Annotated in this window: 196 protein-coding genes and 1 pseudogene (1 of these 197 only partly in view); 95 read left to right on the forward strand and 102 right to left on the reverse strand. The window is 67.3% G+C overall.

The window, feature by feature from the left end:
* Nucleotides 1-153: 153 nt before the first annotated feature.
* Nucleotides 154-1626, reverse strand: coding sequence for a PLP-dependent aminotransferase family protein (locus tag AB3K92_RS16610; protein ID WP_059650465.1), 1473 nt, complete (start codon nucleotides 1624-1626; stop codon nucleotides 154-156).
* Nucleotides 1627-1926: 300 nt separating this feature from the next.
* On the opposite strand from AB3K92_RS16610, the gene AB3K92_RS16615 reads away from it, so the two are divergent.
* Nucleotides 1927-3129: a GNAT family N-acetyltransferase gene (locus tag AB3K92_RS16615; RefSeq protein ID WP_042978223.1), complete on the forward strand. Its 1203-nt coding sequence runs from the start codon at nucleotides 1927-1929 to the stop codon at nucleotides 3127-3129.
* Nucleotides 3130-3153: 24 nt separating this feature from the next.
* On the opposite strand, the gene AB3K92_RS16620 is transcribed toward AB3K92_RS16615, so the two are convergent.
* Nucleotides 3154-3633, reverse strand: a complete 480-nt coding sequence (locus AB3K92_RS16620) for a DUF3331 domain-containing protein (protein WP_059677323.1) — start codon at nucleotides 3631-3633, stop codon at nucleotides 3154-3156.
* Nucleotides 3634-3671: 38 nt separating this feature from the next.
* Nucleotides 3672-4883 (reverse strand): CynX/NimT family MFS transporter, encoded by a 1212-nt coding sequence (locus AB3K92_RS16625; RefSeq protein WP_369465447.1) that lies wholly within the window; start codon nucleotides 4881-4883, stop codon nucleotides 3672-3674.
* Nucleotides 4884-5092: 209 nt separating this feature from the next.
* Between AB3K92_RS16625 and AB3K92_RS16630 the strand changes: the two genes are divergently transcribed.
* The 5 genes from AB3K92_RS16630 (at nucleotide 5093) to AB3K92_RS16650 (ending at nucleotide 11372) form a co-directional block, all read left to right on the forward strand.
* Nucleotides 5093-5833 (forward strand): GNAT family N-acetyltransferase, encoded by a 741-nt coding sequence (locus tag AB3K92_RS16630; RefSeq protein WP_369465448.1) that lies wholly within the window; start codon nucleotides 5093-5095, stop codon nucleotides 5831-5833.
* A gap of 348 nt (nucleotides 5834-6181) precedes the next feature.
* Nucleotides 6182-7246: a 2,3-butanediol dehydrogenase gene (locus tag AB3K92_RS16635; protein ID WP_369465796.1), complete on the forward strand. Its 1065-nt coding sequence runs from the start codon at nucleotides 6182-6184 to the stop codon at nucleotides 7244-7246.
* Between the two features lie 439 nt (nucleotides 7247-7685).
* A complete protein-coding gene (locus tag AB3K92_RS16640; protein ID WP_369465449.1) occupies nucleotides 7686-9623 on the forward strand; it encodes a sensor histidine kinase in 1938 nt (645 codons plus the stop codon).
* 151 nt (nucleotides 9624-9774) lie between these two features.
* Nucleotides 9775-10431 carry a VC0807 family protein gene (locus AB3K92_RS16645; RefSeq protein ID WP_021163924.1) on the forward strand — a complete coding sequence of 219 codons (657 nt, stop codon included), beginning with the start codon at nucleotides 9775-9777 and terminating at the stop codon, nucleotides 10429-10431.
* Between the two features lie 74 nt (nucleotides 10432-10505).
* Nucleotides 10506-11372 carry a lysostaphin resistance A-like protein gene (locus AB3K92_RS16650; RefSeq protein ID WP_369465450.1) on the forward strand — a complete coding sequence of 289 codons (867 nt, stop codon included), beginning with the start codon at nucleotides 10506-10508 and terminating at the stop codon, nucleotides 11370-11372.
* A gap of 20 nt (nucleotides 11373-11392) precedes the next feature.
* Here the strand turns inward: AB3K92_RS16650 and AB3K92_RS16655 are convergent, their stop codons facing one another.
* From AB3K92_RS16655 to AB3K92_RS16675, 5 genes are all read right to left on the reverse strand, one after another.
* A complete protein-coding gene (locus AB3K92_RS16655; RefSeq protein ID WP_059650451.1) occupies nucleotides 11393-12373 on the reverse strand; it encodes an aldo/keto reductase in 981 nt (326 codons plus the stop codon).
* Between the two features lie 235 nt (nucleotides 12374-12608).
* Entirely contained in the window at nucleotides 12609-13280 is a 672-nt protein-coding gene (locus tag AB3K92_RS16660; RefSeq protein WP_021162011.1) for a MarC family protein, read from the reverse strand.
* A gap of 121 nt (nucleotides 13281-13401) precedes the next feature.
* Nucleotides 13402-14202 (reverse strand): enoyl-CoA hydratase-related protein, encoded by an 801-nt coding sequence (locus AB3K92_RS16665; protein WP_048025524.1) that lies wholly within the window; start codon nucleotides 14200-14202, stop codon nucleotides 13402-13404.
* A 38-nt stretch (nucleotides 14203-14240) separates the two neighbouring features.
* Nucleotides 14241-15563 carry a phenylacetate--CoA ligase PaaK gene (gene paaK / locus AB3K92_RS16670; protein ID WP_369465451.1) on the reverse strand — a complete coding sequence of 441 codons (1323 nt, stop codon included), beginning with the start codon at nucleotides 15561-15563 and terminating at the stop codon, nucleotides 14241-14243.
* 58 nt (nucleotides 15564-15621) lie between these two features.
* Complete coding sequence (locus AB3K92_RS16675; protein WP_369465452.1) at nucleotides 15622-17178, reverse strand: 3-hydroxyacyl-CoA dehydrogenase; 1557 nt, start codon at nucleotides 17176-17178, stop codon at nucleotides 15622-15624.
* 550 nt (nucleotides 17179-17728) lie between these two features.
* Between AB3K92_RS16675 and AB3K92_RS16680 the strand changes: the two genes are divergently transcribed.
* Nucleotides 17729-18817: a calcium:proton antiporter gene (locus AB3K92_RS16680; protein ID WP_021162015.1), complete on the forward strand. Its 1089-nt coding sequence runs from the start codon at nucleotides 17729-17731 to the stop codon at nucleotides 18815-18817.
* Between the two features lie 90 nt (nucleotides 18818-18907).
* On the opposite strand, the gene AB3K92_RS16685 is transcribed toward AB3K92_RS16680, so the two are convergent.
* The 4 genes from AB3K92_RS16685 to AB3K92_RS16700 all read right to left on the reverse strand — a co-directional run bounded on the left by AB3K92_RS16685 (nucleotide 18908) and on the right by AB3K92_RS16700 (nucleotide 23482).
* Entirely contained in the window at nucleotides 18908-20041 is a 1134-nt protein-coding gene (locus AB3K92_RS16685) for a transporter substrate-binding domain-containing protein (protein ID WP_059488046.1), read from the reverse strand.
* Between the two features lie 20 nt (nucleotides 20042-20061).
* Nucleotides 20062-20835, reverse strand: a complete 774-nt coding sequence (locus AB3K92_RS16690; protein WP_059496838.1) for a hypothetical protein — start codon at nucleotides 20833-20835, stop codon at nucleotides 20062-20064.
* A gap of 668 nt (nucleotides 20836-21503) precedes the next feature.
* The gene (locus AB3K92_RS16695) at nucleotides 21504-22412 is read right to left on the reverse strand and encodes a LysR substrate-binding domain-containing protein (protein WP_021162019.1); all 909 of its coding nucleotides are present in this window, start codon (nucleotides 22410-22412) and stop codon (nucleotides 21504-21506) included.
* Nucleotides 22413-22513: 101 nt separating this feature from the next.
* A complete protein-coding gene (locus AB3K92_RS16700; RefSeq protein WP_021162020.1) occupies nucleotides 22514-23482 on the reverse strand; it encodes a LysR family transcriptional regulator in 969 nt (322 codons plus the stop codon).
* A 364-nt stretch (nucleotides 23483-23846) separates the two neighbouring features.
* Between AB3K92_RS16700 and AB3K92_RS16705 the strand changes: the two genes are divergently transcribed.
* The 4 genes from AB3K92_RS16705 (at nucleotide 23847) to AB3K92_RS16720 (ending at nucleotide 28194) form a co-directional block, all read left to right on the forward strand.
* Nucleotides 23847-25022: an HPP family protein gene (locus tag AB3K92_RS16705; protein WP_059622749.1), complete on the forward strand. Its 1176-nt coding sequence runs from the start codon at nucleotides 23847-23849 to the stop codon at nucleotides 25020-25022.
* Nucleotides 25023-25154: 132 nt separating this feature from the next.
* Entirely contained in the window at nucleotides 25155-25568 is a 414-nt protein-coding gene (locus AB3K92_RS16710) for a MarR family winged helix-turn-helix transcriptional regulator (protein ID WP_021162022.1), read from the forward strand.
* Between the two features lie 20 nt (nucleotides 25569-25588).
* Entirely contained in the window at nucleotides 25589-27376 is a 1788-nt protein-coding gene (locus tag AB3K92_RS16715; protein ID WP_369465453.1) for a chloride channel protein, read from the forward strand.
* A gap of 482 nt (nucleotides 27377-27858) precedes the next feature.
* A complete protein-coding gene (locus AB3K92_RS16720) occupies nucleotides 27859-28194 on the forward strand; it encodes a hypothetical protein (protein ID WP_021162025.1) in 336 nt (111 codons plus the stop codon).
* A gap of 84 nt (nucleotides 28195-28278) precedes the next feature.
* Here the strand turns inward: AB3K92_RS16720 and AB3K92_RS16725 are convergent, their stop codons facing one another.
* A complete protein-coding gene (locus AB3K92_RS16725; protein WP_021162026.1) occupies nucleotides 28279-28599 on the reverse strand; it encodes a pyrimidine/purine nucleoside phosphorylase in 321 nt (106 codons plus the stop codon).
* A 208-nt stretch (nucleotides 28600-28807) separates the two neighbouring features.
* Nucleotides 28808-29710 (reverse strand): LysR substrate-binding domain-containing protein, encoded by a 903-nt coding sequence (locus tag AB3K92_RS16730; protein WP_059697393.1) that lies wholly within the window; start codon nucleotides 29708-29710, stop codon nucleotides 28808-28810.
* A 182-nt stretch (nucleotides 29711-29892) separates the two neighbouring features.
* On the opposite strand from AB3K92_RS16730, the gene AB3K92_RS16735 reads away from it, so the two are divergent.
* From AB3K92_RS16735 to AB3K92_RS16745, 3 genes are all read left to right on the forward strand, one after another.
* Nucleotides 29893-31077, forward strand: coding sequence for a M20 aminoacylase family protein (locus tag AB3K92_RS16735; protein ID WP_042976746.1), 1185 nt, complete (start codon nucleotides 29893-29895; stop codon nucleotides 31075-31077).
* Nucleotides 31078-31121: 44 nt separating this feature from the next.
* The gene (locus AB3K92_RS16740; RefSeq protein WP_059589001.1) at nucleotides 31122-32441 is read left to right on the forward strand and encodes an MFS transporter; all 1320 of its coding nucleotides are present in this window, start codon (nucleotides 31122-31124) and stop codon (nucleotides 32439-32441) included.
* A 232-nt stretch (nucleotides 32442-32673) separates the two neighbouring features.
* Entirely contained in the window at nucleotides 32674-33216 is a 543-nt protein-coding gene (locus AB3K92_RS16745; RefSeq protein ID WP_369465454.1) for a cysteine hydrolase family protein, read from the forward strand.
* Between the two features lie 88 nt (nucleotides 33217-33304).
* Here AB3K92_RS16745 and AB3K92_RS16750 read toward each other — a convergent pair whose 3' ends face one another.
* The 5 genes from AB3K92_RS16750 to AB3K92_RS16770 all read right to left on the reverse strand — a co-directional run bounded on the left by AB3K92_RS16750 (nucleotide 33305) and on the right by AB3K92_RS16770 (nucleotide 38485).
* Nucleotides 33305-34411, reverse strand: a complete 1107-nt coding sequence (locus AB3K92_RS16750) for a porin (protein WP_021162030.1) — start codon at nucleotides 34409-34411, stop codon at nucleotides 33305-33307.
* Nucleotides 34412-34474: 63 nt separating this feature from the next.
* The gene (locus AB3K92_RS16755) at nucleotides 34475-34894 is read right to left on the reverse strand and encodes a DoxX family protein (RefSeq protein ID WP_027791849.1); all 420 of its coding nucleotides are present in this window, start codon (nucleotides 34892-34894) and stop codon (nucleotides 34475-34477) included.
* 185 nt (nucleotides 34895-35079) lie between these two features.
* Complete coding sequence (locus AB3K92_RS16760) at nucleotides 35080-36357, reverse strand: c-type cytochrome (RefSeq protein ID WP_369465455.1); 1278 nt, start codon at nucleotides 36355-36357, stop codon at nucleotides 35080-35082.
* Nucleotides 36358-36359: 2 nt separating this feature from the next.
* The gene (locus AB3K92_RS16765; protein WP_021162033.1) at nucleotides 36360-37979 is read right to left on the reverse strand and encodes a GMC family oxidoreductase; all 1620 of its coding nucleotides are present in this window, start codon (nucleotides 37977-37979) and stop codon (nucleotides 36360-36362) included.
* Complete coding sequence (locus AB3K92_RS16770) at nucleotides 37979-38485, reverse strand: sugar dehydrogenase complex small subunit (protein ID WP_042976747.1); 507 nt, start codon at nucleotides 38483-38485, stop codon at nucleotides 37979-37981. The genes AB3K92_RS16765 and AB3K92_RS16770 overlap by 1 nt, the downstream gene beginning before the upstream one ends.
* A gap of 310 nt (nucleotides 38486-38795) precedes the next feature.
* Between AB3K92_RS16770 and AB3K92_RS16775 the strand changes: the two genes are divergently transcribed.
* Together AB3K92_RS16775 and pbpC are read left to right on the forward strand one after the other, a co-directional pair.
* Nucleotides 38796-44852: an alpha-2-macroglobulin gene (locus AB3K92_RS16775; protein ID WP_369465456.1), complete on the forward strand. Its 6057-nt coding sequence runs from the start codon at nucleotides 38796-38798 to the stop codon at nucleotides 44850-44852.
* 10 nt (nucleotides 44853-44862) lie between these two features.
* The gene (gene pbpC, locus AB3K92_RS16780; RefSeq protein WP_369465457.1) at nucleotides 44863-47106 is read left to right on the forward strand and encodes a penicillin-binding protein 1C; all 2244 of its coding nucleotides are present in this window, start codon (nucleotides 44863-44865) and stop codon (nucleotides 47104-47106) included.
* A gap of 67 nt (nucleotides 47107-47173) precedes the next feature.
* Here the strand turns inward: pbpC and AB3K92_RS16785 are convergent, their stop codons facing one another.
* Together AB3K92_RS16785 and AB3K92_RS16790 are read right to left on the reverse strand one after the other, a co-directional pair.
* A complete protein-coding gene (locus AB3K92_RS16785; protein WP_091919921.1) occupies nucleotides 47174-47800 on the reverse strand; it encodes a LemA family protein in 627 nt (208 codons plus the stop codon).
* Between the two features lie 81 nt (nucleotides 47801-47881).
* Nucleotides 47882-49318 carry a YgcG family protein gene (locus AB3K92_RS16790; protein WP_369465458.1) on the reverse strand — a complete coding sequence of 479 codons (1437 nt, stop codon included), beginning with the start codon at nucleotides 49316-49318 and terminating at the stop codon, nucleotides 47882-47884.
* A gap of 290 nt (nucleotides 49319-49608) precedes the next feature.
* On the opposite strand from AB3K92_RS16790, the gene AB3K92_RS16795 reads away from it, so the two are divergent.
* Nucleotides 49609-50298 carry a hypothetical protein gene (locus tag AB3K92_RS16795; RefSeq protein ID WP_369465459.1) on the forward strand — a complete coding sequence of 230 codons (690 nt, stop codon included), beginning with the start codon at nucleotides 49609-49611 and terminating at the stop codon, nucleotides 50296-50298.
* Between the two features lie 52 nt (nucleotides 50299-50350).
* On the opposite strand, the gene AB3K92_RS16800 is transcribed toward AB3K92_RS16795, so the two are convergent.
* Complete coding sequence (locus AB3K92_RS16800; protein WP_369465460.1) at nucleotides 50351-50872, reverse strand: GNAT family N-acetyltransferase; 522 nt, start codon at nucleotides 50870-50872, stop codon at nucleotides 50351-50353.
* Between the two features lie 21 nt (nucleotides 50873-50893).
* Nucleotides 50894-52147 (reverse strand): multidrug effflux MFS transporter, encoded by a 1254-nt coding sequence (locus AB3K92_RS16805; protein WP_059488072.1) that lies wholly within the window; start codon nucleotides 52145-52147, stop codon nucleotides 50894-50896.
* A 297-nt stretch (nucleotides 52148-52444) separates the two neighbouring features.
* Here AB3K92_RS16805 and AB3K92_RS16810 point away from each other — a divergent pair, with 297 nt between their 5' ends.
* Nucleotides 52445-52984, forward strand: a complete 540-nt coding sequence (locus AB3K92_RS16810) for a hypothetical protein (RefSeq protein ID WP_060324247.1) — start codon at nucleotides 52445-52447, stop codon at nucleotides 52982-52984.
* A 100-nt stretch (nucleotides 52985-53084) separates the two neighbouring features.
* Here AB3K92_RS16810 and AB3K92_RS16815 read toward each other — a convergent pair whose 3' ends face one another.
* Nucleotides 53085-53981 carry a glutamate/aspartate ABC transporter substrate-binding protein gene (locus AB3K92_RS16815; RefSeq protein WP_059488076.1) on the reverse strand — a complete coding sequence of 299 codons (897 nt, stop codon included), beginning with the start codon at nucleotides 53979-53981 and terminating at the stop codon, nucleotides 53085-53087.
* Nucleotides 53982-54402: 421 nt separating this feature from the next.
* Here AB3K92_RS16815 and AB3K92_RS16820 point away from each other — a divergent pair, with 421 nt between their 5' ends.
* The 3 genes from AB3K92_RS16820 to AB3K92_RS16830 all read left to right on the forward strand — a co-directional run bounded on the left by AB3K92_RS16820 (nucleotide 54403) and on the right by AB3K92_RS16830 (nucleotide 60365).
* Nucleotides 54403-56064 (forward strand): S8 family peptidase, encoded by a 1662-nt coding sequence (locus AB3K92_RS16820; protein WP_369465461.1) that lies wholly within the window; start codon nucleotides 54403-54405, stop codon nucleotides 56062-56064.
* Nucleotides 56065-56779: 715 nt separating this feature from the next.
* The gene (mgtA, locus tag AB3K92_RS16825; RefSeq protein WP_081052774.1) at nucleotides 56780-59545 is read left to right on the forward strand and encodes a magnesium-translocating P-type ATPase; all 2766 of its coding nucleotides are present in this window, start codon (nucleotides 56780-56782) and stop codon (nucleotides 59543-59545) included.
* Between the two features lie 76 nt (nucleotides 59546-59621).
* Complete coding sequence (locus AB3K92_RS16830; RefSeq protein ID WP_048022477.1) at nucleotides 59622-60365, forward strand: transporter; 744 nt, start codon at nucleotides 59622-59624, stop codon at nucleotides 60363-60365.
* Nucleotides 60366-60435: 70 nt separating this feature from the next.
* Here AB3K92_RS16830 and AB3K92_RS16835 read toward each other — a convergent pair whose 3' ends face one another.
* Complete coding sequence (locus AB3K92_RS16835) at nucleotides 60436-60720, reverse strand: transcriptional regulator (RefSeq protein WP_122982904.1); 285 nt, start codon at nucleotides 60718-60720, stop codon at nucleotides 60436-60438.
* A 74-nt stretch (nucleotides 60721-60794) separates the two neighbouring features.
* Entirely contained in the window at nucleotides 60795-61670 is an 876-nt protein-coding gene (locus tag AB3K92_RS16840) for a LysR family transcriptional regulator (RefSeq protein ID WP_021162050.1), read from the reverse strand.
* 51 nt (nucleotides 61671-61721) lie between these two features.
* On the opposite strand from AB3K92_RS16840, the gene AB3K92_RS16845 reads away from it, so the two are divergent.
* Nucleotides 61722-62000, forward strand: coding sequence for a hypothetical protein (locus AB3K92_RS16845; RefSeq protein ID WP_059854141.1), 279 nt, complete (start codon nucleotides 61722-61724; stop codon nucleotides 61998-62000).
* Here AB3K92_RS16845 and AB3K92_RS16850 read toward each other — a convergent pair.
* On the reverse strand, nucleotides 61997-62986 hold the full coding sequence (locus AB3K92_RS16850; RefSeq protein WP_369465462.1) for a hypothetical protein: 990 nt from the start codon (nucleotides 62984-62986) through the stop codon (nucleotides 61997-61999). The genes AB3K92_RS16845 and AB3K92_RS16850 overlap by 4 nt on opposite strands.
* A 230-nt stretch (nucleotides 62987-63216) precedes the next feature.
* Here AB3K92_RS16850 and AB3K92_RS16855 point away from each other — a divergent pair, with 230 nt between their 5' ends.
* The 5 genes from AB3K92_RS16855 to AB3K92_RS16875 all read left to right on the forward strand — a co-directional run bounded on the left by AB3K92_RS16855 (nucleotide 63217) and on the right by AB3K92_RS16875 (nucleotide 67186).
* Nucleotides 63217-64299 carry a serine hydrolase gene (locus AB3K92_RS16855; protein ID WP_369465463.1) on the forward strand — a complete coding sequence of 361 codons (1083 nt, stop codon included), beginning with the start codon at nucleotides 63217-63219 and terminating at the stop codon, nucleotides 64297-64299.
* 41 nt (nucleotides 64300-64340) lie between these two features.
* Entirely contained in the window at nucleotides 64341-64574 is a 234-nt protein-coding gene (locus tag AB3K92_RS16860) for a hypothetical protein (protein WP_021162054.1), read from the forward strand.
* A 73-nt stretch (nucleotides 64575-64647) separates the two neighbouring features.
* Nucleotides 64648-65103, forward strand: a complete 456-nt coding sequence (locus AB3K92_RS16865; RefSeq protein ID WP_081076235.1) for a MarR family winged helix-turn-helix transcriptional regulator — start codon at nucleotides 64648-64650, stop codon at nucleotides 65101-65103.
* 68 nt (nucleotides 65104-65171) lie between these two features.
* Nucleotides 65172-65735, forward strand: coding sequence for an isochorismatase family protein (locus AB3K92_RS16870; RefSeq protein ID WP_048022483.1), 564 nt, complete (start codon nucleotides 65172-65174; stop codon nucleotides 65733-65735).
* Nucleotides 65732-67186 (forward strand): DHA2 family efflux MFS transporter permease subunit, encoded by a 1455-nt coding sequence (locus AB3K92_RS16875; protein ID WP_059864022.1) that lies wholly within the window; start codon nucleotides 65732-65734, stop codon nucleotides 67184-67186. The genes AB3K92_RS16870 and AB3K92_RS16875 overlap by 4 nt, the downstream gene beginning before the upstream one ends.
* A 36-nt stretch (nucleotides 67187-67222) precedes the next feature.
* Here AB3K92_RS16875 and AB3K92_RS16880 read toward each other — a convergent pair whose 3' ends face one another.
* Nucleotides 67223-67822: a LysE family translocator gene (locus AB3K92_RS16880; RefSeq protein WP_081061174.1), complete on the reverse strand. Its 600-nt coding sequence runs from the start codon at nucleotides 67820-67822 to the stop codon at nucleotides 67223-67225.
* A 95-nt stretch (nucleotides 67823-67917) separates the two neighbouring features.
* Between AB3K92_RS16880 and AB3K92_RS16885 the strand changes: the two genes are divergently transcribed.
* Entirely contained in the window at nucleotides 67918-68793 is an 876-nt protein-coding gene (locus AB3K92_RS16885; protein WP_111998776.1) for a LysR substrate-binding domain-containing protein, read from the forward strand.
* A gap of 8 nt (nucleotides 68794-68801) precedes the next feature.
* Here the strand turns inward: AB3K92_RS16885 and AB3K92_RS16890 are convergent, their stop codons facing one another.
* Nucleotides 68802-70520, reverse strand: coding sequence for a SulP family inorganic anion transporter (locus AB3K92_RS16890; protein WP_369465464.1), 1719 nt, complete (start codon nucleotides 70518-70520; stop codon nucleotides 68802-68804).
* 493 nt (nucleotides 70521-71013) lie between these two features.
* On the opposite strand from AB3K92_RS16890, the gene AB3K92_RS16895 reads away from it, so the two are divergent.
* Nucleotides 71014-72264, forward strand: coding sequence for a mechanosensitive ion channel family protein (locus AB3K92_RS16895; protein WP_021162634.1), 1251 nt, complete (start codon nucleotides 71014-71016; stop codon nucleotides 72262-72264).
* A gap of 51 nt (nucleotides 72265-72315) precedes the next feature.
* Here AB3K92_RS16895 and AB3K92_RS16900 read toward each other — a convergent pair whose 3' ends face one another.
* Nucleotides 72316-73737 carry a PLP-dependent aminotransferase family protein gene (locus AB3K92_RS16900; protein ID WP_369465465.1) on the reverse strand — a complete coding sequence of 474 codons (1422 nt, stop codon included), beginning with the start codon at nucleotides 73735-73737 and terminating at the stop codon, nucleotides 72316-72318.
* Between the two features lie 155 nt (nucleotides 73738-73892).
* Here AB3K92_RS16900 and AB3K92_RS16905 point away from each other — a divergent pair, with 155 nt between their 5' ends.
* Both AB3K92_RS16905 and AB3K92_RS16910 read left to right on the forward strand, forming a co-directional pair.
* Nucleotides 73893-76217, forward strand: a complete 2325-nt coding sequence (locus AB3K92_RS16905; protein ID WP_059488099.1) for an FdhF/YdeP family oxidoreductase — start codon at nucleotides 73893-73895, stop codon at nucleotides 76215-76217.
* Between the two features lie 12 nt (nucleotides 76218-76229).
* Complete coding sequence (locus AB3K92_RS16910) at nucleotides 76230-77150, forward strand: bestrophin family protein (protein WP_369465466.1); 921 nt, start codon at nucleotides 76230-76232, stop codon at nucleotides 77148-77150.
* A gap of 91 nt (nucleotides 77151-77241) precedes the next feature.
* Here AB3K92_RS16910 and AB3K92_RS16915 read toward each other — a convergent pair whose 3' ends face one another.
* Nucleotides 77242-79272, reverse strand: a complete 2031-nt coding sequence (locus AB3K92_RS16915; protein ID WP_369465467.1) for an FUSC family protein — start codon at nucleotides 79270-79272, stop codon at nucleotides 77242-77244.
* A 145-nt stretch (nucleotides 79273-79417) separates the two neighbouring features.
* Here AB3K92_RS16915 and AB3K92_RS16920 point away from each other — a divergent pair, with 145 nt between their 5' ends.
* On the forward strand, nucleotides 79418-80320 hold the full coding sequence (locus AB3K92_RS16920) for a LysR family transcriptional regulator (protein WP_369465468.1): 903 nt from the start codon (nucleotides 79418-79420) through the stop codon (nucleotides 80318-80320).
* Between the two features lie 93 nt (nucleotides 80321-80413).
* Here the strand turns inward: AB3K92_RS16920 and AB3K92_RS16925 are convergent, their stop codons facing one another.
* Nucleotides 80414-80734, reverse strand: coding sequence for a hypothetical protein (locus AB3K92_RS16925; RefSeq protein WP_369465470.1), 321 nt, complete (start codon nucleotides 80732-80734; stop codon nucleotides 80414-80416).
* On the opposite strand from AB3K92_RS16925, the gene AB3K92_RS16930 reads away from it, so the two are divergent.
* From AB3K92_RS16930 to AB3K92_RS16955, 6 genes are all read left to right on the forward strand, one after another.
* Nucleotides 80733-82292 carry a DHA2 family efflux MFS transporter permease subunit gene (locus tag AB3K92_RS16930; protein WP_021161342.1) on the forward strand — a complete coding sequence of 520 codons (1560 nt, stop codon included), beginning with the start codon at nucleotides 80733-80735 and terminating at the stop codon, nucleotides 82290-82292. The genes AB3K92_RS16925 and AB3K92_RS16930 overlap by 2 nt on opposite strands.
* A 175-nt stretch (nucleotides 82293-82467) precedes the next feature.
* The gene (locus tag AB3K92_RS16935; protein ID WP_369465471.1) at nucleotides 82468-82797 is read left to right on the forward strand and encodes a hypothetical protein; all 330 of its coding nucleotides are present in this window, start codon (nucleotides 82468-82470) and stop codon (nucleotides 82795-82797) included.
* A 257-nt stretch (nucleotides 82798-83054) separates the two neighbouring features.
* Complete coding sequence (locus AB3K92_RS16940) at nucleotides 83055-83390, forward strand: hypothetical protein (RefSeq protein WP_021161344.1); 336 nt, start codon at nucleotides 83055-83057, stop codon at nucleotides 83388-83390.
* A 137-nt stretch (nucleotides 83391-83527) separates the two neighbouring features.
* Nucleotides 83528-85117, forward strand: a complete 1590-nt coding sequence (locus AB3K92_RS16945) for an ABC transporter substrate-binding protein (RefSeq protein ID WP_021161345.1) — start codon at nucleotides 83528-83530, stop codon at nucleotides 85115-85117.
* A 178-nt stretch (nucleotides 85118-85295) separates the two neighbouring features.
* A complete protein-coding gene (locus tag AB3K92_RS16950) occupies nucleotides 85296-85838 on the forward strand; it encodes a class I SAM-dependent methyltransferase (RefSeq protein ID WP_021161346.1) in 543 nt (180 codons plus the stop codon).
* A 27-nt stretch (nucleotides 85839-85865) separates the two neighbouring features.
* Complete coding sequence (locus AB3K92_RS16955; protein ID WP_369465472.1) at nucleotides 85866-87119, forward strand: hypothetical protein; 1254 nt, start codon at nucleotides 85866-85868, stop codon at nucleotides 87117-87119.
* Nucleotides 87120-87151: 32 nt separating this feature from the next.
* On the opposite strand, the gene AB3K92_RS16960 is transcribed toward AB3K92_RS16955, so the two are convergent.
* From AB3K92_RS16960 to AB3K92_RS16975, 4 genes are all read right to left on the reverse strand, one after another.
* Nucleotides 87152-88477 (reverse strand): Nramp family divalent metal transporter, encoded by a 1326-nt coding sequence (locus AB3K92_RS16960; protein WP_369465473.1) that lies wholly within the window; start codon nucleotides 88475-88477, stop codon nucleotides 87152-87154.
* Nucleotides 88478-88567: 90 nt separating this feature from the next.
* The gene (locus AB3K92_RS16965) at nucleotides 88568-89824 is read right to left on the reverse strand and encodes an oxalate decarboxylase family bicupin (protein ID WP_059553582.1); all 1257 of its coding nucleotides are present in this window, start codon (nucleotides 89822-89824) and stop codon (nucleotides 88568-88570) included.
* Between the two features lie 380 nt (nucleotides 89825-90204).
* The gene (locus tag AB3K92_RS16970) at nucleotides 90205-91539 is read right to left on the reverse strand and encodes a type II toxin-antitoxin system HipA family toxin (protein WP_059496887.1); all 1335 of its coding nucleotides are present in this window, start codon (nucleotides 91537-91539) and stop codon (nucleotides 90205-90207) included.
* Nucleotides 91540-91542: 3 nt separating this feature from the next.
* The gene (locus AB3K92_RS16975; RefSeq protein ID WP_021161351.1) at nucleotides 91543-91791 is read right to left on the reverse strand and encodes a helix-turn-helix transcriptional regulator; all 249 of its coding nucleotides are present in this window, start codon (nucleotides 91789-91791) and stop codon (nucleotides 91543-91545) included.
* A gap of 258 nt (nucleotides 91792-92049) precedes the next feature.
* On the opposite strand from AB3K92_RS16975, the gene sapR reads away from it, so the two are divergent.
* The 9 genes from sapR (at nucleotide 92050) to AB3K92_RS17020 (ending at nucleotide 99991) form a co-directional block, all read left to right on the forward strand.
* Nucleotides 92050-92937, forward strand: a complete 888-nt coding sequence (gene sapR, locus AB3K92_RS16980; RefSeq protein WP_042976259.1) for a sap1 transcriptional regulator SapR — start codon at nucleotides 92050-92052, stop codon at nucleotides 92935-92937.
* Nucleotides 92938-92964: 27 nt separating this feature from the next.
* Nucleotides 92965-93528 (forward strand): D-alanyl-D-alanine dipeptidase, encoded by a 564-nt coding sequence (gene ddpX / locus AB3K92_RS16985; RefSeq protein WP_027791890.1) that lies wholly within the window; start codon nucleotides 92965-92967, stop codon nucleotides 93526-93528.
* 61 nt (nucleotides 93529-93589) lie between these two features.
* On the forward strand, nucleotides 93590-95191 hold the full coding sequence (locus tag AB3K92_RS16990) for an ABC transporter substrate-binding protein (RefSeq protein ID WP_060158444.1): 1602 nt from the start codon (nucleotides 93590-93592) through the stop codon (nucleotides 95189-95191).
* 10 nt (nucleotides 95192-95201) lie between these two features.
* Entirely contained in the window at nucleotides 95202-96272 is a 1071-nt protein-coding gene (locus tag AB3K92_RS16995; protein ID WP_021161353.1) for an ABC transporter permease, read from the forward strand.
* 67 nt (nucleotides 96273-96339) lie between these two features.
* Nucleotides 96340-97254 carry a nickel transporter permease gene (gene nikC / locus AB3K92_RS17000; protein ID WP_021161354.1) on the forward strand — a complete coding sequence of 305 codons (915 nt, stop codon included), beginning with the start codon at nucleotides 96340-96342 and terminating at the stop codon, nucleotides 97252-97254.
* 1 nt (nucleotide 97255) lies between these two features.
* On the forward strand, nucleotides 97256-98170 hold the full coding sequence (locus tag AB3K92_RS17005; protein WP_060232590.1) for an ABC transporter ATP-binding protein: 915 nt from the start codon (nucleotides 97256-97258) through the stop codon (nucleotides 98168-98170).
* Entirely contained in the window at nucleotides 98167-98943 is a 777-nt protein-coding gene (locus tag AB3K92_RS17010; RefSeq protein ID WP_369465474.1) for an ABC transporter ATP-binding protein, read from the forward strand. The genes AB3K92_RS17005 and AB3K92_RS17010 overlap by 4 nt, the downstream gene beginning before the upstream one ends.
* A gap of 129 nt (nucleotides 98944-99072) precedes the next feature.
* The gene (locus AB3K92_RS17015) at nucleotides 99073-99327 is read left to right on the forward strand and encodes a GlsB/YeaQ/YmgE family stress response membrane protein (RefSeq protein ID WP_021161357.1); all 255 of its coding nucleotides are present in this window, start codon (nucleotides 99073-99075) and stop codon (nucleotides 99325-99327) included.
* 328 nt (nucleotides 99328-99655) lie between these two features.
* Nucleotides 99656-99991 carry a hypothetical protein gene (locus AB3K92_RS17020; RefSeq protein WP_048022501.1) on the forward strand — a complete coding sequence of 112 codons (336 nt, stop codon included), beginning with the start codon at nucleotides 99656-99658 and terminating at the stop codon, nucleotides 99989-99991.
* Nucleotides 99992-100059: 68 nt separating this feature from the next.
* Here AB3K92_RS17020 and AB3K92_RS17025 read toward each other — a convergent pair whose 3' ends face one another.
* The 3 genes from AB3K92_RS17025 to AB3K92_RS17035 all read right to left on the reverse strand — a co-directional run bounded on the left by AB3K92_RS17025 (nucleotide 100060) and on the right by AB3K92_RS17035 (nucleotide 103015).
* Complete coding sequence (locus AB3K92_RS17025) at nucleotides 100060-100932, reverse strand: LysR substrate-binding domain-containing protein (RefSeq protein ID WP_048022502.1); 873 nt, start codon at nucleotides 100930-100932, stop codon at nucleotides 100060-100062.
* Nucleotides 100933-101038: 106 nt separating this feature from the next.
* The gene (bla, locus tag AB3K92_RS17030) at nucleotides 101039-101938 is read right to left on the reverse strand and encodes a class A beta-lactamase (RefSeq protein ID WP_369465475.1); all 900 of its coding nucleotides are present in this window, start codon (nucleotides 101936-101938) and stop codon (nucleotides 101039-101041) included.
* A 219-nt stretch (nucleotides 101939-102157) separates the two neighbouring features.
* A complete protein-coding gene (locus AB3K92_RS17035) occupies nucleotides 102158-103015 on the reverse strand; it encodes a peptidoglycan DD-metalloendopeptidase family protein (protein ID WP_021156945.1) in 858 nt (285 codons plus the stop codon).
* 521 nt (nucleotides 103016-103536) lie between these two features.
* On the opposite strand from AB3K92_RS17035, the gene AB3K92_RS17040 reads away from it, so the two are divergent.
* The 3 genes from AB3K92_RS17040 (at nucleotide 103537) to AB3K92_RS17050 (ending at nucleotide 107554) form a co-directional block, all read left to right on the forward strand.
* A complete protein-coding gene (locus AB3K92_RS17040) occupies nucleotides 103537-104433 on the forward strand; it encodes a LysR substrate-binding domain-containing protein (protein WP_059488132.1) in 897 nt (298 codons plus the stop codon).
* A gap of 46 nt (nucleotides 104434-104479) precedes the next feature.
* The gene (locus tag AB3K92_RS17045) at nucleotides 104480-104866 is read left to right on the forward strand and encodes an ester cyclase (RefSeq protein WP_021156942.1); all 387 of its coding nucleotides are present in this window, start codon (nucleotides 104480-104482) and stop codon (nucleotides 104864-104866) included.
* 501 nt (nucleotides 104867-105367) lie between these two features.
* Nucleotides 105368-107554, forward strand: coding sequence for a hypothetical protein (locus AB3K92_RS17050; protein WP_369465476.1), 2187 nt, complete (start codon nucleotides 105368-105370; stop codon nucleotides 107552-107554).
* Nucleotides 107555-107656: 102 nt separating this feature from the next.
* Here the strand turns inward: AB3K92_RS17050 and AB3K92_RS17055 are convergent, their stop codons facing one another.
* Complete coding sequence (locus tag AB3K92_RS17055) at nucleotides 107657-108397, reverse strand: sulfite exporter TauE/SafE family protein (RefSeq protein ID WP_369465477.1); 741 nt, start codon at nucleotides 108395-108397, stop codon at nucleotides 107657-107659.
* Between the two features lie 235 nt (nucleotides 108398-108632).
* Complete coding sequence (locus AB3K92_RS17060) at nucleotides 108633-109625, reverse strand: aldo/keto reductase (RefSeq protein ID WP_369465478.1); 993 nt, start codon at nucleotides 109623-109625, stop codon at nucleotides 108633-108635.
* 138 nt (nucleotides 109626-109763) lie between these two features.
* Between AB3K92_RS17060 and AB3K92_RS17065 the strand changes: the two genes are divergently transcribed.
* The gene (locus tag AB3K92_RS17065) at nucleotides 109764-110675 is read left to right on the forward strand and encodes a LysR family transcriptional regulator (protein ID WP_042973000.1); all 912 of its coding nucleotides are present in this window, start codon (nucleotides 109764-109766) and stop codon (nucleotides 110673-110675) included.
* A gap of 43 nt (nucleotides 110676-110718) precedes the next feature.
* Here the strand turns inward: AB3K92_RS17065 and AB3K92_RS17070 are convergent, their stop codons facing one another.
* A complete protein-coding gene (locus tag AB3K92_RS17070; protein ID WP_021156938.1) occupies nucleotides 110719-111873 on the reverse strand; it encodes a porin in 1155 nt (384 codons plus the stop codon).
* A gap of 380 nt (nucleotides 111874-112253) precedes the next feature.
* Between AB3K92_RS17070 and AB3K92_RS17075 the strand changes: the two genes are divergently transcribed.
* Both AB3K92_RS17075 and AB3K92_RS17080 read left to right on the forward strand, forming a co-directional pair.
* Nucleotides 112254-113351 (forward strand): OpgC domain-containing protein, encoded by a 1098-nt coding sequence (locus AB3K92_RS17075; RefSeq protein WP_042973026.1) that lies wholly within the window; start codon nucleotides 112254-112256, stop codon nucleotides 113349-113351.
* A 61-nt stretch (nucleotides 113352-113412) separates the two neighbouring features.
* Nucleotides 113413-114345 carry an esterase family protein gene (locus AB3K92_RS17080; protein WP_059568824.1) on the forward strand — a complete coding sequence of 311 codons (933 nt, stop codon included), beginning with the start codon at nucleotides 113413-113415 and terminating at the stop codon, nucleotides 114343-114345.
* A 123-nt stretch (nucleotides 114346-114468) separates the two neighbouring features.
* On the opposite strand, the gene AB3K92_RS17085 is transcribed toward AB3K92_RS17080, so the two are convergent.
* Nucleotides 114469-115683: an FAD-dependent monooxygenase gene (locus tag AB3K92_RS17085; protein ID WP_060232602.1), complete on the reverse strand. Its 1215-nt coding sequence runs from the start codon at nucleotides 115681-115683 to the stop codon at nucleotides 114469-114471.
* A 166-nt stretch (nucleotides 115684-115849) separates the two neighbouring features.
* On the opposite strand from AB3K92_RS17085, the gene AB3K92_RS17090 reads away from it, so the two are divergent.
* Both AB3K92_RS17090 and AB3K92_RS17095 read left to right on the forward strand, forming a co-directional pair.
* Nucleotides 115850-116794: a LysR family transcriptional regulator gene (locus tag AB3K92_RS17090; RefSeq protein WP_369465479.1), complete on the forward strand. Its 945-nt coding sequence runs from the start codon at nucleotides 115850-115852 to the stop codon at nucleotides 116792-116794.
* Between the two features lie 127 nt (nucleotides 116795-116921).
* On the forward strand, nucleotides 116922-117680 hold the full coding sequence (locus AB3K92_RS17095) for an SDR family oxidoreductase (RefSeq protein WP_369465480.1): 759 nt from the start codon (nucleotides 116922-116924) through the stop codon (nucleotides 117678-117680).
* Nucleotides 117681-117760: 80 nt separating this feature from the next.
* Here AB3K92_RS17095 and AB3K92_RS17100 read toward each other — a convergent pair whose 3' ends face one another.
* Nucleotides 117761-118546: a helix-turn-helix domain-containing protein gene (locus AB3K92_RS17100; protein WP_042972995.1), complete on the reverse strand. Its 786-nt coding sequence runs from the start codon at nucleotides 118544-118546 to the stop codon at nucleotides 117761-117763.
* Nucleotides 118547-118765: 219 nt separating this feature from the next.
* Between AB3K92_RS17100 and AB3K92_RS17105 the strand changes: the two genes are divergently transcribed.
* From AB3K92_RS17105 to AB3K92_RS17130, 6 genes and pseudogenes are all read left to right on the forward strand, one after another.
* A complete protein-coding gene (locus AB3K92_RS17105) occupies nucleotides 118766-120442 on the forward strand; it encodes a cyclic peptide export ABC transporter (protein ID WP_318828212.1) in 1677 nt (558 codons plus the stop codon).
* Complete coding sequence (locus AB3K92_RS17110) at nucleotides 120439-121269, forward strand: ABC transporter ATP-binding protein (protein ID WP_369465481.1); 831 nt, start codon at nucleotides 120439-120441, stop codon at nucleotides 121267-121269. Before AB3K92_RS17105 ends, AB3K92_RS17110 begins: the two co-directional genes overlap by 4 nt.
* Nucleotides 121266-122240, forward strand: a complete 975-nt coding sequence (locus tag AB3K92_RS17115; protein WP_369465482.1) for an ABC transporter substrate-binding protein — start codon at nucleotides 121266-121268, stop codon at nucleotides 122238-122240. Before AB3K92_RS17110 ends, AB3K92_RS17115 begins: the two co-directional genes overlap by 4 nt.
* Nucleotides 122233-124257 (forward strand): Fe(3+)-hydroxamate ABC transporter permease FhuB, encoded by a 2025-nt coding sequence (gene fhuB, locus AB3K92_RS17120; protein WP_369465483.1) that lies wholly within the window; start codon nucleotides 122233-122235, stop codon nucleotides 124255-124257. Before AB3K92_RS17115 ends, fhuB begins: the two co-directional genes overlap by 8 nt.
* Nucleotides 124258-124435: 178 nt before the next feature.
* Entirely contained in the window at nucleotides 124436-126610 is a 2175-nt protein-coding gene (locus tag AB3K92_RS17125) for a TonB-dependent siderophore receptor (RefSeq protein WP_124922634.1), read from the forward strand.
* 117 nt (nucleotides 126611-126727) lie between these two features.
* A pseudogene (locus AB3K92_RS17130) lies at nucleotides 126728-126919 on the forward strand (integrase core domain-containing protein); the annotation flags it as partial.
* Between the two features lie 196 nt (nucleotides 126920-127115).
* Here the strand turns inward: AB3K92_RS17130 and AB3K92_RS17135 are convergent.
* From AB3K92_RS17135 to AB3K92_RS17145, 3 genes are all read right to left on the reverse strand, one after another.
* Nucleotides 127116-130214 (reverse strand): efflux RND transporter permease subunit, encoded by a 3099-nt coding sequence (locus AB3K92_RS17135; protein WP_124922633.1) that lies wholly within the window; start codon nucleotides 130212-130214, stop codon nucleotides 127116-127118.
* Complete coding sequence (locus tag AB3K92_RS17140; protein ID WP_059553603.1) at nucleotides 130211-131332, reverse strand: efflux RND transporter periplasmic adaptor subunit; 1122 nt, start codon at nucleotides 131330-131332, stop codon at nucleotides 130211-130213. Before AB3K92_RS17140 ends, AB3K92_RS17135 begins: the two co-directional genes overlap by 4 nt.
* Nucleotides 131333-131408: 76 nt before the next feature.
* Complete coding sequence (locus tag AB3K92_RS17145) at nucleotides 131409-132026, reverse strand: TetR/AcrR family transcriptional regulator (RefSeq protein ID WP_048022517.1); 618 nt, start codon at nucleotides 132024-132026, stop codon at nucleotides 131409-131411.
* A 96-nt stretch (nucleotides 132027-132122) separates the two neighbouring features.
* Between AB3K92_RS17145 and AB3K92_RS17150 the strand changes: the two genes are divergently transcribed.
* The 5 genes from AB3K92_RS17150 (at nucleotide 132123) to AB3K92_RS17170 (ending at nucleotide 138218) form a co-directional block, all read left to right on the forward strand.
* Entirely contained in the window at nucleotides 132123-133589 is a 1467-nt protein-coding gene (locus AB3K92_RS17150; protein ID WP_124922632.1) for an efflux transporter outer membrane subunit, read from the forward strand.
* 203 nt (nucleotides 133590-133792) lie between these two features.
* A complete protein-coding gene (locus AB3K92_RS17155; RefSeq protein WP_081052769.1) occupies nucleotides 133793-134758 on the forward strand; it encodes an AraC family transcriptional regulator in 966 nt (321 codons plus the stop codon).
* Between the two features lie 376 nt (nucleotides 134759-135134).
* On the forward strand, nucleotides 135135-136604 hold the full coding sequence (locus tag AB3K92_RS17160; protein WP_059622671.1) for a catalase: 1470 nt from the start codon (nucleotides 135135-135137) through the stop codon (nucleotides 136602-136604).
* Between the two features lie 66 nt (nucleotides 136605-136670).
* The gene (locus AB3K92_RS17165) at nucleotides 136671-137312 is read left to right on the forward strand and encodes an HD domain-containing protein (RefSeq protein ID WP_021156918.1); all 642 of its coding nucleotides are present in this window, start codon (nucleotides 136671-136673) and stop codon (nucleotides 137310-137312) included.
* Nucleotides 137313-137471: 159 nt separating this feature from the next.
* Entirely contained in the window at nucleotides 137472-138218 is a 747-nt protein-coding gene (locus AB3K92_RS17170) for a glucose 1-dehydrogenase (RefSeq protein WP_059488155.1), read from the forward strand.
* Nucleotides 138219-138608: 390 nt separating this feature from the next.
* Here the strand turns inward: AB3K92_RS17170 and AB3K92_RS17175 are convergent, their stop codons facing one another.
* The gene (locus AB3K92_RS17175; protein WP_124922631.1) at nucleotides 138609-139631 is read right to left on the reverse strand and encodes a hypothetical protein; all 1023 of its coding nucleotides are present in this window, start codon (nucleotides 139629-139631) and stop codon (nucleotides 138609-138611) included.
* A gap of 502 nt (nucleotides 139632-140133) precedes the next feature.
* On the opposite strand from AB3K92_RS17175, the gene AB3K92_RS17180 reads away from it, so the two are divergent.
* Nucleotides 140134-141054: a LysR family transcriptional regulator gene (locus tag AB3K92_RS17180; protein ID WP_021156915.1), complete on the forward strand. Its 921-nt coding sequence runs from the start codon at nucleotides 140134-140136 to the stop codon at nucleotides 141052-141054.
* Between the two features lie 161 nt (nucleotides 141055-141215).
* Nucleotides 141216-141497: a hypothetical protein gene (locus tag AB3K92_RS17185; protein WP_048022521.1), complete on the forward strand. Its 282-nt coding sequence runs from the start codon at nucleotides 141216-141218 to the stop codon at nucleotides 141495-141497.
* A gap of 345 nt (nucleotides 141498-141842) precedes the next feature.
* Here AB3K92_RS17185 and AB3K92_RS17190 read toward each other — a convergent pair whose 3' ends face one another.
* Nucleotides 141843-142901, reverse strand: coding sequence for a porin (locus AB3K92_RS17190; protein WP_318828215.1), 1059 nt, complete (start codon nucleotides 142899-142901; stop codon nucleotides 141843-141845).
* Between the two features lie 456 nt (nucleotides 142902-143357).
* On the opposite strand from AB3K92_RS17190, the gene AB3K92_RS17195 reads away from it, so the two are divergent.
* Nucleotides 143358-144095 (forward strand): helix-turn-helix transcriptional regulator, encoded by a 738-nt coding sequence (locus AB3K92_RS17195; RefSeq protein ID WP_318828216.1) that lies wholly within the window; start codon nucleotides 143358-143360, stop codon nucleotides 144093-144095.
* A gap of 63 nt (nucleotides 144096-144158) precedes the next feature.
* Here AB3K92_RS17195 and AB3K92_RS17200 read toward each other — a convergent pair whose 3' ends face one another.
* The 10 genes from AB3K92_RS17200 to mdlC form a co-directional block, all read right to left on the reverse strand.
* Nucleotides 144159-144842 (reverse strand): ATP-binding cassette domain-containing protein, encoded by a 684-nt coding sequence (locus AB3K92_RS17200; protein WP_318828217.1) that lies wholly within the window; start codon nucleotides 144840-144842, stop codon nucleotides 144159-144161.
* A 370-nt stretch (nucleotides 144843-145212) separates the two neighbouring features.
* Nucleotides 145213-146445, reverse strand: a complete 1233-nt coding sequence (locus AB3K92_RS17205; RefSeq protein ID WP_205713781.1) for an MFS transporter — start codon at nucleotides 146443-146445, stop codon at nucleotides 145213-145215.
* 133 nt (nucleotides 146446-146578) lie between these two features.
* Nucleotides 146579-147631 (reverse strand): carbon-nitrogen hydrolase family protein, encoded by a 1053-nt coding sequence (locus AB3K92_RS17210; RefSeq protein WP_318828218.1) that lies wholly within the window; start codon nucleotides 147629-147631, stop codon nucleotides 146579-146581.
* A 152-nt stretch (nucleotides 147632-147783) separates the two neighbouring features.
* Entirely contained in the window at nucleotides 147784-148743 is a 960-nt protein-coding gene (locus AB3K92_RS17215; protein ID WP_162175278.1) for a helix-turn-helix domain-containing protein, read from the reverse strand.
* A 68-nt stretch (nucleotides 148744-148811) separates the two neighbouring features.
* Nucleotides 148812-149972 carry an alpha-hydroxy-acid oxidizing protein gene (locus AB3K92_RS17220; protein ID WP_318828219.1) on the reverse strand — a complete coding sequence of 387 codons (1161 nt, stop codon included), beginning with the start codon at nucleotides 149970-149972 and terminating at the stop codon, nucleotides 148812-148814.
* A 124-nt stretch (nucleotides 149973-150096) separates the two neighbouring features.
* Nucleotides 150097-151269, reverse strand: a complete 1173-nt coding sequence (locus tag AB3K92_RS17225) for a 4-hydroxybenzoate 3-monooxygenase (protein WP_059650339.1) — start codon at nucleotides 151267-151269, stop codon at nucleotides 150097-150099.
* Between the two features lie 114 nt (nucleotides 151270-151383).
* The gene (locus AB3K92_RS17230; RefSeq protein ID WP_048022527.1) at nucleotides 151384-152730 is read right to left on the reverse strand and encodes an MFS transporter; all 1347 of its coding nucleotides are present in this window, start codon (nucleotides 152728-152730) and stop codon (nucleotides 151384-151386) included.
* Nucleotides 152727-152852, reverse strand: coding sequence for a hypothetical protein (locus AB3K92_RS17235; protein WP_369465485.1), 126 nt, complete (start codon nucleotides 152850-152852; stop codon nucleotides 152727-152729). The genes AB3K92_RS17230 and AB3K92_RS17235 overlap by 4 nt, the downstream gene beginning before the upstream one ends.
* A gap of 141 nt (nucleotides 152853-152993) precedes the next feature.
* Complete coding sequence (locus AB3K92_RS17240) at nucleotides 152994-154445, reverse strand: aldehyde dehydrogenase (RefSeq protein ID WP_059553629.1); 1452 nt, start codon at nucleotides 154443-154445, stop codon at nucleotides 152994-152996.
* Nucleotides 154446-154500: 55 nt separating this feature from the next.
* Nucleotides 154501-156090, reverse strand: coding sequence for a benzoylformate decarboxylase (mdlC, locus tag AB3K92_RS17245; RefSeq protein WP_369465487.1), 1590 nt, complete (start codon nucleotides 156088-156090; stop codon nucleotides 154501-154503).
* A 307-nt stretch (nucleotides 156091-156397) separates the two neighbouring features.
* Here mdlC and AB3K92_RS17250 point away from each other — a divergent pair, with 307 nt between their 5' ends.
* Complete coding sequence (locus AB3K92_RS17250) at nucleotides 156398-157327, forward strand: LysR family transcriptional regulator (RefSeq protein ID WP_021156881.1); 930 nt, start codon at nucleotides 156398-156400, stop codon at nucleotides 157325-157327.
* Between the two features lie 178 nt (nucleotides 157328-157505).
* Here the strand turns inward: AB3K92_RS17250 and AB3K92_RS17255 are convergent, their stop codons facing one another.
* Nucleotides 157506-158600: a TrkA family potassium uptake protein gene (locus AB3K92_RS17255; protein ID WP_021156880.1), complete on the reverse strand. Its 1095-nt coding sequence runs from the start codon at nucleotides 158598-158600 to the stop codon at nucleotides 157506-157508.
* An 82-nt stretch (nucleotides 158601-158682) separates the two neighbouring features.
* Nucleotides 158683-160017: an FAD-binding oxidoreductase gene (locus AB3K92_RS17260; protein WP_021156879.1), complete on the reverse strand. Its 1335-nt coding sequence runs from the start codon at nucleotides 160015-160017 to the stop codon at nucleotides 158683-158685.
* A 224-nt stretch (nucleotides 160018-160241) separates the two neighbouring features.
* Here AB3K92_RS17260 and AB3K92_RS17265 point away from each other — a divergent pair, with 224 nt between their 5' ends.
* Complete coding sequence (locus AB3K92_RS17265) at nucleotides 160242-161096, forward strand: helix-turn-helix domain-containing protein (RefSeq protein ID WP_006485970.1); 855 nt, start codon at nucleotides 160242-160244, stop codon at nucleotides 161094-161096.
* A 126-nt stretch (nucleotides 161097-161222) separates the two neighbouring features.
* On the forward strand, nucleotides 161223-162890 hold the full coding sequence (locus AB3K92_RS17270; RefSeq protein ID WP_369465488.1) for an ATP-binding domain-containing protein: 1668 nt from the start codon (nucleotides 161223-161225) through the stop codon (nucleotides 162888-162890).
* A 56-nt stretch (nucleotides 162891-162946) separates the two neighbouring features.
* Here the strand turns inward: AB3K92_RS17270 and AB3K92_RS17275 are convergent, their stop codons facing one another.
* Nucleotides 162947-164506 carry a methyl-accepting chemotaxis protein gene (locus AB3K92_RS17275; protein WP_021156877.1) on the reverse strand — a complete coding sequence of 520 codons (1560 nt, stop codon included), beginning with the start codon at nucleotides 164504-164506 and terminating at the stop codon, nucleotides 162947-162949.
* Between the two features lie 231 nt (nucleotides 164507-164737).
* Here AB3K92_RS17275 and AB3K92_RS17280 point away from each other — a divergent pair, with 231 nt between their 5' ends.
* Nucleotides 164738-166252, forward strand: coding sequence for an MDR family MFS transporter (locus AB3K92_RS17280; protein ID WP_369465489.1), 1515 nt, complete (start codon nucleotides 164738-164740; stop codon nucleotides 166250-166252).
* A 59-nt stretch (nucleotides 166253-166311) separates the two neighbouring features.
* Here the strand turns inward: AB3K92_RS17280 and AB3K92_RS17285 are convergent, their stop codons facing one another.
* On the reverse strand, nucleotides 166312-167310 hold the full coding sequence (locus AB3K92_RS17285; RefSeq protein ID WP_042973007.1) for a quinone oxidoreductase: 999 nt from the start codon (nucleotides 167308-167310) through the stop codon (nucleotides 166312-166314).
* 131 nt (nucleotides 167311-167441) lie between these two features.
* Here AB3K92_RS17285 and AB3K92_RS17290 point away from each other — a divergent pair, with 131 nt between their 5' ends.
* Nucleotides 167442-168314, forward strand: coding sequence for a LysR family transcriptional regulator (locus AB3K92_RS17290; RefSeq protein ID WP_059622623.1), 873 nt, complete (start codon nucleotides 167442-167444; stop codon nucleotides 168312-168314).
* Nucleotides 168315-168327: 13 nt separating this feature from the next.
* Here AB3K92_RS17290 and AB3K92_RS17295 read toward each other — a convergent pair whose 3' ends face one another.
* Together AB3K92_RS17295 and AB3K92_RS17300 are read right to left on the reverse strand one after the other, a co-directional pair.
* Nucleotides 168328-169413 (reverse strand): porin, encoded by a 1086-nt coding sequence (locus AB3K92_RS17295; RefSeq protein ID WP_369465797.1) that lies wholly within the window; start codon nucleotides 169411-169413, stop codon nucleotides 168328-168330.
* 120 nt (nucleotides 169414-169533) lie between these two features.
* Nucleotides 169534-170898, reverse strand: coding sequence for an MFS transporter (locus AB3K92_RS17300; RefSeq protein WP_059622619.1), 1365 nt, complete (start codon nucleotides 170896-170898; stop codon nucleotides 169534-169536).
* 425 nt (nucleotides 170899-171323) lie between these two features.
* Between AB3K92_RS17300 and AB3K92_RS17305 the strand changes: the two genes are divergently transcribed.
* The 4 genes from AB3K92_RS17305 (at nucleotide 171324) to AB3K92_RS17320 (ending at nucleotide 175087) form a co-directional block, all read left to right on the forward strand.
* A complete protein-coding gene (locus tag AB3K92_RS17305) occupies nucleotides 171324-172343 on the forward strand; it encodes an AraC family transcriptional regulator (protein ID WP_027789343.1) in 1020 nt (339 codons plus the stop codon).
* A 170-nt stretch (nucleotides 172344-172513) separates the two neighbouring features.
* Nucleotides 172514-173059 carry a GNAT family N-acetyltransferase gene (locus AB3K92_RS17310; RefSeq protein ID WP_048022539.1) on the forward strand — a complete coding sequence of 182 codons (546 nt, stop codon included), beginning with the start codon at nucleotides 172514-172516 and terminating at the stop codon, nucleotides 173057-173059.
* Between the two features lie 87 nt (nucleotides 173060-173146).
* Nucleotides 173147-173983: a MerR family transcriptional regulator gene (locus AB3K92_RS17315; protein ID WP_021156869.1), complete on the forward strand. Its 837-nt coding sequence runs from the start codon at nucleotides 173147-173149 to the stop codon at nucleotides 173981-173983.
* A 123-nt stretch (nucleotides 173984-174106) separates the two neighbouring features.
* On the forward strand, nucleotides 174107-175087 hold the full coding sequence (locus AB3K92_RS17320; protein ID WP_048022540.1) for a sulfonate ABC transporter substrate-binding protein: 981 nt from the start codon (nucleotides 174107-174109) through the stop codon (nucleotides 175085-175087).
* Between the two features lie 277 nt (nucleotides 175088-175364).
* On the opposite strand, the gene AB3K92_RS17325 is transcribed toward AB3K92_RS17320, so the two are convergent.
* The gene (locus tag AB3K92_RS17325) at nucleotides 175365-176798 is read right to left on the reverse strand and encodes a CoA transferase (RefSeq protein ID WP_369465490.1); all 1434 of its coding nucleotides are present in this window, start codon (nucleotides 176796-176798) and stop codon (nucleotides 175365-175367) included.
* A gap of 103 nt (nucleotides 176799-176901) precedes the next feature.
* On the opposite strand from AB3K92_RS17325, the gene AB3K92_RS17330 reads away from it, so the two are divergent.
* Nucleotides 176902-178200 carry a citrate synthase family protein gene (locus AB3K92_RS17330; protein ID WP_369465491.1) on the forward strand — a complete coding sequence of 433 codons (1299 nt, stop codon included), beginning with the start codon at nucleotides 176902-176904 and terminating at the stop codon, nucleotides 178198-178200.
* 253 nt (nucleotides 178201-178453) lie between these two features.
* Here AB3K92_RS17330 and speB read toward each other — a convergent pair whose 3' ends face one another.
* Nucleotides 178454-179416, reverse strand: a complete 963-nt coding sequence (speB, locus tag AB3K92_RS17335) for an agmatinase (protein ID WP_059589102.1) — start codon at nucleotides 179414-179416, stop codon at nucleotides 178454-178456.
* Between the two features lie 410 nt (nucleotides 179417-179826).
* Between speB and AB3K92_RS17340 the strand changes: the two genes are divergently transcribed.
* From AB3K92_RS17340 to AB3K92_RS17360, 5 genes are all read left to right on the forward strand, one after another.
* Nucleotides 179827-180498, forward strand: a complete 672-nt coding sequence (locus AB3K92_RS17340; protein WP_369465492.1) for a lysoplasmalogenase — start codon at nucleotides 179827-179829, stop codon at nucleotides 180496-180498.
* A gap of 246 nt (nucleotides 180499-180744) precedes the next feature.
* A complete protein-coding gene (locus tag AB3K92_RS17345; RefSeq protein WP_048022544.1) occupies nucleotides 180745-182334 on the forward strand; it encodes an NAD(P)/FAD-dependent oxidoreductase in 1590 nt (529 codons plus the stop codon).
* Between the two features lie 21 nt (nucleotides 182335-182355).
* Nucleotides 182356-183291 (forward strand): SDR family oxidoreductase, encoded by a 936-nt coding sequence (locus tag AB3K92_RS17350; RefSeq protein ID WP_021156860.1) that lies wholly within the window; start codon nucleotides 182356-182358, stop codon nucleotides 183289-183291.
* Nucleotides 183288-184193, forward strand: coding sequence for a metal-dependent hydrolase (locus AB3K92_RS17355; RefSeq protein WP_021156859.1), 906 nt, complete (start codon nucleotides 183288-183290; stop codon nucleotides 184191-184193). Before AB3K92_RS17350 ends, AB3K92_RS17355 begins: the two co-directional genes overlap by 4 nt.
* Nucleotides 184194-184197: 4 nt before the next feature.
* Entirely contained in the window at nucleotides 184198-185109 is a 912-nt protein-coding gene (locus AB3K92_RS17360) for an alpha/beta fold hydrolase (protein WP_369465493.1), read from the forward strand.
* Here AB3K92_RS17360 and AB3K92_RS17365 read toward each other — a convergent pair.
* Nucleotides 185064-185624: a putative glycolipid-binding domain-containing protein gene (locus AB3K92_RS17365; protein WP_369465494.1), complete on the reverse strand. Its 561-nt coding sequence runs from the start codon at nucleotides 185622-185624 to the stop codon at nucleotides 185064-185066. The genes AB3K92_RS17360 and AB3K92_RS17365 overlap by 46 nt on opposite strands.
* A 256-nt stretch (nucleotides 185625-185880) precedes the next feature.
* Here AB3K92_RS17365 and AB3K92_RS17370 point away from each other — a divergent pair, with 256 nt between their 5' ends.
* The 4 genes from AB3K92_RS17370 to AB3K92_RS17385 all read left to right on the forward strand — a co-directional run bounded on the left by AB3K92_RS17370 (nucleotide 185881) and on the right by AB3K92_RS17385 (nucleotide 192810).
* A complete protein-coding gene (locus AB3K92_RS17370) occupies nucleotides 185881-186774 on the forward strand; it encodes an urea transporter (RefSeq protein WP_369465495.1) in 894 nt (297 codons plus the stop codon).
* Entirely contained in the window at nucleotides 186749-187525 is a 777-nt protein-coding gene (locus AB3K92_RS17375) for a class II aldolase/adducin family protein (protein WP_369465496.1), read from the forward strand. The genes AB3K92_RS17370 and AB3K92_RS17375 overlap by 26 nt, the downstream gene beginning before the upstream one ends.
* A 59-nt stretch (nucleotides 187526-187584) precedes the next feature.
* Nucleotides 187585-187773: a 4-oxalocrotonate tautomerase gene (locus AB3K92_RS17380; RefSeq protein WP_021161485.1), complete on the forward strand. Its 189-nt coding sequence runs from the start codon at nucleotides 187585-187587 to the stop codon at nucleotides 187771-187773.
* Between the two features lie 195 nt (nucleotides 187774-187968).
* Nucleotides 187969-192810 (forward strand): NAD-glutamate dehydrogenase, encoded by a 4842-nt coding sequence (locus tag AB3K92_RS17385; RefSeq protein WP_369465497.1) that lies wholly within the window; start codon nucleotides 187969-187971, stop codon nucleotides 192808-192810.
* Nucleotides 192811-192899: 89 nt separating this feature from the next.
* On the opposite strand, the gene AB3K92_RS17390 is transcribed toward AB3K92_RS17385, so the two are convergent.
* From AB3K92_RS17390 to AB3K92_RS17415, 6 genes are all read right to left on the reverse strand, one after another.
* On the reverse strand, nucleotides 192900-193760 hold the full coding sequence (locus AB3K92_RS17390; RefSeq protein WP_369465498.1) for a class I SAM-dependent methyltransferase: 861 nt from the start codon (nucleotides 193758-193760) through the stop codon (nucleotides 192900-192902).
* 7 nt (nucleotides 193761-193767) lie between these two features.
* Nucleotides 193768-194118 carry a glyoxalase/bleomycin resistance/extradiol dioxygenase family protein gene (locus tag AB3K92_RS17395; protein ID WP_021161489.1) on the reverse strand — a complete coding sequence of 117 codons (351 nt, stop codon included), beginning with the start codon at nucleotides 194116-194118 and terminating at the stop codon, nucleotides 193768-193770.
* A 1-nt stretch (nucleotide 194119) separates the two neighbouring features.
* Nucleotides 194120-194296, reverse strand: a complete 177-nt coding sequence (locus AB3K92_RS17400) for a ribbon-helix-helix protein, CopG family (RefSeq protein WP_048022620.1) — start codon at nucleotides 194294-194296, stop codon at nucleotides 194120-194122.
* An 87-nt stretch (nucleotides 194297-194383) separates the two neighbouring features.
* Nucleotides 194384-195214, reverse strand: coding sequence for an arylamine N-acetyltransferase (locus tag AB3K92_RS17405; RefSeq protein WP_059622601.1), 831 nt, complete (start codon nucleotides 195212-195214; stop codon nucleotides 194384-194386).
* Nucleotides 195215-195334: 120 nt separating this feature from the next.
* Nucleotides 195335-196021: a hypothetical protein gene (locus tag AB3K92_RS17410; RefSeq protein WP_369465499.1), complete on the reverse strand. Its 687-nt coding sequence runs from the start codon at nucleotides 196019-196021 to the stop codon at nucleotides 195335-195337.
* A gap of 628 nt (nucleotides 196022-196649) precedes the next feature.
* Nucleotides 196650-198134: an amidase gene (locus AB3K92_RS17415; RefSeq protein ID WP_369465500.1), complete on the reverse strand. Its 1485-nt coding sequence runs from the start codon at nucleotides 198132-198134 to the stop codon at nucleotides 196650-196652.
* Nucleotides 198135-198503: 369 nt separating this feature from the next.
* Here AB3K92_RS17415 and AB3K92_RS17420 point away from each other — a divergent pair, with 369 nt between their 5' ends.
* From AB3K92_RS17420 to AB3K92_RS17430, 3 genes are all read left to right on the forward strand, one after another.
* Nucleotides 198504-198938: a universal stress protein gene (locus AB3K92_RS17420; protein WP_021161496.1), complete on the forward strand. Its 435-nt coding sequence runs from the start codon at nucleotides 198504-198506 to the stop codon at nucleotides 198936-198938.
* 639 nt (nucleotides 198939-199577) lie between these two features.
* Nucleotides 199578-199826 carry a hypothetical protein gene (locus AB3K92_RS17425; RefSeq protein ID WP_021161497.1) on the forward strand — a complete coding sequence of 83 codons (249 nt, stop codon included), beginning with the start codon at nucleotides 199578-199580 and terminating at the stop codon, nucleotides 199824-199826.
* Nucleotides 199827-200130: 304 nt separating this feature from the next.
* Nucleotides 200131-200604 carry a nuclear transport factor 2 family protein gene (locus AB3K92_RS17430; protein ID WP_059484814.1) on the forward strand — a complete coding sequence of 158 codons (474 nt, stop codon included), beginning with the start codon at nucleotides 200131-200133 and terminating at the stop codon, nucleotides 200602-200604.
* 11 nt (nucleotides 200605-200615) lie between these two features.
* On the opposite strand, the gene AB3K92_RS17435 is transcribed toward AB3K92_RS17430, so the two are convergent.
* The gene (locus AB3K92_RS17435; protein ID WP_369465501.1) at nucleotides 200616-201371 is read right to left on the reverse strand and encodes a BPL-N domain-containing protein; all 756 of its coding nucleotides are present in this window, start codon (nucleotides 201369-201371) and stop codon (nucleotides 200616-200618) included.
* Nucleotides 201372-201981: 610 nt separating this feature from the next.
* Between AB3K92_RS17435 and acnB the strand changes: the two genes are divergently transcribed.
* Entirely contained in the window at nucleotides 201982-204567 is a 2586-nt protein-coding gene (gene acnB / locus AB3K92_RS17440) for a bifunctional aconitate hydratase 2/2-methylisocitrate dehydratase (RefSeq protein ID WP_048022625.1), read from the forward strand.
* A 125-nt stretch (nucleotides 204568-204692) separates the two neighbouring features.
* On the opposite strand, the gene AB3K92_RS17445 is transcribed toward acnB, so the two are convergent.
* On the reverse strand, nucleotides 204693-205106 hold the full coding sequence (locus AB3K92_RS17445; RefSeq protein ID WP_059497028.1) for a PPC domain-containing DNA-binding protein: 414 nt from the start codon (nucleotides 205104-205106) through the stop codon (nucleotides 204693-204695).
* Between the two features lie 315 nt (nucleotides 205107-205421).
* On the opposite strand from AB3K92_RS17445, the gene AB3K92_RS17450 reads away from it, so the two are divergent.
* Together AB3K92_RS17450 and AB3K92_RS17455 are read left to right on the forward strand one after the other, a co-directional pair.
* Nucleotides 205422-206324: a hypothetical protein gene (locus AB3K92_RS17450; RefSeq protein WP_369465502.1), complete on the forward strand. Its 903-nt coding sequence runs from the start codon at nucleotides 205422-205424 to the stop codon at nucleotides 206322-206324.
* A 170-nt stretch (nucleotides 206325-206494) separates the two neighbouring features.
* Entirely contained in the window at nucleotides 206495-207421 is a 927-nt protein-coding gene (locus AB3K92_RS17455; protein WP_369465503.1) for an ADP-ribosylglycohydrolase family protein, read from the forward strand.
* Nucleotides 207422-207540: 119 nt separating this feature from the next.
* On the opposite strand, the gene AB3K92_RS17460 is transcribed toward AB3K92_RS17455, so the two are convergent.
* The 16 genes from AB3K92_RS17460 to AB3K92_RS17535 form a co-directional block, all read right to left on the reverse strand.
* Nucleotides 207541-208089: a GNAT family N-acetyltransferase gene (locus AB3K92_RS17460; protein ID WP_048022628.1), complete on the reverse strand. Its 549-nt coding sequence runs from the start codon at nucleotides 208087-208089 to the stop codon at nucleotides 207541-207543.
* Nucleotides 208090-208227: 138 nt separating this feature from the next.
* Nucleotides 208228-209628, reverse strand: coding sequence for an MFS transporter (locus tag AB3K92_RS17465; RefSeq protein ID WP_048022629.1), 1401 nt, complete (start codon nucleotides 209626-209628; stop codon nucleotides 208228-208230).
* A 30-nt stretch (nucleotides 209629-209658) separates the two neighbouring features.
* On the reverse strand, nucleotides 209659-210903 hold the full coding sequence (locus AB3K92_RS17470; protein ID WP_369465504.1) for an NAD(P)/FAD-dependent oxidoreductase: 1245 nt from the start codon (nucleotides 210901-210903) through the stop codon (nucleotides 209659-209661).
* Nucleotides 210900-211862 carry a VOC family protein gene (locus tag AB3K92_RS17475; protein WP_369465505.1) on the reverse strand — a complete coding sequence of 321 codons (963 nt, stop codon included), beginning with the start codon at nucleotides 211860-211862 and terminating at the stop codon, nucleotides 210900-210902. Before AB3K92_RS17475 ends, AB3K92_RS17470 begins: the two co-directional genes overlap by 4 nt.
* A gap of 18 nt (nucleotides 211863-211880) precedes the next feature.
* The gene (locus tag AB3K92_RS17480; RefSeq protein WP_059484807.1) at nucleotides 211881-213371 is read right to left on the reverse strand and encodes an aldehyde dehydrogenase; all 1491 of its coding nucleotides are present in this window, start codon (nucleotides 213369-213371) and stop codon (nucleotides 211881-211883) included.
* A 72-nt stretch (nucleotides 213372-213443) separates the two neighbouring features.
* Nucleotides 213444-214271 carry an aspartate dehydrogenase gene (locus AB3K92_RS17485; protein ID WP_021161508.1) on the reverse strand — a complete coding sequence of 276 codons (828 nt, stop codon included), beginning with the start codon at nucleotides 214269-214271 and terminating at the stop codon, nucleotides 213444-213446.
* Complete coding sequence (locus AB3K92_RS17490) at nucleotides 214264-215931, reverse strand: thiamine pyrophosphate-binding protein (protein WP_369465506.1); 1668 nt, start codon at nucleotides 215929-215931, stop codon at nucleotides 214264-214266. The genes AB3K92_RS17485 and AB3K92_RS17490 overlap by 8 nt, the downstream gene beginning before the upstream one ends.
* A complete protein-coding gene (locus AB3K92_RS17495) occupies nucleotides 215924-216721 on the reverse strand; it encodes an SDR family oxidoreductase (protein ID WP_059484804.1) in 798 nt (265 codons plus the stop codon). The genes AB3K92_RS17490 and AB3K92_RS17495 overlap by 8 nt, the downstream gene beginning before the upstream one ends.
* Nucleotides 216718-217575, reverse strand: coding sequence for an IclR family transcriptional regulator (locus AB3K92_RS17500; protein WP_059497041.1), 858 nt, complete (start codon nucleotides 217573-217575; stop codon nucleotides 216718-216720). Before AB3K92_RS17500 ends, AB3K92_RS17495 begins: the two co-directional genes overlap by 4 nt.
* Complete coding sequence (locus tag AB3K92_RS17505; RefSeq protein ID WP_369465507.1) at nucleotides 217572-218468, reverse strand: alpha/beta fold hydrolase; 897 nt, start codon at nucleotides 218466-218468, stop codon at nucleotides 217572-217574. The genes AB3K92_RS17500 and AB3K92_RS17505 overlap by 4 nt, the downstream gene beginning before the upstream one ends.
* Nucleotides 218469-218486: 18 nt before the next feature.
* Nucleotides 218487-219014 (reverse strand): cupin domain-containing protein, encoded by a 528-nt coding sequence (locus AB3K92_RS17510; RefSeq protein WP_021161513.1) that lies wholly within the window; start codon nucleotides 219012-219014, stop codon nucleotides 218487-218489.
* Nucleotides 219015-219047: 33 nt separating this feature from the next.
* Nucleotides 219048-219818: an SDR family oxidoreductase gene (locus AB3K92_RS17515; protein ID WP_059588519.1), complete on the reverse strand. Its 771-nt coding sequence runs from the start codon at nucleotides 219816-219818 to the stop codon at nucleotides 219048-219050.
* Nucleotides 219811-220881, reverse strand: a complete 1071-nt coding sequence (locus AB3K92_RS17520; RefSeq protein ID WP_021161515.1) for an aromatic ring-hydroxylating dioxygenase subunit alpha — start codon at nucleotides 220879-220881, stop codon at nucleotides 219811-219813. Before AB3K92_RS17520 ends, AB3K92_RS17515 begins: the two co-directional genes overlap by 8 nt.
* A gap of 68 nt (nucleotides 220882-220949) precedes the next feature.
* Nucleotides 220950-221261 carry a recombinase-like helix-turn-helix domain-containing protein gene (locus AB3K92_RS17525; protein WP_369465508.1) on the reverse strand — a complete coding sequence of 104 codons (312 nt, stop codon included), beginning with the start codon at nucleotides 221259-221261 and terminating at the stop codon, nucleotides 220950-220952.
* A gap of 3 nt (nucleotides 221262-221264) precedes the next feature.
* Nucleotides 221265-221582 carry a non-heme iron oxygenase ferredoxin subunit gene (locus tag AB3K92_RS17530; RefSeq protein ID WP_021161517.1) on the reverse strand — a complete coding sequence of 106 codons (318 nt, stop codon included), beginning with the start codon at nucleotides 221580-221582 and terminating at the stop codon, nucleotides 221265-221267.
* A gap of 94 nt (nucleotides 221583-221676) precedes the next feature.
* Nucleotides 221677-222003 (reverse strand): hypothetical protein, encoded by a 327-nt coding sequence (locus AB3K92_RS17535; RefSeq protein WP_369465509.1) that lies wholly within the window; start codon nucleotides 222001-222003, stop codon nucleotides 221677-221679.
* Nucleotides 222004-222027: 24 nt separating this feature from the next.
* Between AB3K92_RS17535 and AB3K92_RS17540 the strand changes: the two genes are divergently transcribed.
* Nucleotides 222028-223107, forward strand: coding sequence for a porin (locus AB3K92_RS17540; RefSeq protein WP_042976372.1), 1080 nt, complete (start codon nucleotides 222028-222030; stop codon nucleotides 223105-223107).
* 103 nt (nucleotides 223108-223210) lie between these two features.
* Here AB3K92_RS17540 and AB3K92_RS17545 read toward each other — a convergent pair whose 3' ends face one another.
* The 10 genes from AB3K92_RS17545 to AB3K92_RS17590 all read right to left on the reverse strand — a co-directional run.
* Nucleotides 223211-224104: an IclR family transcriptional regulator gene (locus AB3K92_RS17545; RefSeq protein WP_042976374.1), complete on the reverse strand. Its 894-nt coding sequence runs from the start codon at nucleotides 224102-224104 to the stop codon at nucleotides 223211-223213.
* Nucleotides 224105-224372: 268 nt separating this feature from the next.
* Entirely contained in the window at nucleotides 224373-224900 is a 528-nt protein-coding gene (gene tecA / locus AB3K92_RS17550) for a type 6 secretion system effector deamidase TecA (RefSeq protein ID WP_230952490.1), read from the reverse strand.
* Between the two features lie 53 nt (nucleotides 224901-224953).
* A complete protein-coding gene (locus AB3K92_RS17555) occupies nucleotides 224954-225433 on the reverse strand; it encodes a YbaB/EbfC family DNA-binding protein (RefSeq protein WP_369465510.1) in 480 nt (159 codons plus the stop codon).
* A gap of 90 nt (nucleotides 225434-225523) precedes the next feature.
* On the reverse strand, nucleotides 225524-226969 hold the full coding sequence (locus AB3K92_RS17560; protein WP_369465511.1) for a Do family serine endopeptidase: 1446 nt from the start codon (nucleotides 226967-226969) through the stop codon (nucleotides 225524-225526).
* 76 nt (nucleotides 226970-227045) lie between these two features.
* Entirely contained in the window at nucleotides 227046-227405 is a 360-nt protein-coding gene (locus AB3K92_RS17565; protein ID WP_369465512.1) for a hypothetical protein, read from the reverse strand.
* 45 nt (nucleotides 227406-227450) lie between these two features.
* A complete protein-coding gene (locus AB3K92_RS17570) occupies nucleotides 227451-228311 on the reverse strand; it encodes a hypothetical protein (protein ID WP_059677422.1) in 861 nt (286 codons plus the stop codon).
* A gap of 8 nt (nucleotides 228312-228319) precedes the next feature.
* Nucleotides 228320-229210 (reverse strand): peptidylprolyl isomerase, encoded by an 891-nt coding sequence (locus AB3K92_RS17575; protein WP_369465513.1) that lies wholly within the window; start codon nucleotides 229208-229210, stop codon nucleotides 228320-228322.
* A complete protein-coding gene (locus AB3K92_RS17580) occupies nucleotides 229207-229665 on the reverse strand; it encodes a hypothetical protein (RefSeq protein WP_369465514.1) in 459 nt (152 codons plus the stop codon). Before AB3K92_RS17580 ends, AB3K92_RS17575 begins: the two co-directional genes overlap by 4 nt.
* Nucleotides 229666-229691: 26 nt before the next feature.
* Complete coding sequence (locus AB3K92_RS17585; RefSeq protein WP_069254761.1) at nucleotides 229692-230279, reverse strand: YbjN domain-containing protein; 588 nt, start codon at nucleotides 230277-230279, stop codon at nucleotides 229692-229694.
* A gap of 70 nt (nucleotides 230280-230349) precedes the next feature.
* A protein-coding gene (locus tag AB3K92_RS17590; protein ID WP_369465515.1) for a hypothetical protein crosses the window boundary here: on the reverse strand, nucleotides 230350-230686 show its final stretch. It continues 362 nt past the right edge of the window; the window shows 337 of its 699 coding nt (coding positions 363-699); its start codon lies off the right edge, out of view; the stop codon is at nucleotides 230350-230352.

Consider the following 230686-nt stretch of genomic DNA (forward strand, 5'->3'; position numbering starts at 1 on the left):
CCCGGCGGCTGCATGCGGTCGATGTACAAAAATCGGCCCGCTGACAGCGGTGAACTTGCTGCTGCCGACTGCCGAGAAGCGGTATCGAGTCAAAGGTTGGCGGCTTCCTTCACCGGATCGCCGCGCCGCCGGCTCAGGCAACGCGTACGCACGTCACGCCCCGCCCACCCGCTCCGCGATCGCCGACAGCATTCGCAACATCGGCTCGAACGCGTCGGCCGACGTATTGCCGAACCCGAGCACCAGCCCGTTGCCTGCCGATGCCGCATCGATCGAAAATCCCGACAGCGGGAACGGCCCGATGCCGTGGGCGCGCGCCGCGTCGACGATCGCGCGATCGCGGTAGCGCGCAGGCAGCCGCAGCGCAAGATGCAGCCCGCACGGGCCGCCCTCGATCTGGTGCGGCACGCTCAGGCTGCCGTCGAGCGCGGCGAGCAGCAACCGCCGCCGGTCGCGGTACAGCCGGCGCATGCGGCCGAGATGGCGGCCGTACTCGCCCGTCTCGATGAAATCCGCCAGCGCGAGCTGCACGTGACGCGTGCCGCCGCGCAGCATCTCCGGCAGCACCGGCCGCACCGCGGCCAGCAGCGCGTCGGGCAGCACGAGAAAACCGATGCGCAGCGCCGGAAACATCGTCTTGCTGAACGAGCCGAGATAGACGACGGGCGAATCGTCCGCGAGCCCGTGCATCGCGCCGATCGGCTCGCCGGTGTGACGGAATTCGCTGTCGTAGTCGTCCTCGATGATCCACGCGCGATGCCGGCGCGCGGCATCGATCAGCGCGAGCCGGCGCGAGATCGACAGCACGGCGCCGGTCGGGAACTGGTTCGACGGCGTCGTATAGACGAGGCGCGGCGTCCGCTCGCGCCAGTCGTCCGCTTCGACGCGCAGCCCTTCCGCGTCGACCGGCATCGGCACGACGTCGAGATCGGCCGCCTGCATCGCGGTGCGCGCGCCGCGATAGCCGGGCTCCTCGACCCACACCGTATCGCCCGGGTTCGTCAGCAACTGCGCGCACAACGAGATCGCACCCTGTGCGCCCTCCGTGATCACGATCTGCTCGGGATCGCAGCGCACGCCGCGCGTCACGGCCAGGTGGCGCGCGATCGATTCGCGCAGCGCGCGCTCGCCGAGCGGATCGCCATAACCGAGCAGGTCGCGGCCGCTGCGGCGCAGCGCACGGTCGATCGCGTGGCGCCACGCGTCCACCGGGAAATGCGTCAGCGCGGGCACGCCCGGCCGGAAACCCTCCGTTTCGCCGGTGCCGATGCGGCTCGGGCGAATGCGGCCGAGCCGCTGCGCGACGGCCGGCGGCGCGGCACGCCGGCGCGGCGGCGCCGGCCGTGACAACCCGACGACACGCGTGCCGCGCCGGTCGGACTGCAGGAAGCCTTCGGCGACGAGTTGCTCGTAGACGGCAGCCGTCGTGTTGCGCGACACGCCGAGCGTCTCGGCCAGCGCACGCGTGCCGGGCAGCCGCGTGCCGGCCGGCATCGCACCGCCGAGAATCGCATCGCGCACGCGGCGCAGCAACTGGCGCTGCAGCGAAGGCGCGCCGGGCGTGCGCGCCAGCGGCGCGTCGAGCGGCAGCAACGGCGCGTCGCTGGAAGGCAGGATTGTCGTCATCGGAACATCTCAGCGTGAAAATGTCGGAACGTGGTGGACGGCCAGTTGCGGACGGCTAGTTGCGGACGGCCGGTTGCGGACGGCCAGCGGCGCAAGGCGCACGGCTCATGGCTCATGGCTCTCGGCTCTTGGCTCTCGGCTCTTGGCTCTTGGCTCGTGGCTCGTGGCTCGTGGCTCGTGGCTCGTGGCTCGTGGCACCATAAATTTTCCAATCCCTGGCGCTTCTCATGGTACCTCGCCGCGACTACGATCGTCTGCATGCCGGCATGTCGCCGGCCGCCAACCGAAGCGAGATCGACCTTGTCCACGCTCACCAACGCTTTCCAGCAATCCATCGGTCACCCCGTCCCCGACTGGTCCGCGCGCCCGCGCCCGGAACGCATCGTGCTCGAAGGCCGCTACTGCCGGCTCGAACCGCTCGACGCCGAGCGCCACGCGGCCGACCTGTATGCCGCCTATGCCCAGGCGCCGGACGGCAGCGACTGGACCTATCTCGCACACGGCCCGTACACCGACGAGTCGAGCTACCGCGACTACGCGCGCGGCGCGCAGGCGAGCGCGGATCCGCTGCACTACACGGTGATCGACCGTGCCACGGGCCGCGCGGTCGGCACGCTCGCGCTGATGCGCATCGATCCGGCCAACGGCGTGATCGAGGTCGGCTCCGTCACGTTCTCGCCGCTGCTCAAGCGCACGCCCGTGTCGACCGAAGCGCAGTTCCTGCTGATGAAATACGCGTTCGACACGCTCGGCTACCGGCGCTACGAATGGAAATGCGACGACCTGAACGTCCCGTCGCGCAAGGCCGCCGCACGGCTCGGCTTCCGCTACGAAGGCACGTTCCGGCAGGCGATCATCTACCGCGGCCGCAATCGCGACACCGCGTGGTTCTCGATCATCGACGGCGAATGGCCGGATGTCCGCGCCGCGTTCGACGCGTGGCTCGCACCGGAAAACTTCGACGCGCAGGGCAAGCAGCGCCAGTCGCTCACCGCGATCCGCCACGCGCAGGCGCGCGCGCGCGATGCGGCCGGCCGCGCGCACGACGCGACGCGCGTCACGGTGCGCCCGCTCGTCGCCGCCGACGAAGCCGCGTGGCGCCCGCTGTGGCAGGGTTATCAGAAGTTTTACGACACCGCGCTGAGCGACGCGGTGTTCGCGACGACGTGGGCCCGCCTGATGGATCCTGCCGAGCCGATGTTCGTGCTCGGCGCATTCGACGCATCGGGGGCGCTGGTCGGGATCGTGCATTCGATCTACCACCGCTCGTGCTGGACCGAAGGGCCGTACTGCTACCTGCAGGACCTGTACACCGCGCCCGACGCACGCGGGCAAGGCGCAGGCGGTGCGCTGATCGAGGCCGTGTACGACCATGCCCGCGAAGCCGGCGCGAGCCGCGTGTACTGGCTCACGCACGAAACCAACACGACCGCGCGCGCGCTGTACGACAAGCTCGCGAACAACGCCGGGTTCATCCAGTACCGGCACGACGTGAAGAAATGACGGGATGCCGCGGCCGGCCGGCGTTCAGCCGCGAACGTCGGCCGGCGCGTATGCGTCGTCACCCTCCGCCGTGACGCCACACGCCGCGCCGGTTGCACCGGGCACCGACGCCGGGCAGATCATCTCGTCGCCATTGGCCGGCACGGGCCGCCGCACCGGCCGGAACACCGGCTCGCCCGGCTCGATCGGCTGCCCCGAGATCGCGCAACGGCCCGGCTGCAGCGCGACGCGCAAGCGCCAGCGCTGTTCGCCGTAATGGCAACGGCCGCTCTCGACCCAGCGAACCAGCAACGCGTCGTCGCCGGCCTCCAGCACCGTGACGAACAGTTGCGGGCGCAACGGCGAGACGGCCGCCGCGGCATGCTCGGGAGCAGGCGCTCCGCCGGGCGTCACGAGCGGATGCGCGGCGCCGCCGCGTGGCGGCATCGCATCGTGTTCGATCCGTGCCGGCGCATCGCACGGCACGTCTTCTTCGCAAATCAGGCTTTCCATGGTGTTAAGCATGCTTGACGGATTTCCGTGCAGGTTGAACGGTGCCGCGCTCAGCGCCGGCCCATCGGTTCGCGCAGCAGCGACAGGCCGATCGCCGCGCCGGTGACGGCGGCCGCGAGCATCAGTCCGATGCCGCCCGACCAGCCGAATGCACCGACGATCGCGCCGATCGACAGCGGCCCGATCACCTGCCCGAGATAGTTGCCCTGCACGACCCAGCCGATGCTCAGCGGCGCCAGCGACGGCGTCGGCGCGGAGCCCGGTGCGCACGCGAGGATCGTCGCCGGCAGCATCCCCGCGATCGCCGAGAACGCGAAACCCAGCGCGACCGCGAGCGGTGCCGGTGTGGCCGCGCTGAAGAGTCCCGCGCCCGCCGCGCCGATCGCGACCGACGTCGCAGCCATGACGATCCCCGGCCGTGCGCCGCGCGACAGCAACCAGCCGGCCGTCAGGTTGCCGATCACGCACGCGGCGACGATCGCCGCGCTGATCAGCCCCGCCGCGCCGACCGCGACGCCGAGGCGCTGCATCAGGAAAACCGGCAGGAACGTCATCGCCGCGAAGAACTGCACGTTGTAGGTGGCGAAACCCAGCGCGAGCAGCGTGGTCGACCGCGACGCGAGCACGTCGCGCAGCGCGGGCCCGATGCGCGGCGCCGCGGCCTGCCGGGCCGGCGTTTCGGCGGACGTCGTGACGGGCACCGCGGCGGCCGCGGCGAGCGTCAGCGCCGAGGCCGCGAGCCAGCCGTTGCGCCAGCCGCCGAGCAGCGGCTCGACCAGCATCGACAGCGCCATGCCGGCCGGCATGAACGTGCTCCACAGCCCGAACGCGAGATTGCGCCGCTCGGGCGGCGTCACGCGATTCAGCACCGCCGGCGCGGCGACCACCACGATCACGAAACCGAGCCCCTCCGCGAAGCGCGTGACGAGCAGCAGCGCGAAACTGCCGACCGACGCGCCGGCGACACTCGACAGGCCGAGGATCACCAGGCCCGCGATCAGCATCCGCCGGTCGCCCCAGCGCCGTACCAGCAGCCCGGCCGCGATGCCGCCGAACACGCCGACGAACGGAAACACCGACATGATCCCGCTCAGCGAAGCGAGCGAGCCGCCGAACTCGTGCTGCAGCGACGGCAACGCGATCGTCGCCTTGCCGACGTGCAACGCGGACACGATGCTCGCCAGCACGACGTTCGCGACGGCGGCCCGGTAGCTGCGCGACGGCAGCGTCGTGGCCTCGGCCGCGACAGGCGATTCGGTCATCTCCACCTCCGTTGGAGCGGCCGCGTGCAACGGGGTGCGTCACGCGTCCGCGATCGGACTGGCGCACATGATACAAATTGAAGTTAACTTCAAGTAAAGGGGTATCGCGCGCAACGATGCGTTTCGCCGATCGCGGCAATGGGCCCGCGCGGCGGCGAGCGGCCGCCTGATTTAAGCTGTCGGCTTCGCCCCGACCACGTTGCGCCCGCATGCCAACCGCCTCTCCCGCTCCCGCCGCCCCGCTTCCGCTCGACGCAGCCTGGTCGACCTTCCCCCGCCGCAAGGCCGCCGTGCGCATCTTCGTCGCCGGCTACTGCGCCGCACGCGACCGGCGCGATGCGCCGCTGCACGACAGCCCGGACGGCCAGGTCGTGCGGTTCGACGCCGGCATGGGGCGGCCTTTCGAGCACTTCGTGATCGAGGGCGCGCCCGCGTATGGCGACGGCCCGTTCACCGTCGGCGCATGGATCACGCGCTTCGGCGCCGCGCCGCTGCCGCCCGCGCTGGAAGGCAGGACACGCCGGTTGTCGGACGAGCATTTCATGGCCGCCGATATCGACACGCTGTCCGGCGACGATGCACTCGCGCAGGCGCTCGGTTGCCACACGCCGCGCGACGTCGAAACGTTCAATGCGGACGCCCCGTTCCCGCCATTCCAGCCGAATCCGGCCGCGTTCCTGTTCGCGCACCGTCTGAACGGGCAGATCGCCGCCACCGCGCGCTACGGTTTTGCGTCGGCGCACGATATCGTCGTCGACCGCGTCGCGACGGCAGATGCGTACCGCCGCCGGGGTCTCGCGATGCAGTTGCTCGCCGCGATCGTCGCGCACGCGCGGCAACGCGGCGCGCAGCGCGTGTGGCTCGTGTCGACCGAGGCCGGCCTGCCGCTGTACCGCGCCGCCGGATTCACGCGGCTCGCATCGGTCGCGGTCGACGAAATCGCCGCCTGACCGCGCGTCGAGCGGCGCCGTCCATCGCCACGCGTCTCGCGATTCGTCTCATTGCACTGAGACGAACGTCCCAGCGTCTCACCGGCGTGCCGCGCAGCGATTGCAGCAAAATTCGTGCATTTCCCCCGTCGAATCGTTTCCTGTCAACGGAACAGGCGAATGGTGCATCGCATCACGCACGTTCCGTTGAATCGCCACCCGGCGTACCCGCTCGAGCTGGCCCCGTTCCTGCATACCGGTCGATCGCGCAATCGCGCAACGGGCGCACCGGCAGCCATGCCGCGTGCCCGACGACAACCTGACGGAGACAGCAACGTGAGTACACCGGCATCGACCACCGCCCCCAGCATGAAAGCCGCCGTCTGGCACGGCCGCCACGACATCCGCGTCGAACAGGTTCCCGTTCCGGCGCGCCCGCCGGCCGGCTGGGTCACGATTCGCGTGCACTGGTGCGGGATCTGCGGTTCCGACCTGCACGAATACGTCGCCGGCCCCGTCTTCATCCCGGTCGACGCGCCGCATCCGCTGACGGGCCTGAAGGGCCAGTGCATCCTCGGCCACGAGTTCAGCGGCGAGATCGCCGAGCTCGGCGCGGGCGTGACGGGCTTCGCGGTCGGCGACCGCGTGACGGCCGACGCATGCCAGCATTGCGGCACCTGCTGGTATTGCCGGCACGGGCTGTACAACATCTGCGAGAACCTCGCGTTCACCGGGCTGATGAACAACGGCGCATTCGCCGAATACGTGAACGTGCCGGCCGAGTTGCTGTACAAGCTGCCCGACGGTTTCCCGACCGAGGCCGGCGCGCTGATCGAGCCGCTCGCGGTCGGGCTGCATGCGGTCAAGAAGGCCGGCAACATCGTCGGGCAGACCGTCGTCGTGGTCGGCGCGGGCACGATCGGCCTGAGCACGATCATGTGCGCGAAGGCCGCGGGCGCCGGGCGCGTGATCGCGCTGGAGATGTCGGCCGCGCGCAAGCAGAAGGCGCTCGAGGTCGGCGCGAGCGTCGTCATCGATCCGAAGACGTCCGACGCGATCGCCGAAGTCAAGGCGCTGACCGACGGCTACGGCGCCGACGTGTCGTTCGAGTGCATCGGGCACACGGCCACGGCGAAACTCGCGATCGACGTGATCCGCAAGGCCGGCAAGTCGGTGATGGTCGGCATCTTCGAGGAGCCGGCACCGTTCAACTTCTTCGACATCGTGTCGACCGAAAAGGAAGTGATCGGCTCGCTCGCGTACAACGGCGAGTTCGCGGACGTGATCCGCTTCATCGCGGACGGCCGCATCGACGTACAGCCGCTCATCACCGGGCGCATCGCGCTCGGCGACATCGTCTCGCACGGCTTCGAGGAACTGGTCAATCACAAGGACCGTAACGTGAAGATCATCGTTCGGCCCGCCGCCGCCTGACCGCTCGCGCGGCCGCGGCACCGATTCGCGCCGCGGCACGCCTGCTGCCGCATCGTCCTGAAGCGTCGCCCGTACACGGGCGGCGCACCTGCCTTCCGTTCCCGTCCAGCTCCCTCCTTGCCCCGTCGTCCTGAGCGGACCTGATGCCGCACCTCACGACAGACGCGCGGATCAAAAATATTCGTTATCCAAACCATCTGCCGTAACGCGCCAAGGGTTCGATACGCGATCAGGGTTTCTCCGGATCAAGCGCGGTTCGCCCGATGTCGACAGGGCATTGACGCAAGGCGATCCTGTGCAACGCGAGATCCGGCCTCCCGGCCGGGATCGTGGCGGCCCCGCGAAGGCGGCCGCGCCCCCCACAAAACCTTACGGCGTCACGGCGCCGACAGGCCGAGAATACGGGCCCACCCGGGATAGCTTGCAAACATGGTGTGTCATGAATCGTTCATTCTCGTTTAGCCGGGAACACGCATATAACATTCGATCGCTGACGATCCTGCAGAAGACGCATATCGGCTTCGCGCTCGTCACCACGCTGCTGGCCTTGCTCTGCGGCACGATCATCTGGGGGAGTTTCCGGCAATACCGGCAGGAAAACGCCGACCTGCAGAGCTTCGAATTCGTCCGCGGCGCGATGAGCGCCGCCAACGTGATCTCGGCCGAGCGCGGCCCGACGAACGACCTGCTGGTACGCCTGCAGGACGACGGCGCCGCCGAGATCCGCAACCTGCTCGCCGCGCGCGCGCGTTCCGACAACGCGCTCGAACGGTTTCGCGCCGGCATCGCGCAGGCGGCCGTGCTCGACGACCGCGAACGCGGCAACCTGCTGCATGCACTCGACTCCGTCCGGATGATGCTTGCCGATGCGCGTGCCGAAGTCGACGCGCTCGACGCGCGGCCGCTCGCGTCACGCACAGTTCACGACATCCAGCACGCGCAGGCGCGCCTGTTCCGGATCGTCGACACGCTGTCGCTGCTGATCGACGGCGCGATGAGCGACACGGCGATGCGCGACCCGCGCACGTCCGGTGCGATCCTGCTCGCGCGGCTCCTCGGCGATCTCCGGGAACACGCGGGGCGCACGGGTTCGCTGCTGATCGCGCCGATGTTCGCGCGGCAGGCGCTCGATCGCGCGCAGTTCGCGGACATCATGCGGATGCGCGGACGCATCGAGCAGTTGCGTGCGCTGATCGACGGCGCGATCGGCACGCAGCTCGACGACCCCGACGTCGCACGCGAATATGCACAGCTCAACGCGGCCTTCGACGCGCGCATCCTGCCGCTCGTCGACGCGACCGTCGCCGGCGGCCGGGACGGCGCGTATGCCATGAGCGCCGCCGATTTCTCCCGCGCGATCGTGCCGCATTTCCGGCCGAGCGAGCTGCTGCGCGACCGCGTGATCGACCTTGCCCGGCATCGCGCGATCGGCGACCGGAACGCCGCGCGGATCAGGGTCGGGGTGTCGGCGTTCGCCACGACGCTGTGCATCGCGATCCTGGCCTCGCTCGCGCGCGGCATGCAGCGGCTGCTGTCGAAGCCGCTCGATGTGCTCGGCCGCCGGATCGTCGCGCTCAGCGAAGGCGATACGTCGCACGTCGCGATGCCGCGCGGCGTCGGGCCCGAGATCGCGCGGATCCACGCGTCGCTGGAAACGTTGCGCAACGCGACCGTCCGCCGCGACATGCTCGAGCGCCAGCGCAACGACATGCTGACGCTGTTTTCGCACGACATGCGCGCCCCGCTGACATCGCTGATCATCCTGATCGACACGCAGGCGCAGCGGGCGGCCGACGCGCAGATGAAGCAGCAGTTCGCGAGAATCGCCAGGCTGGCGCGGCACACGCTGGCGATGGCCGACGGCTTCGCGCAGCTGTCGCGTGCGGAGGCGAGCGAATACGAACGCGTGCCGGTCAACCTCGCCGACCTGATGAACGAGGCACGCGACGCGGTGTGGCCGCTCGCGCACCGGAAATCCATGTCGATCGACGACGTGCCGCGGCGCGACGACACGATCGTGCGGGGCGACCCGGCGCTGCTGTCGCGCGCGCTGATCAACCTGCTGGACAACGCCATCAAGTACAGCGCGCCGCTGACGAGCGTCGAATGCAAGGTCGAGCCGGGTGCCGACGGCAAGACCGTGCGCTGCACGATCCGCGACAGCGGGTGCGGAATCAGCAGCGGGGACCAGACGCGGCTGTTCGAGCGCTACCGGCGCTTCCGCACCGCCGGCCAGCCGGAAACCAGCGGCGTCGGGCTCGGCATGGCGTTCGTCAAGGCGGTCGTCGAACGGCACGGAGGCCACATCCACGTGCACAGCGTCGTGCTGCAGGGCACCACCATCACGATCACGCTGCCGGCCGCGGCGGCGCCATGACGACGGTGCCGCCGCAGCCGGCGGAAAGCGGCCGAAGCCGTGCCGCAGCCGCGCGCGATTCTTCGATATACTGGACCGAACCCTTTTCGGGGCAACCGGTGGCCACCACACCCATTGCGCGTTCGCCCCAACCTGCGTGGAATTGCTCACCGTGAAACCGCGAGCCGGACTGATTCTCGAACTCTTCGTCAACCTGGTGCTGCCCTGGGTTGCCTACCGGGCCGCGCAGCCGTATTTCGGCGAAACCGGCGCGCTGTACGCGTCGGCGGTCCCGCCGGTCATCTGGTCGATCGTCGAATTCATCCGCTCGCGCCGCGTCGATGCGGTGGCGGCCATCGTGCTGCTCGGCATCGCGCTGTCGATCATCGGGATGGCGTTCGGCGGCAGCGCGCGCACGCTGCTGATGCGCGAATCGCTCGCGTCGGGCACGATCGGCGTCGTGTTCCTGCTGTCGCTGTTCCGCGAACGCCCGCTGATCTTCTATCTCGCGCGCGCCACCATCGCCCGCGAAATGGATGGCGGTGCCGCGCATTTCGAAGCGGTCTGGAACGCGCAGCCGGGTCTGCGGCAGATGCTCCGGCGCATGACCTTCGTCTGGGGCGGGTTCATGACGCTGGAAATGCTGCTGCGCTGCTGGATGGTCATGACCTGGCCGGTCGAACGCGTGCTGGTCGTGTCGCCGATCATCGGCTATACCGTGTTCGGCTGTCTGTTGACGTGGACGTTCTGGTACCGGCGGCGGATGCGCGTGCGCAACAGCGTCCACATCCCGGGCCGCGACGGCGTCACCGAAACCGCCGGCCGCTGACGGCTCCCGTCCGGCATGACCGGAAGGCTGCTGTATGATGCGCGGCGTCTCGTCCGACGAATGCCGCTCCTGTCATGTCCCTCTCGCTCCTTCCATCCGCCACGATCTGGCTCGCCCTGTTCGCGGCCGCCGCGTTTGCGTGGCATCGCCCGCAGCACGGGCTGAGCGTCGGCCTTGCCGCGCTCGGTTATGCGTGCGCGCTGGCGTTCGGCAAGCTCGCGCCGCTCGCGCTGGCGCCGCTCGCGTTGCTGGCCGCGGCCGCCTGGGGCGTGATGCCCGGGCGCCCGCGTGCGGTGCGCATCGCCGCGCACGCCGTCTTCGCAGCACTCGCGATCGCGCTCAGCCTGCACCTGCTTCCCGGCTTCCACAATCCCCTCGTGATCGCCCCGACGCGCTTCACGCCGGATGCCGTCCCGTTCACGATGTACCTGAACCTCGACAAGCCGCTCGTCGGCCTGTGGCTGGTGTGGGTGCTGCCGTGGGTCGCCCCCGACGTCGCGCTGTCGCGCGCGCTGCGCACCGGCGCGGTGGCGGCCGTCGCCACGGCGGCCGCGTGCCTGGCCGGCGCGCTCGCGTTCGGCATGGTCAGCTGGGCGCCCAAGTGGCCGGCGTCGGGCTGGCTGTGGCTGGTCAATAACCTGCTGCTCGTGACGCTCGCCGAGGAGGCGCTATTCCGCGGTTACGTGCAGGGCGGGCTGACGCGCGCGTTCGGTGCGTTCGCGTGGGGGCCGTGGGCCGCGCTGGCGATCGGCGCGGTGCTGTTCGGCGCCGCGCATGCGGCCGGCGGCTGGTCATGGATCGTGCTCGGCACGGTGGCCGGCGTCGGCTACGGCCTCGCATGGCGGCGCGGCGGACTGCTCGCGTCCGCGCTCGCGCATGCGGGGCTCAACGTCATCCACTTCGGACTGTTCACCTACCCGATGCTCGCCGCCGCGCGCTGACGACCGCGCGGCACCGCCGCTCAGTTGAACCCGGCGATCGCGTGCGGCACGTACGGGCGTTCGAGCGTGGCGATCTCGTCGTCGGTCAGTTTCAGTTCGAGCGCGGCCAGTGCGTCGTCCAGTTGCCGCGGTTTCGAAATACCGACGATCGGCGCGGTGACCCCGGCCTTCTGCGCGACCCACGCGAGTGCCACCTGCGCACGCGGCACGTTCCGTGCGGCCGCGATCGTCGCAACGGCGTCGACGACCGCCCTGTCCGACTCCGCCGTCGCGTCGTAAAGCCGCTGGCCGACCTCGTCGCTCTGCTGCCGCTCGGTCGACTCGTCCCAGTTGCGCGTCAGGCGGCCGCGCGCGAGCGGGCTCCATGGAATCACCGCGATCCCCTCGTCTGCGCACAGCGGCAGCATTTCCCGCTCTTCTTCCCGATACAGCAGGTTCAGGTGGTTCTGCATGCTGACGAAGCGGGTCCAGCCGTGCTGCTTCGACGTATGCAGCGCCTTCGCGAACTGCCACGCGAACATCGACGACGCACCGATATAACGCGCCTTGCCGGCCTTCACGACATCGTGCAGCGCCTCGAGCGTCTCCTCGATCGGCGTGCCGTAATCCCAGCGGTGAATCTGGTAGAGATCGACGTAATCGGTGCCGAGCCGCTTCAGGCTCTGGTCGATGTCGGTCATGATCGCCTTGCGCGACAACCCCGCGCCGTTCGGCCCCGGCCGCATCCGGTAGAACACCTTGGTCGCGATCACGATCTCGTCGCGTTTCGCGAAATCGCGCAGCGCGCGGCCGACGATCTCCTCCGACGTGCCGTCCGAATAGATGTTCGCGGTATCGAAAAAGTTGATGCCGGCTTCGATCGCCCGCTGGATGATCGGGCGGCTCTCCGCTTCCGGCAGCGTCCACGGGTGCGAGCCGCGTGACGGTTCGCCGAACGTCATGCAACCCAGCACCAGTCTGGACACTTCCAGCCCTGTCGATCCGAATTTCACGTATTCCATTGCACGCCTCGCGATTGAAGTTGAGCTGACGGCCGGATGCGCGCCGCGCATCCGCCGGACCGTCGCATGGTATCCCGGGCGGCAAAAAGACGTACGGCGTCGCCGCGTCGGACGAAGGGGCGTTCGCCGGCGTTCGCCGGCGCGAGGTCGTGCTTGGTCGTGCTTGGTCGTGCTTGGTCGTGCGAGACCGAGCGAGGCGCCGGCTTCGCGGGACGTACGCTGCGGCGCGGGCCGCTTACTTGGCCTGGTCGGCGATCGGCTGCAGGAACGCGGAAAAGCCGGTCAGCATGATCTGCACGCCGATGCACAGCAGCAGGAACGCCGACACGCGCTTCGCGACCTTCGTGCCTTCGCTGCCGAGGTAGCGCGACAGCAGCGCGGAGCGGCTGTAGACCTGCCAGATCACGACCGCGACGAGCACGGACACGGCGATCGACACGATGCTCGACAGCATGAACTCCGACAGCTTGTGCGTGCGGTTCGCGTTCAGCGCGATCGCGGTCGCGATCGAGCCGGGGCCGACCGTCAGCGGCACGGTCAGCGGGAAGAACGCGCGCGTCATGATCGCGTTCGCGTCGATCGGCTTGACCGGCGTGTCGCCGCCGCCCGGCCCGTCGGGTTCGTTCAGCATCTGCCAGCCGGCCACGGCAACCGCGAAGCCGCCGCCGATCCGCAGCGCTTCCATCGAAATCCCGAAGAAATGCAGCACCGGCGTGCCGGCGAAAAACGCGACCAGCAGCACGATGAACGAGTTGAACGCGACCTTCCGGGCGAGCAGGTCCCGCTCGTGTTCGGTGAGCGCCTCGGTCCGTTCGAGAAACAGGAACGCGATGCCGATCGGGTTGATGATGCCGATCAGGCCGGTGAAGCCGAACAGGATCTCGGAGATAAGGCGGTTGACGATCATCGGATGAAGAATCGGTCGGGGCTGGGCCGGCGGGGCGCCGGGGGTCACGCATTGTAGAGCAAGCGCCCGCGGCGCAAAATGCGGGCTCGCCCGTTGCGCCGCCGATCGTCTCCGCTTGCGCTTATTCGGCGCCCGCCTCCCATGCCGGCGGCCGCTTCGCGAAAAACGCGGCGAAGCCTTCCTTCGCTTCCGGCGTCGCCCGCACGCGGGAGATCGTCTGCGCGGTGAACGCCGCGCGCTCGTCGGACGACGGATACTCGCCGATCGTGTCGAAGAAGCGCTTGATCTCCATCAGCGCGTTCGGGCCGTTCCGGCCGAGTTCGGCGAGCGTCCGGTCGAGTGCTTCGTCGAGCGAATCGAGCGGCACGGCCTGGTGGATCAGGCCGATCGCGACCGCCTCGCCGGCGGCGAGCTGCGTCGCGGTGAGCGCGAGCCGCCGCGCCTGGCGCTGGCCGACCGCCTCGACCAGATACGGCCCGATCACGGCCGGCAGGATCCCGAAGCGTGCCTCGCTGACCGAGAAGCGCGCGTGATCGCTCGCAATCACGATGTCGCACGCCGCGCACAGGCCGACGCCGCCGCCGAACGCGTGACCTTGCACGCGCGCCACCGTCGGCTTCGGGCATTGCCGGATCGCGCGCATCATCGCGGCGAACCGCTCCGCATCGCGCAGGTTCGCGGCCGCGTCGTTCGCGCTCGCGCGCTGCATCCACTGCAGGTCGGCGCCGGCGCAGAACGCGCGGCCGTCCGAACGCAGCACGATCGCGCGCACGTCGTCGCGCGAGCCGAGCGTGGTGAACGCGGCGGTCAGTTCGGCGATCATCGTTTCGTCGAACGCGTTGAGCACGTCGCCGCGCTGCAATGCGACGGTTGCGATGCCGCGCGCATCGACCGTGACGGCCAGGGTCTTCAATCCATCCATCGAACAGGTTTCCTCGGGTAGAACGGCAAACATCGGAATTACGCGGCCTGGCGGCGGTCGATCACGCGCCGGGCCTTGCCGGTCGCGGTCGCGGGAATGCCGCCCGCCGCCAGCACCGTCACGCCGGTCGACACGCCGACCATCGTCTTGATCCGGTGCTGCAGCTCGCGCGCGAGCGCCGCGCGATCGCCGTCGGTGACGGACGCGGCCGCTTCGGAGCGCAGTTCGACCGCGAGGTCGAGCCGGTCCATGTGACCGTCGCGCGACAGCGTGATCTGGAACTGGCCCGACAGTTGCGGCAGCGCGACGACGATCTCCTCGATCTGGCTCGGAAACACGTTCACGCCGCGCACGATCAGCATGTCGTCGGAGCGGCCGGTGATCTTCGCGAGCCGGCGCATCGCGCGCGCGGTGGGCGGCAGCAGCGCGGTGAGGTCGCGCGTGCGGTAGCGGATCACCGGCATCGCTTCCTTCGTCAGCGACGTGAACACGAGCTCGCCCTGGCTGCCGTCGGGCAGCACTTCGCCCGTGACGGGATCGATGATCTCCGGATAGAAATGGTCTTCCCAGATCACCGGGCCGTCCTTCGTCTCGACGCATTCGCACGCGACGCCCGGCCCCATCACTTCCGACAGCCCGTAGATGTCCAGCGCGTCGATGCCCACGCGTGTCTCCACTTCCTCGCGCAGCGCCTGCGTCCACGGCTCGGCGCCGAAGATGCCGATCTTCAGCGACGACTCGGCCGGGTCCATCCCCTGCCGCACCATCTCGTCGATCAGGTTCAGCATGTACGACGGCGTGACGAGGATGATCTTCGGCTCGAAATCGCGAATCAGCTGCACCTGCTTCTCGGTCTGCCCGCCCGACATCGGCACGACCATGCAGCCGAGCCGCTCCGCGCCGTAGTGAATCCCGAGGCCGCCCGTGAAGAGGCCATAGCCGAACGCGTTGTGCAGCGTGTCGCCCGGGCGGCCGCCGGCCGCGCGGATCGAGCGCGCGGTCACGTTCGCCCAGGTATCGATGTCGCGCGCGGTGTAGCCGACCACCGTCGGCTTGCCCGTCGTGCCGCTCGACGCGTGCACGCGCACGACCTGCTCGCGCGGCACCGCGAACAGCCCGAACGGATAGTTGTCGCGCAAATCGTTCTTGGTCGAGAACGGGAATTTCGCGAGATCGGCGAGCGACTTCAGGTCGTCCGGATGCACGCCCGCCGCGTCGAACGTGCGGCGATAGTGCGGGACGTTGTCGTACGCGTGGCGCAGCGACCACTTCATGCGCTCGAGCTGCAGTGCCTGCAGTTCGTCGCGGCTGGCGGTCTCGATCGGCTCGAGGGCGGCGGCGGGATGCGTCGGGTGGGTCATCGGGGTGCTCCTCCAATGGAGTGATGTCGTTATCGTGTTCGAGGTGACGAAGCCGGCGTTACGACCGGAACGTGCGGCCGGCCGCATGCAGTGCGGCGATGCGCGGCGACACGCGATAGCGGTCCTCGCCGTAGCTCGCCGCGAGGTTCGACAGCACGCGAAACACGCGGCCGATGCCGATCGCATCGGCCCACGCGAGCGGGCCGCACGGGTAGTTCACGCCCTTCTCCATCGCGAGATCGAGATCGGCGGCCGAGCACACGCCCTGGTTCACCGTGTCGGCCGCCTCGTTCGCGAGCATCGCGACGGTGCGCATCGCGACCATGCCCGGCACGTCCGCGACGCCGACGACGCGAAAACCCGCCTGCTGGAACAGGCCGACCGCATCCGCATAGGCCCCGTCGCTGCACTGGAGTGCACGCGTCAACGCGACGAGCCCGGCCTGCGTGTAATCGCGCGCGAGGTCGACCAGCACGAGATCGGCCACGCCCGTCTGCGCGGCGCGCGCGGTCGCGGTGCGGCCGTCGGTCAGCGCGATCGATGCACGGCCGGCCGTCGCGAGCAGGTCGTCGGCATGCGTGCCGGCCTGCCGGGCGCCCGCGATGCGTGCGGTGAAGCGCATATGCAGCGCGGCGGCCGGGCCGTCCTGCGCAAACAGCGCGACGTCGGCCGGCGCGTCGCGCGGGGCTTCGAGATCGGGCGCGGGCGGCGTCGCGCCGTCCGCATACGAGTAGAAACCGCGCCCCGACTTGCGCCCGAGGAAACCCGCGTTCACGAGTTCCTGCTGGATCAGCGACGGCGTGTAGCGCGGGTCGTTGAAGTACGCGCGGAACACCGATTCGGTCACCGCGAAGTTCACGTCGTGGCCGATCAGGTCCATCAGCTCGAACGGCCCCATCCGGAAGCCGCCGGCCTCGCGCATCACCGCGTCGATCGACGCCGGCGCACCACCCTGTTCGTTCAGCACGCGCAGCGCCTCCGCGTAATACGGCCGTGCGACGCGGTTCACGATGAAGCCCGGCGTCGATTTGGCCATCACGGGCTGCTTGCCCCACGCGGCGGCGGTCGCAACCAGCACCTGTGCGACTTCGGGTGCGGTCGCGAGCCCGCTGACCACCTCGACGAGCGCCATCAGCGGGGCCGGGTTGAAGAAATGCAGGCCGGCGACGCGCTGCGGCGCGCGCAGCCCGGCCGCGATCGACGTGATCGAGATCGACGACGTGTTGGTCGCCAGCAGGCACGCGTCGTCGACATGGCGCTCGAGCGTCGCGAAGATCTCGCGCTTCACGTCGAGCCGCTCGGCGGCCGCTTCGACGATCAGCGCGGCCCCTGCGAAATCGGCCAGCGCACGCACCGCGCGGAGCCGGCTGCCGGCCGCATCGGCCTGGGCCGGTTCGAGCCGCCCCTTCTCCGCGAGCCGCGCGAACTGCGCGCGGATGCCGGCCAGTGCCTTGTCGCAAGCGGCTTCGTTCAGGTCGTATAGCAGCACCGTATGGCCGGCCGCCGCCGCGACCTGCGCAATGCCCGCGCCCATCGCGCCGGCACCGATCACGCCGACGACGGCCGACGGCGCCAGCGCGCCCGATTTCACCGAATGTGCAGAAGAAACAGCCATCGCTTGCGATCCGTCATGAAGTGGAAGTGCGAGCGATTATAAACCGACCGGTCGGTAGATTTATGTCAGGGCGTGCCCGAATTTGTCGTGCAAGAGACCGTTACGGAAACTGCAAAGACAAAAAATTCGAACGATCGGGGCACTTTTTGTCAACCGAAAGGTCAATGAAAGCACTCGAATATGAGATAGTGACCCCCGAACGCCTGATAAAATTCGGCAAACCGCCGGATTTCAGGGGGAAACCGCGTGTCACGCCGCCACCGCCGTCCATTGCCGGCCGCCCTTCCGGGGTCGGAACCGAGCCTCCGGCACGCGCGTCGTCTCACGCGCCCGCCTCGCCGTTTGCGGCGGCCGCATCGAATCGTTTCATCCCGCGACGGGCTCCGGCCCGCCCGCGCCCCTCGCTGCCGCGCGGCAGCGAACCCAGGGCAGCACCGTTGCGTGCTGCCGCCCTTCGGTTTCATCACCCTCGTTCGGCGGATAGTACGGCCGGGCTTCGTCAACCCGTGACGGCGTGTCGCGCGCCGCCACTCGCATAAGGAAACCCTCCATGCCGCTCTCGTCCAACCAGCTCCCGCGCTGGACCCTCGTGGCCCCGCTTGCCGCATGGCTGGTCCTCGCGCTATCGCGCGTCGTGCCGGCCGAAGGCCTCGTCATCGCGGTGTTCGCCGCCGCACTCGCCGGCGCCGTGTTCGCCGCCGTCCACCATGCCGAAGTCGTCGCCCATCGGGTCGGCGAACCGTTCGGCACGCTCGTGCTCGCGGTCGCCGTGACCGTTATCGAAGTCGCGCTGATCGTGTCGGTGATGCTCGGCGCCGGCCCCGAGAAATCGGGCCTCGCACGCGACACCGTGTTCGCCGCCGTGATGATCATCTGCAACGGTATCGTCGGCATCTGCCTGCTGGTCGGCGCGTGGAAGCACGGCGAGCAGGACTTCCAGGGGCGCGGCGCGAGCAAGGCGCTCGCGGTGCTGGCTTCCCTGTCCGTGCTGTCGCTCGTGATGCCGAACTACCTGAACGCCGCACCGGGCCCGTTCTTTTCGAAATCGCAGCTCGCGTTCGCCGGCGTGTCGTCGCTCGTGCTGTACGGCGCATTCGTGTTCGTGCAGACCGTGCGTCACCGCGACTACTTCCTCACCGCGCACGACAGCGCGAACGAATCGGTGCACGCGGCGCCGCCGAGCAGCCGCACCGCGCTGATCAGCCTGCTGCTGCTGTTCGCGAGCCTCGTCGCGGTCGTGCTGCTCGCGAAGCTGCTGTCGCCGGCCGTCGAGCATGCCGTATTGCGGCTCGGTGCGCCCGAAGCCGCGGTCGGTATCGTGATCGCCGCGCTCGTGCTGCTGCCGGAAGGGCTCGCGGCCGTCACCGCCGCACGCGCGAATCGCCTGCAGACCAGCATGAACCTTGCGCTCGGGTCGGCGCTCGCGAGTATCGGGCTCACGATCCCGACCGTCGCGGCCGTGTTCATCTGGGTCGGCCAGCCGCTCACGCTCGGCATCGGCCCGATGGAAACCGTGCTGCTGGCACTGACGCTGCTCGTCAGCACGCTGACGCTCAGCCAGGGCCGCACGACGGTGCTGCACGGCGTCGTGCACCTGTCGCTGTTCGCCGCGTACCTGTTCCTGTCGATCACCCACTGACGCCCGCCTGCGCGCGGCCCGGCGAATCACCTCCGCCGGGCCGCACGCAGTCCTTCACGTCCCTTCCATTTCGCTCACTTCACGCCGCCGTCAGCGCACCGGAATCACCAGATGCTGGCCCGCCAGGATCAGGTTCGGGTTGGCGAGGTTGTTGCGGCGTTGAATCTCGCGATAGCGCTGGCCGCTGCCGAGCTTGCTCGCCGCGATCATGTTCAGCGTGTCGCCCGCCTTCACCACGTACGTGTGTTCGCCTGACGCGGCCGCGGTCGTCACCGCCTGGTCGCTGACGAAGTACTTGCGCAGCAGCTCGAGATACTGCGGCGACTGCTTGAGCTTCGCGATCGCGGCGTTCAGGTAGATCAGCAGATCCTGGTCATCCGCACGCACGCCGATCTTGTACGCGATGTTCGAGCCGTCGAGCTTGGTCACCGCGAATTTCAGGTCGGTGCCCTTGATCGAGCTGACCGCGAACGGATAGTCGTAGATGAACGCATCGACCGCATGGCCGTCGATGCTCTTCGCGATGAACGCCGGATCGGAATCGTCGACTTCGACGAACTTCACGTTCGGGTACTGGCGCGTGACGAACGCACGCACGTCCGGGTCGCCCTTCAGGATGCCGACCGTCTTGCCCGTGAGATCGTCAGTCGAGCGGATCGCGGAGCCTTGCCGCACGATCAGCGAATAGCCGAAATCGTCGACGTACGGCACCGAATAAACGACGCCCGCCGGGGTGTTGTCCGGGAACGTCAGCCCGTCCATCGCCACGTCGACCACGTGGTTCCCCTTCGCGTCGGTATCGAGCAGTTGCTTCGGCACGCCGGGGTACGTGTCGACCTCGTGGCGCGTATCGACGACGACCGGCTTGCCGCCGTGCGAGAACGACGGGTCCGCGAACAGCAGCCGCGCGAACTCGACGTTGAAGCCGTGCGGCGAACCCTTGTCCTCGCCGAAGAACGGTTCGCTCGGGTTCTGCACCGAGATCCGCACGATGCCGTTTTCGGCGATCGATTTCAGCGTGCTGGCCTGTGGCGTGAAGCCGGCCGGCAGCACGCTGGCCGACGGCGGCGTCTGCGCCGACTGGCCGCTGTCGCCGTTTTGCGCGGATGTCGAGGCCGGGGCCGCGTCATGCGCGGGAATCAGCGTCGACAGGCCGCCCTGATGAACGATCCATACGCCGACGAGCACTACCAGAAACGCGATGGCGCCAAGCAGTTTTTTCATGATTGCGTGCCTGCAGGAAGTTATTGTTGTTTCGACGGCAGCTGCGCGGGGTTCGCCGCATCGAGCCCGGGCGCGTGCGGTGCGTTCGCCACCGCCTGCTGCTGCGCCTGCTTGACCTCGGGGTTATCCATCAGCGACGTCTCCATTTCGGAGAACGCCTTGTTGACCGAGCGCATCACCGAATCGACGGCCACGTCGGTCTTGATCTGCTCGAACGTGTCGGACGCCTGCCGGCCCGCGAGCTTGTTCATCTGCTGCGCGGCCTGCGACATGTCCCACATCGCCTTCGCGCGGTCGATCGCCGACGCGAAGTTCTTCAGCTCGGCCTGAACCTGCTTGTAGCGCCCCTCGCGGAACGAGAGCAGTTGCTTCATCGTGTCGAGCTGCTGCCTGAAGCGCGGCGCGTCGTCCGGATACTGCTTCTCGAACAGTTCCGTCTTGTTCTCGAAGTTCTTCACCTCGGTACGGAACGCGGTGATGCTGTCCGCGAATTTCTGTGCCGCCTGGCGCTTTTCCGCGAGCTGGTTGATCAGCGTCTCGATCGGATTCGCCTGCGCCTCCTCGACGATCATCTTCACCTTCTGGTTCGCGAACTTCATCGCGATGACCGGCGCCAAGTAGATCGCGCCGAGACCGATCACGCCCGCCGTGACCAGCGCGATCACCCCCTTCAGGATGAACAGCGCGGCCGGTGCCGCGATCGCGACGCCGGCGATGATGATCGCCCACTTGACCAGCTTGACCTTGCTACTCCCCGAACTGCCGTTTGCTTCTTCATTCGAAAGCTGCGACATGAGTTTTTCTCCTTGAACCTCGAACCGAACTGCTTGCGTGTGCTCTTTCAAGCTCAATCGAAATGCTTCGGACTTCGGTGCCGCCGGGCAGCCAGGCAAAACCGGCGGCGCAATACAAGGACGGGCGCGACGGGCGTCACGAGACGCCGGTGTAGGCGCCGTTCAGGATGCGGTCATGAAGGATGGCGGACGGTGCCGCGATGCGGCGCGCCGGACGGGCGCCGTTCGTCGTCGCGGCTCGCGCGCGAACGGGAAAGCCTACCGAGGCACGGTACGAAACGGGATGACGGATACGTGACGCGACGGGCGTCGGGAGAAGCGTGGTTCCGGCGGGCCGACAGACGCGGGGCCGGTATTCCGGTACGAGTGCGTAAAGGCTCATCGTTGTTCTTCTGCGTATCGCGGGTGCAGGAACCGCGCGGCCGGCGCGTCCCGCTCCACATGCACGAGCGTATCCTGCGCCGACCGGCATGCAGCGTCAAGCAGTTGTCGCAGTGCAGCGAAGCGCTGCGTTCCTCCGCTGGAACACCGGCAGCGAAACGGCTTTCAGTACGGTAAGGATTCGCAGGACTGCGACCCGTCGTGCTCGGTCAGGATTGCTTGTCATCGCATGCGCCCCCCTTCCGGACTGAAAGCTTGTCACATCGCCGGGCGGATGCCCCGGCGCATCACGTCGCCGCGCCGCCCCGCTCCTGCGCGAGAAACCGCTCGACCATCGCATTGAACACCGGCAACGCAGGATTGTCGTTGTCCGTGCGCCATGCGAGATACAGCTCGGCCGCCACGTCGGTGCCCGCCAGCGGCCGGAACACCACGCCGTCGACATGCAGTTCGCGCGCCGACGCCGGCACGAGTGCGGCGCCCAGGCCCGCGCGTACGAGGCCCAGGATCGTATGCGTCTGCCCGACGTAATGCAGGTAGTTCGGCAGCCGCCCCGCGTTCGCGAACAGGCCCGAGATCAGGTCGTGGAAGTATTTCCCCTCGTTCGGCGAATACGCGATGAACGGCTGCCGGTCGAGATCGTCGGGGCCGATGCGCTCGCACGCGGCGAGCGGCGCCCCCTCCGCGACCGCGACCAGCATCGGTTCGCGCTGCACGAGCCGGTATTCGAGCGGCTGGCGGGCAGCCCGCTGGCGCACGAAGCCCGCGTCGAGCATCCGCGACGCCAGCGCATCGATCTGCACGGTCGACACCATCTCGCGCAATTCGACGTCGACGTCCGGCAGCGCGTGCGCGGCATGCGCCAGCAGCATCGGGATCATCCGGTACGCGCTGACCGCCGTGAAGCCGAGCGTGATGCGGCCGGCGCCGCCATGCGCGACGCGCTGCGCGGCCTGCTCGGCCCGTGCGGAGAATTCGAGAATGTGCCGCGCGTCGCGCAGGAACCGCTCGCCGGCCGCGGTCAGGCTGACCTGCCGGCTGCTGCGTTCGAGCAGCGCGATGCCGAGCGCATGCTCGAGCAGCTGGATCTGCCGGCTGAGCGGCGGCTGGGTCATGAAGAGCCGCCGGGCCGCGCGACCGAAATGCAGTTCCTCGGCGACCGCGACGAAGCAGCGAAGCTGGTGCAGTTCAATCATGCAATTCTTGAATCGATCGATCGTCTCTGGACGTTAGACCGATATCGATACGATTTCCATACTCGATTGCACCCGATGCGCGGCCAGGGCCGCGCAGGACGTCAGGCGCGCTTGCGGCCGCCCGGCGACTGTTCGGTGGTCAGCCGGTCGAGTTCGCGCAGGTCGTCCTCCAGCGCGGGCGTGAGCGTCGTGCGCAGGTGGTCGAGGAACGTGCGGATCTTCGCGTCGAGATAACGGCGCGTCGCGTAGACGGCATACACGCTCACCGTCTGCAGCCGATAATCGGGCAACACGCGGATCAGCCGCCCTTCACGGATGTCGTCGAGCACCGTATACAGCGCGACGCACGCGATCCCGCGCCCGGCGCGCACCGCGACACACAGCGCGTCCGGCACGTTGACCTGGAACGGCGCGGGCTGCAGCTCGTAGACGGCCTCCTCGCCATCGTTGCGCTCGAGCCGCCATTCGCCGGCCGGCGACGCGGGCGTGTCGAGGCGCAGGCACACGTGGTTCGGCAATTCGTCGGGCGACTGCGGCGTGCCGTGGCGCGCCAGGTATTCGCGCGACGCGACGAGCACGCTGCAGCTCGTGCCGCAGGTCTGCGCGACGTAGCCCGAATCGGGCAGTTGCGACGCCGTCACGATCGAGACGTCATAACCCTCCTCGACGAGATTCGGCATCCGCTGCGCGAGCGTCAGCTCGACCGACACATCGGGGTTGTCCTCCTGGTAGCGGACGATCGACGACACGACATGACTCTGCCCGAGCCCCGTCATCGCATGGATGCGCATCTTGCCGCTCGGCCGCAGCAGTGCGTTGCGCGCCTCCGCGTTCGCGTAGTCGATTTCCGCGAGGATCGATTTCGCGCGCTCGAAATAGCGTTCGCCGCTTTCGGTAAGGCCGAGGTGGCGCGTCGTGCGATGCAGCAGGCGCGTCTGTACGTGCGCTTCGAGGTTCGAAACCGCGCGCGACACCTGCGCGGTGGTCGCGTCGATTTCCTTCGCGACCGCAGTAAAACTGCCGGCTTCGACAACGCGCACGAACAGGCGCATGTTTTCGAGCATGTCCATTGAATTGGCTTGGGGAGAGTCAGTGGGGAGGCGTCGGCAGCGCTCGCGTCAGGTGAGGAACGGAACGCAGCCGCGAACCACGTCGAATCGATCACCGTGCCGGGAGAAAGGCGGGAGAGCGGGCATCGCGTACGTGGTTCTGGCATGAAGGGGGGATTCAGTGGCCCGAATTGTACGCCGCTACAGACAAATTTGCGCTATTGCCAGGGCCGCAACCTTTCATCGGATGAAAGGTTTTTGCAAGACCCGCATGTCACGCACATGCAACGCCTTGATGCGGCGCGACAATTTATATCACAACGAGATATAATTCGCGGCTCGTCGCTGCGCGCGCCCGCGCTGTCATCTTTACCGCTTACCGTCCATGTCGTCAGGCTCACCTCCGTCGCGCCGCACGTTGCGGCAATGGCTGCACAGCTTCATTCCCCATCCGATGTCGCTGGGCTGGCGCGAGCGCCTGCGTTCGTGCATGGGCGCGCTCGTCGGCATCGCGACAGTCGGCGTGACCATGCGCGTGCTGCCTGGCGTACCGGGCCTCGTGCCGCTGCTCGTCGCGCCGATGGGCGCGTCGGCCGTGCTGCTGTTCGCGGTGCCGGCGAGTCCGCTCGCGCAGCCGTGGTCGATCATCGGCGGCAATCTCGTCGCGGCGACGGTCGGTGTCGCCTGCGCGCAATGGATCGCCGATCCGATCACGGCCGCCGCGGTCGCGATCGCGTGCGCGATCGGCGGCATGTTCGCGCTGCGCTGCGTGCACCCGCCGTCGGGCGCCGTCGCGCTCACGGCCGTGGTCGGCGGCCCTGCGATCCATTCACTCGGGTTCCGCTTCGTGCTGGAGCCGATCGCGCTGCAATCGGCCATCCTGCTGTCCGCCGCACTCGCCTATCACACGCTGACCGGGCACCGCTACCCGCACGGCGGCATGCGCCCCGAAGCGAAACCGCAGGCGGGCGGCGCCACTCCGGCGCGCGGCCGCTTCACACGCGGCGACCTCGACGCGGTGCTCGAGCGCCGCGGCGAATGGCTCGACGTCGATCCGGACGACCTGGAAGCACTGCTGCGCGAAACCGAGATGCAGGCCTACTCACGCACGTTCGGCCAGCTCTCGTGCGCCGACCTGATGACGAAGAACGCGATCGAAGTCGCGCCGTCGACATCGGTAATGGCCGCGCTCACGCTGCTCGACCGCCATCGCGTGAAGGCGCTGCCCGTGGTCGACGGCGAAGGCCGCCTGACCGGCATCGTCACGCGCGCCGACCTGACGCGCCAGCCGCGCCGCCCGACCCCGCTGTGGCAACGCCTGTCCGCGCGGCTGCCGCAATCGTTCGGCGGCCAGCCGGCGAGCGTCTCCTCCGTGATGACCCGCGACGTCGCGTGCGTGCCGGAAACGATGCCGATCACCGCGCTCGTCCCGCTGTTGACGCATTCGGGCCACCACCACATTCCGGTCGTCGATGAATCGCACCGGCTCGTCGGGATCATTACCCAGACGGATCTCGTCACGGGCCTCTATCGGCAGACGCAAATGCTCGATGCCGCCTGACGTATGCCGCGCACGTAACGCCATGTAGCGGCCGGTGCAACGCGGAGCGCATCCTGTCCGCACGAATCCGGCCATTTATATCATGTTGTGATATATTCAACGTCACCGTAACCGACTGCCCGACCGACCTCGATGAACGATACCCGACGCGCGCTGACGAAAAGCGATTTCCAGCAACTGTCCGAGTTCCGCTACCAGATGCGCCGCTTCGAGCGCTTCTCCGAGCGCGCCGCGCAAAGCGAGGGCGTGACGCCGCTGCAATACCTGCTGTTGCTGCACATCAAGGGCTACCCGCATCGCGAATGGGCGACCATCGGCGAACTCGCGGAACGCCTGCAGGCGCAGCATCACGGAGTCGTCGCGCTGGTCACGCGCTGCGAAGCGCTCGGCCTCGTGAAGCGCAAGACCAGCGAAGCGGATCGCCGGCAGGTCGAGGTTCACCTCGAGCCGGCCGGCGAGACGCTGCTCGCCCGCCTCGCGGCCATGCATCGCGCCGAGCTGAAGTCGCTCAAGGGCGCGTTCCAGGTTCCGCAGATCGATTTCTGACCCTTTCCTTTTCCACGCCGATGAACGCCCCACACAAACGCGATTTCTCGACCAACGAACGCCTGCCCAGGATCGCGTTGCTCGCCGCCGGGATCGGCCTGCTCAGCACGCTTGCCGCGTTCGTGCTGTTGAGCCTGATCCATCTGTTCACGAACCTGTTCTTCTTCCAGCAGTTCTCGTTCGTCGACCGCTCGCCCGCGACCAACTCGCTGGGCGCGTGGGTGATCGTGGTGCCGGTGATCGGCGGGCTGATCGTGGGGTTGATGGCGCGCTTCGGTTCGGAAAAGATCCGCGGCCACGGCATTCCGGAAGCGATCGAGGCGATCCTGTTCGGCAAGAGCCGCATGTCGCCGAAGGTCGCGATCCTCAAGCCGCTGTCGTCCGGCGTCGTGATCGGCAGCGGCGGCCCGTTCGGCGCCGAAGGCCCGATCATCATGACGGGCGGCGCACTCGGCTCGCTGATCGCGCAGTGCGTGCACGTGACCGCCGCCGAGCGCAAGACGCTGCTCGTCGCCGGCGCGGCCGCCGGCATGACGGCCGTGTTCGGCACGCCGGTCGCCGCCGTGCTGCTCGCGGTCGAACTGCTGCTGTTCGAATGGCGTCCGCGCAGTTTCCTGCCGGTCGCCCTGGCATGCGCGGTGGCGGGTTTCGCCCGCGCCGTGTTCTTCGGCGTCGATCCGCTGTTTCCGCTGACGACGGCCGCGCCGACACCCGTCGCGCTGCTGTCGTGCATCGTCGCGGGCCTGCTGTCGGGCCTGCTCGCATGCGGGCTGTCGGCCGCGCTGTACCGCGTCGAGGACACCTTCGCGAAGCTGCCGGTGCACTGGATGTGGTGGCCCGCGCTCGGCGCGATCGTGATCGGCATCGGCGGCTGGCTCGAGCCGCGCGCGCTCGGCGTCGGCTACGACGTGATCGGCGACCTGCTGCACCAGCACATCGCCTTGAAGATCGCGCTCGCGCTGCTGATCGTGAAAGCCGTGATGTGGGTGATCGCGCTCGGCTCGGGCACGTCGGGCGGCGTGCTCGCTCCGCTGCTGATGCTCGGCGCCGGCCTCGGCACCGTGCTGTCGCCGATGCTGCCCGGCGGCGACCCGACACTGTGGCCGCTCGTGTGCATGGCCGCGACCCTCGGCGCGACGCTCGGCGCCCCGCTCACCGCGATCGTGTTCGCGTTCGGCCTCACGCATGACGCGAACGCGCTGCTGCCGCTGCTCGCGGCGACGCTCGTCGCGCACGGCTTCGCAACCATCGTGATGAAACGCTCGATCATGACGGAAAAGATCGCACGCCGCGGCTATCACATCTATCGCGAATACGGCGTCGATCCGCTCGAACGGCACGACATCGGCGAAGTGATGACGTCCGCCGACCTGCTCGTCACGATCGACGGCGCGGCGACGCTCGATGCCGTCGAGTCGCGGTACTTCGGCGCGAAGCAGACGCACCGTGCGTACCCGGTCGTGCAGAACGGGCGCCTGCTCGGTCTCGTCGATCGCGCGACGCTCGATGCGCAGCGCGCGCAGGCTGCAGCCGACACGCCGATCTCGCGCGCGTTCGCCAATCGTGCGCCTGCGATTGCCCAAGCGCACGAAACGTGCCGCGTCGTCGCGTCGCGACTCGCGATGCTCGGGCTCGAGCGCCTGCCCGTCGTCGCCGACGAGCACTCGATGCGCATCACGGGCATCGTGTCGCGCAGCGACCTCATCAAGCCCGCGTTGCAGCACTTCGACGACGAACAGAAGCGCGAGCGCTTCCGCCCGATCGTCCCGCCCAACCTGCGCGACATCGGCACGCGCAAGGCCGGCTGACCCACTGCACCGCGCGGCACCCTCGCCGCGCACGCGCCGCTCGCGTCACCTCTGCGCACGACGCGGCACGCCCGTCGCGTGCCGCGTCGCATTCCGTCGCTTCCCCTGTTTAAAGTTGGTTAACAATTCGACGGCCGAAAGTTTGTCATCATGGTACTCATGCGACGGGGCCAACAATCAGCCATTCCACTGCGCACAATCAAATAAAGAGTTGCGGCACGGCATGCACACGCATGCCGCTCGCCGCGACCATCACTTCACCACACGACCGGGCAGCGCGCCGACCACGCCGCGCATGACGTCGAGCCGCACACGATGCATGCCGTGCCGCAGCAAAGTGCACAGCATCGGAGTCGCCATTTGGCAAGCGCGTTAACAACTTGTTTCGGAATAGCCGGAACCGTGCTTGTTCGATGCGATCTCACTTGCACGCAGTCCTGCTGCGCATCCCACTCAATCAATCACGACTCGAGGGAGATAACGTGAACGCGAAATACTTACCGCTCATCGCATTGACCGTGGCATTTTCTGCTCATGCAGCCGATTCTGCCCTCCAAAACGTGGGACAAAGCCAGAAGCCCGCCGACCAGGTCGCGCAATGCATCGCCAAGACCTGGGCCGACAAGTCGCAGCAACAAGTGACGTCTCAGTATGAACTCGCGAACGGCCTCGCCATGGCCGTGTATGCGCCGGGCCAGCAGCCGCCGAACGGCGCCGCGGCCGTCGTGCGCCCGGCCAACGCCGCGAATGCAAAGACGTGGGTCGGTTTCCGCGGCGGCGACGCATCGTCGGCCGGCGACATCAACGCCTGCCTGTAAGAGAACAGGCGCTCCGGATGGCCTTGCGCCATCCGCTTGTGACGAGCCCCGCTTCGGCGGGGCTTTTCTTTTGCTGCGCGCGTCTTACAGGTAGCTGCAGACGTAATCGAGCGTCTCGAGCACTTCGATGTCGAAGCGGCTCTTGCCCGGCACCGAGAACGATTCGCCGGCGCCGTAGGTCTGCCATTCGCTGCTGCCGTCGAGCTTCACGCGGCACTTGCCGGCCTGCACTTCCATCAATTCGGGCGCATCGGTGCCGAAGTTGAGCGCGCACGGCAGGATCACGCCGAGCGTCTTGCGCGTGCCGTCCGGGAAGAGCACGGTATGCGACACGCACTTGCCGTCGAAATAGACGTTCGCGCGCTTGACGATCGATACGTTGTCGAATTGGGTTGCACTGGTCATGAAATGCCTCTGCTTGCTGGATGCCGGATGGCGATGTTGTTGGAGGCCGGCCGGAGCGGCGGGCCGGCCGCTATGATACCGGCTCGCGCGGCGGGCGCCGCGATGACGTGCCCGCTGCGCAAGCCACGTGCCCGCCGGGCGACCGCAACGCCGCACGCCAGATCGTCAGGATAACGACACATGATGGTCGCTGGCCGCCGGTGCAGGTTCACATCAGCCCCTTGCGCCTCGCGGAATCGCGCAGGCAATCGAGCAGCATGGCCGCTGCCGGCGTCAGCGGGCTGTCGCGACGTGTGATGACCTGCACCGATACGGCCGGCAACCGCTCGCGGATCGGCAGGACCGCGAACTGGTCGCGCGCCCACTCGCCCTGCAGCAGTTGCTCGGGCATCGAGGCAATCAGGTCGCAGCCCATCATCAGGCTGCGCGCGAGCCCGAAGCTCGGGCATTCGACGACGCGCGCCGGCACCGGCAACCCGTAGGCGACGAACGAATTGAACAGCACCTGCGTCGAGCTTTCGGGCGACGGATTCATCAGCCAGTCGGCTTCGACGAGATCGGCGAGCGACGTGGCCGATGCGAGCGGATGCCCCTTGCGCGCAACGATCAGCGAACGGCTCGAATACAGTTCGGCGTGATCGAACTCGGCGGCCAGCAGTTCGGGCACGACGACGGCCACCGCGAAATCGAGCGAGCCGTCGTGCAGCCGCGGCAGCGCGACGCCCGGAAACCCTTCGACGATACTGACGCGCGCCACCGGAAAACGCCGCCGGAACGCGCGAAACGCATCGGGCAGGATCGTCACCGCGGCGGCCGGCGTGACCGCCGCCGCGACGGAGCCCGTCATCGCCCCCTGCGCCTGCTCGATGTCGTCGCGGGCGCGCTGCATTTCGGCGACGATCAGCCGCGCGCGCACCTGCAACTGCTGGCCGAACGCGGTGAGCTGGACGCCGCGCGCGGTGCGCACGACGAGCGACACGCCGAGCGCGATCTCCAGTTCCTTGACCGCCTTCGTCAATGCCGCCGGCGACACGTTCAGGCGCCGCGCGGCCGCGCGAATGCTCCCCTCTTCCGCGACGGTGACGAACGCTTTCAGCTGATGGTATTTCATGGCGGTGACGCGTGATCCGTGGAAACCCTGTGCTGCACGGCACACACCGGCTCAGGGTATTCCCGAGCGGCAACCGGTGGTGAGCACCAAAGCAATTTATCAGCTTCTGGTACGCAAAAGAAATTTATATGCTTGCTCGTCATATGTGCGTCAAACGCCCCCGCCGCCCCACAGGAGAGACCATGCTGCAAGCCGTGAACCCCGTCATCCCCGGTATCGCCGCGATCGCGCCCGAGCTGGTCGAGGTGCGCCACCGCATCCACGCTCACCCCGAACTCGCATTCGAGGAAACGCTCACGAGCGACCTCGTCGCCGAGCTGCTCGCCGGCTGGGGTTACGACGTGCATCGCGGCATCGGCAAGACGGGCGTGGTCGGCGTGCTGCGCGAAGGGCAAGGCACACGCACGGTCGGGCTGCGTGCCGACATGGATGCACTGCCGCTCGCGGAAGCCACCGGCCTGCCGTACGCGAGCCGCCATGCGAACAAGATGCATGCGTGCGGCCACGACGGCCACACCGCGATGCTGCTGTGCGCGGCGCGCCACCTCGCGGCAACGCGCCAGTTCTCCGGCACGCTGAACCTGATCTTCCAGCCGGCCGAAGAAAACTTCGGCGGCGCGAAAGCGATGATGGACGACGGCCTGTTCGACCGTTTCCCGTGCGACGCGATCTTCGCGATCCACAACATGCCGGGCCGCGCGGCCGGCGACATGGCCTTCCGCACCGGCGCCGCGATGGCATCGGCCGACCGCGTGACGATCACGCTGCGCGGTGTCGGCGGCCACGGCGCGATGCCGCATTTCGCGCGCGATCCGATGTCGGCCGCGGGCAGCATCATGGTCGCGCTGCAGACGATCGTCGCGCGCGAGGTCGATGCGCAGCATGCGGCCGTGATCACGGTCGGCAGCGTGCAGGCAGGCGAGACCTTCAACATCATTCCCGAAACCGTCGTGATGAAACTGTCGGTGCGCGCGCTGAACGCCGACGTGCGCGCGCTGCTCGCGCGCCGCATCGAAGCGCTCGCGAAAGGCCAGGCGGAGAGCTTCGGCGTCACGGCAGAAGTCGACTACGACTACGGCTACCCGGTGCTCGTCAATCACGCGGAGCCGACTGCATTCGCGGCCGACATCGCGCGCCGGATGCTCGGCGCCGAGCGTGTCGAAACCGACGCCGCGCCGCTGATGGGCAGCGAGGATTTCGCGTTCATGCTCGAAGCGCGCCCCGGCTGCTACGCATTCATCGGCAACGGGATCGGCAGCAAGGGCGGCTGCATGGTGCACAACCCCGGCTACGACTTCAACGACGACATCCTCGCGATCGGCGCGAGCTACTGGGTTCGCATCGCCGAAGCCTGGCTCGCGGCCTGACGGCCCTTCATCCCATCGTTTCGCGCCAACCGGGGGAACCCCACATGGAAACGTCCGCCCTTTCGCTCGCCGGCACGCCGGTCGATGCTCGCGCCGCCGCGAAGAAACGCCGGCTGATCGCGGCCGCCGCCGTCGGCAACGCGCTCGAGTTCTACGACTTCACGGTCTACAGCTTCTTCGCGATCCTGATCGGCAAGCTGTTCTTTCCCGTGCATTCGTCGTTCGGGCAATTGATGCTCGCGGTCGCGAGCTTCGGTGTCGGCTTCGTCACGCGCCCGCTCGGCGGGCTCGTGATCGGCATGTATGCCGACCGCGCCGGCCGCAAGAAGGCGATGATCCTCACGCTGTTGCTGATGGCGCTCGGCACCGCGACGATCGCCGTCGCGCCGACCTACGCGCAGATCGGCCTCGCCGCCCCGCTGCTGCTCGTGCTCGCACGCCTGCTGCAAGGGTTCGCGTCGGGCGGCGAAGTCGGCGCGTCGACCACGCTGCTGCTCGAGCAGGCGCCGCAGCATCGTCGCGGCTTCTACGCATCGTTCCAGTTCTCGAGCCAGGGACTCGCCGCGCTCGCCGGTGCGCTGACCGGCGTCGCGCTGACGTCGACGCTGAATGCCGCGCAGCTCGAAAGCTGGGGCTGGCGCGTCCCGTTCATCATCGGCACGCTGTTCGTGCCGCTCGGCTACTGGCTGCGCCGCACCGTCGAGGAAGTGCCGGCCGCCGCGCCCGCCGCCACGCACGACGAGCCGGTCGCATCGCTGCCGCTCGCCGACGTGCTGCGCCATCACGGCAAGGCCGTGTTCGCGGGCCTCGGCGTGACGATCGGCGGCACGTCGATCCACTACATCATCGTGTTCTACATGGCGATCTACGGCGTGCAGGTGTTGCATCTGCCGACCTGGCTGTCGATGACGGCCGGCTGCGTCGCGGGCGCGATCCTGATGCTCGTGACGCCAATCGGCGGCCACCTGTCCGACGTGTACGGTCGCAACCGGATCGTCTGGTGGACGCGCATCGTGCTGATGGTCGCGATCTATCCGGCATTCATCGCGCTGAACCGCTGGCCGGGCGCGGTGTCGCTGCTGTCGATCATCGCCGCGCTGTCGATCGTGCATGCGATCAACGTCGGTGCGACGGGTGCGATGCTCGGCGAGCTGTTCCCGCGTGCGGTGCGCGCGACGGGCGGCGCACTCGTGTACAGCGTGGGCGTTGCGATCTTCGGCGGCTTCGCGCAGTTTTTCGTCACGTGGCTGATCGCGGCAACCGGCAACCCGAATGCGCCGGCGTGGTATGCGATTGGTTGCGGCGCGTTCACGCTGCTCGCGATTCGCTGCATGGACGAAAAAGCCGGGAAGGCACTCGACTGACCGGTGGGCGATGCCGGATGCGAGATTGACGCAGTACGTGCGCATCGGGCATGATCGCTCCATGCGCCACACCACGACCACCTTCGCGACCACGACACGCACGACCGCCTTCGGCGGGCTCGTGCGGCGAGTGCGCGCAAGGTCGTAGCGCCACGATTCCTCACAGGCCCCGCCGGTTCCGGACGGGGTCTTGTCGTTTCTCCGTCCGTATCGGTCACTCAGGAGAAACGCCATGCCCGAAGTCTCTTCCCCGAAACGCGCACTGCTCGTCGTCGACATGCAGGTCGGCCTGTATCACGGCCCCGATCGGCCGTACGACGGCGAACGCGTGCTCGCGAACATCAACCGGTTGATCGGCTGCGCGCATGAAGCCGGTGCACCGGTGTTCGCGGTACGGCACACCGGCCCCGCCGGTTCGCCGATCGCGCCCGACTCGCCGCTGACCGCACTGTTGCCCGAACTCGCAATCGATGCCGCACGCGATACCGTGTTCGCCAAAACGCAGTCGAGCTGCTTCACCGGCACGCCGCTCGCCGCATGGCTGCAGGCGGCCGGCATCGGCGAGATCGTGATTGCGGGGATGAAGACGCAGTACTGCGTCGACACGGCGTGCCGTGCGGCCGCCGATCATGGTTTTCGTGCGGTGCTCGTGACCGACGGGCATACCTGCATGGATACGCCCGAACTGCCGGCCGAGCGGATTGTCGCGCATCACAATGCGACGCTTGGGGGGCCGTTCGCGACGCTCACCACGACCGACGCATGCGTGTTCTGACCGGCAACGGGCACGCGCCGTCGAAGCAACAACGCACGGGCGGCAACCGTTCGTGCGTTGTTGCGTGCAAGGCGTATACCTTCGCCGCTCAAAACGTATGCATCATCCCCACATACGCCCCCGTCTGCGACTCGCCGGTCATCGGGCTCGTCCCCGACGTCGCATCACGCGGCGTCGCGAGCAGCGAGAAGTTCGAATTCCCGCCGTTGCGCACATACGCGACCGTGCCGTACAGGAACGTGCGCTTCGACAGGTTGTACGTGGTGCCGAGCACGTACATCATCGCGTGCCCCGACGGATCGTGCGACGCGTCGCCGCCACCGTCGCCCACCTTCACGTAGTAACCGCCGCCCGTCACGGCCCATTGCGGCGTCGCGGTGTAGGTCGCACCGAGCCAGTAGTGATCGGCGCGATCGGCCACCCCGGCCGGGCTGTCCGGCGCCTGGTAGTGCGTATACGCGCCCTGGATCTTGAACTTCGACACCTTGACGTTCGCACCGACGAAGTACTCACGCGACGCAGTGAAGATGTTGCTGAACTTGCCGTTGTTGTCGCGCAGCTCATCATAGATGCCGCGTACGTCGAGCAACGGCGAGTGGTACGAGATCATGATCCCGTCCGAGCGGCCGAAATCGTCGGCCGCGCCGTAGTTGAAGCCGCGCGACTGGTTGCCGAACGCATATTGCGCCTGCACGTCGAAGCCGCCGATCACGGGGCTGTGATATTCGATGTTGTTGCTGGTCTGCTGCCAGTTGCGGCCGCGCACGAGCGATGCCGACGAAAACGCCTGCTGGACGAACGGGTCGAATTCCCACACCCCGTCGCTGTCGATGAACAGGTTTCGGCCGGCCTGCAGCTGGCCCCACGTGTCGCTCTTGAGCCCGACATACGCGCGCCGCGACCACATGCGCCCGCCGCCCGTCGTGCCGTTCATCACCTGGAACGCGGTCTCCAGGTTGAAGACAGTCGACAGCCCGCCGCCGAGATCCTCGAAGCCCTTCAAGCCGAACATGCTGGTGCCCCAGTCGCCGCCTTCGGCACTCCAGCGGGTCGCGCTGCCGCCGTTCGGCTGCGCGATGTGGTTCAGGTATTCGATGCCGCCGTCGATCCGGCCGTACAGCGTCACGCTCGTCTGTGCAAAGGCAGCCGCCGGTGTGGCGGCCGCGATCAGCCATGCGAAATGTTTGAGTCGCAAAATGATGCCCCCTCGGAGTCTCGACCTTCCCGCGCGCGCCCCATGCGCGCGCCCCGGGTCTGCTTATCCGCGATCGATCGAGAAACGCCCGGGGCCCGCCGCGCAAAGCGCGAGCAGGCCGCCGGAGATCGCGATGTTCTTGTAGAAATGAATCATGTTGTTGATCTGCTCGCCGCCCGTCATCGTCCAGTAATGGTGGCCGATGATGCCGGTGCCGATCGTATAGAGCGCCAGCAGCAGCGCGAGCGCGCGCGTCTGGAAGCCGACCAGGATCGCGACCCCGACGAACAGTTCCATCACGACGGAGATCGCGGCGGAAATGATCGGCGCGGGCGCGCCTTCCGAACCCATGAACGCGATGGTACCGGGGAAGTCGACGATCTTCTTCCAGCCGAACATCACGAACAGGATCACGAGCAGGATCCGGGCAAGCAGCAGCAGCACATCGCGCTGGGACGCGAGAAACGGTTGATTCGGTGTCATGGTGTCGATCAACGAAAGCGATGCGCATGGCGCAAATACGCGCGGCGCACCGGATTGCGAATGAACCGGGACGGGCGGCCGCCTGCGCCGCCCGTCCCGCTCTGCAACAACCGGCATCGGGCAACAACCCGATGTGCTGTGCTCCTCCTCTTGTCAGTTATCGCCCTGCTTCGTCGCGCGCCGCATCAGCGCAGCTTCGCGACGTCCTGCTCGGTCACCTTCGCGGCCGGATTGCCGAACTGCCCGGTCAGGTAGTTCGTCAGCGCGGCGATCTGCGCATCCGACAGCTCGTGGCGGAACGCCGGCATCCCGACGTCCTCGCTGCCGGCCTTGCGCTGCACGCCGTTCAGGATCACCTGCACGAGGTTGGTCGGATTCGGTGCGCCCACCGTCGAGTTGTGGAACAGCGGCGGGTAATAACCGTCCGGCGTGCCCTTGCCCTGCATCTGGTGGCAGGTCGCGCAGTTGCCGAGATACAGCCGCGCCGGATCGATGCCCGACGACGCGAGCGGGGCACCGCGCAGCGTCAGGCCGTCCTCGGCCGGCTTGCCCCACGACGAGCGCGACTGCTTCGCGTCGCCGCTGGCAACTGCCGGCACCGTGCGAATGTACGTCGAGATCGCGCCGATGTCGGCTTCGGTCATCTTCGAGAAGCTGTGCTCGATCGCCTCGGCCATCGGCCCGGCCGCCTGCGCGAGGCCCGGCACGGTGCCGGTGCGCAGGTACTGGACGAGCTGCTGCTGCGTCCAGCCGCCGATCCCGGCGTTCGGGTCGGACGTGATGTTGTAGCCGTCCCAGCCCGCGAGCACCGAACCCGACAGGAAGCTGCCGCCGGTTTCGTCGAGCGACTTCTCCTGCATCGCGATGCCGCGCGGCGTGTGGCACGTGCTGCAGTGCGCGAGGCCCTGCACGAGATACGCGCCGCGGTTCCACTCGGCGCTCTGCGCCGGCTTCGGCTGGTAGACGCCGTCCTTCAGGAACAGCCAGTTCCAGATCTTCAGCGGCCAGCGCATGCTCAGCAGCGCGGGAATCTCGTTCTTCGGCGGCGCCTGCTTGACCGGCTCGACGCCGTGCATGAAGTACGCATACAGCGCCTGCACGTCGTCGTCGTTGATCTTCGCGTACGACACGTACGGCATCGCCGGATACAGGTTGTCGCCGTTCTTCGACACCCCGTGGCGCACCGCGCGCTCGAAGTCCTCGGCCGACCAGTTGCCGATGCCCGTCTCGGGATCGGGCGTGATGTTGCTCGTATAGATCTTGCCGAGCATCGGGATCGGCATGCCGAGACCGCCCGCGAACGGCTTGCCGCCCTTCGCGGTGTGGCAGGCCATGCAGTCGCCCGCGACCGCGAGGTATTCGCCGCGCTTGACCAGCGCCGGATCGGCCGCATCGGCCGCGCGTGCGAGGCCCGGCAGCGCGAGGCAGCCGGCGAGGAGGAAGGTGAGAGTAGATTTCCGCACGGTCAGACTTCCTTCTTCAGCGTGTCCGACATCCGCAGCGCGAGCGCCGCGATCGTCAGCGTCACGTTCACCGTACCGACGGTCGGCATCGTCGAGCTGCTCGAGATGAACAGGTTCGGATGGTCGAACGTGCGGCAGTCCTTGTCGACGACCGAGTCGCGTGCATCCGCGCCCATGATCGTCGCGCCCGTGATGTGGTTGTTCGGCGCGAACTCGTCGTTGAAGACGACTTCGGTGCCGCCCAGCACCTTCGCGGCCGTCGCGTAGACCTCGCGCGTGTGCACGGCGCCGCGCTTCACGTAGTCGTCGATCGCATAGGTGATCTCCGGGCGCGGGATGCCGATCGCGTCGGTGGCCGTCTTGCTCGGCACGATGCGGTTCTCGGGCTGCGGCAGGATTTCGTGGAAACAGTCGAACTGCACGTAGCGCGCGGAACGATCGCGGATCTGCGCGTCGAGCTCCTCGGGCTTCATCAGCTTGCCGGCCTTGAAGATCTTCTGCGTCTCCTGGTTGATGCGCGACATGTTCGACAGATGGATCTTCTTCGCGGCTTCGGTCGCGCGGAACGGGCCGTCGCGGAAGCCGATCAGCGACGTCATCTCCTGCGGGCCGCGGCCCGGCCACAGCTTCTCGTTCGCGTAGAACGACACGCCGGTGCCCGGATGGTCCATCAGGTTGCGGCCGACCATGTCCGAGCTGTTCGCGACACCGTTCGGGAAATCGCGGTTCGCGGACATCAGCAGGATCTTCGGCGTCTCGATACCGTTCGCGGCAATCACGAAGTACTTGCCTTCGACGCGATGGTCGGCACCCGTCTTGTCCTTGTAGACCGCGGCGGTGATGCGCTTGTCCGGCCCGGTCTCGAGCTTGTAGACGACCGCGCTGTCGATCAGCTTCGCGCCGGCCTGCTCGGCCTTCTCGACGTGGACGATGCCGTTGTACATCGCGCCGATCGGGCAGATCGGCATGCAGTTGTTGTTCCCGCAACAAGTGGGCCGGCCGTCGTACGGGCGGCTGTTGCGCGCGACCGGCTCGGTCACCACGTGGAACTTCGGGTCGTAGCCGTTGAGCGCGCTCTTGATCGTCTGCTCGTTGAACGACAACGGCAGCGGCGGCATCGGGTACGGCTCCTTGCGCGGCGAGTACAGGTCTTCCTCGGGGCCCGGGCCCCACACGCCGAGCTCTTCCTCGGCGCGCTGGTAGTAATGCTCGATGTCGTCGTACTGGATCGGCCAGTCGCGGCCGACACCGTACACGGTCTTCATCTTGAAGTCGTTCGGGATGAAGCGCCACGCCGACGCGGCCCAGTGCCACGTCGTGCCGCCCACCGCGCGGATGTACTGCGAGTTGAACTTGTGCTCGCCCTTCAGGATCAGGTAGTCGTTCGGCGGGCCGTATTCCGGATGCGGCGCCCATGCGCTCGACGGATACGGCGCCATGAAATCGGTCTTGTCGACCTGGTTGCGGAAGCGCTCGACGATTTCCCAGCGCGGCATGCGCGGGCCGGCTTCCAGCAGGATCACGGACTTGCCCGCCATCGCGAGCTGGTGTGCGACGATCGCGCCTGCGACACCCGAGCCGACGACGACGACGTCGGCCTTTTGCGTATCGGTATCGGCCATCAGGCTTGCCTCTCGATCGGTTTGTCGGCCCAGAAGCCGGGTTTGTTGGGGCAATACGACGGGATCACGAGCGTATCGGACACGACGCTGAACATTAATGCTTCTTCGTAGGTAATCACGACGTTGTCGACGACGCCGAGATACCACGCCTCAAGAATCTTCAGCGCGAGTGTTTCCTGATCGGGATTCAGCGAACCGGACGCGAGTGCGCCGGCGAGTTGCGGCAGGCTGTCGGCCGTCTTGAACGAACCCTTCTGCAAGGCCTGCAGGAAGCGCTGGCCGAGCACGCGGCTCAGCCCCTTCTTGCCTGTCAATGCTTCGGAGAGCGTCATGAACGTATCGAGCGGCGCGGTGCCGGGATCGTCGGCCAGGGCCCGCAACGCCAGCGAGCCCGTGAGGCCCGCCGCCGTCAGCGCCAGTGCGCCCTGCAGCCATTGACGCCGAGTGATGCCTGTTACGGCTGCGTCGCCAGTGCGACGCGAGTGGGGAGTGTTGTCGTTGTGCATGTTTCCTTTTCTCTCGAACACCGGATTCGGGAAAACCACGCTTGATATTTCTCAAACATTGGCGCGGACCTGAAATGTACGCGCACAAATCGGATCGAACAATCTTTTTATAGTCCATTAAATGTTCCGCAATCCGAGACAATCGACATTTCGATGCTTTTTTGTATCGTCGGCGCGACAAAGTTGCGGCCGACGCACCCATGTCGTACACCGGCGACACACTGACTGCACGCGACGATGCATGCGCATGTCGGTCGGTTAGAATCGCGTGCAATCAAACAGAAAGCTTCCCTCCGAGGACAATCGAGCGATGAAGCAGCACGACAAACAGAACAAGACGGAACGCATCCACCACACCACCCGGCTGCTCTGGCGCCTTGGCGCCGTCGCGGCGCTCGGCGGCGCCACGGCACTGTCGCTGCATGCGGGCGCGGCCCGCACGGTGAGCGTCTCGCCGCAAGGCACCGTCACCGAAGTCCGGCAGAGCGTCGTCAAGTTCGACGAACCGATGGTCGCGTTCGGCTCGGCGTCCGCGCCGAATCCCGCACGCGTCACCTGCAACGATTCCGCGGCCGCGCGCGGCCAGGGTCACTGGCTCGACGACAAGACCTGGGTTTACGATTTCGAAAACGACCTGCCGCCCGGCGTGCGCTGCTCGGTCGCGCTCAACGACACGTTGCGTTCGGTCGCCGGCAATGCGGCCAGCGGCCCGCGCCGCTTCACGTTCCAGACGGGCGGCCCGTTCCCGGTGAACGTCCGCCCCGGCTCGCGCGAGATCGAGGAACACCAGGTATTCGTGCTCAAGCTGAACGGCCCGGCCGAACCTCGCTCGGCGCTCGCGAACATCTGGTGCGAAGCGGCCGGCATCGGCAACCGCATTCCCGTCACGGCCGCCGACGACGATGCGCGCAACGCGCTGCTCGATCACTTCGGGCTGAAGAAGGATGCCGCGCGCGTGCTGACGCTGTCGTGCGCGCAGGCGCTGCCCGCGAGCGCGAAGATGCAGCTCGTGTACGGCAAGGGCGTCACGAGCCCGAGCGGGATTCCGAACGAAACGGAACGGCGCTTCGATTTCACCGTGCGCGCACCGTTCGCCGCGAGCTTCTCGTGCGAGCGCGAGAACGCGAAAGCGCCCTGCACGCCGCTGCGCCCGCTCACGCTGTCGTTCAACGCGCCGATCTCGCGCAAGAACGCCGAGGCGATCAAGCTGCGCGGCCCTGACGGTTCGCTGTCGCCGACCTTCGCGGCCGACGACAAGAGCGAGGAAGTCACCACCGTCACGTTCAACCCGCCGCTGCCCGAGCAGGCCGGCCTGACGATCGAATTGCCGTCGGGCCTGCGCGACGTGACCGACCGACCGCTGTCGAACGCCGACCTGTTCCCGCTCGCGACGCGCACCGCGCCGATGCCGCCGCTCGCGAAGTTCTCGTCGGGCACCTTCGGGATCGTCGAGCGCTTCGCCGAACCCGATACGCCCGCGCTCGTGCCCGTCACGCTGCGCAACGTCGAGGCCGACCTGCATATCGACGGCCTCAACACCCAGGGCGCGCAATTCTCGAACCTGAAGGTCGACGACGACACCGCGATTCGTCAGTGGATGCGCACCGTCGACCGCTTCGACAACTGGTCGATGACGGCCGGTTCGATCGACAGCCAGATTCCCGGCCTGCTCGAACGCAAGGGCCAGCACCCCGTCTACGTGCCGCGCGAGGCCGGCGAGAAGGCGCCCGCACCGAAGGATCGCCGCATCGACGTGCGCTCGCTGACCCTGCTCAAGGGCCAGCCTGGCGTGCAGGCGCTGACGCTGCCGAAGGCGGACCCGAAGGCACTGCGCCCGTTCGAAGTTGTCGGCGTGCCGATCGACAAGCCCGGCTTCTACGTGCTCGAACTCGCGTCGCCCGCGCTCGGCCGCTCGTTGCTCGCGAAGCCGTCGAGCATGTACGTGCGCACCACGGTGCTCGTCACCAACCTCGGCGTGCACCTGAAACAGGGCCGCGAAAACAACCTCGTGTGGGTCACGACGCTCGACAAGGGCAAGCCCGTGCCGAACGCGCAGATCCGCGTGTCGGACTGCAACGGCGACGAAATCGCATCGGGCACGACCGATGCGCAGGGGCTGCTGAAGATCGACGGCGCGTTCGAATCGAAGCGAGCATGCAGTTCATCCGACTCGGAGCAACGCTTCGACGACTACTTCGTGTCGGCCCGCGTGAACGATCCGAAGACGGGCCCCGACATGGCGTTCGTCAGCTCGGGCTGGAACCGCGGGATCGAATCGTGGCGCTTCAACGTGCCGACCGATACCGACAGCGCACGGACCGTGCGCGCGCATACGGTGTTCGACCGCACGCTGCTGCGCGCGGGCGAAACCGTGTCGATGAAGCACTTCATCCGGTCCGAGACGCTGCAGAGCCTCGCGTTCCCGTCGCAATACCCGACGCGCGTGACGATCCGCCATCTCGGCACGGGCCAGACCTACAAGCTGCCGCTCACGTGGGCGGCCGACCACAGCGCGGACTCGCAGTTCACGCTGCCGGCCGCCGCGAAGCTCGGTGAATACAGCGTCGAGCTCGAAGGCGGCCCGGAAGACTCGCCCACGTCCACCTACTACAGCGGCAGCTTCCGCGTCGAGGCGTTCCGCCTGCCGGTGCTGAAAGGATCGATCGGCGCGCGCGACGCGCAGAAAAGCCCGCTCGTCGCCGTGAAGGAAGCGCCGCTCGCGGTGCAGATCGACTACGTGTCGGGCGGTGGCGCATCGAACCTGCCCGTGCAGGTGTCGGCGCTGATGAAGTGGGCATCGCCGCCGTTCGCCGATCGCTTCGAGGATTTCAGCTTCACGCCGTATCGCCCCGACACGAGCGACGGCAACGCCGACGACGATGCGCAGGACGGCGACAACGCATCGTCGTCGAGCAACGATCCCGACGCGACGAAGCTGATCGCCGACAAGCTGCCGCTGACGCTCGACCGCAACGGTGCGGGCTCGGTCACGCTGAAGGGCCTGCCCGACGTCGACGCACCGAAGCGCATCGCGCTCGAAGCGACGTTCGCGGACCCGAACGGCGAAGTGCAGACGATTCGCGGCGACACGATCCTGTGGCCGGCCGCGGTGGTGGCCGGCATCAAGGCGGGCCGCTGGGTCTCGGTCGGCCAGCGCGTGCCCGTGCAGGCGCTGGCGGTCGACCTGCAAGGCAAGCCGCGCGCGTCGGTGCCGATCGAGATCAAGGGCGTCGCGCGCATCACGACGTCGTCGCGCAAGCGGATGGTCGGCGGCTTCTATGCGTACGACAACAAGAGCGACACCCGCGACCTCGGCGTGCTGTGCTCGGGCAAGACCGACGACAAGGGCCGCATGGCCTGCGACGCGACGCTCGAACAGGCCGGCAACGTGCAGCTGATCGCAGTGGCCAAGGACGGCGACGGCCGCACGTCGAACGCGTCGACCTCGGTATGGGTCACGCGCGAAGACGAACTCTGGTTCGGCGGCGACAACACCGACCGGATCGACGTGATCCCCGAGAAAACCTCGTACGAACCGGGCGAAACCGCCCGCTTCCAGGTGCGCATGCCGTTCCGCTACGCGACCGCGCTGGTGGCGGTCGAGCGCGGCGGCGTGATGGAAACGCACATCGTCGAACTGAACGGCAAGAACCCGACGGTCGACCTGAAGGTCGGCGACACGTGGGGGCCGAACGTCTATGTGTCGGTGCTCGCGCTGCGCGGCCGGATTCGCGAGGTGCCGTGGTACTCGTTCTTCACGTGGGGCTGGAAGGCACCGGTCGAATGGGCACGCGCATTCTGGCGCGAGGGCCGTCACTATGAAGCGCCGACCGCGTTCGTCGACCTGTCGAAACCCGCGTTCCGCTACGGCCTCGGCGAGATCAAGGTCGGCACCGGCGTGCATCGTCTCGGCGTGACCGTGACGACCGACGCGACGCGCTACACCGTGCGCAGCAAGGCTCAGGCACACGTGAAGGTCACGCTGCCGAACGGCCAGCCCGCGCCGGCCGGCACGCAGATCGCGGTCGCGGCCGTCGACGAGGCGCTGCTCGAACTGATGCCGAACAACAGCTGGGACCTGCTCGACGCGATGCTGCGGCGACGCGCGTACGGCGTCGAGACGGCCACCGCGCAGATGGAAATCGTCGGTCGCCGCCACTTCGGCCGCAAGGCCGTGCCGGCCGGCGGCGGCGGCGGCAGCGCGCCGACGCGCGAGCTGTTCGACACGCTGCTGCTGTGGAATCCGCGCGTGACGCTGGACGCCAACGGCAGCGCGACCGTCGAGGTGCCGCTGAACGACGCGCTCACGCGCTTCCGGATCGTCGCGATCGCGGCGGTCGGCCCCGACCGCTTCGGCACCGGCAGCACGTCGATCCGCAGCACGCAGGATCTGCAGCTGATCTCCGGCCTGCCGCCGCTCGTGCGCGAAGGCGACGCGTTCCGCGCGCAAGTCACGCTGCGCAACACGACCGACCGCGCGATGCAGGTCGTCGTGACGCCGCGCGTGACGGGCCTCGATGTCGCACCGCAAACCGTATCCCTCGCGGCCAATACGGCAACCGAAGTCGCCTGGACGATCACCGTGCCCGAGCAGGCGCTCGACGCGGCCGGTGCGCTGAACTGGCGCATCGAAGCGGCCGAGCAAGGCGGCAAGCGCGCGTCCGACGCGCTGGCGGTCGCGCAGAAGGTCGTGCCCGCACTGCCGGTCACGGTTCAGCAGGCGACGCTCGCGCAGGTCGACGGCACGCTGACGGTGCCGGTCGCCTCCCCGGCCGGCGCCGCGAACAACGCGCAAGGCTTGCCGCGCGGCGGCATCGCCGTGTCGCTGCAGTCGAAGCTCGCCGACGGGCTGCCCGGCGTGAAGCGCTGGTTCGAGCGCTATCCGTACCGCTGCCTCGAACAGCAGACGTCGCGCGCGATCGGCCTGCGCGATCCCGCGCAATGGCAGGCGCTGATCGCCCGCATGCCCGTCTATCTCGACAGCGACGGGCTCGCGAGCTACTTCCCGCCGTCGTCCGACGATTCGCACGCCGGCAGCGCGACGCTGTCGTCGTACCTGCTCGTGGTGTCCGACGAGGCGAGCCGTCTCGACCCGCGCTTCGCGCTGCCGGAAGACCTCCGCACGCAGCTCGAAGCCGGGCTCGCGCGCTTCGTCGACGGCCGCCTCGAGCGCAACACGTGGGCGCCGCGCCAGGATCGCGACCTCCGCAAGCTCGCCGCGATCGAGGCGCTGTCGCGCTACGGTGCCGCGCAAGGACGCATGCTCGGCTCGATCGAGATCGCGCCGAACCAGTGGCCGACGTCGGCGGTGATCGACTATCACGCGATCCTCACGCGCGTGAAGGACATCCCGCAACGCGACGAGAAACGCGCGCAGGTCGAGCAGATCCTGCGGGCACGCCTCACGTACCAGGGCACGCAGCTCGTGTTCTCGACCGCGCGCGACGACGACCTGTGGTGGCTGATGACCAGCAACGAGACCAACGCGGCCCGCCTCGCGCTGGAATTCGCCGGCGATCCGGCGTGGAAGGACGAGATGCCGCGCGTGACGGCCGGCCTGCTCGCCCTGCAGCGCCAGGGCGCATGGCAGACGACCACGTCGAACGCGCTCGGCCTGCTCGCGGTCGAGCGCTTCTCGCGCACCTACGAGAGCACGCCGGTTGCCGGCGCGACGAAGGTCGCGCTCGGCGGCGACGAACGCACGATCTCGTGGTCGCAGGCGCCGGCACCCGCGCCCGCCGACCCGGCTGCCTCGGCCGCCCCCGCCACCCCGGCCACCCGCGCCGCCGCGGCCCGCAGCGTGATGCTGCCGTGGCCGCGCGCGTCGCAGGCACCGGCCACGCTGTCCGTCACGCAAGACGGCACCGGCCGCCCGTGGGCCACCATCGAAAGCCTCGCGGCCGTGCCGCTGCGTTCGCCGTTCGCGGCCGGCTACCGGATCACGAAGACCGTCACGCCCGTGTCGCCCGCCGTCAAGGGCGTGCTGACGCGCGGCGACGTCGTGCGCGTGCATCTCGACATCGATGCGCAGAGCGACATGACGTGGGTCGTCGTCAACGATCCGGTTCCGGCCGGTTCGACGATCCTCGGTTCGGGCCTCGGCCGCGACTCCGAAGCGGCGACGCAGGGCGAGAAGACGCCGGACGGCGCCTGGCCGGCGTTCATCGAGCGCGACTTCGACGGCTACCGTGCGTACTACGACTATCTGCCGAAGGGCAAATTCTCGGTCGAGTACACGGTGCGGCTGAACAACGTCGGCACGTTCGGGCTGCCGCCGACGCGTGTCGAGGCGCTGTACGCGCCGTCCGTGTACGGCCTGTGGCCGAACCCGCCGATGACCGTGAAGCCGGCCGAAGCGGGCAAGTAACGAGTACGCGATGATCGATCAGGTATTGCCGCGGCCGGCGCGTTTCGCCGGCCGCGTATTCGTCGCCGTCGTGCTGGCCGCACCGCTCGTCGCGCATGCGCTGCCGGGCTACGACGAAGTGCGCCGCAACTGGCGCAGCTCCGACTGGGTGCTGCTCGCGCGCGACGGCACGCCGCTGCAGCGCACGCGCGTCGACCTCACCGAACGGCGCGGCGACTGGGTGTCGCTTGCGGACGTGTCGCCCGCGTTTCGCGAGGCGATCGTCGTGTCGGAAGACAAGCGCTTTTACGAACACAGCGGCGTCGACTGGCGCGGCATCGCAGGCGCCGCGTGGGGCAACCTGTGGAACGAACGCACGCGCGGCGCGTCGACCGTCACGATGCAGCTCGCCGGGCTGCTCAGCGATTCGCCGCGCCGGTCGGGCCAGCGCTCGCTGCCGCAGAAGGCCTCGCAAGCGGTCAACGCGCTGCTGCTCGAACGCGGCTGGCGCAAGGACCAGGTGCTCGAGGCATACCTGAACCTCGTGCCGTTCCGCGGCGAGACGATCGGCCTCGCCGCGCTGTCGCAGGTGCTGTTCGGCAAGGCGCCGTCGGGCCTCGACGCACGCGAAGCCGCGATCGCGGCCGCACTCGTGCGTGCGCCCAACGCCACGCCCGCGAAAATCGCCGAGCGTGCGTGCCGGATCCTGCGCGACATGCATGCGGAGCAGGCCTGTGCTTCGCTCGACGGCTACGTGCAGCTGGTCACCGCGCGGCCGGCCAGCGCCGCGCGCGACGACGGCGCCGCCCTCGCCCCGCACTTCGCGCGACGCATCGCGGCCGAGGTCCGGCCGGCGGCCGGCGCGCAGGTGCGCACGACGCTCGATGCGCCGCTGCAGCGCTTCGCGCGCGACACGCTGATGCGCGCGCTGACCGAACTCAACGCGCCCGCGCACCGGCGCAACGTGCAGGACGGTGCGGTCGTCGTGATCGACAACGCGACCGGCGAGATTCGTGCTTGGGTCGGCTCGTCCGGCGCGCTGTCGAGCGCGCGCGACGTCGACGCCGTGCTCGCGCCGCGCCAGGCCGGCTCGACACTCAAGCCGTTCCTGTACGCGCAGGCGATCGACGAGAAACGGCTGACGGCCGCGTCGCTGCTCGACGACGCGCCGATCAACCTCGCCGCCGGCGGCGGCCTGTACATCCCGCAGAACTACGACAAGGATTTCAAGGGCTGGGTGAGCGTGCGCAGCGCGCTCGGCGGCTCGTTGAACGTGCCGGCCGTGCGCACGCTCGTGCTCGTCACGCCGCACCGCTTCGCGCGCACGCTGACCGCGCTCGGCCTGCCGCTCGCGCAGGAAGGCGACTACTACGGCTTCAGCCTCGCGCTCGGCAGTGCGGACGTCACGCTGCTGTCGCTGACCAACGCGTACCGCGCGCTCGCGAACGGCGGCGTCGCCCGCCAGGTCGTCGACCTGCCAACGCCGGCACCTGCATCCGGCGCATCGGCCGCGTCGCCCGCCCGCGCGGCCGACGGCACGCGCGTGTTCAGCGAGGCAGCCAGCTTCGTCGTGACCGACATCCTGTCCGACAACAACGCGCGCGTGCGCACGTTCGGCTTCGACAACCCGCTCGCGACGCGCTTCTTCTCGGCAGTCAAGACCGGCACGAGCAAGGACATGCGCGACAACTGGACCGTCGGATTCACGTCGCGCTATACGGTCGGCGTGTGGGTCGGCAACGCGGACGGCTCGCCGATGTGGGACGTGTCGGGTGTCACGGGCGCGTCGCCGGTGTGGTCGGCCGTCGTCGGGTACCTGCACCGCGACGTGCCGAGCCGCGCGCCGCGCCCGCCGGCCGGCGTCGAGACGCGCCGCATCACCTTCGAGCGCGACATCGAACCGTCACGCAACGAATGGTTCGTCGCGGGTACGGCGGTCGACACGATCCGGCTCGCCGCCCCCGTCACGCCGGGCAAGGACGGCGCGCGCGCGCCGCTGACGATCGGCACGCCGACCGACGGCACGATCTTCGCGATCGACCCGGACATTCCGCCGAAGAATCAGCGGATCTGGTTCGAGCGCTCGGCCGGGCACGCCGCGAAGTTCGCGTGGCGGCTCGACGACAAGGTGATCGGGCATGCCGACCGCATCGCGTGGATGCCGTGGCCGGGCCGGCACCGGCTCGAACTCGTCGATGCGCGCGGCAATGTTGCCGACGCGATCGGCTTCGAGGTGCGCGGCGCGTTCGCGAAGGCGGCTGCGCGCAAGCCGTGAACGCGCGCTTCGGCCGGGCTTTTCGACCTGACGTTCAGATCTGACGCTCCGACCTGACGCTCAGACCTTACTCGCCGGCCGCGTTTGCCTTCGCCGGCTGCGGCTGCGCGGAGAAATCGAGTGCCGGCGCGGTCGAAACCGCCGCTTCGTTCGCGACGCTGAAATTCGGGCGCGGCTGGTAGCCGAAGATCTTCGCGATCACGACGCCCGGGAACTGGCGAATCTGCACGTTGTAGTGCTGCACCGTCTTGATGTAACGGCCGCGCGCGACCGCGATGCGGTTTTCCGTGCCTTCGAGCTGAGTCTGCAGGTCGCGGAACGCTTCGTTCGCCTTCAGCTCCGGATAACGCTCGGACACCACCATCAGCCGGCTCAGCGCCCCGGACAGCTCGCCCTGCCGCTGGTCGAACGCCGCAAGCGCGGCCGGGTCCTTCGCCATCTCCGGCGTCATCTGCACGCTGCCCACGCGCGCACGGGCCGATGCCACCTCGGTCAACACGCGCGCCTCGTGCGACGCGTAGCCCTTCACCGACGCGGCGAGATTCGGCACGAGGTCCGCGCGGCGCTGATACTGGTTCAGCACTTCGGACCATGCGGCATTGATGTCCTCGTCGGACGACTGGATCGCGTTGTAGCCGCACCCCGCGAGCGGAGCCAGCACGCAACACACGAGCAGGATTCGAAACCATTTCATCATGGGTTGTTTCCGGTTGAACGCTCCGGGTGGAGCGGCAGGTGAAAGGAATCAGGTGCGCAGGCAGGCTGCGCGCGGACGCTACCAGCGGCCCGATGCGCCGCCACCGCCGCTCGACCCGCCGCCGCCGCGGAACGAATCGGAACTCGATGGCGACCGGGAGCCGGACGAGGATGACGACGAAGACGAGCCGCCGCCCGTCAGCTTCGCCCAGATCACGGCGAGTACGCACAGCACGCCGAAGATGCCGGACAGCACTTCCCCGACCGAATAGTCCATTTCGCGCCCGATCGCGACGATCATGAACAGCGTCCCGCCCACGATCGCGGTGATTTTGCGCACGCGCGCCGACAGGAACAGGTTGATGCCGAGCAGGCACGGCCCGACACCGGCGGCCGCCGGAACGAACGCCGCGGCGCCCAGCATGGCTTCGAGATTGCCGTTGAAGATCGCGCCGACCGGCAGCATCACGACCGGCACGACGGCCGCCACGAGCCAGGCGGCCAGGAGCGCCACCCTGCGGCGCAGCTTGCGCCATTGCGCGACCACGCCGAGCACGACATTGGCAACCCCGAGCAGGAACCAGAACCGCACGCCGCCCGCGTTCGGGCGTTTCCGCTCGGGCAGGCCATTCGACTGTTTTTTTTCGCCGCCGGCTCGCGCGTCGCGGGGCGGCGGGTTCGCGGAATTCGTCGCGCTCGCCGCGGTCGCCGCGGCCGTTTCGTATGCTTCGTCGCGCCCGTCGAGCGCCGTGGCGGGTGCGGGCTGCTCCGGCGCGGCGACGTCGGCCGGCATCATTTCGTGCGTCAGCGCGTCCAGCGCATCGCTGATGCCGGCTTCAATGCGGTTCTCGCGGAATGCCGGCACGATCCGCTCACGAACGATCCGGCCCGCGACGATGTCCGGAATCGTGCCTTCGAGCCCGTAGCCGACTTCGATCCGCACGGTATGGTCGTTGAGCGCGGCGACGAGCAGCAGGCCGTTGTTGACCTCGGCCTTGCCGAGTTTCCATTGGTCGAACACGGTGGTCGCAAACTGTTCGATCGTCGATTGCCCGGTCGACCCGACCAGCAGGATCGCGACCTGTACGCCGAGCCGTTGTTCGAGCGCGGCGAGGCGGTCGGTCAGCTCGGAGGCGCAGGCCGCGCTCAGCACGCCCGTCGTGTCCGTCACGCGGCCTTGCAACGGCGGCGCGGCTTCCGGCTTCGGGGCGACCGGATAGGCTGCCGCGGCGGCCACGTGTGTGCAGGCCGACCGGGCCGGGGTGGAAAACGTGGCGGCCATGGACGCCGCGACGGCAACGCCGCCTTCTTCCGCCGGCGCCGCGATGGCCGTGCCGCCGAACAGCAGGATCGCGCCCGCGAGCAACGCAGTGGCCTTCCGGAAGCCGGACCTGCCGGTCACGCCCTTGGTGCCGCGTGTGTGCCGAATGCCGGTTCGGGCCGTGCCTGCCCGCGATACCGGATCGCCCTTGCCGCCCGGCGCGCACGGCCGGCCCGTCTGTCGTTTCGAATTCATGTCGGAAACGGCGCGCCGGCTCCATCGGGAACGGCACGTTCTCTCGTCGTTTTTAATCGTCCCGCAGCATAACCAATTGTGAAAGGAACTGAAAGGTTTCCGGCCGACTTCCGGATCTCGTCATTTCAGCGTGCCGCTGCACGACGCGCTCGTCGCCAGGCCGCGTCCGGCCGCAGGCCGGCCAGGCGAACGAAACGGGCAAGCAGCGCCCCGCTTCGGGACATAGAATGTGAACGGCACCGCACCGTCGGCGCCTACCGGTTGCCCCACTCTCCTCAAGGCCAGCGACCATGAACCTGCACCCCAGGCGTTTCATCCGCCCCGCGCTGGGCACGCTCTGCGTCGCCACCCTCGCAGCGCTTCAGGCGTGCAACGGCGATGCCTGCTTCGGCGTGGATGTCTGCTTCAACAACAACACGCAAACCGTCGCGCTGTCGGGCACGGCCGCGACGGGCGACGCGCTCGCGAGCGCGCAGGTGACGGTCAGCTGCGTGACGGGCTCGGCGACGACGCTGACGGACGGCGGTGGCAACTACCGCGTGACGGTCAATGCCGCGCTGCCGTGCGTCGTCACCGTGACGTCGGGCGGCACGAGCCTGCATTCGCTCGCGTACGCGGGCGGTACGTTCAATACGACGCCCGAGACAGAGCTGATGCTGGCCTATCTCGCCGCCCAGCTCGGCACGAACACCGCCGCATTGATCGGCAATTTCCAGGGCAATCCGCGCTACCAGCAGGCGATGAACAGCCCGAACACCGTACAGGCCGCGCAATCGGCCGTGGTGACGAGCCTGCAGCAGCGCTATTCGGTCACGCTCACGGCGCCGGCGTTCCTGACCACGTCGTTCACGGTCGGGCAACCGGGTGTCGACAGCGATCTCGTCGCGCTCGCGAAAGCCGGCGCGATCGACACGAACGGGATGCCGGATCCGGCCGCGGTTACGCTGCTCACGCAGGCCGGCGCGGCGCATCCGCTTTGACAGGCGGCCGGCGGCGGGAAGAAGGTCGCCCGCTACTGCCCGGTATCGCGCGTCAGGCGCACGCTTCGGGCGCGTCGTCGGCCAGCAGCGCCCACCGTTCGTGGTCGCGCCATGCGCCGTCGATGCGCAGATAACGCGGAGAAAACCCCTCTTTCGTGAAGCCGAGCCGCCGAACCAGCGCAATCGACGCATGGTTGCCCGGCTGGATGTTCGCTTCGAGCCGATGCAGCCCGAGTTCGCCGAACGCGACGCCGATCGCCGCGCGCATGGCGTCGGTCATCAGCCCCTTGCGGCTGAACGCCACCATCCCGTAGTACCCGAGATACGCGCTCTGGAACACGCCGCCGACGATCTCGTTGAGGTTCACCACGCCGACCACCGCCCCGGACGTGCGCTCGCGCGCGACGAAGCCGACGTTCGGCCCCGTCAGGCAGCGCCCGAACCACTGGTCGAATCCCGCCTGGTCGGTGAACGAGTCGACCCACGGCAGATGATGGTTCCGGCTCGCGCGATTGGCGGCGATCAGGTCGGCGGCATCGGTTCGGGCGACGCGGTTCAGCAGGATCGGGTTCATGGGGCAGTCGACAGGCGGCATTTACGCGGCCTCCCCACGCCCGCACGCGACGGGCGCGGCCTGGGCCTGCTGCTGCGACAGGTACCGCAGCAGCTTGGTGACCATCCACACGACGATGCAGGACAGCGCGACGAAGAAGACCGCGAGCGGCGTCAGGACATGGATCGACACGAAACCGGCCAGCCCCATCATCGCGGACGACACGAGCAGCAGCGCGCATCCGAGGATCGCGCTCGTCAGGCCGGCGATATGCGGAAACAGCGAATTGCCCTTGGCCATCAGCGTCGGGTACATCGCGCCCGCGCAGAAACCCATCACGAGCACCGGCGTCGCGAGCGTCCATACGCGCAGCCCGACGGTCAGCGCCAGCACCAGCATCGCGACCGACGCCCCCGCCATCACGCGCGCGCCGATACGCAGCCGTTGCTCGGCACTCGGCAGCCCGCGCCCGTGAATGCGGTTCGACAGCCCGCCGAGGAAATACATGAGCCCGATGCCGAGCGCGAGATAACCGAAGAAGGTCGGCGGCTTGTGCAGCGTGGTCTGCACCATGAACGGCCCGACGATGTTGAACACCAGCAGGATGCTGTAGCACAGCCCCTGGGCGAGGAAGCAGCTCTGGAACACCGGGCTCGCCAGCACCTTGCCCGCGTTCGTCATCAGCGTGCGCGGCTCGAGATGCACCGGCTTCGGCAAGGTTTCGCGGTATCGCCACAGCAGCGCCCACATCACCAGCGAGTACACCAGCAGGAACACGAGGCACGCGCGCCAGCCGAACCATTCCTGCAGGTGCGCGCCGATCACCGGCGCGATGATCGGCGCGAGCCCCCACGCGATCGACATGTACGTGAACGCGTGCATCAGCGCCTGGCCGGAGAACGAATCGGTGATGATCGCCTTCGCGAGCAGGTTGGTGGTCGCGATCCCGAAACCCTGCAGGCAGCGCGCCAGCACGAACGTCTCCAGGTTCTGCGCGCCGAGCGACAGCAGGCACCCGATCGTGTAGATCACGAGCCCGAACGCCAGCACGCGCTTGCGCCCGTATGCGTCGGCGACCGGCCCGAAGATGAGCTGGCCGAGCGCGTAGGCGGCCATGTAGCCGGACACGCTCGACTGGATCGCCTGCGGCGTGGTCGCGAACGAACGTGCCATGTCGGGCAGCGCGGGCACGTAGATGTCGATCGCGAGCTGGCCGGCGGACGCGAACAGGCAGATCAGGAACAACAGGAAACGCGGCGAGTTCGACTCGCGCGCGGGAATGGGCGTGGCGGTCATGACGACTGGGAAAGAGATCGGGGCGGCAGTGCCGCACCGTCAATGTTCGAAAGTCGAACATGCGTGCGGTCGTGGCGAATGCCGTATTGTGCCCGTTGTCGCGTCGTGCCGCCGGATTCCCCTGGCGTGGACGAGGTTGAATGCCGATTGCGGCTCGCCCTGAAATGCGTTAGCCGGCCCAGCCGGACGCGGTTTTAATATTGATTTAAGCCGAGGGCCGCATTGTCTCGGATGGCTCACTCCGTGAGCCGCACGTCATTGTTGACTCGATCAGTCTCGTTTGATGGAGATACGAAGATGCGATTCCGTTCGTATATGGCGGCGGGCGCGCTGGCGCTGGTGCCTCTGTTCGCCCTGGCCGGGCAGGACGGCGCGGCGGCCGCTGCCCAACCGATGTTCGTCAATGTCGACGGGCAGGCCGTGCCCGTGAAAGCCGAAACGCGCGTCGTCCAGACCGCGGTCGGCCCGATGAAGGTCAGCACGTGGAGCTGGCACAGCCCGCAAGGCGGCGCGGGCTTCGAGATGCAGACGTCGTCGTCGGGCGGCATGCCGCCCGCGGCGGCGTTGCGGCAAATACAGGCCGCGCAGTACCGGATGCAGGCGGCGCAGGCGCAGATGGTCGCGATGCAGCAGCAGATGATGGCGCTGCAGCACATCGCGCTCGCCAACGCGTTCGCGATGCCGATGCCGCAGCCCGTCGGGTTCGCGATACCGGCGTGGGCGATGCCGGAACCGGTCGTCGTGATCGTGCCGGCGCAACCTTCGGCGCGTTCGATCGCACCTGCCCCGGCAGCGCCGGCACGGCCGGCCGCGCGCGGGCCTGAAATCAAGGCCTGACGAGCACTTCCGGCGCACGAGCGACCGGGCTGCAAAGCGAAACCGCCGGCATGTGCCGGCGGTTTTTCATTTGTGGTGCGATACCGTCACGACGCGGCGATCAATACTGCGCCTGATCCGTCGGATTCCTGAACAGCTGCTTCATCTCCGCCGACAGCGGATAGTTGAGGCTCACGCCCTTCGGCGGGATCGGCTGCATGAACCATTGGTCGTAGAGCTTCTCGGCCGCGCCCGACGTCTGCATCTTCGCGATCACGCCGTCGACCACGCGCTTGAACGCCGGATCGTCCCTGCGCATCATGCACGCGTAATTCTCGTGAACCAGCGGCGTGCCCGTCACCGTGTACGCGCCCGGGTTGCGGTCCTTCGCGATCTCGCCGTACAGCAACGGCTCGTCCATCACGAACGCCACCGCGCGCCCGGTCGTGACGTTCATGAACGCTTCGGCGTGATCCTTGGCGCTGATGATCGTCATGTTCATCGCCTTCTCTTCGTTGAGCTTGCGCAGCAGGCGCTCGTCCGACGTGCCGGCCGTCGTCGCGACCGTCTTGCCGGCCAGGTCCGCGAAATCCTTCACGCCCGAATCCTTGCGCGTGCTGAAGCGGATCCCATAAAGAAAGATGCTGTTCGAGAACGCGGCCTGCTTCTGCCGTTCGAGCGTGTTCGTCGTCGATCCGCATTCGAAATCGATCGTCCCGTTCTGCAGCAGCGGAATCCGGTTCTGCGACGTGATCGGGATCTCCTTCACCGAGAGATTCGGCAGGTTCAATTCCGTCTTCAGCTGGTCGACGATGCGCGATGCGATGTCGCGCGAATAGCCGATGTTCTTCTGCTGGTTGTCCGAATACGAGAACGGCACCGACGACTCACGAATGCCGAGCGACACGACGCCCGTGTCCTTGATCTTCTTCAGCGTGCCGGTGAGGGCCTGCGCGTGCGCGGTACCCGCCAGCGCACAGGACAGCGCGACGGCCAGCCAGCCTAAGCGGCGATCCATGCTTTTCTCCTGACGAAACGTTGATCGAATCGCGATCCTACGCCCGACAAAATTCGCGTCGCATCAGGGAAAGCGTAAGCAACCTTCCACCGTGGCCGCGCATTGAAAGACGTTTGCCGTGCCGCGCAAACCGGCCCGTGCCGCACATTTCGCCCGACCGGCCGCACGCGGGCTCGCCCCGCCTTCTGTGCCACACGTTCCAAACACGTGTTCATGCTGCGACGCGGCAACGTAATCGTTTGCGCCAGCCCCGGTTTTTCTCGTGAAACGCACTCAAGAAGCCGCCGCGCCAGCCGTTACCCAGTGCATGGCGCGTCGCAGCAAGCTTGCCGCGGCCGCCAGACAAAAACGACAAGGTCCGGGTCAGCCGGACCAGCGCCACCGCCGGCACGACGGTTATCTACGAGGATCGAGTTTCAACATGAGAACCAAGCGTTTCAATCTTGCGCTGGCGCGCTCCGCACATGCGCGCATGCTCGCCGGCATGCTGTCTGCCGCCGCCCTCCTGCCCCTCGCCGGTTGCGGCGGCGGAGGCGGCGGCGACGGCAGCAACCCGTCTTCTTCCAACGCGGCACCGGCACCGGCACCTGCCCCCGCCCCGACGCCCGCTCCCGGCACACCGACGACCCCGCCCGCCTCGGCCGGTAGCAATGCATGCGCGACGCAGCAGGCCGCCGTGCAGATGGCGGCGCAGGCCGCACCGGCAGAAGCGCCGATCGATCACCTGATCGTCAAGCTGAAGACGCTGACGGCCACGCGCGCGATGGCGGCCATCGACAACGGGACGCGGCTCGACGCGGTCATCCAGCGCTCGATGACGCGCTGGACGGCACCGGTCGCCGGCAGTGCACGTGCCTATGCGAGCACGGTCGGGCAAGCCCCGGTGAACGTGCAGGTCGAACGGACGATCTCGAACGGCGCGGCCGTGCTGTCGCTCGGCCAGCGCATGGCCGCCACCGACGCAGCCGCGCTCGCGCAGGCATTCGCGGCCGATTCGGACGTCGACTACGCGGAACCGGATCACCCGATGCAGATCCGCGACACGCCGAGCGATCCGCTCTACAACCAGCAGTGGTACCTGTCCGACCCGACCGCCGGCATCGACCTGCCGCCCGCCTGGAACGTGACCAAGGGTTCGCCGACCGTCGTCACGGCCGTGCTCGACACCGGCTACCGGCCGCATGCCGACCTCATGGGCAACCTGCTGTCCGGCTACAGCTTCATCAGCAACGTCAACACCAGCAACAACGGCCTGACGCGCAACCCTGACGCGACCGATCCGGGCGACTGGGTCACGCAACAGGAACTCGACAACGCAAACGGCCCGTACTATCACTGCGCGAGCCAGCCGAGCGACAGCAGCTGGCACGGCACGCGCGTGATGGGCGTGATTGGCGCGACCGCCAACAACGGCACCGGCATCGCCGGCGTGTCGTGGCTCGGCCAGATCCTGCCGGTGCGCGTGCTCGGCAAGTGCGGCGGCGTGACGAGCGACATCGCCGACGGGATGCGCTGGGCAGCCGGCATTGCGGTGAACGGCGTGCCGACGAACCCGCGCCCCGCGAAGGTCATCAACCTGAGCCTCGGCGGCGTCGGCGCATGCAGCACGACGTTCCAGCAGGCGATCGACGACGTGACCGCGAAGGGCGTGACCGTCGTCGTCGCGGCCGGCAACGACGGCCTGTCGACCGGGCTCGACCAGCCCGCGAACTGCCGTGGCGTAATCAGCGTCGGCGCCACCGACGCGACGGGCCGCCGTGCGTCGTTCAGCAACTTCGGCGCCGATGTCTCGCTGAGCGCGCCGGGCGTCAACATCCTGTCGACGTCGAACACCGGCACCACGACGCCGGGCTCGGACACCTACGGCCTCGCGAACGGCACCAGCCTCGCGACGCCGCAGGTGTCGGGCGTCGCCGCGCTGATGCTGTCGGTGAACGGCAACCTCACGCCCGCGCAGATCCAGCAGAAGCTGCAAGGCGGCGCGCGCACGACCAAGCTCGCGGCCGGCACGTCGTGCACCGCGATGCCGGCTGGCTCGGGCATTGTCGACGCAGGGGCCGCCATCGCGGCAGCGGGCCAGTAACCCGCCCCTGCTTCCACGCGGCCGCGCGCATGCCGATCACGCATGCGCGCGGCCGTTTCATTCGCGGCAATCCGGGGCCGCGCCGCGCACACGTCACCCCGATTACGCATCTCGAAATAACACCTGACAAAAGGGTTGACGCTTCGCACAGCGAGCCATTACCATCGCTCCCGTCAAATTACATGGAGTGTTCTGTGAACACCGATGCGAGTTGTAGTTGGTGCTTGACCAACTTGACTGCTGCCTGAGGAAAACGCGCAGAGCCTCGTCTTCTGCCGCATCCCGGGAAGCAGGATGCGGCGTCTTTCCAGCCTGACCACGGGCCGGATCTCCCGCCGAATTTTCGATGTTGTCGAATGCACGCGACGCGCCGTCGCGCGTGTGCGTTCGTGTTGCGCGCGGCGCCAGCCGCGTGCGCCCTCCGTTCGCGTGCCGTCCGGCCGCGCGCCCTCGTGCGTGCGCGGCTGCCGATCGCCCGTGCCGCCTATCCGCAACCGACAGGAGTGCAGATGAACTCAGACGACAGTAGTCGATTACCGCTCGCCGGTGCGACGCTGCGCATCGCCCCTCCGGCTGCGCCGCACGCGCCGGCGAGCGTTCCATCCATCACCGATCCACAGCCGATCGCGCCTGACGCGACGCGGCGGGGAGCGCTCGTGCGTCGATAACGTCACGGTCGCTCCCCGCCCGCCGCCTCGTGCGCAAGGAGCGACTCATGACGACACGACACAACACCTCGCAGAAGAAACAGCGCGGCTTCATCAAGACCGGCGCCGGCCAGCAGAACGAACCGCGCATCATGCGCGTCGCGCAGGAAGCGGCCCGTCCGCTCGAAGACACGCTGAAGGCGCTGCATACCAGCACGCGCGGCCTCACCTACGACCAGGCCGCCGATCGCCTGCAGCACTACGGCCCGAACGAAATCGCGCACGACAAGCCGCCGCACTGGACGCGCCAGCTGCTGCTTTCCTTCCACAACCCGTTCGTCTACGTGCTGCTGGTGCTGGCCGCCATCAGCTTCTTCACCGACGTCTGGTTCGCCGCACCCGACGATCGCGACTACGTCGGCATGACGATCCTGCTGACGATGGTCACGATCAGCGCGCTGCTGCGCTTCGTGCAGGAATTCCGCTCGCTGCGCGCGGCCGAGAAGCTGAAGGCGATGGTCCGCACGACGGCCACCGTGCAGCGTTCCGTGACCGATACGTCCGAGCCGGCGCGCCGTGAAGTGCCGATGCGCGAAGTCGTGACCGGCGACATCGTGCACCTGTCGGCCGGCGACATGATCCCGGCGGACGTGCGCCTGCTCGCATCGCGCGACCTGTTCATCAGCCAGGCCGTGCTGACCGGCGAAGCGCTGCCCGTCGAGAAATACGACACGCTCGGCGCGGTGGCCGGCAAATCCGCGAGCTCGCCCGCGGACGGTGCGGCGAACGACGCATCGGCATCGCTGCTCGACCTCGAGAACGTCTGCTTCATGGGCACCAACGTCGTCAGCGGCACGGCGACGGCCGTCGTCGTCGCGACCGGCGAAGATACGTACTTCGGCTCGCTCGCGCGCAACGTCGTGAGCCACAAGCGCATCGAGACGAGCTTCGACCGCGGCGTCGCAAGCGTGAGCTGGCTGCTGATCAAGTTCATGTTCGTGATGGTGCCGATCGTGTTCATGATCAACGGGCTGACCAAGGGCGACTGGCTGAGCGCGCTCACGTTCGCGCTCGCGGTGGCCGTGGGCCTCACGCCCGAGATGCTGCCGATGATCGTCAGCGCGAACCTCGCGCGCGGCGCGGTCGCGATGGCGCGCCGCAAGGTCGTCGTGAAACGCCTGAACTCGGTGCAGAACTTCGGCGCGATGGACGTGCTGTGCACCGACAAGACCGGCACGCTCACGCAGGACAAGATCATCCTCGAGCATCACCTCGACCTGTCGGGCCACAAGAACGAGGACATCCTGCGGCTCGGCTGGCTGAACAGCTTCCACCAGAGCGGCCAGAAGAACCTGATCGACATCGCGGTCGTCGCACGTGCCGACGAGATCGGCGAGCGCGTGAAGCCGCAGGGCTACAAGAAGATCGACGAACTGCCGTTCGACTTCGTCCGGCGTCGCCTGTCGGTCGTCGTCGAGGATACGCGCGGCACGCACCTGCTGATCTGCAAGGGCGCGGTCGAGGAGATGCTGGCCGTCTCCACGCACGTGCAGGATGAAGACGGCGTGCGTCCGCTCGACTTCGTCGCGCGCAAGCGGCTGCTCGAACAGGCCAGCGCGTACAACGAGGACGGTTTCCGCGTGCTCGTGCTCGCGACGCGCACGATCCCGCGCGGCGACGAGCGCGAGCAGTACCGCACCGCCGACGAACACGACCTCGTCGTGCGCGGCTTCCTGACCTTCCTCGACCCGCCGAAGGAATCGGCTGCGCCGGCACTCGCCGCGCTGCGCGAAAACGGTGTCGCGGTGAAGGTGCTGACGGGCGACAACCCGATCGTCACGATGAAGGTATGCCGCCAGGTCGGCCTCGAACCCGGCAAGCCGATCCTCGGCACGGAGATCGAAGCGCTCGACGACGCGACGCTCGCGCAGGTCGTCGAACGCACGACGGTGTTCGCGAAACTGACGCCGCTGCAGAAGGCTCGCATCGTCAAGGCGCTGCAGGCGAACGGCCACACGGTCGGCTTCCTCGGCGACGGCATCAACGACGCCCCCGCGCTGCGCGACGCCGACGTCGGCATCTCGGTCGACAGCGGCGCCGACATCGCGAAGGAAACCGCCGACATCATCCTGCTCGAAAAGAGCCTGATGGTGCTCGAGGAAGGCGTGATCAAGGGCCGCGAGACGTTCGGCAACATCCTGAAGTACCTGAACATGACCGCGAGCTCGAACTTCGGCAACGTGTTCTCGGTGCTCGTCGCCAGCGCGTTCCTGCCGTGGGAGCCGATGCTCGCGACGCAGCTGCTCGTGCTGAACCTGATCTACGACACGTCGCAGATGCTGCTGCCGTGGGACAAGATGGACCCCGAGTTCCTGAAGAAGCCGCGCAAGTGGGAAGCCGGCAACATCAGCCGCTTCATGCTGTGGGTCGGGCCGACGTCGTCGGTGTTCGACATCACGACGTACATCCTGATGTGGACGGTATTCGGCGCGGGTGCGATGTATCACCTGAACGGCGGTTCGGGCGGCCAGATCGTGATGAACTCCGGCTGGTTCATCGAGAGCCTCGTGTCGCAGACGCTCGTCGTGCACCTGCTGCGCACGCAGAAGATCCCGTTCCTGCAGAGCACGGCCGCGCTGCCGGTGCTGCTGTCGACGTTCACCGCGATCGCGATCGGCTGCTGGCTGCCGTTCTCGCCGTTCGCGGAGTCGCTCGGCTTCATGCACCTGCCGGGCACCTTCTGGCTGTGGCTCGCCGCGACGATGGTCGGCTATATCCTGCTCGCGCAGATCGTCAAGACGATCTACGTGCGCCGCTACAAGCAGTGGTTCTGATTCCGTTCGGATGACGATGTACCGGCCCGCGCAACGCGCGCGGGCCGGCCTTTCACGACGCTCTATCGGTAATCTGATGAAAAGAATCCTTCCGCTCGCCGCCGCGAGCGCACTCCTCGCACCATTCGACGCCTATCCGGCTCACCCGCTCGTCAGCGACGATACGGGCACGCAGGGCAATGCGAACTGGCAGTTCGAGTTCAACGGCGAGGAAACCTCGAAGCAGGAAGAAAACGGCCGCCACCAGCTATGGAACGCGACGCTCACGCGCGGGTTCGGCGAACACGTCGACCTCTACGTCAACGCGCCTTATACGCATCTGCAAACACGGACCGACGAGAACGGCGCGGGAATCGGCGATGTCGAGATCGGCATGAAATGGCGCTTCGTCGAACGCGGGCCGCTGTCGCTCGCGCTGAAACCGAAGGTGACGATGCCGACCGGCAACGACGGCCGCGGGCTCGGCACCGGCCGCGTCGGCACCGGCGCGACGCTGCTCGCGCAGGCCGACATCGCTCGCTTCTCGCTGCTTGCGAATGCGGGCCTCACTTACCAGCCGAATCGCCAGGGCGACCTGACGTCGATCTGGGCCGTGTCGGGCGCGGCGATCTACAAGGCGACCGACAAGCTGCAGATCGTGGCCGACATCGGCACGTCGCGCAACACGGAGCGCGGCGCCGGCGCGAATCCCGCATTCGCGATCGCGGGCGCGATCTATTCGCCGAAGCCGTGGCTCGATCTCGACATCGGCTACCGGCGCGGGCTGAACGACCAGACCTATCGTCATTCGGTGATGGGCGGCGTGACGGCGCGCTGGTGACACGCAGGTATGCGGCATCGAACCGCATACCGAACCGCCAGACGACGGGCCGCTTCCAGCGGCCCGTTTTTCATTGCGTGTCGTTCGCGCCGAACAGTTGCGCGCAAACGGCGCGCCCTTCGTCGGTCAGTGCGGCGCTGCCGGTGCCGTCTTCGTTCAGCGTCGTCGCACTCAGGCCGGCGGCGTCGAGCTGCGTCAGCACGCGGCGCAGCGTGCTCATCGGCAGTTGCGCGCGTTTCGCGATCTTCGGCAGCGACCAGGTCTTGCCGGCCGGATCGCTCGCGGCGTCGTTCAGCGTTGCGAGCGTCGCGACGAGTGCGGGATCGAGCGGGGATTCGTCGGATTCTGAGGTCATCGATTCGGTCCGTAGCAGACAGGTATTCATTCGCGCATTCAGCGCCGATTGCGGAGACTATATCGCTTCGTCCGTCAGGCGTCCTTGATCGCGGCACGCATGAACGACACGAAGCGCGTGGTCACGGGATCGTCGCGATCCGACCGCCACGCAAGCCCGACGCGCCACTTTGCATCCCGGCCATCGAGCGGCAGCACTGTCGCATCGCGCAGCAGGTACTGCGCGCGCGACGGAATGAATGCGACGCCGACACCGGCCGCGACCGACGTCAGCACCGACTGCACGTCCTCGGCCTGCTGCGTCACGTGCGGCACGAAGCGGCGCTCGACGCACCATCGATCGATCTGCGCGGCGAGCCCCGGGCCCCGCGCACGCTGAAGCGCGATGAAGCCGATCTCGTTGAGCACGTCGAGATCGGCCGGCACGCGCTTGAAGCCGAGATGCGGCGGCACCGCCAGCGCGAGCCCCTCGTCGATCACCTTGAATGACGACAAACCTTCGTCGGACGGCAGGCGCAGAAACCCGGCATCGAGCTTGCCCGCGCGCAGCCGGCGTGTCTGCTCGGACGACGACAGGTCGCTCAACGTGACCGCAATGCCCGGATTGCGGCGACGAAACTCCGCGACCCGCTTCGGCACGATCGTCAGCACCGACAGGCAAATGCCGAGCCGCAGATGCCCGCGCTGCCCGCTGGTCGCCTCCCGTGCGCGCGCGAGGATCTCGTCGGCATCGCGCACGAGCGCCTGCGCATCGGGAAGGAAACGCTCACCGAACGGCGTCAGCTCCGCGCCATGCCGCCCGCGCTCGAACAGCTTGCCGCCGAGGCTCGCCTCCAGCGCGCCGATCTGCTTGCTCAGTGCCGGCTGGCTCATGTGCAGCGCGTCGGCCGCGCGGCTGAAATGGCACAGCTCGGTGACGGTCAGGAACGTACGCAGCAGTTTCAATTCCATTCTTAAAAGGAATCGTAACGATTGAAACATTCATTTTACCGATCGAATGCAATGACGTTCAATACGGGCATGCCCTTCCCGGAACCGACTGTCATGCCCCTCGATCATGCCGCCGACTGCGTGGCCGACCAGCCGTGCGATACGGCCGTCGCGAACGAACGCACCGCCGCGGCCGATACGCGTGCGCCGAAACGTCGTGCCGAACGCAGCGACGGACGCAGCCGCCGTTTTCGCTTCGGCGATGCGCTCGACGACCCGCCGCCGCGCGTGGTAACGGGGTCGATCGCGATCAGTTTCGCGGTCGTGTCGCGGCGGAACTGGCCGCGTTAAGCGGTATCGGCCGCGCAAAGCCCCGCCATGTCGATCCGATACACGTTGTCGTCCGTGCCGACAACGTACAGCGCACGACCACGGCCGACCGCGCGTGCCACGCCCACCGGCGCCGAGCCACCATTCAGCATGCGATACGCGCGTACCGCCCGTACCTGGCCATCGGTGCCCAGACGCACGAGCTGCAACACGTCGCGATCGCCGTATGCCCCGCACAACAGCGCCACGCATTCACTGTGCTGCGTCTGGTCTTCCATCACCGCGAACGCGTGACTGCCCTTGACCGGAATACGCCATGACGCAACAGGCTGCCGGTCGCGCAAGTGGACGAGCGCGAATTCGCTGTAGTAATACAGCCAGACGTCGTGGTCCCCTTGAACGTTGAGCGCATAACAATCGTCGATCGGGCCCAGTCCCTCGGGCGGCGAGAACGCATGCAGCAGCTCGCCGCGCCGGCTCCAGGCGACCAGTCCGGGCGCCCCGACCGGCGCCTCCCAGCCGAAATTGCCGAAGACACCTTCGTCGAAATAGGACGTCCAGATCTCTCCCGTGCCCGTGACCTGCACGGACTGGATGCCGTCGCCCAGCAGTATTTCTCCGCAACGCGTGCCGTCGCGGCGATAGAGGCGGCCGTTCAGGTCGAAATCGTCCGGCCCGCGATAAGAGGATCGACAGCAGACCAGCAGCAGATCGTCTCCCACCGGCTGGATCTCGTGAATATCGAACGGTTCGTTGTCGACGACGAGATCGAGCAGCGTGTCGCCGTCCCGCCACGCAATCAAGCGATGGCGCTGCGCAGCCGAGGGGGTCGTGATCGCGAACGAAGCGCCGTCGGAGCGTGCGCGGTCATCGAGCGGTTCCAGTGCAAATGCCATGTACAACGCATCGTCCGCGCCGACGTTGAAGGCAACGAGTTCACCTGTCGCGGACAGGCTGTCGATCGATGCAAGCGGCAGCACGGGCAGCGCGTGCGGTTGGCGTGACATGGGTTCTCCTGACGATGAGCTCGCCATCTTGCCGGGCGTACCATCGTTTGTCACGCCGGCGCGACATATCGACGCAAAACGCGGCGCACCGCGGCGGCAGCCGGCAATACAGCGCGCCGACGGCCGGCTGCTATCGTCATCCTCCCGCGAACGACCTTATAATTTCCCGCACCCGCTGACCGCCCATGCATTCCGCGCCGCCACTTCGCGCGTGGAAAGGAGACTTTCGCTTGACCGGCCTCATCGCGCGCGTGCCTCGCGCCCGGACCACGCTGATCCTCGCCCTCTCGTTCCTGCTGCTCGCGTTCGCCGCGAACGCGTCCGCGCAGCGCGTGCAGCCGCATCGCACCGCGCAGGCCCACGCGCATCCGCACAAGAAAGCCGTCAAGAAGAAACCTCACCGCAAGCACAAGGCGGTCAAGCATCGTCGCCCGAGTGCGAAGCATCAGACGATCAAGCGTCACGCCGCCCCGGCCCCGCATCGCCGCGCGAAGCGCACGAACGCCGTCCGCCAGCGCCCGGCCGCTGCGAAACCGCGCCTGATGGCAAGCTGCGGCTACTCCCCGCGCGCGCTCAATACCCTGCATTCACGTGCGGCCTACGTGCTCGACGTCGACACCGGCACCCCGCTGCTGGCGCGCAACGCACGCAGCGTGCGGCCGATCGCGTCGATCTCGAAGCTGATGACGGCCGTCGTCGCGCGTGACGCCGACCGTCCGCTGAATGGCGTGCTGCGCGTGACCGCGCGCGACCGCGACACGATCAAGTTCACCGGCTCGCGCCTGCAGGTGGGCTCGGAACTGTCGCGCCGCGAGATGTTCCATATCGCGCTGATGTCGTCGGAAAACCGCGCGGCCGCTGCGCTGAGCCGCGACTATCCGGGCGGGCGCGCCGCGTTCGTCAACGCGATGAATCGCGAAGCGCGCCGGCTCGGCATGCACCATACGCACTTCCGCGAGCCGACCGGCCTGTCGCCGCACAACGTGTCGACGGCCGAGGATCTCGCGAAGCTCGTCGGCGCGGCGGCGCAGGACCCGCTGATCCGCTATTTCTCGACGGATACGTCGACCACCGTGCGCCCGGGCGACGGCGAGCTGGTGTACGTGAATTCCGACCCGCTCGTCCGCTACCGCCGCCTGCCGATCCGGCTGCAGAAAACCGGCTTCATCAACGAGTCCGGGCACGGCGTCGTGATGCGCATGCGTGTGAAGGGCCGCCGCGAAACGGTCGTGCTGCTCGGCGCACCGACGCGTGCGGGCGTCTCGAGCGATGCCATCAAGATCCATCGCTGGCTGTCCTGCTCGATCCAGTGAGCGCGCGGGCGGCCGGCGCATTCACCTACGGGAGCGCAGCCATGCAGGACGAATACCGCTTCAACGCCTTCGGCCGTCTACTCGCCGTCGTGCGCAAGGACGGCCGCTGGGCCGTGTTCGATCTCGGCACCGAAGGCAAGCGACGCGCGGCCAACCTGCACATTCCGTCCGCGCTCGCCGCCGACGAACTCGCGCAATACCTCGGCGACCTGCTGCACGAAAACGCGACCCCGAGATACAACGAGGTCGTACCGGTCCCGCTCCGCGGCGCGTAACCGAACACCCGGCCCTAGCTCGACCCGGCGGCCAATTCGACAGTTAAACTTGCAAGTTTAACTGTCGTGTTCTATGATCCGCCGCATGAACCCTCCACGCAAATCCGGCGTTCCCGCCGATATCGTCGCTGCCGACCTGACCCTCGCGGTCGGCCAGCTGATCCGCCGGCTCCGCTCCGCGATCGAATCCGACGGGCTCGGCATGTCCCAGACAAGCGCGCTCGCGCGACTCCAGCGGCACGGGCCGATGACGACCGCCGATCTCGCGCGCGCCGAAGCGATGAAGCCTCAATCGATGAAGGCGATTCTCGCGAGCCTCGAGGAAGACGGTCTCGTCGAGCGCGAACCGCATCCGACCGACGGCCGCCAGATCCTGTTCCGGCTGACCGCGGCCGGCCTCGACGCGCGGCTCAAGCGCAACGCCGCCAAGCACAAGTGGCTCGGCGCCGCGATCGAGCAGCTCGACCCCGCAGACATCGACACGCTCGCCGCCGCAATCCCGCTGATCCGCCGCATCGGCGAGCAGTGAACCCGGCCCGCGCGCCCCGCGGCATTCGCGCGCACGGCTTTCCTCGTCCCCTCCACGGAGCCCCCATCATGAGCGCAACCCGTCTCGACACGAACACGGCACTCGTCGTCATCGACCTGCAGAAAGGCATCGTCGCCCTCCCCACCGCGCACCCGGTCGCGCCGGTGATCGCCCACGCCCGCGAACTGCTCGACGCATTCCGCAGCCGCGGCCTGCCGGTCGTGCTGGTCAACGTCGCGGGCGGCGCACCGGGCCGCACCGAGCAATCGCCGCCCGTGGCGCAGCTCCCCGCCGACTGGACCGAACTCGTGCCCGAACTGAACCGCCAGCCGAGCGACCACGTCGTGACGAAGCGGACCTGGGGCGCCTTCACCGGCACCGGTCTCGACGCGCACCTGAAGGCAGCCGGCGTCACGCAGATCGTGCTGGCGGGCGTCGCGACGAGCATCGGGGTCGAATCGACCGCGCGACAGGCGCACGAGCTCGGCTACAACGTGACGCTCGCCATCGACGCGATGACCGACCTCAAGGCGGACGCTCACGTCAACAGCGTCGAGCGGCTGTTCCCGCGCCTCGGCGAAACGGGCACGACGCAGGACATCGTCGCGCTGCTCGACCGGCGCGGCGCGTGAGCGACCCACGCATCCAGCCGGCGCCGGGCCACGCGGCCGGCCGGCTCGATCCGTCGATCTGGAAAGTCAGCACGGTCGCGACGCTCGGCTCGCTGCTGTCTCAGCTCGATGCGACGATCGTCAACGTGTCGCTGTCGAGCCTCGCGACCGACCTGCATGCGAGCCTGTCGACGATCCAGTGGGTGACGAGCGGCTACCTGCTCGCGCTGACGCTGGTGTTGCCGCTGAGCGGCTGGCTCGTCGACCGCATCGGCGCGAAGGCGCTGTATCTGTGGTGCTTCTCGGCGTTCACGCTCACGTCGGCCCTGTGCGGGCTCGCGTGGTCCGCGCCGTCGCTGATCGCCTTCCGCGTGCTGCAAGGGGTCAGCGGCGGGCTGCTCGCGCCGATGGCGCAGATGATGATCGCGCGTGTCGCCGGCCAGCAGATGGCGCGCGTGATCGGCTATGCGGCCGTGCCCGTGCTGCTCGCGCCGATCCTCGGCCCGGTCGTGGCCGGCGCGATCCTGCAACATGCGTCGTGGCGCTGGCTGTTTCTCGTGAACCTGCCCGTCGGCGTGCTGGCGCTCGCGCTGGCCGCGCGGTTCCTGCCCGCCGACCGTAACGACGCGCCACGGCGCACGCTCGACTGGGTCGGCCTCGCGTTGCTGTCGCCGGGGCTCGTGCTGTTCCTGTACGGCATCGAGCGGATCAACGAAGCGCCCGGCATCGCGGCGATCGTCGTGTCGGCACTGTTGCTCGCCGCCTTTCTGCGGGTCGAGACGCGCAACGGCGACGATGCGCTGATCGACCTTGCGCTGTTTCGCGGCAAGGTGTTCGGCGCGGCCGCGTCGACGCAGTTCCTGTCGAACGGCGCGCTGTTCGCGGGCCAGATGCTGATTCCGGTGTTCCTGATCCAGGCCTGCGGGCGCACGCCCGGCGAAATGGGCTGGCTGCTCGCGCCGATGGGCCTCGGCATGCTCGTCACGTATCCGTCGATGGGCGCGCTGACGAGCCGGTTCGGCGTGCGCCGGCTGGCCTCGGCCGGCGCGTTGCTCGCACTCGCCGCGACGCTGCCGTTCGTGTTCCTCGCGCTGACCGGCTACGATCCTTACCTGCTCGTGCCGGCGCTGTTCCTGCGCGGCATGGGCCAGAGCGCGATCGGCGCGCCGTCGATCGCCGCCGCGTATGCGTCGGTCGAGCGCCGCAACCTGCCGATGGCGACGACCTCGCTCAATATCGTGCAGCGTCTCGGCGGCCCGACGTTCACCACCGTGTGCACGCTGTTCCTCGCATGGCGGCTGCAGGTCGAATCGGCGGCGGGCGGCGGCACGCCGGCGAACGCGTATGCGTGGGCCTTCGGCCTGCTTTGCGTGCTGCACGCGGCAAGCGTCGTCACGACGCTGCGCCTGCCGTTGTGGTCGGCCGGTGCGGGCGGGCAGCCGGCCGGCACCGCGCGCGCCGGTTCGCGCTGACCTTCGGGCGGCCGCACGACACGTGCGGCCGCCCCGCTACGGCAGCCACATCGGCACGATCGAGATCACGAGCAGCACGCCGAGCGCCGCATTCAGGCAGTGCCACTGCCGCTCCGTGCGCAGCACCCGCGCGAACAGCAGCCCGGCGAAACACCAGAGCGACAGCGACGCCATCGCGGCCACGCCGAACGCCAGCCCGAGCAATATGCCGAGGCGGGCCGGGCCGGACGCGAGCGCGGCAAACGACGCGGCCGCACCGAGCGTCATCGCCCAGCCTTTCGGGTTGTGCCAGAGCATCCAGACGCCGCTGAGAAATCCCTGCGGCCGGTGCACCTCCGCATCGAGTCGCGGCTTGCCGCCGCGCCCGATGCGCACGGCCAACCACACGAGGTACACCGAACCGACCGCCTTCATCACGAGTTGCAACGCAGGCAGCGCGAGCAGCACGCCGCCGAGCCCGGCCGCCGCCGCAGCGGCCATCGACGCCAGGCCGGCCGCGATGCCCGCCATCATCGGCAGCGAACGCCGGTAGCCGAAATGGGCGCCCGACGCAGTGGCGAGCGTCGTCGCGCCGCCCGGCGTCACGGTGGACACGATCACGAACAGCATCAGCGGCAGGTAGTCTCGGAACGGCACGGCAGCTCCCGGTTGGCGTCGTCGAAGCCCTGTTTTACGCGCGATCCCGCCATTACGACAGCGAAAGCTTTTTATGCCTGTCATTAGCGCTCATAATGCGTCGCATGGCACGTCATCTCGACCTCGCGCTGCTGCGCGCCTTCGTCACGGTCGCCGATCATCGCAGCATGACGGCGGCCAGCCGCGCGCTGCACCTGACGCAAGGCGCGATCAGCCAGCAAGTTGCACGGCTTGAAACGCTGGCCGGCCCGCTGTTCGTCCGCGAGCACCGCAACCTGCTGCTCACGGCGGACGGCGAGCGGCTGCTAGAGCAGGCGCGCCGGCTGCTCGCCGTGCACGATGCGCTGCTGGCCGACATGACGGCCGGCGCGGTCGACGGCACCGTGCGCCTCGGCGCGCCGCAGGATCTCGTCGGCACCTGTCTCGCGCCGATCCTGAAGGGCTATGCGCAGGCGCATCCGCAGGTCGCGCTCACGCTCGTGTGCGAGGCGTCGCCGGAGCTGCACCGGGGGCTCGCGCAGGGCGAACTCGACGTCGCGCTGATCGAGGCGCCGGTCGGGCCGTCACGCGGCGAGTGCATCGCCGTCGACCGCCTGGTCTGGGTCGGTGCGAAAGGCGGCACCGCGTACCGGAACACGCCGCTGCCCGTATCGATGGTCGCGCCGACCTGCGCGTTCCGCCCGACGGTGCTCGACGCGCTGCGCAGCTGCGATCGCGCGTGGCGTACCGTGTTCGAGAACGGCAGCATCGACGCCACCACCGCGACCGTGCGCTCCGACCTCGCCGTGACCGCATGGCTCGCGTCGACCGTGCCGGCCGATCTCGATATCCTGCCGGCCGGCAGCGGCCTGCCCGCGCTGCCGAACTTCGCGATCAACCTTCATCTGCCGCGCGGCCAGCACACGCCGGCCGCGACGGAACTCGCGCGCCACCTGCGCAACGGCTTCGCGCGCTTGCGTGCGGCCGCATAGGGCCGACGCTACACGGTGCCCGGCTCCTGCGGCGCCTGCGTCGTGCCGGCGGCCTCGAGCGCCTGGTGCAGCGTCGGGAAGATGCACGACGCGCCGACGATCTCCGTGATCCGGTGGCGATCCATGTCCGCGCGCAGGTAGCGGTTGACACGCCCGAACAGCACGCCGATCCCGCGCGCGTGCAGCATCCTGACGAGATCGGTCAGCGTGCGCGCGGCCGAATAATCGATATCGGTGACGGCCCCCGCATCGACGACGAACCAGCGCGCCGGCACCGGCGCCGCATCGACGAGCTCGGTCACTTCGGCGGCGAACAGGTGATCGTTCGCGAAAAACAGGTCGGAGCCGAACCGGTAGACGATCAGCCCCGGCGCCGTCATCGCCCCCCGCCGCGTGGGCACCGGCTGCCACCTTCCGTTCCCTTCGACCGGTTCGAGCACCATCGTGTGCGGCTGGTAGCTGTGGCGCACGTGCCGCATCAGCGACAGCGCGACGGCCAGCAGGATGCCGTGCTCGACGCCGACCGTCACGACGGCCACGGCCGTGACCAGCGCAAGCGTGAACTCGCCGGGGCTTTCCTTGCGTATCGCGGCGAGGCTGCGCACGTTGATCAACCCGAGCGCGATCGTGAACACGATGCCGGCCAGCACCGCATGCGGCAGATACTGCAGGTAGGTGCTGAAGAACAGCAGCACGACGGCGACGACCGCCGCAAACGCGAGATGCCCGATCTGACTGCGCACGCCCGCGCCGTCGGCCATCGCCGTCTGCGTCGGGCTGCCGTTGACGACGAACGCGCCGCCCACCGCCGCCGCGGCGTTCGCGGCCGCGAGGCCGAGGATGTCGGCATTGGTATCGATGTCCTCGCGATACTGCTGCGCGAACACGCGCGCGGCGGCCGCGCTCTGCGCAATGATCATCACGAAACACGACGCGGCGACCGGCACGAGATCGAGGAACTGCTGCCACGTGACGGACGGCCAGCGCAACGGCGGCAGCCCGCCCGCGACCGGCCCGAGCACCGCGATGCCGTGCGCGGCGAATCCGAACATGCCGCTCGCCGCGATGCTGCCCGCGACCGCGATCATCGGCATCGGCACGCGCGGCAGGAACCGCTTGCCGGCGAGAATCGCGACGACGACGAGCGCCGCGAGCGCGAACGTCGGCCGGTTCGTGTGGACGAGATGCGTGACGACGTAGTCGAGCTGCGCGAGGCTGCGCGACGCCGGGTACGGTACGGCCAGCCCGAGCATGTCGCCGAGCATCGCGATCGACACCTGCACGCCGACGCCGGCGAGAAAACCGACCAGCACCGTGCGCGACAGGAAATCGGCGAGAAAACCGAGCTTGAAGATGCGCGCGAGCAGCAACATCGCGGCGGTCAGCAGCGCGACCATGCCGGCCAGCGCCACGTATTCGGCGCTGCCGGCCGGCGCCATCGACGACAGCCGGCTCGCGAAGATCGTCGCGGTCGCGGAATCGGCGGCCACCACCAGATGCCGCGACGCGCCGAAGATCGCGAACGCGACGAGCGGCAGGAACACCGTGTAGAGGCCCGTGACGGCCGGCATGCCGGCGATGCGCGCATAGCCGAGCACCTGCGGGATGTCCATCGACGCGAGCGAAATGCCCGCGAGAATGTCGCGGACGACCCCGCCGCGGCGGATCGGGAGGATGCCTTTCAGCAGCCGCACGCCTGACGGGCGGCTTTCGTTGGAATCTTGCATGCGTGAAGTGCGTGAATACGGGGTGACGTGGTTCGCGAAGTCGTTCGCGCATCGTGCCCCTGGCAGGCATCGCATGGCAAGTGCGCGAAAACGGCACGTGTCGCTCACCGTCGACGGAGGGCCCGCGCGCCAAGGCGGACGGCACGTCGACAACCCTGCGACGCCCGCATGATTGCATGGATCGCCGTGCACGCGCACTGAAGCGCACAGGCCCGCCGCAGCGGCATCGCGCCGATTCCGGACGAACCAGAGGCGCATCCGGGGACCCGCACGCGCACCGGCTTGCGGTGACGCGCTTTCGTCATCCGCCGTCACCCGATTGCAGAGGAGACCTGCGCAATGGTGAGCCGATCCGGGAGCCGCGCGCCGTGCATTCACGGCGACGTGCCTGGAACCCGATGGCACAATCACGGTCCCTTTCATGTGCCCTTCACCGGGCGCGCGTCGCGTCGCGGCGCCGATTCAACGCACGAGAAGGCCCCTGTTTGCCCCTATGACCCTGAACGAATCCTGGTTTGAGCCGCTCGTCGGCATCCTCATCCTGCTCGCCGCCGCCGGCGCGATCACCGCCGTCGTCCATTTCCTGCTGTTCCGCGTGGTCGCGCGGCTCGCGCGGCTTTCCGCCACGCGCGTCGACGACGCGCTGTTCGAGTTCGGCGCATTCAAGTGGCTGAACCGCATCGTCCCGTTCGTCGTGATCAAGCTCGGGCTCGGCGCGGTGCCCGGCATTCCCGATACGGCCGCGCAGGTCGCCGACAAGGTGCTGTTCGCGCTGATCGTGTTCCTCGTGACGATGACCGTGAGCGCGACGCTTTCGGCGCTCGAACACGCGCATCGCACGTACCAGCGCGACCAGCCGCGCCTGTCGCTGAAAGGCGCGATGCAGCTCGTCAAGCTCGTGATGTTCATCACGGCCGCGCTCGTCGTGATCGGCGACGCAACCGGCAAGCAGATCGGCCTGCTGCTGTCCGGCATCGGCGCGATGTCGGCGGTGCTGATGCTGATCTTCAAGGACACGCTGCTCGGCCTCGTCGCGGGCGTGCAGCTGTCGTCGAACGACATGCTGCGGATCGGCGACTGGATCACGATGCCGTCGGCCGGTGCGGACGGCACGGTCATCGACATCACGCTGAATACCGTCAAGGTCGCGAACTTCGATCACACGATCATCACGGTGCCCACGTGGAAACTGATCACCGAGAGCTACCAGAACTGGCGCGGGATGACCGAGGCAGGCGGGCGCCGCATCAAGCGCGCGCTGTTCGTCGACGCGACGAGCGTGCGTTTTCTGTCGAACGACGAGATCGAACGGCTCGAACGCCTGACGCTGCTGAAGGACTATCTCGAGGACAAGGTCGACGCGATCGAGCAATGGAACGGCACGCTCGGCGCGGCCGGCGACTGCCCGGCGAACCGCCGCCAGCTGACGAATCTCGGCACGTTTCGCGCGTATGTCGCGAACTACCTGAAGGGCCATCCGCGCATCCGCCGCGACATGACCTGCATGGCGCGGCAACTGCCGCTCACGGCCGAAGGCATTCCGCTCGAACTGTACTGCTTCACCGACACGACGACCTGGGTCGACTATGAAGCCATCCAGTCCGACCTGTTCGATCACCTGATCGCGGTGCTGCCGGAATTCGGGCTGCGCGTGTACCAGCACCCGTCGGGTTTCGACATGCGGCAGATGGCCGGCGCCGGGCAAGCCGTGCAAGCCGGGCTGCAGGCGCCGCACGCGGGATGACGCGCGACACGGCGGCCGGTCATCGGCCGCCCGCCGCCGCCATGGCGGCGCTCACCGTGCCGCGCACTCCGACGCGAGCCGCCCGAGCACCTTCAGCGCATCCTCGATCTGCCGCGACCACGGATAGCTGTAGTTGAGCCGGATGAAATGCCGGTAATCGGTGCCGGCCGAGAACATGTGCCCGGGCCCGACCGTGATCCGCTCCGCGAGGGCCAGCGCATACAGCTTCATCGCGTCGACCTGCTTCGGCAGCTCGACCCACAGCACATACCCGCCCTGCGGCTGCGACAGCCGCGTACCCTCCGGGAAGAAGCGCCGCACCATCGCGCTCATCAGGCTCGCCTGCTGCGCATACAGCTTGCGCATGCGCCGCAGGTGAAAGTCGTAGCCGTCGTGTTTCAGGTACTCGGCGATCGCGAGCTGCTCGATCGCGGGCGTCGCGAGCGTGTTCAGGAATTTCAGCTTCTCGACCTTGTCGCGGTAGCGGCCCGGCATCGCCCAGCCGATCCGGTAGCGCGGTGACAGGCTCTTCGTGAACGACGCGCAATGCAGCACGAGCCCGTCGCGGTCGAACGACTTCAGTGCGCTCGGTGTCGTGTCGCCGAAGTGCAGCTCGTGATAGACGTCGCTCTCGATCGCCGGCACGTCGTGCTTCGCCAGCAGCTCGACGAGCGCGCGCTTGCGCGCGTCGGGCATCTGGAAGCCGAGCGGATTCTGGAAATTCGGCATCACCATGCACGCGGCGATGCGCTCGCGTTCGAGGATGCGTTCGAGCGCGTCGAGATCGATGCCGTCACCCGGGTGCGTCGCGACTTCCAGCGCACGCATACCCATCCGCTCGATCGCGTGCAGCATCGCGTAGAACGTCGGCGACTCCACCGCGATCGTGTCGCCCGGCCGCGCGACGGCCTGCAGGCACAGGTTGATCGCCTCGGTCGCGCCGATCGTCACCACGATCTCGCCGGGTTCGACCGCGATCCCGCGCTCCGCGTAACGCCGCGCGATCTGGCGGATCAGCTCCTGGTTGCCGGGCGGCAGATCGTCGATCACGCCCCAGCGGGTGCGGCGGCGGCCGATCGTCTGCGCATAACGCGCGAGACGCTGCACCGGAAACTGCGACGCATCGGGATACGGCGAGCCGAGCGGCACCGCGTCGTCGCGCGCGATCGAACGCAGCGTCGACAGCACGAGCCGGCTCACGTCCACGGCCGACGGTTCCGCGGCCGGCGCCGACATGTGCAGCTCCGCCTCGGCGGGCACCGACGCGCGCGCACGGACGAAGTAGCCCGATTGCGGCCGGCTCTCGATCAGGCCGCGGCTTTCCAGCACGAGGTACGCGCGCAGCACGGTCGTGACGCTGAGCTGCTGCTGCCGGCTCGCCTGCCGCACCGACGGAATCCGCTCGCCGGGCCGGTATACGCCACGCTCGATCTGCGCCTGGAGATCGTCGGCCAGTTGTTCGTAACGCTTCACGCGCCTCCCTTTCAACTTCCCTTCAACAACACAGTTGCGATCCGCACTGCCTGAATGGCCGCAACTGTACTCTTTTTTGAAGCGAACAGGTGTACACACAGCCGGACGGGGCCCGCGCGTACTCTGCGGCCATCGACCCCGACACCCGTTGCATCATGAAAAAGAAATCCGCTACCGCGCGCATCGAACCGTACACTCACCCGGCCGCCGGCTGGGGTGCGCTGAAGGCCGTCACGATCAACCTGATCAAGGAAAAGGTCGCCGGCGGCAACTACCGCACGCTGCTGCGCCAGAACCAGCCGGACGGCTTCGACTGCCCGGGCTGCGCATGGCCCGACCGCCAGCACGCGTCGACGTTCGAATTCTGCGAAAACGGCGTGAAGGCCGTGGCCGCCGAAGCGACCAGCAAGCGCGTGACGCCTGAATTCTTCGCCGCGCACACGGTCACCGAGCTGCTCGAACAGACGGACTTCGAACTCGAGCAGCACGGCCGGCTCACCGACCCGATGGTGTACGACGCGCAGACCGACCGCTACGTGCCGATCGCGTGGGACGATGCGTTCGAACTGATCGCGCGCCACCTGCGCGCGCTGCCCGATCCGAACCAGGCCGCGTTCTACACGTCCGGGCGCGCGAGCAACGAAGCGGCGTTCCTGTACCAGCTGCTCGTGCGGCTGTACGGCACGAACAACTTTCCCGACTGCTCGAACATGTGCCACGAGGCGACGAGCCGCGGGCTGCCGCCGTCGGTCGGCGTCGGCAAGGGCACCGTCACGCTCGACGATTTCGAGCACGCCGACACGCTGCTGATCTTCGGCCAGAACCCGGCCACCAACCACCCGCGGATGATGGGCGAGCTGCGCGAATGCGCGAAGCGCGGCGCGACGATCGTGTCGATCAACCCGCTGAAGGAGCGCGGCCTCGAACGTTTCGCCGATCCGCAAAGCCCGATCGAGATGCTGACGATGTCGGGCACGAAGATCGCATCGACGTTCATCCAGCCGACGATCGGCGGCGATTTCGCGCTGATCAAGGGGATGGCGAAGCGCGTGCTCGAACTCGACGACGCCGCGCGCGCCGCCGGTGCGCCGCGCGTGCTCGACACCGCGTTCATCGGCGAGCACACGGCCGGCTTCGACGCGTTTGCCGACGATCTTCGCAACGAAAGCTGGTCCGCGCTGACCGCCGAAAGCGGCGTGCCGTACGAACAGATCGACAGCCTCGCGCAGCTCTACGCGCGCAGCGAACGCGTGATCGCGACGTGGGGGATGGGCATCACGCAGCACAAGCACTCGGTCGCGACCGTGCAGATGCTGACGAACCTGATGCTGATGCGCGGCAACATCGGCCGCCCCGGCGCCGGCCTGTGCCCGGTGCGCGGCCACTCGAACGTGCAGGGCAACCGCACGGTCGGGATCGAGGAAAAGCCGTCGCAGGCGTTCCTCGACCGGCTCGGCCACGTGTTCGATTTCGAACCGCCGCGCCACCACGGCTACGACGTCGTCGAGACGATCGAAGGCATGCTCGAAGGCCACGTGAAGGTGCTGATCGGCCTCGGCGGCAACTTCGCGATGGCGACGCCCGACACGCCGCGCACGTGGGAAGGCATGCGCCGCTGCGATCTTTCCGTGCACATCACGACGAAGCTGAACCGCAGCCACCTGATCCACGGCCGCGACGCGCTGATCCTGCCGACGCTCGGCCGCACCGAGATCGACCTGCAGGACAACGTCGCGCAAGGCGTGACGGTCGAGGATTCGATGAGCATGGTCCACGTGTCGTACGGGATGAACAAGCCGGCCTCGCCGAACCTGATGTCGGAGCCCGCGATCGTCGCGCACATCGGCCATGCGCTGTTCGGCAGCGGCAAGGTCGACTGGCTCGCCTACAAGGACGATTACGCGAAGATTCGCGACGCGATCGAGGCCACGCTCGACGGCTTCTACGACTACAACACGCGCATCGCGCGGCCGGGCGGCTTCCACCTGCGCGTCGCGTCGCGCGACCGCGAATGGCTCACGCCGACGGGCAAGGCGAACTTCATCGCGCACCCGCTGCCCGCCGACACGCCGATCCAGCGCGCCCGCGCGCTGCACGGCGAACGCCTGATGACGCTGATGACGACGCGCTCGCACGACCAGTACAACACGACCGTCTACGGGCTCGACGATCGTTATCGCGGCGTGTTCGGCCAGCGCCGCGTGGTGTTCGCCAACCGCGACGATCTCGCGATGCTCGGCCTGAAGGCCGGCGAATGGGTCGACATGGAAACCGTGTGGCACGACGGCATCGAGCGGCGCGCGGACGGTTTCCTGCTCGTCGAATACGACATCCCGCGCGGCTGCATCGGCGCGTACTACCCGGAAACCAACCCGCTGGTGCCGCTCGACAGCGTCGGCGACGTGTGCAACACGCCGACGTCGAAGTCGGTACCCGTGCTGCTGCATCGAGCGGCCGCGCCGGCAGCGATCGCCGCCTGACGGAGCACGGCGATGATCGTTCGTCCGCGCGAGCACTGGCTGCGGATGCTGCTCGTCTGGAACGGGTCGGTGCTGCCGACCATCCTGCCGCAACTCGTGCTGACGCTCGCGATCAGCGTCGTCGCGGTGTGGGGCGGCGGCCGCGTGCTCGGCGAGAAGGTGCCGCTGAACCCGACGCCGTTCACGCTGATCGGCCTCACGCTCGCGATCTTCGCAGGGTTTCGCAACAATGCGAGCTACGAACGCTACCGCGAGGGCCGTCAGCTGTGGGGCGGCGTGCTGACCGCCACGCGCACGCTGGTGTCGCAGGCGCTCTGCTACGGCGCGATCGACGATGACGACGCGTCACGGCAGGCGTTCGTGCGCAAGGTCGTCGCGTTCGTCTATGCGCTGAAGCATCAGCTGCGCGGCACCGATCCGTCGGCCGACCTGCGCACGCTGCTCGACGGCGCCACCTGTACGCGCATCGCCGCCGCCCGGTATGCGCCGGTCGCGATCGTTCACGAACTGCGCGAAGCATTCGCCGCGCGCGCCTACGCCGGGCATCTCGCCGATACGCGACTGTGGATGCTCGACGCACGCCTCGACGATCTCGTCGCGATGGTGAGCGGCTGCGAGCGCATCGCGTCGACGCCGATCCCGTTCTCGTACGACGTGCTGCTGCACCGGACGATCTATGCGTACTGCGTGCTGCTGCCGTTCGGCCTCGTCGATTCGATCGGCGCGGCAACGCCGTTCGTCACCGTGTTCGTCGCCTATACGCTGATCGCGCTCGACGCGATCGCGCATGCGATCGCCGAACCGTTCGGCGACGGTCCCAACCATCTCGCGCTCGACGCAATGACGCGGACGATCGAGCGCACGCTGCTCGAACTGAACCGCGAGCCGCTACCGGCGGAAGTGACGCCCGGCAAGGCCTATCGCCTCAGTTGACGCGCACGGGCCGCCGCTCGCGCGCCCGTCGGCCCGTCCGCCCGTCCGCCCTCCGCCTCTCCGTCCCTCCGCCTCTCAGTCCCTCCGCCCGTCAATCCCGGCGGCCGCGCAGGAAGCGGTCATGCGCGGCCGCCGTCTCCGCGATCGTCCGCAGCAGCACGACACCGCGCAGCAGCGCGCGCCCGTCGTCGCTGTCGACCTCGGTCACGCGCCGCAGCAGCACGCGGGCCGCCGCGCCGCAAGCCCGCTCGAGCCCGGCGAAATCCGCGCGCCCGACCCGCCCCCGTACCAACGCGACCGCACGGCGTGCCGCCGGCTCGCGCGCGGCCAGTTCGGCCAGCGCCAACAGGCTGTCGCCGATCGTCCAGGCCGCGAGCAAATCGCGCAGGTCGCGCTCGATGAGGGTGGCCGGCAGACGGCCCGCGAAGCCGAGCTCGCGCCCGAGACGGTCGGCCGTGCGGCTCAGCCACGCGCTCGCCGGCCACGCCCGCGGATTGCGTGCGATGCGGGCGAGGTCGCCGCGCACCGCGCTATGCAGGCGCCGCCGGCTCGCGCCGGGATCGCCGGGAAACAGGAGCGCGAACACCATCGCGCCGAACGCGATGCCGAGCAGCGTGGCGAGCGCCGAATTGAGAAAGGCGGCGTCGCCGACGCGCGCCGTGTTGTCCGGCGACGTGAAATTCCAGAAGAAGATCGAGAAGCCGCTGCCGATGCCGACCGCACGCGGATGGCGCATCGCGATGCCCGCGCCGATCGTGAACACGCCGAGGATGTACGCGAGCATCTCGAAGCCCGACACCGCCGGCAGCAGCACGAAGTTGCAAAGGGCACCCGCGACCGCCGCGCAGGCGGCGCCTTTCAGGAAGCCGACGGTGGCGCCCACCGAGTTCGGGCGCGTCGAGAACAGCGCGCAGACCACCCCCGTGATCGCGACGAACCCGGCGCCCGACGGCCACGCCGTCACGATCCAGAACACCGCGGCGACCAGCACCGCGATGAACGCGCGCATCCCGTTGTGCCACGCGAGCACCGGATCGTGGTGGAACGCATAACGCACCCGCGACGCCGGCGGATTCGGCAGGTCCAGCTGCGCGTTGCCCGCAAAGGCGGCGTCGAACCCGGCAAGCAGCGCCGCCAGCCGGTCGAGCGTGAGCAGGCGCGACGGGTCCGGGCCGGACGGCTCCGCGGCCTCGGCGCGCACCGCGTCGTCCACGCGCGCCCGCAATGCGGTGAGCGCGGCGCCCGCTTCGCCCGACGCCGCCACGCCGTCGAGCACCTGCGCGGCCTCGGCGACCAGCGGGTCCGGCGTGCCGCCGCTGCGCGCCGCGTGATCGTGCAGCGCCTGCCCCGCGGCCTGAGCGGACAGCACGCCCAGCACCGCCGTGCGCAGATGGCCGATCGCGTTGCGCACCGGCGGCGCGCCGGTGGCCGCATATTCGGCCGCCGTGTCGAGTTCGAGCGCATCCGCGAACAGCCGGTGCACGGCCGCGACGTTCGGCTCGCGGCGCAGCGCACCCGCGCCGACCGCCGCCGCGCGGTCGAGATAGCGCCTGAGACGCGTACGGACATCGTCCAGCGGCGTGCCCGGCGCGAAGACCGTATCGAACAGCGCGCCGCACAGGATGCCGACCACCACGTAAAGGAACCGCGCGACCGCGATGTCGAACGCGTGCAGCGGCGCGGATACCGCATCCATCGCGACGATCGCGGCCGTGTAGCCGGCGAGCACCGCCGCGTAGGCGCGGAAATTCCGCTGGAACGTCGCGACGCCCGCGCACAGGCCGATCCAGGCAGCGAGCGCCGGCAGGAACAGCTCGGGGGTCTGCGCGAATGCACCGGTCAGCACGAGCGCGACGGCCGCGCCGATCGCGGTGCCGAGAATCCGGTACTGGCTCTTCGACAAGCCCATCCCGCGGCTGCCCTGCGCGACGATCCACACCGTCGATGCGGCCCATTTCGGGTCGTCGAGATTCATCCGGAAGGCAATGTAGAGCGCGAGCAGCGACGCGGCCGTGTTGCGCAACGCGAAGGCGACCGCACCGGGCGGCAGCGTGGGCCGTGCGTCGCGCAGCACGGTGCGAAAGGCCGCAAGCGGCGGCAGATCGGGCAAGGCGAATTTCATGCGGCGAGCATACGGGCGCGCGCCGCCGCCACTAAGACGCGTGGACGGGATGCGTTATTGCACCGGGCAGGATAATCGCCGCCGCACGGAGCGATCCGGCCGGCGAAGGTAAGATGCGCGCAGGTCGAACACGGAAGCACCCCGTATGAACTTCGAAAGCATCCGCATATTCCTGCGCGTGGTCGAGCGCGGCAACTTCACCGCCGCCGCCACGCAACTCGACATGCCGCTCAGCCGCGTGAGCCGCAAGGTCAAGCAGCTCGAGGACGATCTCGGCGTCCAGCTGCTGTACCGGACCACACGCCGCGTGTCCGTCACCGAGGCCGGACGCGACTACTACGAGCGCTGCCTGCGCGCCGAGGACATCCTGCTCGACGCGGACCGCCAGGCCCGCGCGCTGCGCATGGCGCCGGAGGGCACGCTGCGCGTGCTGGTGCCCTACTCGATCGGCCTGTTCGAACTGGAGCCGGCGCTCGCCGAATTTCGCCGGCGCTACCCGCTCGTCCAGCTCGTGCTGATCTACGACAACAACCCGCTCGATCTCGTCGAACACGGCTTCGACGTCGCGCTGCGCGCGGGCGTGCTGACCGACTCCAGCTACATCGCACGCTCGCTCGGCTGGTCGCAGGCGAAGCTCGCCGCGAGCCCCGCCTATCTCGACCGCGTCGGCCGGCCCGCCACGCCGCAGGACCTCGCGCAGCACGACCTGCTGCTCGTCGGCCGCGACGCGCCCGGCCAGACGCTGCGGCTCACCAATGCGGCCGGCGAAGTCGCCGACGTGCCGGTGCGACCGGTGCTGATCACCAACGAATCGGTGACGGTGCTGCGCCAGGCCGCGAGCGGCGGCGGCATCGCGCTGGCCTCGACGCACTACACGGCCCGCCGGCTCGAACGGAACGAACTCGAAATCGTGCTGCCCGACTGGCACCGGGCCGACGACGTCGAGCTGCACGTGCTGTACCCGCGGCGCGCGACGCTCGACAGCAAGGTGCGCGCGTTCGTCGATTTCCTCGCGGAACTGTTCACCGCATGGCGACCGGCCCCGTAACCGGTACCGTTCGGCCCGGTTCGCACGCCGATTATTGCGCGGCGCGAAATCGATTAATGAGCCGGCCCGTGTTGATGGCGGCACGCCACATCGTTAGCCTGTCGCGATGCACAACGACTCCACCGGCGACGCCAGCCGCCTGACCGCTGCCCGCAGACGCGTCACGCGCGTCCCGCCTTCCTGACCGGCAGCATCCCGCCTTCCGAAGCCCGCCACGGCTTCGTGCATCCGATCGAGCCGCACATCGCACACGTCGGCCCCGGCTACCGGGCCGCGTCGCGCGCCGTGCGCTTTCCGTTCAGCAGCCGCGCCGCGCCTGCGTCGCGTTCGCACGCGTGCGTGCGCGGTGGCGCGTGCCCGCCGCGACGGGCCGCAGCCGTCAAGCATCTTACGCTTCTTACGCAGGAAACCCATGTCCACTCCGTCATCTCCCGCCCCGCTGTCGGGCGGCAAGCTCGCGATCGGCACGATCGCGGTATCGCTCGCGATGTTCATGAACGTGCTCGACTCGTCGATCGCGAACGTCGCCATTCCGACCATCTCGGGCGACCTCGGCGTGTCGGTCGACGAAGGCACGTGGGTCATCACGATCTTTGCGGCCGCGAACGCGGTGTCGATTCCGTTGACGGGCTGGCTCACGCAGCGCTTCGGCCAGGTACGCCTGTTCGTCACGTCGATCCTGCTGTTCGTGTTCGCGTCGTGGCTGTGCGGGATCGCGCCGAACCTGCCGACACTGCTCGCCGCGCGGATCCTGCAGGGCGCGGTCGCCGGGCCGCTCGCGCCGCTGTCGCAGGCGCTGCTGCTCGGCGCGTGGCCGCGGCAGAAATCGTCGAGCGCGCTGGCGCTGTGGTCGATGACGGCGCTCGTCGGCCCGATCGCGGGGCCGTCGCTCGGCGGCTGGATCACGTACGACTACAACTGGTCGTGGATCTTCTACATCAACATCCCGGTGGGTTTCTTCGCGGCCGCCGTCACGTGGATCGTGTTCCGCGATCGCGAATCGGCCACGCGCCGCCTGCCGATCGATACGGTCGGCCTGCTGCTGCTCGTGCTGTGGGTCGCGTCGCTGCAGATCATGCTCGACAAAGGCAAGGATCTCGACTGGTTCAACTCGCCCGTCGTCGTCGCGCTCGGCATCGTCGCGCTGATCGGCTTCGCGTTCTTCCTCGTGTGGGAACTGCACGAGGCCAACCCGATCGTCGACCTGCGGCTTTTCACGCAGCGCAATTTCGCGGGCGGCACGATCGCGATCTCGGTCGCGTACGGGATGTTCTTCGGCACGCTCGTGCTGCTGCCGCAATGGATGCAGGGCTATCTCGGCTACCGCGCGGTCGATTCGGGGCTCGCCACCGCGCCGCTCGGGGTGTTCGCGATCCTGCTCACGCCGGTCATGGGGCGCCTGCTGCCGCGCACCGACCCGCGCTACATCGCGACGCTCGCGTTCGTCGGCTTCGCGGTCGTGTTCATGATGCGCACGACCTTCTACACCGACGTGTCGCGCTGGGACCTCGTGCTGCCGACGCTGCTGCAAGGCATCCCGATGGCGATGTTCTTCGTGCCGCTAACGTCGATCATCCTGTCCGGGCTGCCGCCGGAAAAGATCCCGGCCGCCGCCGGCCTGTCGAATTTCGGCCGCACGTTCTGCGGCGCGGTCGGCACGTCGCTGATCAGCAACGCCTGGAACGACCGCACGATCCTGCACCACGCGCGGCTCACCGAACAGGCGAGCATCGACAACCCGACCTTCGCGCAACACGTCGACACGACGCGCTCGCTGCTGCACCTGAGCCCCGATTCGGCGCTCGCGCTCTTCAACACGTCGGTCGATTCGCAAGCGGCCGTGATGGGGCTGAACGACATCTTCTATGTATCGGCGATCATCTTCGTCGCGATCATTCCGCTGATCTGGATCACGAAACCGTCGCGCTCGGGCGGCGGCGATGCCGACGCGGCGGCGGCCGGCGCGCATTGATCCGGATGCGCGCCGGCCGGGCCCTGCGTCGCGCTCGCCGGGCCTCGCGTCGTCACCCGCAGGCGTAATAAAGACTTGCAATCGATACAGGCGGAAACGTCAACAGCCGGTGCCCGCGCCGCGTTTTCTGGACAAGCGCTCACGATCCGGGCGCGCAACGACAGGAGAAAACACCATGCGAGCCTTGACGCGCCATCTCGCGATTGCCGCCACCCTGATGTCTGTACTGACCGGCACCGCGTTCGCCGACACGCCGTGGCAACAGGTGCATCCGCGCCGCGAAGAGGTCAACCAGCGCCTCGCAAACCAGAATCGCCGGATCCATCACGAAGTGAAGGAAGGCGAGATGTCGCACGCACAGGCCGCGCGCCTGCACCGTGACGACCGCAAGATCCGCCGGGAAGAGCGGGACATGGCTGCGCAGGATCGCAGCCACATCACGAAGAGCGAACAGCACGTGCTGAACCAGCAGGAAAATGCGGTCAGCCACCAGATCGGCCAATAAGATCGACAACACCGGCAGGTGCCCATTCGCCACCACCTGAAACGCCCGCTGCCGCCGTGCGGCAGCGGGTGCTTGTTGTGTATCGAATCGTTTCAACGCGCCAACGGCTTCAAATGCTGCGGGTATACTCCGTCGTCAGCCGCCTGCCGCATCGTCGTCCGTCAAACATGGCCCGATTCCGGGCGGTTTCGTCGCGAAGCTTCGCGTTTCGCCTACCCCGCGCCCCAGCCTCGATACGAGACCCACGACGACCCACCATGAAACGATTCCTGCTGCTCCTTCCCGCCGCCCTGCTCGCCGCCTGCGGTTCCGCGCCGTCGTCCGACTCGGCCGCCTCGTCCGGCGCGGCGCCGATGATGTACGTGTCGTCGCAACGTCCGGCCTACGCGATCGCCAACTGCCTCGACAGCCGCCTGCCGGGCACCGAGCAATCGCAGCACAACGGCGTGACCGATATCGCCGTCGGCTCGAACTCCTACTTCGTCACGCTGACGCCGTCGGGCAACGGTTCGGTCGTCAAGGTCGTGCGCGGCTCGGGCAGCGAGCCGCCCGAGGAAACGATGCGCTTCGCGCTCGCACGCTGCCTGATCTGATCCGACCCCCGCCGATGCCGGGCGCCCGCCCGGCTCGCTCCTGCGCGCCGGCCCGCCGGCGCGCACGCCGAATATTTTCATCCGGGTGGCCGTCGATGAGAGAATCGCACCCACGATTCCCTTTCAACGGAGCCCGCATGAAGCACCTGCTGTCCCGGCTGTTCGTCAGCGCCGCGCTCGTCGCGCTTGTCCCGGCGCTGCCGGCGCAGGCGGCCACGCCGCCCGGCATCTTCGTCGTCGCCACGCAGCTCGGCGAATTCACGACCCTCGACCCGAGCGGGATTTACGAACTGGTGCCGTCGGAGTACGTCGCGAATACCTACGAACGGCTGGTGCGCGTCGACCTGAAGGACCCGACGCGCTTCGACGGGCAGATCGCGCAATCGTGGACGGTCGGCGCCGACGGCGTGACCTACACGTTCAAGCTGCGCCCCGGCCTCACGTTCCATTCCGGCAACCCGGTCACCGCCGACGACGTCGCGTGGTCGCTGCAGCGCACCATCCTGCTCGACAAGGGGCCGGCCGGCGTGCTTGCCGACCTCGGCCTCACGAAAGCGAACGTGGCGCAGAAGGTGCGCGTGGTCGACCCGCAGACCGTCGTGCTCGAAACCGACCGCAAGTACGCACCGAGCTTCGTGCTCAACGTGCTGAGCGCATGCCCGGCATCGGTCTTCGACAAGAAGCTGCTGCTGTCGCACCAGCAGGGCAACGATTTCGGCAGCGGCTGGCTCCGGACCAACGACGCGGGCTCGGGCCCGTACCAGCTCGTCAAGTGGACGCCCAACGAAAACATCGTGCTGCAGCGTTTCGAGAAATACCGCACGCCGTACCCGATGAAGCGCGTCGTGCTGCGCCACGTGCCCGAAGCGTCCGCGCAACGGTTGCTGCTGGAGAACGGCGACGCCGACGCCGCGCGCAACCTGAGCCCCGACAGCCTCGCCGCGCTGACGAAGGCCGGCAAGATCAAGGTCGCGTCGTGGCCGGTGTCCGCGCTGCTGTACCTGAGCCTGAACACGAAGAACCCGAACCTCGCGAAACCCGAGGTGCAGCAGGCGATGAAATGGCTGGTCGACTATGACGGCATCCAGCGCAACATCGTCAGCACGACGTACAAGGTGCATGAAACCTTCCTGCCCGAAGGCTTCCTCGGCGCGTCGAACGCGCGGCCGTACAAGCAGGACGTCGCGAAGGCGAAGGCGCTGCTCGCCAAGGCCGGCCTGCCGAACGGCTTCGACGTGACGATGGACATGCCGAACGACTATCCGTACCTCGAGATCGCGCAGGCGCTGCAGGCGAACTTCGCGCTGGGCGGCATCCGCGTGAAGCTGATTCCGGGCGATGCGAAGCAGGCGATCGGCAAGTATCGCGCGCGCCAGCACGACATCTTCGTCGGCGAATGGTCGCCCGACTACATGGACCCGAACAGCAACGCGCGCGGCTTCGCGTGGAATCCGGACAACTCCGACCAGTCGCCGACGAAGATGCTCGCGTGGCGCAACAGCTGGGACATTCCGCAACTGACGAAGGACACCGAGGCCGCGCTCGTCGAGCCGTCGCCCGCGAAACGCGCGCAGCGTTACGAAGCGCTGCAGAAGGCCGTGCTCGCGAACTCGCCGTTCATCATCATGTTCGAGAAGGTCGTGCAGGTCGCGACGCGCCCCGGCGTGACCGGGCCGGAAATCGGGCCGATCAACGACCTCGTGTCATACCGCACGCTCGCGAAATAATGGCGCCCGCCCGCGCACCCGGCCCTGCCGGCGCGCGGGTAATCGCCGCGGGCCGCCGTGGCGGTGCTATGCCGTGCGGCGCGGGCGATCTACAATGCGCGACGCCACGGACGCCGGCCGCGACCGGCGACGATGGGGACCACCGAATCCGCTAATCCGCTTCGCCAAGGAAAACAGGATGCGCACGCTACAACAACTGCGAATGGAGTTCCTTCAGTACAAGATCGAGCCGATCGGCTGGCTCGGCGACAGCCCTTCCCGCTTCGACTTCTATACGCAAACGGCCGCCGGATGCGACACCATCCTGGAACTCGGCGTGTTCACCGGGCTGACCACGACGGCCTTCCTGCTCGCGCAGCCGAAGCGCCTCGTGTCGGTCGACATCTCCGACGAGTATTTCCAGATCCGGCCCGAACTGGAGCAGGCGGCGAAAGACCTGTCGATCGACTTCGAATTCCGGATCGCCGACGATCTCGCGATGGAGCCGCTCGCCGCCGACCTGCTGTTCATCGACACCACGCATACGTACGAGCAGACGCTCGCCGAACTGAACCGTTTCGGCCCGCTGGCGCGCAAGAAGATCGTGCTGCACGACATGACCGTGGCCGGCGTGTACCAGGCGGTGTTCCAGTGGCTGTGGGACAACAAGCAGTTTCATATTACGTATCACGACAGCCGCGGTTGCGGCGCGGTCGTCTGCGAGCGCCACGTCGGCTACTGAGCCGGGCGCGCGCAACGGGGGGCGAACATGCAATCGAGCGAACACGCGGTCTGCGTGGCGATGAACGACAACAACCGCGCGTGGTACGAGATGCTCGTGCCGTTCCTGCTGTCGCTGCGGCACACCGGCTACGACGGGCGGATCGCGGTGATCGGCTACGGGCTGTCCGAACGCAAGCGGCAGATCCTCGCGAGCCAGTCGGTCGACGTGATCGACGCGTCGAGCGCGTATGCGCTGCCGGTCGGCCGCTTCATCGAGGCCGCCGAGTATTGCGCACGTAACCCGCAGATCCGCAAGCTCGCGCTGTACGACGCCGACATCTGGTTCTGTGCGCCGCCGTTCGACCTGTTCTCGCAGATCGGCGACGACCGGCTCCACGCGTGCCCCGACCCGCTGTTCTGCACGTTCGTCGTCACGCCGCTGATCGGCGAGCGGCGCGACCATCACTGGCGCCTCGTCGTCGACGAAGTCTCCGCCCGCCACGGCAGCGCGTTGCAGGCCGGGCTCGTCGCCGGGACCGCCGACGCGTGGGCACGCTACGCCGGCCACCTGCGCGACTGCACCGCCCGCATCGGCACCGATTTCCAGGAATGCTTCGGAATCGATACGACGTTCCTGCACCTGTGGAGCGCCCAGGGCGAAACGGCGCTGCTCGATCCGGTCCAGAACTTCGTCAGCAAGTACGGCATTCACGAAGCGTTCGATGCAGGCACCGGCACGACGACGCTCCGGTATCACGGCGAGCCGATCCGCGCGCTGCACATGACCGGAGACATCCGCTTCCTCGACCGCTGGCGCTACTACGCGAACCACGTCGACGCCGCGCTGCGCGACGGCGTGCCGTTCGCACTGTCGGACGGCACGCGGGCACAGTCCGACGCGGTCGCCGCGCGCATCGCGGCGACCGACTACGTGCGCTCGGCCGGGCTGACCGTTGCGGCCGCAACGATCGAGACAAGCGCGGGCGCCTACCTGCAGGCGATCGACGAACCCGGCGGCACGATGCTGATCGGCAGCGGGAACCACGAGGTCGTGTTCACCGCGACACGCGACATCGCGCGGCTGAACGTCTATGTCACGCACCCGTCCGGGTCGCCGTCGCCGCTGCTGTGCGAAGTGCTGGTCGACGGGCAGCCGCAGCGGAAAGGCACCGAACTGACGGCGCATTTCACGTACCGGATCGCGCCCGGCACCGTCATCACGCTGCGCTCGACGAGCCTCGGCGGCCAGCAGTGCAATGCGATCTGGCGGTTGCGCGAGGCGCCGGACATGCAGCAGTAGGCAGCGAGCGGCAGGCGGCGGCCCGCCGCCGGTCAATGGAATGCCGCCCACACCAGGTACGCATTCAACCCGACGATCACGACCGTCGCCGCGCCGGCGACGATCCGCAGCGGCATCCGCATCGCGTAAGCGCCCATCACGTCCGCCCGCGCCGACAGCATCAGCAGCGCGATCATCGGCATCGGCAGCACGAAACTCAGCACCACCTGGCTCGCGACCATCGCGCGCGTGACATCGCAGCCGAGCGCGACCACCGCGAACGCGGGCACGACCGTCACCGCGCGCCGCACCCAGACCGGCACGCGGCGGTGGATGAAACCCTGCATCACGACCTGCCCGGCCATCGTGCCGACCACCGAACTCGACACGCCCGAGGTCAGCAGCGCGACGAGAAACAGCGCGCCGGCCGCCGGCCCGAGCACCGGGATCAGCGTGTGATACGCGTCGCCGATGTCGGTCATGCCCGGCGCGCTCGCGTGAAACGCCGACGACGCCATCATCACCATCGCGAGATTCACGAACCCGGCCAGCCCGAGCGCGACGACCACCTCGCGATTCGAGAAGCGCACGAGCCGCCGCCGCTCCGTATCGTCGCGCGGCGCGGTGCGATCCTGCGTGAGCCCCGAATGCAGATACAGCGTGTGCGGCATGATCGTCGCGCCGATGATCCCGACCGCGATCGTCAGCGCCGCGCGATCCGGAATCTGCGGGACGACCAGGTGGAACGCGGCCGCATGCCAGTCCTGCGGCGCGATCAGCAGTTCGCCGAGATAGCACGCACCGATCACGCCGACCAGCGCCGCGATCGCGGCTTCCAGCGGCCGGAAGCCGCGCTTTTCGAGCGCGAGGATCGTGCAGGTCGCGAGCGCCGTCGCGATCATCCCCGCGAACAGCGACAGGTGGCACAACAGCCCGAATGCAAGCGCGCCGCCGAGGAATTCGGCGAGATCGGTCGCCATCGCGGCGATCTCGGACGCGACCCACATACCCCATACGACCGGCGCGGGAAACCGGTCGCGGCACAGCTCCGCAAGATTGCGGCCGGTCACGATGCCGAGCTTCGCCGACATCGCCTGGAACAGCATCGCGATCGCGTTCGCGGCCAGTACGACCCACAGCAGCCGGTAGCCGAACGCGGCACCGGCCTGGATGTTGGTCGCGAAGTTGCCGGGGTCCATATAACCGATCGACGCGATCACGGCCGGGCCGACGAACGGCAGCAGCGCGGCGACGCCGGTGCGGCGCCCTTCCAGCGCGGCACGCGCCGCGCCGTCGGTGTGGCCGGTCTGGTCGTTGTGCCCGGTACGCAGGCCCGGCAGCGCGAAGCCGCCGGCAGGTTTGTTCGTGACGGGAATCATGGTGGTGTTCCGTTCGAATGAGGAAGGATTCCTGAAGGTCGGGCGCCACGGCCGGCATGTCTGCTGCCGGCCGCGGCGCCCGCGGCGGCGTTACAGCGGCACGACGTCGGGACGGTTGCGCGGAAACTGCGCGATCACGTCCGGCGCGACGTTCAGGTGCGCTTCGACGAGCTTCGGCGGCGTATGCGCGAGCCAGTCGGACAGCGACACTTCCGCATAGCGGTCGGTCTTGAAGATCTCGAGGAACACCAGATCGGTGTTGCCGGTGTTCTGCACGTAGTGCCCGAGGCTTTTCTTCACGTAGCCGACGTCGCCCGCGCGGAAATCGGCCGTCTGCGCCTTCGGCCCCGTGTCGAACACGGTCATCCTTGCCTCGCCCTGCAGGTAGTACTGCCATTCATCCGCGTTCGGGTGCCAGTGGAGTTCCCGCATGCCGCCCGGATGCACGGTGACGAGCGCCGCCGCGACGGTCGTCGACACGTTGAAGTTCGTGCTGTCCGCGATCCGCACTTCACCGCCGCGGGTCTTCCTGACCGGCTTCATGTCGCCGAGCGGGAAGATGAACGGATGCGGCGGCGCCCCTGCCGCCGACGCCGACGCGCGCTGGGCTTCCGCGAGCGGGCCCGGTTCGTCGCCCTGGAAGATCCACAGGTTGTCGAGCGGGATGTTCCGGAATGCGTCGGCCGGCACGCCGAAGTTGAGTGCGAGCACGTCGGGCGGCGTGTGCGCGACCCAGTCGGTCAGCAGCAGCGTGTTGAATTCGGACGCGCGGCCGTTATCGAACGCGAGCAGGAATTCGGCGCCGTCGGTGCCGAGGCCCTGCAGCGAATGCGGCAGGCCGGGCGGGAAATACCAGAGATCGCCGGTTTTCACGTCCTGCACCGATGGCCGCCCGAGTTCGTCGAGCACCGTGATCCGGCACCGGCCGTCGAGCATGATGGCCCACTCGGCCTGCTGGTGCCAGTGCATCTCGCGAATGCCGCCGCGCGTCAGGCGCATGTTGACGCCGGAAATGGTTTCGGAAATCGCAAAATCGTCCTGGGTAACTTCACGCGCCCATCCGCCATTTTGAATTCTTTTATGCGCATTATTGAACGAGGCCCAGAATAACGGCATGCCGTTGATATCGGTGGCCGGCGGATCCTGAAAGGACGGAAACTGGTTGGCAATAGCCGGATTTTTGGGCCCCGGATCGGTCAGGCTCTGGCGGTTGCGCGCATTGACCGCGCCTTCCGGCGGACTGTCCGGATTGCCGAACGAGGCGGCCTTCGCCGAGACCGCAATACCGGCGGCGGCAATGGCGCCGGCCGTATTCGCCAGCATCCTGCGTCGAGAAAGATTCGTCATGACTTCTCCTTCATTCTTGCGATCAAGTGAATTCCCATTACGGAACACATGCCGTTTTTCGGATTATCGAAAATCGAACATCCCGTCACGCAAGTTAAATACAATTCGACGAATAAATTAAATGAATTATTAACCTGAATTAATGATTTAAGCTGATCGACTTTAATTTTGTAATTATTGCGGTGCAGCGGAATGGCGGGAAGGGAACGGATTTCGGTGAATGAGGGGAGACGATTGCGCCCGGTCGTGACGACCCTGCATGGCGACAACACGCGATCGGGATACGACGCGGGCGACTCGAATCACCGATCGTTTCGAGCGGGCCCGTGCAGATGCGGATACGCCGGATCCCGGCGACCTGGGCCGCGACCGGAAGCGGTTCACTCTCGCGGCATCGCGTCGAGCCGTTGCGCGGCAAACCTCAAGCCGCCCAGAATCCGTTCCGCGACCCGCGCCGGAAAACCGGGCGGCAACGCCGCGGCGACCGATTCGATCACATGCGGCGTCATCGCGACGAGCCGTTCGACGATCGGCGTCGCGATATCGCCGAGCAGGCAGTGCTCGGCCATCGCGCTGAAGTGCCGTCGCGTGATGTCGCGCATCGCATAGTGCTTGCGCTTGCCGTGCACGGCCATCGCGAGCTTCGCCTTGTGCCACGACCACTGGTTCGCGCCGTCGCCTTCGACCGGCCAGATCGACATCACGTCGTAAAGCGGCGTCAGCCGGAAACGGCCGCCCGCCAGCAGGCGCAGGCTGAAGTTCTTCGCATGCCCGTCCGGTGCGGCAAGCATCCAGAACACGATCAGGGCGGCGAACAACGTGTCGAGATCTTCCCGCGACGTTTCGGAGCGGCGCAGGAGGCCTGCGAGATCGGGCACACCGGGGCCGCCGTGCGACTCGTACTTCAGATGAGGCGGCACGCCGAGCGCCTGGCAGAAGTCCTCCTGCGGCAAGCGCAACAGCCACCCGCCATCGCGATGCAACGCACGATCGAAGCGTGCGACGGACAGAACCTTGTGCGCGCCGAAACGCACGATTTCCGCTTGCGCGACCGACAGGCCGTACGCGCGCAGGATCGCGAGGCACAGCCACTCGTTCTCGACGGAGGCCGTCAGATCGGCCCGCTTGTTGCCGACCAGCCCGAGCGGCAATTTCAGAATATGCGTCGTCGGCGTCGCGCCGTGCGGGCGCATCCAGCGCCCGTCATGAAACAGCAGTGCGGTCTTTTCCTGCGCGCCGGCCAGCGACAGCCGGAAATCGTCGTCGTCCCCGCCTGCCGTCGCCACCCCGCTCGCCTGATCGAGCACGCGCGCCACGTCGTCGTCCGACAGCGGCGTACCGTCGATGCGATTCAGGCCGGTCGGCGCATCGTCCTCGCCGAGCAATTGCACCGCGCCGATGCAGTCGCGGCCGAGCGCGGCGAGCAGATCGAACGGCTCGGTCGTCGCCGTGCCGAACCGGGCGGCCAGGCGGCGCCGAATGGCATCGCTGTCCGGCAGCAGGTTGTCGAAGAAGTGATTCACGCGTTCGCCGCGCAGCGGTGCTTCGCCGACACCGAACGGCAGCGACAGCGACAACGGGCGGCCGACGGCCGATTGTTTCCAGTCGGCGTCGTACAGGAGTTCCATGTCGCCGCGTGCGGGAATCCGCCACGTGCCGACCCGCTGGCCGTTCGTCCAGATCGACAATGCGCGCGTGTGCGTTCTGCGTCCCATCGCTTACCACTCGACGTCGGCTGCGTCGTGTCCGTCCTTCGTGCGGATGCTGAGTTCGAGACCGTACAGCGCGGTCAGCTCGAGCAACTGGCTGAGCGACAGGCTTTCGGTACGCGTGGTTTCGAGCGACGACAAGCGCGACTGGCCCACGCCGATTCTCCCGGCCGCTTCCGCTTGCGTCAGGCCCTTTGCCTGACGCGCGGAAGACAGGATTTCGCCCAGTTGCGCGGACGTATTGACGATGAAGTTCACGGAATGGATCCCCGAAGACAATAAATGCAGTATATGCCTGACAGACATAAACGCAAATTATCTCTGTCAGAAATAAACGCAAAATATGCCTGACAGAGATAAAACCATACCCTTCCGGCGCGGACCGCCCCGCCGTCGAACGCACTTCCGACCCTATCACCTATCCTCACACCATAGTTTTTATCCGCTGGCGCGAATGATTTTGGCTTCGTTAGATGGATGACATTCGATCATCAGACGACAACGATCTAACAGCCGATGACCTGCGCGTTCGCCCGTACCGTCGAATCCCGCTATGCCGAGCTCACGCCGACCGCGAAGCGCATCGCGAGCTACATGCTCGCGAACCTCGACCGGCTCGGGCTCGAAACGGCCGACCAGATCGCCCGGCAGGCCGGCACGAGCGGCATCTCGGTCGGGCGCTTCCTGCGCAGCGTCGGCTACCGCAATCTCGACGACCTGAAACGCGAGCTGCGCGGCGGAGGCGATCGCCCGTGGATGATCACCGACCGGCTCGACGAATACCGCCGCGTCGCAGGTACGCAACCGGCCCGCGGCAACGGCAATGCCAATGCCGGCAACAGCCCGCTCGCATCGTCGCTCGAGCGCGAGCTCGATGCGATCCGTCACGTGTACCGCCTCGCCGAAGGCCCGGTGTTCGCGCAGGTGGCCGACCGGATCGCGCATGCGGACGCGGTATTCATCCTCGGCATCCAGTCGACGCGCGGGATCAGCAACGCGTTCAGCAGCTACCTCGAGTACCTGCGCCCGCGCGTGTTCTATTCCGACGGCCAGTCGGGCTCGTACGTCGATTCGCTGAACTCCGAATTCGAGCGGCCGTACTGCATCGTCACCGACACCCGCGCGTATTCGCGCAGCGCGCGCCGCTATTGCCAGGCGGCCGCCGAGCGCGGGCAGCCGTTCGCGCTGGTCACCGATCTCTCGTGCCCGTGGGCGCGCGACTGGCCGGCCGACCTGCTGCAGGTGAAGACCGACGTCGGCCAGTTCTGGGATTCGCTCGCACCGCTCACCTGCCTGTTCAACCTGCTGATCACGGCCGTGGTCGACCGCCTCGGCCCCGCGATCGACCGGCGCGTCGCGCGCAACCGCGAACTGCAGCACACGTTCGACCAATTCGAATCCTGAGCGAGCCCGACCGAACCCGAACCGCCAATGAACGACCACCGCCTCGTCGAAATCACGCCCGCCACCCATCGCGTCGACATCGACCTCGTCTACGCGACCGACCGCAACCTGACCGGCAAGCCAATCTACCGCCGCGCGCACTGCCTGCTGCTGGCGCCGGCCGAGGCCGCGTTGCGCCGCGCGGTGAACGTCGCCGCGCAGGCCGGCTTCACGCTGCGCATCTACGATGCGTACCGGCCGCCGCAGGCGCAGCAGGTGCTGTGGGATTTCCTGCCCGACCCGAACTTCGTCGCCGATCTCGGCCGCGGCTCGAATCACAGCCGCGGCACCGCGCTCGACCTGACGCTCGTCGGCGCGGATGGCGAGCCGCTCGACATGGGCACCGGCTTCGACGAGATGGTCGCCGCATCCGGCCACTTCCACGCGGGGCTGCCCGAAGCCGTGCAGCGCAACCGCCTGCTGCTGCTCGGCGTGATGCACGCGGCCGGCTTCGCGCATATCGACAGCGAATGGTGGCACTACGAACTGCCCGGCTCGCACGCGTTGCCGCAGATCGACAATGCGGCAAGCGGCCCGTGGCGCCTGATGTGATGGCCCGGCGCATGCCCCCCGACGTTCACGTTCAACGACTTCAACGACACATGGAGCGCAGATGAAACCCCTGACATCCCGGCTCGTCGCGGCGCTGGCCGCCGCATCCGTCCTCGCCGCCGTTCCGCTGTCCGCCGCGCATGCGGAGACGCCGAAGGACATGTTCGTGATGGCCACGCTGCTCGACGAATTCACGACGCTGGACCCGGGCGAGGTCTACGAGCTGGTGCCGGAGGAATACGTCGCGAACACGTACGACCGGCTCGTGCGCGTCGACCTGCGCGACCCGTCGAAATTCAACGGCGACGTCGCGCAGTCGTGGACGGTGAGCACCGACGGGCTGACCTACACGTTCAAGCTGCGCCCCGGCCTCAAGTTCCACTCGGGCAACCCGCTGACGGCCGACGACGTCGCGTGGTCGATCCAGCGCGCGGTGCTGCTCGACAAGGGGCCCGCGGCCGTGCTGACCGGCATCGGGCTCACGAAGGCGAACGTCGTCGCCAACGTGAAGAAGCTCGACGACCTGACGGTGTCGGTCACGACCGACCAGAAGTACGCGCCGACCTTCGTCCTGAATGTGCTGGGCTCCTGGCCCGCCTCCGTGCTCGACAGGAAGCTGCTGCTGTCGCACCAGCAGGGCAGCGACTTCGGCAACGCGTGGCTGAAGACCAACGAGGCCGGCTCCGGCGCGTACAAGCTGGTCAAGTGGACCGCCGGCGACAGCGTCGTGCTGCAGCGCTTCGACGGCTACCGGCTGCCGCTCGCGATGAAGCGCATCGTGCTGCGCCACGTGCCCGAAGCCGCGAGCCAGCGCCTGCTGCTGGAGAACGGCGATGTCGATGCGGCACGCGACCTGAGCCCCGACGATCTGGCGTCGGTCGTGAAATCCGGCAAGGCGAAGGTGTCGGCATCGCCGCAGGCGACGCTGCTGTATCTCGGCCTGAACACGAAGAATCCGACGCTCGCGAAACCCGACGTGCAGGAAGCGCTGAAGTGGCTCGTCGACTATGCGGGCATCCAGGGCAACGTGGTGAAGACGACCTACAAGGTTCACCAGACGTTCCTGCCCGAAGGTTTCCTCGGCACGCTGAACGCGAACCCGTACCGGCTCGACGTCGCGAAGGCGAAGGCGCTGCTCGCGAAGGCCGGCGTGCCGAACGGGTTCTCGGTGACGATGGACGTGCGCAACGATTATCCGTACACCGAAATCGCGCAGGCCGTGCAGGCGAACTTCGCGCAGGCGGGCATCAAGGTGCAGCTGATCCCCGGCGACAACAAGCAGACGCTCGCGAAATACCGCGCGCGCCAGCACGACATCTACATCGGCGAATGGTCGGCCGACTACATCGATCCGCACAGCAACGCGCAGGGTTTTGCGTGGAACCCCGACAATTCCGACAAGTCGAGCTATAAAATGCTGGCCTGGCGCAACAGCTGGGACATTCCGCAACTGACGAAGGAAACCGACGCCGCGCTCGCCGAGCCGACCGCCGCGAAACGTGCGCAACGGTATCAGGCGATGCAGAAGGAGATGCTCGCGCACTCGCCGTTCGTGATCATGTTCGAGAAAGTCGCGCAGGTCGCGACGCGGCCCGGCGTGAGCGGGCTCGAAGTCGGGCCGATCAACGATCTCGTGTCGTACCGCAACCTGAAGAAGCAATGAGATTCACCGCATGTCGACTCCCGCCTCCTCCCTCGAAGCCCTGCGCACGCTGCCCGCGCGGCGCCCGGCCGTGCGCTGGGCACTGCGCGTGCTGCGCTGGGCGCTCACGCTCGCCGTCACGTTCGCGGGGCTGCTCGCGCTGACGTTCGTGATCGGCCGCAAGGTGCCGATCGATCCCGTGCTCGCGATCCTCGGTGATCGCGCGTCGGCCGACGCGTATGCGGCCGAACGCATCGCGCTCGGGCTCGACAAGCCGCTCGTCACGCAGTTCCTGATCTATGCGCGCGACGTGCTGCACGGTCATCTCGGCATGTCGCTGCTGACCGCGAACCCGGTGCTCGACGACATCAAGCGCGTGTTCCCGGCCACGCTCGAACTGGCGACGATCGCGACGTTGATCGGCATCGCGATCGGCGTGCCGCTCGGCGTCGCGGCCGCGGTGAAGCACAACCGCCCGATCGATCACATCGCACGCTTCGTCGGCCTGATCGGCAATTCGGTGCCGGTGTTCTGGCTCGGGCTGATGGGGCTGCTGCTGTTCTATGCGCGGCTGCACTGGGTCGGCGGCCCGGGCCGGCTCGATCCCGTGTACGACGGGATGGTCGACCCGCGCACCGGCAGCCTGCTGATCGACGCGGCGCTCGCCGGCGAGTGGGACGTGTTCCGCAACGCGGTGTCGCACATCGCGCTGCCGGCCGCGATCCTCGGCTACTACTCGGTCGCGTATCTCAGCCGGATGACGCGCTCGTTCATGCTCGACCAGCTGAGCCAGGAATACATCGTCACCGCGCGCGCGAAAGGCTTGCCGGAGCGCCGCGTGATCTGGCGGCATGCGTTCGGCAACATCGCGGTGCCGCTGCTCACCGTGATCGCGCTCACGTACAGCAACCTGCTCGAAGGCTCGGTGCTGACCGAGATCGTGTTCGCGTGGCCCGGGCTCGGCTCGTACCTGACCGGCGCGCTGCTGAACGCCGACATGAACGCGGTGCTCGGCGCGACGCTCGTGATCGGCGCGATGTTCATCACCGTCAACCTGCTGACCGACGCGCTGTACCGCGTGTTCGATCCGCGCGCGCGCTGAGGCGCCGACACGACATGACCGCTTCCACCCTGCTGCTTTCATCGCCCATGCCGAAGGTCGTCCAACCATGAACGCCGAGCGTCTCACGCTGCGCGCGTGGCTGCTGTCCGACGCGCCCGCGTCGCGCTCGCAGGCCGCACTCGGCCTCGCGTATCGCCGCTGGCGCCGTTTCGCCGCCAACCCGCTCAACCTGTTCGGGCTCGCGATCCTCGTCGCGCTGATCGTCGTCGCGATCGTCGGCCCGCTGATCATGCCGCACGATCCGCTGCGCCAGGTGCTGTCCGACCGGCTGCTGCCGCCCGGCTCGCCGTCGCACTGGCTCGGCACCGACCAGCTCGGCCGCGACATCCTTTCGCGGCTGATCGCCGGTTCGCGCCTCACGCTCGGCATTGCGCTGCTCGTCGTCGTGATCGTCGTGCCGATCGGCCTCGCGATCGGCACGACGGCCGGCTATTGCGGCGGCTTCGTCGACAGCGTGCTGATGCGCATCACCGACATCGCGCTCGCGTTCCCGAAGATCGTGCTCGCACTCGCATTCGCGGCCGCGCTCGGGCCCGGCGTGATCAACGCGGTCGTCGCGATCTCGATCACCGCATGGCCCGCGTATGCGCGGCTCGCGCGCGCGGAGACGATCCGCATCGCGCAGGCCGACTTCATCCACGCCGCCCGCCTGCAGGGTGCGTCGGGCCCGCGCATCCTGCTGCGCTACATCGTGCCGCTGTGCATGTCGTCGGTGATCGTGCGCGCGACGCTCGACATGGCCGGCATCATCCTGACCGTCGCGGGCCTCGGCTTCCTCGGCCTCGGCGCACAGCCGCCGAGCCCCGAGTGGGGCTTCATGGTCGCGTCGGGCCGCAACGTGCTGCTCGACGCGTGGTGGGTCGCGACGCTGCCCGGCATCGCGATCCTGCTCGTGAGCCTCGCGTTCAACCTGCTCGGCGACGGGCTGCGCGACGTCTTCGATCCCCGCCATGGAGCGTGACATGCCGATGAATACCGCCACCGCGCCCGCGCCGCTCTGCGAGATCGACGGGCTGAAGATCGGCTTTCGCGGGCACGACGGCACCGTCACCGATGCCGTGCGCGACCTGTCGCTGACGCTCGCGCCCGGCGAACGCCTCGGTATCGTCGGCGAATCGGGCTCCGGCAAATCGCTGACGGGCCGCGCGCTGCTCGGCCTGCTGCCCGACGCCGCGCGCTGGACGGCACGCACGATGCGCTTCGCGGGCCACGACCTGCTCGCGATATCGCCGCGCGAACGCCGGCGGCTGTGCGGCAGCCAGATGGGCATGATCCTGCAGGACCCGAAATATTCGCTGAACCCGGTGATGACGGTCGCGAAGCAGATGGGCGAAGCGTTCCGGCTGCACGAGCCCGGGCTGCGCGGCCGCGCGCTGCGCGAGCGGATCGTCGAGGCGCTCGAGGCCGTGCAGATCCACGACCCGGCGCGCGTGGCCGATGCGTATCCGCACGAGCTGTCGGGCGGCATGGGCCAGCGCGTGATGATCGCGATGATGGTGTCGACCGGCCCGCGCCTGCTGATCGCCGACGAACCGACCTCCGCGCTCGACGTCGCCGTGTCGATGCAGGTACTCGCGGTGCTCGACGCGATGATCGCGCGCCATGGCACGGGCCTGATGTTCATCAGCCACGACCTGCCGCTCGTGATGTCGTTCTGCGATCGCGTCGCGGTGATGTACGCGGGCCGCGTGGTCGAAACCTGCGCCGCGCGCGACCTGCGCAACGCTTCCCATCCCTATACGCGCGGGCTGCTCGCGGCGAACCCGCCGCTCGCGAATCCGCCGGACGAACTGCCCGTGCTGCGGCGCGATCCGGCGTGGCTCGAACCCGCGCCGCATGCCGGCACGCCCGCCGATCGACAGGAGGCCGCACGATGATCGACGTCGATCACGCATCGATCCGTTTCCCGACCCGCACGGGTCACGTCGACGCCGTGCGCGACGCGAGCTTCGCGGTGCGCGACGGCGAGGTGTTCGGGCTCGTCGGCGAATCGGGTTCCGGCAAGTCGACGCTGCTGCGCGCGCTGACGGGCCTCGTGCCGCTCGCGTCCGGCAGCCTGTCGATCGACGGACGGCCGGTCGGCGGCACGCCCGATCGTGCATTTCGCCGCCACGTGCAGATGGTGTTCCAGGACCCGTATGCGTCGCTGCATCCCCGCTTCACGGTCGACCAGACGCTGCGCGAGCCGCGGTCGATCCACGGCATGCGCGACACCGATGCGCGCATCGCACGCGCGCTGTCCGAGGTCGGGCTCGGCCCCACGTTCCGGTTTCGTTATCCGCACCAGTTGTCGGGCGGCCAGCGGCAGCGCGTCGCGATCGCACGCGCGCTGATCGTCGAGCCGCGCGTGCTGCTGCTCGACGAGCCGACGTCCGCGCTCGACGTGTCGGTGCAGGCCGAGATCCTGAACCTGCTGCGCCGGCTGCATCGCGAACGCAACCTGACGATGATCCTCGTCAGCCACAACCTCGCGGTGATCGGCTTCCTGTGCCAGCGCGTCGCCGTGATGCAGCAGGGCGAGATCGTCGAGCAGTTGCGGATCGAGGACGTGCGGGCCGGACAAGTGGCGCGCGACTACACGCGCACGCTGCTGAATGCGACCGAAGGCTACCGCCGTCTCGAGCCGGCGCCTGACGCGCCGGCCGCGTGACATCCGCACGTCGCGCCGCCATGCGATACTCGGCGGGCCACGCACCGGCTTGCCGCCGCATGGAACCCTTGTGCACTGCACGGGTCAATTTACTTTCGTCAACAGCTCAACAGCAATAGGGAGGCGTTCATGCTGCAATTCATCGAAACCCTGGTCGTCGGGCTCATCGTCGGCCTCCTCGCCCGCGCGCTCAAGCCCGGCGACGACAAGATGGGTATCCTGATGACCGTCGTGCTCGGCGTCGTCGGCTCGCTGGTCGCCGGCTACGTCGGCCGTGCGGCAGGCTGGTATGCGCCGGGCCAGGGCGCGGGCTGGATCGCGTCGATCGTCGGCGCAATCGTGCTGCTCGTGATCGTCGGCGCGGTACGCAAGCGCATGAACTGAACCGCGCACCTGCGCCCCAACGCAAAACGCCGCTCGAGACGAGCGGCGTTTTTGCTTTCCGGGCGGCGCGAGGCCGTTGCCCGCACAACGGTCGCGGAGACCGTTCGCCGTTCGATCTTATCTCCCCCGGCTTTTCCCTGACTTGCGATTGCGCAGATTCGGCCTACATTGGTTCAAGCAATTCGCAATCGTTTGCCCATAGCCATTATTTCGATTTTTTCATTCAAGAGGTCCGATGGTTCTGCCGTTTACGCATACAGCATCGCGGCGTTGACGGACTGCCACCCGAGCGGCCCCGCTGCGACGCGCTTCCTCTCTGGAGCCTGTCATGAAGCATCGCCATATCGCCGCCTCGTTCGCCCTGGCTGCCTCGCTTCTGGCCACTTCCTCGTCCTTCGCTGCCGGCGCGTCCGGCATCATCCACTTCTCCGGCATGATCGTCGAGCCGCCCTGCTCGTTCGCGCTCGATACGGCCGATGTCGCCAACGGGCGCGTACGCGCCGACTGTCCGCGCCCGGCAACCGGCCAGATCGCGTTCGTCGACGCGGCGAGCCAGCAGGCGATCAAGACCACGACCTTTACTCAGGCCTCGCGCGCAATCGTTTTACCGAACCGTCCCGGCAACAATCACGCACCGATGATCGCGGTCGTGACATACCAGTAAAGCCGTTCGCCGGCGCGACGCACGGCGGGTTCCGCACGCCGGTTCGGTGAACGTGCGCGCGTCGCCGCTCAGTCGCGATGGCGCGCGATCCAGTCGCTGAACGCGCGGATCTTCTGCTGGCTGCCGATGGTCTCGGGATACACGAAGAAGTAACGCGCGCCGGTTTCGAGCACGATGTCGAACGGCCGTTCGAGCCGGTGTGCACTGACGTCGTCGTCGACGAGCGTCACGTCGCCGATCGCGACGCCGAAGCCCTGCATCGCCGCGTTCGTCGCGAGATCGAGCGTGTCGAACGTCGGCCCGCGCGCGGGATCGACACTGCGCTCGCCCGCATGATCGAGCCACGCACGCCAGTCGCGATGGTCTCGCGTCGGATGCAGCAGCGTATGGCGCGCGAGATCGCCGACCGCATCGAGCGGCGACGCCTGCCGCAGCTCGGGCGCGCACACGGGTGTCAGCCGCTCGTCGAACAGCGGCAGTGCGAACACGCCGGGGCCCGGCGCCGTGCCGTAGACGACGGCCGCATCGAACGGCTCGGTCGAGAAATCGACGACGTGCTGCCACGCGGTCGTGATCTGCACATGGAGATCGGGATGCTCGCCCTGGAAGCGCATGATGCGCGGCAGCATCCAGCGCATCACGCAGGTGGGCACCTTCAGCGCGAGATCGGTGCGCTGGCGCGTGAGCTTCATCGAGATGTCCTCGATCCGCGCGAAGCTCTCGTTGACGACCGGCAGCAACTGCTCGCCCTCCGCCGTCAGCGTGAGCCCCTTCGCATGCCGCTTGAACAGCGGAAAGCCGTAATGCGCCTCGAGCGTCTGGATCTGCCGGCTCACCGCGCCCTGCGTGATGCACAGCTGCTCGGCCGCGCGCGTGAAGCTGCGGTGGCGGGCCACCGTCGAGAAGATCTGCAGTGCGTGCAGGGGCGGAAGTCGGCGCATGAAGAAGGCAAACGCAAAAACGGCGCGGAAGGGCCGCGCGCCGGCTCCGGCGCGCGCTGTCCGACACGATAAGCCAAACGCCGGTTTTGCGCGAGGAGCGACGCGCTCAGGCCGTCGCGGTGAGTGCACCCGCCACGATGCGCGCCGCCGACGCGACGACGTCCGCGCGGGCCGCCGCCGCGGCTTGCGGCTGCGTGAACGACACGGCCATCACGATCGGCGCACGCGACGGTGGCCACAGCACCGCGACGTCGGTCGTCGTGCCGTAACCGCCCGTGCCGGCCTTGTCCGCGATGCGCCAGCCGGGCGGCACGCCCGCCGCGATGCCGGTCGCGCCGCGCGCGCCGCCGACCATCCATTCCGTCAGCTGCGCGCGCTGCGCGTCGGGCAGCGTGTTGCCGAGCAGCAGCCGCTGCAGCGTGTCGATCATCTCGACCGGTGTCGACGTGTCCCGCTCGTCGCCGGGCGCCGCGTGATTCAGTTCGGGTTCCCAGTGATCGAGGCGGAACGACGTGTCGCCGCTCGCGCGCGCGAACGACGTGACGGCTTGCGGGCCGCCCAGCACACCCATCAGCAGGTTGCCGGCCCCCTTGTCGCCCGACTGCAGCATCGCCACGCACAGCTGCTCGATCGTCATGCCCGTGTCGACGTGGCTTTCCGTGACCGGCGAGCCCGACACGATTTCATAGCGGCGGTAAAGAATTCGGCGCGGCAGCAGCGAAGCGTCGAGCGAGCCGCGCGCGAGCATCGCGGCAGCCGCGACGACCGCATACGTGCCGCACAGCGGGAAGCGTTCGCGCGCATGGTGAGCGATGCGCACGCCGTTCGACGTATCGAGCGCGGCGACACCGAGCCGGCCGTTCGACGCCTTCTCGAGCGCGGTCAATTCGGCCTGGGCGGTATGGGCGCGCCCCTGGTCGGCGACCGGCGCGGACGTGCACGCGGCGACGAACGGCGCGGCCACGGCGGCAAGCAACAGCGAGCGGCGTGTCGGAGAGTGTTCCATGGATGAGGTGTGTTCTGTCTTCTGTCGGAAACGGTGGCACGAAGCAACGCGGGCGCGCTTCAACGAAGCGCCCGCGTTCGCGCCGGCGGCCGGCCCGCGACGGTATTCACCGCGCATCCCCTGAAGATGGCCGTCGGCCCCGCGTGAAGCACGGGATTCGCATGAACAGGCCCTAGCGTAGCAGCGACCGCCGCCACGTTCCAGCGAAACGACCCTGCCTCACCCTTGCGACGAAGGCAGGTACGGCATCGGATTGACCGGCTTGCCGTCGCGCCGCACTTCGAACAGCAACGCGACACGCGAGTTGTCGAGGTCGCCCATCTCGGCGATCTCGTCGCCCTGGCGCACGATGTCGCCTGTCTTCACGAGCAGCCTGCGGTTGTGCGCATAGGCGGTCAGGAAATCCGCGTTGTGCTGGACGATGATCAGGCTGCCGTAATCGTTCAGGCCGGTGCCGGCGTACATCACGCGGCCGTCGGCCGCGGCGCGGACCGGGTCGCCCGGCCGGCCGGCGATCTGGATGCCGCGGTTCTGCCCCGGCCGGAACCCGTCGACGATCTTGCCGTTGGCGGGCCACTTGAGCGCGACACCGCCCGCATGCCGCTTCGTTTCCTTGACGACCTGACGGTCGCTCGCGGTCGACGCGGTGGCCTGCGCCGATGCCGGGCTGCTCCCCGCGCCATTGCTCGCAGCCGACGACGCGGCCTGCATGCCGGCTGCGCCCGGCGGCGGCAGCGGCTGCTGCCTGACGATGCGCAGCACCTGCCCCATGCGCAGCCTGCCGTTCGCGCCCAGCTTGTTCCAGGTGCGCAGGTCGGCAATGCTGCAGCCGTTCGCGGACGCGATGCCCGTCAGCGTGTCGCCGCGCTTCACGATGTACTTCTGCGCAACGAGAATCGGCGCGGGAGGCGGGGTGACGGCCGCCGGCGCAACGGCCGGCGGGCTCGACGGTAATGACTGTGCCGCCAGCGTGTCGCTCGGCGGAACGGACTGCGTGCTTGCACAACCGGCCATGACGAGCACGGCGGCCAGGCCCGGCAGCCACGCCGCGTGACGGTGAATCTCGCGCGATTTCATGGACGATCCGACTCCGGTTTGACAATCTTTCAAGCATCTCAAAAACGGAACGGCCGACGTGTAACCGGATGAAAACAATGATGACAAACGATCACGAACCGGATGCCGGCCGGCATTCGCTACCGGTAATACGGTCCGATTCGGAAAAACTTGATGGTCTTTTCGCGCGGAAGCGGAAGAATTTTCGTTCTGTAAAACTATGGCGAACTCATTTTGATAGGCGTCGCAGCGTACCACTGCGGCGCGCCGCGACGCTCAACGCAGCCACGCGGCCAGTTCGGAACAGGCCCACGCGATGCCGATGCACAGGAACAGCACGTGCAGCGCGATCTTGAACGACACGCCCCACGATGGATCGATCCGCATGACAGGCTCCCCTGGTTGAAGTGCGGCCATGATCCGTCATCGATCGCGCCCCGAAAATTCGGAACCGGCGAATCAGGCCTCAGGCCAAGCCTGAGACCCCGGCCGCGGTTCCCTGCTAACTTATCGGCCATTCCAACACGATCGCCCCCACCCTCATGCGCTTCGACCTGACCGACCTGCGGCTCTTCCTGAACATCTGCGACGCCGGCACGATCACGAGCGGGGCCGAGCGGACCCACATCACGCTGCAGGCCGCGAGCGAACGCATCCGCGGCATGGAGGACGAGCTCGGCGTACCGCTGCTGCACCGGACCAAGGCGGGCGCGCAGGCCACCGACGCAGGCCGCGCGCTCGAACACCACGCGCGCACCGTGCTGCAGCAGATCGACCACATGCGCGGCGAACTGCAGCAATTCGGCCAGGGGTTGCGCGGGCATATCCGGCTGCTGTGCAACACGGCGTCGCTGAGCGAATACCTGCCCGACGCGCTGGCCGACTACCTGCCGCATCATCCGAAGCTGTCGATCAGCGTCGAGGAGCGCTCGAGCCAGGAGATCGTGCATGCGATCCGCAACAAGACGGCCGAGGTCGGCATCGTCGCCGATTCGGTCGGGCTCGGCGGGCTCGAACAGAAGCCGTTCCGCGAGGACTGGCTGATCGTCGTCGTGCCGGCCGCGCATCCGCTCGCGTCACACGACAAGGTTGCGTTCGACACGATCGCCGACGCCGACTTCATCGGCCTCACCGACGGCAGCGCGCTGCAGGTGCATCTCGCCGACCAGGCGCGCGCGCTCGGCAAGCGGATCCGCTACCGCGTGCAGCTGAAGAGCTTCGACGCGATCTGCCGCGTGATCGCCAGCGGCGTGGGCATCGGCATCGTGTCGCGCCATGCGGCCGAGCGCGCGATGCAGACGATGGACGTGCGGCTCGTCGAGCTGTCCGATCCGTGGAGCCACCGCCGCCTGAAGCTGTGCGCGCGGTCGTTCGATGCGCTGCCGAAGTACACACGCGAGTTCGTCGCGTTCCTGTCGGGCGACGCACCGCCGCCGTAACGCGCGCCGCGCCCGACTCGCCCCATCGACAGACGGAGACTTGGCCATGACCGATACCGATCTCGCCACCCGCTATCGCGCGTATATCGACTGCCTGAACCGGCAGGACTGGACGTCGCTCGGCGAGTACGTGTCCGACGACGTGATCCACAACGACCGGCCGCTCGGCCTCGCCGGTTACCGCGCGATGCTGGAACAGGATTTCCGCGACATTCCCGATCTGCGTTTCGAGATCCGGCTGCTCGTGTGCGAGCCGCCGCGCGTCGCGTGCCGCCTTCGCTTCGCGTGTTCGCCGAAAGGGACGTTCATGGGGCTCGCCGTCGACGGCCGCAAGGTCACGTTCGCCGAGAACGTGTTCTACGAGTTTCACGCAGGCAAGATCCGCCAGGTGTGGTCGGTGATCGACAAGGCGGCGATCGAAAAGCAGCTTTGAACGTCGTCGAAACGACGGGTCGTGGCGTGCGGTGGCCGGTGGTCAGGGGTGACTCCATGCACTTCGATTCTTATGGATAACGTTTTCTCTCATTACGTGTCGAGAACCCGTTTCCGTGTCATGCTCCGCCCGCCACGCCAACGCGCGATCGCTCTCGCGCGATGACCGCTCGACCATCAGGAAAATTCCGGCGATTCACGCGTCATTCCGATTCCCCTCCCACGCCCTCTGCTCCCGCCATCCGGGTTTCTACCGGCGCATCCGATGTGAAAGTTCATTGACATCGCACCGTCCAATGCCTAAATTTGGAAAACGTTTTCCAATGCATCCGCACGACGCCGGTCACGGCCCGTGCAGGGAGAACGCTTGCCCGCTCGAGTGGTAATTCAGGCCGTCCGTCTTCAGGGATCAGGGTTGCAAGGCGGCGGCCACGCACGGGCATCGAGCGCGGCAACGGCCACACCCGCCCGTCCGTCATCACTATTCAAAACTGGAGACACAATGCATCCGCGCAGCAGATTCGCGCTCGGCGCCGCGCTCAGCGCCCTTTCCGTCCTGTTCGTCAGTGCCTGCGGCGGCAACGACATCACCGATCCGCCGTCGTCGTCGTCCCCGCCATCGAACTCGACGCCGACGTCGCCGCCCGCCTCCGCGCTCGCGGCGAACTCGCTGCAGGCGCTCGTCTACGGCGCGGCCGACACGAGCGTGCCGGCCGGCACGGATACGCCGATCACGATGATGGGCCAGATGCGCGCGCTGTTCGACCTGATTCGGAAGTCGCCCGACTTCACGCAGGTCGTGATGGATCTCGGCGACGGCACGCCCGTCCACGTGCTCGACACGAACACCGGCGACAAATTCCTGCCCGGCAAGCTCGCGCTCGGCCTGTCGTACATCCTGATCGACATGAAGTCGAAGAACGATCCGCAATACGCGAGCTACCTCGCGACCTACCAGAAGATCACGACCGCGATGATGGCGCAGTCGGGCGGCAACTATACGTATGCGAATACGTCGTGGGGCGAGTACTACTATCTCGTCGCGCTGAACAACCTGCAGGCGCACGGGATGCTCAACGAAGTCTTCAGCGACGCGATGCTCGCGACGCTGCAGCAGCGGCTGCGGTTCTGCGACATGTTCGGCCCCGACGCGAGCGGCAAGGTCGACACGTGCCCGGCCGCCGGCACGCCGATCGACATCGCGTCGCTCAACACCGCACAGAACTACTATGCGGTGTCCTACGGAATCGCCGGGCTGCGCCAGAAGCTCGGCTGGAGCAGCCCGTCGTTCGCATCGAAGGCCGATCCATCGGTCGCGACGATGGGCGCGCGCGACGCGTTGCTGTACACGCTCACGAACCATATCCGCAACGACTCGTCGGGCGGCTTCTCGGACGAAGCGTCGAACACGCACACGACCTACTACGACCAGGCGCGCTTCGACCGCTACAGCACGCTGCTGATCGGCGAAGTGACCGAGCGCACGTTCGAGATGGGCAACGAAGCGAATTTCACGCCGGAACTGAAGGGGTATCTGCGCAAGTCCGTCGACCTGATCCTGCCGCAGCTGAACGGCGACGGCGAAGGCTTCAACTACGGCCGCTCGATCGGCCCGTACGGCGATTCCGCGTTCATGGAAGTGCTGACGGCCGCGGCCAACGCCGGCGTGCTGTCCGACCAGGAGAAGCAGGTCGCCTACACGTTCATCACGAAGGCGGCGCATCGCTTCGACACGTTCTGGTACGACCCGTCGCTGCCGACGCCCTCGGTGAACATGTGGGTCAAGGGTCGCGGCACGGACGCGTATCGCGGCAAGCCGCGCGTGATGGGCGAGAACTTCAGCCTGCTGCACCAGTACCTGTACGTGAACGCATGGTGGAACAAGCTCGGCTTCGGCGGCAAGGCACCGATGGCCGACGCCGACTACAACGCATGGCTCGACGCGCGCCCGCACTACACGCTCACCTGGTACAACCAGCCGAACGACCCCGCGCATCCGTACAGCGCGGCCCTGGTGACCGTGCGCGACGGCCGGCGCGTGATCAACCTGAATCTCAGCCAGGCGCCCGACTACAACTCGTTCACGCCGTACTACCCGGTGCCGTCCTCCGACAAGCTCACCTACGGCACGACCGATCTCGGCTACGCGTTGCTGATTCCGCAGGTGTCGTACAACGGCAAGACCTACATTCCCGTCACGTACTACAAGAACCTGAATGTCCAGCAAGTCAACGGGCAGGTGATCGTGTCGTTCGATACCGCGAAGTTCCGGCTCGCATCGAAGAACGCGGCGTACACGACGGATCTCGACCTCCAGGTGCACACGGTGCTGACGTTCGCGCACGGCTCGGTGGCGCGCAGCGACACGCTGAGCACCGGCACGCTCACCGGCAACCTGTCGGTCGAAACGGACTTCACGTCGTTCGCGGATTTCGCGTCGACGCAGGCCAACGGCGACGGCGTGTCGGTCGCGTACGCGAACAGCCCCGCGACCGGTTATGCGACGACCGGGTTCGACAACTGCGCGCTGTCCGCCTTCGATACGGTGAACGGCACGACGAATCCGCTGTCGACGACGCCGATCGGGCAGTTGCATTCGAACTTCGCGTGCACGACGAAGCCGTTCGCGCTCGGCGCGGGCGCGACCCGTACGTTCGGATGGACCCTGAAGTACGCCGACCCGGCCTGAGCGGGGTGACCCGCGCCCGGTGAATGCGCCCGAAGCCGGTTTCGTCAGCCGGCTTCGGGATCGTCACGGACAGCGGGCATCACGCTCGCCGGCGATGCCCGCTCACCGCCACCCCGAAGCCGCCATGTACGCGCCGAGTGTGATCAGCCCGACGAAGAAGCAGCGCTTGAAGGCCTTCTCGCTCATCACGCGCCGTGCATATTGCCCGCCGGCCATAGCCGCCAGCGCCGGCACGAGCGCGAGCGCCGACACGCCGAGATCGACCGTCTCCAGCGCGCCCGTCACGCGCAACTGCAGGCCGAGCACGATCGTCGAGGCGGTGAACGACAGCCCGAGCGCCTGGATCAGGTCGTCCTTCGGCAGCCGCAGCGCCTGCAGGTACGGCACGGCCGGCACGACGAACACGCCGGTCGCGGCCGTCACGACACCCGTCAGGTAGCCGACCACGGCCGACAGCCATTTTTCGTGGCGCCCCGGCGCGGGCAGCCGCGCGGCGGCAAGCCCCCACAGTCCGTAGAGGATCAGCACCACGCCGAGCGCCGCATGCGTCCAGGTGCTGCCGGCCGCGAGCGCGGGCAACCCGCCCGTCAGCGTGCCGATCGTCAGGCCGGCGAGCAGCGGCCACAGCCTGCGCAGCAACGGCCCGAACGACGGGCCGAGCCACAACTGCCACACGTTGGTGATGAACGACGGCACGAGCAGCAGGCTCGCGGCGGCCGACGGCGGCATCGCGAGCGTCAGCAAGCCCATCGCGATGGTCGGCAGGCCGAGCCCGATCATTCCCTTGACCGCGCCGGCCAGCAGGAAAACCACCGCGACGATCGTCAGCGTGTGAATGTGCATGAAAGGCATTCCGTCCGGTTGAGTACGGCGCCGATGGTGAACCCCGATCGCGCCGCCCGCCATCTGGCTTTGCCTGAGGCTGGCTCGGGCCTGCCGCGCGGAGCCGGCGCGGCCGGCGCACGCGCGCATTCGCATACCGCGCCGCCGCCGTTCGGCGCACGCCGGCCTTCGTTCAACGCAGGTCGCGTGCGCCGGCTACCGGCCCGGTCGATCCGTCCCCATGAAATGCCCCCCGTCACTGCTCGCTGTCGAGGTGAGCCATCTGTGCGGCCGGATAGCGCTCACCGGCAGCCGCCCCGGCGGGAACCGCCGCTTCGATGCGCATGATGTCATTGACCGTTAGTTGCATCTCTGCCGCCTGCAGCGCGTCCTGGAGTTGCGTGCGCTTGCGCGCGCCGATCAGCGGCACGATATCGCCGCCGCGCGACAGCACCCACGCGATCGCGACCTGCGCGGGATTGCGGCCCTTCTCGTCGGCGATGGCGCGCAGCGCATCGACGAGCGCGAGGTTGTGCGCGAGGTTCTCGCCCTGGAAGCGCGGGCTCGCCGCGCGGAAATCGCGCTCGCCCTGCCGCGCCGTGCTCCAGCGCCCGCCGAGCAGCCCGCGCGACAACACGCCGTAGGCCGTCACGCCGATCCCGAGTTCGCGGCACGCGGGCAGGATCCCGGCCTCGATACCGCGCGACAGCAGCGAATATTCGATCTGCAGGTCGGAGATCGGCGCGACGGCCGCCGCGCGGCGGATCGTGTCGACGCCGGCTTCCGACAGGCCGATATGGCGCACGTACCCGGCCTTCACGAGATCGGCGATCGCGCCGATCGTCTCCTCGATCGGCACCGCCGGATCGACGCGCGCCGGCCGGTAGATGTCGATGTAGTCGGTGCCGAGCCGTTTCAGCGAGTACGCGACGAAGTTGCGGATCGCCGCCGGCCGCGCGTCGTAGCCCGCAAACCCGCCGGCCGGATCGCGCAGCGCGCCGAATTTCACGCTGATCAGCACCTGGTCGCGCGCCCGGCCGCGCAGCGCATCGCGGATCAGCATCTCGTTGTCGCCCATTCCGTAGAAATCGCCGGTGTCGAGCATCGTGATGCCGTGGTCGAGCGCCGCGTGCAGCGTCGCGATGCTCTCGGCGCGATCGGCCGGCCCGTAGAAGTCCGACATTCCCATGCAGCCCAGCGCGAGCGCCGATACCCGCGGGCCCGACCGGCCCAGTTCACGCCTATCCATGTCCGTTTCCTCGAGTGATGAATCAACAGGCAGGATTCTGGGCGCATCGCGACGCGCGATAAATGCGAAACACTCCACCAAACCATTCGACGCTGATTAACAATGGAGCCTGTCCATCCGCCCACACCCCCGCCCCGCATGGATCATCTGCATGCAATGCGCATCTTTGCGCGCGTCGCCCATCTCGGCAGCTTCACGAAGGCGGCCGAGCAGTTGCAACTGCCGCGCCCGACAGTCAGCAACGCCGTCCAGTATCTGGAAAAGCACCTGAAGGTCCGCCTGCTGCAGCGCACGACACGGCGCGTCGCGCTGACGGCCGAGGGTGCGACCTACTACGAGCGCTGCATGCGGTTGCTGGCCGATCTCGACGATGCGGAAACGCTGTTCGAGGACGCCGGCGCGACGCCGCGCGGCGCGATCCGCGTCGACCTGCCCGAGCGCTTCGCGGTGAACCAGATGATTCCGGCGCTACCGGATTTCCACGCACGCTACCCCGACCTGCGCGTCGTGATCGGCACGACCGACCGCTTCGTCGATCTCGTCGCCGACGGCATCGACTGCGCGGTGCGGGTCGGCACGATGTCCGACACGTCGCTCGTCGCGCGGCGCATCGGCGAGCTGGCGCAGATCAACTGCGCGGCGCCCGCGTATCTGGCGCGCCACGGCACGCCGCGCTCGCCGGACGAGCTGCCGGACCACGTCGCGGTCGGCTATTTCTCGAGCCGAACGGGCCGTGAGCTGGACTGGGAATATGCGGACATGGATACGGGCGAGCTGCACGCGGTCAAGATGCGCAGCATCGTGTCGGTCAACAGCTCGCAGGCGTATCTCGCGTGCTGTCTCGCGGGCCTCGGGCTGATCCAGGCGCCGCGCGAAGGGCTCGGGCCGCTGCTGGCGGACGGCTCGCTGGTCGAGGTGCTGCCGGAATGGAATGCCGAGCCGCTGCCCGTGTCGGTGGTGTTTCCGACCGGGCGGCATCTCGCGCCACGCGTGCGGATCTTCGTCGACTGGCTCGCGGAGACGCTCGGCGGCCCGTACCGGGCGGGCTGACGCGGGCTGGGGCCGGGGCGCCGGCCCCCGCCGGTCGAACCGCTCAGAACTTGTGGCGGATCGCGGCGCGCACCGCGAACTGGTTCGACGACGCCGACGGCCCGTCCGTCCCGACCACGTAGCCGCCGTCGGCCGCGGTGCCGGTCTTGTCGCCGGCAACCTTCTGCCATGCGCCCTGCAGGTAAACGTCGGTGCGCTTCGACAGGCTGTAGTCGGCCATCAGGCCGACCGTGTGATATTTCGGCTTGAACGATCCGGCCGCGGCATCGAACTTGCCGTCCGTGTACACGTACTGCGCGCCGAGATAGAAATCGGGCGTGAGCTGGTACTTGCCGTTGATCTCGAAGTTCTGGAACTTCGTCGCGGTCAGCCCGAGGCCGGCGAACGTCGAAGCCGGCAGGTAGACCGTCGATACCGGATTCTTCACGTCAGTCTTCGTGTAGACGAAACCGACCGTGGCCTGGCCGAACGTGTAGTTGACGCCGCCGCCGAAGATCCGCAGGCGGTCGGCGACGAAGTTCGCGTCATCCGCGGCGATCGCGCCCGCGTTGCCGACCCCCGGGTTGTTCGCCTGCAGGTACGCGGCCGCGACCTGCAGCCCGGCCAGCGAATACTGCGCACCGAGGCTGTACTGCCGATTGTTCGAGAAGCCGGTGCTGTTGCTGAAGCTGTACGTGCCGCCGAACGTCAGGCCGTTCCAGTCGGCGCTCGCATACTTGACCGTGTTGTTGACGCGGAACGAGTTGTCCGTGTTGTCGTTGTCGAACGGGTGCGAGAACAGCGTGCCGCCCCAGTTGCCGTTGGCCGTGAGCGGCGCCAGGTAGTCGACGACCGAGTCGTACTGGCGGCCGAAGGTCAGCGTGCCGAAGCGCGACTCGGAGAGCCCGACGAACGCCTGGCGGCCGAACATGCGGCCGCCTTGCCCGAGCCGGCCGTTGTTGACGTCAAAACCGTTTTCCAGCGTGAAGATCGCCTTCAGCCCGCCGCCGAGATCCTCGCTGCCCTTCAGGCCCCAGCGGCTGCCCTGCGCATAACCGCTCGCGAGCTGGTAGTTCGACTTTCCGACCCCATTCACATTCACGTTGTTCGTGTAGTTGAAGCCTTCGTCGATCACACCGTACAGCGTCACGCTGTTCTGGGCGAAGACCGGCGCGGCGAAAGCGGCCAGCGCGGCGGCAAAAATGACGTGCTTCTTCATGACGGATCTCCGGAGCCGGGGCCGGGCGAGTCGCGCGCCCGGCGAATGTTTGATCTGTTGTATGGGTGGCCCGCAGGGCGGACGACGCGGTGTGCGGCCGCGTGAGGACAAAATGGTGTCACGTCGCAAACCGTCCGTCCATCGGGGCATGTGAACCCTGCGCAAAACGTTGCGCTCGTCCAACTGCCCCGCCGCGCGGACGGCCTGACCCGGCTTATCGGCAGCGGCGGGACGCGCCGCCATCCGCGTAAACCCGGGGCCTGGCGCATCGGTGGCACAATGCGCATCCGTTCGTCATTTCTTCACGAAGTCATGCTTCACCCCGATTCATGCGCGGCGTGTGCCGGCCGTGCACGCGGCCCGCGCCGGAAGGCGGCCCGATGACCGCGCCGGCCCGGGCCGGCCGCTACGCCGAGCTCGATTTCTTTCGCGGCCTCGTGCTGCTCGTCATCGTCGTCGACCACATCGGCGGCAGCATCCTGTCGCGCGTGACGCTGCACGCGTACGCGCTGTGCGACGCGGCCGAGGTGTTCGTGTTCCTCGGCGGCTTCGCGACCGCGATCGCGTACAACTCGCTCGCCGAGCGGCACGACGAAGCCGCCGCGCGCCAGCGCTTCATCCGGCGCGCGTTCGAGATCTACCGTGCATTCCTCGTGACGGCCGGCCTGATGCTGCTGATCACCGCCGTGCTGAACGCATTCGCGATCGACGGCCCGAACATGCCGACCAACGATCTCGACGGCCTGCTCCACAAGCCGCTCGCCGCGCTGCGCGACATCCTGCTGTTCCGCCGCCAGCCGTACCTCGCGTCGGTGCTGCCGATGTACGCGTTCTTCGCGCTGCTCGTCCCGCTCACGCTGCCGCTCGCACGCACGCAGCCGTGGCTGCTGCTCGCGTTCAGCGGCTCGCTGTGGTTCGCGGCGCCGCACGTCGCGCGCTTCCTGCCGACCGTCGAAGGCGCGCCGTGGGACTTCAACCCGTTCGCGTGGCAGTTCCTGTTCGTGCTCGGCGTGATCGCGCGCTGCCAGCCCGTCTACCAGACGCTCGCGCCCAAGCCGCAGGGCTGGCTGCTGACGGCCGTGTCGCTCGCGATCGTCGCGGCCGGCGCGTACTACCGGCTGCGCATCGAACCGTTCCCGACCGATCCGTCGATCAAGCAGAACCTCGGCGCGCTGCGGCTCGCGAACTTCCTCGCGATCGCGTGGCTCGCGGCCAAGCTCGTCCACCTCGGCTGGATGAAGAAGGTCGCGCACGCGATGCCGTGGATCGGCACGATCGGCCGGCAGGGGCTGCTGTGCTTCGTCGCGGGCACCGGCATCTCGCTCGCGGTCGATTCGCTGCTTTACCAGGCGACCGAGGGTTATCTCGACGTGAAACTCGGGCTGACCGCCGACGTCGTCGCGATGGGCCTGCTGTATCTCGTCGCCAAACTCTACGGGCCGCTCGTCGCGCGGCTGCCGTTCCGATCGCGGCGATGACGCGCCGCGCCGTCATGCGCCGCTGCTACGATAGCCGGCGCCTCTCCTGAAACGATTCGACATGCGCCGACTCGCCCTTCCGTTCGCCCTCGCCCTGATCGCCGGCTCCATCGCCACCGCCCGCGCCACGCCGCCCGCGCCGGCGGCACCGCCCGCGCCGCCGCCGGCCGTCCAGACCGCGACGACCCCGTCGGCCGCCCAGGAGCCCGCGCTCAATCCGGGCAGCAGCGTCGTGCTGCGCACGTTCCGGTCGGCGTCGCTGAAGCGCGACTGGTCGTACACGGTCTACCTGCCGCCCGGCTACAACCCGGAAGGCGCGCGCTACCCGGTGATGTACCTGCTGCACGGCAATGCCGGCAACGCGAACGACTGGGTCACGCAGGGCCGGCTGCAGGCCACCGCCGACACGCTGATCGAGCGCCGCGAGATTCCGCCCGTCGTGATCGTGATGCCGCAAGGCGGCACCGACTGGTACGTCGACCGCAAGGAGAAGATGCAGAGCGCGTTCCTCAACGACCTGCTGCCCGAAGTCGAAGCGCACTTCGCGGTGTCGAACCAGCGCGCGGGCCGTGCGATCGGCGGCGTGTCGATGGGCGGGTTCGGCGCGCTGCGCTTCTCGCTGCTCGAACCGGGGCTGTTCTGCGGCGCGATGCTGCTGAGCCCCGCGATCTACGCGAACGAGCCGCCGCTCAATTCCGCCGCGCGCTACGTCGGCGTGTTCGGCGACCGGCAGTTCGACCCGCGCGTGTGGCACGAACTCAACTACCCGGCGCTGATGCGCGGCTATTTCGCGCGCAGCTGGCGAATCCCGATGTTCATCGCGGCCGGCGACGACGACCTGACCATCCAGGCCGAATCGAGCGTGCTGTACACGCACCTGCGCCGCGCGCAGAACCCGGCCGAACTGCGCATCGTCGACGGCGGGCATACGTGGGACGTCTGGCGCGGGCTGCTCGGGACGGGACTGAAGTACGCGCTCGAGTGCGTGAAGTGATTGCGCGCGGGCGCGACCCCGCCCGTTTTCACCCGGCCCGACGGTGACCGGCCGGCCGCAGGCCGTCGCCCCGTCCCATGCGCTGCGCACGCCGTCCCGGCGCGCCCGGGCCCGACGGCGGGTTCAAAGCCACGTGCCGCCCTGCCGCTCGTCCGGCTCCCCGGCGAGCGCATCGAAATCGTGAATCCAGTCCAGGTGATGCAGCACGCTGTCGCGCTCGGCCAGACGCGCGTTGCGTGCCTGCGCGGCCGGCCCGTCGGGCAGGTGAAGCACGTCAGCCACGGAAATCGACGCGTACTGCACCTTGCGCGTGCGGCCGCGACGCAGCCGCTCGTACGCTTCCTGCGCTTCGCGCCAGTTGCCCGGCCCGGCCTGCGCCAGTTGCGCCGCCAGCACCACCGCATCCTCGATCGACTGGTTCGCCCCCTGCCCGTGGTGCGGCACCAGCGCATGCGCGGCGTCGCCGATCAGCGTCACGCGCCCGCGGCTCCAGCGGCCGAGCGGCGGCCGATGGAACAAGCCCCAGCGCTGGCTGATCGGCACCGCGGTGATCATCTGCACCACCGCCGGATGCCAGTCCCTGAATACACGCAGTTGCTCGCCCTCTTCCGACGGCATCACCCAGTCGCGCGACGGCCACGGTGACGGATGACGCTCGACCAGCAGGAAATTCTGGTCGCCGTCGTCGCCGATCGGATAGTGCAGCAGGTGCCCGTGCGGCCCGATCCAGTACTGCAGCGTTTCGGGATCGGGCAGCAGGCTCAGCCGCGCGGCCGGCACCACGCCGCGAAACCCCGAACAGCCCGAATACAGCGCATCGTCGTAGCCGAGCATCCAGCGCCGCGTGATCGAGCGCGCGCCGTCGGCGCCGATCACGAGATCGGCATCGATGCGCACGCCGTTGTCGAACGCCAGCGTGACGCGATCGGCGTGCTGCACGAGATCGGTCAGCCGGTGGCCGAGATGGATGCGGTCGAGGCCGACCGCCTTCGACAGCACGGCCTGCAGATCCGCGCGATGCACGCCCCAGTACGCGCCGCCGAATTGCCGGCGATAGTCGGGCTCGCCGCGATGATGGCCGATCACCGCGCCGCTGCGGCCGTCGCGATAGACGAGCCCCGGGATGTCCGCGCACACCGCGTCGAAGGCCGCACGCAGGCCCATGCGTTCGTAGAAGCGCGTCGCATTGGCCGACAGCGCGACGGCCGCGCCGACTTCGCGCAGCACCTCCGTCTGTTCGTAGATCTGCGCGTCGATGCCGTGCTCGCGCAGCGCGAGCGCGAGCGTCAGGCCGCCGATCCCGGCGCCGACGATCGCAATCTTCAGGTTCGTCTGCATGATGAAGGTGTCTCCGATATTCCGATGTGGGGTGTGCGACGTGCGCAGCGGCCATGCCGATTGCATGGGCCGTATCGGTATTCTCGGGAGCCGACTTTCATTCCACAATAAAATGAAATGAATCTGCATCATCACCGGATGCAATGAACCGGGCGAGGCAAAACCCATGGAACTGAGCGATATCGACCTCAACCTGCTGCTGCTTTTCCAGCGGCTGATGCAGGAACGGCGCGTGTCGAGCGTCGCCGAGCAGATGAACATGAGCCAGCCGGGCGTGAGCAACGCCCTCGCGAAGCTGCGCCGCCGGCTCGGCGATCCGCTGTTCGTGCGCGGGCCGGGCGGCGTGGTGCCGACGCCGTTCGCGCTGCGCCTGGCGGAACCCGTGTCGCACGCGCTTGCGACACTGCACGCCGCGCTCAATCCCGAGACCGGTTTCGATCCGCTGCGCGCCACGCGCACGCTGACGATCGGCATGACCGACATCGGCGAAGTCGTGTTCCTGCCCGCGCTGCTCGAACACCTGTCGCACGCGGCGCCGGGCATCGCGCTCAATACCGTGCGCAACACGAGCATCAACCTCGGCGACGAAATGGCCGACGGCCGCGTCGATCTCGCGATCGGCCTGCTGCCGCAGCTCAAGGGCGGCTTCTATCAGCGCCGGCTGTTCGATCAGCGTTATGTGTGCCTGTTCCGGCGGGGGCATCCGCTCGAGGACGCGCCGCTGACGGTCGACGCATGGCGCAATGCCGAACATCTGGTCGTGGTGTCGGCCGGCACCGGTCACGGGCAGGTGGACGAATGGCTGAAGCGCCGTCGCGTGACGCGACAGGTGCGGCTGACGGTGCCGCATTTCATGAGCGTCGGCTACATCCTGCAGCGCACCGACCTGATCGCGACGGTGCCCGAGCATCTCGCGCAACAGCTCGCCGCACCGTTTTCGCTGAGCTGGCGCGCACTGCCCGTCGCGCTGCCAGGTACGCCGATTCACATGCTCTGGCATGCACGGGTCAACCAGGACGAGGGGAACCGGTGGCTGCGCGACGTCGTGGTCGATCTGTTTGCGCAGACCGGCACGCGGGCACGCAGGGCCGTGCCCGGCAGGACGAAGTAGTCAGCCGAGCGTGCGTTGCGATGTCGCCCGGACATGCGCGCCGCGCATTTCGACTACATTGCCGAATGCGGCGATGATCCCGGTCACCGGCCGCCTCGTCCTCTTTCAACCAGCAGGAAATCAAGCCATGTCTGTCTCGAAGAAATTCGCAGCCGTCACCGGCGCCGGCTCCGGCATCGGTCGCGCAGCGGCCGTCGCGCTCGCCCAGGCGGGATTCACCGTCGCGCTGCTCGGTCGCACGGAGGCCTCGTTGCGCGAAACGCAGGACGCGATCCGCGCCGCCGGCGGCGACGCGCACGCGTTTCCTGCGGACGTCACCGACGAAGCATCGGTCGACCGCGCGTTTGCGCGGATCGCGCAGCAGTTCGGCCGGCTCGACGTGCTGTTCAACAACGCCGGCCGCAACGCGCCGCCGGTTCCGCTCGACGAATACGAATTCGACGTGTGGAACGGCGTCGTCGCGACGAACCTGACCGGCGTCTTTCTGTGCGCACGGGCCGCATGGCGCCTGATGAAAACGCAAACGCCGCAGGGCGGCCGCATCATCAACAACGGCTCGATCTCGGCGCATGCGCCGCGCCCCGATACGATCGCGTACACGGCCACCAAGCATGCGGTGACCGGCATCACCAAGGCGCTGGCGCTCGACGGCCGCCGGTACAACATCGCGTGCGGCCAGATCGACATCGGCAACGCCGCGACGTCGCTGACGGAACGGATGACGCAAGGCGTCCCGCAAGCCGACGGCAGCCTCGCGCCCGAAGCGCGGATGGACGTCACGCACGTCGCGAACGCGATCGTCCAGATGGCGAACCTGCCGCTCGACACGAACATCCTGAACATGACGATCATGGCAACGGCCATGCCGTTCGTCGGGCGAGGGTAAGCGCGCGGCGACATCGAATCCCGTTCGGGCCGCCTGCGTCCGCGGCGCCGCATCGCCGGGCCGGCCCGAATCAGCCCTGCTCAGGTCGCCGCGAGATATCGCTGCGGCGATTCGCCCGTGATCCGTCGGAACATGACGATGAACGCGCTCGCGCTGCGATACCCGAGATCTTTTGCCACCTGCGCAACCGACTGGCCGAGCGCGAGGCGCGTGATCGCTTCCGCGACGCGCATCTGCTGCCGCCAGGCCACGAACGTCAGCCCCGTCTCGGCATGCAGCCGGCGCGCGAGCGTACGGCCGCTCGCGCCGAATTGCTCGCCCCAGAAGTCCAGCGTGAGATCGCTCGCGGGGTCGTTCATCATGTGCTCGCACAGCTTGAGCAGGCGCTCGTCGCGCGGCAAGGGCACACCCGGCTCCGCGAGGCTCGGCGTTTCCGCCAGCACTTTCATCAGCAACGACGCGGCGAGCCCGGCACGGCTCGTGGCCGTATAAGTGTCCGCCCCGTCGACCACCGTGAGCGCGAGTTCCCGCAGCAACACCGACACGGCGATGACCGCCGGCTCTTCCCAAGGCCACGGAAACACTTCGGGTTCCACATAGACGCTGCATAGCGCGGTGTCGCCCACCGCGTGCAGTTCGTGATCGACGTCCGACGGCAGCCACACCGCCCGCGACGGCGGGAGCGTCCACGTTCGGGCCGGCGTGAGCACGCGGACGACGCCCTTGGCTGCAAAGACGAGCTGGCCATGGCGATGCTGATGCCAAGCCACGCGTTCGCCTTGACGGTAGTTCACGAGGGTCGCCGCCACTTGGCGCGGCAGCGGCACCCGCGCCAGCGGATAGCGCTTGAGCAGGAAGGCCTTCATCGGAGATGGTCGAAAGGAAGTGCGCCATGATATTTCAAATTCACCAAATTCTGTCAAAAATTCGATATCGCGTGTCTACCTTTCGGCTGCGCGAGGCATTAATCTCCTTATCCATCAACGGTTACGGCCAAACCCCGTTCTCCATATTTAATACGTCTCATTCTTATCTATGAGACGCAACACGTGCAGCCAGCACGTCCGCACGACCTCCGACGACTTATGCCTCCGATTGCCTCATTGCTCCGCTACTCACGCTGGTTGCTGCCGGTCGCGCTGCTCGCGAGTCTCGCGAGCGGCTTCGCGAACGCGGCGCTCGTGGCACTCATCAACCAGGCGTTGCAAGCATCGGGCGCACAGCTGATGCACCTGGGCATGCGCTTCGTGCTGCTCGCCGCGCTGGTGCTCGTGACGCGCATCGGCTCGCAGGCGCTGTTCATGTATCTCGGTCAACGCGTCAAGGCTCAACTGCGCATGCAGACGATCGGACGCATTACCGCCGCGTCGTTCCGCGACCTGGAGCGGTGCGGCGCGGCCCGCGCGGTGGGCGCGCTGACCCAGGATCTCGACAGCATCGTCGTGTTCTTCGTGAGCCTGCCCTCCATTGCGATGCAGGGCGCCGTGATCGTCGGCTGTCTCGCGTACCTTGGCATGCTCTCGCTGCCGATCCTCGCGGTCGCGCTGGGCGTGCTCGGGGCCGGCACGCTCGGCACGCAGCTGGTGAGCGCCCGTGCGCTGCGTCATCTGCGCGCCTCGCGCGACCGCGAGGACACGCTGCTGAACCAGTTTCGTGCGTTGTTCGACGGCGCCAAGGAACTCAAGCTGCATCGCGCACGCGCGAACGCGTTCGTCGGCAGCGAGCTCGCACCGCACGTGGAAGCGGTGCGCGTGCAGCGCACACGCGGCTATGTGCTGCACGCGCTCGCGGCAAGCTGGGGCAATTTGCTGCTGTTCGGCTTCGTCGGCCTCACGACTTTCGTGCTCGCGCATCTGTTCGGCGCCGACGCACACGTCATGTCGGGCTACGCGCTCGTGTTCCTCTATCTGATCATGCCCGTCGAAGGGTTGCTCGCGGCGCTACCGTCGCTCAACTCGGCACGCGTTGCGTTCGAGCGCATCGGCGCGCTCGAAGCGGCGCTGCCTGCCGAGCCAGGCAATCACGCCGGTTCCGCCCCCGCCCCGGCCGAAGGATTCTCGCGCATCGCGTTCGAAGGTGTCGAACATCGCTATGTGCGCGAAAGCGACGACGGCCTGTTCACGCTCGGGCCCATCGATCTGACGTTCGACGCCGGAGAGCTCGTGTATCTCGTCGGTGGCAACGGCAGCGGCAAGACCACGCTCGCGAAGCTGCTCGTCGGCCTTTACGCGCCCGAGCGCGGCCGTCTGCTCGTCGACGGCGTCGCCGTGGACGACACGACGCGTGCCGCGTATCGACAGCGATTCTCGGTGGTCTTCAGCGATTTTCATCTGTTCGATTCGCTGCTCGGCCTGACCGGCGAACGCGAAGGGATGGCGCGTACGTTGCTCGTCGCGCTGCAACTCGACCACAAGGTGCGCATCGAACGCGGCACGTTCTCCACGCTCGCCCTTTCGCAAGGTCAGCGCAAGCGCCTCGCGCTGCTGGTCGCATTCCTGGAGGATCGACCGTTCTATGTCTTCGACGAATGGGCGGCCGATCAGGACCCGGCCTTCAAGGACGTGTTCTATCGCACGCTGTTGCCCGCGCTGAAGGCGAACGGCAAGACCGTGCTGGTCATCACGCACGACGATCGCTACTTCGATCTCGCCGACCGTCTCGTCAAACTCGAGAACGGACGCATCGCCGCGATGACCGCGGACACGGCCGGCGCGGACAACGCGCGGCGTACGGGCGGCAACGACATGGCGAGCGCGGCATGAGCGATATCGTGCGGGACGAAGCACCCCGCTCCGCATGCGGCGGCACCGGCAATGCCGCGACGTTCTCGCTCGAACGCGTGTCGTACGTCGCCAGCGGCCGTCCCCTGCTGCAATCGATCAATCTCGCGATCGACCCCGCATGCGTGACCGGGCTGGTCGGGCACAACGGTTCGGGCAAATCCACGCTCGTCAAATTGCTCGCTCGTCAGCTCGCCCCCACTGCCGGCACGATTCGCTATGCGGGCAAGCCGCTCGCCGACTGGGGCGCACGCCAGTTCGCGCGCGAGGTCGCGTATCTACCGCAGCAGACGCCGCCCACCGACGGCATGACCGTGCACGAACTGGTCGCCCTCGGGCGTTATCCGTGGCATGGCGCGCTCGGACGCTTCGGGGACGAAGACGCCGCGCACGTCGAGCGCGCGATGCGTGCAGCGGATGTGCTCCGTCACGCCGATCGCCCCGTCGACGTACTGTCGGGCGGCGAGCGTCAACGTGCATGGCTGGCGATGCTGGTCGCACAGGACTGCCGCTGCATGCTGCTCGACGAACCGACGTCGGCGCTCGACCTCAACCATCAGCTCTCCGTGCTCGAACTCGTGCGCACGCTCTGCGCGACGAGGGCGATGAGCGCCGTCGTCGTCCTGCACGACGTGAACATGGCCGCGCGGTTCTGCGACCGTATCGTTGCGCTGCGCGAGGGCCGTCTGCTGATGCGCGAGCGCGCCGCCGACATCATGGACCCTGTACACCTCGAATCGATCTACGGCGTGCCGATGCGCGTGAGCGCCGATCCGGTCAGCGGGCGGCGTCTGGGGTTTCCGGCATGAACCTGCTAGTCGCGAATCCGCGCCGCCGGCAACTGCTCGTCGCGCTCACCGCGCTCGCCGGCTCAGGCCCATGGTTCTCCGCGCGATGCGCCGCTGCGGCGGTCACACGGTTCCCGCACCGCATCGTGGTGCTCAACTGGGAACTGACGGAAACGCTGCTCGCGCTCGGGCGCGCGCCCGTCGGCATTCCGTTGCCCGACTGGTATGCGAGCGGCATCGTGACGCCGCCGTTGCCGCCCGGCGTCGCCGATATCGGCCTGCTCTATCAGCCGAATTTCGAGGTGCTGCTCGCGCTCGCGCCGGATCTCATCATCGTCACGCCGGCCCATGCGGCGCTGATGACGCCGCTCCGACGCATCGCGCCGACGCTCACGCTGGGCACATACATGAGCGCTGCACGGCCGCTCGAGGTGCTCTGCGACGAAACATCCGCGATGGGGCGCGCGATCGATGCGCCGCTATGCGCCGCCGAGCTGATCGCCGCCGCGCAACGGGAATTCGCGTCGGCGGCCACCCGGATCGCGGGCACCGGGGTTCACCCGGCGCGCGCCGTGATCGTCGCCGAAGCACTCGACGAGCGACATTTTCGCGTCTACGGCACGGGGAGCCTGTTCGACGACGTGCTCGCGCGCATCGGTGTCGACAATGCCGCCCATCCTCGCGACGCGGCGAGCCGCGCGTCCTCCACGCCATGGCGCACCTCCGTAACCGGTTCGGCCACCGTCGCGCTGGAACGCCTGTTCGATGTCCCGCATGCGGACATGCTGCTGATCGGGCCGCTGCGCGCCGACGTTCGTGCGGCGCTGAACCGGAGCCCGTTGTGGCGTGCGTTGCCTGCCGTGCGCGAGAAACGCGTCGCAGTACTGCCGGTGATCGCGGCCTTCGGCGGACTCGTGTCGATGCAGCGCTTCGCCGCGGCCGTCTCGATCGCCCTCGCCACACTCGAGCACGGCGGAGGCGGCCTTGCGTAACCTCGTGCTGGCCGGACGCGTCGCGCGGACAAGCGATCGGCGCCTGGCGCTGGTCGGCGCCATGGCCGTACTCGCCGCCTGCCTCACCGCCACGGACGTGCATCGCGCACTCGCGGGCGCATCCTTTTGGCACGCGCTCGCGGCCACCGCCGACACGCAGGACGTGGGGGCCTTGCTCGTCCACTACAGCCTGCTGCCGCGCGTCGCGATGACGCTGCTGTGCGGCGCCGCACTCGGTCTCGCGGGCACGCTGATGCAACAGGTGCTGCGTAATCCGCTCGCCGAACCCATGACGCTCGGGGTATTCCCGGGCGCGTATCTCACGCTGTCCGTCGCGACGATCTGGATGCCCGGCTGGTTGGCCATGGGTCGAAGCACGCTGGCGCTGGCGGGCGGCGCGGCCGCGATGCTCGTCGTGTTCGCGCTGGCATGGGCGCAACGTATGTCGCCGCTCGGCGTGATCCTCGGCGGCATGGTGGTGAACCTGTACTGCGGCGCAATCAGTCTCGCGATCTCGGTGGTGCATTTCGACAGGCTTGCGGGCTTGCAGATCTGGGGCGGCGGCGCGCTCGACCAGAACGGCTGGCAACCGACGCTGCATCTGGGCATGCAGCTCGCCGCCTGCGCGGGCGGCGCCGCACTGCTCTATCGTCCGCTGAATCTGTTCGACGCAGGCGACACGACGGCGCGCCATCTCGGTGTCGCGGTCGGATGGGTGCGCGGCGCCGCGTTGTTCGTCGCGGTCGCGCTCACGGCGTTCGTGGTCGCCGAAGTCGGCGTCATCGGCTTCATCGGTCTGGCCGCACCGTTGCTGGCCCGCCTGGCCGGCGCGCGGCAATTGCGCGCGCGGCTCGTGTGGTCACCGCTCACCGGCGCGGCGCTGCTGTGGCTCACCGATGAAATCGTGCGCACGGCCGCGCGGGCCGACCTGTTTTCCGCGCACGTGATCGCAACCGGAAGCGCGACCGCGATCGTGGGCGTGCCGCTGCTCGTCGGGTTGCTGCCGCGTTTGCGCACGCGGCCCGATGCGCATGCGGCCGCGGGCCCCCGGCAGGATCGCCGCGCGCCTCGTGCGATCGCGCTGGTGTGGGCCATACTGCTGCCGCTCGCCTGCCTGCTGTCGCTGGCGGTCTCTCGCGGCCCCACCGGCACGAGCGTCGCAACGCTCGCGCAAATCGAAAGCCTGCTGTTCTGGCGCGGCCCCCACCTCGTCGCGGCGCTGGCGGCGGGCGCCCTGCTGGCAGTCGCGGGAACATTGCTGCAACGCATGAGCGCGAATCCGATGGCGAGTCCCGACGTGCTCGGTGTGGGTTCCGGCGGCATGTTCGGCATGGTCGCCGTGCTGTTTCTCGGTCACCGCCTCGTTCCCGCCGCGCTGGTGGCAGGCTGCGTGGCCGGCACGTTCGCGACGTTGGTGCTGCTCGTCTGGTTCGGACGGCGCGCGCGATTCGCGCCCGAGCGCCTGCTGCTCGTCGGGCTGTCGATCAGTGCGCTGTTCAACACGGTAGTCGGCGCGCTGATGTCGAGCGGCGATCCGCGCGCGGGCGTGCTCGTCGATCTGCTGATCGGATCCACGTACTACGTCGCGCCTGGCATCGCATGGAGCGTCGCGGCACTGGCGCTCCTCACGCTCGCCGTTGCACCGCTGACCGGACGCTGGCTCGCCGCTCTGGCGCTCGGCACGGACGTCGCGGCGAGCGTCGGCGTGCCCGTGGGTCGCGCGCGCTTCGCATTGCTGCTGCTGGCGGCCATGTCGACGGCGGCGGCGACCGTGATTGTCGGGCCGTTGTCGTTCGTCGGGCTGATCGCGCCGCATATCGCACGGTTCTCCGGTGCGCGCCGCCCCGTGCCGCAGCTCTATTTGGCCGCGACCCTCGGCGCGCTGCTGATGGTGACGGCGGACTGGCTCGGGCGGCAGATCGCTTTTCCGCAGGAAATCGCGACCGGCCTCGTCGCCACGCTGCTCGGCGGACCGTGGCTCGTCGCGCTCGTGATGCTGCGCGGGTTGCGGCGGTAATTGCGTCACGGGTCGCGTGATCGGCCACGATGTCGGTCCGGCGATTGTTCTGTAGTGCATGGATTCAAGACAGACGAGGCCGTCAGAAGCCCGTCGATAAAGATCGTCCCCCCATTTTTCAACCCGCCGCTGGCGGGAGGAAGCAGTTCGACGTTTTTCAACATCGGGATGATCAACCATGACAACGAGAATGGACCACCCGCGCGCGCGGCGCGTGACGACGGGACGATGCAGCGGTGCCCCGCTCGCCTTTTCGGCGCTGTGCCTCGCCTCCTCGTGGGCGAACGCGCAAGGCTCGCCCGCCCCGGTCGGCGACACGCTGCCCGTCTTGACGGTGGTGGGCACAAAGGACGCCGACGCGACAACCGAAGGCAGCGGCAACTACGCTGCAAAGTGGGCCACCATCGGCGGAAAAGTCGCGCAATCGATCAAGGAGACGCCGAACTCGGTCTCGGTGCTCACGCGCGAGCGGATGGACGACCAGAACGTCACGACCATCCAGCAGGCGTTGCGCTCCGTGACCGGCGTCAGTTCGATCGACTACGGCGACGGTACCGCGTACTTCCGCGCGCGCGGCTCGCAGCTCGGCATTGAATTCGATGGCGTCCCGACACTGAGCGGCCTGCAGTACCAGTTGCAATTCGATCTGGCGATGTACGACCGCGTCGAAATCCTGCGCGGCCCGGCAGGCTCGATCGATGGCATGGGCGAGCCGGGCGGCGTCGTCAATCTCGTGCGCAAGCGCCCCCAGGATCAGTTCCACCTCGGCACGGAAACGCAGGTCGATTCGTTCGGCAGCGTGCGCCAGATGATCGACGTCACCGGGCCGCTGAACAAGGACGGCACGCTGCGCGGGCGCGCCGTTCTCGTGGGCGGCACCGGTACGCAATCCATAGAGCGCACGCGCAGCAAGGAGGTGATGGTCTATGGTGCGCTCGATTGGGACCTCACGCCGCGCACGACGCTGTCGTTCTCGGGCGGCTATCAGGTCTCGCCGATTTCCGGCATCGATTACGGTGCGGGCGGCGTGCTGAACAGCACGCGTACCGCGCTCACCGGGCGCGTGCCGAGCGAATATACGCGGAACTTCAGTCCGAGCTGGAACTACGCGTACACCTCGTTGCAGGAGGTCAACGCCAACCTCGTGCATCGGTTCGAAAACGCGTGGCAATCTTCGACCACGCTGTTCTACCGCCACGAACTCTCCAAGGCCTACTACGCGTACTCCGGCCCCGGTGCGACCGCAAACGGCCTCGCGCGCTTCGGAGACCAGCGGCAGCGCACGAGCTATGACTGGTTCGGCGCGGACACCAACGTATCCGGCCCGGTGCGCCTCTGGGGGCAGACGCATACGCTGACCATCGGCGCGAACTACGCCGTGATGACATCGGGCGCGCAGTCGGGTTACCGCGCGTTGAGCGGCCCGTACGGTGGCGCCTACAGTCTCTACGATCCCAATGCGGTCCCCGCCGTGGACGTACCGTACACGTTCGGCACCAATCACCGCACCGTTCAATACGGCGTCTATGCGCAGGCGCGTATCAAGCTCGCCACGCCGCTGACGCTCGTGCTCGGCGGCCGCGAGGCGTTCCTGCAGGACCGCACGCAGTCGACGTTGCCGAGCGTCGCGGACTGGACGACCAACGCACAGGTCAATCATCGCTTCCTGCCGTCCGCCGGCTTGCTGTGGGACATCGTGCCGTCGCTGACGGCCTATGCCAACTATGCGCGTTTCCTCGATGCGCAAACGCAAGGCACGTACTCGGGGCCGGGCCTGCCGCCGCGCTCGGGTGAGCAGTACGAAGTAGGCGTAAAAAGCAGCCTGCTCGATGGCCGCCTGAATGCGAACGCCGCGCTGTTCCGCATCAACGACGACAACCGCGCCGTTGCCGATCCTGCCCATCAGTTCTATTACGTGGCCGCAGGCAAGGCACGCAATCAGGGTATCGAACTCGAACTCACTGGCCAGCCGACGCCGGACTGGAATCTTTATGCTGGCTACACGTATCTGAACGCACACTACGAGAACGACTCGCCCGATCTCACCGACGGCACGGATCCGAAGCATTTGTTCAAGCTGTGGACCCGATATACGCTGTCGCAAGGCCCGTTGCGCGGATTCTCGATCGGGGGCGGCATGCTCGCTCAAACGCGGATTTCGCGCGGCGTCGAACAGGGTGCCTATGCGGTTTTCGACGCACAAGCAGGATATCGTTTCAACAAGCACGTGACGGCGTCCTTGCAATTGAATAACGTGTTCAATCGCAGGTACTACATTCGTCCGCCCAGCACCTACTACAGCGTATTCGGCGATGCGCGCAACGTGATGTTGACCGTGCGTTCGGATTTCTAGGGGCCGCCGCGCGACGAATGCGTCGCGCGACGCATGGTGACCCTGATCCCACGGAATAGTCTGACTTCTTCAAAAGTCACCCGCCTTCAAACATCCGGATCCGGACCGATTCTTCGAAACGGATTCGTCGAAAGCTTCAACGGCAAACTGCGAGCCGCATTGCCAAACCGCGAACGGTTCCGCAGTCGCGCCGAGGCCAAGATGCTCATCGAACGCCGGCCCCACAGCGCTCATCGCTACCGACCTCCGGCCACGGTCCGTCGAGCCTGGCTGGATTCCGGCAATATCGACGCGAAACTCACTGCGTGATTGGTCACGGAATTCCGCCGCAGCTCACATTGTTCGTGCACGGCATTTCGCGCCAAGCGGCGCGCGAAGCGTGCGCCACTGCCAGGAAAAATGAATCGTGGCCATTGCGCGAAGTTGCTTTCCGGCCGGACGCGTCGTGGTGCTGATTCACATCGACGGCCCCGGGCGAGACCATCATCGCCCGGGGCGCACATGTCTACGTAGTCACGCTGACGCTGGGTTCGAGCGCAGAGTGACTTTCCCCTGCCCCAGGCCGGATCTTGAACCAGATCGAGTACATGGCCGGCAAAAACACCAACGTAAGAATCGTTCCGGCGAACGTTCCTCCGATCAGCGTATAAGCCAGCGTGCCCCAGAACACGGAATGGGTCAGTGGAATGAACGCCAGCATCGCGGCAACCGCCGTCAGGATCACGGGCCTCGAGCGCTGCAGGGTGGCCTCCACTACCGCATCGAACGGCGCCATGCCCGCACGCGTGTTCTCTTCGATCTGGCCGATCAGGATCAGCGTGTTTCGCATCAGGATGCCGGAGAGCGCAATGAGCCCCACCAATGCGTTGATGCCGAAGGGCTGATTGAACAGCAGGAGTGTCGGCACCACGCCGATCAAACCCAGCGGACTGGTCGCGAACACCATCATGGTCGCGGCAATCGAGCGCGTCTGGAAAATGATGATGAGCAGCGTCAGCGCAATCATGATCGGGAACAGCGGCGCGAGCGCATTGGTCGCCTTGTTGGCCTCCTCGATGGAGCCGGCCTCCTCGATCCGGTAGCCGCCCGGCAGCTTCGCGATGATCGGCTGCAATTGCGCGAGCATCGCGGTCGATACGTCGGGCGGTTGCAATCCTTCAGCGATATCGCCGCGCACGGTGATCGTCGGCGTTCGATCGCGACGGCGCAGGATCGGATCCTCCATGCGGATGTCGACCTTGCCGACCTGCGAGAGCGGCACCCGCTGCCCTGCGTTACCGATCAGCGTGAATCCCTCGATCCGTTGCGGGTCGAGCCGGGTGTCTCCCGCCGAACGCGCGACCAGTTCCACCGAACGAATGTCCTCGCGCACGTGCGTGACGGGAATGCCGGTCAGCAGGAATTGCAGTTGCTGCGCGACCGAGCTGGACGTCAGCCCGAACGACCCGAGACGAGTTTGATCGAGCGTGAAATGCACGGTGGGAACGCGCGGCCCCCAGTCGGCGTTCACCGTTCGCATCATCGGGCTGGCGTTCATGGTCCGCTCGACCTGCGCAGCGATGGTGCGCAACGTCCCCGCGTCCGGGCCCATGACCCTGAACGCGACGGGGTAAGGCGAGTAAGGGCCGAACACCAGCTGCGTGACGCGAACCTGCGCGCCGGGCACCAGTCCTTCGGCGATGACCTTGCGCAGACGGAACTTGAGCGCTTCCCGCTGGTGCTCGTCGTTCGTGCGGATCACGATCTTCGAGAAGGACGAATCCGGCAATTCCGGAGACATGGCCAGATAGAAGCGCGGCGCGCCCTGCCCGATGTACGAGGTCACGATCTGCGCTTCCGGCTGCTTCGCAAGCCACGCCTCGACCTTTTCCGTTGCCGACGCGGTCTGCTCGATCGAAGTCCCGTAGGGCATCTGCACTTCGACGAGCACCTCCGGGCGATCGGACGTCGGGAAGAACTGCTTCTTCACCAGCCCCATGCCCATCACGGCGATCACGAACGATGCCACCACGATCCCGGCGACCATCCACTTGCGTCCGATCACGCGCCCGAGGAAACGGCGAAAGCGCTGGTAGTTCCGCGTGTTGTAGATCGCTGCGTGGCCGCCTTCGATCACGGCAATGTCGGGTAACAGCTTGACGCCGAGGTACGGTGTAAAGACGACGGCCACGACCCACGACGTGATCAGCGCGATGCCGACGATCCAGAACATGTTGCTCGTGTATTCGCCGGCCGTCGACCGCGCGAAGCCGTTCGGCATGAAACCGACCGCCGTGACCAGCGTGCCCGACAGCATCGGCGCGGCCGTATGGCTCCACGCGTAAGCCGACGCCTGGACGCGGTTGTAGCCCTCCTCCATTTTCACGACCATCATCTCGATGGCGATGATCGCGTCGTCGACGAGCAGGCCCAGCGCGAGAATCAGCGAACCGAGCGTGATGCGGTCGAAGCTCTTGCCCGTGGCGGCCATCACGACGAAGACCCCCGCGAGCGTCAGCGGGACCGCCGCCGACACGACGATGCCGACGCGCCATCCCATGCTCGCGAAGCTCACGACCATCACCACGAGCAGCGCGACGAAGAACTTGACCATGAATTCGTCGACGGCCGAATGGATATTGACGGCCTGGTCGGTCACCTTCGTGAGGCTCATGCCCAGCGGCATCCCGGCATTGATCGTTGCGACCTCCGCGTCGAGCGCCTTGCCGAGGTTGAGCCCGTTCCAGCCGTCCCGCATCACGACGCCGAGCAGCAACGCCGGTTCGCCGTTGTTGCGAATCTGGAACGTGGCCGGGTCTTCGTAACCGCGTTCGACGGTCGCCACGTCGGAGAGCTTCAACGTGCGGCCCTGAACGACGATCGGCGTGTCACGAATGGTCTGCAGCTTGTCGAACGCGCCTTCGACACGAATGAATACCTGCGCGCCCGCCGTATCGATCGAACCGGCCGGCGTCAGAACGTTCTGGTTGTTCAACGCGGCAAAGATCTCCTGGGGCGTCACGCCGAGCGTCGCGAGGCGGTCATGCGAAAACGAGACATAGATCCGTTCCGCCTGCTCGCCGATGATGTTCACCTTCTTGACGCCCGGCACATGCAGAAGCCGCTGGCGCAAGCCTTCGGCATCGCGCACCAGCACTCGTTGCGGCTCGCCTTTTGCCTTGAGCGCGAACAGCGCGAACGTTACGTCGGAGTACTCATCGTTGACGAGCGGGCCGATCACGCCGGGCGGCAGGTTGCCCGCTTCGTCATGCAGCTTCTTGCGTGCCTGATAGAACTCCTCGGGCACGTCCGCGGGCGGCGTACTGTCGAGCAAGGTCACCGTGGTGAAGGCCAGCCCCGGACGCGTATAGGTCTCGGTCCGGTCGTACCAGCGCAGTTCCTGCATGCGCTTTTCGAGCGGCTCGGCCACCTGGTCCTGCATTTCCTGCGCGGTCGCGCCGGGCCATGCCGTGATGACCGTCATCGACTTGACGGTAAAGGGCGGATCTTCGGCCCGCCCCAGTTTCAGGAACGCAACCACGCCGGCGATCGAGATCAGGATGATCAGAAACAGCGTGACCGAGCGCTCCCGCACCGCGAGCGCCGACAAGTTGAAGCTGCTCATTGCGCCGCTCCTTGCGCGGAGACGGATGCCGCGATCATCTTGTCGTTGGCGAGACGTACATGCTCGCCGTCGTGCAACAACTGGGCTCCGAGCGCGACGACCTGGTCGCCGTCGCGAAGGTCGCCCGTCACCGTCGCACTGTCGTCGCTCAACGCGATGACACGCACCTTGCGCCAGGTCACGCGCGACTGGGCCCGGTCGACCGTCCAGACCCCGGTGCCCGTGCCCGGATCGAACACGGCGCCGACCGGGACCACCATGCCGGCGGGTGCGTGGCCGGCATCGCCGGCAAGATCGAGCGTCACGGTCGCGCCGAGCGGCGCATTCGACAGCGCGCCCTGGAGGACGTACCGCGCCTCGTAGGTCCGTGTCAGCCGATCGGCGGAGTCGGAGAGCTGACGCAGCACGGCGGGAACAGGCTTCTGCGCCGCGCCGTACAGCGTCGCCTCGGCGATCGAGCCGGATGCGGGACGCAGCGTCTCGGGAAGCTGGACGACGGCCTCGCGGGGGCCGGCATGCGCGAGCCGCACGACGATTTGTCCCGGCGCGACGACCTGGCCGGGCTCCGCCAGCGTCTCGACCACCACGCCGTCGGCGTCCGCCATGACGACGGCGTAGCCGGACGCATTGTTGGCGAGCACGGCCTGCGCCTGCGCCGCGACGAGCTGGGCCTTGGCGGAGTCCGCCGCTGCCTTCAGCTGGTCATAGGTCGACGCCGAGACCGCGCCTGCCGCGACGAGATCCCGATAGCGCGCCTCATCGGCGGCGGTCTGCGTCGCGCGCGCCTGCGCGGCATCCACGAGCTTCTGCTGCGCACGGGCCTGCAGCCCCAGGTCGATCGGATCGATGCGCATCAGCGGCTGGCCGCGCTTGACCGTCTGGCCCGCGTCGACCAGCCGCTCGATGACCTTGCCCTGAACCCGGAAACCGAGATCGCTCTGAACGCGGGCGCCCACGACACCCGAAAACGACCGGCTCGCCCCTGCCGCGCCGTGAACGGCGCTCATACGTACAAGTGGCGCCTCGGTACGCGGATCGGCGGCCGGATGCTCGCCGCATGCCGCGAGCGCAAGCGAAGCCACGCCCAATGTGTAGACAAAATGATGGCGCCGGAACATGAGGCCCCCTCTCGCAAAGAACAGGAGCCCTCATTCTGATACCAGTGACCAATTCAGTCAACAGTCACAACACGATTCATGGAGCGAGACTTCTGAGGACCAGGTTCGCAAGCTGGGTCGTCGCCTCTTCCGCACCCTCGAGGTTGTACTGGAGCAGCAGCGGATTGAAATAGGGCTTCATCACCAGGAAGATCGCGTTCACCGCCTCGTCCTGCGGGGTCTTGCGTTCGAATTCGCCGGTTTCGCGCCCGAGCCGCAGGATCTCGGCGACGAGTTGCCGGATCTGGTCCTCATAACCCTGGACCGATGGCCACGGTGATGCGGCCGACACGGCGGCGATGTCGTAAAGCTTGCGATCCTGGAAGAAGAGCTCGCTTCCGGATGAAAGCAAGGTCTTGAACATACAGCGAAATTTTTCCGTCGCACTGTGTACGCCGTCGATGTTTTCCCTGACGGCGGTGATCATCGCCGCGAGGCGATTCGCGCAGATGACTTGACCGATCGCCTGTTTGGAATCGAAGAATTTGTAGATATAGGCTTTTGAAAACCCGATTTCCTTCGCGAGGTCGGAAACGGTGGTCTTTTCGTAGCCGTAGCGGCTGAAGTATTCCGTTGCGGCGTCGACGATCTGGGCGCGAACTTCGTGGTCCGAGGGGCCGCGGGACGGGGAGGCGGAGGGAGTCGGTTTGTTCATGTCTCAAGCTTAGCCCCTCACTCGCGAGTTGACAACTTGTGACCATATTGTATATTGGTCACACCATCCGCCCTCCGTTGCGCTCCCGAAACGATCATGCCCCTGCACCGTTCACTTGTTCTCCTGACCAGCGTCGCCGCCCTTTCGGCGTGCGCCGTGGGTCCCGACTACCACCGCCCGGATGCGCCGCTGGCGCAGCACTACATGACCCAGCCGCCCGCCGGCACGGCAAAGGCTCCGGTTGCCGATCTGTCCGCGTGGTGGGAAAGCTTCAACGACCCGCTGCTCACGCGTTACGTTTCGCTGGCGCTGGCGCAGAACCTGGACCTGGCCCAGGCCGTTGCGCAAATCACTCAGGCGCGTGCGCGCCTCGGCACGGCCAACGCGGCGCTCCTCCCGTCGGCTTCGGTTTCCGCGTCGGCGGCCCGCGCCTATCAGTCCGTCGACACGCCGTTGGGGCAGTTGCTCAATGCCACGCCGGGTTACACGCGCTGGGGCACCGAGTACGAAACCAACCTGGAGGCCGGTTGGGAGATCGACATCTTTGGCGGTCTGCGCCGTCAGCGTGAAGCCGCGCTCGCCGATTACTCTGCGACGCAGGCGGCGGCGGTCGCCACCCGCCTTGCCGTCGCGGCCCAGACCGCTGATATCTACGTCACGATCCGGGGGCTTCAGACTCGCCTGGACATCGCGACCCGACAGGTGCAGACGCAGCAGGCGCTGCTCGCGGACGTGAAACTCCTGTATTCGAAGGGTGCGGCGGCCGACTATCAGGTTCAGCAGGCGCAAGGCGCGCTCGACCAGGTTCAGGCCGGCGTGCCCGTCCTGCTCGCGGCGCTCGATGCAGCGTCGAACGCCCTCGACGTGATGCTCGGCTCCCCTCCCGGCACGCACCGCGCGGAGCTGAGCCCGCCGTCCGTGATCCCCGTTGCGCCGTCGCTCGCGGAAATGGGCACGCCGGCCGATCTGCTGCAAAGACGTCCCGACCTGATCGCCGCCGAACGTCACCTCGCCGCGGCCAATGCGCGCATTGGCGCCGCGATCGGCGAGTACTACCCGACGGTCTCGCTGAACGCCTTCCTCGGCAGCGCGACCGCCGCCGCCACCGGCACGTTGTTCTCGGGCGGCGCCAACCAGGCGGCCGGCCTCGTCGGGCTACGCTGGCGCCTGTTCGATTTCGCACGCATCGGCGCCGATGTCGAAGCGGCGAAAGGCGCCGACGCGCAAGCGCTCGCGGCCTATCGGCAGGCTGTGCTCCGCGCGTCCGAGGACGTCGAAAACTCGCTCTCGTCATTGGTGAACCGACAGGCGCAGGCGGCCACGCTGTCGCATGCCGAGTCGTCGTTTTCCCGCGCCAAGGATGCGTCGATGACCGCGTACCGCAGCGGTGCGGCGAGTTTCATCGACGTATTGCACGCCAACGAGACGCTGCTCCAGGCCGCCGACGCGCGTGCGCAAGCGCAAACGGAATCCGCACGTGCGGCGATCTCGACGTTCAAGGCGCTCGGCGGCGGCTGGGATCCGGCAGCGCACGTCGGGCAGACATCGCTGACTTCACGCTGACGAAGCCGCCCAGCATTGGCGCGCGCGACGAAACCCGCGCACTTTCCGGGTTCGCGCGAGTGCGACGCGCACCATTGCCGTGCGCGTCGCGCCCGCAATCGAGCAGCGTCTCGCGCGTCACGGCACCCATCGCGCGGCCGTCATCGAATTGCGCTAAATTGGGCCTGATTTCGTTTGAACCCGCCGTCGGGTAAAGGCACGCAATGCCCGTACGGGCGCACTCCAGGGCGCGAAGAATGAACGACAAGGATCCTGTCGATTTCGGGCAACCCGTTGCAGACGACACGCTCGCCAGACGGTTTCTCCTGCGAGATGCGCCCACCGTACGGGCCGGCGTTTTCTCCCACGGGCAACCGATCTCGTTCACCCGGTTGATCAACCCGCGGCCCCAACCGGGGCGCTCGCTCACGCCGCAACCGGAAGAAGCCTTTGTCTTCCAGATGCCGCTGATACTCGGCCCCGATCCCGGCCTCCGTTATTCGAGCGGCAACCTCGATGCTTCCGCATCGTGCAGTCCGGGCAGTTGTTATCTGCTCGACCTGCGCGCGAGCCCGACGCGCCGTCTCGACATGCCGTTCGACACGATGCGGCTCTATCTGGCCCAGGGCGCGATCGAGGAGTTCACCGATCAAAAACGGCGCCGGCGCATAGGCGGGCTCGTGCAGCCGCATCTCGGCGCCAGCGACCCGGTGCTGTTCAGTCTGTCGCATACGCTGCAGGCGGTCCTGCAGCAGCCCGACCTGACGAGTGCGCTGTTCATCGATTACCTCGCGCTGGCGTTTTGCGAACACGTCGTCACGCGCTATGGCCGAGCCGATCCGGCGCTCCGGCCACGCCGCTCCGGACTCGCTCCGTGGCAGATGCGGCGCATCGAGGATTATTTCGCGTCCCACCTGCACGACAATCCGTCGATCGCCGATCTCGCGCGCGAGTGCAATCTCTCCACCAGCTACTTCGGCGAAGCCTTCAAGCAGACCACCGGCAGCACGCCCCATCAGTGGCTGCTCAAGCGCCGTATCGAGCGCGCGAAATCGCTGTTGCGGGAAACCGATGCGAGCCTGGCCAGCATCGCATCGGACTGCGGATTTTTCGACCAGAGTCATTTTTCACGCGTGTTCTCGCGTCTCGAGGGATGCGGGCCGAAAGACTGGGCGCAGCGGAACCGATAGCACCGGACAAATGCAAACGTCGTAAGCGGCGCGCGTGCGCCCGCTCGAGACGCGTCGACTCACCACGCCCCCCCGCCTCCCGATCCGAATTCAGCCATTGCCCCCGGTATTCGACGGTCGTCCGCGAATCGTCCAACGAATCGTTGTTTTATACAAGATCGCGCGGGCACCCCGCAGGTACGCTTCTCTCACATCGAATCGCCGATGCCTCCGTGGCTCGTCACTCGTTGATCGGGTGGCCATCGCGGTCCGGCCGTTTCATTTCGGCGCACCTGCCAAGACAGCACGTAGGTTTTCCCGTAAAGCCCCGCGCGGCCGCCCGCCCCGAAACGGCATGGCGCTGCGCCAGTCCGCCCAACCCTCCTGGAGTCGACGCATGAAGAATCGCGATACGTCTACGCGTCTTGATCACGCAACGGGTGCGCCCGTCACCGACAATCTGAACATCGAAACGGCCGGCCCGCGCGGTCCCGCGCTGCTGCAGGATATCTGGCTGATCGAGAAACTCGCGCACTTCGACCGCGAGGTCATTCCCGAACGACGCATGCACGCCAAAGGATCGGGCGCGCACGGCGTATTCACGGTGACGCACGACATCTCGCGCTACACCAAGGCAAAACTCTTTTCGGAAGTCGGCAAGGCAACGCCGGTATTCATGCGCTTTTCGACCGTCGCCGGCGAGCGCGGCGCCGCGGATGCCGAGCGCGACATCCGCGGCTTCGCGGTGAAGTTCTATACGGAAGAAGGAAACTGGGACATCGTGGGCAACAACACGCCCGTGTTCTTTTTCCGTGACCCGCTGCGTTTTCCCGATCTCAACCACGCGATCAAGCGCGACCCGCGCACGGGACTGCGCAGCGCAAACAGCAACTGGGACTTCTGGACGCTCCTGCCGGAAGCGCTTCACCAGGTCACGATCGTCATGAGCGACAGGGGTATCCCGCGCAGCTATCGCCACATGCATGGATTCGGCAGTCATACGTTCAGCCTCGTCGATGCCGACAATCGGCGAACGTGGGTGAAATTCCACTTCCGTACGCAGCAAGGCATCGCGAATCTGACCGACGGCGAAGCCGAACAGCTCGTGGGCAAGGATCGCGAAACGCATGGCCGCGACCTTTACGAAAGCATCGAACGCGGCGACTTCCCGCGCTGGACCCTCTTCATTCAGGTGATGAACGACGATGAAGCCAGGGCGCTGCCGTTCAACCCGTTCGACCTGACCAAGGTCTGGCCGAAAAGCGATTTCCCGTTGATCGAGGCAGGCGTGCTCGAATTGAACCGCAACCCGGGCAATTATTTCGCCGAGGTCGAGCAGGCGGCGTTCTCGCCCGCGAACGTCGTGCCCGGCATCGGCTTCTCGCCGGACAAGATGCTGCAGGCGCGGCTGTTCTCTTATGGCGACACGCAACGTTATCGGCTGGGCGTGAACTTCAATCACATTCCCGTCAATGCGCCGAAGTGCCCCTTCCACAGCTACCACCGCGACGGCGCCATGCGCACCGACGACAACCTCGGCGGCACACCGTCCTACTACCCGAACAGTTCCGGCGAGTGGGAAGTGCGGCCCGGTCTTCACGAGCCGCCGCTGCGGATCGAAGGCGACGCCGCACATTGGGACCACCGCGTGGACGTCGATCACTTCGCGCAGCCCGGAAATCTGTTTCGCCTGATGAGCCAGGCGCAACAACAATTGCTGTTCGATAACACCGCTCGCCAGATGGCCTCCGTCCACGCGCATATCCAGGAGCGCCACATCGTCAATTGCGCGAAGGCCGACCCCGAGTACGGCGCGGGCGTTCGCGAGGCGCTGGCAAGAATCGGGGCAACGACTGCGACGAAGTAGCCGGCCATTCGCGTGCGGCGTCCGCCACGACGCCGGCATCCGCTCACATTTCGATGGAGAACCGTCATGTCGCAGGTCATTCAGGATGTCGCCGTGCCCGACAGTCAGCTTGCGCGGGAAATTACCGAGTTCGTGCGCGACACGTCCACCCCGCTGCTCTTTCATCATTCGAGCCGCGTCTATTTGTTCGGCGCCCTGGAGGGCGCGCGCCGCGGCCTGAAATTCGATCCGGAACTGTTGTACGCGGGCGCCATGTTCCATGACATCGGCCTCACCGGCGCATACAGCAGCGCCACCGAACGCTTCGAAGTCGACGGAGCCAATGCGGCCCGCGAGTTTCTCTCGGGCCGGGGCATCACCGCGGCCGACATCGATCTCGTCTGGACGGCCATTGCGCTGCATACCACGCCGGGCATTCCGCGCCATATGCACCCGGTCGTTGCACTGGTGACCGCCGGGGTCGAGATGGATGTGCTCGGACTTTCATACCACGCGTTCTCGCACGAGGAACGCGAAGCCGTGACGCGTGCGCATCCGCGTCCGCCGCACTTCAAGGAAGAAATCATTCAGGCGTTCTACAACGGCATCAAGCACAAACCGGAGACCACGTTCGGCAACGTGAAAGCCGACGTGATCGCCGACAAGGAGCCTCATTTTCATCGGGGGAATTTCTGTTCCGTCATCCGCAACTCGGCATGGCCGGGTTGACGATGCGGTGTCCCGCGCATCGATGCCCGGCCAGTCGCGCCGCGCCAACCGATCGCGACCGCATGCTGGTCCGCACAGGCAGAAAACACCGGCGATCGCATCGTGCGAGACGGCAGGCCGGTGTCCATCAACGGAATCATTCACACTGAGGTGAACATCATGGGCAAGCTTGCAGGGAAAGTGGCTGTTGTAACCGGTGCATCGAAGGGTATCGGTGCCGCCATCGCCAAGGCGCTCGCGGCAGACGGCGCGTCGGTCGTCGTGAACTACGCAAGCAGCAAGGCCGGCGCGGACGACGTCGTGTCCGCCATCACCACGGCCGGTGGGAAAGCCGTTGCCGTGGGCGGCGACGTGTCGAAGGCGGCCGACGCGAAAGGCATCGTCGATGCGGCGATCGAAACGTATGGCCGCCTCGACATCCTCGTCAACAACTCGGGCGTCTACGAGTTCGCACCGATCGAAGCGTTCACGGAAGCGCAATACCGCAGGCAGTTCGACATCAACGTGCTCGGGGTCTTGCTCACGACACAGGCCGCCGTCCAGCACCTCAGCGAAGGCGCCAGCATCATCAATGTCAGCTCGGTCGTCTCGACGCTCACACCGGCGACGACCGCCGTCTACAGCGGCACGAAAGGCGCAGTGGATTCCATCACGGGCGCGCTCGCACGTGAACTCGGGCCGCGCGGTATTCGCGTGAACACGATCAATCCGGGCGTGATCGTGACCGAAGGCGCGCAAAGCGCCGGGGTGATCGGGTCGGAGTTCGAGCATTCGGCGGTCAGCCAGACGCCGCTCGGGCGCGTGGGCAGACCGGACGACGTCGCATCGATTGCGGTTTTCCTCGCCTCCGACGACGCAAAGTGGCTGACGGGCGAGCACATCGTCGCCAGTGGCGGCATGCGCTGACGCAGGTTCGCGAAACCGCGGGCGTACGGTCGGCCTCGACATCGACAAACAGAAATGTGACGGTCGTTCCGGATCGCCCGCGGTTCAGTGGGTTGCCGCGTGAAATCGAAGCGTGACGACTGCAGTCGCTGAAACGAAACGACGATGCCCACACTTCCAGAAGCGTGACCCGCATGCGCGGGTCGCTGCTCGCCGCCACGCTGCAAACCGGCGGACGCCGGTGCGACGAGCCGTTTGCGATCGCCAGCTCGACATCATGCTCCGTATTGCCCTGCCGCCACAAAGCAGCCATTCGAATCGCGGCTTAAAGCTTCAACTTTCTATTTGCCCACTCAACGCACGTACGCTTTATCCAGACGCATGCTGCATTGCCAACTGCCCAAGCGGGATTCATGTCAAAGGCAAAACGCGCCGGGCAACGGTATAACCAAGCGAAATTTCCACATCAGGTGCATGTTGACAGACATCGGGATCGTTCCATGCACTTGCCAGCGGTAGCCAGCCTGACAGAAAGCCTGTTCCGCCGCAGATGGCGCCCCCACCGTCGCCGCCGAACGTCAGTCCCGGCTGGGTCGTCAACTCCATCTTGTACGGATCGGAGGCAATGTGCAGACCGAATGCGTTCGCGACGCGATGGAATTCCCAGTCACGACGAAAGCCAGCCTCTGGCCGTTCAAGCTGGCCGGAGGAGAGAGCCCACTGGCGTCGCCACGTGGCTTCCTCGGGGCTGATGTCGGTTGGATAGCGATCGCAGGGCACATGATCGCCCCACCGAAACAGCGTGGTCGCGCCAGTACCGCAGAGATATTCCCATTCGTCCGGAGTCGGCAGACGAAATCCCGCTTCGATGAAGTTCGTCGCAATTGCCGCATGTGACAGGTCGTTCTCATCGGCCCGTTCAGCGATGATGTGACCGCTATCGGTGACTGTCACACGGGTGGTGACGTCACCGAAGCTGGTCACGCCGCGCGGATGCTGCTGCAACAGCGCCTGCACTTCTGCATCTGAGGAATCGATCTGCCGCCAGCCCACCTCCGCGTATTGATTTTCGACCAGTAGCGGAGCCACTGTTGCGGTCCTGATCTCGCTGGTACGGGCGTCGACATAATCGTGCAACGATTCTTCGATGCCGTATTCCTGAGCGGTATCCCGCCAGCTTTCGATCATGTCGGGTGTCGGTGTCCAATTGGCTACATCAAAGCCTAATTGGACGGTGTTGCCCGGAATTAGCGAGAAACGTGCTGTCCCTAGAGTGAACTGAGCTATTTCACATTGTCGGCCCGCGAGCTCGAATGAGCGAACCGCGTCGAAAGCAAACCCGGTGGGCAAACCTTGTGCAAGTTCGTACGATGCGCGCTCTCGTTGAGAAGGCGATGCATGCTGCCATTCGGAAAAATTGTCATACAAAGCCATCTCGGAACTCTCTTGGTGAAGTGACTGTGTCTTTTGCCATGAAATGGTATGACTCTAACTCGGCCCCAGAAATGATTAGTCGCAATCGCGGGCGAGACTGCCAAAAACTGTCACGAATGGTGTTCGTTGCAGGTCGAATTGTCGGCGATGTAGGGCGTAATGGCGGATGTCCGTAACTGGCTGAATAGCGCCAGACATTCGCCACCCTGCTACCGCCCTTCGAATCCGAACGGATTGAACTCCGGCATTGATAGACTTGTGCCCGACGCTTTCGCCCCTGAACACCTCGTATCGATGCCCCCAAAGTCCAGCCAGGCTGACGTGCGTGATTTGAGGAACCAGTGGCAAAGCGTCTTGGCGGCTGCCAAAATGGCGCCCCCCGCAGCCGCCTGCGCCACGACGGCGAGCGTGCCAAGTAGCCGCAGCCGCGCGGGAAGTCTCGACCAAGCGGCACCCCAAGCCCTGCGTCGATCATCAGAGGCGTATCTAACAGGTCATCGCTTTGAAATTGTCATTTGAAGTTCTCGAAGTGCTCGATGCCATAGACCGGACCGGCACGTTCGCGGAAGCGGCCTCGCTGCTTCATCGCGTACCGTCTGCACTGACTTACCTGGTGAAAAAGACAGAGGCTGATCTTGGCGTCGCCCTGTTTGATCGCAACGGCCGGCGTGCGCAGCTGACGGAGGCTGGGCAACTGCTCGTCGAGGACGGTCGTCGTTTGCTGCGAGCCGGGCAGAATCTGGAGAGCAAGGTTCGAAGTGTCCATGCGGGTTGGGAGGCTGAGCTCAGGCTGTGCGTCGACGAAATACTTCCGTTGCCTTCGTTATGGCCGTACGTGCGTGCTTTCTACGAACTGAATATGACGACACGGCTCCGTTTATCGACCGAAGTGCTCGGCGGCGTATGGGACGCGCTCGTGACGGGGCGTGCGGATATCGCGATCGGCGCCGCGGGAGAGCCGCCACACGCGCCCAACATTGCAGCAAGGCCCATCGGCCTGTTACGTCACGCTTTCGTCGTGGCGCCTGATCATCCGCTTGCCGTGAACGAAAAGCCACTCGACAGCGGCACAATTTCAAGTCACCGCGGCGTCATCATCAGCGATACGTCGCGTGACCTCGAGCCGAGATCGGTGGCCATTCGTGACGGACAACCGGTCATCGTCGTACCGAACCTGGCCGCCAAAATCGACCTCCTTTGCGAAGGCATGGCCGTCGGCATGCTGCCCGCGCCCGTCGCCGAGGAGTTGATACGCCAGGGCAAGCTCGTGGAGTGCCAGGTAACAGGCGTGCGGTCGCACACGAACTGCTACCTCGGCTGGCGCGAGGATAAGACAGGGCGTGCGTCGAGATGGTGGATCGAACAACTGGATCAGGTCGATCTGATATCCAGGCTTTTCAGCGCGGGCCGCATCGCTACCTGAAGCAGATGCCCGTCTCGCACCTCGGCGCCGACTCGCCGGATGGGGAGGACAGGAGGCCATAAATTATGGCTCGAAGATGTCTACGAAAGGCTGGCCGGTCCAGGCGCCATCTGCTCGGAACCCGGACGGAGTCAACTTAATTTCGTTTGCAGGATGGTGATATGCATCAGCTGGAAAAGTACTATCCCGGTGACGCGAGTTGGCAACGGTTCGTTGCCGTATTCGGCAATTCAAAATCCAGGCAAGAAGTCAGGGATCTCGCGCAATCACTCAATGGTGACATCGACCTCGCGACAGTCATCTATGAAGTCGTCGGCCCGGGCTACGGCAAGTGGATCCACGAGAAGGTGCCTGCGATGGACGATCTCACGGCGGTCGATTGCATCCGCGACCCAGAGCTGCTGAAACGGCTGCGCACGACCTTGATGCGTTTCCCCAGTTAGGACCTAACTGGATCATTTGGTGATGCTGACCTGCCCCCTGCAAACAGGGCCAACCGGAGTCTAGTAAAGTTCAGGCGATCTTTGCCTTGTTTGGGTTGCGAGAATATGGATTTCGCCGCAATTGAAGATGGGAATCGAGTCGAGACAAGCGAATCTCAGATAGATCGGCCAACGCAGCGGTAACTTGTAAATATGCTGAACGCGTGATGCCCGCAACGAGGCAAGCCTCAGCGTTGACTCCGACAAAGGGATGTCGATCCCTGCGGCCGGCGTCGACGGCCGCAGGGAATCACCTGCGTTGCCCAACCCAATACACGATATACATGCAGTTTTCACTCGATAGAGTTAGAACTTGTGCCGAATGCCGATCCGTGCCGCAGTCTGAAAACTCGTGCTGGACGGTGATCCGAGCGCTGCTTCGATTTGCGCGCCGTGTGCATGATCGTGCGCGAGCGCCCCGACGAAATACACGTCCGTTCGCTTGGAAATGAAGTAATCCGCCCCGATGGTCACCTGGTTCGCGCTGCCGACGCCGTTGTTGCGCTGTTGGAACTGGAACCCTGCTCCAAGCGAAATATCGGGCTTGACGAAGTAAGTCATGCCACCGTCGTAGGTCAGCGCCCGAGCCTGGGTGCCGCTGCTCAACTGAACATCGGTCACGACAGCAAAAATCTGCGCTTTCCCCAGGCTGTAGGTTGCACCGCCGGCGTATTCGGTCAAATTCGCTGAAGTCGTCGCGTTATGCTGCTTGAAATACGACAGCGATGCGGCGAGCCCGCCTTGGCTGTAGTTCAGCAGAAAGTTCATCGAGCTGTTGGTGCCCAACGAGCCGGCGACGTTGCCGAAACCGTACATCGCCCCGACACTGAAGCCCGAAATCGTCGGCGAAAGATACTTCACCGAGTTATTGACATTGTCGCCCCACAGCCGGTTGTCCAGCGTATAGCCGCCAGCCGCATACGCCGGAATGCCCCACGCGAGGATCCCCGCTGCCGTATTTCCCGCAATCGAGTACGCCGGAAAGATATCGCCGATGAAGTCGTATTGCCGCCCGAGCGTCAGCGTCCCGAACCGCCCGTCAACGCCGACGAAGGCTGCACGATTGAACAGGAGCCCGCTTTGCGCCAGGGCCCCGTTGGAAAGTTGAAAGCCGCTTTCGAGCGTGAAGATCGCCTTGAGCCCGCCACCCAGGTCCTCTTTACCCGTCAGCCCCCAGCGATCTCCCTGCGAAGACCCGGACGCAAACTGCACGAGCGCGCCATGTCCGGTGCTCGATGTCGCATTGTTCGTGTACGTAATACCCGCATCCACCAGCCCGTACAGCGTCACTGAGGACTGTGCATGTGCCACGCCGCATCCGACCGCGGCGCACACCACCATGCTTCGCTTGATGACCGTATTCATATCGCTTTCCTAATTTTATGCGTAGCTTTCGTTGACGAAAATGACTGAGGAAAACGTCCCGCTGGAAATGCATCGGAATCGTTTGGTCAATGGGCAGGCGTGTCCGGGTAATCCTCCAGCTTGCCTCGCTACAACGAACGGCCTCAGCACGTCCGCTTCCCACTGCGCGTCTACTCTATGAGCACCGTTTTTTGAGCCCCATCGTTAGAAATATCGACAGGGAAAACTTGACCTGAGCCCGCGCTCAAGAAATTCAGGCGCCCTCGCGAACACCCCTTCCGATCTGCAATAGGCAGTGGACCTGACTGCGGCATGAATACAACGGACAGGCAATGGCAGTGCAGTTCGTTGCTGATCGGGATTTTTTGCCCTGCTATGCTTGATGTGTAATGCGAACCAGTCTTTCGAGGCTGTTGCGCATGCTGTCTCCCGATTCCACCTACCGATGAGGCACCCTTGAAGCCACAAGTTCACGATCTCACGCTCGACGAACTCCGACTTTTCGGTGACATCATCGGGCGGCTCGAGGAGCTCGGGCCGATCGTGGATGTCAGGCGTGTCGTTTTGTCAGACTTGACCCGGCTGCTGCGATCCGATTTCTGCGTCTCCTACAACTGGGATGCCGAAAAAGGGATGTACGCCGACCCGATTGCAGTCAATGTCGACTCGGATCACGTGCGTCGCTACACGAGCTGGTACCAGCACAATGACCCGATGACGGCGCAACTCTGCAAGCGGCGCAGGGCCACGTTGGTGGAAGAAGTGATGGACCGGCCTGCCCTGGAGAATAGCGAGTTCTACAACGAGTTTCTCGCGCACGACGGTTTGCATCACGGGATCAACGTGTTTGTCTTCGACGGCGAACGCCAGCTCAGCGACCTGAGAATCTGGCGAACGAGGAATCGGCCTGAGTTCGAGATGCGCGACAAACTCGTGCTCGATGCGATCGAGCCGTTCCTTTGCCGCGCGATCAAACGCCGGGCAGGCAGCGCGACAGGGCTCACGGACCGTGAGAGCGAGATCGCCCAGCTGGTCGCAAAGGGTTGTACCGATCAGGATATCGGCCGCCTTCTCTGCGTCAGCCTGTCGACCGTGCGCACCCATTTGCGGCGGATCATGGACAAGAAGGGATTCTCCAACCGCGCGGAGCTTGCTGCCTCCGTCGCCGCGGCCGGAACGCCCCTGCCGTCATGACGATTGAACGGCGCGATCGACGGCCACGTACGCGCGACGCGGCGAATCGTCCGATACAAGAGACTAAACCGCCAGTACCGCTTCGAGCCGGTCGCGCGACACATCGATCGAGTCGCCCGACAGCACGACCTCTCCATGATCCAGACCGATGAAATGGTCGGCGATCGACGTGAGAAACGTCAGGTTCTGTTCGACGACCACGAACGCCGCGCCTTCCTCGATTCGAGACCGGATCACGGATGCCATCCGCTCCAGGTTCTCCTGCTGAACACCTTCCGACGGCTCGTCGATCAGCGTGAGCGGCGAACGCTCCGCGATGATCCTGGCGAAGGAAAGCAGCTTCTTTTCACCACCGCTCAACTTCCCGGCCGGTTGGAACAAGCGTTCCTTCAGCCGCGGAAAAACCCGGAACAGATCGTCGTATGCGTCCAGGCTTCGGGTCTTGAATCCGAGTGTCAGGTTGTCCGCGACGCTCAAATTGTCGAAGACGACCCGCTCCTGCGGCACATAGCTCACCCCCAGACGTCGCCGTTGATGCGACGGCACGTTGCCCACTTCGCCGCCGTTGACAGTGACCGTACCGGACGCTGGCTGGATGACGCCGGCCAAAGCGCGCATGAGCGTCGACTTGCCCACGCCGTTGCGGCCGAATACGCCCCGGACGCTACCCGCGGCCACCTCGCCGCTGATCCCCTTGAGTACCATCGTGTCGCCGTAGCCCGCGACGATCGACGAAAACATCAGCATTGCTTCTCCCCGCCGCTCGCTCATTTTCTTCCTCCCGAGTAGACGGCCTTGACGTCTTCCGACATCTTGATGCCTGTTGATCCACCAGAGCCTGAACGTATTCCAGGCAGGAGATCTCGCGCCGATCAATCGCATCTTTTGCGTCGACGACTGAAAGCTGCGGAAGGGTTGGCATCTACGTCTCTCTTACGTTTTGGTCTTCGTAGAATGCGCGCCCGCTTTTTTGTATCGCATCGTTAGAATTGACGACGCTGTCAACCCTCGCAACGTCGCCTTACCGCCCCCGAATCCGCCTCCAGGCCGCCGTCAGCGGCCTGGATCGCGCGATTCCCCGCAAAGGCCTGAAATCCACCGACACTTCTCCAGACGTTCAGACCGCGTCCATGTTCGAGACTGAACGCTTCGAGGTCGCGGTGGGCACCGTTTCCTCGAGAAACATCCCCACGAGCGCACTAACCAACGACACGCCCCCGACGATCAGCATCGGATAACCAAGACCGAATGTGTCGGCAAGCCCGCCTGCCACCACCGGCATCAGGACCCCACCGATGAGTTCGCTGACAGCGGTGGGAACGCCTACGGCGGAGCCGGTCAGCGTGGACGGCACGGATTCGCAGGGAATCACGGCAAGAAAGAGCGGTGCGATGCCGAAGCCGCAAATTCCGGCGGCAAAGAGGTTGCAGAACATGACGATCGGAGACGCGTGACAAAGAACGAACGCCAACATCAGGATTCCGTAGCAAGCCGCGGAAACGACGAGCACGATACGCCGACCAAGCCGATCGGACATCGCCGGAACGGCGATCATCCCGATAAATCCGCCGAAACCCCATCCGGAGATGATCAGGCCGACCGTGCCGAGGCTGAGGCCCACTACCTTGGTCAGATAGAGCGCGACAAACGTCGAGAAAACGAACAGGCCCGTCTGGAAAAGGGAGCCGATGACCGTGGTCAACCAGATGTTCTTGTATCTCAGCACGGTCAAGGGGCTGGCCGATGCCGATCGCGCCTGTTTATCTCGACTTGCCTCCGGCTTTCGCATGGTCTTGCCGATCAGGAACGTCAGCAGAAGCCCCGGGATACCGAGAACGAAAAACACCCACTCCCAGCGCATATGCATCACGAGCTGGGTAGCGATAATCGGTCCCAGGCCGATACCCAGAAGGGGAAAGAACGACTGATGGATGCCCAGATTCAAGCCGCGCCGACGCGGTGTCGATATTTCATCGATGGTCGCGACGCTGGCACTGAAGACGCCCCCCTCTCCGACGCCAAGGAGGCCGCGCACGAGCAGCATGCTGTGGAACGACTTGGCGACCCCGGTGAAGGATGTCATCACCGAGAAGAAAATCGAAGACCCGAGCAGAATCTTGCGACGCCCGTGGCGGTCGGACAGGCTTCCGAGCACCCATGTCGAAATGGCCCAGGTCAACGCAAGCACCGAGGCGATGGCGCCTGCCTGCGTGTTGTTCAGTTTCAGTTCCGGCAGCAGAACCGGGAACAGGTACACGATGACCAGACGGTCGAGACCCACGATGCCGAACAGCACCGCAAGAAAGATGACCATCTTCCATTCGTAGTTTCCGCCTTCCTTGTATTTCATATCGCCATCCTAACTATATCGTCGTGACTGAATGACCGTTGTTTCGAAGAAAAACCGCCAGGCCTACCCGGCCGCGAAACGAAACCCTCCGACCAGCCCGCCACGGAACGACATGGCGAGCCCGATGGTCCCGCTACCGATCTCCGCCGCTTCCCGCCAACCCGGACGGGCAGCCGCCGTCCGATGAAGCGGGATCATCGGCGGCCGTCTCCACCGGCGTTCTGTCGAGTATCTCGGCGACAGGGGGGCGCGGTCGCCGGTCGATCAGCAATCGCAGCACGTCGGGCCGCGAGTAATGCCCCACAGGATCGAAAACGCACTTCGACAGCGATTGCGTGCCGAGATCGATATTGGCGTAGAGCAAGCCTTCCGCGGTTTCGTCGATCTTGTCGAACAGCTCCGCCCCGTCGGGCCCGTAGCCAACGCTATGGCCACCGCCCGCCCGCAACAGCTGACGTTTGTCCTCGGTGTCGCAAAGATGCTCGACCATCTCCTCGGTGACGACTGTCGACGGCGCGAGGACGAAGCATCCGCCTTCGACGGCATAGGTCCGCGAAACCGCGTTGTTCACCTGGTAGCTCAATGCGCTGGCGAATTCATAGAGGGAAAAGCTCGGCCACGCGGCAACGTGGACCTGTTCGCCTTGCGCGTACATGGCGGCTTTGGTCAAAGGCTGCACGTGTTCGGCACAACACAGCGCGCCGAGCTTGCCCAACGGACTGTCGATCACGGTCAGGCCGCTGCCCTCCCCGTCACCGAAGACCGTCCGTTCGAGGTGGGTGGGCTTGAGTTTCTGTCGTTGCAGCAGGGTTTCGCCGTCGGGGCCGATGATCCATTGGGAGATATATAACGAATGGCCCTTGCGCTCCGAGAGGCCCATCACGACCGTGATGCGGTTTTTCCTCGCTGCGTCCCTCAGCGCATCGGCTTCCGGACTGTCGTAGCTCAGCGAATTGTCGAAGTAGCGCTGAACATAGCCCTTGCTCATATACCAGGCCGGGGTGCCGAGCCAGATGTAGAACGGGTAGCCGGGCAGCCACACTTCGGGAAAGGCGATCAGGGCGGCGCCGGCCTGCGCCGCCTCTTCAATCAGGCGGATGGACTTTTCGATTCCGGCCTGAAGATCGAGGAACGCCGGGGCGGCCTGCACGACAGCCGCCTTATATTGGGGATGGTTGAGAGCCAAGATACTCCTCCACGACTCGCGGGACGGGACGCCCGCAACGTTGTAGAGGAAGTGTCCGGGGCCAATATGGCGGACGCTTGACTCTGACAGAACAGGATTTTTACTTATGCTGCCAGCCGGCGGGATTATCGCGCGGCCCGCTCAGGGGCGATTCAACCAACGTCGCGATGCGTCGCACGGTAGTCGCGCGCGGACATGCCGAAGCGACGTCGAAACGTGCGACTGAAATGCGATGCATTATTGAAACCCCAAGCCATCGCAATATCGGTAATCGAGCGGTTAGCGTACGCGCGTTGCCGAAGCCACTCGCCGCACCCGTCGAGTCGGGCCGTAGAGATGATCTCGCCGATCGACTCTCCGACCTCGGCAAACAGCCGGTAAAGATAACGGCTCGATACCCCCAGTTCGTCGGCGATCTGTTCGGGTCCGAGTTCCGGTTCGCGAATACGGTCATGGATCAATGCACGTGCGCGAAGCAGATGCATCTCTTTCACGTTGGATTTGGGCAGCGAAACCGTGTTGAAATAATCCGCCAACGCCAGCGCGACCAGGTTCGCGGACACATCGCCAAGCCGCTCGCAACCGGTCATGGCGCCTTCGTCCGCCGAAAGCGCCCGGTGCAGGGACGCGATATGGTCCGCCGCGATCCGGCGTACCCCGGTGGCCGCGGGAATCCTCACCGCGGTGTGCTGCCGGCCGCACGGCACCCATTTCTCCAGTGCCTTGCGGGGAAAGCGGATCGTGTAATGCTGTCCGGAGAAATGCCAGACGAAACTGCGCGACGAATCGAACAGCACCATGTCGTCGGGGCCGACGAACGCGGTGCGGGCATCCTGCTCGATCGCGCCTCGCCCTTCGGTCTGGATCGACACGAGCAGGTAGTCGTCCGCCGTGCGCCGCACTTCGTCCCAGTCATGTGCCGCGACGTGATCGACCGCCGAGATCCGCGACACACACACGCCGTCGGTGTCCACGCTGGAAATCTCGCCATGAAATCCCTGCCCGGATTCGGTCCTGAAAACCATCGGGACGCAACTGGCCCGAACCTGATCCGACCATGCGAGAAGCCTGTCGTCACGATGGTAATGATCCGTGGTCGTCACTTGATTCATGGCACGAGGTTCCGGTGGCAGATACGCGAGAGCGTTATCGCGGACCATTGCGCATCCAAAATCCGGCGTCAATGCGCAATACCCCAGGACGGCCGCTTCGAAACGTAGCTGCGATCGAGCGCCTCCACCGAGCGACAACCGATGAGGGCAAGCGTCCGGTCAGTTTCCCGTTTGATCATCTCGATGACGTCGCTCACGCCGGCTTCCCCTCTGGCCGCCAACCCGTATAACGTAGCGCGCCCCAGCATCACGGCTTGGGCCCCCAGCGCGATCGCCTTGACGACGTCGGCCCCCGTCCGTATGCCGCTGTCGAGCATGACCGTCGCGCCCGCGATGCGCTCGACGATGTCCGGCAGCACGTCGGCTGTCGCCGGCAGGTCGGCGAGTTGCCTGCCGCCGTGGTTCGAAACGATGACGCCGTCCGCGCCGAGCGCGACACACCGCGCGGCATCGTCGGCCGTCACGATGCCCTTGACGAGGAGTTTGCCCGGCCATTCGTCCCGCAGACGGCGCAGGTCGTCCCAACCGAAACTCGCATCCATCTGCCGGCGCAGGATCGCGGCCTGCGAGGCCGTGTCCGATGCATCGTCCGTCGCGAAATTCCTCAGCTCCGGCATGCCGTTCATCAGGTAAGACCAAAGCCAGCGCGGGTGCGACAGTCCGTCGACGATCGCACGTGCACTGGCCTTGAACGGCATCGCAAAGCCGTTGCGAAGATCGCGTCGGCGAAAGCCGTTGACCGCGACATCGGTGGTAAGGATCAGGGTCGAATAACGCGCCGAGCGGGCACGATTGACCAGGCTCTTCGCGAGGTTGCGATGAACGACGTACAGCTGAAACCACAGTTCTCCGTCGGCCCCTTTCGCCACCTCTTCGATGGACATGTTGGAAGCCGTCGATAGCGCAAACGGAATACCGGCCTTGCCCGCCGCGCGCGCAAGCGCGAGGTCGCCCTTGGGCCAGAACGCGCTGTTGAGGCCCGTCGGCGCGATCACCAGCGGTAATGGAATCCGCCGGCCCAAGAGCGTCACCGACTGCGCTCGCGTGCTGACATCCGACAGCCGGCGCGGCAACAACTGCAATCCGTCGAACGCCGAACGGTTATGCGTCAATCCCGACTCATCGTCCGCCGCGCCTTCCAGATAGTCGAACACCATGCGTGGCAGCCGCCGTCTGGCTGCGTCACGATAGTCGCTGACGGAGAAAATGCCGGGAAATCCTGTTGTCATGATTGAGGTACTGTCAGATTGAATCGTGATGCGAAAAGTTCGAGGCGCGCTGCATGCCGGTTTCGCGCGTCTCTCTCGACCGTTCGATGCCGACGACAGCCGAGTAACGACGCAAAGTCGAAAGCTAGACGACCACGCTACCGACATAGTTTTCCGCCATGGACCTCGCCGCAGTCTCGGACGTGGTCACGTGCTCGAGCTCGGCGACCTGCAACTGCTGCTCGAACGGCGAGGCATCGTCGAGGCGATGCATCATGCGGGTCATCCAGTAGGAGAAATGCTCGGCGCGCCAGATCCGCTTCAGCGCAAGCTCACTGTACGAAGCGAGTTGCGCTTCATCGCCGGTCCGGTAATACGCGTCGAGTCCGCTGCTCAGGATCCGTACGTCGGAGACTGCCAGGTTGAGACCTTTTGCTCCGGTAGGAGGAACGATATGAGCGGCGTCGCCGGCAAGAAACAGTCGGCCGTGCTGCATCGTCGTCGAGACGAAGCTCCTCATGCCGACGATATTCTTCTGAAAAATCTTCCCGTCGACAACGCATTGACCATCGGCGGAGTCGACACGTGCATGCATTTCGGCCCAGATCCGGTCGTCGGACCAGTTGTCGACTGAATCTTTCGGGTCGCACTGGAAATACATGCGCTGAACTGTCGGCGAACGAGTGCTGACCAATGCAAAACCACGATCATGACGTGCATAGATCAGTTCGTCCGCGGACGGCGCACCTTCGACCAGAATGCCGAACCAACCGAACGGATAGACGCGCTCGAAATCACGCCGAACGCTCTCGGGAATCGCCGAACGGGACACCCCTTGCGAACCGTCGCATCCGATCACGAAATCACAGTCCAGCGTATGCGATTGCCCTTGATGCACGAACCGTATCGACGGGGCCGACGTGTCGATGTCGTGAAGCGAGACATCCGCGACACCAAACAGGATAGAGCCGCCCGCAGCAACGCGAGCCGCCACCAGATCCTTGATGACTTCGTGCTGCGCATAGACGGTGATGGCCCGCCCGGTCAACGCCTTGAGGTCGATGCGCCGCCGCTTTCCGTCGAACGCGAGTTCAAAGCCGTGATGCAACGCCCCTTCCGCCTTCATTCGTTCACCGACACCGGACGCTTCAAGCAGGTCCATCGTCCCCTGCTCGAGTACACCCGCCCTGATCGTCGATTCGATCTGCTCGCGTCCGCGGGTTTCGAGCACGACGGACTCGATACCCTTCAGATGCAAAAGATGAGAAAGAAGGAGGCCGGCAGGACCGGCGCCAATAATGCCTACTTGAGTGCGCATGCTATCTCCAACTGAAGGTACTGTCAGACGCTTTCCGTCATTCGGTTGAACATGAGCGACGCCGTTACGTGCTCTGCGCGGAGCGCGTAACCTACGTCGCCCTCGACACTGATCTCAAGCGCCCTTGATGGGCGGAATATGGCGACGCACGATCATCAGGCAGATGAACACCATCGCCATCGCGGCGCCCAGCATGCCCAGGTACGCAGACGCTCCACCCTGCGTGATCACGAAGGCCCCCGCAAACGCGCTGAGAATCGCGCCGAGCCGCCCAAACGCGAGCGCGGATGCGGTCCCGGTCGCGCGAATCTCGGTGGGATAGACATACGCGCAAAGGGCATACATCGTCGACTGAACCGCGTTCACGAACAGACCGTGCAACCCGATTCCGAACACGAGCAACGTCGTGTGGGCAGAGACGTCGAGACCGCGCAGGAAAAGTGCGCTCGCGCACGCCATCAGGCAACAGACGAGCAAAGGCCAGCGTGATCCGAACCGACCGATTGCCACCGCGCAGCTTATTGCGCCGAATACGCCGCCCAGGTTGTAGGCGGTAAGACCCGAACCCGCCACCGAAGGGCTGAGCCCCTCCCCTGCAAGCATCGTCGGCAGCCAGCTGAATGCGCTGTAGACCGCGATCAGGTTCATGAAGAAAGCGACCCAGATTGCAATCGTGTCGCGGCCTTGACCGTCCGCGAACAGCGCACGAAAGCCTGGACGCTGTACCGCTTTCTGTTCCTTCTGATCGGCGAACACGGCGTCCGGCTGAACCGAGCGGGACATGCGGGTCAACAGGTGACGCAGTTCGTTCCAGCGTTCCTGATGACGCGCAAGATAACGTGGCGATTCCGGCATGACGAAATACAGCAGGAGCGCCAGTGCGACGGGAAGCGTGCCGCCAATCAGAAAGAGCCCGCGCCAGCCGTAATGCGGAAGCACGACACTCGCGAACAGCCCCGCAAGCATGCCACCCAGCGGTACGCACACGATGGTTGCGGTCACGGCGAGCGTCCGCCGGCGAGCAGGCGTAAATTCCGCCGTCATGGTCGTCGCGCTCGGCAGTGCGCCGCCGATACCCAATCCCGCGAAAAAGCGCAGGATCGCAATGGTCGTGACGTCCGGCGACAGCGCGATCGAGCTCGTCGCCAGGCCAAATACCAGCACGCTCCCGATGATCGCCCAGCGCCGACCGAACCTGTCCGCGAACAGCCCGGCGAACGCGCTGCCGATGCCCATGCCGACGAGGCCGGCGGCAACGGCGGGCGCAAATGCGTTGCGCGTGATGCCCCATTCCTTGATCAGGCTGGGAATGGCGAACCCGATGAGTTGCCCATCGAATCCATCCATCACGATCGCAAGCGCGGCGAGCAGGACGACCGTTCGCTGGAACGCCGAGAACGGCCCATCGTCGAGGGTGCGGCCGATATCTACGGTCGGCAGACGCGGATTACGATCGTTCATTTCGCGCTCCCGGCCCGGCCGGCGAAGTCCGAATCGCAGTCCTGAGCAATTCGTTTTCCGGCGTGACGTTCGGACTCGAACCAGGTGCGATCGAGCGACGACTCGAAATTGATGACAGGCATTGCAGTCTCCTTAAGCCGATCGCTCGTCGTTCCAGGAGCGAAGGCATCTCAACGGTATCGGGTTGTTATTGTGTTCGTGCCCACCATCCGGAAGCCCATCGCATCCATGGCGAGCATCACGCGCGCTGACCGCGGCAACGATCAGAACGGATAGTGACGAGGCGTCGTTTGCACGGTGATCCAGCGCAAATCGGTAAATTCCGCGACTCCGGCTTTGCCGCCGAAATGCCCGAAACCACTGGACTTCATCCCGCCAAACGGCATCTGCGCCTCGTCGTGAACCGTCGGCCCATTGACGTGGCAAAGCCCGGACTCGATCCGCTTCGCTACCGTCAACGCACGCGCGACATCACGGCTGAAGACCGCCGCCGACAGACCATATTCATTGTCGTTTGCGCATGCGATGGCCTCGTCGTCTCCATCGACGCGGACGATCGCCTTGACTGGCCCGAACGACTCCTCCCGGTAGATATGCATGTCCGCCGTCACGTGATCGAGCAACGTGGCCGGCATCAGCGTGGTCTCGGATTTCCCGCCGCACACCAGGGTCGCGCCTTTCGCCAGCGCGTCGTCGATCAGGTCGTTGCATCGCCTGACGGTCGCCATGTCCACGACGGAGCCGAGGACGGCCGGGCCCTTTCTCGGATCGCCAAGCGGCAGGCTCTTCGCCTTCTCGGCCAGACGCGCGACGAATTCATCGGCGATCGCCGTGTCGACGACGATGCGTTCGGTGGACATGCAGATCTGGCCGGAATTGGCGAACGCGCCGAATGCCGCGCCTTGCACGGCGGCGTCGAGATCGGCATCGTGAAGCACCAGAAACGGCGCCTTTCCGCCGAGTTCAAGTACCGAAGGCTTCAGATACTTCGCGCACTGGGTCGCGATGATGCGGCCGACGCGCGTCGAACCCGTGAAGTTCACCCGTCTGACCGCAGGCTCGGCAATCAGCGCTTCGACAATGTCGCCGGCATTCGCCGGCGCGTTCGTGACGAAGTTCACGACGCCACGCGGCAGTCCCGCGTCCTGCAATGCCTCGATGATGAGGCCGTGGGTCGCGGGGCAAATTTCGGAACCCTTGAGCACGACGGTATTGCCGCACGCCAGCGGCAACGCAACCGCACGCACGCCCAGGATGACGGGCGCGTTCCACGGCGCGATCCCGAGCACGACGCCGGCGGCCTGCCGAACGCCCAGTGCGAGACTGCCGGGCACATCGGACGGAATCACTTCGCCCGAAATCTGCGTGATCATCGCAGCCGCTTCGCGCAGCCCGTCGGCCGCAAGCTTGACGTTGAAATCCGCCCACAGGCGGGACGCGCCCGTTTCGGTTGCCATTGCCAGCGCGAACGCGTCGCCTTTTTCTTCGAGCGCATCCGCGGCCCGATTCAGTAGAGCGCGTCGCTCGCCGGGGCCCATCGCCGACCATGCGGGAAACGCGGCGGCCGCCGCATGCACCGCCGCTTGTGCATCGGCGACAGTCGCGGCCGGCGCCGTCGAGGCAACCGTGTCGTCGAGCGGGTTGCGGCGCTCGAATGTCGCGCCGTCGCGAGCCATCGCACGCTCGCCGTTGATCAACATCGTTACCTGATTCATTACCGTCTCCTGGAATATTCTTGAAAAACCGGCCTGCCGAATCACCGGCTCGCGGTCAGGCCACGACAATTTCGACGACGCGTGTTTTTCCCGAAGACAACGCGTCTTCCAGCGCGGGCTTCAGCGACAGCGCGTCGCTCACTCGAACGCCTTCGCACCCCATGCTGTTGGCCAGGGAAACGAAATCCAGCCCTGGCAGGTCGGTGCCCTGTACCGGATCCGATGCGGCGAAGCCGAACACGGGCGCGAATTCCTGCAAGGCGGCGTAGCGCGAGTTATTCAGGATTACGAATGTGATCGGAAGATCGAGCTGGACCGCGCTATAGATCGCTTGCGGCGAATACATCGCCGAGCCGTCGCCGATGAGGCCGATCACGCGGCTGCCGGGTCTGGCCAACGCGACGCCTACCGCGGCGGGCATGCCGTAGCCCAGACCGCCGCTTGCCATCGTGTAGAACGTCTGACTGCGCGTGAACGGCAGATAACGTTGCATGACGGGGCGCGAACTGGGCGCCTCCTCGACCACGATATCGGTAGCGCGGCGGACCTCGGACAGCGTCTGCAACGCGTAGGCGACCGACATGACCGCGGTGGGCTCGGCGCGCTCGGCGGCCTCGCGAGGCGCCGGCAGCGGCCGGCCTCGCGGCGCCGGACGGGCGAGCAGGTCCGCAAGCCCCAGGCGAATGTTCGCCACCACCGACGTGCCGACCGGCGTCCACGCGGCGGTGGCCGGATCGTCGATGAGCTGGTACAACGCCGCACCGTCAGGCACATGCGGCCCACTGCCTTCGACGTGATACGCAAACGCCGGCGCCCCGACGACGAAGATCAGGTCATGCCCGTGCAGAATCCGGACGATTTTTTCGCGCATCGCCGGAAGGAATCCGGCGAAGAGCCGATGATCTTCAGGGAAGCTGCAGCGCGACGACATTGGCGCAACATAAACCCGCGCGTTGTGGCGCTCGGCAATCTGGATAACCTCGCTCCAGGCATCGGCGCGATCGAGCTCCGCGCCGACGACGATGGCCGGCCGCTGGCAGTGATCCAGCGCATCGCCGATCTCCGCGATCCGTTCCGGATCGGGGCGGGAGCGGGTGCTGACCCGTGTCGCCTCGACGAAGCCGGCCGGTTGATCCCAGTCGTCGACCGGAATGGAAACGAACACCGGGCCACGCGGCTCCTGCATCGCCACGTGGTACGCACGGGCGAGCGCCAGCGGCACATCCGCGGCACGAGCCGGTTCGATGCTCCATTTCACGTAGGGGCGCGGCAACTCTGTTGCCTGCGATGCCGACAGAAACGGGTCGAACGGCAGGATCGAGCGGGCCTGCTGGCCGGCGGTCACGATCAGCGGCGTGCGGTTCTTGAACGCCGTGAAGATGTTGCCCATCGCGTTGCCGACGCCGGCCGCCGAATGCAGGTTGACCAGCGCGGCGTTGCCGGTCGCCTGGGCATACCCGTCCGCCATGCCGACAACGACCGCTTCCTGCAAACCCAGCACGTACCGGAAATCCTCCGGGAAGTCGCGGAACATGGGCAGTTCGGTCGAGCCGGGATTGGCAAACACGGACGTCATGCCGAGGCGCCGCATCAAGTCCACGACGGCATCGCGAACGGTCGGCTGCCCACTTGTGTTTCGTTGCATCTCGAATCCTCTGCGGTTCGCCATTCGGGCTGGCGGTGATTGGATGAGCCGCAGTATGGGATTCGATACCTTGTTTGAAAATTGCCAATAATGCTCAAAGTCATTACATTTAAGCATGGCATCACCGAGTGGCCTGACGGCCCATTCAGGCCGGAAGCCTTACCGGGCGGGGCTGAGCGCCGCCAGCACCGGTTTTCCGGCAGCCGCCGCGAGCGTACGCGGCGGTGCCTTTCAGGGAAGACACCTAGCGCCGTCCAACCCGGGACCCTGTTCCCCCCTTTATTCCCTTTCAATCAGGTTCGCCGCGATGAGTTTCAATCTGCAGCAGTTGACGATGTTCACGACGATCGTGTCCGCCGGTAGCCTGGGACGAGCCGCGACGCTGCTCGACATGACCCAGCCCGCGCTGAGCAGATCGATCAAGCGGCTCGAGGAATCGGTCGGGGCGCCGCTGTTCGAGCGCCACACGAAAGGGATGCAGCTGACCGCGCTGGGCGAGGCATTGATGCCGCATGCCATGTTGCTGCAACGGGAAGCCGAACAGGCGCGCGAGGAACTGGACGCGATGCGCGGCCTCGCGAAAGGCGTCATCAAGGTGGGCGCGGTGGGCAGCATCGCGAGCCTCGTGCTGCCGATGGCCATCGCGTGCGTGCTCGAGAAATGGCCCAACCTGCGCGTCGAGGTGATCGAAGGCGTGTGGGATCGTCTCGTCGAGGGTTTGCTCGCTTACGAGATCGACCTGGCGCTCTGCACCTCGGGAATCGAAACCGACGAGGTCGCTGCGCTCTCCGATTGTTCATGGACCGACCGGAGTTTCGTGGTCGCGGCGACCGATCATCCGTTGCGCTCGACGCGCGGTCTGCGGCTCGAAGACACACTGACACAACGGTGGGCGCTCACGCCCAAGGGAACCGGACCTTATGCCCACATGCAGGAGACCTTCAGGGCCCGCGGTCTGCCGATGCCGGCCATTGCAGTCGAGACCCGTTCGGTGACCGTGCTCAAAAGCCTGGTAGCACGATGCGGCTTCGTCTCATGGATGGCCGAGCCGATGTACGACACCGAAAGCAAGGCTGGCGTCATTGACGCGCTGGACATCGAAGGCCTGGATGCGCAACGCACTCTGACGGCATTCCGGCGCCGGCGTGGCACGCTACCCGCGCCCGCCGTCAAGCTGCTGGACGAATTGCGTCACCTGACGGGATCTTTGCGCAAGGACGGGCAAAGCCTGTCTTGATGGCCGTGAATCGGGCGTGCCCGCGATTCGTGCGTTTTGGCATGACCCGACGCATACCCGGCCTTGTTCAATTGAAGTCGGCCCGGGTCTGGCGCCGCGTTTGCGCGTTGATGCGCCGTCGCCAGCAGTCGCCACCCAGGGAATCCTGATGAAAATGCATTGGTTCAAGCATCAAGCATCAAACATCCGGATCCGGAATCCGCGCCGACTGAATCACAACCAGCGTATCCCCTGCCTCGATCCTGCAAGGCGGATCCTCGTAGAACGAAAAAATCTTCCCGCACCGATCGAGCCCGACGACGATCGCACCCGGCACGACGTTCGTCATGCAGCCGACCTCTTGCGGCATCGCCTCGCGCTCCAGCAGCGTCGCGCGCCCGCGCGTCGACAGCATGTCGTTCACGAACGGCACGATATAGCGGCTATGCACGGCGTCCGCGAGCAGCAGCGCGCCGATCTTCGTCGACGACACGATCACGTCGGCGCCCGCCTGCCGCAGTTGCCGCTGGTACAGGTTCTCCTGGATCCGGACGACGATCTTCGTATCGGGCGCGATGCTGCGCACCGACAGCGTCAGCAGGATCGCGGTCGGATCGTCGGTCACCGAAATGATCACCGCCTTCGCCGAACGCACCTGCGCCTGCTGCAGCAGATCCTCGTGCGCAGGATCGCCGAGCAGCCCCGTCACGCCGAGCGACGTCGCGGCCTCGAGCGCCTGCTGCTGCGAATCGATCACGATGACCGTCGCCGGATCGACACCGCTCTCGAGCAATTCGCGCACCGCGATCGAGCCCGACAGGCCATAACCGCATACGACGATGTGATCGGACAATTGCTTTTGCAGGCGTTTCATGCGGAATTCCTCGACGACGCGCTGGATCACGAACTGATAGGCCGTGCCCAGGAAAATGAACCAGATGACGATGCGGATCGGCACGATGAAGAACGCATCGATGAGTCGCGCCCGTGCGGTGACGGGCACGATGTCGCCGTAGCCGACCGTCGCGACCGTGACCATCGTGAAGTACACGAGATCGGCGACGGTCATCGGCGTGCTCTTGGTCGAATCGCGCAACCCGTCGCGATCGAGATACAACACGAGGAACGCGAGCGTGCACAGCAGCACGACCGCGCCGAGACGGAACAGCAGCGTGCGGCGCGGCGACGTCGCGGGACGCGTGAACAACGTGCGTGCGCGCGGCGCCTGCCACGGATTGCGCGCGCGACGCAGGCGTGAGCGCAACGAGCGGCGCTGGGCGGAGGGCGATGCCAACGGGGAATCTCCTGAAGGATGCGGGCTCGATTCTACGATGGGTCGGCCACGACCGGCCGACGTCATCGCATCGATTCGTCCGTTACAGCATGCTGCGCGGCCGCACCATCGTGCCGTCGACGAAGCGCTGCGCGCGAAACGCCGACAGGTCGAGCGACGGCGCACCGGTGTCGATCCATTCGGCTAGCAGCCGCCCGACGATCGGCCCCATCGCGAAACCGTGGCCACAGAACCCCGTCGCAATCGCAAGCCCGGACGGCGTGCCCGGCGCGTCGATCACCGGAATGCCGTCGGGCAGCACGTCGATCAGGCCGGCCCAGGCCTCGACGATCTGCGCGTCCTTCAGCGCGGGAAAGATCGTCTTGAGTTTCGCGAGTGCACGCGGCGCATGCGCGCGATTCGGCTGCGGCTGCGGATCGCGCGGCTCGATCGGCCCGGTCGCACCGTTGATGCGCGCAAGCGCATCGCGCCAGGCAGCCCCGTTCACGTGCAGCCGGAATTTGTCGCGCTGCGACCAGAACTCCGGCCAGAACAGGCTCAACCCGCGCAGGTGGCCGAGCGTCAGGTCGACGTCGACCTGCATGTCGTCGGCGAGATTGATCGCGCCGTTCTTGCGCTGCCGGATGCCGAGGCCGTGCCCCCACACCGTCGATGCCGACACCGGCGGCACCACATTGGTGCGCATGCAGGTACCGCGGACGGCCTGCTGCGGCAGCCGGATGCCGACGCCGTCGAGCAGCCGGAAGCTGGTCGCGCCCGCCGCGCAGATCACGCGCCGCGTGCGGATCGTGCCGCGCTCGGTCACGACGCCGACCACCGCGCCGCCGGCCGTCTCGATCGCGGTCACGCCGCAGCCTTCGAAGAAGCGCGCGCCGGCCTCGACGGCACGCGCGGCGAACGCGGCAGCCACCCGGCGCGGCTCGGCCTGCCCGTCGGTCGCGGTATACAGCCCGCCGAGCGTGCGTGCCTGCGGCGAAAGGCCGCTGACGCGCTCGTCGATCTGCGCGCGCGTCAGCGTGCGCGTGTCGAGTCCGTGTTCGCGCGCGACCGCGAGCCAAGCGTTGAACGACGCCCAGTCCGTTTCGTTGTCCGCAATATAAAGACAGCCGCCCTGCCGCCATTCGAGATCGAAACCGAGGGTTTCCTCTAACGCTTCCCAGATCCGCATGCCGGCCATCATCAGCGGCACCTCGGCAGCTTCGCGGCCCTGCTGCCGCACGAAGCCCCACGCCCGTGTCGACTGCTGCCCGGCGATACGCGACTTGTCGAGCACGACGGCCTTCAGGCCGCGCAGACCCAGGTAATACGCGGCTGCGCAGCCCATGATGCCGGCGCCGGCGATCACGACGTCGGCGTCGGCCGGGAATGGCGAATCGCCAAGGGTCAGGGTATCGTGCAGCGGATAGGTGGTCGTCATTGTTTCCTGTCAGGGGTTAATGCATCCGGATACGGGCGGCGGTGGTAACGTCGTGACACACCTTTCACACAAACGCACCTTTCACCACGCTGAATAACGACCATTTTGCGGTAAAGTTATCTTTTCCGCGCGTGGCCGGTCGGCTCGCCCCTGGACGTCACGAAGACTGTCCGTCGAGACTGCCGCAAGGCGTCGTTCTGAACGTCACGATCCGTTCCCGTAGCATGACCACTGAAGCAATCACCACGGATTCCCTCGCGGTTGCCGAGCGCGTGCGCGAGCTGATGACCCGCAACGGCATCGGCAAGCGCCAGCAGACCACCGAGCTGTGCCGCATCCTCGACCTGAGCTTTTCGCAAGGCCATCGTAAGCTGCGCGGCAGCAGCCCCTGGACGCTCGCGCAGATCAAGAAAGTCGCCGAAGCGTACGGCGAACCCGCCGCGCAGCTGTTCGGCGCGCAAACGCTCGACCCCGGCATGGTCGGCGCGTATTCGCAGGAGGCCGTACTTTATGCGGGCGTCGCCGAGATTCCGTGCACCGCATGGATCGGTGCGCCGCTCGAAGCCGGCGCGCGCCCCGAATTCGTCGCATATGAGCAGAACGGCCGCTGGCGCGTGCTGCGCCACACCGGCGTGCTGTACCAGAACGCGTACGACGTGCACAAGATCGAGATCTATCCGCGCCGCGCGGAGAGCGACAAGCTCGTCGTCGCGGTGATCGACCCCGATCGCGTCAGCGCGACCGAGCTGTGCCGCTATCTCGAACGCCAGGGTTTCGCGACGGCCGCATTCGATGGCCTCGCGCCGTTCGTCGACGCGCTGCAGGGCCAGGCCTTCGACGCGGTCCTGACCGAATGGCTGTTCGACGACAGCACGGCCGCCACCGCGATCAAGGCCGTGCGCACGTCCGACAACCCGGGCGCGCCGATCTTCGTGCTGACGGGCGACCTGCTCACCGGCCGCGCGAGCGAGGCCGACATCAGTGAAGTGATCCGCGCGTTCGACGTCGTCTGCTACGAAAAACCCGCGCGCATGGCGATCCTCAGCGCCGATCTCGCGAAACGGCTCGCACGCGGGTAACGTCCCCGGGCCGTTCCCTGTGCGGACGGCCATCGTCCGCGCGGCACGGCGGTCGTGAACAGGGTCGTGGATCAGTACAATAGCCGCACCCGTTCACGCCCACGCCGGCATCCGCCGCCCGACGCCATGGCCCGCCTCATCCCCGACGACTGGAAAAGCCTCGCCGCGACCGGCGCGGCCGAACGCGAGCGCGAAACGCTCGCGGCCCTCGAACACGCGCTGCCCGACGGCTACACCGTGTATCACGGCGTGCACTGGACGCGCGCCGACCAGGCGTTCTCGGTGTTCGGCGAGGCCGCGTTCGTCGTCGTGAGCCCGGCCGGCCGCGTGCTGCTGATCGAGCAGAAAGCCGGCTTCCTGCGCGAAACGCCGAAGGGGCTCGTGAAGGTCTATCTGCAGAAGGAACGCAACGTCCCGATCCAGCTCGCGCGCACGCAGGAAACGCTGCACCGGCGCCTGACGGCCGCGCTCGGCGCGGGTGTCTACGGCGTCGAGGCGCTGCTGTACTGCCCCGACTACTCGATCCGCGACGCGTCGATCGCCGGCGTCGCCGCCGACCGCATCGTCGATGCGTCGCGCAAGGCGCAGCTCGCGCAGGTGATCCTGCGAATCCTGCCCGAGGACGACGAGCACTTTCCGAACGCGCCGAAACTCCACCATTTCCTCGCGGACGAGCTCGCGCTCACGCCCGATACGAGCGCACTCGTCGGGCAGGCCGGCACGCTTGTCACGCGGCTGTCGGGCGGGCTCGCCGCATGGGCGCGCCAGCTCGAATTCGCGCCGTTCCGGCTGCGCGTCACCGGCACGGCCGGCTCGGGCAAGACGCAGCTCGCGGTGCAGGCGATGCGCGATGCCGTCGCGGCCGGCAAGCGCGTGCTCTACGTGTGCTTCAACCGGCCGCTCGCCGACTACATCACGCGCATCGCGCCGCCCGGTGCGAAGATCGCGAATTACCACCAGCTGTGCGACTGGGTCGCGCGCGACGGCGGATATGCGCCGGACTTCCAGGTACCCGGCGAATTCGAACGGCTCGAGGCGCGCTTCGCGCAAACGCCCATTTCCGAACGCTGGCGCTTCGACGTGCTGGTCGTCGATGAAGGACAGGATTTCCATGCGCCGTGGGCGGCCGCGCTGGAACGCCTGCTGGTGCCGGACGGCGCATGGTGGTGGCTGGAAGATCCGCTGCAGAACCTGTACATGCGCGAGCCCGTCGCGCTGCCGGGCTGGGTCACGCTGAAGGCGCTCACGAACTACCGGAGCCCGCGCGATCTGCTCGAATTCGTGCGCGACATCGTCGGCAGGGTCGAGCCGCTCGCGGCCGAGCTGCGCTCGGGCAGCCCGTTCGACGGTTCGGATCCGTCGGTGTCGGCGTACGGGGAAGAAGGCGCGTCGCAAGACGCGTTGGCCGAAGCCTGCGTCGACGCGACCAAGCGGGCGATCACGCACGCGCTGTCGCTTGGCTTTCGCAAGCAGGACATCGCGGTGCTGTCGTATCGCGGCCGCGAAGGCTCGGTGCTCGCGCCGCTCGACCAGCTCGGCCCGCACCGACTCAAGAGTTTCACCGGCAAGTACGACCTGTTCGGCAACCCGGAATATCGCGAAGGCGACGTGCTGCTCGATTCGATCTACCGCTTCAAGGGCCAGTCGGCGCCGTGCGTGATCCTCACCGAGGTCGACTTCGACAGGCTCGACGCGCGTGCCGCGCGCAAGCTGTTCGTCGGTGCGACGCGCGCGACGATGAAGCTGCTGATCGTCGCGTCGTCGCGCGCGGCCGCGCAGCTCGCGGCCGTCTGACGTAATCGGCGGGCGACCGGCGGGCAAGCGCCCGTCGTGTCGCCGCCCTCGGTCGCTCACGCCACCCGGAACGCCCCCACCGCGCGACGCAACCCGTCCGCCTGTTCCTCCAGCGAAGCCGCCGCGGCCGCAGCCTGCTCGACGAGCGCCGCGTTCTGCTGCGACACCTGGTCCATCTGCGACACCGCGCGGTTCACCTGTTCGATCCCGTCGCGCTGCTCGTTCGACGCGGCCGCGATCTCCGTCATGATGCCCGTCACGCGGCCGATCGCCTGCTGGATGTCCTGCATCGTCGTACCGGCCACGCCGACGAGCCGCGAGCCGTTCGCGACGCGCTCGACCGATTCGCCGATCAGCGTGCGGATTTCCTTCGCCGCCGACGCCGAGCGTTGCGCAAGCGTGCGCACCTCGCCCGCGACCACCGCGAAGCCGCGGCCCTGCTCGCCGGCACGCGCGGCTTCGACCGCCGCATTCAGCGCGAGGATGTTGGTCTGGAATGCGATCCCCTCGATCGTGCCGATGATGTCGGCGACCTTCTGCGAGCTCTGGTCGATCTCGTTCATCGTGCCGATCACCTCGCCGACCACGGTCGCGCCGCGTGTGGCGATCTCGCTCGCGGTGTCCGCGCAGGCCTGCGCCTCCACTGCGTTGTCCGCGTTCTGCTTCACGGTCGCGGTGAGCTGCTCCATGCTCGCGGCCGTCTCCTGCAATGCGGACGCCTGTTCCTCGGTACGCTGCGACAGGTCGGTGTTGCCGGCCGCGATCTGGTGCGTCGCCGTCGAGATCGCCTCGGAACCCTGGCTGACCTGGCGCACGGTGTCCGCGAGGCTGCGCTGCATGCCGGTCACGCCGTTGACCAGTTCGGCCATCTCGTCGCGCGACGACCAGCGCACTTCCGACGTCAGGTCGCCTTCCGACAGGCGACGGAAATGCGACAGCAGGCGGTTCACCGGCTGCGTGATCGCGTAATGCAGGCCGATCGCGCAACCGAGGCACGCGGCCAGGCCGAACGCAATACCCGCGATCGCGCCCGCACGCATCCAGCCGTAGTAGGTCTGCGCGGTGTCGTACACCTCCTTGCCGCGTGCGCCCTGGTACGCATCGAGCGCATCGGTCGCCTGCGTGAGCGCAACCGACAGCGGCGGCGCGACCGACATCAGCAGCCGGTCGGCCTCGTCGCGGCGGCCGTCGCGGACCGCGTCGATCATCGGCTTCAGCGCCTGCCCGATCAGCGCCTGGCGCGCGGCATCGAGGCGGCTCGCGAGCGGGCCTTCGTCGCCGTCGTGCGGCATCGACGCGTAGCCGCGCCACGCGGTGTCGGCCTTCGCGAGATAACTCTCGGCCTTCTTGACGAGATCGGGCACGTCCGGCGCTTCCGGGTGCAGCAGCGCGCGGTCGAGCGTCGTGCGCACGATCGTCAGGTTGAGACTGGCCGCCGACAGCGCGGTCTTCGCCGCCAGCTGTTGCGTATAGGCCTCGTCGAGCGCGCGGTTCGAGCTCTGCATGCCGGCGAGGCCGATCAGCCCCGACACGACGAGCAGCGCGGCGACAAGGCCGAGCGTGGAGAAGATCCGCGTGCGGATCGAGAAACGGGAAAACAGGGCGTTCAGGTTCATGACGGGACGTGAGCGGTGAAAAGTGCCGCGGCAATCGGTCCGCAGCACGCTGTATTACGGTTTGCCTGCAAAAAACTTGAGCCCGGCCCCGCTTTCCGGCTGATCCCGGTCAATTTTTCGCGTCGGCAATCTACTGTTACGGTTGCAACAGATCGAGGCTGGGCAGAAATTGACTGGTCAACTATCCGTCGTTATAGTTCGAACCAATTCCCTGCCATGGCAGATATATCGATGACCACCGACACCCTCCTCACTCCGCCGGCCGCCGAAACGGCCCGCCGCGACGCGCCGACCGGGCTGATCGTCGCCGCGCTGCTGCTCGTCATGCTGCTGTCCGCGCTCGACCAGACGATCGTGTCGACCGCGCTGCCGACGATCGTCGGCGAGCTCGGCGGGCTCGACCAGTTGTCGTGGGTGGTCACCGCGTACCTGCTGTCGTCCACCGTCGTGCTGCCGCTGTACGGCAAGCTCGGCGACCTGTACGGCCGCAAGATCGTGCTGCAGGCCGCGATCGTGCTGTTCCTCGCCGGCTCCGCGCTGTGCGGCGTCGCGCAGGACATGACGCAGCTGATCGTGCTGCGCGCGCTGCAGGGGCTCGGCGGCGGCGGCCTGATGGTCGTGACGATGGCCGCGATCGGCGATCTGGTGCCGCCCGATCGCCGCGCGCGTTATCAGGGGATGTTCGGCGGCGTGTACGGCCTCGCGACGATCGTCGGCCCGCTGCTCGGCGGCTTCCTCGTCGAGCACCTGTCGTGGCGCTGGATCTTCACGATCAACCTGCCGCTCGGCTTTCTCGCGCTCGCGGTGATCGGCATGGCGTTCCGGCCGCACACCGCGCACGTGAAGCACCGGATCGACTACATGGGCGCCGCGTTCCTCGCCACCGCCCTCACCTGCGTGATCCTGTTCACGAGCGAAGGCGGCTCGCTGCTGCCGTGGACGTCGCCGCAGCTGTGGATGACGCTCGTGCTCGGCGTCGTCGCGATCGGCGGCTTCATTTACGAAGAACGGCTCGCGGCCGAGCCGATCATGCCGCTCGAACTGTTCCGCCATCGCACCTTCGTGCTGGTCAGCCTGATCGGCTTCGTCGTCGGCATCGCGCTGTTCGGCTCGGTCACGTTCATTCCGCTTTACCTGCAGGTCGTGAAGGGTTCGACGCCGTCGCAGGCCGGGATGCAGCTGTTGCCGATGATGGGCGGGATGCTCGTGACGTCGGTCGTCAGCGGCCGGCTGATCTCGCGGCTCGGCTCGTACCGGATGTTTCCGATCCTGGGCACGCTGACCGGCGGCGTCGCGATGGCGCTGCTGTCCACACTGACGCTCGATACGCCGCTGCACACGATGTATGCGTACATGGCGCTGCTCGGGATCGGGCTCGGCATGGTGATGCCCGTGCTCACGCTCGCCGTGCAGAACACAGTCGAATTCCGCCACATAGGCGTCGCGACGTCGGGTGCGACGCTGTTCCGCTCGATCGGCGGCTCACTCGGCGTCGCAGCGTTCGGCGCGCTGTTCTCGCACGGGCTGCAGTCGCGGGTGATGGCTGCGCTGCCGGCCGGCACGGAGCTGCCGCCCGCGCTCGGCCCGGCCGCCGTGCACCAGTTGCCGGATGCCGTGCGCGACGCGTACCTGCATGCGTTCGCCGGCTCGCTGCACGTCGTCTATCTCGCGGCGGCGACGGTCATCGCGATCGCGTTCGTGCTCGCGTGGTTCGTCGAGGATGCGCCGCTGCGCAAGCACAACTGACTGGCCGATGAACCGCGATGCAGCCGCCGGGCCGCCTCGCGATTCGCGGCCACCCGCCGTTACGGCACCAGCACGACCCCGCCCGTCGTCGCGCGCGACTCCAGCAGCCGGTGCGCATCGGCCGCCTGTTCGAGCGGCAGCCGCGCGCCGATCTCCACGTGCATCCCGCTCGCCAGCCGTTCGAGTGTCGCGCGCGCAGCCTCCCGATAACCGTCGACGTCGCGCGCGATGAAGCCGAGCACGCTCGGCCGCGCCAGCGCGATCGAGCGCGCCGGCCCCAGTTCGTCGAGATCGAACGTGTGCCGTGCGCCGATCGCGGCCACCTGCCCGATGCTCGCGACCATCCCGAACGGACGGACTGCACCGAGCGTGCGCGTCAGCACGTCGCCGCCGATTCCGTCGATCGCGTAATCGACCCCGGTGCCGCCGCCGAACACGCGCGCCGCCGCGACGAAATCCTCCTCGCGATAATCGACGACCGCCTCGGCGCCATGCGTGCGCACGAGCGCGGCTTTCGCGGCCGACCCGACCGTGCCGATCACCCGCGCGCCGAGCGCACGCGCCCATTGCGTCGCCAGCAGTCCTACACCGCCGGCGGCGGCATGCACGAGCACCGTGTCGCCCGCGCCGACCTGCCGGACGCGATGCATCAGCATGTAGACGGTGATCCCTTTCAGCAGCCCGGCGGCCGCTGCGTCATCGCTCAAGCCGTCGGGGATCGGCACCACGCGCTCGGCCGGCATCGTGCGCAGGTTCGCATAGCTGCCGGTCGGCATGCCCGCATACGCGACGCGCTGACCGGGGACGAGATCCGTCACGCCCGGCCCGACCGCATCGATCACGCCGGCCGCCTCGACGCCGAGCGCGTCCGGCAGCGCGGGCAACGGATGCGCGCCCGTCCTGAAATAGATGTCGACGAAATTCACGCCGATCGCGGTCTGGCGAATTCGTACCTCGCCGGCATCGGGCGGCGCGACGGGTGCATCGACGCGGCGCAGCACGCCGGCGTCGCCGTAGCGGTCGATCCCGATCCGGATGGCGGTCGTGGTTTGGGTCATGACGTTCCTCGCAATCGAATGAAGTGACACGATCATCCCATCGTGCATAATCGACCGGAATTCCCTCTGATCGCCCATCTACTGTGCAAAATTCGACCGATCGACCATCCCCGGCCGCGGCCGCGCCGCCGATGAGCTGGGACGACATCCGCTACTTCCTCGCGGTGATGCGCGGCGGCAGCCTGTCGGCGGCCGCGCGGACGCTGCAGGTTCAGCATTCGACGGTCGCGCGCCGCATCGACGCGCTGGAATCCGCGCTCGGCATCCGGCTGTTCGACCGGCTGCCGCGCGGCTGGCCGCCCACCGACGAAGGGCTGCACCTTGCCGAGCACGCCGCACGCCTCGAAGCGGACGCGCATGCGTTCGCGCGCGCCGCCCAGGGTGCGGCGGCACTCGACGGCGTGGTACGCGTATCGGCGTCGCCGGTATTCGCCAGCCATTTCCTCGCGCCGCGCCTGGCCCGCGCGCAGCGCGCGTGGCCGGCGCTGCGGATCGACCTGATGGGCGAGATGCACGCGGCGAACCTGTACGCGCGCGAAGCCGATCTCGCGGTGCGGCTGTCGCGGCCGACCGAGCCGGGGCTCGCGGCGCGCCGGCTCGGCACGATGCGCTTCGCGCTGTGCGCGTCGCCGGAATGGGCGAGCGCGCCGCCCGACACCTGGCCGTTCGTCGGCTACGACGACGCGCTCGCGCAAACGCCGCAGCAGCAGTGGCTCGAGCGTTTCGCGGCCGGGCGCCGTTTCGCGTTCATCGCGAACGACCTCGCCGCGCAGCATCGCGCATGCGCGGCGGGCGCCGGTGTCGCGCTGCTGCCGCGCTTTCTCGTCGACGATCCGGCCGCGCAAGCCGGTGCGCCGCTCGTTGAACTCACCGCCGCGCCGCGTTGCGATATCGAGCGCGAAATCTGGCTCGTCGTCCACCCGGACGTGCGCCGCTCGCCGCGCGTACAGCATGTCGCGGATGCGATCGCCGAGGCGGTGCGCGCGGCGGATGGGCGGCTCTGACGCCCCGGCCTCGTCAGAACCGCTGCTGCAGCCCGGCCATGATCCCCAGCTGGCTCCGCCCCGTTTCGACCGTGCCACCGGCGGCGACCGCCTTGCCTGCGGTCGCGCCGTTCAGCATGTAGCCGACCGACGTATAGACGCGCGTCCGCCTGGACAGCTGATGGTTGGCGCGCCCGGCCAGCAACGTCGCGTTCGCATTGCTCGCGGGCCCGCGTTGCAGATAACGCGTGCCTTGTGCATCGAACGTGACCGCGGGCGTCAGCGCATAGGCCACGCCCGCGAAGACGATATCGGTCTGCAAATGGCCGGCCGCCGCGACGTTGTTCCTGATCCATCCCGCACCGAGCTTCGCTCGCCCCATCACCGCATAGCCGCCGACGACGCCGTGCGTGCTCGTATGGGCGCTGCTGTCGAGCGGCGCCGATGCGCCGGCCCCGCCGCGCTTCACGTCGTATGACACTGCAACGCCAAAGCGCGCCGCGTCGTAAGCGACCAGCGCCGTATATTGCCGGCAGGCGAGCGGATTGCCCGGCACCTGCCCCGCGCAGCCGGTCGCGGAAGGCCCGGCCGGCCCGGCGGCATCGCGGCCGAAGCTGTAGGTGCCGCCGATCGTGAGCCCGCGGAACTTGCCCAGGTAACCGATCGCGTTGTCGCTGCGCGCATTCGGCAGATAGGCGTCGAAGTTGCTCGGCGAATGAATGGACGGCCCGATCACGTCGGCGTTGGCCAGCGCATGGGCCGTCATGTTCATTTGCCTGCCGAGCGTGAGCGTTCCGTATGCGCTGCTCAGTCCCACGTTCGCCTGCCGGCCGAACAGTCTCCCGCCGTAGTTGAGCCGACCGGTGCCGGGCTGAAAGCCGTTCTCCAGCACGAAAAACGCCCGGTTGCCGCCCCCGAGGTCTTCGGTACCCTTCACGCCCCACCGCGAAGGCAATTCGCCGGTCAGATGCGGCATGCCCACCGCCGATCCGCCCTTCGCCGCATGGTTGTAGTACGAAATGCCGGTGTCGACGATGCCGTACAGCGTCACACTGCCCTGCGCCTGTACGGTGCCCGTCGTCGCGGTCAGCGACGATGCGAACACACTCCACCCCAGCATCGCCTTCGACGCCCTTGAATCGAGATGCATGACTGACTGTCCCCTTTCACAGGATGCGGGCCGCGGCGTCGCCGTGCGCGATCGGCCGACGGCCGCGCGCCGGCGCCGCAGATAAGCCGTTCAGGACTGCCGGGCGGACGACACGTGCCGTTCGGCGGCAGAAGCCGCCAGGCCGTGGCGCGACGCCGAGCGCCGCTGATCGATCAAGCCGACCGCGACGGCCGCCACCAGCGCGGGCAGCCCGATCGCCATGAAGTTCTGTGCCAGCGGCAGATCGATGCCTACCAGCACGCCGATGACGATCGGCGCCAGGATCGCGCCGCTGCGGCCCACACCCAGCGTCCAGCCGATGCCGGTCGACCGGATCGACATCGGATAGAACTGCCCCGCGTACGCGCAGTTGACGATCTGCGTGCCGATCGTCGACGCACCCGCGAGGCCGACCAGCACGAACAGCAGCGCGGTCGGCATCGGGTAGCCGAGCAGCGTGATCGACACGGCGGCAAGGAGGTACATCGACACCAGCACCGTCTTGATCGGCAGGCGATCGGCCAGCCAGCCGCCGCCGATCGCGCCGGCCATCGCGCCGGCGTTCAGCACCAGCACGAACGTCAACGCCGAGCCGAGGCTGTAGCCGGCGCCCGCCATCAGCCGCGTCAACCACGAACTGAGCGCGTACACCATGAACAGGCACATGAAGCACGCGATCCAGAACATGACCGTGCTGAACCCGCGGCCGTCGTCGAACAGCTGCCGGACCGGCGCGTTGCCCGTGTGGTCGACGCGCGGAACGACATAACAGTCGCCCGGTTGCCGCCGATAGGCGGGATCGAGCCGCTGCGCGATGCGCGCGAGTTCGTCCGTCCTGCCGTGCCGGATCAGGAACGGCAGCGATTCCGGCATCCATTTCATGAGCAGCGGGACGAGCAACACCGGCGCGCCCGCGGCGACGAACACGGATTGCCAGCCATGGGCGTCGATCATCCCCTTGCCCATGACCGCCGCCAACATGCCGCCGACGGAATAGCCGCTGAACATCAGCGTCACCAGCGTATTGCGCACGCGGCGCGGCGCGTATTCGGTCATGTGGGCGATCACGTTCGGCATGACGCCGCCGATGCCGATGCCGGCGAGAAAGCGCGCGACGCCGAACAGCACGGGCGTCGGCGCCAGCCCGGCCGCCGCGGTAAAGACGCTGAACAACGTCAGGCAGGCCGCGATGGCCCGGCGGCGCCCGATCCGCTCGGCGACGGTCCCGAACACGATGTTGCCGAACATCATGCCGAACAGCGCCGAGCTGACCATGAAGCCGGCCTGCGCGGGGTTGACGCCCATCTCCTTCATGATCGCCGGCAGCGCGATGCCGGCCACCGCCAGGTCGTATCCGTCGAACACGATGATCAGCGCGCACCAGAACAGCACGACGCCGTGCAGCTTGCCCAGCCGCGCATCGTCCGAGAGCGCCTGCAGGTTGATTTGACGCATGGAGCTTCCTTCCTTTTCCAGAGGGGATCCGGGCCCGGCGGTAGCCGTCGCATGACGCGAGTTCGAACCAATACGATCGATCGACCCATCAATTTAGTAGTTGTACGAATCATTGCCGTGAAATGCGCCGCTGTTCGTCCGGCTGCCGGCGCAGTGTAGGAAGCCACAATGATTTCCACTATCCGGAATTTGCAGGCCGCTCGCGAATCCGGTTCGTTTTTCTCGTGCGGCACGCCGCGCGCTATCCGGATCTTTCCCCGGCGGGGACGGGACTATCCGATTCTTGCGAAACTTTCGACAAGCCTGACAAAGATCAATATCATCCTTTCAGGATATCTCGCTCACAAAGAGAAACCGATGTGGCACGACGCGCATCCGCGGCCAGCTGATGTGCTGCGCGAAAAACGCCACGCAGGAGACGCCCCATGCCCCTCACCCCGAATGCGGACGCATTGTCCGCGCTGTATCGGAATTGCGTGTTCCGATCCGGCCTGCGCACGGATGCGCACGAGCAGGTCTCGCTGGAACTGGCCGAGCATGCGCTGCGCTGGAAGCAGGGCGTACCCGACGCAGCGCTGTTCAAGGGGCAACTGAATCACCTGAGCGTCTACGCGCTGCAGTACGGCGCCGAGGTCGAAGTCGCCCCGCGCCCGTTCGACGGCTTTTCGCTCGTTCACACGTCCCTCGCGGGCGGCGCCGAAATCGAGTGCGACGGGCACGTGATGGGCGTGTCCGAAGGGCGCACCGCCGTACTGGCACCGACGTCGCGCGTGCGCCTCCGCTGGCGAACCGGCACCCGGCAGCTGATCGTCAAGGTGCCCGATTCGCTGATGCGCGCAGTCTGCGGCCGCCGGCCCGACGACGCGGCGCCCGGCCTCGCGCCCGGCTTCCTGTTGCCGACGGCGCTCGCGTCGCAGTGGGATCTGATCGCGCAGTCGCTGCTCAACGTGCTCGCCGTTGCCGACGACGGCGGCATACGGGCCGAATGGCGCGACCACTTCGAACAAAGCCTCGCGCTGTTCCTGCTCGTGCATTGCCCGCCGTCGCCCGCCGCCGTGCAAGCCGGCCCGGCGCTGCAAGCGCGCGGCGCCCCCGCGCAAGCCGGATCGCGCGGCGACATCCGGCAGATGGATGCGCTGCACGAATTCATCCACGCGCGGCTCTGCGCGCCGATCTCGCTCGAGGATCTCGCCCGCGCGGCCGGTGTCAGCCTGCGGACGCTGAACGTGCTGTGTCGCCGCTATCACGGCGCGACCCCGATGGAGCTGCTGCGCAACATCCGGCTGGACGCCGCGCGCGTGCAATTGCTGACCGACCCGGCCGCCAGCATCACCGATACGGCGCTGACGTTCGGCTTCGGGCACCTCGGCCGTTTTTCCGCCTACTACTTCGCACGCTTCGACGAATTGCCGCGCGACACGCAGAAGAAGCGGGCGCCGAACTGAACCCCGCGGCGCCGAACGCGCGGTTACCGCCGCAGTCGCCGCCGCTCGCCATCGCCATCGCCGCAGCCGCAGCCGCAGCCGCAGCCGCAGCCGCAGCCACCGCTTTACGCGCCGGGCATTCGCCCGCATAGTAGTGGTTTTCCCGCACCCCACCCTGTCGCTCCGTCGCCATGTCCATCTCGCCAGCCGCCTGCGTCGTCCGCGACGCGATCGACGCCGATCTCGACGCGATCCACTCGATCTATGCGCACCACGTGCACCACAGCGTCGCCTCCTTCGAGGAAACGCCGCCCGACGTCGCCGAACTGCGCGCGCGCCGCGACGCGGTACTGGGCCTCGGGCTGCCGTACCTCGTCGCCGAATGTGACGGCCGCGTGGCCGGCTACGCATACGCGACGCCGTACCGTGCGCGCAGCGCGTACCGCTTCACGATCGAGGATTCGATCTACATCGACGATGCGCAGCGCGGGCGCGGGATCGGCCGCGCACTGCTCGCGGCGCTGATCGAACGCTGCGAGGCCGGCCCGTGGCGACAGATGATCGCGGTAATCGCCGATGGCGGCACCGGCGGCTCGACGTCGCTGCATCGCGCGTTCGGCTTCGAGCCGGCCGGCATGCTGAAGGCGGCCGGTTTCAAGCACGGCCGCTGGATCGATACGGCGCTGCTGCAGCGCCCGCTCGGCGACGGCGCGCGCACGCTCCCCGTCTCGCCATAAGGTCCGGTCATGCGAACGACCGGCTCGCGCCGGCCCTTCATGCGCGTGAACGGACCCTGGCGCGCCACGTCGCGCTAGAATGGCCGCATGTCAAAACAGACTCATTCCACACCCGACGAGGCCGCGCCGGACTCCCGCAACGAGTACACGGTCGACGAGCTTGCGCGCGTGTCCGACACGACCGTGCGCAATGTCCGCGCGTACCAGGATCGCGGCTTGCTCGCGCCGCCGGAAAAGCGCGGACGCGTCGGCATTTACGACGACACGCACGTCGCGCGCCTGAAGCTGATCAACCACCTGCTCGCGCGCGGCTACACGCTGTCGAACATCCAGGACCTGATCAAGGCGATCGACGAAGGCCACGACCTGCGCTCGATACTCGGCCTCGAAAACGCGATCGGCGGCCGCTGGTCGCACGAACTGCCGAAAACCTATTCGCTCGCCGCGCTCGCGCAGATGTTCGGCCCGCAGGCGACCACGCAGCTGTCACGCGTCACCGAACTCGGCCTGCTCGAACGGCGCGGCCTGTCGTTCGTCGCGAAGAGCCCCGCGCTGCTCGAAGCGGCGGCCGCGATGACGAAGGAAGGCATCCCGCCGCGCGAACTGCTCGACGTGATCAGCCTCGCGCGGCCGCATTTCGACGCGATCGCGCGGCTGCTCGTCGATCTCGTCGTGAAGCGGCTCGACCGCTACGACGCCGGCACGCTGCCGCCCGCCACCGACGTGCCCGAGCTGGTCGACGCGATCTGGCGCCTGCGCCCGCTCGCGGCCGTGTTCGTCGAAGGCGAGACGAACCGCGCGCTGGAAACCGCCGCGAGCGCGTATCTCGGCGGCCGCGTCGCGACGATCCTCGACAAAAAGCTCAGCGACGAGGCCGCACGGCAGTCCGGCACGCCGGCATCGGAACACGACGACGAAGCATAGGCGCGCCGCCGTCATATTCATATCGGCAATGCTTCGTTTGCGGGCGCGATCGCCCATGCGACGATTCTTCCAACCGAGCGGCACCGCCGCTCGCCCGAAGACGTTTTGCATGGAGTCCGTTCGATGATTCGTTTCACCCGCTGGATCGCCCGCACCGCCGCCGTCACGCTCGTCACGCTGTCTGCGGCATCGGCCTTCGCACAAGGTAGCGCCGACAAGGTCGTGCGCATCGGCTACCAGAAGGCCGGCCTGCTGTCGGTCGTCAAGGCCCAAGGTTCGCTCGAAGCGCGGCTCAAGCCGCTCGGTTATGGCGTCCAGTGGTTCGAATTCCCGGCCGGGCCGCAGCTGCTCGAAGCACTGAACGCGAACAGCATCGACTTCGGCTACACGGGCGCGCCACCGCCCGTGTTCGCGCAGGCGGCCGGCGTGCACTTCGTCTACGTCGGCGCGGAACCGCCGGCGCCGCACAACGAAGCCGTGCTCGTGAAGGCCGATTCGCCGATCCGTTCGGTTACGGGCCTGCGCGGCAAGAAAATCGCGCTGCAGAAGGGCTCGAGCGCGAACTACCTGCTGCTCGAAGCGTTGCAGAAGGCCGGCGTGCGCTATGACGAAATCCACCCCGTGTACCTTGCGCCGGCCGACGCGCGCGCCGCGTTCGAAAGCGGCAACGTCGATGCGTGGGTCGTCTGGGATCCGTACTACGCGGCCGCGCAAAACACGCTGAAGGTACGCACGCTGTCCGACTACACGGGCCTTGCGGCGACCAACAACTTCTACGAAGCGACGCGGGACTTCGCGCAGCAGCATCCCGACGTGGTCGGCGCGATCCTGAAGCAGGCGCGCGAGACGGGCCTGTGGGTCAACGCACATCCGGCCGACACCGCCGCGCTGATCGCGCCGAAGGTCGGCCTGCCGCAACCGCTCGTCGAGACGTGGATCAAGCGTGTCCCGTTCGGCGCGGTGCCGATCGACGACCGGATCGTCGCGGCCCAGCAAGGCGTCGCCGATGCGTTCTACGCGGCGAAGCTGATTCCGCAGAAGCTGAGCGTGGCCGACAACGCGTGGAGCGACAAGAGCATCGCATCCGCGCTCGCCGCGAAGTAGCGCGAACCCACGCTCGCACACGTCCATGCGAAAAAGGCCGACGGGCATGCTGCCCGCCGGCCTTTTCTGCACTGCCCGACGTTGCGGAATCCGGGCGGCGAGCAACTGCCCGCTTCGCCAACGTCCCCGCTCGGCGCCACCATTGACCCGGTTGCTCTACGTGGTCACGTGCCGGCCGATGGTGTCGGCAGCCGTCCGGCCGTTCATCGCCTGCGCCATCTCCGCGTCACGTTGACCTTTCGGGCGGGCGGCGCCGAAGACCGGGAAACGCGCTTCCTCAAAGATCGTCGTTCGACGACAACCACCCGGGTTCATATGCACCCAGTGCACGTGCCGGATAAAACCATCGCAGCGGCGCATCGTCGATCTGCAATGGCGGGCGAAGCCGCGATGCCGGCCCCCACGATGTGAGCTCGACGTGGTCCGCCCGATCTCGCTGACCGTCGGCGACCAGTTCGACCACCTCGCTCATCGGCTCCGGGCGCAACTGCAAGACGGCCGCCGTGCGCGCCAGCGAGGCGCGGACCTCGGTACCGACACCCTGCATCATTCGCGTCGTCAGCCCGCGGATGGCGGCCGTCGCCATCAGGTAGCCCGTCGCATGGTCGATCGCCTGGACCGGCAGGTTCACCGGTTCATCGCTGCCCGTCACGCGCATGCCCGCCTCGGCGATTCCCGTGCTCATCTGAATGAGGCTGTCGAAGCCGCGCCGGCAACGCCACGCGCCGGTCCAGCCATAGGCGTCGAGCGACACGTCGATGAGCGCGGGATTCAGTTCGCGCCGTTGCGCGGCATCGAGCCCGAGGCGCGCGAGCGCGTCCGGCCGGTAACCGTGCACGACGATATCCGCGCGGCGCAGCAACTGCCTGAGCGTATCGAGATCCGCGGCATCCTTCAGGTTCAGCCGCGCACAGCGCTTGCCGAGGACGACTTCGGGCACCGTACCCGGCTCTTCCCAGCCGTACGGATCGATGCGCAGCACCTCGGCACCCAGGCCCGCGAGAAATCGTGTCGCCACGGGGCCGGCGAGAATGCGCGTCAGGTCGAGCACGCGAATGCCGCGCAGCGGCCGGTCGCTCGAAGGCCGCCACGCATGCGCGACGGCATCCGTCGCGGGATGAACGTGCAGCAACGGTTCGGTTGCGACCGCCTGCCCCTGCGGATGCCCGGCCCACTCCTGCGCCGAGTACATCGCCGCGGCACACCCGCCGCGCTCGACGATCGCCGCCTCCAGCGCACCGGCATCCCAGCGACTCACCGCCTGCGCGACCGACTCCGCATCGGCGGCACAGCCGAGTACCGACAATGCGGCCAGTCGATGATGCGGCGCGTTGGTGTGCAACCTGATCCAGCGATCGCGCGCCCGATAGTTGCCGGCCACCGGATCCCATTGAGGCGGCATCGTCCAGCCCTGCGGACGCAGCGACGTGCCGAACCACAGCGACGCCATGCGCCGGTCGACCTGTACCGCCGGCAACGTTCCTGCCGACGCATGCAGCAATTCGGCGACGGACGTCCCCGCCGCGCCGATTGCCGCCGCGGCCATGTCGGTTACGCGAAACGCAGAGACCAGTTCTCCGGCGCCGCTGAAGCTGCACGATTCGAGAAACGCCGGAGAGCCGCCGGCCGCCAGCCAGAACGTCCGCAGATGGCGCGACACCCGATCCTCGTCGTCCGTGGCCCGTTCCCGCGATATTCGATCGACACGCATGTTCGCCTCGCATGAATTAGGTGACGCAAAGATCGTCTCGCTCGCATTTGCTGTCAACGTTGATTATCCTGATCAACCTGTCGAACGATTCACTCTGTGCACGATGTCGAACTACCTGAATTCGACCGACGCCGCGGCAAGGCTCGGCGTCTCGCGGCAAACGCTCTATGCGTACGTCAGCCGCGGCCTGCTTCGCGCGGAACCCGGCGGCAGCCACCGTGAAAGCCGCTACCTCGCGGCCGACGTCGACCGGCTCGCGGATCAACGCGCACGAGGCCGCAAGCCGAAGGAAGTGGCAAAGGCCGCGCTGAACTGGGGCGCCCCGGTGCTCGAATCGAGCATCACGTTGATCGACGGCGGCCGGCTTTTCTATCGCGGTATGGATGCGCTCGATCTCGCGAGCCGGGCGAGCCTCGAGGAAGTCGCGGCGCTGCTGTGGCGAAACGACGAGCAGACCGCTTTCGGCCGCCAGGCCCCGGCCACGCCCGCGGTACTGCGAACGCTCTTCAGGCACTACGGCGACCAACGTGCCGAGCAGGCACTGCTGCCGCTCTTCACCGTCGCGAGCGAGGATGCGCCGACGGCGATCTGGCAGCAATCGTCCGATCGTCACGCACAGGGCTGCGGCGATCTCGTGCGGATTCTGGCGGCATGCCTGCTGCGCACCCGGATCGATACGGCCCCCGTCCACGTGCAATGCGCGCGGGCATGGGGCGTCGGGCCCGCGGGCGCCGAGCTGATCAGGGCGGCGCTCGTGCTGTGCGCGGATCATGAACTGAACGCGTCGAGCTTCACGGGCCGGTGCATTGCGTCGACGAACGCGAGCCTGCGGGCCGTCGTGGTCGGCGGCCTGGCCGGGCTGTCGGGCGAACGTCACGGCGCCACCACGGCGCGCGGCGAAGCACTGTGGGACGAAATAGGCAATAAGGATGTCGAACGGAAAATGAGCGAGCGTCTCGCCCGAGGTGACGGCTTGCCGGGCTTCGGGCATTCGCTCTATCCCGACGGCGACGTGCGCGCGACGTACCTGTTATCGCGGATCCTGCCGCGCCATCCTCAATGGAACAGGATGCTCGATGCAGGGAGCGCGCTCACCGGCCAGAAGCCCTCCGTGGATCTCGCGCTGGTGGCACTGCGCAGACATTTGCGGCTTCCCGTCGGTGCCGCATTCGGCCTGTTCGCACTGGGCCGCTCGATCGGCTGGATCGCGCACGGGCTGGAGCAGCGCGCGCAATCCGATCTCATCCGGCCGCGTGCGGTTTATACAGGAACATGGCCGGTTGGCACCGGTGTCGAGCCGGATCGCGCGCGATCCCGCGGACGATCGGGAAAGCAGCGAGCGACGCAGCACCACGCTGCTCCGGTCGACGACATGCTTTCCGCTTTCTTCAGGAATCAATAGCTTTTCGCTCGATGCCCCGGGCACGCAACATCGGTGATACGCGAATGCCTCGCCGGCGGACAGAGGCAGCCACCCACTGACGTTTCGCGGATGTCGCCAACGGATCGGCAAGGACCTTCCACGGAATTCCCAGATGGCCCTTTGCCGGATCCACCGGATGCAAACGGCAATCGGCACACCGCGCATCGAGCCGAGCCGACAACGTGCGCGCGCCGCGCCGCCGGCACGCGCGCACCCGGCATGCCTGCTTACTTCAGCGCCCCGCCACCTTCTTCTGCCGCCACAGACACAGCAGGTCACACGCAACATGCGCGGCCGCGATCGCCGTGATGTCCGCGTGGTCGTACGCAGGTGCCACCTCGACCACATCCGCACCGACCAGGTCGATCGCGCCGAGCGCGCGCACGATCGCGAGGGCCTGTGCCGACGACAGCCCGCCCGCGACCGGCGTGCCGGTGCCGGGCGCGAACGCCGGATCGAGGCAATCGATGTCGAACGTCAGGTACGCGGGCCGCGCGCCGACGATGTCGACGATCCGCTCGACCGCCGCGCGCGCACCGTGGTCGTGCACCCACGCGGCATCGAGCCGCTCGATCCCGAGGAAATCGTCGTTCCACGTGCGGATGCCGACCTGCACCGACGTCGCGGGATCGATCAGCCCTTCCTTCACGGCCTTGTAGAACATCGTCCCGTGATTGAGGCTGTCCGGATCGTCGTCGGCCCACGTATCGCAGTGCGCGTCGAAATGGATCAGCGACAGCGGCTTGCCGTAGCGCTCCGCGTGCGCGACCAGCAGCGGATACGTGATGTAGTGGTCGCCGCCGAGCGTCAGCATCTTCGCGCCCGAGCGCAGGATCGTGCGCGCATGCTCGACGATCGCGGGCTTGATCGACAGCGGGTTGTGCGCGTCGAACCAGCAGTCGCCGTAGTCGACGGCCGCGAGATCGTCGAACGGGTTGAAACCCCACGGATACGGGTGAAGCTCCGCGAGCTGCACGCTCGCCGCGCGAATCGCGGCCGGGCCGAGCCGCGCGCCGGAGCGATAGGTCGTCGCGAGGTCGAGCGGCACGCCGGAGATCGCGACGTCGACCCCGTCGAGCGCGCGCGAATAGTTGCGGCGCATGAACGACAGCACGCCCGCATAGGTGTTTTCGATCGACGAGCCGTACGGCGTCGTGCGACGGATCGCGCCGTCGCCATGGAGAAGTTCGGTCATGGTCGGACCATTTTTCGTGGGGGCCGGCCCGCGCCGCGTTGCATCGGCGCGCGGAGCGGGCACGGCATGGATTCATCGGGCACGCACCGGCTTGCGCATCCTGTCACGCGGCCGGGCGGAACAACGACAACGGCAATACCGCGGCGATCATAACAAGCCGAATCGATGTCGTTGCCCCTGCTCGACCGGGGCAACACGTCGAAGAAACCGGGTGAAGGCGTTCGCCCGTCGTGCGCGTGTCAACGCCGGATCGCCACGGCTGCGGCCAGGCGCCTTTGCGTACCCTGCCTGCCGCGTCCTAGAAGGGTTCGCCGGTTTTCCCGCGCCCGTTCTTCCGGATAATGGCCGACAACCGCGCCCTCGACCGTGCGCCGTCCACCGCAGACAACAACAAACCGGAGACACCCGCCTTGATCGCCACGCTTCCCGCCACCTACCGCCGGCTCTGGCCGCTCGCCGTCGTCGCCGCGCTGCTGTACGGGCTGTCGCTCGCTGCCGCCCCCTATCCCTGCCAGGCCGCCGCGAAAGCCGCGATGGGCATCCTGCTGCTCGCGGCGGGCAGCACCTGCGGCGCGGCGCGCGAACGCGCGTGGCTGTGCGCGGCGCTCGTGACCGCCGTGCTCGGCGACGTGCTGCTCGCGCTGCCCGACTGGCCGCTGTCGTTCGTCCTCGGCCTCGGCGCGTTCCTGCTTACGCACCTGTGCTATTGCGCGATCTTCATGCGCTGGCGCGCACGGCCGCACGGCTGGCGCGTCGTCGCGCTCGTCGGGCTGTGGATCGCCGCCCCGGCGTTCTACGTGGCGTTTTTCCCGCGCCTCGGCGAGCTGCTCACACCCGTCGCCGTCTACATGCTTGTGCTCTGCGTGATGGCGAGCTTCGCGCTCGCGGCCCGCACGCGCAGCCCGCTGGTGGCCGTCGGCAGCCTGATCTTCGTCGGCTCCGATACGCTGATCGGCGTCGGCCGTTTCCTCGGCGGCTTTCCGGGTATCGAGTACCTGATCTGGGGCCTCTACGCGCTCGCGCAGGTCACGATCGTGGCCGGGGTTTTCCATGAGACGGCCGCCCAACCGATCCGTCCCTGATACCGTTTCAAACAGACCGCCGCATGCCGGCGGTCTCGTCCGCTCCCTCTCTTGCCCTGCCGACGGCCCTTTCCGCGCATTCCGCGATGCGGGAACCGGCCCGTTCCAAACCCCGCTCAGCCTTTTCCAGCCTGGCTTCCGGCCCTTAGAGCGCCGCTTCTAGCCTCTTGCGGTTTCCAGGTTCACCCACTATCGTTACATCAAACAATGTAACATTCGAAAATGAGCCAAATCGGAGACACCCGGATGAATGCTCGCACGTTGCCTTTCGGTCCGCCCGGCCACGACGGCCTGGACGAAACCATCGACATCGCCATCATCGGCACCGGCTTCGCCGGCCTCGGGATGGCGATCCGCCTGCGGCAAACAGGCGTGACCGACTTCGTCGTCCTCGAGAAGGCCGCGTCGGTCGGCGGCACGTGGCGCGACAATCATTACCCCGGGTGTGCATGCGACGTGCAATCGCACGTCTATTCGTTCTCGTTCGCGCCGAACCCGCGCTGGACGCGCATGTTCGCGCCGCAGCCGGAGATCCGCGCCTACCTGGAAGACTGCGTGCAGCGCTTCGGGATCGGCGCGCACCTGCGGCTGAACCACGAACTGCAACGCGCCGAGTACGACGACGCCGCGCAACGCTGGCGCCTCACGTTCGCGAACGGCAAGCGGCTGTCGGCACGCGTGCTGGTGTCCGGGATGGGCGGCCTGTCGCGCGCCGCGCTGCCGTCGATTCCCGGCGTCGAGAACTTCAAGGGCCGCGCGTTCCACTCGCAGCACTGGGATCACGACTATGCGCTCGAAGGCAAGCGCGTCGCGGTGATCGGCACCGGCGCGAGCGCCATCCAGTTCGTGCCGCAGATCGCGCCACGCGTGAAGGCACTCGCGCTGTTCCAGCGCACGCCGCCGTGGATCATGCCGAAGCCCGACCGCAACCTGACCGGGTTCGAGAAGTGGCTGTTCCGTACGCTGCCGTTCACGCAGAAGGCCGTGCGCAGCGGCATCTACTGGATGCTCGAATCGCGCGTGCTCGGCTTCGCGATCCATCCGTCGCTGATGAAGAACGTGCAGAAGCTCGCGCTGCGCCACATCCGCAAGCAGATTCCCGATCCGGAACTGCGCAAGACCGTCACGCCGAACTACACGCTCGGCTGCAAGCGCGTGCTGATCTCGAACGACTACTACCCGGCGCTGTCGCGCAAGAACGTCGACGTGATCACGACCGGCATCGACCACATCGAAGCCGACGCGGTCGTGACGACCGACGGCCGCCGCCATGAAGTCGACTGCCTGATCTACGGCACCGGCTTCCAGGTGGCCGATCCGTTTCCGCGCGGCGCGATCATCGGCCGCGGCGGGCTCGACATCGTCGACGCATGGCGCGACGGCGCGCACGCGTATCTCGGCTCGACGCTGCCCGGCTACCCGAACTTCTTCATGATCGTCGGCCCGAACACGGGCCTCGGCCACAACTCGATGGTGTTCATGATCGAGTCGCAGATCGAGTACATCCTCGGCGCGTTGCAGGCGATGCGTCGCGAACGCGCGGATGCGATCGAGGTGCGCCCGCTCGTCGAGGCGCAATTCAACAGCGACCTGCAGGGCAAGCTGAAGAAAGCGATCTGGTCGACGGGCGGCTGCAAGAGCTGGTACCTCGATCCGCGCACCGGCAAGAACACCACGCTGTGGCCGGGCTTCACGTGGCGCTTCCGCCAGGCGACCGCGCATTTCTCGATCGCCGATTACCACGCGTATCGCGCGCCGCAACTCGACACCACGGCGCAGCCCGCCGCCGCGCCGGCCGCTGCTGCTTCGACTTCGACTTCCGCCGAAGCGGCCTGAGCCAGACAAGGAGCAACCGACATGAGAGATTTCGCCAACAAGGTCGCCGCGATCACGGGTGCCGGCTCGGGCATGGGCCGCTCGCTCGCGATCCAGCTCGCACAGGCAGGCTGCCACGTGTCGCTCGCCGACAAGAACGGCGTGGGGCTCGCCGAAACCGAACGGATCGTCCGCACGATCGCGCCGAACGTGCGGGTCTCGACGCGCGTGCTCGACGTCGGCGAGCGCGATGCGATGTTCGCGTGGGCCGACGACACCGCGAAAGAACACGGCAAGGTCAACCTGATCTTCAACAACGCGGGTGTCGCGCTGTCGAGCACGATCGAAGGGATGGACTACAACGATCTCGAGTGGATCGTGAACATCAATTTCTGGGGTGTCGTGCACGGCACGAAGGCATTCCTGCCGTACCTGAAGGCATCGGGCGACGGCCACGTGATCAACACGTCGAGCCTGTTCGGGATCTTCGCGCAACCGGGCATGAGCGGCTACAACGCGACCAAGTTCGCGGTGCGCGGCTTCACCGAATCGCTGCGCCAGGAACTCGACATGATGAAGTGCGGCGTCTCGGCGACCTGCGTGCATCCGGGCGGCATCCGCACGAACATCGCGCAGGCGAGCCGCGTGTCGAAGAACATGGTCGGCTTCATGGTCGCGAGCGAGCAGCAAGGCCGCGACACGTTCGAGAAATTCTTCATCACGACCGCCGACGATGCCGCGCGCACGATCCTCGCGGGCGTGCGCAAGAACAAGCGCCGCGTGCTGATCGGCCGCGACGCGAAGGCCGGCGACTGGATGGCGCGCGTGCTGCCGTCCGCGTACCAGGCGCTCGTCGTGTTCGCGACGCGCCGCGAGGCCGCCCGCGCGCGCCGTGACGCCGCGCGCGGCACGCCGGCACCCGCGCCGCTGCACGCCACCTACAACAATGCAGGCAATCAGGGAGGAGAACAATCATGACGACCCCGAACATGATGCCGGTGCGGCGCGACATCCGTTTCGCGCTGCCGCCGGAACGCGCGAAGGACTGGCATGTACAGGGCGTACCGGTCACGCACTTCATGAACGCGCTGTCGCTGCTGTTCCCGGCCGGCGAACGCTTCTTCATGGACTCGGTGCGCAACTATCGCGACCGGATCGAGGACCCCGAACTGAAGAAGCAGGTACTCGGCTTCATCGGCCAGGAAGCGATGCACACACGCGAGCACATCGAATACAACGACCTGCTGCAGTCGTCCGGCCTGCCCGCGCACAAGCTCGACAAGCGCCTGTGGACGATCCTCGGCTGGTTCAAGAAGGTGCTGCCGCATTCGATGCAGCTCGCGATCACGATCGCGCTCGAGCACTACACGGCGATCCTCGCGAACCAGTTGCTGTCGGGCCACGAGCACCGGATCGACGGCTCGGTCGAAGGCTACCAGCAGATGTGGATGTGGCATGCGATGGAGGAAACCGAGCACAAGGCCGTGTCGTATGACGTATGGACCACCGTGATGAAGCCGGGCCTCGGCAGCTACCTGCTGCGCACGGGCACGATGCTGACGACGACCGTGTTCTTCTGGACGATCGTGTTCGACTTCCACGTGCGCCTGATGCGCGCACACCGTCGCGAACACGGCAAGTTCGGCGGCATGTGGCGGCTCGTGAAGTACCTGTACGGCCCGAAACACGGCGTGTTCCCGAGCATCGCGCGCGAGTGGCTCGACTACTTCCGCCCCGGCTTCCACCCGTGGGACCACGACAACCACCAGTACCTGCAGGGGCTCGACACGCTGCTCGAGAACATCGACGCGACCAACGCGCGCTACGCCGCGCAAGCCGCCCCGCGCCGCGTGCCGCTGCACCCGGTTGCGCAGGCATGACGCCATGGCGCGCGCCCACGAGATGCTGACCGTCCAGTCCGGCGACGTGAAACTCGCCGTCTACGTGAGCGGGTCGCGTCGCGCCCCGCCGCTGATCCTCGTGCACGGCTACCCCGATTCGGCGGCCGTGTGGGCGCCGATCCGCGCGCGGCTCGCGAAGCGCTACCGCGTGATCGCGTACGACGTGCGCGGCGCCGGCGCGTCCGATGCACCGCGCCGCCGCGCCGACTACACGCTCGAACGGCTCGCCGGCGACCTGAAGGCCGTGGCCGACGCGACCTGCGGCGGCCGGCCGTTCCATCTCGTCGGCCACGACTGGGGCTCGATCCAGTGCTGGGAGGCCGTGACCGACCCCGCGTTCCGCGGCCGGATCGCGTCGTACACGTCGATCTCGGGCCCCTGCCTCGATCACGTGTTCCGCGCGAAGATGCGGCTCAAGCAGAGCCTGAAGTCGTGGTACATCGCGTTCTTCCACCTGCCGGTCGTGCCGTCGCTGGTGTGGCGGCTCGGCGGCGCGGCGCTGTGGCCGCGCTGGCTGCAGATCACCGAACGCGTGCGTGCCGAGCGCGATCCCGTGCAACTGAAGAATGCGCTGAACGGCATGCAGCTTTACCGCGCGAATTTCCTTGCGCGGGCGCGCAAACCGCGTGAACGGTATGCGCAGGCGCCGGTGCAGATCCTCGTGCCGGTGCGCGACCGCTACGTGACGCCCGAAATGTCGGTCGACCTCGACCGCTGGCTCGGCGACCACGTGCGCGAGGAAATCGACGGCAGCCACTGGGTCGTGCTGCGCCACCCCGACATCATCGCGTCGCGGATTGACCGCTTCGCGTCCGCGCAGGAGCGGCCGGCCGTCGCGAACGCCGCGGTTCAACGGCCCGTCGGCGCCGGCAGGCGTCTGAACAGCATCTCGTAGTCGATCACGAGCCCGTCTTCGTCGATGTCCATCTCGGCGGTGAAATTCCGGAAGATGCCTTCGTAGCGGTAGCGCCGGCCCGGCTCGATGCACGCGTAAGCCTGCTTGACCGGCGTGACCTTCAGGTCCGGCGTCGAGATGTACGCGACGTCGATCGGCCGCCGCTCGCCGCGCGCGAGCCCCAGGCGGCCGATCGGCAGCGCATTCGTCAACGGCGTCGCCGCGATGTCGATGTCGATGCAGCCGTCGAGTTCGGGCAGCGCACGGCCCGCGCCGTCGCGCCAGTGGCCTTCGCCGTCGCCGCGCAGTTCGAGCGTGCCGCCGCCCATCACCTTCAACACCGCATACGTCACGCGCCAGTGCGCGTCGCACTCGACGCGATACGCGAGCCCGTACGCACGGCCGTACCGCTGGCCGACCACCGCGCTTTCGACGACGATCCCGCCGCCGCTCCGGTCGAACGTCAGATGTTCGACCCCGTCGCCTTCGAGCGACGCCCATCGCACTTCACGCATCGTTCCCCCTCCCGGTTTCTCCGCTGCGGGACACTGTCGCACGAATCCACCGATGAAAGCGCCGGCGGATGCCTGAATTCCCTCACCACGGAACGTTCGCCCCGAAAAACGCCATGCGGCACCCGCCAGGACACGGCCAACCACCCGCATTCCCCATTTCGGGGCAGCGCCGACAAATCCTGACTATCCAGAATTCCCTATTCCGGTGCATCGGATTGTGTCCTATGCTCGCGGCTCGTCCTGTTCCGCCGCCATCATGCCTACCGCCCGCTCCGCCTCGCCGTCGATCGACCTGCGCATTCTGCTGCGCGGCATCGGTCAGATCGTACTGCAGGCGAACGCGCTCACCGGCACGCTGCTGCTCGCCGCGCTGGCGCTGACCGATCTGCGGCTGGCATGCGCGGCGCTGCTCGGCTCGGCCGCCGCCAGCATGACCGCCGTGCTGACGGGCGCCGCGCGCCACGACGTCGAACAGGGGCTGCATGGCTTCAACGGCGCGCTCGCCGCGCTGATCGCGGCGCTGTTCGCGCCCGCTTCCCTTGCAGCCGTCGCGCTGGCGCCGCTGGCCGCGATCGGCGCGGCGCTCGTGCAGCGCGCGATGCGCATGCCGCTCGCCCGCTGGCGCCAGTGCCCGTATTCAAGCCCGTGCCTCGCCGTCACCGCGCTGTGGCTGCCGTTTGTCGCACCGCAACACGCGACCGACGCGACGGCCGGCATGGCACTGACGCCGTCGTCCGTCACCGACGCATTGCTGTCGGGAGTTGCTCAGACCACCTTCGCGCAAGGCGCATGGGCCGGCGCGCTGATCGTCGCCGGCCTCGCCGTCGCGTCGCGCCGCGCGGCCGCGTTCGCGCTAGGCGGCGCGATCGTGTCGACCGTGCTGCTGCTCACGCTCGGCGCGAACGGCGCGCTGTTCGCCGACGGCCTGCTCGGCTTCAACGGCGCGCTCGCCGCACTGGCGCTGATGTCGCGCGGCCCGCGCGCGGCACTTGCAGGCGCAGCACTCGCCGCGCTGATCCAGTGGCTCGCGATGCGCGCCGGCATCCCCGTGTTCACGGCGCCGTTCGCCCTTGCATCGTGGGTGACCGTAGCCGTCGCGCGCCGCCTCACCTTCGGAGAACCCGATGTCGTCATTCGCACACCGTCCTGATGCCGTGAAACCCGGCGGCCCGATCTCGGACGCCGAACGCCGGCTGCGCGTCGACCTCGCCGCCGCCTATCGGCTCGTCGCGCTGAACGGCTGGGACGACCTGATCTACACGCATCTTTCCGCGACCGTGCCCGGCGAGCCCGGCCACTTCCTGATCAATCCGTTCGGCCTGACGTTCGACGAGGTCCGCGCATCGAACCTCATGAAGATCGACCTGGCCGGCAACCGGATCGGCGCCGGCGAGCACGCGGTCAACGTGACGGGCTTCGCGCTGCACGCGGCCGTGCATGCCGCCCGCGCCGACGCCGTCTGCGTGATGCATCTGCACAATACGGCCGGCATCGCCGTATCGATCCAGCGCGACGGGCTGCTGCCCGCGTCGCAGCACGCGCTGCGCTTCCACGGCGACCTCGCGTACCACGACTACGAGGCGCTCGCGTTCTCGCCGGCCGAAGGCGCGCGGCTGACCGCGAGCCTCGGCGCGAAATCCGCGATGCTGCTGCGCAACCACGGCACACTGACGGTCGGCCGCACCGTCGCCGAAGCCTATGTGCTGATGGACACGCTGATCAAGGCCTGCGATATCCAGGTGCGCGCACAGGCCGGCGGCGGGCCCCTCGTGCTGCCCGACCCGGCAGTGGCCGACCGCACCGCCGAACAACTGCGCGACGGCGGCGCGATCGAGGGCGAACTGGAATGGCCGGCGCTGCTGCGCCGGCTCGACCGGATCGATCCGTCGTATCGCGACTGACGCCGCATCCCTGGCCGCGATCGCGGCCGAACCCGACACACTCAACCGGAGCACTTGTCATGCCGACTTTCAATATCCAGCTCTTCGAAGGCCGCACTGTCGAACAGAAGCGCGAATTCGTCGAAGCAATCACGCGCGTCACGTGCGAGACGCTCGGCTGCGAGCCGGGCGCGGTCGACATCATCCTCACCGACGTGAAGAAGGAGAACTGGGCGACGGCCGGGAAGCTGTGGAGCGACGAGCGCTGAACGTCACACCCGGCGATGCTTGAGCACCCGCCTGCATCGCACTGATTCATCCCCTGCGGCGCCCGCCCGGCGGCGCTGCAGGCGGCTTCCCTCTCCGCCTCCCGTTGTGCGCGCGCACATCGCAATGTCACGCGATCGGTGCATATAATGCGGCTCAGACGCAGCAGCCGATGGCCACCCGACGAGGAGACCGCCATGGAAGCGAAGAACGAGGAAGTCGTCGCACACCTGCTCTCGGACGTCGTCGAATTCGCGCGCGGGCGCCTGCCCGAAGCCACGTTCCGGATCGTCGAACCCTTCCTGCGTCATTACTACGATTTCGCCGATGCCGACGATCTGCAGAGCCGCAGCATCGCCGATCTCTACGGCGCCGCGATGGCGCACTGGCAGACCGCCCAGAAATTCGTGCCCGGCAGCGAACGGCTGCGCGTGTACAACCCGATCCTCGAACAGCACGGCTGGCATTCCGACCACACGGTCATCGAGATCGTCAACGACGACATGCCGTTCCTCGTCGATTCGGTGACGATGGCCGTCAACCGCCTCGGGCTCGCGCTGCATTCGGCACTGCACCCGGTGTTCCGCATCTGGCGCGGCGCCGATGGCGGCATCGAGCGCGTCGATGCGGGCGGCGCGACGCCCGGCGACGGCCAGTCGCAGCTCGCGTCGTTCATCCATTTCGAAGTCGATCGCTGCGGCGATGCCGCGCTGCTCAACACGTTGCGCAACGACATCGCGCACGTGCTCGGCGACGTGCGCGCATCGGTGGAAGACTGGCCGAAGATCGTCGACATCGCCCGCGCGACGATCAAGGAGATGAAGGCGCGCGAATCGACCGCGGAAGACACCGAGGCGCGCGCGTTCCTCGAATGGATGGCCGCCGATCACTTCACGTTCCTCGGCCAGCGCGACTACGCGCTCGTGTCCGACGGCACGGGCTTCGGGCTGCGCGGCATCGAGGGCACCGGCTTCGGCATCCTGCGCGAATCGCTGCGCACGTCCGGCGCCCCCGACGTCACGCCGCTGCCGCAGGCCGCCGCCGACATCATCACCGGCCCCTGGCCGATCTTCCTGACCAAGGCGAATTCGCGCGCGACCGTGCACCGGCCCGGCTATCTCGACTACGTCGGCGTGAAACTCGTCGGCGCCGACGGCAAGGTCGCCGGCGAGCGCCGCTTCATCGGGCTCTATACGTCGACCGCCTATTTCGGTTCGTATACCGAGATCCCGATCGTGCGCCGCAAGTGCGCGAACATCGTGCGGCGCGCGGGCTTCCTGCCGAAGGGCCATCTCGGCAAGTCGCTCGTGACGGTGCTCGAAACCTATCCGCGCGACGAACTGTTCCAGGCCGACGAAGACCAGCTCTACGACATCGCGCTCGGCGTCCTGCGGCTGCAGGAACACCAGCGCACGCGCCTGTTCGTGCGGCGCGACCGCTTCGACCGCTTCGTGTCGTGCCTCGTGTTCGTGCCGCGCGACAAGTACAACACCGACCTGCGCCGGCGCATCGCGAAGCTGCTCGTCGATGCGTACAACGGCGTGAACGTCGAATTCACGCCGCTGCTGTCGGAATCGGCGATCGCGCGCATTCATTTCGTCGTGCATGCGGAACCGGGCACGATGCCCGACGTCGACACGCGCGAGCTCGAAACGCGGCTCGTGCAGGTCACGCGCCGCTGGCAGGACGATCTCGCCGACGCGCTGCTCGACGCCTTCGGCGAAGAGCAAGGCAACCGGCTGCTGCAGCGTTATGCCGATTCGTTCCCGGCCGGCTACCGCGACGACTATCCGGCGCGCACGGCCGCGCGCGACATCGAGCTGATCGAGCGGGTGAAGGATTCGGGGCAGCTCGCGATGAACCTGTACCGGCCGATCGAGGCGGAAGCGCGCGCGTTCCGCTTCAAGGTCTATCGCGCGGGCGACCCGATCGCGCTGTCGCGCAGCCTGCCGATGCTCGAGCATCTCGGCGTGCGCGTGGACGAGGAGCGGCCGTACCGGATCCAGACGCAGGACGCCGCGCATGCGTGGGTGCACGACTTCGGCCTCGAGCTCGCGGACGACACCGAATTCGACATCGAGCGCGTGAAAGGCCTGTTCGAGGATGCGTTCGACCAGATCTGGAGCGGCCGGATCGAGAACGACGACTTCAACCGCCTCGTGCTGCGCGCCCATCTGAGTGCGCGCGAAGTGACGATCCTGCGCGCGTATGCGAAGTATCTGCGGCAAGTCGGCTCGACCTTCAGCGACGCGTATATCGAGCGCGCGCTGACCGGCAACCCGGCGATCGCACGGCAGCTCGTCGAGCTGTTCCTGCTGCGCTTCGACCCGGCCACCGGCGACACGCGCGACGTGCAGGCGGAGCGGCTGCTGAAGGCGATCGAAGGCGCACTCGACCAGGTGCCGAACCTCGACGAAGACCGCATCCTGCGGCAGTTCCTCGGCGTGATCAACGCGACCGAGCGCACGAACTACTTCCTCGTCGACGCGAACGGCGAATCTAAACCGTACCTGTCGTTCAAGTTCAATCCGGCGAAGGTGCCCGGGCTGCCCGAACCGAAGCCGATGTTCGAGATCTGGGTGTACTCGCCGCGTGTCGAGGGCGTGCACCTGCGCGGCGGGCGCGTCGCGCGCGGCGGCCTGCGCTGGTCGGATCGCCGCGAGGATTTCCGCACCGAGGTGCTCGGGCTGATGAAGGCGCAGATGGTGAAGAACGTCGTGATCGTGCCGGTCGGCTCGAAAGGCGGCTTCGTCGTGAAGAACCCGCCGCCGCCGAGCGATCGCGAAGCGTGGATGCGCGAAGGCATCGCGTGTTACCAGACCTTCCTGCGCGGCCTGCTCGACCTGACCGACAACCTGGCCGGCAACGCGATCGTGCCGCCGCCCGACGTCGTGCGTCACGATCCGGATGACCCGTACCTGGTGGTGGCCGCCGACAAGGGCACGGCCACCTTCTCCGACTACGCGAACGCGATCTCGCACGAATACGGCTTCTGGCTCGACGACGCGTTCGCGTCCGGCGGCTCGGTCGGCTACGACCACAAGAAGATGGCGATCACCGCGCGCGGCGCGTGGGAATCGGTCAAGCGCCACTTCCGCGAGATGGGCATCGATACGCAGACGACCGACTTCACCGTGGTCGGCGTCGGCGACATGTCGGGCGACGTGTTCGGCAACGGGATGCTGCTGTCGCCGCATATCCGGCTCGTCGCCGCGTTCGATCACCGGCACGTGTTCCTCGACCCGAACCCCGATCCCGCGACGAGCTTCGCGGAGCGCGCGCGCATGTTCGCGCTCGAACGCTCGAGCTGGGCCGACTACGATCCGGCCGCGATCTCGGCGGGCGGCGGTGTCTATCCGCGCACCGCGAAGACGATCCCGCTGTCGCCCGCCGTGCAGGCCGCGCTCGGCATCGACGCGCACGCGCTGCCGCCGGCCGAGCTGATCCGCGCGATCCTGCAGGCGCCGGTCGACCTGCTGTACAACGGCGGCATCGGCACCTACGTGAAGGCGGCGCGCGAAACCCACCTGCAAGTGGGCGACCGCGCGAACGACGCGGTGCGCGTGAACGGCGCGGACCTGCGCTGCAAGGTCGTCGGCGAAGGCGGCAACCTCGGCTGCACGCAATTTGGCCGGATCGAGTTCGCGCAGCGCGGCGGCCGCATCAACACCGACGCGATCGACAACTCGGCCGGCGTCGATTGTTCGGACCACGAAGTCAACATCAAGATCCTGCTCGGGCTCGTCGTGTCCGACGGCGAGATGACCGAGAAGCAGCGCAACGCGCTGCTCGCGGAGATGACCGACGAAGTCGGGCTGCTCGTGCTGCGCGACAACTACTACCAGACGCAGGCGCTGTCGATCGCCGGTCGTTATGCGGTCGAGCTGCTCGATGCCGAGGCGCGCCTGATGCGCTGGCTCGAACGCGCGGGCCGCCTGAACCGCGTGATCGAATTCCTGCCGACCGACGACGAAGTCGCCGAACGGCAAGCCGCGAAGCTCGGCCTCACGTCGCCGGAACGCGCGGTGCTGCTCGCGTACAGCAAGATGTGGCTGTACGACGCGCTGCTCGAATCCGACGTGCCCGAGGATCCGCTGGTTGCCGCGATGCTCGTCGACTACTTCCCGAAGCCGCTGCAGCAGCGCTTCAGCGAACCGATGCGCCGCCACCCGCTGCGCCGCGAGATTCTCGCGACGCATCTGACCAACGCGCTCGTGAACCGCGTCGGCTGCGCATTCGTGCACCGGCTGATGGAGGAAACCGACGCGAAGCCCGGCGACATCGTGCGGGCGTGCATCATGGCGCGCGACGTGTTCGACCTCGATGCGGTGTGGCGCGACATCGATGCGCTCGACAACCGCGTCGCCGACGACGTGCAGGCGCGCATGTTCGTCGACGTCGCGCGGCTGCTGGAGCGCGCGGCGCTGTGGTTCCTGCGGCATCTGCAATCCGGCGCGGTGGCCGACGGCGGCGTCGCCGAGCTGATCGCGCGCTGCCGCGACGCGGCCGAGCGGCTTGCGCCGCAACTGCCGTCGCTGTTGCCGGCCGACGATCTCGAAGCGCTGTCCGGGCGGCAGCGCGTGCTGGTGGAAGCCGGCGTCGACAGCGCGCTCGCGGTGCGCGTCGCGAGCGGCGACATCTCGGCCGCGCTGCTCGACATCGCCGAAGTGGCCGCGACCAGCAACCGCAGCCTCGAACTCGTCGCGGGTGTGTATTTCTCGCTCGGCACGCTGCTCAATTACAGCTGGATCGGCGAGCGCGCGGCGACGCTGCCGACCCCGACGCACTGGGACATGCTGGCGCGCGCGGCCGCGCTCGCGGAAGTCGCGCGCCTCAAGCGCACGCTCGCGGCGAGCGCGCTTGCGGAATCGCCGGATTCGACCACGCCGGAGACGATCGTCGGCGCGTGGCGCGCGCGCCGCGAAGCCGCGCTCGCACGCTACGAACACCTGCTCGCCGACTTGCGCGCGTCCGGCGGCGCGAGCCTCGCGGTGCTGCTCGTGGTCGTGCGGGAAATGGCCGTGCTCGAACGCGCGTGACCAGGCGGGCGGGCGCCCGGTGGACGAGCGTCGCCGGTTCCGCGTGACCGGAACCGGCGCGCTGCCGGCATGCTTGCGTACGCGCGAGGCTAGACCGTCGCGACCAGCAGTTCCTCCGCGTTGTTCGGCGGCCTGAGTCCGTCCGCACGATCCGCGAAATAGCGACGCGTCAGTTCGGCAGCCGAAACGTGCTCGGTCTTCGTGAAGCCGGCCTCCCGCGCGAGTGCCTGCATCTGTGCCGGCATGAAAAAGCTGATGAACGGCGTGCCGCTTGCGCGCGCGCCCTTCGCGGCCATTTCCAGCCCCGGACGCACGTCCGGATCCGCATTTTCCAGCGGCAGCAGGAACGTCATCGCGAGCGTCGAGCCCGGCGCGAGCGAGGCGACTTCGCGCAACGCCGCCGCGTTCGCCTCGCGCGTCAGGTACATGCTGACGCCGGTGGACACGACGACCGCCGGCTTGCCGGCATCGAAGCCCGCACCGACGAGCGCCGCGCGCCACGACTGTTTCGCCTCGAAATCGACCGGCACGAAACGCAGCCAGTCGGGCACGCCGAAGCCCAGCTCGACGAGGCGCCGTTGCTTCCAGCGCTGCGGCGCCGGCTGGTCGACTTCGTAGACGGTCACACGCGACGCCATGTCGGGCCGGCGCTGCACGAAGCTGTCGAGCCCTGCGCCGAGGATCACGTACTGGCTCACGCCGCGCGCGGCCTGCTCCACCACGAGATCCTCGATGAAGCGCGCCCGCGCGACGATCGACGCGCGAAACGGCCGCGTGAACTGCGGATCCATGTCACCGCGCTGCTGCCAGCCGGGTTCCGGTGCGAGCAATTGCCGCCCGACTTCGTCGGCGAGCACATGCGGCGGCGCATCGAGTTCGACGTGCAGCGCACGCCACAGCGCGACGCGCGCGGCGGTGCTGTCGGGCGCGCTTTCACGGGGTTCGGTCATGTCGGCCTCATGCGCCCTGCTGCCCTGGCGCCTGCAGGCGCCACACGCGACCGTCCGGATCGCGTACGGTCATGTCGCGCGTGCCCCAGTGCGTATCCTCGAACGGCGTGACGACGTCGACGATCGGCTGCGGCTGCACCGCCTGTTCATTCGGCACCTTGAGCACGACCTGCATATCCGGCGTTTCGCCCGGCGGCACTTCGGCGATGAACAGGAAGGGGCCGTCGCCATGACGCAGCTGGCCCGAGTTGTGATCGGTTTCGAACTCCAGCGTAAAGCCCAGCGCCTGGAAAAACTTCGCCGACTTGCCCCAGTTGTGCGTCGTCAGGTACACGGCTTCGATTCGCTCGGATGACATGTCACTCCTCCTTGGTGGGCGGTTCCGCGCCCGGCGGCGGCGCGGCCAGGTACGCGCGCAATGCATCGGCCACCAGCGCGGACAGCGACTGCTCCGTTTCGATGGCGCGATGCTTGACCTGCCGGATCAGGCTCAGCGGCAGATACACGTTGAATTGCTTCACTTCTTCGTCGGTCATGATGGCTAGTATGCTAGCAATCTAGCAAAAATCAAGTGCGGATGCAGCCCATCTGCGCGGGCCGCGATCGGGTACCGTGAGCCCGCGTTACGTCGCGACGCGCGCCGCCAGCCGCGCGAACAGCGCGTCGAGATCGAATCCCGTCGTATCGATGCCGATCGTGTCGCGCAGGCATGCGGCCCATGCGGCCGCATCGTCGAACGTGACGGACTGCCCGGCACCCGCCGCATCGCGGATCGTCAGCGTGGTGTTGCGCAGCGCAGCGCGGCCGTCCGGCAGCACGCGACATGCGATCAGGTTGTGCAGGAAGATCGATTCGGGATACGTCGACGTAAACCAGTTCGCGGCGTCGTAATCGATCCATTCGACCCGCTTCGACTGGAAGCGGTAGGTGGTCTGCCAGCCGTCCGGCGTCTCGAACTGCATGTCGAATTCACCATCGACCGGCGCGGCGACGACGCGAAACGCGCCGTGCGGCGTCAGTTGCCGCTCGTCCGGCACGAACCGTAGCGGCGCGGTCAGCGTGGCGCTGCCGAAACCGATGTCGGCGAGCCAGGCCGCGCCGTCGAGATCGATGCGCAGCAGCATATGCGTATGCGCGGTGGCGACTTCCGGCGGCTGCATCCAGCGCACACGCGCGATCATCGGCGTCACGCGAAAGCCGATCGTCGTGAGCGCGGTGTAGAACAGCTTGTTGAGTTCGAAGCAGTAGCCGCCGCGGCGGCGTTCGATCACCTTGTCGACGATCGCGGGCAGGTCGAGCGCGACGCGCGCGCCGGTCAGCGGATTGAGGTTTTCGAACGGAATCGCCTGCGGGTGCAGCAGGTGCAGCCGGCGCAACACGTCGAGCGTCGGCTCGACCGGGCCGTCGTAGCCGATGCGGGAGAAATAGCGCGAGAGGTCGAACGAGTCAGTCATGAACCTGCACCGAAAAAAGGGACACGCCACGATAACATCGCGCGAAATCCCCATGTTGTGCGGGGCGATCTTCGCCGTCGCGCGCGATGCCGGCACTGCATCGCGCGGCCCCGCGCAACGTTACGGCAGCAGCTTCAGCGCCGACGACGCGACCGACGGCACCGAAATGCCCTGGCTCGTCGCGAACTGCACGGCCTGGCTGAGCGTCGCCGCGAGCGACTGCAGCTGGCCCGGCGCACTTTGCGCGATATATGACGCAGCCTGCATGTTCTGCGGGTTCAGGCCCGACTGCAACAGCGACGCCGCGCTCGTCGAGCCGAGATTGCCGAGCCCCGACTGCAGCTGCGAATACTGCGTGAGCCCCTGCCCGAGCGACGCGAGGCCGTTGCTGAACGCCTGCTTGTCGATCGGCCCGTGCGTCGCGCCGCCGCTCGCGAACGCCTGGCCGAGCGCCTGCGACACCGATTGCTGCGCGCCGCCCATCTGCGACAGCGCGGCCGGCGTCAGCGCGTCGCCGCCGGCCAGCTGGCTCGCGGCCTGCTGCGCCTGCCCGGCCGCGCCGGTCAGGCCCATCGCCGACGCGAGCGAAGACTGGCCGGTCAGCACCTGCTGGTTCGCGCCGACGTAAGCCTGCAGCAATTGGGAAACGCCGCCCTGCGCGGGCGCCGCCTGCTGCTGCCCGCCGCCAAGCAGCGACGCGCCGAGCGACTGCAGGTTGAGCTGCGCGTGCGCGGCGCCGCTTGCCAGGATGCCGAACGCGATGCCTGCCGAGGCCAGGTACCGGCCCGTCGCGCGAATGTGTTTCATGTGTGTTCCTCGTGCCGGAATGATCGAGGCCAATATTGTCGAAGCGCGCCGCGCGCCGCCGCAACGACTGAAACACATCGAAACGAAATCATGCGGTGCGGCGGCTTGCAATTCCGCGGCCGGCGTACGCGCTCGAGCGGATTTATCCGGGTTTGCCGCGCGATATCGGCCGTGTGCCGACATTCGTTCTCGAGGCGCATCAATAGCGGCGAATGTCGGCGTCTGCACGGTGACGCGGCCGGTGGCCTGCCAGCCGTCTCACGTCTTGAACCGCGCGTCGGATTCAACATCGACCGGCGGCATGTGACGCGGAACGTACCGGGCCACATTAATCACATGACGCCACACCGTCGCGCAAATGCACCCGTGCCGGGATCAGCGTGATGCGCGCCGACGAACAGCACGGCGCGGCGTGACGCGGAACGTGCCGTGCCGCATCAATCACATGACGCCACACCGTCGCGCAAATGCGCCCGTGCCGAGATCAGTGTGATGCGCGCCGACGAACAGCACGGGCTCGGCGTGACATGCCCCGGCAACACGTTCGGAAACAAAAGCAAAACGAGCGGCTTGCCGCCGCCCGCTTGGTCATCCCCCCTCCGCAACCGGCTATCGCCCGGCCGCCGTATCACCCCGCCATCCACGCCGGCAGCCGCCCGTCCACCCATCCGGCCGCCTGCTCGTAGCCGCGCGCGAGCTGCAACACGGCGAGATCGGCACGCGGACGCCCGATCAGTTGCATCCCCATCGGCAGCCCTGCGTCGTTGAAGCCGACCGGCACGCTGATCACCGGGCAGCCGGCCAGCGTCCACGGCACGACCGTTTCCATCCAGCGGTGGTAGGTATCCATCGCGCGGCCCGCGATCTCCGTCGGCCAGCGCTGGTCGACGTCGAACGGGAACACCTGCGCAGTCGGCGCCGCGATGAAGTCGTAGCGGTCGAAGAAGCTCAGCACGGCCTGATGCCACGCGGTGCGCTCGACGCTCGCCTCGAACACGGCCGCGCCCTGCACCGCGAGCAGCCCTTCGACCTCGTAGATCGCCTCGGGCTTCAGCAACGCGCGCCGCGCCGGGTCGCGATAGTGCGCCAGCAGCCCGCCGCCGGACAACAAGTGCCGGTGCGCGAGCCACAGGCGCCAGATCCGGTCGGGCGCGAACGCCGGCAGTGCGGCATCGACGTCGCAGCCGATCTCGCGCAGCGTCGCCAGCCCCTGTTCACACAGCGCGAGCACACCGGCCTCGGTCGCGAGATAGCCGTTCCAGTCGCCGACCCACGCGATGCGCTTGCCGCGCAGATCGGTGTCGAGCGGCTGCGCGAACACGGCCGGATCCTCCGCGAGCGACAGCGGATCGTTGCGGTCGTAGCCGGCCTGGATCGCGAGCAGCTGCGCGACGTCGCCGACCGTGCGGCCCATCGGCCCTTCGATGCCGAGCTGCTGCACGAACACGTCGACACCCGGCCAGCGCGGCACGCGCCCCTGCGACGGGCGGAAGCCGTAGATGTTGCAGAACGCGGCCGGATTGCGCAGCGAACCGCCGAAGTCGCTGCCGTCCGCGACCGGCAGCATCCGCGACGCGAGCGCCGCCGCCGTGCCGCCGCTGCTGCCGCCCGCGCTTTTCGTCAGGTCGTACGGGTTGCGCGTCGCGCCGTAGACTTCGTTGAACGTGTGCGAGCCGAGCCCGAATTCGGGCGTGTTGGTCTTGCCGATGAAGATCGCGCCGGCCGTGCGCATCCGCGCGACGCACACGGAATCGGCCTGCGGCACGTTTTCGCGGAAGATCGGCGAGCCGTAGGTCGTCCGCAGCCCCTTCGTCATCGCCAGGTCCTTCGGCGCCTGCGGCATCCCGTGCATCCAGCCGTGGTAATCGCCACGCGCCAGTGCCGCATCCTTTTCCGCGGCTTCGGCGAGCAGCGCGTCGCGATCGCGCAGCGCGACGATCGCGTTGACCGCGCCGTTCACGCGCTCGACGTGATCGAGATACGCGCGCATCGTCTCGACGCACGACACGGCCTTGCCGCGGATCGCCGACGCGAGTTCGCCGGCCGACAGGCGCACGATCGGGTCGACGGGGATGGAAGCGGGAGCGAGAAGCTGCGGGGCGCCGTGCGGCATGCGGAGTCTCCTGGAATCGGAATGGAATGGCGGGCCGCATGGCGGCGGACGCCCCCCGAAACGGCCGGGCGGGGGCCGCGCCGCGGCCGATGCACTACTCTACGCGACGCCGGATCGGCAACCTCCGATATTTTCCGCCGCGATTCATTGCGGTTCCGACTGAATCGGGGGGACAGGCCGCGCTTCGCACGCGCCGCCCGCGCGGATGAAATCGTTTATGCGCATAAACTTAAATTTCTTATATTTCTATCAGGTGCGGGACGAGACGGTGCGCGTTAACGACATTTTTACGCGGCCGCCCGTTCTCTTTAGATCGTTCGTCCCGGCCGCACGCTACGCTGGAATCATCTCGTTTCCTGGACAACGTTCATGCTCAAGCTGCTGGTTCCGGTCGGCCACTCGCCCCGCTCGCTTCAGGCGGTTCGCCACGCGACATTCCTGTATCGCGAACGGTGCGCGTCGGAAATCGTACTGATCAACGTTCAGGCGCCGCTCGAATCGACGCGGCTCGAGGCCTACCATCCGCTGTCGCGGCTGCGTTCGATCGAGGAGAAGTTCGCGTCCGCCGACCTGGCGATGGCAGAGCGAATCCTGCAGGAAGCCGGCGTCAAGTACAGCGTCGTGATGAAAGTCGGCCCGGTGGCCGATACGATCGCGGCCGTGGCGGCCGAGACGGGGTGCGACGAGATCGTGGTCGCCGCGCCGCGGCACGATCCGTTGCATGCGTTGATGTCGGTGTTCCGCCGCAGCGTGATGAGCCGGCTGGTGCGGATTACGAACGTGCCGGTCACGGCCGTGCAATGACGGCGATGACGCGCGGCAACGCGACGGCGGCCGTTCGCTGACGGACCACGGGTTTGCAGCGAGCCGTGCGACACCGGTGTGCGTTACCGCGTTCCGCGTTACCGCCCACGCCCGCACCGGCGTTCCCGCCGCGCTTACTTGATGACCTTGCGCCAGAACACGAAATAGGCGGCTGCCGAAGACGCCACGAGCAGGATGGCCCACATCGGAGCGAGGCTGATCAGGACGGAAGAGACGTTAAGCATTTGGATTCCTCACTATTTCGACAGCGATGTTCAATTCGCACCCGCTTGCCGGAACCGATGCATTCCTCCGCGATCGCGTTCCGTCAAATCATGCGTTCATGCTATCGCTGTGAACGGCCGTCCGGCCGCCCCCTCCCGCCCGTCTCCTGACATTCGTCAAACTCGCGCGAATCGCGGGCCTGTCGCGCTGAAAACCGTCGCGCGAATGTCTCGCCGCCCGTCCGGTTTCGGCCGCCGGCCGCATGGAAACCGTGCCTTCGCTCCGCCCGCAACGCGCGAAAAACGGGACACGATCACCCCGCCCGCCCCCGATTCAGCAGACGTTTACCGGGGGAACCCCCAAGTGCTTCGTCGAACGTGTCCGCGTTACGCTTGTGCGACGAGGAGACGAACCATGAGACGAGCCGTACATATCGCTGTTTTCGCGCTGCTGGCATACCTCATCGGCGATCGCGCGATCCTGCATGCGCAGGGCCGCGACACCAGCCCGCTCGCATGCGAACAGGGCGCCGCGCAAGTGAAGGTCGACGCGCTCGGCCGCGGCTTCGGCGAAGCAGCGGCCAGCAGCCAGGGCGAGGCATTCATGTCGGGCTGTCTGGTGACGGGGCGCGGCAACCAGGACGTCGCGCTGGCGAACCGCTGACGTGCATTCGCCGACGCTCCGGCCGGGCTCGGGTCGCGACGGCTGAACCGGAGGAGCCGCGCACGCCCTCATCCCTTCCCGCTTGTTTCGATCGATATCGCGACTTGCCGCGACGCAGGTCACGTTCAGGACGGCGGTCATGCCGAACGCCCGCACGTGGCCTGCATCGTCGCGTGGAAGACACGTCGACATCCGCTCGATCGGGGCGTTCCTGCCGTATGGCATGCCCCCGTCGATCAACCGGTCGAATGTCCGGCCGCCGCGTCGAGACTCCGTTTCATCTGCAACGACACCCCACCCAACGATGAGCCATCCGCACACCGAGTTGATCCAGCGCTTCTACACGGCGTTCCAGCAGCGCGACATCGACGCGATGCTCGCCTGCTATGCCGATGACGTCGTCTTCAGCGATCCCGCGTTCGGCGAGCTGCGCGGCGACCTCGCACGCGACATGTGGCGCATGCTGGTCGCGCGTGCGCAGGACTTTTCCTTGACGTTCAGCGACGTCGCCGCGGATCAGCAGGCCGGGCGCGCCGAATGGATCGCCCATTACCGGTTCACCACGACCGGCCGGATGGTGGTCAACCGGATTAACGCGCGGTTCCGGTTTCGCGACGGGCGCATCGTCGAACATCGCGACAGCTTCGACCTGTGGCGCTGGGCGCGTCAGGCGCTTGGACTGAAAGGCGCACTGCTCGGCTGGACGCCTTTCGTGCAACGCGCGATCCGCGCACAGGCGCGGAAGAACCTCGACGCGTATCGCGCGCGGCGGAATTAGCTCGCGCACCGTCATGGCTTCATCGTCGCGTTGATCAGGTCGTACGTCATGTCCGGCAGAACGCCGTCCGGATTCCGGAGACCGTGCTCGCGATACCAGCTTTCGTCGGCTTCGGGATGCGGGCCGACGAGCCCGACACGCCCTTTGCCGTAGCGATAGGTCGCGGCTGCGATGTCGCGGTTCGGATAGATCGCCAGCACGGCCGCGCCGGGGGCGGCCGGGAGCATCGCGCCGTCCTGGAAGTAGATCCAGCGTTTTTTCCCGCGCCATACCACCGGCGTCACCGTGTCCGCGATACCGTGAAGCGTCGAGCGCGGCCGGTCGACCTCCGAGTCGATCTGGCCCGCGACCAGCCCGAAACCCGGGTCGCCCGCCAGGTAGGCGCCCATGCAGATGCCCAGATAGCGCCCGCCGTTCGACACGTATTGACGCACGGCCTCGATCGAGGCTTTCCCGATGCTGGCCGCCGCGCCGGGGATGTCCTGCCCGCCGCCGGGCTGGACATACAGCGCGGCGCCGGACAGGACGGCAGGCGTGATCCGGCGTTTTTCCGCCGGCCCGACGTAAAGCACCCGGAACTTGTGCTCCGATTCCCGCAGGCGCCTCGCAATCGTCTCGGGGCAACCGTCGCATGCGGCCGGGCCGCGATAGACCAGTGCGACGGGGTGGCTGTCGAAGCCGCGCGTTTCGTCGTCGGCCGCCGCCGCATGAACGAGCGACGACGCGACGAGCGACAGGACAACGAAAATCGATTCTCTGGATCGCATGTTCCGGATTGACGGGACTCGAGGGTTCGCGGCCGGCCGTTCACGACGAAGCGACCGGCACGCGCCAATGCCGCCGTGTTTTGAAATCTCGCTGAAAGGCACGTGAAATACAGCGTAGGCGCCCGAAAGCGGTATGTGTGTACCGTTTCCTGTGTGCTTGTACAGAAATGTGCACCGCCGGCTTCCGTGCTTCCGTGCTTCCGGGTTTCGTAACCAGTAACGCCCCCGCGCGGGCCGCAGCCTCTGGCGCCCCTTGCCTGTTCACACGACAGCGGCCGGCGCCGCAACGCGGGCGACCCGGCGCAGACGGACGCCCCCCCGGATCCCGCTCACGCACACCGCCGCCCCCGCTTCTCCCATCAACAGTCGGGACACCCGAGACACCTCGCCCGCAGGCATGCCCCGGCGCGCCGCCGAAGCACATCCGCAATCACCGGCTCCCCCGCGCCCCCCACACTTTCCCGCCCCCAAGTCTCAACTCTTATATAAGACATAAGACATTTGACGTTACGGATCATTGAGATTAGAATCCCGCTCAAAGCAGTGCCTGGAACAGCCCCGGAGTGCCGGCAAGGCCTTCCCCTCAAACGCAATATCAGCAGGTCTCCCCATGCTTGAAAACTTTCGTGCTCACGTGGCCGCCCGCGCCGCGCTCGGTATTCCTCCCCTGCCGCTGACGGCTCAGCAGACCGCCGAACTGGTGGAACTGCTGACCAACCCGCCCGCCGGCGAAGAGCAGACGCTCGTCGACCTGATCACCCATCGCGTGCCGGCCGGCGTCGACGAAGCCGCCCGCGTGAAGGCCGGCTTCCTGGCCGCCGTGGCCAAGGGCGAGACCGCCTGCCCGCTGATCTCGCGCGAACGCGCGACCGAACTGCTCGGCACGATGCTGGGCGGCTACAACATCCAGCCGCTGATCGAGCTGCTGTCCGACGAGGCCGTCGCTGCCGTCGCCGCTGACGCACTGAAGAAAACCCTGCTGATGTTCGACCAGTTCCATGACGTCAAGGAACTCGCCGACAAGGGCAACGCGCACGCGAAGGCCGTGCTGCAAAGCTGGGCCGACGCCGAATGGTTCACGAGCCGTCCGGAAGTGCCGGAAAGCCTGACCATCACCGTGTTCAAGGTCACGGGCGAAACCAACACCGACGACCTGTCGCCGGCCCCGGACGCCACCACCCGCCCGGACATCCCGATGCACGCGCTGGCGATGCTGAAGAACGCACGCCCGGGCATCACGCCGGAAGAAGACGGCAAGCGCGGCCCGGTCAAGTTCATCGAATCGCTGAAGGAAAAGGGTCACCTGGTCGCCTACGTCGGCGACGTGGTCGGCACCGGCTCCTCGCGCAAGTCGGCCACCAACTCGGTGCTGTGGTTCACCGGCGAAGACATCCCGTTCGTGCCGAACAAGCGCTTTGGCGGCGTGTGCCTCGGCGGCAAGATCGCCCCGATCTTCTACAACACGATGGAAGACGCCGGCGCACTGCCGATCGAGCTCGACGTGTCGCAGATGGAAATGGGCGACGTGGTCGAACTGCGCCCGTACGAAGGCAAGGCGCTGAAGGACGGCAAGGTCATCGCCGAATTCCAGGTGAAGTCGGACGTGCTGTTCGACGAAGTGCGCGCCGGCGGCCGCATTCCTCTGATCATCGGCCGCGGCCTGACCGCGAAGGCACGTGAAGCGCTGGGCCTCGCGCCGTCGACGCTGTTCCGCCTGCCGCACCAGCCGGCCGACAGCGGCAAGGGCTTCTCGCTCGCGCAGAAGATGGTCGGCCGCGCATGCGGTCTGCCGGAAGGCCAGGGCGTGCGCCCGGGCACGTACTGCGAACCGAAGATGACCTCGGTCGGCTCGCAGGACACCACGGGCCCGATGACCCGCGACGAACTGAAGGATCTCGCCTGCCTCGGCTTCTCGGCCGACCTCGTGATGCAGTCGTTCTGCCACACCGCCGCATATCCGAAGCCGGTCGACGTGAAGACGCACCAGACGCTGCCGAACTTCATCAGCACGCGCGGCGGCATCGCGCTGCGCCCGGGCGACGGCGTGATCCACTCGTGGCTGAACCGCATGCTGCTGCCCGACACCGTCGGCACCGGCGGCGATTCGCACACGCGTTTCCCGATCGGCATCAGCTTCCCGGCAGGTTCGGGCCTGGTCGCGTTCGCGGCCGCCACCGGCACGATGCCGCTGGACATGCCGGAATCGGTGCTGGTCCGCTTCAAGGGCAAGATGCAGCCGGGCGTCACGCTGCGTGACCTCGTCAACGCAATCCCGCTGTACGCGATCAAGCAAGGCATGCTGACGGTCGCCAAGCAAGGCAAGAAGAACATCTTCTCGGGCCGCATCCTCGAAATCGAAGGCCTGCCCGACCTGAAGGTCGAGCAAGCGTTCGAGCTGTCGGATGCGTCGGCCGAGCGTTCGGCCGCCGGTTGCTCGGTGCGCCTGAACAAGGAACCGATCATCGAGTACCTGAACAGCAACATCACGCTGCTGAAGTGGATGATCGCGCAGGGCTACCAGGATCCGCGCAGCCTGCAGCGCCGTATCGCGGCGATGGAGCAGTGGCTGGCCGACCCGCAACTGCTGTCGCCGGATGCCGACGCCGAGTACGCGGCCGTCATCGAGATCGACCTCGCCGACATCCACGAGCCGATCGTCGCCTGCCCGAACGACCCGGACGACGTGAAGACGCTGTCGGACGTCGCCGGCGCCAAGATCGACGAAGTGTTCATCGGCTCGTGCATGACCAACATCGGTCACTTCCGCGCCGCGTCGAAGCTGCTCGAAGGCAAGCGCGACATCCCGGTCAAGCTGTGGGTCGCGCCGCCGACCAAGATGGACCAGAAGCAACTGACGGAAGAAGGCCACTACGGCGTGTTCGGCACGGCCGGCGCACGGACCGAAATGCCGGGCTGCTCGCTGTGCATGGGTAACCAGGCTCAGGTGCGCGAAGGCGCGACGGTCATGTCGACGTCGACCCGCAACTTCCCGAACCGTCTCGGCAAGAACACGAACGTGTATCTCGGCTCCGCTGAACTGGCGGCCATCTGCTCGCGCCTGGGCAAGATCCCGACCAAGGAAGAGTACATGGCCGACATGGGCGTGCTCACCGCCAATGGCGACAAGATCTACCAGTACATGAACTTCGACCAGATCGAGGACTTCAAGGAAGTGGCCGACACCGTGCAGGTGTAAGCACGCAGTCGGGCTGCGGCGGGTGGTCGACGTCGCAGCGCACTGGAAGGCGCCGCGGGCCGAAAGGCCGCGGCGCTTTTTTTATGCGGCGAGAAACGGACGCAGCGATCGATGCATGGTCGCATTCATAGGGTGTCGCCGCCCGGCTCGCGACGGATCACCAGTTCGTTGAAGCCGGTGCCCGCGTCGGGCTCGCGCGAGAAGCGATGCGCGGGCAGCAGCGCGAGCAGGATCTCGGCCGTCGTGCGCACCACACAGCCGCTCGCAACATGGCCGCCGGTCACGCGGCCGGCCGCATCGGAAATCGACATATGCAGGTGCGCGCCGTCCGGCGACACCGAGCCGGCCAGCGTCAGGATTTCGAGGTCGCCGCGCAGCTCGGTCGGCTGATCGACGCCGGCGAAGCGCAACTGCGCGACGCTCAGGCTGCCGATGCCCTGGATCACGAAGGCCGCATGCGCTTCATGCTGGTGTAGCGCTGCCTCGATGGCGCCGCGCAGATCGTCGCCGGGGGAAAGACGCAAAGGATGGGCTTGCATGGTCGAGAACCTGTGGGTCGATCGCGGTATCGACCCAGCGTACGTTCGTCCCGTGAATCCGGCAAGTCATCCGCGCTCGATAATCCCGCGCGTCGGTGTCTTCCCGGTGTCGTTTCATCCGATGTCGTTCGACCCCGGGCCACCCGCGCATACGGGCCCCTGCCGCATGGTTTCGCACCGGCCGCAGCGCATCGGTCTTGTTTTCCGTATGAAACACACACGCGTCCGTCTGAGAACCGCCCCTGACGTATGCAAGAATCAGTTCCTCGAGGAAATCCCTGCTTTATCGCCCCCCTTCACCGAACGTCCCGACGAATGCCCGAATGCCCGAATACGTATGAGCGGTTCCACACCCCGAGCGACGACATTGCCGCGCGGGAAGTCGCGGCGATGAGCGATGAGGAGCGTGCGCGCGCCAGGTCGGCGGGGACCGTGCATGTCCGAAGCTGGCTCGCCATTCTGATGCTGCCGGTCGTAGTCGGGCCTGTGATCCCGGTGCTCGCGTATTTGCTGGGTATGCTGGCTTACCACGGAACGATCGATCCGACCTTCGACATGGATCGTGCGGTGGACGGAACAGCCGTCACCATCATATGGGTCACGGCGCTCTTCATCGCAGCGTGGATCGGCCTGAACTGGTGCGTCGCGACGTACGGCACCCGACAGCGGTACTGGCGCGAAATGCCGTCCAACGGACATGTCGAATTGGAGCGCCATACGCTATGTTCAGCAATCGTCGTGTGGTCGGACGACTACGATCCGGAACCCCTCTACGTCGACGAATGGATCGACGGCAAGCTCAAATCCAGCAGGACCCGACTCAGGCAGTGGATCCTGGCCCGAACGTCCGTCGGTCATTGGCTGGTGCTGGATCATCGAATTGCGGCAGACAATTGGTACGCGCCGCCAACGTTCCCGTCGGAGACGAAACGATTGATCCCGCGGCGAGAATTGGCAATCGCATTTGCGCCACGCACCCATATCCGCATCGGATTGAGATGGAGTGGACCGGCGGCGCCATTGGCCGTGACATCCTATCTGCTGGCTCACGCCGAATGTGAGCGTCTGTCTGCGGCGGCTCACCACCATGCTTTTTTTCCGCCGGACCAATATGGCGTCGTCGACCCCGCCGATGCAGACTGGGTCGGGGAACTCGCCGCCAAGGCACTGGAGCGCGAAGTGCCTGTCGACGTGCCGGCCGGGCAAGCGTTGACGTAATCGTCGCGGGTCGTTTCAACGACGACTGCGGCCGCCACCGCGCGCAGGCGCCCGGCGAACAGTCCGAAAAGTACGTCAATTGGCGGCGACGGCATAATGACGGGGGTTCGACTCAAGGTCTTGTGCATGGTCTTCCGCGACGCGAGCCGCCCCAACCCGAATTCCTTTCGATGACAGCGATTCCGAACCGACGATCCCGCCTGCGCGGCGGCCTGCTTGGCCTGCTGATCGGCGACGCGCTCGGCGTGCCGTACGAATTCCACGACGCCGCTTCGATTCCGCCCCCTGCCGCGATCGACATGACCCCGCCGCCGGGCTTCGCTCGCGCGCACGACGGCGTACCGCCCGGCACCTGGAGCGACGACGGTGCACAGGCGCTCGCGCTGCTCGACGCACTGCTGCGCGAGCGCGACCTGAATCTCGATACGTTCGCCGGCAACCTGCTGGACTGGTTTCATCGCGGCGCATTCACGCCGGACGGCCGCGTATTCGACGTCGGCCTGCAGACGCAACGCGCATTCCATGCGCTGGCGACCGGCGCCGCGCCCGCAGCGGCCGGGCCCAGCGACGAGCGCGACAACGGCAACGGCTCGCTGATGCGCTGCTTCCCCGTCGTGATGGTCGCCGCGTCCTATGACGACGCGATCCGGCTCGCGCACGAGCAGAGCGTCGTCACGCATGGGCACGTGCGTTCGCAGCTTTGCTGCGCGCTCTATTGCCTGACGGCGCTGGGGATCGTCGATGGCCAGCCCGCGCCCGATGCGGTGCGCGCAGCCGAGGACGAACTGCTCGCGCGCTACGAAGGCACGGCCGACGAAATCGAACTGAAGATCGTGCTCGACGGCCGCTTCGACGCGCCGCAAGGATCGGGTTACGTGGTAGACAGTTTCTGGTCGGCGATCCATTGCCTGCTGTCGACGGGCAGCTACGAGGACTGCGTGAAGCGCGCGATCGCGCTCGGCAACGACACGGATACGACGGCAGCCATCGCCGGCGGCCTCGCCGGCGTGCTGTACGGCGAACGGGCGTTGCCCGACCGATGGGTCGCGACGCTGCGCGGGAAAGACAAGGTCGAGGGCTGGCTCGCACAGTTGTGAATACAACCTCATCGGCCGGCCATCGAATCGAGCCTGGCAGGCCGAGCCCGATTGCGCCATGCAATTGCATCAACGCATGCGCGATCGTCTCCGCCGCGAAATACACCGCCGCCGCAGCATCAGCCGCGATCGCTCGCCAGCAACCCGTACAGCGCGCTGTCCGACACTTCGTCACCGACGATCCAGCGTTCGCGCAGCAACCCTTCCCGCGCGAAGCCGAGCCGTTCGAGCAGCCGCGCCGACGCGACGTTGCGCGGATCGATATCGGCTTCGATCCGGTTCAGCCGCAGCGTGCCAAACGCGTGATCGATCACGGCCGACGCCGCCTCGCGCATGTAGCCGCCGCGCCAGTACCGGCGCCGCAGGCTGAAGCCGATCTCGGCACGCCGGCATTGCTCGTTCGCATGGAACAGCACGCATTCGCCGAGTGCTTCGCCGGTTTCCCGCAGTTCGAGCACGCAGATCAGGTCCTGCCCGCTCGCGGACGTGTTCAGGTTGCGCGTGACGCGCTCGACGGCCTGTTCGATGTGCGTCATCGGCGAGAACGAGAAATAGCGCATCGCTTCCGCATCCGACCAGATCTCGAAGAAGGCGTGCGCGTCGGCTTCGCGCAGCGGCCGCAGGACGAGGCGGGATGTTTCCAGCGTGACGGGTTCGAACAGGGGCATGACGACACTCGATCGAAAAACGGGAGCGTGAATTAGAACACGCAAGCCTCGAGTCGGCCATGCCAACGTCACCGCGAAAAACAAAAAGCCCGGGCATCGCCCGGGCCTGCGCACGTCATCTGTTACCGCCGGCCGCGCTTACGCTTCGAGCGCTTCGAGCACCTTCCCCTTCGTCTCGATCCCGACGAAGTGCACGGTCACCGCCGCGATCAGCGGCACGATGCCGATCAGGTAGAACGCGGGCGCGAGATTCCCGCCGATGATCGCGTGCGGCACCACCATCGGCGCGACGAACGACGCGATCTTCAGCCACGCGCTGCCGAGCCCGCAGCCCGACGCGCGAATGCTCGTCGGATACTGCTCCGGCGTATAGACGTACGCGGTGATGAACCCCGACGCCATCAACCCGAGCGACAGCGAGCAGAAGATCGAGACGACATACACCGACGACGCGTGATAGACACCCGCGAACGCCAGCGACAGCGCGCACAGCACGAACGACCACACGATCACCGGCTTGCGGCCGAGCTTGTCGACGAGCAGCGCCGACGCCAGCGACCCGAGCACACCCATCACCGAGCCGATCACCGCGAGGTTCAGCGCGAGCTGCAGCGGCGCGTGATAGAAGTTCTTGTAGATCGTCGGCAGCCACGTCGACAGCCCGTACTGGATGAACCCGCAGGTCGCCCACAACGTCGCCACCGCGAGCGTGCGCTTGCGATACGCGGCGCTGAACAGGTCGCTCATCCGGCGCTTCGGGTGCTGGCGCACCATCTCGTCGAACGCGGCCACCTGCGTGACGGGCGGCAGCTCGCCACGCACCGACGCTTCGAACGCGCTCGTCGCCCGCCCGGCTTCCGCGAGCCGCCCGCGCGACGCGAGCCAGCGCGGCGATTCCGGCACGAGGCGCGTCAGCACGAGCGACAGGATCAGCGGCAGCCCGCCGACGAAGTACATGATCTCCCAGCCGAAGCGCGGCACGAGCCACGCACCGAGTGCCATCGACACGAGCAGGCCGATCGGGAACACGATCTCGTACAGCAGCACGAAGCGGCCGCGGCCATGTGCGCGCGTGATCTCGTTGATGTACGTCGCGGCGACCGGCAGCTCGCCGCCCAGCCCCAGGCCCTGCAGGATCCGCAGCAGCACGAAGATCTCGAACGTCGGCGCGAAGCCGCACGCGATGCTCGTGATGCCGATCACGGCCGAGCTCCACGCGATCGCCTTCACGCGGCCGTGCTTCTCCGCCAGCGCAGGAAACAGGAACGCGCCGATCAGCTGGCCGATCGCGCCGGACGCGATCAGCAGGCCGATCTGCGTCGGCGACAGCCCCCATTTGTGGATCAGCAGCGGCAGCGTGGCCGCGATCGTGATCACGTCGAAGCCGTCGAAGAACGTCGCGGTGCCGATCAGCACGCGGGCGCGGATCTGCATTGCGTTGGCCGGAAGCCGCTCGAGCCGCGCGATGATCGCGCCGGGCGTGGAGGCGGCAGCTTCCATCGTGGCGCGACCGGCCACGACATTGTCGAAAGTGCTCATGCGGGGGATCTCCTGGGTTTCGTCGCCCGGTCAGGCCAGTGTCTTGCTCGTGTCTGCCAGCGCTTCCGTATCCACTGCCCGGCCCTGGTTCATCCACTTGCGCGCGAGCTTCAGCTCACGCGCGTTGTTCACGGCGATGACACCTCTCACATGCCCTTCGCCCACGAAAAACAGCGTCGCGCGTCGCGCGGCAAGCTCGCCGCGCACGACGAGCTGCGCATCGGCCGGCAGATCGCCGAGGATCTGCAGGTTCACGTCGTACTGATCCGACCAGAACCACGGAATCTCCGCGTACGGTGCGCGCACGCCCAGCACGGCCTTCGCGGCCGAGATCGCCTGGTTCTGCGCATTGGCCCACGATTCGAGCCGCACGCGCCGTTTCAGCCAGCCGTTGTGATGGTTCGCGACGTCGCCGCACGCGAAGATCGCCGGGTCGCTCGTCGCACCGAATTCGTCGACGACGATGCCGTCGTCGATCGCCAGCCCCGCGTCGCTCGCGAGCGATGCGTTCAGCGCGAGGCCGATGCCGGCCACCGCGAAATCGGCGTCGATCGTCGTGCCGTCGGCGAGCGTCGCGCGTACCTTCGACGCATCGTCCGGCTGTGCGTCGAGCGACGCGAGCGCCGCGCCGAGCCGTACGTCGACGCCGTTCGCGCGATGCAGGTCGAGCAGGAAATCCGACACGATCTGCGGCACCGAGCGGCCGCACAGCCGCGGCGCGCCTTCGACCACGACCGCCTCGACGCCGAGCTTGCGCGCGGTCGCCGCGACTTCGAGGCCGATCCAGCCGCCGCCGATCACGAGCACGCGCCGGCTCGCGCGCAGCTTCTCGCCGAGTGCGGCCGCTTCGTCGAGCGTGCGCAGGTAATGCAGGTTCGGCGTCTTCACGATCGCGTCCGGCAGGCGGCGCGACGTGCCGCCGGTCGCGATCACGAGGCGGTCGTATTCGATCTCGCTGCCGCTTTCGGTACGCACCACGCGGCGCGCACGGTCGATCGACGCGGCGCGTTCCGGCTGCCACGCCTCGACGTTCAGCGCATCGAACTCGTCGGGACGCACGACGCGCACGGTTTCGATGTCGGCGTCGCCGGCCAGCACGGCCTTCGACAGCGGCGGCCGCTCGTACGGCAGATGCGGCTCGTCGGCGATCATCACGAGACGGCCCGCAAAACCTTCCGCGCGCAGCGTCTTCAGCACCCAGCCGGCGGCCTGGCCGCCGCCGATCACGACGACCGTGCCCGGCGCGGCGTGCGCCTGTGCGTTCTCTTCGCTCACGATTTGCGCTCCGTCATGAACTTGCCTTCCGGCGCCTTCGCGTGCTTCTGCCGGCGCGTGTTGCCGTCGAGGCCGCCGTCGACGGCCCATTCGGCGAATACGGTCGGGCCCGGTTCGAATTCGCGCGGCTGCCATTCGGGCGTCAGCATGTCTTCGTCCGCGTAATACTCGATCAGGCCGCCCGCCGGGTTCTGGAAGTACCAGAAGTACGCGGACGACACCGGATGACGACCCGGGCCGAGTTGCGTTTCCCAGCCGCAGCGGTCGATGTGCAGGCCGCCGCCGAATACTTCGTGGATGTCGCGCACGGTGAACGCGACGTGGTTCAGGCCGCGTTTGCCGTTCGGCAGCGCGAGCAGGAACAGGTCGTGGTGGCCGCCGTGCGGCGCGCAGCGCATGAACGCGCCGCGGCCCGGGTAGCGGTCCGACGTCTCGAAGCCCAGCAGCTCGTGATAGAACTTTTCCTGCGCGTCGAGGCAGTTCGTGAAGAACACGACATGCCCGACCTCGACCGGCTCCGCACGCGCGTAGATCGGGCTCGGCTGGTCGACGCGCAGCGTCCGGCCCCACACGTTCGACGGCGAACCCGTGATGTCGAGTGGGCGCTTGCGCGTGACTTCGATGCGGATCGCCATCCCGTTCGGGTCGGTGCAACCGAACGCATCCTTCCGCGCATAAAAGCCGGGCTGGCCTGCAAACTTCCCGCGCAGCGCGTCGAGTTCCTGCTGCGTCGCGACGCCCCACGTGACTTGACGCAGCGTCGGGCCTGCTTCGAACGCGGGCGGCAGCGCCGGGTCGTCGGCCTTGACGACCAGCACGGTGCAGCCGTTCAGCGTCTCGAAGCGCGCCTGCGTGTCGTCGTGCTCGACTTCCTTCAGCCCCCAGTCGGCGAAAAAGCGCCGGCAGGTGGCGAGATCGTCGACCCCGTACGTGATCTGCTCGATTCCCAGAATGCTCATTGCGTTTTTCCCCTTCGCTCAGTTCGCCCACGGCAACGGCGCGTCGTTCAAGCCCCAGTAGAGGCTCTTCTGCTGCATGTACTCGCGGATGCCGAGACGCCCCTTCTCGCGGCCCATCCCGCTCTCCTTCCAGCCCGAGAACGGCGTGGAGATCGAGAACAGCTTGTACGTGTTGATCCAGACGGTGCCCGTCTCCAGCGCGCGCGCGATGCGCCACGCGCGCTTGTAGTCACGCGTCCAGATGCCGGCGGCCAGGCCGAACACGCTGTCGTTCGCCTGCGCGATCAGCGACGCCTCGTCGTCGAACGGCATCGCGACGAGCACGGGGCCGAAGATTTCCTCCTGGCAGATGCGCGCGCTGTTCGGCAGGCCTTCGAGAATCGTCGGCTGATAGAAGAAGCCGTTCTCGCGACCGTCGCCCGACGGCCGCTCGCCGCCGCACAGCAGGCGGCCGCCTTCCTCGAGGCCGAGCGCCACGTAGCGCTCCACCGACTCGCGATGCTTCGCGGTGATCAGCGGCCCCATCTGCGTGTCGGCGCGCGTCGGGTCGCCCACGCGCAGCTTGCGTGCGCCCGCGACCAGGCGCTGCATGAATTCGTCGTACACCGCGCGCTGCACGAACAGCCGCGAACCCGCGATGCACGCTTCGCCCGACGAGCTGAAGATGCCGTACAGCACGCCGTTCACTGCATGATCGAGATCGGCGTCGTCGCATACGATCGTCGGCGACTTGCCACCGAGTTCGAGCGACACGGGCATCAGCTTTTCCGCCGCGATGCGCGCGATGCCGCGGCCCACTTCCGTGCCGCCCGTGAACGACACCTTCTTCACGAGCGGATGGCGCACGAGCACGTCGCCGATCACCGAGCCCTTGCCCGGCAGCACGCTCAGCACGCCCTTCGGCACGCCGGCTTCCTCGCAGATGCGGGCCAGCGCGAGCGACACGAGCGGCGTGACCTCGGCCGGCTTGAGCACCACCGCGTTGCCGCCGGCGAGCGCCGGCGCGAGCTTCTGCGCATCGGACGCGATCGGCGAATTCCACGGCGTGATCGCCGCGATCACGCCGATCGGCTCGTGCACGCTCATCGTCAGGTAGTCGCCGCGCGACGGCGTCAGTTCCTCGTCGAGCGTTTCGAGGCACGCCGCGAAATAGCGGAACGTGTTCGCCGCGCTCGCCACCAGCACGCGCGTCTCGCCGATCGGCTTGCCGTTGTCGCGACGCTGCAGGTTCGCAAGCGCCTCGTGGCGCTGCATGATCAGGTCGGCGATGCGGTACAGCACCTGCGCGCGCAGGTGCGGCTTCAGCCCGGCCCAGTCGGCGCGGCGCCAGGCGGCGTCGGCGGCCACGACGGCTTCGGCCGCGTCTTCCGCGTTCGCCGTCGACACCTCCATGTTCAGCGACTGGTCGGCCGGATAGATGCTCGCGTAAGGCGCGCCACGGCCGCGCCGCCACTCGCCGCCGATCAGGATGTTGCCGTCGGGCACGAGGCTCGTATCGAAAGGAGTCATGTCACAAGTCCCACAAATCTGTCTCTGCACGTCCGCCCTCGCGGTGGCGCGGGCGGACATTCAATGGCCCGGTCAGATCACGCAGCGGGCCGCGCGGTTGCGCAGCGCGCGGATCGCGCTGTACGCCGTCAGCGCGGACGTCTTCGGGTTGTCGGGCAACGGCTTGCCGCTCATTTCCAGCGACATCTCGCCGAATGCGCCGCGCGCGGTGATGCGGTGCACGTTGCGCTCGACCGCCGGATCGGCGATCAGGCGCACGTGCGTCGCGTCGAGGCCGAGGCCCGCGAGCGCCACGGTGGCCGCGACGTTCGCGTTCTTCGGATACAGGCGCGCGGCGTCGCGCGCGGTGCCTTCGAAGATCACCTTCGCCTCGCTCATCGCGCGCAGGTCGCACATCTCCTCGGCGGGCGTGCCGAGCCAGCCGAGCGGCGGCTTGCGGCCCACGTACAGCACTTCGTCGAGGCCGCCCTGCTTCGCGGAGGCCAGCGCGTCGATGCCGCCGATCGCGCCGGACAGCAGCGTGACCGTCGCGTCGCCTTCGTCGGCCGCCTGCGCGAGCACGTCGAGCAGCGCGAGGTCGGACAGCGCGCCGATCGACGCGACCGCGCAGTCGGTGCCGGCCTTCAGCAGCGGCACGACGTGATCGACGAGCGCGCTGTGGCCCGCGCATTCGAGCGCGAACTCGGGGCGGCGGGCCAGTGCGTCGACCGACGACACGACCTCCACCGCGCCGCCCAGCACGCCCTGCACCGCCGCGCGCTGGTGTTCCGGCACGATCACGTGCGCGACGCGCAGCGACGCATCGTGCTCGACCGCGTGGTACACGGCCGCGCCGATCGCACCGAAGCCGATCATCGCGACATCGACGGGGGCGTGGGCCCGCTTTTGCCCGTTAAGCATACTGGCGCTCCGTCGGCGCTTCTTTCTTCACCGGCGGGCCCGCGAACTGCGATGCGAACGAGCCGACCGACAGCATGTCGACCTCGACCATCACCGGCCCTTCCTTGGCCATCCCTTCGCGCACGATCGCCTCGGCGTCGTCGAGTGACGTGATCCGGTAATGCGTGAGGCCGAAGCTCGCGCAGAACTGCGCGAAATCGGGCTGGTGCAGCTGCACGAAGCAGCGGCGGCCGCCGTAGTGCGCGTCCTGGATGTTGCGGATCACGCCGTAGCATTGGTCGTTCATCAGCACGATCATCACGTTCGCGTTTTCCTGGACGGCCGTCACGAGCTCCCCGACGTTGACCATCAGGCCGCCGTCGCCGACCAGGCAGACCGTCTTCGCCGCCGCGCCCGCGAGCGCCGCGCCGATGCCCATCTGGATGCCCTGGCCGATGCCGCCGCCGAGCGCATGCACGCCCGAGCGCGGCTCGAAGATCTTCAGCAGGCGGTTGCCCCACGTGCTGTTCGAGATCGTCACGTCGCGCACCCAGTTGTAGTCGCGGCCGACCGCACCCTGCAGCGTGTCGACCAGCTTCTTGTACGGCCCGAGGCCCTTCGACACGTCGGCCACCGCCTGCTCGCGGGCTGCCGCGAGATCGGCCGCGAACTGCGGATCGACCGACAGGCGGCCTTCGAGCCGGTCGGCCAGCTCGGCCAGCACGCGCTTCGAATCGCCATGTACGAACAGCTCGTTGCGATAGCCGCGGTTGTCGGCGAGTGCGTCGGCATCGATGCGGAACAGCGGCTGCGGCAGCGCAAGCTTGTACTTCAGCGTTTCGTTGCCGCGCAGGCGCGAACCGACGACGACGAGCGCATCGCAGGTCTTGTAGAACGCTTCGACGGACGCGTGCACGTTGAACGCGCCGAGCGTCGCCGGGTGATCCTCCGGCAGCACGCCACGGCCCTGCACGCTCGTCACGACGCCGAAGCCGAGCTTCACGAGGCGCTCGACTTCCGCACGTGCATGGCGCGCGCCGCCGCCGAGCCACAGCAGCGGACGGCGCTTCGCCGCGAGGGCATCGGCGAGCTTCGCGACGCGTGCGGAATCGTGCTCGCGCACCGCGACGTGCGCCGGTGCGAGGTCTTCCGGCCATTCGATTTCAGCTGCCTGGATGTCGATCGGAATCTCGACCGACACCGGGCCCGTCGGCGCCGTCTGCGCGATGCGCACGGCTTCGCGGATCGTCGGCAGCACGGTTTCGACGGTGCGCACGCGGAAGGCGGCCTTCGAGATCGAGTCCAGCATCGACAGTTGATCCGGCGCTTCGTGGATATACGCGAGATCCTGGTCGAGATACGGCGTCTCGATCTGCCCCGTGACGTGCAGCAGCGCGGTGCCTGCCGTCAGCGCCTCGACCATCGCGCCCGCCGCGTTGCCTGCCGCCGTCCCCGTGCTCGTGAACGCGACGCCGAGGCCGCCCGACACGCGGGCCAGGCCGTCGGCCATGTTCAATGCGCCGGCTTCGCCGCGTGCGCCGACGTACCGGATGTTGCCGCGCGAGTTGATCGCGTCGAGGATCGGCATGTTGTGGATCGAGATGACACCGAATGCGGTCTTCACGCCGCACTGCTCGAGAAAGGCGGCAATCAGCTCGCCAACCGTGGTTTTTTCAGACATGGCGTGCAAAGCCTCCAGAAACGTCGATATGGCTGCCCGTCGTGTAGGACGACAGATGCGTTGCGAGATAAAAAAGTGCCCAGGCTGCCTCGTCGGGCTTGCCGAAGCGGTTCAGCGGAATGTGCTTCGTGCGGGCGATCGCGCCCGTCCAGTCCTCCCAGCTTTCGCCGGCCTGCGCCTGCGCTTCGTAACGGCGGCGCCACTGGCCCGACTCGACGATGCCGATCAGGATCGAGTTCACGCGGATGCGCTGCGGCGCGAGTTCGTTCGCGAGCGACTTCACGAGGCTCAGCACGCCCGCGCGCGCCGACGACGTCGCGACCATGTGCGGCTCCGGCTGCAGCGCGAGCAGCGAGTTCACGCAGGTGATCGTCGGCGCCTGCGCATCGCGCAGCAGCGGCAGGAACGCGCGCGTCGGGCGGATGATGCTGAAATACTTCAGTTCGAGCTCGTCGCGCCACGCGTCGTCGGTCGTGTCCGCGAAGGTCGACACGCGACCCTGGCCGGCGTTGTTGACCAGCATGTCGGCGCGGCCGAAGCGTGCGGACACCGCTTGCGCGAACGCGGCGACGTCATGCTCGTCGAGCACGTTGCAGCGCGCGGCGAGCAGTTGAGCGCCCGGGTATTTTTCGTCGAGCATCGCCTCGGCGCGCGCCAGGCGCTCGCCGTCGCGGCCGCAAATCGCGACCGATGCGCCTGCCTGCAGGAACCGTTCGGCGGTCGCGAGGCCGATGCCGGACGAACCGCCCGTCACCACCGCCACCTGCCCGGTCAGATCGATCTGGATCATCGGAGTCCTAATGCTTTCATAAACGTGTGCTCGTCATCCGAGCGGTAATTGAGCCGCCGCGACAGTTCCGCCGCCGCGCGCTGCACCTTGTCGATCAGCCCGTCCGCGATCAGCGCCGCGTCGATTTCCGGACGCGGCACCGTCACCGTGATGCACGCGACGATCTTCTGCGTCTCGTTGCGCACCGGCGCCGTGACCACCGAGATGCCGCGCTCGAACGACGAATTGCTGACGCCGTAGCCGCGCAGCGCATCCTCGCGGATCACTTCGTACAGCGCGTCGACCGTTTCCGGTGTCGCGTTCGTCATCCGGTTCAGCGTGCCTTCCGGATACAGCGAGCGCAGCTCCTTCAGCGACAGGTCGCCCATCAGCACGTGGCCGTGCGTCGTCGCATGCGCGGGCAAGCGCGTGCCGACGTTCACGCGGATCGAGCTGAACACCGGCGACTGGCTCTGCGCCTTCGCGACGAACACCACGTCTCGGCCATCACGGATCACGATGTGCGTCGTGAAGCCGGTGGCGTCGCGCAGGCTCTCGATCACGGGCAGGCCGAGATCGGTCAGCTCCAGCGAGCTCAGGTATTCGAAGCCGAGCCGCAGCACGGCGATGCCGAGCTTGTAGTTGCGATCCTTGTCCGCGCGCTCGAGAAAGCCGAGCGATTCGAGTGTCTGCAGCAGGCGGAACACCGTCGTGCGCGGAATGCCGAGCCGCTTCGACAGCTCCGGCGCACCGAGCACGGGCTCGCGCGGCGAGAATTCGGCGAGGATTCGCAGCCCGCGTTCGAGGCCGGGCACCACGTAGCTGGCTTCGGCCTTGTCGTTTTCGGGTTCGGGTCGTTGCAGCGGTTCGTTCATGCCGGCCCCCGCTGTTGGTCGCACTGACGGCAGAACGAGTCGATCAGCGCGGAATAGACGGCCGGCGCCTCGACATAACCGGCATGACCGGCTTGCGGAATCACCTGCAGCCCGACGTGCGCGGCCGCGGCGATCCGCTCGCACGCGGCGGGCGGCGTGATCGCGTCGTTCGCGCCGACGGCCACGGCCGTGCGGCCGCGAAAGCCGGCGAGATCGGCCGCAAGATCGGCGTTCGCAAGCAGATGCGTGGCCTGCGCATAGCCGGCCGGCACGATGCGCGCCATGTTCCAGCGCACCCACGCACGTGCGTCCTCGTTCGCGAAACCGGACAGCATGTTGCCGCTGCGCTGTTCGGCGAGCCCGGCCGGGCCGAGTTCGGCGAGCATCGCGAGCCGCGCGTCGCGGCGCGATTCGCGCGTTTCGGCCGGTGCGCTGCCGTAGCCGCCCGCGGGCGACACCAGCAGCAGGCCGGCGATCCGCGCGGGCATCACGCGGGCGAGACCGCCCGCGACGATCGCGCCGAGCGAATGGCCGACCAGCACACAGCGTTCGATGCCGAGTGCCTCGAGCCACGCGTTCAGCGATGCCGCGTAATCGGCGGCGCCCGGCGACGCGCCGTGCACGGGCGTCGACACGCCGTAACCGGGCGCGTCCCACGCGAGCACGCGCCGCGATGCGCCGAGCGTGTCGAGCTGGCTGACCCACGATGCGGCGCCCGAGCCGATGCCGTGCAGCAGCACGACGGGCAGCGCGCGGCCCGCATGCTGCGCGCCCGCCTCACGGTAACCGATCGTGCCCGCCGCGCCGGCCGCGCAACGCTGCTCGGGAAACTGCCCGAGCAGCGCGGCGAACGCCGCGGTGCGGTCGCGCTCGCGTTTGTCGATGACACTCATTGCTTCACCCGTCCCGTCTCAGCGCTTGATCTTCGCGAGCGGCGAATCGGGCGGATACGTCGGCGTGACCGGCTTCGGCGAACCGAGCATCACGCACATCAGCGCATCTTCCTCGCCGATGTTGATTTCCGTGCGATACACGCCCGGCGGCACCGAGATCAGGTCGCGCTCGCCGAGGATCGCTTCCCACGTCTCGCCATCGCGCTCGCAGATCACCTTCATCTTGCCGCGCAGCACGAAGAAGATTTCCTCGACGTCGATATGGATGTGGCTCGGGCCGATGTTGCCGGCCGGGATGACCATCGTCGAGAACGTGAAGTTGCCGGCCGGCACCGTGTTGACGTCCTTCGCGACGCCCGTGCCGCCCGTGCCGACGTAGCGCATCTGCGCGCGGCGGTACTTCGGGTCGTAGTCGGCCTGGAACTTCAGTGCGTCCCAGTCGTAGCGCCGCGTCGCGTAGCGAGCAACGCGCCCTTCCATCCAGTCGTTGAAGCTTGCGCCTTCCGGCTGGTCCCACGACTTGCGTTCGAGATCGGCGTCCGCCATCGTCCTCTCCTTCATCAGAGTGAAAACTTCAATTCAATTCATTACGAAGCCGCCGTTCACCGGCAGCAATTGACCCGTCACGAAGCGCGCGCCGTCCGACAGCAGGAACAGCACGGGGCCCGTCACGTCGTCGGGCACCTGCGCGCGCGTCAGCGCACGGCCCTGCATGTAGAACGCGTGGCGCTCGGCCGGCACGTAGGCGGTCGCCTCGACTTCCGTCAGCCCCGGCGCGATCGCATTGACCGTCACGCCGTGCACGCCGAATTCGCGTGCCTGCGCATGCGTCATCGCGATCACCGCGCCCTTGCTCGCGACGTACGCGAGCAGCTTCGGCGCACCCCACAGCGCGGTGTCCGATGCGAGGTTCACGATCGCGCCGCGCCCCGACTGCGCGAGGTGCGGCAACGCCGCATTGCTGACGAGCCACACGCCGCGCACGTTCACGTTCATCACGGCGTCCCAGGTCGACACGTCGAGCTCCGTCGACAATTTGCCGCCCGAGTTCGTGATCGCCGCGTTGTTGATCAGCGCGTCGATGCCGCCGAGCGCCGCCGCGCCCTGCGCGACGAATGCATCGACACTCGCCGGATCGGCCAGGTCGAGCGTGAAGAAAAACGCGGTGTGGCCGGCTTGCGTGAGCTGCGCGGCCAGCGCGCGGCCTTCTTCGGCGAGCACGTCGCCGAACGCGACCTGCGCACCCGCCGCAACCAGCGCCTTCACGAACGCCGCGCCCAGCCCGCGCGCGCCGCCCGTGACGAGCACGCGGCGCCCCGGCAGCGACACGACCGGAGCGCGCTCAGCCATGCGAGGGCTCCGCCGCGGCCTGCGCCGCACGATGCGCGTCGAGCGCGGAAAGATGCTCCTGCGCACGCTGGCGCAGCATCCGGCGCACGCGCGTGATGCCGACGTCGTGCTGGTACAGGTATTCGTGATCGCGCGCGTGCGGCGCGAGGCTTTCGAGGACGTAGCGGTCCTGCTCGAGCACGTCCCAGTGCAGGCCCTCGAGGCGGTTGCGGTACATGAATCGCCACACGTCGCGCTGCCAGCCGCTGACCTTGCGCGTGCGCCAGAAATAGACCTGGCAGTTGTCGCCGTCGACCGGCGTCGCGAAGCCGATGATCCCGAAGTTGCCGCCGGGGCCGAACTTCTGCTTGTACGGAATCGCGAGGCGCATCCACAGGCAGCCGGTTTCGCCGAGCTCGACCCAGTCGAAATTCACGTCGCGCTGGCCGATCTTCTCGAACATCAGGCCCGTTTCCGTCTTGCGCACGCGCATGTCGGCCTGCTTGTCGCCTTCGGCCATCGAGTGCGACGTCGCGTGCAGGTACGCGCCGTGCATCGGGTCCATCACGTTGTCGATCGCGTACTGGTAATTGCACTTCCAGTTCGACACGCACAGGAAGTGGCCGTACTCGTCGGCGACCAGTTCCTCGGGCAGGTTCAGCGGCGCCGGCTCGCCGTGCGCTTCATCGCCGAACCACAGGAAGATCGCGCCGGCCTTCTCCTCGACCGGATACGACTTCACGCACTTCGTGCCTTCGAGCGGACAGTTCGACACGGCCGGCACGCGGTTGACCGTGCCGCCGCCGTCGACTTCGATGCCGTGATACCAGCACGCGATGTTGCCGCCGAGGTTCCAGCCGAGCGACAGGCGTGCGCCGCGGTGCGGGCAGCGATCTTCGAGTGCGTGAACCTTGCCCTCGTGATCGCGCCACAGCACGATCTGCTCGGACAGGCGCGTGAGGCCGACGGGTGCGTTCGACACCTGCCAGCTCGGCGCGACGGGATACCAGTAGTTCTTGATGCCGCGGTCGAGATAGTCACGGACCGGGTCGTGTTGGACTGCGTGTTGTACAGGGGACGTCATCAGTGTGCTCCGGATGCGGTTGTCGGGTCGGCGCTCAGGCGCTCACGCGCGCGGCGCGGTCGCTGCGCTCATTCCGCCAGCGCGGCCATTTCGGCGCGGAAACGCTCAGGTGTCCAAACCGTGCCGTCCGGCGCGCGAAAGCCGATGCGGTTCAGGCCCGCGACGACATCGTCCAGCTCGGTCGCGCCGGCTTCGAACACGCGCTCGAGCGCATCGCCGAGGTCGTTTTCGTACTGGGTCGGGGCGGCCTTGCGGTTCTGCCAGACCTGGTTCTCGGCCTGGCCGGGGATCTCGATCTGCCCCTTGCCCGCGACGTTGTTCGGCTGCGGCGCCACCCACGGCTTGAGGAAGGGATTGAAGTTGACGGTCGCTTCTTTCATCGGTTACTCCACCTTGATCTGGATTTCCTCGCCGGCAAGGCGCACCGCGTACTGCTTCAGCGCGCGCCCGCCCGGACCCTTCAGGCATTCGCCCGTCCTGATGTCGAACACGGCCTCGTGCAGCGGGCACTCGACCGTGCCTTCGTCGACGAACCCCTGCGTCAGCAGCGCGTACGCATGCGGGCACACGTTCTCGAGCGCATACACGTCGTCGCCGACGCGGTAGATCCCGATTTCGACGCCGTCGGTCCGCTTGAACTCGATCGGCGTGTCTTCCGACAGCGCGCCGGCGTGCCCGGCGCAAACCCATTGTTCAGACATCTCACACCCTTCCTTCTGATCGACTCTCGGTTTGTTCCGATTTGTTCCATACCCGGAACAGCAGTTTATGGATGGTGATTATAGGAGCGACTTTTCACGAGTAAAACAAAAAGCTGCACGCCCTAGGGAAAACACCGACCATCGCGTCGGCAGTCACTTCCGCCTGCCTTGCCAAATGTAATTTTTTGTTGTGTATCGGGCATTTACGGCCTTTTTTCGGACGTCGTGCACCGCAACCGGGCACCGGCACGAATTCCATCCGTCCCGAAAAAATTATTTTTGATACGGCGCTCGACGCCCCTATACTCCATTCCATCAGAGGCACATTGTTCCTTGTATGGAACATAAAAAATGCCCGCTCGATGGCGAAGACGCGCAACGGCAGGCCGTTCCCGCGCAGGCCGCCACGGCACGTTTTCATCAGGTTGGAGATTCAGGAGATCAAATGGTCAAGCATGCGGTAGCAGCAACAGTGATCGGATTGGGCGCCGTGTCGGGCGCGTGGGCGCAGAGCAGCGTGGTGCTGTACGGCAGCATGGATGCGGGGGTCGCGTACGTGAACAACGTCGGCGGCCATGCGAAATGGGCGATGATCCAGGGCAATACGCAGCCCGACCGGTGGGGCCTGAAGGGCAAGGAAGACCTCGGCGACGGCCTGTCGGCGATCTTCCAGCTCGAAAACGGCTTCTATACGAACAACGGCCAGTTCGCGACCGCGAATACGATCTGGAACCGCGCGGCCTTCGTCGGCCTCAGCTCGGAACGCTACGGCACGCTGACGCTCGGTCGCCAGACGCCGCTGTCGTTCGACTATCTCGATCCGCTCAGCACGGCCTACCTCGCGATGAGCTGGTATGCGTTCCACCCCGGCAACATCGACGGGCTCGCCGCGACCGGCAACGTGCCGTACAACAACGCGGTCAAGTATCGTTCGCCGACCTTCGCGGGCTTCTCGGCCGCGGCGACGATGGCGCTCGGCAACACGACGAACTTCTCGACCGGCAAGTCGGTCGGCGTCGCGCTGAACTATGCGAACGGGCCGTTCAAGGCGTCGGCCGTGTACTCGAACGAGCACGACCGCTCGATCCTGATCAGCACCACCGGCATCACGTCCTTCCAGGGGCAGAACACCGCGAACGGCTATATCGCGAACAAGGTCGAGAACATCGGCGCGGGCGCGTCCTATCAGTTCGGCGACTTCCTCGTACATGGCCTGTACACGCGCACGAAAATGCAGTCGAACGGCTATTCGGACACCTTCCAGAGCTACGACGCGGGTGTGAACTATCGCAGCAGCGCGTTCAACACGATCGCGGGCGGCGCGGCAACCACGACGCTGGCCGGCCGCCGCTGGACGCAGGTCGAACTCGGCGACATCTATTCGCTGTCGAAGCGCACGCAGCTTTATGCGAACGTGCTGTACGAGCACGGTTCGGGCGGCGCAAAGGCCGCGTTCTTCACGGCCGGCGTGTCGAGCACCGCGAACCAGGTGGTCGTGCTCACCGGGATCCACCACTCGTTCTGAACGGCGCCAGGCAGCCGGTGCCTGAAACGAAACGAGGGGCCCGCGGGCCCCTCGTTTTTTTGATTGCGGTGCCGCGTGCGGCGGCCCGCCCGACAAGTCGGCGTCAGAACATCGCGACCTTGTGGCGCGCGTGCGCGAACGTCGGGTCGCTTTCGAGCGGACGATAGTTCAGGCGCTGGGACAGATCGACCGCCGCGCCGCACACGGCTTCGACGAGCCGTTCCTTCTCGCCGGCCTCGCCGATCTCCGAGCGCGGCACCGTCGCGGTGATCGCCGCGACGATCGAGCCCGAATGATCGCGCACGGGCGCCGTGACCGCCGAAATGCCGCTCTCGAATGCCGCCTCGCTGACCGCATAACCGAGCCGCGCGTAATGGCGCACGCGCTCGTACAGTTCGTCGACGGTGCCCGGCGTGCGCTCGGTGAACTGTTCGAGTTTCTTCTCCGGATAGAGCTGGCGCAGTGCGTCGCGCGTCAGGTCGCCCATCAACACGTGGCCGTGCACGGTCGCATGCGCGGGCAGGCGCGTGCCGACGTGCACCTTCACCGAACCGAACATCGACGCGTTGCTCTGCGCCTTCGCGACGAACACGACGTCGCGCTGGTCGCGGATCAGCAGATGCGTCGACAGGCCCGTCGTATCGCGCAGCCGCTCGAGCACGGGCGTGCCGAGATCGGTCAGTTCAAGCGAATTCAGGTATTCGAAACCGAGCCGCAGTACGCCGACGCCCAGCCGGAAATAACGGTCGCCGTTCACGCGCTCGAGGAAACCGAGCGCTTCGAGCGTCTGCAGCAGGCGGAACGTGGTCGTGCGCGGAATGCCGATGCGCTTCGACAACTCGGGCGCGCCGAGCACGGGCTCGCGCGCGGAGAATTCGGCGAGGATCCGCAGCCCGCGTTCGAGCCCCGGCACCAGGTAGGACGATGCGCCGCCGGACGATTCGTCGTCGCCGGGCGCCGCGGATTCAGGCGCGTCGCTCATCGTTGTCTTGGCCATGTGGACATGGACGGAAGGAAATCAATCACGAAACGGGTCATGGATCGTCGTGGGCAGGCGGCCATGCGAACCCGGCGCGCACGCGGGCTCGCACCCGCGTGAATCGCCGCGGCGCAGCATGCGCTTCCACGGCCCCACGAATAGTCATTCACGGTCGAGAGGATAGCAGCGATGGACAGCGCGGCGCCATGCGGAAATCGCCGAACGACGCGATGCCGGCCGTGGGCGCGGCGCGCGGCGGCCGGCGTGGCTGCCGAAGCCGCGCCGCCTACAGGCGCGACAGGTGTACCCGGATGTTCGCGCGGTCATACGTGAATCCGCCGGCCGCGTCCGGCTCGAGCACCCGCGCAAGGTCGACCGCGTACATCCAGCCGCTGCCGAGACGGCCCCCGTTGATCGCCCGGATCCGGCTGCCGCCGACGGCGATCGCGGCATGAAAAACGGTGCCGCCCCGCGAGAAGCCGACCGCGGTTCCGGCCGGAATGCTCGCGCGCCCGTCCCATTCGCCGCCGGTCTCGAAGTTGAAGCGGGCCCGCCAGTGCTGGCCGATGGTGTCGAGCAGCGCACCGGGCGCGATCATCGCGTCGCTGCGCAGCAGATACCGGACATAGGCCGCGGCGTCGTAACAGACGCCGCCGGACACGTACTCGTTGATGTCGGCCATGCCGAACATCAGCGCCTGCGCGTGCTTCTGCCGTTCGGCGAAACCGGATTGGGCGACATGCCCGCCTAACTGGCTCAGTTGCATGGGTGGCTCCTCGTGAAGAAGCAGGACGTCATCGTCCTGCCGACGCAATAACGTCATATGTTATTACGATATCCGGCCACGCCGGCATTCCTGCCCGGGCGTCACGGCGTGCGGGCGGCCGATGCCGGCGCGGCAGCGGCCGCATCGGGATTCGGCGCGAGCCGCAGGCGCACGCGCAACGGCTGCAGCATGTCGGGCGGCGGCGGTTCCGCCAGCGGGCCGACCGTGAGCAGTTGCCGCAGTGTCGCGTCTGCATCGGGATCGCCGAGCGACGCGAATTCGACACGCGTGACGGCGCCGTTCGGGCCGATCCACGCGCGCACGACGATCGCGGGCGGCGGCGCGGCGGCGCTCGCGTTCAGCACGCGCGCCTCGAGATAGCGGTGCAGCCGATCGGCCGCGTCGCCGTCGGCTTCGAGCCACGTCTGGAACTGCTGCCCGGCAAGCTGTCCGTAGCGCATCCATGCCTGCGGCACGTCGGTCGTCTGCGCGACGGCCGGCGCGATACCCAAAACAAGCGCCCACGCGACGACGATCGCCCGCCACCCGCCGGACACGCGCCATTCCTGCCTTCGCTTCATTCCGCCTCCCGTTTCGACGATGAGCCGTCGTGCCGCGTGACATCGCCCGCGCAGCCGCCCACCCGCCCACCCGATCAACCGCTCAACCGCTCAACCGATCTCGATCGGCACATACAGACGCGTGCCGCCGCGCTGGACGAGCAGCGCGACGTTGCCGCGCGCGGCATCGATCTCGGTCATCAGCGCGCCGATGTTCGCGACCGGCGTGCCGTTGACCGACAGCACGATATCGCCGGCCTGCAACCCCGCGCGCGCGGCCTGGCCGCTCGCCTGCTCGACGACGAGCGCCTGGCCGACGCCGAGCCGCTGGCGCTCCTGCTCGGTCGCCGCGCGCAACGCGAGCCCGAACCGCGCGGGCCCTTGCTCGCCGCTTCCCGGTGCCGACCCGCTGTCGAATGTGGCGACGGTCGCGATCACGTGCCTCGCCTTGCCCGCGCGCCACACCAGCAGGTCGGCTTGCCGCCCGGCCCGCATGAGCGCGACCGTGCCGAGCAGATCCGCCGATTCGGCGACCGGCTTGCCGTCGACGGCGAGCACGACGTCACCCGGTTGCAGGCCCGCGTGCGCGGCCGGGCCGTCCGGTTCGACCATGGTGATCAGCGCGCCGTCCGGGCTCGCGAGGCCGAACGAACGTGCGAGTGCCTGGCTTACCTCCTGCACGGCCACGCCGAGCCGGCCGCGCGTGACCTTGCCGGTGCGCAGCAGCTGGTCCTTCACGTCGAGCGCGATGTCGATCGGGATCGCGAACGCGAGCCCCTGGTAGCCGCCCGTCTTCGAGAAAATCATCGAGTTGATCGCGATCACGCGGCCGCCGAGATCGAACAGCGGGCCGCCCGAATTGCCGGGGTTGATCGGCACGTCGGTCTGGATGAACGGAATCGCGCGCTCACCGGGCAACGAGCGCGATTTCGCGCTGACGATGCCCTGCGTGACCGTGTTCGCGAATCCATACGGCGAACCGATCGCCATCACCCAGTCGCCCACCTCGGTGCGGGCCGGGTCGCCGGTCGCGACGACCGGCAGGTCGTGCGCGTCGATGCGGATCACGGCAACGTCGGAGACGGGGTCGCTGCCGATCACGCGCCCTTTGAACTGCCGCTTGTCGGTCAGCTTCACGTCGATCGCGACGGCGTCGCCGACCACGTGCCGGTTGGTCAGGATCACGCCGTCCGCACTGACGATGAAGCCGGAGCCGAGGCTCACTTCCTCGCGGTTGCCGATCACGCGCCGCGCGAGAAACGGCGCGAGCGGATGATCGGGCGCGATGCCCGGCGGCAGCTGGATGCCCATCTGCGTGACTTCGCGCGTGACGCTGATGTTGACGACGGCCGGGCCGACGCGCCGCACCAGCGCGGCGAAGTTCGGCAACGCAACGGCCGGCGCAGGCGACGCGGCAACCGGCTGCGTCGGCCGTTCGGCGGCCGATGCCGATGCCGGTGCCGGTGTCGTTGCACCGGCGCACGCGCAGGCCAGCGCCAGCCCGCCCGCCATCGCTCGCAGCACAACCGCCCGGTTCGTGTACCTGCCCGCCTTCATGTCGCTGCTCCTCGTCGGTTCGCGCCGGAGCGCCGCCGGCTCATCGGTACGCGCGCGGCACGCCCGGCCGCACGCATTACTTCGGCGGCACCGCGACCGGCGCATCCGGCCGCTGCGGCGTCACCGACCGGCCCCAGTTCGAGCCGAACCGGTTCCGCTCGGTCGACAGGTTGAACGTGCCAAGACGGTTCGACGGCTGCTTCGACAGTCGCTCCGCATCCGTCTGCGATGCGCCCGCCTGCGGATCGGCCTTCGGCGTCAGTTGCCGGCTCAGGCAGTCGTACGACAGCGCACGCTTGCCGTCGACTTCCGCATCGACGCACACCAGCTTCGTGGCCGCCCCCGCGCTCGCCGCCGCGCGACCGCCCTGCGCGTGCGTACCGGTTGCCACCAGCAGGCAGACGATCGTCGCGATTGCGCTTCGTCGCATCTTCATGCGCGATCCTTCAGAAATGACGCCATGGCACCCGCGCTGCCGCGGTCACACGTTCGCGCCCGGCACCGACGCGCGCGCCAGGAAACGCGCGAACGCCGCGCGATCGGCGTCGTCGACGGCCGGCTCTTGCGTATCGACCCGCTGCGCCCAGGCGTCGCGCATGCCGTCGACCGGCTGCCACGCCTGCACCTGCGCGCCGGTCGGGTACGGCGTGACGAGCGGCTCGCGATAGTCGACGCGAAACAGCGACGGCGCGCCGTTACCGGCCGCCCACAGATCGCCGACGTCGCGCACGCTCGCGTCGAACCAGAATCGGACCCACCGCACGCCAGGCGCGCGCGCGTCGACGCCTGACGCATCGGCGCCCGACGCATCGGTGCCCGAAACATCGGCACCCGACGCGTCCGGCACGCGCAGGAAACCGGCCAGCACGAGCAGCACGGCCGCCAGATCGTCGTCGCGCAACATCCGGTACGACCAGAGATCCGCGACGTCGACGCAGGCGATCACCGCGATGAAACGCCCGATCGTGAGCGCGGGCCACGCGCGCCGCATCAGTGCGTAATGACGCGCCCAGTGCGCCACGAAGCGCTCGCGATGCCGGGCGGCCACCTGCGCGTCGCGCGAGCCGCGAATCGTCAGGTCCTCCGGCTGGTACTGGCGCGTGGTGAGCACGCACTGCGCGGAGCATCGCGCGCTCCGGTGCCGCGCGTAACCGCCCGCACCGGGCAACGGCTCCAGCGCCCCGAAGCACAGCGGGCAATGCGTGGGCCACTCGCCGGGCCGGCCCGGCCACGGGTTCGCTTTCGGCATGCGCGGGCGGTCGGCAGCCCCGGCCGGGCGGCGGCGCCCCGGCGTGCGCGCATCGGGTACGACGACGCGCGGCGTCGAACGGACGGTTCCCATGCGCGCGCCTACCGGGCGGATGCGAGCGCTTTCTTCAGCGCGTCTTCGTTGATCGGCACGTTAGCGGCGAGCTTCGCGAGATACGCCTGCGCATTCTGCTGCGTGCGCTGCGCGCGCAGCATCGCGCGCAGTTGCTCCTTCACGTCGGCCAGCGGGCGCGGTGCGGCCGCGCGAACGTCGATCAGCTTCACGACATGAAAGCCGGCCGGCGTCTGGATCGGCGCGGAGACCTGGCCCGGCTTCAACGCGTCGGCCGCCTGACGGACTGCCGGCACCATCAGCTGATCGGGCACGAACCCGAGATCGCCGCCGTTCGCGGCGCTCGCCTTGTCCTGCGAATTCGCCTTCGCGAGCGCCGCGAAATCGCCGCCGCGCGCGCGGCTCGCGAGATCGGCCGCCTGCTTGCGCGCCTTGTCGAGCGTCGCGGCATCCGCGTTCGGCGGCACCGCGATATAGATCTGCGCGACGTGCAGCGCGCGCGGCGCGGTGAACGCGGCGCGATTCCTGTCATACGCGGACTGCAGCTCCGCGTCCGACGGATAGTCGGCCGGCGGCGCATTCGCCGACGCCAGGTAGCTGCGCACGACGATGTCGCGCTGCGCCTGTTCGACGGCCGCCTGCACCTGCGCCTGCTTGTCCCAGCCCTTCGATTTCGCCTCGGCCAGCACGGCCTTCTGCGCGAGCGTCGAACGCACGACCTGGTCGAGCGCCGCGGGATCGGCCGCGAGACGCTCGCGCCCTTCCGGGCTCACCGACTTCAGCAGCCCCGCGATATCGGCCTGCGTGACCGATGCCTGCGCGGCATTCGCGATCACGTCGTCCTGTGCGTGCACAATGAACGGCGCACCCAGCACGAGACTGCCTGCCACCGTCGCCAGCATCTTCATCTTCGTCATCATCGTTCGATTGCCCTCTCGATCGTTCCTGAATTGCGGACGCCGCATCGGCGCGCGTCCGTCAGCGTCATGCGCAGGACAAGCGGCTGCGCCATCCCGCGTGGCGGCGCCGCGCCGACCGTCCGGCCGACGAGTGCGGCGTGCAGCGCCGCGTCGAGCGCCGCTTGCCCGGCCGCACCGCTGTCGATGCGCGTCACGTGCCCGTACCGGTCGAGCCACGCGCGCACCGGCAGCACGGGACGGTCGTCGCCCGCATCGGCCCGTTCGCCGGCCCAGCGTTCGATGCCGGCGCGCAGGCGGCAAACCGCCGCGTCGTCGCTTTCGTTGTCGCCGTCCAGCGTCGCCTGCAGCCACCGCGCGATGCGCTGTGCATACGCGCCCCACGCGGCGGGTACATCGCTCGCGGCCGCGGCTTTCGCGTCGTGCCGCGCGCGGCCCGGCAACCATGCACGCAGCATGGCGCCGATCCGGCTGCCGCCGCGCATCACTGCGCGGCAGCCTCGACTGCTGCCGTGGCCGCTTCGGCGGTCGATGCGCGTGCCTGGTCGCCGGCCGCCGCACGCGCCGCCGCTTCCTGCCCGGCCATCGCGGGACGGTTGCGCAGGTGCAGCAGGAATTCCTGGATCAGCCGGTCCCACAGCTCGATCGTCGAGCGCAGGTAGCGCTCGGACACGCCGCCCGCGACGATCACGTCCATTTCCAGCGCAAGAAACTGCCCGTGGCTCGCGAGACGCGCGAAGCGCTTGGTCCGGTTCCAGTCCGCGACGAGCTCGGCCGGCAACTCACCCTGCACCTGCAGCACGCACGACAGCGTGTAATCGATGTACGGCAGCGCGGCGGGCGTTGCATCGGCGCCCTGCGGCGCGAGCGCGACAGCCGGGTTGCCGAAGCGCACCGCGAAGCCGATGCCCTGGCTCGCGCTCATCAGCTGCACCGCGCCGTTCTGCTCGGCCGCCGTCACGCGATAGCCCGCGCGGCGCAGCACGTCGGCGAGACGGTCGGCGCTGATCGCTTCGATCGGCGCGTCGTGTGCCGCGCGTTCGTCGCCGGCGTTCGGTTGCTTGTCTTGCATGTCTGTCTTCCCCATGTTCAACGAATCGATCGGTTCAATCCCGGTTGCGGGCCGCGCGCTCACTGCGCGCTCACTGCGCGTTCGCCGAAGTGGCCGAAGCGGCCGACGCGGGAGCCGTTGCCGGCGCGGCGGCAACCGGCCGCGCGGCCGGATCGTACTTGCCCGCGTACAGTGCATCGCCGTAGCGTTGCGCGAGGTCGTCGTACTTCACGCGCGCCGACTGCGCGAACGGCTGCCGCGACGAGAACAGCGTGCCGATGCCGACGTGCTCGTACGCGTCGAGAATCTCGTGCCCCACGCGATACAGCTCGGCATTGTGTGCCTGGCAGGTTTTCAGCTGCGTGTCACGCGCGGCGACGTCCTTCTGCAGTTGCGTGTGCTGCGCATCGCGGGCACGCGACACGGTC

Source organism: Burkholderia sp. Bmkn7 (genome assembly GCF_041103175.1).
Taxonomy (GTDB): domain Bacteria; phylum Pseudomonadota; class Gammaproteobacteria; order Burkholderiales; family Burkholderiaceae; genus Burkholderia; species Burkholderia cepacia.

Coding starts and splice junctions, on each gene's coding strand:
- AB3K92_RS17570 (WP_059677422.1), bottom strand. CDS start 228,311: ATGGGAACCGTCCGTTCGACGCCGCGCGTCGTCGTACCCGATGCGCGC.
- AB3K92_RS16920 (WP_369465468.1), top strand. CDS start 79,418: ATGAACTTCGAAAGCATCCGCATATTCCTGCGCGTGGTCGAGCGCGGC.
- AB3K92_RS17370 (WP_369465495.1), top strand. CDS start 185,881: ATGCCTACCGCCCGCTCCGCCTCGCCGTCGATCGACCTGCGCATTCTG.
- AB3K92_RS17495 (WP_059484804.1), bottom strand. CDS start 216,721: ATGATCCAGATCGATCTGACCGGGCAGGTGGCGGTGGTGACGGGCGGT.
- AB3K92_RS16730 (WP_059697393.1), bottom strand. CDS start 29,710: ATGAAATACCATCAGCTGAAAGCGTTCGTCACCGTCGCGGAAGAGGGG.
- AB3K92_RS17490 (WP_369465506.1), bottom strand. CDS start 215,931: ATGTCTGAAAAAACCACGGTTGGCGAGCTGATTGCCGCCTTTCTCGAG.
- AB3K92_RS17310 (WP_048022539.1), top strand. CDS start 172,514: ATGTCCATCTCGCCAGCCGCCTGCGTCGTCCGCGACGCGATCGACGCC.
- mdlC (WP_369465487.1), bottom strand. CDS start 156,090: ATGCAACGAAACACAAGTGGGCAGCCGACCGTTCGCGATGCCGTCGTG.
- AB3K92_RS17215 (WP_162175278.1), bottom strand. CDS start 148,743: ATGAATCAAGTGACGACCACGGATCATTACCATCGTGACGACAGGCTT.
- AB3K92_RS17125 (WP_124922634.1), top strand. CDS start 124,436: ATGACAACGAGAATGGACCACCCGCGCGCGCGGCGCGTGACGACGGGA.
- AB3K92_RS17530 (WP_021161517.1), bottom strand. CDS start 221,582: ATGTCTGAACAATGGGTTTGCGCCGGGCACGCCGGCGCGCTGTCGGAA.
- AB3K92_RS17240 (WP_059553629.1), bottom strand. CDS start 154,445: ATGAATCAGGTAACGATGTTGATCAACGGCGAGCGTGCGATGGCTCGC.
- AB3K92_RS17505 (WP_369465507.1), bottom strand. CDS start 218,468: ATGAGTGTCATCGACAAACGCGAGCGCGACCGCACCGCGGCGTTCGCC.
- AB3K92_RS16610 (WP_059650465.1), bottom strand. CDS start 1,626: ATGACGACAATCCTGCCTTCCAGCGACGCGCCGTTGCTGCCGCTCGAC.
- AB3K92_RS16800 (WP_369465460.1), bottom strand. CDS start 50,872: ATGAACCCGATCCTGCTGAACCGCGTCGCCCGAACCGATGCCGCCGAC.
- paaK (WP_369465451.1), bottom strand. CDS start 15,563: ATGACCCACCCGACGCATCCCGCCGCCGCCCTCGAGCCGATCGAGACC.
- AB3K92_RS16725 (WP_021162026.1), bottom strand. CDS start 28,599: ATGACCAGTGCAACCCAATTCGACAACGTATCGATCGTCAAGCGCGCG.
- AB3K92_RS17480 (WP_059484807.1), bottom strand. CDS start 213,371: ATGACTCCTTTCGATACGAGCCTCGTGCCCGACGGCAACATCCTGATC.
- AB3K92_RS17200 (WP_318828217.1), bottom strand. CDS start 144,842: ATGCTGATGTTTTCGTCGATCGTCGCGGGCTACGGCGACACGATGGTA.
- AB3K92_RS17065 (WP_042973000.1), top strand. CDS start 109,764: ATGGATCATCTGCATGCAATGCGCATCTTTGCGCGCGTCGCCCATCTC.
- mgtA (WP_081052774.1), top strand. CDS start 56,780: ATGACGACACGACACAACACCTCGCAGAAGAAACAGCGCGGCTTCATC.
- AB3K92_RS16865 (WP_081076235.1), top strand. CDS start 64,648: ATGATCCGCCGCATGAACCCTCCACGCAAATCCGGCGTTCCCGCCGAT.
- AB3K92_RS16860 (WP_021162054.1), top strand. CDS start 64,341: ATGCAGGACGAATACCGCTTCAACGCCTTCGGCCGTCTACTCGCCGTC.
- AB3K92_RS17235 (WP_369465485.1), bottom strand. CDS start 152,852: ATGCCTGTCATCAATTTCGAGTCGTCGCTCGATCGCACCTGGTTCGAG.
- AB3K92_RS17300 (WP_059622619.1), bottom strand. CDS start 170,898: ATGCGTCAAATCAACCTGCAGGCGCTCTCGGACGATGCGCGGCTGGGC.
- AB3K92_RS17360 (WP_369465493.1), top strand. CDS start 184,198: ATGGCGCGCGCCCACGAGATGCTGACCGTCCAGTCCGGCGACGTGAAA.
- AB3K92_RS17225 (WP_059650339.1), bottom strand. CDS start 151,269: ATGCGCACTCAAGTAGGCATTATTGGCGCCGGTCCTGCCGGCCTCCTT.
- AB3K92_RS17040 (WP_059488132.1), top strand. CDS start 103,537: ATGCGCTTCGACCTGACCGACCTGCGGCTCTTCCTGAACATCTGCGAC.
- AB3K92_RS17270 (WP_369465488.1), top strand. CDS start 161,223: ATGGCCCGCCTCATCCCCGACGACTGGAAAAGCCTCGCCGCGACCGGC.
- AB3K92_RS16945 (WP_021161345.1), top strand. CDS start 83,528: ATGAAGCACCTGCTGTCCCGGCTGTTCGTCAGCGCCGCGCTCGTCGCG.
- AB3K92_RS16840 (WP_021162050.1), bottom strand. CDS start 61,670: ATGGAATTGAAACTGCTGCGTACGTTCCTGACCGTCACCGAGCTGTGC.
- AB3K92_RS17100 (WP_042972995.1), bottom strand. CDS start 118,546: ATGAAGGCCTTCCTGCTCAAGCGCTATCCGCTGGCGCGGGTGCCGCTG.
- AB3K92_RS16820 (WP_369465461.1), top strand. CDS start 54,403: ATGAGAACCAAGCGTTTCAATCTTGCGCTGGCGCGCTCCGCACATGCG.
- AB3K92_RS17115 (WP_369465482.1), top strand. CDS start 121,266: ATGAACCTGCTAGTCGCGAATCCGCGCCGCCGGCAACTGCTCGTCGCG.
- AB3K92_RS17455 (WP_369465503.1), top strand. CDS start 206,495: ATGACAGCGATTCCGAACCGACGATCCCGCCTGCGCGGCGGCCTGCTT.
- AB3K92_RS16925 (WP_369465470.1), bottom strand. CDS start 80,734: ATGGGTTTCCTGCGTAAGAAGCGTAAGATGCTTGACGGCTGCGGCCCG.
- AB3K92_RS17475 (WP_369465505.1), bottom strand. CDS start 211,862: ATGAGCATTCTGGGAATCGAGCAGATCACGTACGGGGTCGACGATCTC.
- AB3K92_RS17110 (WP_369465481.1), top strand. CDS start 120,439: ATGAGCGATATCGTGCGGGACGAAGCACCCCGCTCCGCATGCGGCGGC.
- AB3K92_RS16890 (WP_369465464.1), bottom strand. CDS start 70,520: ATGCAAGATTCCAACGAAAGCCGCCCGTCAGGCGTGCGGCTGCTGAAA.
- AB3K92_RS16695 (WP_021162019.1), bottom strand. CDS start 22,412: ATGATTGAACTGCACCAGCTTCGCTGCTTCGTCGCGGTCGCCGAGGAA.
- AB3K92_RS17080 (WP_059568824.1), top strand. CDS start 113,413: ATGCGCCGACTCGCCCTTCCGTTCGCCCTCGCCCTGATCGCCGGCTCC.
- AB3K92_RS16690 (WP_059496838.1), bottom strand. CDS start 20,835: ATGTCGCAGCTTTCGAATGAAGAAGCAAACGGCAGTTCGGGGAGTAGC.
- speB (WP_059589102.1), bottom strand. CDS start 179,416: ATGACCGAACTTCTCCATGGCGACGGCGCGATCCGTCGCACGACGCCG.
- AB3K92_RS16710 (WP_021162022.1), top strand. CDS start 25,155: ATGAACGATACCCGACGCGCGCTGACGAAAAGCGATTTCCAGCAACTG.
- AB3K92_RS16965 (WP_059553582.1), bottom strand. CDS start 89,824: ATGACGAATCTTTCTCGACGCAGGATGCTGGCGAATACGGCCGGCGCC.
- AB3K92_RS16775 (WP_369465456.1), top strand. CDS start 38,796: ATGAAGCAGCACGACAAACAGAACAAGACGGAACGCATCCACCACACC.
- AB3K92_RS17330 (WP_369465491.1), top strand. CDS start 176,902: ATGTCGAACTACCTGAATTCGACCGACGCCGCGGCAAGGCTCGGCGTC.
- nikC (WP_021161354.1), top strand. CDS start 96,340: ATGAACGCCGAGCGTCTCACGCTGCGCGCGTGGCTGCTGTCCGACGCG.
- AB3K92_RS17105 (WP_318828212.1), top strand. CDS start 118,766: ATGCCTCCGATTGCCTCATTGCTCCGCTACTCACGCTGGTTGCTGCCG.
- AB3K92_RS17165 (WP_021156918.1), top strand. CDS start 136,671: ATGTCGCAGGTCATTCAGGATGTCGCCGTGCCCGACAGTCAGCTTGCG.
- AB3K92_RS17445 (WP_059497028.1), bottom strand. CDS start 205,106: ATGCAAGCCCATCCTTTGCGTCTTTCCCCCGGCGACGATCTGCGCGGC.
- AB3K92_RS17460 (WP_048022628.1), bottom strand. CDS start 208,089: ATGCCCCTGTTCGAACCCGTCACGCTGGAAACATCCCGCCTCGTCCTG.
- AB3K92_RS17365 (WP_369465494.1), bottom strand. CDS start 185,624: ATGCGTGAAGTGCGATGGGCGTCGCTCGAAGGCGACGGGGTCGAACAT.
- AB3K92_RS17025 (WP_048022502.1), bottom strand. CDS start 100,932: ATGCGCCGACTTCCGCCCCTGCACGCACTGCAGATCTTCTCGACGGTG.
- AB3K92_RS16870 (WP_048022483.1), top strand. CDS start 65,172: ATGAGCGCAACCCGTCTCGACACGAACACGGCACTCGTCGTCATCGAC.
- AB3K92_RS16640 (WP_369465449.1), top strand. CDS start 7,686: ATGAATCGTTCATTCTCGTTTAGCCGGGAACACGCATATAACATTCGA.
- AB3K92_RS17560 (WP_369465511.1), bottom strand. CDS start 226,969: ATGAAGGCGGGCAGGTACACGAACCGGGCGGTTGTGCTGCGAGCGATG.
- AB3K92_RS16950 (WP_021161346.1), top strand. CDS start 85,296: ATGCGCACGCTACAACAACTGCGAATGGAGTTCCTTCAGTACAAGATC.
- AB3K92_RS17050 (WP_369465476.1), top strand. CDS start 105,368: ATGCATCCGCGCAGCAGATTCGCGCTCGGCGCCGCGCTCAGCGCCCTT.
- AB3K92_RS17400 (WP_048022620.1), bottom strand. CDS start 194,296: ATGACCGACGAAGAAGTGAAGCAATTCAACGTGTATCTGCCGCTGAGC.
- AB3K92_RS16810 (WP_060324247.1), top strand. CDS start 52,445: ATGCGATTCCGTTCGTATATGGCGGCGGGCGCGCTGGCGCTGGTGCCT.
- AB3K92_RS17295 (WP_369465797.1), bottom strand. CDS start 169,413: ATGCTGGGGTGGAGTGTGTTCGCATCGTCGCTGACCGCGACGACGGGC.
- AB3K92_RS17500 (WP_059497041.1), bottom strand. CDS start 217,575: ATGAACGAACCGCTGCAACGACCCGAACCCGAAAACGACAAGGCCGAA.
- AB3K92_RS16625 (WP_369465447.1), bottom strand. CDS start 4,883: ATGACCGAATCGCCTGTCGCGGCCGAGGCCACGACGCTGCCGTCGCGC.
- AB3K92_RS17260 (WP_021156879.1), bottom strand. CDS start 160,017: ATGACGACCACCTATCCGCTGCACGATACCCTGACCCTTGGCGATTCG.
- AB3K92_RS16755 (WP_027791849.1), bottom strand. CDS start 34,894: ATGACACCGAATCAACCGTTTCTCGCGTCCCAGCGCGATGTGCTGCTG.
- AB3K92_RS17220 (WP_318828219.1), bottom strand. CDS start 149,972: ATGACAACAGGATTTCCCGGCATTTTCTCCGTCAGCGACTATCGTGAC.
- AB3K92_RS17005 (WP_060232590.1), top strand. CDS start 97,256: ATGCCGATGAATACCGCCACCGCGCCCGCGCCGCTCTGCGAGATCGAC.
- AB3K92_RS17045 (WP_021156942.1), top strand. CDS start 104,480: ATGACCGATACCGATCTCGCCACCCGCTATCGCGCGTATATCGACTGC.
- AB3K92_RS16705 (WP_059622749.1), top strand. CDS start 23,847: ATGTCGTCAGGCTCACCTCCGTCGCGCCGCACGTTGCGGCAATGGCTG.
- AB3K92_RS17230 (WP_048022527.1), bottom strand. CDS start 152,730: ATGAACGATCGTAATCCGCGTCTGCCGACCGTAGATATCGGCCGCACC.
- AB3K92_RS17395 (WP_021161489.1), bottom strand. CDS start 194,118: ATGTCATCCGAGCGAATCGAAGCCGTGTACCTGACGACGCACAACTGG.
- AB3K92_RS17075 (WP_042973026.1), top strand. CDS start 112,254: ATGACCGCGCCGGCCCGGGCCGGCCGCTACGCCGAGCTCGATTTCTTT.
- AB3K92_RS16895 (WP_021162634.1), top strand. CDS start 71,014: ATGACCCTGAACGAATCCTGGTTTGAGCCGCTCGTCGGCATCCTCATC.
- AB3K92_RS16955 (WP_369465472.1), top strand. CDS start 85,866: ATGCAATCGAGCGAACACGCGGTCTGCGTGGCGATGAACGACAACAAC.
- AB3K92_RS16845 (WP_059854141.1), top strand. CDS start 61,722: ATGACGTTCAATACGGGCATGCCCTTCCCGGAACCGACTGTCATGCCC.
- AB3K92_RS16795 (WP_369465459.1), top strand. CDS start 49,609: ATGAACCTGCACCCCAGGCGTTTCATCCGCCCCGCGCTGGGCACGCTC.
- AB3K92_RS17350 (WP_021156860.1), top strand. CDS start 182,356: ATGAGAGATTTCGCCAACAAGGTCGCCGCGATCACGGGTGCCGGCTCG.
- AB3K92_RS16785 (WP_091919921.1), bottom strand. CDS start 47,800: ATGAAATGGTTTCGAATCCTGCTCGTGTGTTGCGTGCTGGCTCCGCTC.
- AB3K92_RS17160 (WP_059622671.1), top strand. CDS start 135,135: ATGAAGAATCGCGATACGTCTACGCGTCTTGATCACGCAACGGGTGCG.
- AB3K92_RS17555 (WP_369465510.1), bottom strand. CDS start 225,433: ATGAAGCGAAGGCAGGAATGGCGCGTGTCCGGCGGGTGGCGGGCGATC.
- AB3K92_RS17515 (WP_059588519.1), bottom strand. CDS start 219,818: ATGGCTGAGCGCGCTCCGGTCGTGTCGCTGCCGGGGCGCCGCGTGCTC.
- AB3K92_RS17070 (WP_021156938.1), bottom strand. CDS start 111,873: ATGAAGAAGCACGTCATTTTTGCCGCCGCGCTGGCCGCTTTCGCCGCG.
- AB3K92_RS16970 (WP_059496887.1), bottom strand. CDS start 91,539: ATGGGACGCAGAACGCACACGCGCGCATTGTCGATCTGGACGAACGGC.
- AB3K92_RS16765 (WP_021162033.1), bottom strand. CDS start 37,979: ATGGCCGATACCGATACGCAAAAGGCCGACGTCGTCGTCGTCGGCTCG.
- AB3K92_RS16685 (WP_059488046.1), bottom strand. CDS start 20,041: ATGAAAAAACTGCTTGGCGCCATCGCGTTTCTGGTAGTGCTCGTCGGC.
- AB3K92_RS17385 (WP_369465497.1), top strand. CDS start 187,969: ATGGAAGCGAAGAACGAGGAAGTCGTCGCACACCTGCTCTCGGACGTC.
- AB3K92_RS17535 (WP_369465509.1), bottom strand. CDS start 222,003: ATGAAAACGTGCCGTGGCGGCCTGCGCGGGAACGGCCTGCCGTTGCGC.
- AB3K92_RS17430 (WP_059484814.1), top strand. CDS start 200,131: ATGAGCCATCCGCACACCGAGTTGATCCAGCGCTTCTACACGGCGTTC.
- AB3K92_RS16735 (WP_042976746.1), top strand. CDS start 29,893: ATGCTGCAAGCCGTGAACCCCGTCATCCCCGGTATCGCCGCGATCGCG.
- AB3K92_RS16940 (WP_021161344.1), top strand. CDS start 83,055: ATGAAACGATTCCTGCTGCTCCTTCCCGCCGCCCTGCTCGCCGCCTGC.
- AB3K92_RS16620 (WP_059677323.1), bottom strand. CDS start 3,633: ATGCTTAACACCATGGAAAGCCTGATTTGCGAAGAAGACGTGCCGTGC.
- AB3K92_RS16805 (WP_059488072.1), bottom strand. CDS start 52,147: ATGACCGCCACGCCCATTCCCGCGCGCGAGTCGAACTCGCCGCGTTTC.
- AB3K92_RS17325 (WP_369465490.1), bottom strand. CDS start 176,798: ATGCGTGTCGATCGAATATCGCGGGAACGGGCCACGGACGACGAGGAT.
- AB3K92_RS17520 (WP_021161515.1), bottom strand. CDS start 220,881: ATGACGTCCCCTGTACAACACGCAGTCCAACACGACCCGGTCCGTGAC.
- AB3K92_RS17185 (WP_048022521.1), top strand. CDS start 141,216: ATGCATCAGCTGGAAAAGTACTATCCCGGTGACGCGAGTTGGCAACGG.
- AB3K92_RS17010 (WP_369465474.1), top strand. CDS start 98,167: ATGATCGACGTCGATCACGCATCGATCCGTTTCCCGACCCGCACGGGT.
- AB3K92_RS17545 (WP_042976374.1), bottom strand. CDS start 224,104: ATGGCCAAGACAACGATGAGCGACGCGCCTGAATCCGCGGCGCCCGGC.
- AB3K92_RS16650 (WP_369465450.1), top strand. CDS start 10,506: ATGTCCCTCTCGCTCCTTCCATCCGCCACGATCTGGCTCGCCCTGTTC.
- AB3K92_RS16995 (WP_021161353.1), top strand. CDS start 95,202: ATGTCGACTCCCGCCTCCTCCCTCGAAGCCCTGCGCACGCTGCCCGCG.
- AB3K92_RS16655 (WP_059650451.1), bottom strand. CDS start 12,373: ATGGAATACGTGAAATTCGGATCGACAGGGCTGGAAGTGTCCAGACTG.
- AB3K92_RS17305 (WP_027789343.1), top strand. CDS start 171,324: ATGCCCCTCACCCCGAATGCGGACGCATTGTCCGCGCTGTATCGGAAT.
- AB3K92_RS16885 (WP_111998776.1), top strand. CDS start 67,918: ATGCGTCGCATGGCACGTCATCTCGACCTCGCGCTGCTGCGCGCCTTC.
- AB3K92_RS17055 (WP_369465477.1), bottom strand. CDS start 108,397: ATGCACATTCACACGCTGACGATCGTCGCGGTGGTTTTCCTGCTGGCC.
- AB3K92_RS17190 (WP_318828215.1), bottom strand. CDS start 142,901: ATGAATACGGTCATCAAGCGAAGCATGGTGGTGTGCGCCGCGGTCGGA.
- AB3K92_RS17155 (WP_081052769.1), top strand. CDS start 133,793: ATGCCCGTACGGGCGCACTCCAGGGCGCGAAGAATGAACGACAAGGAT.
- AB3K92_RS16715 (WP_369465453.1), top strand. CDS start 25,589: ATGAACGCCCCACACAAACGCGATTTCTCGACCAACGAACGCCTGCCC.
- AB3K92_RS17135 (WP_124922633.1), bottom strand. CDS start 130,214: ATGAGCAGCTTCAACTTGTCGGCGCTCGCGGTGCGGGAGCGCTCGGTC.
- AB3K92_RS16990 (WP_060158444.1), top strand. CDS start 93,590: ATGAAACCCCTGACATCCCGGCTCGTCGCGGCGCTGGCCGCCGCATCC.
- AB3K92_RS17170 (WP_059488155.1), top strand. CDS start 137,472: ATGGGCAAGCTTGCAGGGAAAGTGGCTGTTGTAACCGGTGCATCGAAG.
- pbpC (WP_369465457.1), top strand. CDS start 44,863: ATGATCGATCAGGTATTGCCGCGGCCGGCGCGTTTCGCCGGCCGCGTA.
- AB3K92_RS17275 (WP_021156877.1), bottom strand. CDS start 164,506: ATGAACCTGAACGCCCTGTTTTCCCGTTTCTCGATCCGCACGCGGATC.
- AB3K92_RS17265 (WP_006485970.1), top strand. CDS start 160,242: ATGACCACTGAAGCAATCACCACGGATTCCCTCGCGGTTGCCGAGCGC.
- AB3K92_RS16630 (WP_369465448.1), top strand. CDS start 5,093: ATGCCAACCGCCTCTCCCGCTCCCGCCGCCCCGCTTCCGCTCGACGCA.
- AB3K92_RS17450 (WP_369465502.1), top strand. CDS start 205,422: ATGCCCGAATGCCCGAATACGTATGAGCGGTTCCACACCCCGAGCGAC.
- AB3K92_RS16660 (WP_021162011.1), bottom strand. CDS start 13,280: ATGATCGTCAACCGCCTTATCTCCGAGATCCTGTTCGGCTTCACCGGC.
- AB3K92_RS16915 (WP_369465467.1), bottom strand. CDS start 79,272: ATGAAATTCGCCTTGCCCGATCTGCCGCCGCTTGCGGCCTTTCGCACC.
- AB3K92_RS17145 (WP_048022517.1), bottom strand. CDS start 132,026: ATGAACAAACCGACTCCCTCCGCCTCCCCGTCCCGCGGCCCCTCGGAC.
- AB3K92_RS17280 (WP_369465489.1), top strand. CDS start 164,738: ATGACCACCGACACCCTCCTCACTCCGCCGGCCGCCGAAACGGCCCGC.
- AB3K92_RS17375 (WP_369465496.1), top strand. CDS start 186,749: ATGTCGTCATTCGCACACCGTCCTGATGCCGTGAAACCCGGCGGCCCG.
- AB3K92_RS16675 (WP_369465452.1), bottom strand. CDS start 17,178: ATGGCTGTTTCTTCTGCACATTCGGTGAAATCGGGCGCGCTGGCGCCG.
- AB3K92_RS17485 (WP_021161508.1), bottom strand. CDS start 214,271: ATGCTTAACGGGCAAAAGCGGGCCCACGCCCCCGTCGATGTCGCGATG.
- AB3K92_RS17540 (WP_042976372.1), top strand. CDS start 222,028: ATGGTCAAGCATGCGGTAGCAGCAACAGTGATCGGATTGGGCGCCGTG.
- AB3K92_RS17090 (WP_369465479.1), top strand. CDS start 115,850: ATGGAACTGAGCGATATCGACCTCAACCTGCTGCTGCTTTTCCAGCGG.
- AB3K92_RS17020 (WP_048022501.1), top strand. CDS start 99,656: ATGAAGCATCGCCATATCGCCGCCTCGTTCGCCCTGGCTGCCTCGCTT.
- AB3K92_RS17345 (WP_048022544.1), top strand. CDS start 180,745: ATGAATGCTCGCACGTTGCCTTTCGGTCCGCCCGGCCACGACGGCCTG.
- AB3K92_RS17575 (WP_369465513.1), bottom strand. CDS start 229,210: ATGATGACGAAGATGAAGATGCTGGCGACGGTGGCAGGCAGTCTCGTG.
- ddpX (WP_027791890.1), top strand. CDS start 92,965: ATGAACGACCACCGCCTCGTCGAAATCACGCCCGCCACCCATCGCGTC.
- AB3K92_RS16930 (WP_021161342.1), top strand. CDS start 80,733: ATGTCCACTCCGTCATCTCCCGCCCCGCTGTCGGGCGGCAAGCTCGCG.
- AB3K92_RS17140 (WP_059553603.1), bottom strand. CDS start 131,332: ATGTTCCGGCGCCATCATTTTGTCTACACATTGGGCGTGGCTTCGCTT.
- AB3K92_RS16745 (WP_369465454.1), top strand. CDS start 32,674: ATGCCCGAAGTCTCTTCCCCGAAACGCGCACTGCTCGTCGTCGACATG.
- AB3K92_RS17510 (WP_021161513.1), bottom strand. CDS start 219,014: ATGGCGGACGCCGATCTCGAACGCAAGTCGTGGGACCAGCCGGAAGGC.
- AB3K92_RS17415 (WP_369465500.1), bottom strand. CDS start 198,134: ATGCCGCACGGCGCCCCGCAGCTTCTCGCTCCCGCTTCCATCCCCGTC.
- AB3K92_RS17095 (WP_369465480.1), top strand. CDS start 116,922: ATGTCTGTCTCGAAGAAATTCGCAGCCGTCACCGGCGCCGGCTCCGGC.
- AB3K92_RS16665 (WP_048025524.1), bottom strand. CDS start 14,202: ATGGATGGATTGAAGACCCTGGCCGTCACGGTCGATGCGCGCGGCATC.
- AB3K92_RS16905 (WP_059488099.1), top strand. CDS start 73,893: ATGAAAAAGAAATCCGCTACCGCGCGCATCGAACCGTACACTCACCCG.
- AB3K92_RS16790 (WP_369465458.1), bottom strand. CDS start 49,318: ATGAATTCGAAACGACAGACGGGCCGGCCGTGCGCGCCGGGCGGCAAG.
- AB3K92_RS16850 (WP_369465462.1), bottom strand. CDS start 62,986: ATGTCACGCCAACCGCACGCGCTGCCCGTGCTGCCGCTTGCATCGATC.
- AB3K92_RS17565 (WP_369465512.1), bottom strand. CDS start 227,405: ATGAAGATGCGACGAAGCGCAATCGCGACGATCGTCTGCCTGCTGGTG.
- AB3K92_RS17035 (WP_021156945.1), bottom strand. CDS start 103,015: ATGAAATCGCGCGAGATTCACCGTCACGCGGCGTGGCTGCCGGGCCTG.
- AB3K92_RS17585 (WP_069254761.1), bottom strand. CDS start 230,279: ATGCAAGACAAGCAACCGAACGCCGGCGACGAACGCGCGGCACACGAC.
- AB3K92_RS16770 (WP_042976747.1), bottom strand. CDS start 38,485: ATGCACAACGACAACACTCCCCACTCGCGTCGCACTGGCGACGCAGCC.
- AB3K92_RS17525 (WP_369465508.1), bottom strand. CDS start 221,261: ATGAAAGAAGCGACCGTCAACTTCAATCCCTTCCTCAAGCCGTGGGTG.
- AB3K92_RS17290 (WP_059622623.1), top strand. CDS start 167,442: ATGAGCTGGGACGACATCCGCTACTTCCTCGCGGTGATGCGCGGCGGC.
- AB3K92_RS17285 (WP_042973007.1), bottom strand. CDS start 167,310: ATGACCCAAACCACGACCGCCATCCGGATCGGGATCGACCGCTACGGC.
- AB3K92_RS17060 (WP_369465478.1), bottom strand. CDS start 109,625: ATGGATAGGCGTGAACTGGGCCGGTCGGGCCCGCGGGTATCGGCGCTC.
- AB3K92_RS17320 (WP_048022540.1), top strand. CDS start 174,107: ATGATTCGTTTCACCCGCTGGATCGCCCGCACCGCCGCCGTCACGCTC.
- AB3K92_RS16910 (WP_369465466.1), top strand. CDS start 76,230: ATGATCGTTCGTCCGCGCGAGCACTGGCTGCGGATGCTGCTCGTCTGG.
- AB3K92_RS17425 (WP_021161497.1), top strand. CDS start 199,578: ATGAGACGAGCCGTACATATCGCTGTTTTCGCGCTGCTGGCATACCTC.
- AB3K92_RS16935 (WP_369465471.1), top strand. CDS start 82,468: ATGCGAGCCTTGACGCGCCATCTCGCGATTGCCGCCACCCTGATGTCT.
- AB3K92_RS16680 (WP_021162015.1), top strand. CDS start 17,729: ATGCCGCTCTCGTCCAACCAGCTCCCGCGCTGGACCCTCGTGGCCCCG.
- AB3K92_RS16635 (WP_369465796.1), top strand. CDS start 6,182: ATGAAAGCCGCCGTCTGGCACGGCCGCCACGACATCCGCGTCGAACAG.
- AB3K92_RS17250 (WP_021156881.1), top strand. CDS start 156,398: ATGAGTTTCAATCTGCAGCAGTTGACGATGTTCACGACGATCGTGTCC.
- AB3K92_RS16815 (WP_059488076.1), bottom strand. CDS start 53,981: ATGGATCGCCGCTTAGGCTGGCTGGCCGTCGCGCTGTCCTGTGCGCTG.
- AB3K92_RS17390 (WP_369465498.1), bottom strand. CDS start 193,760: ATGACCGAACCCCGTGAAAGCGCGCCCGACAGCACCGCCGCGCGCGTC.
- AB3K92_RS17435 (WP_369465501.1), bottom strand. CDS start 201,371: ATGCGATCCAGAGAATCGATTTTCGTTGTCCTGTCGCTCGTCGCGTCG.
- AB3K92_RS17205 (WP_205713781.1), bottom strand. CDS start 146,445: ATGAAATACAAGGAAGGCGGAAACTACGAATGGAAGATGGTCATCTTT.
- AB3K92_RS17150 (WP_124922632.1), top strand. CDS start 132,123: ATGCCCCTGCACCGTTCACTTGTTCTCCTGACCAGCGTCGCCGCCCTT.
- AB3K92_RS17355 (WP_021156859.1), top strand. CDS start 183,288: ATGACGACCCCGAACATGATGCCGGTGCGGCGCGACATCCGTTTCGCG.
- AB3K92_RS16960 (WP_369465473.1), bottom strand. CDS start 88,477: ATGATTCCCGTCACGAACAAACCTGCCGGCGGCTTCGCGCTGCCGGGC.
- acnB (WP_048022625.1), top strand. CDS start 201,982: ATGCTTGAAAACTTTCGTGCTCACGTGGCCGCCCGCGCCGCGCTCGGT.
- AB3K92_RS16830 (WP_048022477.1), top strand. CDS start 59,622: ATGAAAAGAATCCTTCCGCTCGCCGCCGCGAGCGCACTCCTCGCACCA.
- AB3K92_RS17465 (WP_048022629.1), bottom strand. CDS start 209,628: ATGAGCACTTTCGACAATGTCGTGGCCGGTCGCGCCACGATGGAAGCT.
- bla (WP_369465475.1), bottom strand. CDS start 101,938: ATGGAACACTCTCCGACACGCCGCTCGCTGTTGCTTGCCGCCGTGGCC.
- AB3K92_RS17380 (WP_021161485.1), top strand. CDS start 187,585: ATGCCGACTTTCAATATCCAGCTCTTCGAAGGCCGCACTGTCGAACAG.
- AB3K92_RS17315 (WP_021156869.1), top strand. CDS start 173,147: ATGTCAAAACAGACTCATTCCACACCCGACGAGGCCGCGCCGGACTCC.
- AB3K92_RS17405 (WP_059622601.1), bottom strand. CDS start 195,214: ATGACTGACTCGTTCGACCTCTCGCGCTATTTCTCCCGCATCGGCTAC.
- AB3K92_RS17085 (WP_060232602.1), bottom strand. CDS start 115,683: ATGCAGACGAACCTGAAGATTGCGATCGTCGGCGCCGGGATCGGCGGC.
- AB3K92_RS17175 (WP_124922631.1), bottom strand. CDS start 139,631: ATGGCTTTGTATGACAATTTTTCCGAATGGCAGCATGCATCGCCTTCT.
- AB3K92_RS17410 (WP_369465499.1), bottom strand. CDS start 196,021: ATGAAACACATTCGCGCGACGGGCCGGTACCTGGCCTCGGCAGGCATC.
- AB3K92_RS17420 (WP_021161496.1), top strand. CDS start 198,504: ATGCTCAAGCTGCTGGTTCCGGTCGGCCACTCGCCCCGCTCGCTTCAG.
- sapR (WP_042976259.1), top strand. CDS start 92,050: ATGACCTGCGCGTTCGCCCGTACCGTCGAATCCCGCTATGCCGAGCTC.
- AB3K92_RS16740 (WP_059589001.1), top strand. CDS start 31,122: ATGGAAACGTCCGCCCTTTCGCTCGCCGGCACGCCGGTCGATGCTCGC.
- AB3K92_RS17015 (WP_021161357.1), top strand. CDS start 99,073: ATGCTGCAATTCATCGAAACCCTGGTCGTCGGGCTCATCGTCGGCCTC.
- AB3K92_RS17580 (WP_369465514.1), bottom strand. CDS start 229,665: ATGCTGCGTGCATGGTTGCCGGGCCGCGCGCGGCACGACGCGAAAGCC.
- AB3K92_RS16835 (WP_122982904.1), bottom strand. CDS start 60,720: ATGACCTCAGAATCCGACGAATCCCCGCTCGATCCCGCACTCGTCGCG.
- AB3K92_RS16700 (WP_021162020.1), bottom strand. CDS start 23,482: ATGGACATGCTCGAAAACATGCGCCTGTTCGTGCGCGTTGTCGAAGCC.